The 168,813-nt window shown below is 35.4% G+C and carries 160 protein-coding genes and 3 tRNA genes (1 of these 163 cut by a window edge); 64 read left to right on the top strand and 99 right to left on the bottom strand.

Annotated features, from left to right (window positions below; translation table 11 throughout):
* Window positions 1–234: 234 nt before the first annotated feature.
* The 9 genes from mnmA to aroQ are packed head-to-tail and all read right to left on the bottom strand — an operon-like array spanning window position 235 to window position 7,421.
* Entirely contained in the window at window positions 235–1,287 is a 1,053-nt protein-coding gene (mnmA, locus tag PHV22_RS09640; protein WP_295020664.1) for a tRNA 2-thiouridine(34) synthase MnmA, read from the bottom strand.
* Window positions 1,288–1,291: 4 nt separating this feature from the next.
* Window positions 1,292–2,140 (bottom strand): flagellar motor switch protein FliY, encoded by an 849-nt coding sequence (fliY, locus tag PHV22_RS09635; protein ID WP_367187087.1) that lies wholly within the window; start codon window positions 2,138–2,140, stop codon window positions 1,292–1,294.
* A gap of 8 nt (window positions 2,141–2,148) precedes the next feature.
* Entirely contained in the window at window positions 2,149–3,273 is a 1,125-nt protein-coding gene (gene fliM, locus PHV22_RS09630) for a flagellar motor switch protein FliM (RefSeq protein ID WP_295020656.1), read from the bottom strand.
* Between the two features lies 1 nt (window position 3,274).
* Window positions 3,275–3,958, bottom strand: a complete 684-nt coding sequence (locus tag PHV22_RS09625) for an RNA polymerase sigma factor FliA (protein WP_295020654.1) — start codon at window positions 3,956–3,958, stop codon at window positions 3,275–3,277.
* Window positions 3,955–4,287, bottom strand: a complete 333-nt coding sequence (locus PHV22_RS09620; protein ID WP_295020652.1) for a hypothetical protein — start codon at window positions 4,285–4,287, stop codon at window positions 3,955–3,957. The genes PHV22_RS09625 and PHV22_RS09620 overlap by 4 nt, the downstream gene beginning before the upstream one ends.
* 22 nt (window positions 4,288–4,309) lie before the next feature.
* Window positions 4,310–5,185 (bottom strand): P-loop NTPase, encoded by an 876-nt coding sequence (locus PHV22_RS09615; protein WP_295020650.1) that lies wholly within the window; start codon window positions 5,183–5,185, stop codon window positions 4,310–4,312.
* Window positions 5,182–6,453 (bottom strand): flagellar biosynthesis protein FlhF, encoded by a 1,272-nt coding sequence (gene flhF, locus PHV22_RS09610; protein ID WP_299947369.1) that lies wholly within the window; start codon window positions 6,451–6,453, stop codon window positions 5,182–5,184. The genes PHV22_RS09615 and flhF overlap by 4 nt, the downstream gene beginning before the upstream one ends.
* A complete protein-coding gene (gene folK / locus PHV22_RS09605; RefSeq protein WP_295020647.1) occupies window positions 6,450–6,938 on the bottom strand; it encodes a 2-amino-4-hydroxy-6-hydroxymethyldihydropteridine diphosphokinase in 489 nt (162 codons plus the stop codon). The genes flhF and folK overlap by 4 nt, the downstream gene beginning before the upstream one ends.
* Window positions 6,939–7,421 (bottom strand): type II 3-dehydroquinate dehydratase, encoded by a 483-nt coding sequence (gene aroQ, locus PHV22_RS09600; RefSeq protein WP_295020645.1) that lies wholly within the window; start codon window positions 7,419–7,421, stop codon window positions 6,939–6,941. It lies immediately after the preceding gene.
* An 88-nt stretch (window positions 7,422–7,509) separates the two neighbouring features.
* Between aroQ and PHV22_RS09595 the strand changes: the two genes are divergently transcribed.
* On the top strand, window positions 7,510–8,730 hold the full coding sequence (locus tag PHV22_RS09595) for a metal-dependent hydrolase (RefSeq protein ID WP_295020643.1): 1,221 nt from the start codon (window positions 7,510–7,512) through the stop codon (window positions 8,728–8,730).
* Window positions 8,730–9,599 (top strand): signal peptide peptidase SppA, encoded by an 870-nt coding sequence (sppA, locus tag PHV22_RS09590; RefSeq protein WP_295020641.1) that lies wholly within the window; start codon window positions 8,730–8,732, stop codon window positions 9,597–9,599. Before PHV22_RS09595 ends, sppA begins: the two co-directional genes overlap by 1 nt.
* A 54-nt stretch (window positions 9,600–9,653) precedes the next feature.
* On the opposite strand, the gene PHV22_RS09585 is transcribed toward sppA, so the two are convergent.
* From PHV22_RS09585 to PHV22_RS09545, 9 genes are read right to left on the bottom strand one after another with little or no spacing between them, the layout of a single operon-like run.
* A complete protein-coding gene (locus PHV22_RS09585; protein WP_295020639.1) occupies window positions 9,654–11,438 on the bottom strand; it encodes a tetratricopeptide repeat protein in 1,785 nt (594 codons plus the stop codon).
* Window positions 11,435–11,683: a hypothetical protein gene (locus tag PHV22_RS09580; protein ID WP_295020637.1), complete on the bottom strand. Its 249-nt coding sequence runs from the start codon at window positions 11,681–11,683 to the stop codon at window positions 11,435–11,437. Before PHV22_RS09580 ends, PHV22_RS09585 begins: the two co-directional genes overlap by 4 nt.
* 20 nt (window positions 11,684–11,703) lie before the next feature.
* Window positions 11,704–13,035, bottom strand: a complete 1,332-nt coding sequence (locus PHV22_RS09575; protein WP_295020635.1) for a TolC family protein — start codon at window positions 13,033–13,035, stop codon at window positions 11,704–11,706.
* A 10-nt stretch (window positions 13,036–13,045) separates the two neighbouring features.
* Window positions 13,046–13,705, bottom strand: a complete 660-nt coding sequence (locus tag PHV22_RS09570) for a hypothetical protein (protein ID WP_295020633.1) — start codon at window positions 13,703–13,705, stop codon at window positions 13,046–13,048.
* 44 nt (window positions 13,706–13,749) lie between these two features.
* Window positions 13,750–15,291, bottom strand: a complete 1,542-nt coding sequence (locus tag PHV22_RS09565) for a hypothetical protein (protein WP_299947361.1) — start codon at window positions 15,289–15,291, stop codon at window positions 13,750–13,752.
* Between the two features lie 51 nt (window positions 15,292–15,342).
* The gene (locus PHV22_RS09560) at window positions 15,343–16,299 is read right to left on the bottom strand and encodes a hypothetical protein (RefSeq protein ID WP_299947359.1); all 957 of its coding nucleotides are present in this window, start codon (window positions 16,297–16,299) and stop codon (window positions 15,343–15,345) included.
* A 53-nt stretch (window positions 16,300–16,352) separates the two neighbouring features.
* Window positions 16,353–17,621 carry an HlyD family type I secretion periplasmic adaptor subunit gene (locus PHV22_RS09555; protein ID WP_299947357.1) on the bottom strand — a complete coding sequence of 423 codons (1,269 nt, stop codon included), beginning with the start codon at window positions 17,619–17,621 and terminating at the stop codon, window positions 16,353–16,355.
* Window positions 17,618–19,738 (bottom strand): ATP-binding cassette domain-containing protein, encoded by a 2,121-nt coding sequence (locus PHV22_RS09550; protein ID WP_299947355.1) that lies wholly within the window; start codon window positions 19,736–19,738, stop codon window positions 17,618–17,620. Before PHV22_RS09550 ends, PHV22_RS09555 begins: the two co-directional genes overlap by 4 nt.
* 7 nt (window positions 19,739–19,745) lie before the next feature.
* Window positions 19,746–33,596 carry a calcium-binding protein gene (locus tag PHV22_RS09545; protein ID WP_299947353.1) on the bottom strand — a complete coding sequence of 4,617 codons (13,851 nt, stop codon included), beginning with the start codon at window positions 33,594–33,596 and terminating at the stop codon, window positions 19,746–19,748.
* A 134-nt stretch (window positions 33,597–33,730) separates the two neighbouring features.
* Between PHV22_RS09545 and PHV22_RS09540 the strand changes: the two genes are divergently transcribed.
* Complete coding sequence (locus tag PHV22_RS09540) at window positions 33,731–34,276, top strand: hypothetical protein (RefSeq protein ID WP_295020623.1); 546 nt, start codon at window positions 33,731–33,733, stop codon at window positions 34,274–34,276.
* A gap of 45 nt (window positions 34,277–34,321) precedes the next feature.
* Here the strand turns inward: PHV22_RS09540 and PHV22_RS09535 are convergent, their stop codons facing one another.
* The 5 genes from PHV22_RS09535 to surE are packed head-to-tail and all read right to left on the bottom strand — an operon-like array spanning window position 34,322 to window position 37,394.
* Window positions 34,322–34,753: a hypothetical protein gene (locus tag PHV22_RS09535; protein ID WP_295020622.1), complete on the bottom strand. Its 432-nt coding sequence runs from the start codon at window positions 34,751–34,753 to the stop codon at window positions 34,322–34,324.
* Between the two features lie 60 nt (window positions 34,754–34,813).
* On the bottom strand, window positions 34,814–35,059 hold the full coding sequence (locus PHV22_RS09530) for a thiamine biosynthesis protein ThiF (protein WP_295020620.1): 246 nt from the start codon (window positions 35,057–35,059) through the stop codon (window positions 34,814–34,816).
* A gap of 8 nt (window positions 35,060–35,067) precedes the next feature.
* Window positions 35,068–35,922, bottom strand: coding sequence for a hypothetical protein (locus PHV22_RS09525; RefSeq protein WP_295020619.1), 855 nt, complete (start codon window positions 35,920–35,922; stop codon window positions 35,068–35,070).
* A 42-nt stretch (window positions 35,923–35,964) separates the two neighbouring features.
* Complete coding sequence (locus PHV22_RS09520) at window positions 35,965–36,603, bottom strand: ThiF family adenylyltransferase (RefSeq protein ID WP_295020618.1); 639 nt, start codon at window positions 36,601–36,603, stop codon at window positions 35,965–35,967.
* 5 nt (window positions 36,604–36,608) lie between these two features.
* The gene (gene surE, locus PHV22_RS09515) at window positions 36,609–37,394 is read right to left on the bottom strand and encodes a 5'/3'-nucleotidase SurE (RefSeq protein WP_295020616.1); all 786 of its coding nucleotides are present in this window, start codon (window positions 37,392–37,394) and stop codon (window positions 36,609–36,611) included.
* Window positions 37,395–37,825: 431 nt separating this feature from the next.
* Here surE and PHV22_RS09510 point away from each other — a divergent pair, with 431 nt between their 5' ends.
* Complete coding sequence (locus tag PHV22_RS09510) at window positions 37,826–38,722, top strand: SPASM domain-containing protein (protein ID WP_295020614.1); 897 nt, start codon at window positions 37,826–37,828, stop codon at window positions 38,720–38,722.
* 38 nt (window positions 38,723–38,760) lie between these two features.
* Here PHV22_RS09510 and PHV22_RS09505 read toward each other — a convergent pair whose 3' ends face one another.
* The 7 genes from PHV22_RS09505 to PHV22_RS09475 all read right to left on the bottom strand — a co-directional run bounded on the left by PHV22_RS09505 (window position 38,761) and on the right by PHV22_RS09475 (window position 46,453).
* Window positions 38,761–40,098 (bottom strand): copper oxidase, encoded by a 1,338-nt coding sequence (locus PHV22_RS09505; protein ID WP_295020612.1) that lies wholly within the window; start codon window positions 40,096–40,098, stop codon window positions 38,761–38,763.
* Entirely contained in the window at window positions 40,085–41,434 is a 1,350-nt protein-coding gene (locus PHV22_RS09500; RefSeq protein ID WP_295020610.1) for a TolC family protein, read from the bottom strand. The genes PHV22_RS09505 and PHV22_RS09500 overlap by 14 nt, the downstream gene beginning before the upstream one ends.
* Window positions 41,410–41,622 carry a hypothetical protein gene (locus tag PHV22_RS09495; RefSeq protein WP_295020608.1) on the bottom strand — a complete coding sequence of 71 codons (213 nt, stop codon included), beginning with the start codon at window positions 41,620–41,622 and terminating at the stop codon, window positions 41,410–41,412. The genes PHV22_RS09500 and PHV22_RS09495 overlap by 25 nt, the downstream gene beginning before the upstream one ends.
* Before the next feature lie 40 nt (window positions 41,623–41,662).
* Complete coding sequence (locus tag PHV22_RS09490) at window positions 41,663–43,981, bottom strand: heavy metal translocating P-type ATPase (RefSeq protein ID WP_299947342.1); 2,319 nt, start codon at window positions 43,979–43,981, stop codon at window positions 41,663–41,665.
* Between the two features lie 186 nt (window positions 43,982–44,167).
* Window positions 44,168–44,908 carry an META domain-containing protein gene (locus PHV22_RS09485; RefSeq protein ID WP_295020604.1) on the bottom strand — a complete coding sequence of 247 codons (741 nt, stop codon included), beginning with the start codon at window positions 44,906–44,908 and terminating at the stop codon, window positions 44,168–44,170.
* Between the two features lie 37 nt (window positions 44,909–44,945).
* Complete coding sequence (locus PHV22_RS09480) at window positions 44,946–46,181, bottom strand: diguanylate cyclase (protein ID WP_295020603.1); 1,236 nt, start codon at window positions 46,179–46,181, stop codon at window positions 44,946–44,948.
* A 143-nt stretch (window positions 46,182–46,324) separates the two neighbouring features.
* Entirely contained in the window at window positions 46,325–46,453 is a 129-nt protein-coding gene (locus PHV22_RS09475; protein WP_299947338.1) for a hypothetical protein, read from the bottom strand.
* A gap of 367 nt (window positions 46,454–46,820) precedes the next feature.
* On the opposite strand from PHV22_RS09475, the gene PHV22_RS09470 reads away from it, so the two are divergent.
* Genes PHV22_RS09470 through PHV22_RS09445 form a run of 6 tightly spaced genes read left to right on the top strand, consistent with a single transcriptional unit; the run spans window position 46,821 to window position 51,094 of the window.
* Window positions 46,821–47,222 carry a DUF1924 domain-containing protein gene (locus PHV22_RS09470; protein WP_295020602.1) on the top strand — a complete coding sequence of 134 codons (402 nt, stop codon included), beginning with the start codon at window positions 46,821–46,823 and terminating at the stop codon, window positions 47,220–47,222.
* A 9-nt stretch (window positions 47,223–47,231) separates the two neighbouring features.
* Window positions 47,232–47,738 carry a diheme cytochrome c gene (locus tag PHV22_RS09465; protein ID WP_295020601.1) on the top strand — a complete coding sequence of 169 codons (507 nt, stop codon included), beginning with the start codon at window positions 47,232–47,234 and terminating at the stop codon, window positions 47,736–47,738.
* An 11-nt stretch (window positions 47,739–47,749) separates the two neighbouring features.
* A complete protein-coding gene (locus tag PHV22_RS09460) occupies window positions 47,750–48,865 on the top strand; it encodes a cytochrome b/b6 domain-containing protein (protein WP_295020600.1) in 1,116 nt (371 codons plus the stop codon).
* Entirely contained in the window at window positions 48,831–49,241 is a 411-nt protein-coding gene (locus tag PHV22_RS09455) for a hypothetical protein (RefSeq protein ID WP_299947333.1), read from the top strand. Before PHV22_RS09460 ends, PHV22_RS09455 begins: the two co-directional genes overlap by 35 nt.
* Window positions 49,234–49,899 carry a response regulator transcription factor gene (locus tag PHV22_RS09450; protein WP_299947331.1) on the top strand — a complete coding sequence of 222 codons (666 nt, stop codon included), beginning with the start codon at window positions 49,234–49,236 and terminating at the stop codon, window positions 49,897–49,899. The genes PHV22_RS09455 and PHV22_RS09450 overlap by 8 nt, the downstream gene beginning before the upstream one ends.
* Before the next feature lies 1 nt (window position 49,900).
* Window positions 49,901–51,094, top strand: a complete 1,194-nt coding sequence (locus PHV22_RS09445; protein ID WP_299947329.1) for an ArsS family sensor histidine kinase — start codon at window positions 49,901–49,903, stop codon at window positions 51,092–51,094.
* Window positions 51,095–51,098: 4 nt separating this feature from the next.
* Here the strand turns inward: PHV22_RS09445 and PHV22_RS09440 are convergent, their stop codons facing one another.
* The 3 genes from PHV22_RS09440 to PHV22_RS09430 form a co-directional block, all read right to left on the bottom strand.
* A complete protein-coding gene (locus PHV22_RS09440) occupies window positions 51,099–51,389 on the bottom strand; it encodes a Dabb family protein (RefSeq protein ID WP_295020592.1) in 291 nt (96 codons plus the stop codon).
* A 57-nt stretch (window positions 51,390–51,446) separates the two neighbouring features.
* The gene (locus tag PHV22_RS09435) at window positions 51,447–51,755 is read right to left on the bottom strand and encodes an SLC13 family permease (protein WP_299947326.1); all 309 of its coding nucleotides are present in this window, start codon (window positions 51,753–51,755) and stop codon (window positions 51,447–51,449) included.
* A gap of 507 nt (window positions 51,756–52,262) precedes the next feature.
* Window positions 52,263–53,150, bottom strand: a complete 888-nt coding sequence (locus tag PHV22_RS09430; RefSeq protein WP_299947323.1) for a DMT family transporter — start codon at window positions 53,148–53,150, stop codon at window positions 52,263–52,265.
* A gap of 737 nt (window positions 53,151–53,887) precedes the next feature.
* Between PHV22_RS09430 and napA the strand changes: the two genes are divergently transcribed.
* Genes napA through PHV22_RS09380 form a run of 10 tightly spaced genes read left to right on the top strand, consistent with a single transcriptional unit; the run spans window position 53,888 to window position 62,135 of the window.
* Complete coding sequence (gene napA / locus PHV22_RS09425; RefSeq protein ID WP_295020588.1) at window positions 53,888–56,710, top strand: nitrate reductase catalytic subunit NapA; 2,823 nt, start codon at window positions 53,888–53,890, stop codon at window positions 56,708–56,710.
* Window positions 56,711–56,764: 54 nt separating this feature from the next.
* Window positions 56,765–57,556, top strand: coding sequence for a ferredoxin-type protein NapG (napG, locus tag PHV22_RS09420; protein ID WP_295020586.1), 792 nt, complete (start codon window positions 56,765–56,767; stop codon window positions 57,554–57,556).
* Window positions 57,556–58,401: a quinol dehydrogenase ferredoxin subunit NapH gene (gene napH, locus PHV22_RS09415; RefSeq protein ID WP_295020584.1), complete on the top strand. Its 846-nt coding sequence runs from the start codon at window positions 57,556–57,558 to the stop codon at window positions 58,399–58,401. The genes napG and napH overlap by 1 nt, the downstream gene beginning before the upstream one ends.
* A complete protein-coding gene (locus tag PHV22_RS09410) occupies window positions 58,385–59,092 on the top strand; it encodes a nitrate reductase cytochrome c-type subunit (protein ID WP_295020582.1) in 708 nt (235 codons plus the stop codon). Before napH ends, PHV22_RS09410 begins: the two co-directional genes overlap by 17 nt.
* A complete protein-coding gene (locus PHV22_RS09405; protein ID WP_295020580.1) occupies window positions 59,092–59,583 on the top strand; it encodes a ferredoxin-type protein NapF in 492 nt (163 codons plus the stop codon). Before PHV22_RS09410 ends, PHV22_RS09405 begins: the two co-directional genes overlap by 1 nt.
* Complete coding sequence (locus tag PHV22_RS09400) at window positions 59,576–60,526, top strand: WD40 repeat domain-containing protein (RefSeq protein ID WP_295020578.1); 951 nt, start codon at window positions 59,576–59,578, stop codon at window positions 60,524–60,526. The genes PHV22_RS09405 and PHV22_RS09400 overlap by 8 nt, the downstream gene beginning before the upstream one ends.
* Window positions 60,527–60,539: 13 nt before the next feature.
* Complete coding sequence (locus tag PHV22_RS09395; protein WP_295020576.1) at window positions 60,540–60,983, top strand: PAS domain-containing protein; 444 nt, start codon at window positions 60,540–60,542, stop codon at window positions 60,981–60,983.
* Window positions 60,984–61,021: 38 nt separating this feature from the next.
* Entirely contained in the window at window positions 61,022–61,411 is a 390-nt protein-coding gene (locus tag PHV22_RS09390; RefSeq protein WP_295020574.1) for a chaperone NapD, read from the top strand.
* A gap of 2 nt (window positions 61,412–61,413) precedes the next feature.
* Window positions 61,414–61,704 carry a hypothetical protein gene (locus PHV22_RS09385; protein ID WP_295020573.1) on the top strand — a complete coding sequence of 97 codons (291 nt, stop codon included), beginning with the start codon at window positions 61,414–61,416 and terminating at the stop codon, window positions 61,702–61,704.
* 5 nt (window positions 61,705–61,709) lie between these two features.
* Window positions 61,710–62,135, top strand: coding sequence for a hypothetical protein (locus PHV22_RS09380; RefSeq protein ID WP_295020571.1), 426 nt, complete (start codon window positions 61,710–61,712; stop codon window positions 62,133–62,135).
* 80 nt (window positions 62,136–62,215) lie between these two features.
* Here the strand turns inward: PHV22_RS09380 and PHV22_RS09375 are convergent, their stop codons facing one another.
* From PHV22_RS09375 to nadA, 32 genes are all read right to left on the bottom strand, one after another.
* Complete coding sequence (locus tag PHV22_RS09375) at window positions 62,216–63,502, bottom strand: aminopeptidase P N-terminal domain-containing protein (RefSeq protein ID WP_295020569.1); 1,287 nt, start codon at window positions 63,500–63,502, stop codon at window positions 62,216–62,218.
* Window positions 63,499–64,095 (bottom strand): ABC-type transport auxiliary lipoprotein family protein, encoded by a 597-nt coding sequence (locus tag PHV22_RS09370; RefSeq protein ID WP_295020567.1) that lies wholly within the window; start codon window positions 64,093–64,095, stop codon window positions 63,499–63,501. The genes PHV22_RS09375 and PHV22_RS09370 overlap by 4 nt, the downstream gene beginning before the upstream one ends.
* Before the next feature lies 1 nt (window position 64,096).
* Window positions 64,097–65,062 carry an MlaD family protein gene (locus PHV22_RS09365; protein WP_295020565.1) on the bottom strand — a complete coding sequence of 322 codons (966 nt, stop codon included), beginning with the start codon at window positions 65,060–65,062 and terminating at the stop codon, window positions 64,097–64,099.
* Complete coding sequence (locus PHV22_RS09360; RefSeq protein WP_295020563.1) at window positions 65,059–65,802, bottom strand: ABC transporter ATP-binding protein; 744 nt, start codon at window positions 65,800–65,802, stop codon at window positions 65,059–65,061. The genes PHV22_RS09365 and PHV22_RS09360 overlap by 4 nt, the downstream gene beginning before the upstream one ends.
* Window positions 65,802–66,920 (bottom strand): MlaE family lipid ABC transporter permease subunit, encoded by a 1,119-nt coding sequence (locus tag PHV22_RS09355; RefSeq protein WP_295020561.1) that lies wholly within the window; start codon window positions 66,918–66,920, stop codon window positions 65,802–65,804. The genes PHV22_RS09360 and PHV22_RS09355 overlap by 1 nt, the downstream gene beginning before the upstream one ends.
* A gap of 11 nt (window positions 66,921–66,931) precedes the next feature.
* On the bottom strand, window positions 66,932–67,426 hold the full coding sequence (locus PHV22_RS09350; protein WP_295020559.1) for a chemotaxis protein CheW: 495 nt from the start codon (window positions 67,424–67,426) through the stop codon (window positions 66,932–66,934).
* Between the two features lies 1 nt (window position 67,427).
* Complete coding sequence (locus PHV22_RS09345; RefSeq protein ID WP_295020557.1) at window positions 67,428–69,824, bottom strand: chemotaxis protein CheW; 2,397 nt, start codon at window positions 69,822–69,824, stop codon at window positions 67,428–67,430.
* Between the two features lie 10 nt (window positions 69,825–69,834).
* Window positions 69,835–70,776: a chemotaxis protein gene (locus tag PHV22_RS09340; protein WP_295020555.1), complete on the bottom strand. Its 942-nt coding sequence runs from the start codon at window positions 70,774–70,776 to the stop codon at window positions 69,835–69,837.
* 3 nt (window positions 70,777–70,779) lie between these two features.
* Window positions 70,780–71,517 (bottom strand): metallophosphoesterase, encoded by a 738-nt coding sequence (locus tag PHV22_RS09335; RefSeq protein ID WP_295020553.1) that lies wholly within the window; start codon window positions 71,515–71,517, stop codon window positions 70,780–70,782.
* Window positions 71,507–72,511, bottom strand: coding sequence for an N-acetyl-gamma-glutamyl-phosphate reductase (gene argC, locus PHV22_RS09330; protein ID WP_295020551.1), 1,005 nt, complete (start codon window positions 72,509–72,511; stop codon window positions 71,507–71,509). The genes PHV22_RS09335 and argC overlap by 11 nt, the downstream gene beginning before the upstream one ends.
* Window positions 72,498–72,995 carry a transcription elongation factor GreA gene (gene greA / locus PHV22_RS09325; RefSeq protein ID WP_299947305.1) on the bottom strand — a complete coding sequence of 166 codons (498 nt, stop codon included), beginning with the start codon at window positions 72,993–72,995 and terminating at the stop codon, window positions 72,498–72,500. Before greA ends, argC begins: the two co-directional genes overlap by 14 nt.
* 162 nt (window positions 72,996–73,157) lie before the next feature.
* Window positions 73,158–74,633 carry an inorganic phosphate transporter gene (locus PHV22_RS09320; protein WP_295020548.1) on the bottom strand — a complete coding sequence of 492 codons (1,476 nt, stop codon included), beginning with the start codon at window positions 74,631–74,633 and terminating at the stop codon, window positions 73,158–73,160.
* Window positions 74,634–74,879: 246 nt separating this feature from the next.
* Window positions 74,880–75,482, bottom strand: coding sequence for an FmdE family protein (locus tag PHV22_RS09315; protein ID WP_295020546.1), 603 nt, complete (start codon window positions 75,480–75,482; stop codon window positions 74,880–74,882).
* A gap of 8 nt (window positions 75,483–75,490) precedes the next feature.
* Window positions 75,491–76,741, bottom strand: coding sequence for an exodeoxyribonuclease VII large subunit (xseA, locus tag PHV22_RS09310; RefSeq protein WP_295020544.1), 1,251 nt, complete (start codon window positions 76,739–76,741; stop codon window positions 75,491–75,493).
* Between the two features lie 158 nt (window positions 76,742–76,899).
* Window positions 76,900–77,952 (bottom strand): Fic family protein, encoded by a 1,053-nt coding sequence (locus PHV22_RS09305; protein WP_295020542.1) that lies wholly within the window; start codon window positions 77,950–77,952, stop codon window positions 76,900–76,902.
* The gene (gene rhuM / locus PHV22_RS09300) at window positions 77,949–78,953 is read right to left on the bottom strand and encodes a RhuM family protein (protein WP_295020540.1); all 1,005 of its coding nucleotides are present in this window, start codon (window positions 78,951–78,953) and stop codon (window positions 77,949–77,951) included. Before rhuM ends, PHV22_RS09305 begins: the two co-directional genes overlap by 4 nt.
* A 6-nt stretch (window positions 78,954–78,959) precedes the next feature.
* Window positions 78,960–80,060: a hypothetical protein gene (locus PHV22_RS09295; RefSeq protein WP_295020538.1), complete on the bottom strand. Its 1,101-nt coding sequence runs from the start codon at window positions 80,058–80,060 to the stop codon at window positions 78,960–78,962.
* 148 nt (window positions 80,061–80,208) lie between these two features.
* Window positions 80,209–81,243, bottom strand: a complete 1,035-nt coding sequence (locus PHV22_RS09290) for a PDDEXK nuclease domain-containing protein (RefSeq protein ID WP_295020537.1) — start codon at window positions 81,241–81,243, stop codon at window positions 80,209–80,211.
* 245 nt (window positions 81,244–81,488) lie between these two features.
* A complete protein-coding gene (gene ubiE, locus PHV22_RS09285; protein ID WP_295020535.1) occupies window positions 81,489–82,211 on the bottom strand; it encodes a bifunctional demethylmenaquinone methyltransferase/2-methoxy-6-polyprenyl-1,4-benzoquinol methylase UbiE in 723 nt (240 codons plus the stop codon).
* Between the two features lie 5 nt (window positions 82,212–82,216).
* Complete coding sequence (ribD, locus tag PHV22_RS09280; RefSeq protein ID WP_295020533.1) at window positions 82,217–83,224, bottom strand: bifunctional diaminohydroxyphosphoribosylaminopyrimidine deaminase/5-amino-6-(5-phosphoribosylamino)uracil reductase RibD; 1,008 nt, start codon at window positions 83,222–83,224, stop codon at window positions 82,217–82,219.
* On the bottom strand, window positions 83,218–83,673 hold the full coding sequence (locus PHV22_RS09275; protein ID WP_295020531.1) for a ribosome maturation factor: 456 nt from the start codon (window positions 83,671–83,673) through the stop codon (window positions 83,218–83,220). The genes ribD and PHV22_RS09275 overlap by 7 nt, the downstream gene beginning before the upstream one ends.
* Complete coding sequence (gene rbfA, locus PHV22_RS09270) at window positions 83,670–84,026, bottom strand: 30S ribosome-binding factor RbfA (RefSeq protein ID WP_295020529.1); 357 nt, start codon at window positions 84,024–84,026, stop codon at window positions 83,670–83,672. The genes PHV22_RS09275 and rbfA overlap by 4 nt, the downstream gene beginning before the upstream one ends.
* The gene (gene infB, locus PHV22_RS09265; RefSeq protein ID WP_299947298.1) at window positions 84,023–86,620 is read right to left on the bottom strand and encodes a translation initiation factor IF-2; all 2,598 of its coding nucleotides are present in this window, start codon (window positions 86,618–86,620) and stop codon (window positions 84,023–84,025) included. Before infB ends, rbfA begins: the two co-directional genes overlap by 4 nt.
* A complete protein-coding gene (locus PHV22_RS09260) occupies window positions 86,604–86,867 on the bottom strand; it encodes a hypothetical protein (protein WP_295020526.1) in 264 nt (87 codons plus the stop codon). The genes infB and PHV22_RS09260 overlap by 17 nt, the downstream gene beginning before the upstream one ends.
* Window positions 86,868–86,908: 41 nt before the next feature.
* A complete protein-coding gene (thrB, locus tag PHV22_RS09255) occupies window positions 86,909–87,790 on the bottom strand; it encodes a homoserine kinase (protein WP_295020525.1) in 882 nt (293 codons plus the stop codon).
* Window positions 87,791–87,797: 7 nt separating this feature from the next.
* Entirely contained in the window at window positions 87,798–88,259 is a 462-nt protein-coding gene (locus PHV22_RS09250; RefSeq protein ID WP_295020523.1) for a hypothetical protein, read from the bottom strand.
* Complete coding sequence (gene lpxC / locus PHV22_RS09245; protein ID WP_295020521.1) at window positions 88,252–89,136, bottom strand: UDP-3-O-acyl-N-acetylglucosamine deacetylase; 885 nt, start codon at window positions 89,134–89,136, stop codon at window positions 88,252–88,254. Before lpxC ends, PHV22_RS09250 begins: the two co-directional genes overlap by 8 nt.
* Before the next feature lie 154 nt (window positions 89,137–89,290).
* A complete protein-coding gene (locus PHV22_RS09240; protein ID WP_295020520.1) occupies window positions 89,291–90,658 on the bottom strand; it encodes a M23 family metallopeptidase in 1,368 nt (455 codons plus the stop codon).
* Complete coding sequence (locus PHV22_RS09235) at window positions 90,645–91,598, bottom strand: DHH family phosphoesterase (protein WP_295020518.1); 954 nt, start codon at window positions 91,596–91,598, stop codon at window positions 90,645–90,647. Before PHV22_RS09235 ends, PHV22_RS09240 begins: the two co-directional genes overlap by 14 nt.
* A gap of 26 nt (window positions 91,599–91,624) precedes the next feature.
* Window positions 91,625–92,677 carry a flagellar biosynthesis protein FlhB gene (gene flhB, locus PHV22_RS09230; protein WP_299947292.1) on the bottom strand — a complete coding sequence of 351 codons (1,053 nt, stop codon included), beginning with the start codon at window positions 92,675–92,677 and terminating at the stop codon, window positions 91,625–91,627.
* A gap of 28 nt (window positions 92,678–92,705) precedes the next feature.
* Entirely contained in the window at window positions 92,706–93,521 is an 816-nt protein-coding gene (nadC, locus tag PHV22_RS09225) for a carboxylating nicotinate-nucleotide diphosphorylase (protein WP_295020515.1), read from the bottom strand.
* The gene (nadA, locus tag PHV22_RS09220; RefSeq protein ID WP_295020514.1) at window positions 93,518–94,528 is read right to left on the bottom strand and encodes a quinolinate synthase NadA; all 1,011 of its coding nucleotides are present in this window, start codon (window positions 94,526–94,528) and stop codon (window positions 93,518–93,520) included. Before nadA ends, nadC begins: the two co-directional genes overlap by 4 nt.
* A 118-nt stretch (window positions 94,529–94,646) precedes the next feature.
* Between nadA and plsY the strand changes: the two genes are divergently transcribed.
* The 6 genes from plsY to PHV22_RS09190 all read left to right on the top strand — a co-directional run bounded on the left by plsY (window position 94,647) and on the right by PHV22_RS09190 (window position 99,635).
* Window positions 94,647–95,261 (top strand): glycerol-3-phosphate 1-O-acyltransferase PlsY, encoded by a 615-nt coding sequence (plsY, locus tag PHV22_RS09215; RefSeq protein ID WP_295020512.1) that lies wholly within the window; start codon window positions 94,647–94,649, stop codon window positions 95,259–95,261.
* Window positions 95,261–95,590, top strand: a complete 330-nt coding sequence (locus PHV22_RS09210; protein ID WP_295020511.1) for a dihydroneopterin aldolase — start codon at window positions 95,261–95,263, stop codon at window positions 95,588–95,590. The genes plsY and PHV22_RS09210 overlap by 1 nt, the downstream gene beginning before the upstream one ends.
* 101 nt (window positions 95,591–95,691) lie before the next feature.
* Window positions 95,692–96,366 carry a homeostatic response regulator transcription factor HsrA gene (gene hsrA / locus PHV22_RS09205; RefSeq protein ID WP_295020510.1) on the top strand — a complete coding sequence of 225 codons (675 nt, stop codon included), beginning with the start codon at window positions 95,692–95,694 and terminating at the stop codon, window positions 96,364–96,366.
* A gap of 103 nt (window positions 96,367–96,469) precedes the next feature.
* A complete protein-coding gene (locus PHV22_RS09200) occupies window positions 96,470–97,780 on the top strand; it encodes a HAMP domain-containing sensor histidine kinase (RefSeq protein WP_295020509.1) in 1,311 nt (436 codons plus the stop codon).
* 137 nt (window positions 97,781–97,917) lie between these two features.
* Window positions 97,918–98,169: a YfhL family 4Fe-4S dicluster ferredoxin gene (locus tag PHV22_RS09195; protein WP_295020507.1), complete on the top strand. Its 252-nt coding sequence runs from the start codon at window positions 97,918–97,920 to the stop codon at window positions 98,167–98,169.
* 2 nt (window positions 98,170–98,171) lie between these two features.
* Entirely contained in the window at window positions 98,172–99,635 is a 1,464-nt protein-coding gene (locus tag PHV22_RS09190) for a Ppx/GppA phosphatase family protein (RefSeq protein ID WP_295020506.1), read from the top strand.
* A 44-nt stretch (window positions 99,636–99,679) separates the two neighbouring features.
* Here the strand turns inward: PHV22_RS09190 and bamA are convergent, their stop codons facing one another.
* Window positions 99,680–101,935 carry an outer membrane protein assembly factor BamA gene (bamA, locus tag PHV22_RS09185; protein WP_299947284.1) on the bottom strand — a complete coding sequence of 752 codons (2,256 nt, stop codon included), beginning with the start codon at window positions 101,933–101,935 and terminating at the stop codon, window positions 99,680–99,682.
* Window positions 101,936–102,035: 100 nt separating this feature from the next.
* Here bamA and PHV22_RS09180 point away from each other — a divergent pair, with 100 nt between their 5' ends.
* Both PHV22_RS09180 and PHV22_RS09175 read left to right on the top strand, forming a co-directional pair.
* Window positions 102,036–102,866, top strand: coding sequence for a prephenate dehydrogenase (locus tag PHV22_RS09180; protein WP_295020503.1), 831 nt, complete (start codon window positions 102,036–102,038; stop codon window positions 102,864–102,866).
* Between the two features lie 225 nt (window positions 102,867–103,091).
* Window positions 103,092–104,084 (top strand): hypothetical protein, encoded by a 993-nt coding sequence (locus PHV22_RS09175; protein WP_299947280.1) that lies wholly within the window; start codon window positions 103,092–103,094, stop codon window positions 104,082–104,084.
* A 184-nt stretch (window positions 104,085–104,268) separates the two neighbouring features.
* On the opposite strand, the gene PHV22_RS09170 is transcribed toward PHV22_RS09175, so the two are convergent.
* From PHV22_RS09170 to PHV22_RS09115, 12 genes are all read right to left on the bottom strand, one after another.
* A complete protein-coding gene (locus PHV22_RS09170; protein WP_299947277.1) occupies window positions 104,269–105,687 on the bottom strand; it encodes a BatD family protein in 1,419 nt (472 codons plus the stop codon).
* Between the two features lie 111 nt (window positions 105,688–105,798).
* Window positions 105,799–107,586 (bottom strand): VWA domain-containing protein, encoded by a 1,788-nt coding sequence (locus PHV22_RS09165; protein WP_299947274.1) that lies wholly within the window; start codon window positions 107,584–107,586, stop codon window positions 105,799–105,801.
* A complete protein-coding gene (locus PHV22_RS09160) occupies window positions 107,583–108,431 on the bottom strand; it encodes a VWA domain-containing protein (protein ID WP_295020496.1) in 849 nt (282 codons plus the stop codon). The genes PHV22_RS09165 and PHV22_RS09160 overlap by 4 nt, the downstream gene beginning before the upstream one ends.
* A 73-nt stretch (window positions 108,432–108,504) precedes the next feature.
* A complete protein-coding gene (locus PHV22_RS09155; protein ID WP_295020494.1) occupies window positions 108,505–108,912 on the bottom strand; it encodes a hypothetical protein in 408 nt (135 codons plus the stop codon).
* Window positions 108,913–109,743 carry a DUF58 domain-containing protein gene (locus PHV22_RS09150; protein WP_295020492.1) on the bottom strand — a complete coding sequence of 277 codons (831 nt, stop codon included), beginning with the start codon at window positions 109,741–109,743 and terminating at the stop codon, window positions 108,913–108,915.
* 15 nt (window positions 109,744–109,758) lie between these two features.
* Window positions 109,759–110,706, bottom strand: a complete 948-nt coding sequence (locus PHV22_RS09145; RefSeq protein ID WP_295020490.1) for a MoxR family ATPase — start codon at window positions 110,704–110,706, stop codon at window positions 109,759–109,761.
* A 46-nt stretch (window positions 110,707–110,752) separates the two neighbouring features.
* Window positions 110,753–111,745 (bottom strand): LPP20 family lipoprotein, encoded by a 993-nt coding sequence (locus PHV22_RS09140; protein ID WP_295020488.1) that lies wholly within the window; start codon window positions 111,743–111,745, stop codon window positions 110,753–110,755.
* A gap of 18 nt (window positions 111,746–111,763) precedes the next feature.
* Window positions 111,764–113,254 (bottom strand): hypothetical protein, encoded by a 1,491-nt coding sequence (locus PHV22_RS09135; protein WP_295020486.1) that lies wholly within the window; start codon window positions 113,252–113,254, stop codon window positions 111,764–111,766.
* Between the two features lie 50 nt (window positions 113,255–113,304).
* A complete protein-coding gene (locus PHV22_RS09130; protein ID WP_295020485.1) occupies window positions 113,305–114,246 on the bottom strand; it encodes a hypothetical protein in 942 nt (313 codons plus the stop codon).
* Between the two features lie 47 nt (window positions 114,247–114,293).
* Window positions 114,294–115,409: a hypothetical protein gene (locus PHV22_RS09125; protein ID WP_295020484.1), complete on the bottom strand. Its 1,116-nt coding sequence runs from the start codon at window positions 115,407–115,409 to the stop codon at window positions 114,294–114,296.
* Entirely contained in the window at window positions 115,390–116,811 is a 1,422-nt protein-coding gene (locus PHV22_RS09120; protein ID WP_299947264.1) for a VWA domain-containing protein, read from the bottom strand. The genes PHV22_RS09125 and PHV22_RS09120 overlap by 20 nt, the downstream gene beginning before the upstream one ends.
* Window positions 116,808–117,635 carry a VWA domain-containing protein gene (locus PHV22_RS09115; RefSeq protein ID WP_295020480.1) on the bottom strand — a complete coding sequence of 276 codons (828 nt, stop codon included), beginning with the start codon at window positions 117,633–117,635 and terminating at the stop codon, window positions 116,808–116,810. The genes PHV22_RS09120 and PHV22_RS09115 overlap by 4 nt, the downstream gene beginning before the upstream one ends.
* 236 nt (window positions 117,636–117,871) lie before the next feature.
* Between PHV22_RS09115 and PHV22_RS09110 the strand changes: the two genes are divergently transcribed.
* The 4 genes from PHV22_RS09110 to PHV22_RS09095 all read left to right on the top strand — a co-directional run bounded on the left by PHV22_RS09110 (window position 117,872) and on the right by PHV22_RS09095 (window position 119,485).
* Window positions 117,872–117,947: transfer RNA gene (locus tag PHV22_RS09110), tRNA-Lys, on the top strand.
* A gap of 16 nt (window positions 117,948–117,963) precedes the next feature.
* Window positions 117,964–118,038: transfer RNA gene (locus tag PHV22_RS09105), tRNA-Glu, on the top strand.
* A gap of 37 nt (window positions 118,039–118,075) precedes the next feature.
* Window positions 118,076–119,317: an NAD(P)/FAD-dependent oxidoreductase gene (locus tag PHV22_RS09100; protein ID WP_299947261.1), complete on the top strand. Its 1,242-nt coding sequence runs from the start codon at window positions 118,076–118,078 to the stop codon at window positions 119,315–119,317.
* A gap of 42 nt (window positions 119,318–119,359) precedes the next feature.
* Complete coding sequence (locus PHV22_RS09095; protein ID WP_295020477.1) at window positions 119,360–119,485, top strand: hypothetical protein; 126 nt, start codon at window positions 119,360–119,362, stop codon at window positions 119,483–119,485.
* Window positions 119,486–119,495: 10 nt separating this feature from the next.
* On the opposite strand, the gene PHV22_RS09090 is transcribed toward PHV22_RS09095, so the two are convergent.
* The 3 genes from PHV22_RS09090 to PHV22_RS09080 all read right to left on the bottom strand — a co-directional run bounded on the left by PHV22_RS09090 (window position 119,496) and on the right by PHV22_RS09080 (window position 122,509).
* Window positions 119,496–120,674, bottom strand: coding sequence for an ammonium transporter (locus tag PHV22_RS09090; RefSeq protein WP_295020476.1), 1,179 nt, complete (start codon window positions 120,672–120,674; stop codon window positions 119,496–119,498).
* Between the two features lie 173 nt (window positions 120,675–120,847).
* Window positions 120,848–121,186, bottom strand: a complete 339-nt coding sequence (locus PHV22_RS09085; protein ID WP_295020473.1) for a P-II family nitrogen regulator — start codon at window positions 121,184–121,186, stop codon at window positions 120,848–120,850.
* A 66-nt stretch (window positions 121,187–121,252) separates the two neighbouring features.
* Entirely contained in the window at window positions 121,253–122,509 is a 1,257-nt protein-coding gene (locus tag PHV22_RS09080) for an ammonium transporter (protein ID WP_295020471.1), read from the bottom strand.
* Between the two features lie 188 nt (window positions 122,510–122,697).
* On the opposite strand from PHV22_RS09080, the gene gyrA reads away from it, so the two are divergent.
* The 9 genes from gyrA to PHV22_RS09035 all read left to right on the top strand — a co-directional run bounded on the left by gyrA (window position 122,698) and on the right by PHV22_RS09035 (window position 131,075).
* Complete coding sequence (gyrA, locus tag PHV22_RS09075; RefSeq protein WP_295020470.1) at window positions 122,698–125,190, top strand: DNA gyrase subunit A; 2,493 nt, start codon at window positions 122,698–122,700, stop codon at window positions 125,188–125,190.
* A 44-nt stretch (window positions 125,191–125,234) separates the two neighbouring features.
* Window positions 125,235–125,852: an LPP20 family lipoprotein gene (locus tag PHV22_RS09070; RefSeq protein WP_295020469.1), complete on the top strand. Its 618-nt coding sequence runs from the start codon at window positions 125,235–125,237 to the stop codon at window positions 125,850–125,852.
* Window positions 125,801–126,223 carry a hypothetical protein gene (locus PHV22_RS09065; RefSeq protein ID WP_295020468.1) on the top strand — a complete coding sequence of 141 codons (423 nt, stop codon included), beginning with the start codon at window positions 125,801–125,803 and terminating at the stop codon, window positions 126,221–126,223. The genes PHV22_RS09070 and PHV22_RS09065 overlap by 52 nt, the downstream gene beginning before the upstream one ends.
* Window positions 126,223–127,374, top strand: a complete 1,152-nt coding sequence (locus PHV22_RS09060; protein WP_295020466.1) for a sigma-54 dependent transcriptional regulator — start codon at window positions 126,223–126,225, stop codon at window positions 127,372–127,374. Before PHV22_RS09065 ends, PHV22_RS09060 begins: the two co-directional genes overlap by 1 nt.
* A 13-nt stretch (window positions 127,375–127,387) precedes the next feature.
* Window positions 127,388–128,422 (top strand): aspartate-semialdehyde dehydrogenase, encoded by a 1,035-nt coding sequence (locus PHV22_RS09055; protein ID WP_295020464.1) that lies wholly within the window; start codon window positions 127,388–127,390, stop codon window positions 128,420–128,422.
* Entirely contained in the window at window positions 128,415–128,942 is a 528-nt protein-coding gene (locus PHV22_RS09050; RefSeq protein ID WP_295020462.1) for a YqhA family protein, read from the top strand. Before PHV22_RS09055 ends, PHV22_RS09050 begins: the two co-directional genes overlap by 8 nt.
* A gap of 27 nt (window positions 128,943–128,969) precedes the next feature.
* Entirely contained in the window at window positions 128,970–130,010 is a 1,041-nt protein-coding gene (gene hemE / locus PHV22_RS09045) for a uroporphyrinogen decarboxylase (protein WP_295020460.1), read from the top strand.
* A complete protein-coding gene (locus PHV22_RS09040; protein WP_295020458.1) occupies window positions 130,011–130,943 on the top strand; it encodes a radical SAM protein in 933 nt (310 codons plus the stop codon).
* 57 nt (window positions 130,944–131,000) lie between these two features.
* A tRNA-Asn gene (locus PHV22_RS09035) sits at window positions 131,001–131,075 on the top strand.
* A gap of 30 nt (window positions 131,076–131,105) precedes the next feature.
* Here the strand turns inward: PHV22_RS09035 and PHV22_RS09030 are convergent.
* The 5 genes from PHV22_RS09030 to PHV22_RS09010 all read right to left on the bottom strand — a co-directional run bounded on the left by PHV22_RS09030 (window position 131,106) and on the right by PHV22_RS09010 (window position 134,476).
* On the bottom strand, window positions 131,106–132,236 hold the full coding sequence (locus tag PHV22_RS09030; protein WP_299947250.1) for a tyrosine-type recombinase/integrase: 1,131 nt from the start codon (window positions 132,234–132,236) through the stop codon (window positions 131,106–131,108).
* Between the two features lie 196 nt (window positions 132,237–132,432).
* Complete coding sequence (locus PHV22_RS09025; RefSeq protein WP_299947247.1) at window positions 132,433–132,654, bottom strand: hypothetical protein; 222 nt, start codon at window positions 132,652–132,654, stop codon at window positions 132,433–132,435.
* The gene (locus tag PHV22_RS09020; protein ID WP_299947244.1) at window positions 132,651–133,769 is read right to left on the bottom strand and encodes a replication endonuclease; all 1,119 of its coding nucleotides are present in this window, start codon (window positions 133,767–133,769) and stop codon (window positions 132,651–132,653) included. Before PHV22_RS09020 ends, PHV22_RS09025 begins: the two co-directional genes overlap by 4 nt.
* A 79-nt stretch (window positions 133,770–133,848) precedes the next feature.
* Complete coding sequence (locus PHV22_RS09015) at window positions 133,849–134,133, bottom strand: hypothetical protein (protein ID WP_299947241.1); 285 nt, start codon at window positions 134,131–134,133, stop codon at window positions 133,849–133,851.
* Between the two features lies 1 nt (window position 134,134).
* The gene (locus PHV22_RS09010) at window positions 134,135–134,476 is read right to left on the bottom strand and encodes a hypothetical protein (protein WP_299947238.1); all 342 of its coding nucleotides are present in this window, start codon (window positions 134,474–134,476) and stop codon (window positions 134,135–134,137) included.
* 196 nt (window positions 134,477–134,672) lie between these two features.
* Here PHV22_RS09010 and PHV22_RS09005 point away from each other — a divergent pair, with 196 nt between their 5' ends.
* The 3 genes from PHV22_RS09005 (at window position 134,673) to PHV22_RS08995 (ending at window position 135,813) form a co-directional block, all read left to right on the top strand.
* Complete coding sequence (locus tag PHV22_RS09005; RefSeq protein ID WP_299947235.1) at window positions 134,673–134,966, top strand: hypothetical protein; 294 nt, start codon at window positions 134,673–134,675, stop codon at window positions 134,964–134,966.
* The gene (locus PHV22_RS09000) at window positions 134,963–135,565 is read left to right on the top strand and encodes a hypothetical protein (protein WP_299947232.1); all 603 of its coding nucleotides are present in this window, start codon (window positions 134,963–134,965) and stop codon (window positions 135,563–135,565) included. The genes PHV22_RS09005 and PHV22_RS09000 overlap by 4 nt, the downstream gene beginning before the upstream one ends.
* A gap of 95 nt (window positions 135,566–135,660) precedes the next feature.
* A complete protein-coding gene (locus PHV22_RS08995; protein ID WP_299947229.1) occupies window positions 135,661–135,813 on the top strand; it encodes a hypothetical protein in 153 nt (50 codons plus the stop codon).
* Window positions 135,814–136,012: 199 nt separating this feature from the next.
* On the opposite strand, the gene PHV22_RS08990 is transcribed toward PHV22_RS08995, so the two are convergent.
* Window positions 136,013–137,260: an ATP-binding protein gene (locus PHV22_RS08990; protein WP_299947226.1), complete on the bottom strand. Its 1,248-nt coding sequence runs from the start codon at window positions 137,258–137,260 to the stop codon at window positions 136,013–136,015.
* A 209-nt stretch (window positions 137,261–137,469) separates the two neighbouring features.
* Here PHV22_RS08990 and PHV22_RS08985 point away from each other — a divergent pair, with 209 nt between their 5' ends.
* The 11 genes from PHV22_RS08985 (at window position 137,470) to PHV22_RS08935 (ending at window position 148,619) form a co-directional block, all read left to right on the top strand.
* The gene (locus PHV22_RS08985; RefSeq protein WP_299947223.1) at window positions 137,470–137,763 is read left to right on the top strand and encodes a BrnT family toxin; all 294 of its coding nucleotides are present in this window, start codon (window positions 137,470–137,472) and stop codon (window positions 137,761–137,763) included.
* Window positions 137,760–137,969: a hypothetical protein gene (locus PHV22_RS08980; protein WP_299947221.1), complete on the top strand. Its 210-nt coding sequence runs from the start codon at window positions 137,760–137,762 to the stop codon at window positions 137,967–137,969. The genes PHV22_RS08985 and PHV22_RS08980 overlap by 4 nt, the downstream gene beginning before the upstream one ends.
* A gap of 412 nt (window positions 137,970–138,381) precedes the next feature.
* Window positions 138,382–139,308, top strand: a complete 927-nt coding sequence (locus PHV22_RS08975) for a ribose-phosphate pyrophosphokinase (protein ID WP_299947218.1) — start codon at window positions 138,382–138,384, stop codon at window positions 139,306–139,308.
* An 11-nt stretch (window positions 139,309–139,319) separates the two neighbouring features.
* On the top strand, window positions 139,320–141,110 hold the full coding sequence (lepA, locus tag PHV22_RS08970) for a translation elongation factor 4 (RefSeq protein ID WP_299947216.1): 1,791 nt from the start codon (window positions 139,320–139,322) through the stop codon (window positions 141,108–141,110).
* A gap of 23 nt (window positions 141,111–141,133) precedes the next feature.
* Window positions 141,134–141,703, top strand: a complete 570-nt coding sequence (locus PHV22_RS08965; RefSeq protein ID WP_299947379.1) for a ComF family protein — start codon at window positions 141,134–141,136, stop codon at window positions 141,701–141,703.
* 158 nt (window positions 141,704–141,861) lie between these two features.
* A complete protein-coding gene (locus PHV22_RS08960) occupies window positions 141,862–143,157 on the top strand; it encodes an OprD family outer membrane porin (RefSeq protein ID WP_299947213.1) in 1,296 nt (431 codons plus the stop codon).
* A gap of 16 nt (window positions 143,158–143,173) precedes the next feature.
* Window positions 143,174–143,401, top strand: coding sequence for a FeoA family protein (locus PHV22_RS08955; RefSeq protein ID WP_299947210.1), 228 nt, complete (start codon window positions 143,174–143,176; stop codon window positions 143,399–143,401).
* Window positions 143,398–145,500, top strand: a complete 2,103-nt coding sequence (gene feoB / locus PHV22_RS08950; RefSeq protein WP_299947207.1) for a ferrous iron transport protein B — start codon at window positions 143,398–143,400, stop codon at window positions 145,498–145,500. Before PHV22_RS08955 ends, feoB begins: the two co-directional genes overlap by 4 nt.
* A gap of 149 nt (window positions 145,501–145,649) precedes the next feature.
* Window positions 145,650–146,213, top strand: coding sequence for a nucleotide exchange factor GrpE (gene grpE, locus PHV22_RS08945; RefSeq protein ID WP_295023611.1), 564 nt, complete (start codon window positions 145,650–145,652; stop codon window positions 146,211–146,213).
* Window positions 146,214–146,265: 52 nt separating this feature from the next.
* The gene (gene dnaK / locus PHV22_RS08940) at window positions 146,266–148,146 is read left to right on the top strand and encodes a molecular chaperone DnaK (protein ID WP_295023458.1); all 1,881 of its coding nucleotides are present in this window, start codon (window positions 146,266–146,268) and stop codon (window positions 148,144–148,146) included.
* A 233-nt stretch (window positions 148,147–148,379) separates the two neighbouring features.
* Window positions 148,380–148,619, top strand: coding sequence for a hypothetical protein (locus tag PHV22_RS08935; RefSeq protein WP_299947204.1), 240 nt, complete (start codon window positions 148,380–148,382; stop codon window positions 148,617–148,619).
* 120 nt (window positions 148,620–148,739) lie between these two features.
* On the opposite strand, the gene PHV22_RS08930 is transcribed toward PHV22_RS08935, so the two are convergent.
* Genes PHV22_RS08930 through PHV22_RS08905 form a run of 6 tightly spaced genes read right to left on the bottom strand, consistent with a single transcriptional unit; the run spans window position 148,740 to window position 154,081 of the window.
* On the bottom strand, window positions 148,740–150,083 hold the full coding sequence (locus tag PHV22_RS08930; RefSeq protein ID WP_299947201.1) for a diguanylate cyclase: 1,344 nt from the start codon (window positions 150,081–150,083) through the stop codon (window positions 148,740–148,742).
* A 4-nt stretch (window positions 150,084–150,087) separates the two neighbouring features.
* Complete coding sequence (gene folP, locus PHV22_RS08925; protein WP_299947187.1) at window positions 150,088–151,242, bottom strand: dihydropteroate synthase; 1,155 nt, start codon at window positions 151,240–151,242, stop codon at window positions 150,088–150,090.
* Window positions 151,229–151,858 (bottom strand): DNA polymerase III subunit delta', encoded by a 630-nt coding sequence (locus PHV22_RS08920; protein WP_299947184.1) that lies wholly within the window; start codon window positions 151,856–151,858, stop codon window positions 151,229–151,231. The genes folP and PHV22_RS08920 overlap by 14 nt, the downstream gene beginning before the upstream one ends.
* Window positions 151,845–152,393 (bottom strand): HobA family DNA replication regulator, encoded by a 549-nt coding sequence (locus PHV22_RS08915; protein ID WP_295023466.1) that lies wholly within the window; start codon window positions 152,391–152,393, stop codon window positions 151,845–151,847. Before PHV22_RS08915 ends, PHV22_RS08920 begins: the two co-directional genes overlap by 14 nt.
* A 5-nt stretch (window positions 152,394–152,398) precedes the next feature.
* The gene (locus PHV22_RS08910; RefSeq protein WP_295023468.1) at window positions 152,399–153,610 is read right to left on the bottom strand and encodes an aspartate kinase; all 1,212 of its coding nucleotides are present in this window, start codon (window positions 153,608–153,610) and stop codon (window positions 152,399–152,401) included.
* Window positions 153,611–154,081, bottom strand: coding sequence for an RNA pyrophosphohydrolase (locus tag PHV22_RS08905; protein WP_295023470.1), 471 nt, complete (start codon window positions 154,079–154,081; stop codon window positions 153,611–153,613). It abuts the gene before it with no gap.
* 165 nt (window positions 154,082–154,246) lie between these two features.
* Here PHV22_RS08905 and PHV22_RS08900 point away from each other — a divergent pair, with 165 nt between their 5' ends.
* From PHV22_RS08900 to PHV22_RS08885, 4 genes are all read left to right on the top strand, one after another.
* Window positions 154,247–154,630, top strand: coding sequence for a PAS domain-containing protein (locus PHV22_RS08900; RefSeq protein WP_295023472.1), 384 nt, complete (start codon window positions 154,247–154,249; stop codon window positions 154,628–154,630).
* A gap of 11 nt (window positions 154,631–154,641) precedes the next feature.
* Entirely contained in the window at window positions 154,642–155,760 is a 1,119-nt protein-coding gene (locus tag PHV22_RS08895; protein ID WP_299947178.1) for a methyl-accepting chemotaxis protein, read from the top strand.
* A 300-nt stretch (window positions 155,761–156,060) separates the two neighbouring features.
* The gene (locus PHV22_RS08890) at window positions 156,061–157,446 is read left to right on the top strand and encodes a HAMP domain-containing sensor histidine kinase (protein WP_295023476.1); all 1,386 of its coding nucleotides are present in this window, start codon (window positions 156,061–156,063) and stop codon (window positions 157,444–157,446) included.
* A 1-nt stretch (window position 157,447) separates the two neighbouring features.
* Complete coding sequence (locus PHV22_RS08885) at window positions 157,448–159,148, top strand: EAL domain-containing protein (protein ID WP_295023478.1); 1,701 nt, start codon at window positions 157,448–157,450, stop codon at window positions 159,146–159,148.
* Between the two features lie 73 nt (window positions 159,149–159,221).
* On the opposite strand, the gene PHV22_RS08880 is transcribed toward PHV22_RS08885, so the two are convergent.
* Window positions 159,222–160,718 carry an FAD-dependent oxidoreductase gene (locus PHV22_RS08880; RefSeq protein WP_295023480.1) on the bottom strand — a complete coding sequence of 499 codons (1,497 nt, stop codon included), beginning with the start codon at window positions 160,716–160,718 and terminating at the stop codon, window positions 159,222–159,224.
* A 67-nt stretch (window positions 160,719–160,785) separates the two neighbouring features.
* On the opposite strand from PHV22_RS08880, the gene PHV22_RS08875 reads away from it, so the two are divergent.
* From PHV22_RS08875 to PHV22_RS08860, 4 genes are all read left to right on the top strand, one after another.
* Entirely contained in the window at window positions 160,786–161,118 is a 333-nt protein-coding gene (locus PHV22_RS08875; RefSeq protein ID WP_295023482.1) for a GNAT family N-acetyltransferase, read from the top strand.
* A gap of 90 nt (window positions 161,119–161,208) precedes the next feature.
* Window positions 161,209–162,195, top strand: a complete 987-nt coding sequence (locus PHV22_RS08870; RefSeq protein ID WP_295023483.1) for a hypothetical protein — start codon at window positions 161,209–161,211, stop codon at window positions 162,193–162,195.
* Window positions 162,195–162,596 (top strand): hypothetical protein, encoded by a 402-nt coding sequence (locus PHV22_RS08865; protein WP_295023485.1) that lies wholly within the window; start codon window positions 162,195–162,197, stop codon window positions 162,594–162,596. Before PHV22_RS08870 ends, PHV22_RS08865 begins: the two co-directional genes overlap by 1 nt.
* The gene (locus tag PHV22_RS08860) at window positions 162,586–164,094 is read left to right on the top strand and encodes an HD domain-containing phosphohydrolase (RefSeq protein ID WP_295023487.1); all 1,509 of its coding nucleotides are present in this window, start codon (window positions 162,586–162,588) and stop codon (window positions 164,092–164,094) included. The genes PHV22_RS08865 and PHV22_RS08860 overlap by 11 nt, the downstream gene beginning before the upstream one ends.
* Window positions 164,095–164,151: 57 nt before the next feature.
* On the opposite strand, the gene PHV22_RS08855 is transcribed toward PHV22_RS08860, so the two are convergent.
* Window positions 164,152–165,549, bottom strand: coding sequence for a HAMP domain-containing sensor histidine kinase (locus tag PHV22_RS08855; protein ID WP_295023489.1), 1,398 nt, complete (start codon window positions 165,547–165,549; stop codon window positions 164,152–164,154).
* On the bottom strand, window positions 165,543–166,217 hold the full coding sequence (locus PHV22_RS08850; protein ID WP_295023491.1) for a response regulator transcription factor: 675 nt from the start codon (window positions 166,215–166,217) through the stop codon (window positions 165,543–165,545). Before PHV22_RS08850 ends, PHV22_RS08855 begins: the two co-directional genes overlap by 7 nt.
* A 137-nt stretch (window positions 166,218–166,354) precedes the next feature.
* Here PHV22_RS08850 and PHV22_RS08845 point away from each other — a divergent pair, with 137 nt between their 5' ends.
* Complete coding sequence (locus tag PHV22_RS08845; RefSeq protein ID WP_295023493.1) at window positions 166,355–167,416, top strand: AI-2E family transporter; 1,062 nt, start codon at window positions 166,355–166,357, stop codon at window positions 167,414–167,416.
* A 4-nt stretch (window positions 167,417–167,420) separates the two neighbouring features.
* On the opposite strand, the gene PHV22_RS08840 is transcribed toward PHV22_RS08845, so the two are convergent.
* From PHV22_RS08840 to PHV22_RS08830, 3 genes are all read right to left on the bottom strand, one after another.
* Window positions 167,421–167,732, bottom strand: coding sequence for a YtxH domain-containing protein (locus tag PHV22_RS08840; protein WP_295023495.1), 312 nt, complete (start codon window positions 167,730–167,732; stop codon window positions 167,421–167,423).
* A 3-nt stretch (window positions 167,733–167,735) separates the two neighbouring features.
* Window positions 167,736–168,146, bottom strand: a complete 411-nt coding sequence (locus PHV22_RS08835) for a hypothetical protein (RefSeq protein WP_295023497.1) — start codon at window positions 168,144–168,146, stop codon at window positions 167,736–167,738.
* A gap of 85 nt (window positions 168,147–168,231) precedes the next feature.
* A protein-coding gene (locus tag PHV22_RS08830) for a TIGR00282 family metallophosphoesterase (protein WP_295023499.1) crosses the window boundary here: on the bottom strand, window positions 168,232–168,813 show its 3' portion. The gene runs 231 nt beyond the window's last position; the window shows 582 of its 813 coding nt (coding positions 232–813); its start codon lies off the right edge, out of view — the gene reads right to left on this strand; the stop codon is at window positions 168,232–168,234.

The following is a 168,813-nucleotide window of genomic DNA, read 5'->3' as shown; positions in this document are numbered from 1 at the left end:
CTAAGTAAACTTGTTACGAATAAAAAACTTAACAACTTTTGAAAAAGTTATTAGTCGTTCGTTCTATTTACTTGCTTAGTTTTCAATGATCTCAAACGAAGTTATTTCGGCTCTTCTAGAGCGTTACGCCTAAACTTTAGGTCGCTTTGTTTGTGGATGGGAATTATAGGTAAGAGTTGCTTAGAGAGGGCTTAATTGGTGGGGGGAATTGGGAATGTTTGTTATTTTCTCATATTAACGGGCAGCATCTTCTATCCAGCCGCCGCCAATCAATCTATTATCATCATAAAAAACAGCGGCTTGACCAACCGCTACACCGAAAACACTCTCTTTTAATGTCACAAATGCTTTATCATTTTTTATAATAACATGACAAGAAACTGCTTTTGTTCTGTACCTCAGCTTCACCGTTGTATCAAACTCTTTCTCATCAGTATAAAGGTTCAGATCACCAAGTATTACGCTATTACATTCTAGTTCCTCTTTCTTTCCTACTGTTATTTGATTATTTTTAGGATCTATGCTTATAACAAAGTGTGGATCATGCGCACCTTTAACACTAAAACCTCTTCTTTTCCCTATTGTATAGTGCATAAAACCCTTGTGCTCACCAACAATATTGCCATCAATGTCAAGGACTTTGCCCACATTATCTACCTCAACATAATCTTTAAGTAAATCTGTATATGTCGTCTCAACAAAGCATATCTCTGATGACTCGCCCTGGGATGCAAATGACTCTAGACCCTTTATGGATAAAGCTAACTCTTTTATATCACTCTTTTTTTTATCTCCAAGCGGAAAGATAAGTCTTGGTAAAATATTTTTTTGTACATAAAAAAGAAAATAACTCTGATCTTTTGTATCGTCACTTGCTTCATAAAAATATTTTCCATCTGTCTTGATATAATGCCCAGTAGCTATAAAATCTGCTCCGATTGTATCTGCAAACTTTACCATTTCACCAAATTTTAGACTTCTATTGCATAAAGCACATGGATTTGGAGTTTTTCCCTCTGCATAAGTATCTATAAATGGTTTGAAAACTTTTTCATTAAAAATATCTTGAAGATCTAAGACATGGAGTTTGATGCCAACAAAATCAGCGGCCTTCTGGGCGCGAGCTAAATGAATCTCATGATATCCTGGTTTTGAGTGAAGTTTCATATAGAGACCCTCCACTTCATAGCCATCCTCTTTTAGTTGAAGTGCAGATATTGTAGAGTCAACGCCTCCGCTCATACCAACTAAAACTTTTTTATCACTCTGTTTTTTAATATTTTTCATTATTTTATGACTTTAGTTTATTTAGTCTTTCTCGCTTAGTACCAATAGAGGTAATCTGGATACCAAAGTTTCCATCAACAATTACAACTTCACCCTCTGCAATAACATGATCATCCACTAGAATTTCTAAAGGATCATTTGCTAACTGATTTAGTTCAATAACGGAACCGATATCCATATTTAAAACATCTTTTAGTAGCATTTTCTTTTTACCAATTCTCACTTTTACTGGGAGTTTCACATCCATAATAAGAGATATATTATTCATCTCATCACTATTTAAGTTTGCTATAGAACCCATGCCGTTTCCAGCTGAACTCTCTTTTGTCTCTTCATATATATCTTTTTTATTTGTACAAAATATTGACTCTTCCAGCTTACTATCTATGACAAACATAAAGAAAGACTTAATATCAGCTATTTGAAAATTATAGACAAACATTTTGCTATATTTTTCTAATGAAACCTCTTTGTTTTCTCCTATATATTCAACACCTTCTACATTAAAAGAGAGAATAGGAATCTCTTTTTGAGCAGATAAACTATTTGAAATAGCACCAAATATATTCGATACAATCTCTTTTATGGCATCTAAATCATCATTAGTTACATCTTCTCTGCTACTGTCTTCTTCCCCAAGCATCATATCAGCCAAAGAAGTGACAAGATTTGGTGTTAACGCAACCATTACTGATGCACTAACATCTCCGCTAACACTAATTTTCAACAGTACTATTGGCGGAATAATATTTGAAAGTATACTTAGCTCTTGCTCTTCCTTTAGGCTAATGGCTGGGGCCTGACCAATCAGTGCCTCAATAGTACCAACTGCCTCATCTACAAATAATTTCATAAAGCTACTCATCTTCTGTACCCCCCATCATCGCTGTTATCTTCATACTCATCTTCGTCTTCATCTTTCTGACTCATAATATTTTTTGCTCCAGATATTTTATCAAACCTTGCAACTTCAAAACTCTCTAGTGCTCTTTTTACTGCATCTTTTTCAGTATTAATCATTTCCGTTATCTGTATTGACTTTCTAAATCTTCTAAGCCCCATTTTTCCAAGAAATCTATCTTTTCCATCTACACACAGCATTACAATATCATCCGCCGCACTAGTCAGCTTTATTATATCTCCATTTTTAAGCTCAAGTATCTCACCAAGTGTCAAATCAACCTTGCCTAAAATTGCGCTTACATTAACTTGTGCGCCACCTAAAAGCACTTGAAGTTCTGTGTTTCTACTTTTTTTTGTACTTGTCTCATTGAGCATTAAATCTCTGCTTGCTAGCTTTGGTAAAATTGGCTCCAGTGAAATAACTGGATAACATATATTCATCATTCCAGAACTTTGTCCAACAGTAATTTCCATAACAACCATAACAACAATTTCATTTTGAGCAACAATCTGGACAACATTTGGACTTGTCTCTTTTGATTCAACAGTTGGATAAATATCCATAACTGCCGCCCAAGCCTCCTTTAGTGTACTCATCATGACTCTTAGAATTGTTTCAAAAAGGTTTAATTCTATGTCAGAAAATTCACGATTTGCATCAAATGGCTCACCTTTTCCTCCTAGAAGACGATCAAGCATTGGAAAAGCAATAGATGGATTTATCTCGATAATTCCATTACCTTCAAGTGGTTTAAATGAAAAAACATTAAAACTTGTTGGATTTGGTAGAGACATCAAAAACTCACCATATGTCATCTGATCTACGGAGTGAAGCTGTATCTCAACAATTGAGCGCATAATAGATGATATCTGTGAAGCTAGTGAACGAGCCATCTTATCATGAATTCCACGAAAAGCCCGAAGCTGCTCTTTTGATACCCTATTTGGTCTCTTAAAATCATAAAGAGTTATTTGTCTCTGCGATGGACGGCTCCCTTCCTCATCATTATCAAACTCCTCACCATCATCTTCTACAACATCTAAAAGGGCATCTATCTCTTCTTGTGAAAGTATATCTGCCATTTTATGCTCCTATACTTTCTTTTATTTTATGAATAACAGACTTATGAATTTGAGAAATTCTTGACTCAGTAATATCCAATATTTCACTTATTTCCTTAAGAGATAACTCTTCAAAATAGTAAAGCTGAATTATCAGCTGCTCTCTTTGTGGATACTGATTCAATACTTTTTTAATACTATTTATTAGCTCATCTTTTTCTATTGCTGCAATAGATGCACCCTCGTCACCAACTTGAAGTTGGTCATGAAGAGGCATTACGGAATATATGCCAGATGCAATTCTAGCTTCATGCACCTTATCTATATCTTCACACAAAATAGTTGCTAACTCCTCATCACTTAACTCCTCATCACTAGTTGCTCTATGCTCTTCTACTGCATAGTCAATGGCTTTCATGAGTTTTCTACAAGCACGACTTACGATATCCAAGCTTCTTAAATAGTCAAGCATTGCCCCGTAAACTCTTGTTTTTGCATAACCCCAAAACGAGTCATTGAGTTTCTCATCATATCTTCGTGCTAATTTTATAAGTTCTTCCGTTCCAATTGCCGATAAATCCATAAAATCAACAGAGCTAGGAAGTCTCTCTTTTAGTCTAAATGCCATAGCTTTTACTGCCGGTAAATACTGTATAGCTAGCTCATCTTCTTTATGTTTTAAATCCTGCGTATATGCATGAATCATATTCTTTTCTCATTATCTTTTGAATTAATTTGAATTGCAGCATCAACTATTTTTATAACATTATCTATTATTTTTTCTCTTTTATTTATTTCACTTGCCAAAATATCAAGTCTTCTTTCATGTATCTCTTTTGGAAAGGAAGAGATTTTTCCAACTGCTGTTCTATAGTAAAATGCAATTATTAGATGTGAGAAAAGGTAGAAAAATATAGTTATAAGAAGTGTATATGCCAAAAGACTCTCTGCGCTAAAAGATTTTAGTATACTAAAAACTATTCCAACGAAAAAGCCTTGAACAGTAAAAAAATAGACAAAATTTTCACCCAACATTGATATATACCTTAAGTTTATATTAGAAATGCTTAATCAAACGCTTAAATAGCCCCGATAATCCGCTCTCGCTAGGGGTGACTAGCATATCTCGTTCCAAAGTGCTATTTACAACATTTGCTATTGCCACTATATCCTGATAAACACTGGAAGCTTGATGAATTGAACTAAAGAGTGCTCTTTGTTTGACAGAAGATGAAACTTTTACATCACTATTTATTTTTCCCATTAATTTCAAATTTAACTTAGCCCCAATGTTTGCAAGAGCTACTTTTTTTATCTTCTCATAAACAGCGGAAGCCTCTTTTTCACTTTTTACTTGGTTCATTATAAGATAGATATCATCTCTTGTTGAAGCAATTGTTTTGATAGTTGCATAAGCATCAGTAATCGCTGCAGGGTCTGGAACAGTAACAACCACAACATCATCGGCTGCATCTGTAAACATTTTTATATGCTCACCTATTCCGGCTCCAGTATCAATTATCATAACATCTAATTTATCAAGTATCTCAGCTTCACTCATAAATCTCTCAAAAAGAGCTTTATCTGCGTATTTTAGTATCTCATCACCGCTCTCACCTGGAATAAGTATGAGATTTCTTGTTACTGGAATTAAAATTTCAGAAACAGTCGCTTCACCTTTTAGAACATGTAAAATATTTTTTTTGATTTTAACATTAAACATTACATCTAAGTTTGCAAGCCCGATATCTGCATCAAAGATGCCAACATTAAGCCCACTTTGAGAGAGGACAAATGCCAAGTTTGAGCTAATAGTGCTTTTTCCAACCCCACCTTTACCACTAGTAACAGCAATAAAACGAGTCTTTTTAGATCTTTTTTGAGAATTAGAAGCAATTAACTCTTCTAATTTTTTTGCTTGATTGCCTATCATGCTTTGCCCCTATTGAAGCCATTCAACAGACACTCAACCAAGAAATCACTACTAGCACAAACTAAATCTTCTGGAACCTCTTGTCCAACAGAGAAATAACTTATTGGTTTTTTTGTCTCGTATGCTAGAGAAAATATGTTTCCAAATCCTCTTGTCTCATCAAGTTTTGTAAACATCAAAGTATCTATACTTAAAGATGAAAAATTCTCATAAGTAGCTATCAAATCTTCATACTTTATGGAGCTTGGCATAACCAAAACAACATCTACGCTATGTTTAATATCGCTTCCGTCCAGACACTCATATATCTTCTCGATTTTTTTTCTATCATAAGGACTTGAACCCATCGTATCTATTAAAATATAGTCACAATGCTTTAGTGAATCAAGGGCGGTTGCAAATTCAGGTGGATCCACAACTGTCTCTATTGCTAATTTCATCATTCTTGCATATTGCATCAACTGCTCAACTGCACCTATTCTGTAGGTATCAAGAACAACCAAGCCTACTTTATATTTTTTTTCCATCAAGTAGGAGTATCTAGCTGCTAACTTCGCAACTGATGTTGTTTTTCCAACTCCGGTTGGACCAACAAGCATGATTACTTTTTTACTTCCACCAGAAGGAACACTCTCTAATCTAACTGGTACCATTTTTCTGAGTAGTGTTTGAAAATATCTTTTTACAGTAGATGAGTTTTCTCTCATTTTATATGGCATATGCTCTAGTGTCATACTCATAATTGTATCTACATGCTCTTTATTCATCCCACTCTGATAAGCAAGACGATATATCTCCGCAAACTCAGATGGGATTTGACTCTCTAGATTAGGCGCCCTTTCATCCCAAAACATATTTTGAATAATCTTGATTTTATCGCCTAATTTTGAGATTTCTGACTTTATCTCTTTTAGCTCTTTAGGCTCAATTAATGACTGTTGTTTTGGCTCTTGATAATCATAAAGTGGGTCTTTTACATCCGCAATTTTTGAAATTTGTCTAGCAGCACTTGAGATATCAAAAAGGACATCGGTGCTTTTTTGCGTAACAGATCTCTCATCTTTTGTGGTCTGCTTTACATTTTGATATGAGTTAAACGCTGAATCATTCTCCAAGCCCATAATAATCTCATAGACAGCTTCTCGTCCAAGAGATTTCTTTTGAATCTCTTTTGTATCAATATGAATCATTTGGCTATAGTTTATATCTAGCTTTGCTTTTTTAAGAGCTTCTGATGGGGTTTTGCCAGTAAAGGTTAATATTTTCATCTATAAATGTCCATTAATGGTATTTTCACACTCTCTCGCTCTTTATATTTTGGATGCGGAATCTGAAGTTTTGGTAGCTTAACTACTCTATTATCAAAAAAAATAATATCCAAATCTAGTGTCCTTGGAGCATCTTTAAAACTTCTTTTTCGTGAAAATCTCTTCTCTACCCTCATTAGATAATCTAAAAATCTAACTGGTTGCATAGTTGTTTTTAACACAACAATTGAATTAAAAAAGTCACTCTGTTCTACAAATCCAAAAGGAGGGTTTTGCAAAATAAGCGATATTTTTAGTAACTCAACTCTTGTGTCTCGCTTAAAATAGGCTAGCAGATGGCTGAATCTCCGTTTTACATCTCCGAGATTTCCACCGATACCTACCGTGGCGACATAACGATGAGAGCTTTTATTTCTATTTTTTACATTTTGGCGTAAGTTTTTAAAAGTTGTTAAATCACTACTCAACTCACGCTTTATGTACATCTAGTTTTGAGCTGATTCTGCTTGTTTTTGAGCTTCTCTAGCTACTTCAATATCACTCATAAACTGAAACATTCCAATCATTGCTAAGTGGTATCCAAAAGGACCAAATCCAACAATAGACGATGCGCAAACGGGAGCAATCATATTTGTTTTTCTAAACTCTTCGCGACGATAGATATTGCTTATATGCACTTCAATTGTTGGAAGATTTACAGCAGATATTGCATCACGAATCGCGATAGATGTATGAGTATAAGCTGCTGCATTTATAATAATTCCATCAGCATCGCCGTAACACTCCTGAATTTTGTCAACAAGTTCACCTTCAAGATTACTTTGAAAAAATTCAATTTCTGCACCATTTGTAGTAGCAAAATCTTTCATTTGAGCATGAATATGCTCTAGCTTCATCGAGCCGTATATCTGTTGTTCTCGTACTCCGAGCATATTTAAATTAGGTCCTTGTATAACCACTATTTTCATTTTTTTACCTTTTTGTTCAATACTTTTAAGCGGCTATTTTATCTAAATTAAGCATAATATATTTTAAATTTTAAAGAAAAGATTATAGATGCAAATTATAACACCAAACTATATTTTGACCCCAGACGAACTCCTCTCAAATGTATCTGTTGCGTTTGGCACAACAATTCAAAAAATAGCTCCACTTGATGAACTAATCAAAGAGTTTCCAGATGCCAAAATCACAACGCTTGAGAAAAATTCACTTTTAATGCCAGGGCTCATAAATGCTCATGTTCACCTAGAGTTTAGCGCCAACAGAACAGAACTCTCTTATGGGAATTTTATAAAGTGGCTCCACAGCGTTATAGAACATAGAGATGAGCTTATCTCAGGATGCGCAAATGAGTGCATGACAGCGGCGATCAACTCGATGCTAGAGTCTGGAATAACAACTTTTGGAGCCGTTAGCTCTTATGGAATGGACTTAGATGCTTGCTTTAATGCACCCCAAAATGTTATATATTTTAATGAAGTTATTGGCTCACAAGCTACTATGGCAGATATACTTTTTAATAATTTTTTAGCAAGGTTAGATACTTCAAAAGCTTCTGCTAGAGAGGGGTTTTACCCGGCTGTAGCTATTCACTCGCCCTACTCTGTTCATCCAATTTTAATAAAAAAAGCACTTCAGATTGTAAAAGATGAGAAGTTAAAACTGAGTGCTCACTTTATGGAGAGTGAAGCAGAGAGAAATTGGCTTGATAAAAACGAGGGCGAATTTAAAGAGTTTTTTGAAACACTCCTAAAACAAAATAGTAGCATTAGTGACTCACAAGAGTTTTTAAAAAACTTCAAGGATGAACCGATGCTACTAACTCATGCAGTAAAAGCAAACTATCAAGAGCTAGATGAGATATCTAAAAGTAAACACACTATCATCCACTGCCCTATTTCCAATAGACTTCTTGGTAATGGCGCACTTGATTTGTCTAAGTTGGATGAGAAAAATATCAGATGGATTTGTGCCACCGATGGGCTTAGTTCAAACTACAGACTAAATCTATTTGAAGAGATGAAATGCGCTCTTTTCATGCACTCAAATATGCCACTTAAAGAGTTAACAAAAAAATTAATTTTAAGTGTCACAAAAGATGCTTCCGATGCCTTAGGATTAAATTGTGGAGAAATCAAAGAGGGTAAAAATGCTGATATGATTGTGATTAATCTAGAGTCAGAGCCGAGCAACGAATTGGAACTTCATTTAATATTGCAAGGCTATAATGTCGAAAAAGTTTACATCAACGGAAAACTTAAAAAAGGTCAGTAATGCAATTTATAAAAAATATCTTTTCGCCGCTTATCTCTATAGTGAAGTTTATACAAGAAAACTTCAAGGCTATGCTCTTTTTACTTCTTGTTTTTCTTATTTTTGCACCAACTAGTGAAGATGAGTTAAAGACAAACAACTTAGAACAGATCTACCTGACTGGACCAATAATGGAGGTCTCTGAAGTTGTTGACCAGATTGAAAAAGCAACAAAAAACTCTTCCATAAAAGGAATTTTGTTAAATGTTGACTCTCCAGGTGGTTCAGTTTCGCCATCTATTGAAATCGCTTATGCAATAAAAAGAGCTAGAGCAGTTAAGCCTGTTGTTGTTTATGCAAGCGGAACAATTGCTAGTGGTAGCTACTATGCGAGTATTTGGGCAAATGAAATCATTGCAAATCCTGGTTCGATGGTTGGAAGCATTGGCGTTATTATGCAGGGAGCAAACTTCAGTGAGCTCATGAATAAAGTTGGGGTATCCACACAGACTGTTCAAGCTGGTAAATATAAACAAGTTGGAACGATGGATAGAAAATGGACGGATGATGAAGTTCAAGAGTTAAATAAAGTGATTGATGGGACCTATAAGATGTTTGTTTCAGATGTTGCAACTGCAAGACATCTAGACATAAACAATAGTACTAATTTTGCAAATGCTCATATCTTTACAGCAGAACAAGCCAGAGAAGTTGGATTGATAGACTCTCTTGGAGTTAGCTCTGATGCTAAAGCTAAACTAGCAAAACTAAGCAAAGTGACAAAACCAGTCTGGAACCAAGAGGATAAGTTTGAGAAACTGATGAAGAAAATCTCAGCACAAGCGGCAGTTACGCTTAGTACATACTTCCCACCTCTAGTGTTAAAATAGATATAAATAGTAAACTCTAGCGGTATTTTGCTTGCTAGAGATTTGTTAAACTCTTTAAGAACATCTTTTCTTTAAAACTGCTTCAATTCTAGATATTAACTCACTCCAATCACCCTGTTTACTTTGGCGAAAAAGTTTTAAACTACCATACCAAGGAGTAGAGTCACCATCTTGCATCCATCTCCAATCAGCAGGCTTTGGAACAAGCACCCAAGCTTCTTTGTTCATGGCCCCACACAGATGGGCTACTGCTGTATCGGTTGTTATGATTAGATCAAGAGAGCTTATAGCCTCTGCTGTAGCCAAGAAATCTATTAGTTTTTCAGAGACATCCGTTATGCTATTTTTTAGTCCATGCAGAGCAATCTCTTTAGCGTCGTCACCAACTTGAAGTGAGTACCACACACTCCCTTTTACAGCAAAGAGTGGTTTATAGTATTCAAGCCCTATATACTTATTTTTAAAATCTTTATTTGTTCGACTACTGCTCCAAACCAATCCTATTTTTAGCTTTTTTTTATGATCTGTCTTGATAATATCTAGATTTTTTTTAACACTAATATATGGAAAAATACTAGGAATTGTCTCAAGCGTTGTTTTAAAATACACAGGAGATGACAATAGTGGAAAATGGTAATCATGCTCAGGAATTGCCTCTTCTTCGCTACAAACACTCTCTACATCTTGGATAGATTTAAACAGCCTAACCAGCTGTGGTCTAGTTCTTATAATAACTTTTGCTCCAAGCTCAACGAACTTTGACACATAACGAATAAACATCATGTTATCGCCAAAGCCCTGCTCATTTTGTAAAACTATTTTTTTATCTTTTAAGGATTCGCCCTTCCATATTGGTGTTTTATATTGATAAAGTTTGCCAATCAACTCATCCATCCTTAGGCGGTACTCATATCTCTTCCATCCTGATTCGTAACTGCCTTCCATAAGCTCAATTAACGAAAGGTCAAAATTTGCATTAGTGTGATTTGGACTTAAAGATAGTGCTTTTCGATAGAGAGTTTTTGCTTTTAAATACTCTTTAGCCTCTCTATAAACCGCACCTAGATTACTATAGGCATCAGCATAGGATGGGTTTAGCCTGATTGACTCTTCAAGATGCTTAACTGCTCCACCTAAGTTGTCCATATTTCTTAAAAGATTGCCAAGATTATTATGTGCTGCTGAATCATTTGGATTTATTTTTAGAACCCTCATATAAGACTCTTTTGCCTTATCGTGCTCTCCTAACTCCTTATATACTACACCTATATTATTGTAAGCACTACTGTTATTTGGATTAATTTTTATAGCTGTTTGATATGGAATCAACGCTTGCTTGTAAGACTTGACTACTGCAAAAAGATTACCGAGCATTAAGTGCGAATCATACTTATCTTTAAAAAGATTAACGCATGCTGCTCCTACCTCAAATGCCTCTTTATACTTTTTTTTCTCTTTATAAAACTCTACCAACAGTATGAAATGAGATATCTCTTTGGTTTTTAGAGAGATGGCCTTTAGAAGCACTTTTTCCGCTAAATCATCTCTATTTTGAGCCCTTTGTGTATTAAAAAGATTTGAATAAAAAATATGGTGATTGGGCTCTATAAGAATTCCCTCCTCAAAAACCATCTGCGCTTGCTTAAGCTCTTTTTTTCTCTTGTAGGCAACTCCAAGATTGTTATAAAACTCAAGAAGGGTATCCCTTTGCCATGTTTTTACACCACTTGACTGCGCGGCTTTCTTATAACATGCTATAGCTTCTTCATTCTGGAAATCTTTTAAAAAAAGATTTCCACTTGCTACTAAATGTATATAACTATCTATATTTTGACTCAATTATTTGCCTCATTTATAGTTTTTAGAGTATCAATTGAGCCATCTTTTCGTTTATAAATTTTCATTGGAGCTCTGTTTTTTTTATCTTTTTGGTATCTTTTTTCTAAGTCTTTATCGTAGCGGCTTTTATTTACACGAAATACATTCTCGCCAATTGATACTGGACTTTTTACAGTTCTATTGTCATCTGCAAAAACAGGTTCCATTACATAAATAGCTATAACTAAAAAAACTGTTTTAAGCATGTTAATTTCTCCTTTTAATATCAATATCCGAAATATTCCAGCAACTTGCCCTCTTTTGCTAGAAGATTAAAATAGTCAATAATTCTAGTTTTTTCACTTCTTAACTTCTCTAACTCTGCTGAGTTTAGCTGTCTTTGGGCTAGTAGAAGTGTTATTAGGTCTTGACTTGAGAGGCGAAATCTCTCCCAATAAGCATCAACCATCTTCTCACTTGCAACTATTTCGCCTGTCAGTGTTTCAAGTGTATCTGTATTTGTTTGAACAGAGTTAAATAATTTTTGGGAATCCCACTTTGTCTCTTTAGTTATATACTCAAGATTATAGATATTATCTGTGGTTTCACTCATTATGCGAGCTGTTTTTGCCTCTACTCTGCCACCTGTATATATATTATAGTTTATACTTAGTAACATTATCGTATCCGAATTAAAGCCATCGGTTGGAATATTTGAGATAGATTGGATATAGTCATCACGATATCTTCTTGTGTTTGATACCGATAAATCCACTGTCGGCCAAGCAGTAGCCTTATTTATATAAACATCTTTCTTTTTTCCCTCTATTTGCGCTTTAATAATATTGAGATCTACATTTTTAGATTTAATCTGCTCAAACACATTATCAAACTCTTCTAATTTTACATCAAAGCTAGTCTCAAATGGGTTAAGCTGCTCTATATTTTTGTTTATTGAAAATTCATAGTAGTTTTTTGCATTATTGTATGCCGATTCTGTATTTGTCATTGCTGTTTTAGCATTAAAGACACTTGAAGATATCGAATTTTCATCTCCTGCCGTTGCTGCACCCAATGCGCGTTTTGTTTTAACTATCTCATATATCTTTAAAAGTTTTTCATAATTTTTCTTATTTACATCCATAGATAATCGTCCATAAACAACACTCAAATAGGAGTCTATTACTTTACTTATCTCCTCTTGCATTGTGCCTTTTAATTTCTCTTGCTGCTCTTTTTTAACAATCTTGTTTTTATCCATCTGAGCTTTGCTTTTGCCACCCGAATATAGGTTGTATGAGACAGCAGCAGTTAAGTCAGTTTGAGCGTAATCTTGTATATCAAAACCACTATACTGAAGTCTTTTGGTATTGGAAGAGAGCGTAACTTGTGGTAAAAAATCAGCAAGGGCTTCTCTTATCATAAAATCTGCTTGAATAACTCTCTCTTTTGCCTGTTTCACACGATAGTTTAACTCTATTGACTCTCTTACCGCTTCTTTTAGTGTGGCATTACTTGAGATTAGTTTTTCTTCATCCAAAGACGCGCTTAGTGTCTGTGGATGAAGAAACCCGCACACCATAAGTAGTATTAAATTATTAACAATTTTTTTTATCACTTTTAACTTCTCACTTTGCATCTATTTTCAGATATCCGAACTCATAACTATAGGTATCTGCTTGTTTGTAATTTATTTTTATCTTATCTTTAAGAGATGGAATATTTTGTAGAGCATTTTTTAGACTTAGTATCCTGCCAAGTGAGACTTGTTTTGTTTGTGTGGAGCTAATAAGCTTGCTTGAATCTCCGACACTCAGATGAAAAATTGCACTTGGCCTTGTTTTTTGAATCTGCTCCATAAATGAAGATATCTGTAAAATAACATCTTTATTTAAGAAATATTCGTTATTTTTAAACACTACAATCATATCCTGCTCTTTAAATTCAGCAGATGCGAAAGTTTCAGATTTTCCACTAATAGTATTACCATCAGTTGCCTTAGTTGTGCTGTTTATATCTTTTTTTTCAGGAACAGTTACTGGCTTCTCTATCTCTTTTTGTTTATAGTCCTCTTTTTTTACTATATCTATACTTGACACAACCGCATTCTCTTTTTCCTCGGTTGTATTGATGTCACTAACTTGGTCTTTAGTGTTAAATTGCATGTAGTACCCAACATTAACAAAAAGAAGTAGCACAAAAAGCAGTAAAACCATAATAATTGAAGCGAACAAATCCACATATGAAATAAATGGATTCATGTCATCGCTTCCGCCACCTCCAGCCATCTAGTCTCCTGTCCTCATATGTTAGATTTAATACTCTCTCTGATTTATCTAAATAAAGAAGAGAAGAGACCTTTTTGTTTTATATTGCTATTGCCATTTTCAGATTTTATTGACTTTGATTCAATAATTGCAACATTTTTTTCTATATTTTTTAAACTTCTGTTATTTGCTTCAAAGTTTTGTGAAACTTCATCTATTTTTACACCAAGTGCATAAATCTCACTGTTTTGTTTCTCTTTAATTCTTATATACTCTTCGTTAAAATCTTGATTTTCTTCTATATATAACTTCATAGTTTTCTCAATCTCTGCTGTTTTAGCAGCTATCTCTCCAGCAAAATATATACTTCTACCAAATCCATCAGATTGCTCCTCTTTTATAGCCAAAGATGCACTAAGAAGCTCTTTGCTGACCTGTCTATCTGCAGTTAGGAGATCATTTGCTGCTCCCAACAAAGATAATGCTTTGGATTGGAAGTTTGTATCTTGCTCATAAAGTTCTTTTTGCAGTCTCGTAGTTGCATCTGCTGACTTGTTACTCTCTTGCGATAATAGCTTAAGCTCATGTGTAGCTTCTACCAATCTTGCAAACTCTGTAGAGTTTGTATTTGTTATCTCTCTTTGTGTGTCAAGTATTGAAGAGAGTAGTAGCTCTGACTGTAAAGAGCTTTTTGTCTGCAAATCTAGCATCTCTTTAAATACTGTTTTTTGCTCATTCATGGCAAGTTCAATATTTGATAACGATAAAGACATATTGCTAAAATTCTCATTTGTTTTAGAGATATTACTAATCTCTTTTGTGAGTGTGGATATCTGCTCCAAAAATAGATCCATAAAACTTTTACGATGTCCAGCCAGATCAGAGGACGAATCAACAGCCACGCCACCTTCCGCTGGAGCAATATCTATAATTCTATCTTTAAGCCACTCTTCAATCCCAACAATTAGTGTATCTTGGTATCTAAATAGTATATATCCGTTAAGTCCAAGTATAACTGCAGTTACAACACCAAATAGGGATGCACCAAAACCAATTGCCATTCCAGAGAGCGGCCCTGAAAACTGCTGCATAATCTCTTTTACATCAACATCGCCGTTAAGACTTAAAATAATTTGTCCCATTTTGTCAATAGACTCAACTAATCCAACAAAAGTTCCAAGCAGACCGATAAGCATAGAGGTATTGATAAAAAAGTTTATGTATGATTTTTGTTTAATAAACTTAGTTTCAAGCCAATCAATAATATCTCTTGATTCTTCTTGCGTAAAAAGCATCTTTTGCTGATTTTTTCTAGTCTCTAACATATATGCAATATTTGCCGGAAGGATAGCATTTATACTTCTGATATAAAACTCATATCCCGTTCGTTTATATGCAAGCGCCCCAAATGTTCCGCCCAACATCATAATGTCAAAACCGCTAACAAGCTGATATAGTGTTCCTACTGCTAAAAATCCAACGATTGCCGAGCTAAAAATAACAGTTGCCATAAAAAATGTCATTAAATGCTCAGCATTTGCAAAAATAACATAAAATATAAATAACCAAGTAATAAAATATGCTTTGTGTATTTTAATTCTTTTCATAATTTTAATATTGCCTTTTAATGATGTTTAAGTTTATTTGAATAGCCACTTTTAAATCATAAGCACTAGTAGCGCAACCACAAGTCCCATTGCCGCCGTTGTAATTCCAGTGCTAATACTTTTTGTCATATTTGGCAATCCATTTCGCTTAAGTATATTTTCGCTTATTAAAATCACCCCAACTTTTTTGTTTTCTACATCTAAAATAGGTCTCGCGAGTATAAAATTTTCATCAGTGAGAATATATTTATCTTTAATCAATTTATCAAAATCTAAATCTTGAATCTGCTCTAAAAAATCCTCATCAACTTTTTCTTGAACGCTTATTTCTGATTTACCAATCTTTTTATAGGCAAATTTTTGTACATTTTTCATATCAATAAAATCTTTATCCATAAGAACTTGAAATATTTTATCTCTAGCGTCATACTCTTCAACCAAAAAATCGATTGATTGTTTTGTCTCTAAAATCCCATTTTGTAGCGGGAAAAGAGCCTTCAGGAAAACTGCTCCATTTTGATACTCGATAGTGCTTATGAATTGATTGGTTTTAACTACTTGCTGAAATGCTTTAGAGCCATATAACTCTACGCTACCATTTATATCTTTAGCTGAAGAGCCTAAAGTTGCTCCACTTTTATTATAGAGAGTTATTTCTATCTTGTTTTTACCAATACTGTTAACTTCTGATGCTATTTTTTCTAGTTGCCCACTTACTCCAACACCACTATTCATAGTCGCCATAAAAGCTTGATTATCTAACAGTACTGTTCCTAAAATAGTTATTTTCTCTAAAGAAGCAGTTAGTCTTGAGTCTAGATTTTGAAAATAACTAGTATTTGTTGATTCGTATAGATTTTTAGCGGCTCTGTTTGTCATTGTATTGAGATATGTAAGTGTTCCAACTATACCAAGAAGTGCCGTAAGTGTTAGTATACTAAACCACAAGCCTTTATTTTTTTTCATTCTCTCTAAAAAAGCTTGAAACTTCAATATCATACTAAACATCTAGAATCCTTTATTTTTGTGCTGTCGTGTGATTGTAACAAAATCATTCTTTATTATGGTTCAAGCATAGAGTTTTGACCCATTCTTTTTATTGGGAAAAATATATAACTCAAAACTGTTCTTTTACCGGTGATAATATTCACACCAGCTTCCATACCCGGCATTATTGGAAGGTTTGCACCTAGATTGTCTTTAAATGCTTTTATTTTAACGCTATATAAAATTTCGCCTTTTTGATTTGTATAACTATCTGGACTAATTGAGATTAGTTTTCCCTCAATTCTGCCATATCTTGCATAATCATAAGCCGTAATATCTATACTTGCTTTTTGCCCAATCCAGATTCTACCTCTGTCTGATGCTTTTATGTTTGCATCAATCATAAATCCATCTTCAAGTGGCGTCACTTCTGCAATTTTCTCTCCAGGTTTTATAGCACCACCGATTGTGTAGTAGTAGAGCTTGTTAACGATTCCATTGACTGGAGAAGTTATGAGTAATCGGTTGGTTCTATCAACGCTCGCTTCGTTTTGCTCGGCAGTTTGTCTTAGTTTTAGTCTTGTCTCTTGTAGTTCATTAAGAGCTTTTGATTTTATCTCTGATTTGATTGCGCCAAGCTCAAACAGTCCCTCTTTTAACTTTCCTCTGGCTACTGGAATCTGGTTTTTAACTCCATTTAGCTGTGTGATGAGATTTTGTTTTTTACCCATTTCAGCCAAATACTCTTTCTTTGAGCCAGCACCTGACTTCATCAACTGCTCTGAAATGGAGCTGTTTTCACTCGCCACATCAAGCTCTGACTTTAAATCTCTTTGCTTCATCTCCAAATCTTGAATCTCATATTTTTTCTGTTCTACTTTTTGAGATACACCATTTAGTCGCTCAGAGTTGTTTTGTCTTTCACTAAAAAATATCTGCATCTCATTGTGAACTATTTGTGGATATTTTTTACTAAACTCATCGCTAAAAACGAGCTCTTTGTCATAAATCAGGCTTTCAAGCCTTTTTTGTTTTGCTTCTAGAGAGATTTTTTCTATATCTTTTTCATTTAAATCTGCCGTAAATGATGCTTGTTCAAGCTGATACATTGGTTGATTTATAGAGACTTTATCTCCCTCTTTAACCAAAATCTTTGAAACAATTCCGCCTTCCATGTGTTGCAATATCTTAGTTTGACCTGATGGAATAATTTTCCCATCTCCTCTAACAACTTCATCTATCTCAGAAAATGTTGCCCAAATCAAAGAGACTGTAAAAAAAAGCCCTATTGGTATAACTGTAATATAGTAATTCCATTTTTTCTCAAGCATCATTTTGCTCATGACTCGGCCTTCTTTTGGCTTGGTGTTTGAAGTTGTCTTAAGATGTCATCCCTCGCCCCATCCGCTACAATTTTGCCATTGTTGACGACCATAACTCTATCAACCAACTCTAATGCTGCAAATCTGTGGGTTATCAAAATTAGTGTTTTATCAGCAACAATAGGTTTAAGATGTTGAATCATCTCTTTTTCAAGCCCTACATCCATACCAGTAGTTGGTTCATCTAAAATTAAAATTGAAGGTTCGCTTATAAGTGAGCGAGCGAGTCCAACTAGATGGCGCTGTCCAACCGAAAGACGAGAACCGCCCTCACCCACTTGAAAATTCTCACCCTCGCCAGAGCGCTTAACAAGTGCTTCAAGTCCAGTCATGGCCAAGAGTTTAATGAGCATATCTTTTCCGATATTTTTGCCAATCTCAATGTTCTCTTTTAGTGTGCCATTAAACAAGAATGGCTCTTGTGGCATAATCCCAATATTGTCCCGTAGCTCAACTTGATGGATAGTGTTTATCTCATGTCCGTCTATAAAAATAGTTCCTAATTGTGGGGAGTCAAGCCCTGTTAAAAGTCGTAAAATTGTACTTTTCCCAGCGCCAGTTGGTCCAATAAAGCCAACCTTTTCTCCTGCTTTTATGTTAAATGTAGCGCCCTCCATTGATGGATGTTTTGAACCTGCATAAGTAAAAGATACACCATGAAACTCTATATCACCTCGAAGTCTTTTTATCCCTAAATCTATTGATTTTTGTGTCTCTAGTGGTAGATGCCAGAACTTATTTAGTGACTCTAGTGCCTCTTTAAACTCTTTGTATTTGCTTAGCAGTGTAGATATGTTTACAATAGGGACAATTCCTCGACCAACTAGAAGTCCAAGGGCAACAAGCGCACCTATTGTGAGGTTTTTCTCTTGTATCTGGTAAACTCCAACAACTAGTGTTAAAACCGTAGCTATCTGCATAACGACATACGAAATATTGGTCGCCATATTTGTGTGCATCTGAATTTTGAGGTTCATATAGTTGTAAAAATTAACAATCTGACGCCACTTAAATAATCTTCTAGCTGTTGCATTTGTAAGTTTTAGCGTCTCAATACCTTTTATGGTCTCAAAAAGGTAGTTATGTTTAACCTGTCCATCGTGAAAAAGTTTTCTACCTAGGGCAAAAATTGGGATTTGAAAAACAAGATTTACAATCACAATGATAAAACTACACAAAAAAGTTATAACAGCTACTTGTGGGGATATAAGATAGATAACAAAAATAGTTAAAAAAACAAAAGGTAAATCCAGTGCCAAAACTATGCTTTTTGACATAAAAAAGTCTCTAACTTGAGCAACTTCTTTAAAAAGATTTGCTTTTGAACCTGCAAGAAGATGGTCGTGTTGACTCTGAATCAAAAGCACTCTCTTTAGCATCTCCTCTTCCAGCACACTCCCAATCCGTCTTCCCATACTCTCTAGTATATATACGCGAACCATTTTAAAAATGGCGTCAAAAACAAAGATAATAATTATGCCAATTGTGAGCACAAACAGCGTCTCTGTAGCGAAATTTGGGATAACACGATTGTAAACATTCATGGCATATAAAGGGACAAGTAGGATAAAAATATTGATAAAAATAGTTAAAATCCCTATTTTTAAAATATCAGATTTTGCATCTAGTAGATGAGTCCAAAACCAATTCTTGCCCTTCTCTTCGTGCGTTAAAATATTTTTATGTTCAATATCTTTATAAAAATAGAGAAGTGTGTCAAACTCTGACACTAGCTCATCAAGAGACATTTTTATTTTTTCTTTACTAAATGAGTCAAGTATTTCAGCCACTCCATCAGTAAGCGATAGAAATATTTTTGCTTTTTTATCACCACCAGTGACAATACAAGGGAAGATATGAGAGTATATAATATCTGCGGATATAGGTGCTTCTTCAAAATTTAGTCCAAAATCTTTTGCGGCATATCTCAAATCTTCTATCTCTGTATGTGCCCTGCCGTGTGAGAGAATGTTGTTGATAGTTTTTAGTTCTACATCCCCATAGTAAAAATCAAGAATGTATTTAAAAGACAAAAGTAGCTCATCTTTTTGTTTGTTTATTGGTAGTGCTTTTTCCATTTAAATCCTAAACCGTTAATACATGCAGGGTAAATGTATCTGCTGTATTAACCACATCATAAGTAGCGGCGCTACTAGTTGTCCAAGAACCAGCTACTGCAAGATTTGTAGTATGTCCTATGTCCGTTGATAGATATACCTCTGTCAAGCTATTTAATGACGCTGTTGCTGCACTATTTATATTTAAATTGATTGAATTTGAATTTGTTGCAATAGAGTCTAATGCTGCAAAGTCAATTGTCATATTGCTACCAGCGCCCAAAGATAAAATATCAAGTGTTTCAATGTTGGATATATTGTTAAAAGTTGCAGCTGAAATGTTGTCTCCATTTAAAAGCCCACCCAAAGATATAGTATCTGCACCAGCTCCACCATCCATAGTTAAACTGCTAATATGTGAAAAGTCTAGCGTTAGATGGTCGTTACCACCGCCCATATTTACAGTTCCACCGGTTGTTGTACTAATTGTATCATCCCCAGAACCAAGAGTTACATTTTTGCCATTTGCATCACTAAGTGTCACGCTTCCTGAATATGATGATAAATTAATTGCTCCATTAAGAGCAGAATTTACACTTAAATTACCACTTCCTGTGATGCTTGTAAAACTTGCTACTTCTGTGGCATTAAGCGTTATTCCAGTTGTAGCACTAAGAGCTAATGTCTCTATCCCAGTGATAGTTTTACCACTCAAGTCAATGTTATTTGCCATCATGTTTATAATATCCGTTCCGCTACCGCCAGAGTCAGATATATTTGTAGCGCCTGAGAGATTGTAGATATCACCTCCATTTGCACCATTAGAAGTTGCATCGTTATTATCTAGACTGAACACATCACTGTTTGCAGAGCCTACTAAAGTTTGCGTTAGTCCCGTAGTTCCGTCATTTATCGTCAATATACCGCCAATATTTATATTTGCTAAGTTGGAAGAGGCATCATCAGCGTTTACAGTTAGGTTTCCTGCGCCACTTACAGCTATTATTCCTAGTATTGAATCAGCCACACTCATTGTTCCACCAGAGATACTTAGCGTATCAACATTTGCTAGATTACCTGTATATGTAGCCGTTGTGCCAGCCCATATTGCATTGATGGTAGTCGTTGTAATATTAGTAAAGTCGGCTGCTAATGTATTTTGCAAATTAGTGACAGTAACTACACCTGCTCCACCTACTATTTTGGCACTTAGCACCGAAGCATCGGCTGTTAGAGTTACACCGCCGTTGACCGTCACTATCGAGTTTTGAAAATTACCACTAAATGTTGAATTTGCCGTGAATTGAATCAGTTCTGTGCCACCTAGTGAAAGGGTGTTGAAATTTTGACTTGAATTTGTATCTACAAGAACGGTAATATTTCCAGCTCCACTAACAGGAACACTCCCTAATATATTGTCAGTTACTGTCATAGTGCCACCAGAAATACTTAAGGCATCTACATTTGTTAGATTTCCGGTATAGGTTGCAGTAGCGTTCCAATCGACATTTAGGGTTATTGTCGGATTGACTAATGCAAAATTTGCCGCTAAGGTTGCATCCAAATTGATAACATTTAATATTCCTGTTCCGTTGACGGTTTTTCCAGAAACATCTGAAGCTTTAATAGTTAATGTCGCACCAGCTGCTACAAAAAAACTCTCAATTCCACTAAGCGTTGTAGCACTTAAATCAACTACATTAGCTGTAATATAGAGCTGATCTGTTCCTCCACCTGTATTTATAGAGGTGTATGCAGAGTTGATTTTAACTGTTTCTCCAGTTGTATTGTTTGTTGTTAATGTTGTGCCGGTGTAGTTTGTTAAATCTATAACTTCCATACCGCTGATTTTTGTAAAGTCTATAGCGCTATTTCCTTTGACAATCAGAGTATCTGTTCCACCACCATCAGCGATTGCATCTCCTACATTTGTGCCAAATTTTGCAGAGTCAATCGTAATGGTTTCTGCTCCGGTATTGCCATTTATTTTGAGTACACCACCGTTATCTTTAGTAAAACCAGCAACGCTAACATCCAAAACTCCTCCTGCCGAAAGAGTAAGATTGGCTGTAGCACCGCTATTTAAACTTACATGTGATAAATCAGTAGCATTTATGGCGGTTGAAGTTAGCGTTCCGTTGATATTGACTGTTTTACCAGATATAGTTGCGGAGTTTGTGCTACTCAATGTTGCGCCACTGCTAATTGTAACAACTGGAGCTGTTCCGCCAAAAGTACTACTGATAGCGCTTGCTCCTGAGGTAATATTTAGCTCTTCGGTATTGGTAATTTTTGATGCATCAATTGCCACGCCACCACTAATATTTAGCGTATCATTTCCTGCTCCACCAGTGAGCGTGATATTTGTAATTGTGCTATTATTTATAACATTTGTACCACCAGCAGACAAATCTACACCCTTAAATCCAGTGCCACCATTATTTGCTTCTGCGCCAAGAGTAGCTGTTGAACCTGCGCCTAGTTTTAAAATTTCAACTCCAGTAACATTGGTTAGTTGTACATCGATAATCGTTGCGCCGGCATCTATAATCTGTAAAACATCGGCAGTTCCGCTAGAGTCAGTAACGATATCAGCACTTGTTAGATTTGTACTTATAATCTGGTAGGTATCATTGCCAGAGCCACCAAGAAGCGTGTCAGCTTGTGTACCAGCTACAATAGTGTCATTTCCAGTTCCGCCGGTAATACTGTTTGATACACCGCTTGCACCCTTTAGAGTAATACCAGCAGAACTTGTAGATGCATTAATAACTACTTTGTCAACATTAGTATAATTTTTTGAAGTATCCATATCAAGGCTGGTTGTAACCCCTGTTGCTATGAGTGTGTTGATTGCACTTGCCGAGCCGATAAAATCAGTATAGAGAGCTGCTTGAGCTTTTGAAATAGTAAGCGTTTGTGCTGTTGCACCTTGATAAAATTTGAGACCCTCAACTCCTGTAACAGCTATGCCAGAGAGGTCAAAATTAAGTGCAGCATCCATAAAGATAACATCCGTACCACCACCGGTATCATTAATTGTATCTGCTGATATATCTGCAACTGCCGTAAAACGATATGTATCATCATCAGCACCACCATCAAGATAGTCTGATCCTGCTCCACCTGTTAGTGTATCATTTCCTGCTCCACCAAATATAGTGTCGTTTTTAGCAGTTCCAGTGATTGTATCATCTCCTGCACCACCATTTAGCGTAATGGTTCCCGTGTAACTTGTTACATTTGCATTGAAATTTAATATATCATTACCGCCACTGCCATTTACTTGCAGTACCCCAGCTCCACTATAGGTCAATCCACTATAAGTACTTCCCGTAACAGCATTGTTAACAATCATAATCCCATTATTAGCAACACTTGCTGTATCACCAGTAATTGCGCTTGCATCAAGAGTAACTGTTTTGGCAGCTGCAATATTTAGAGCAGTTACACCGGTCAAATCTCCTGTGAAAGTTGTGTTTGCGTTAATATTAATTGTCTCAATCGCCGTTATACTTGAGGCATTTTGACCATTTAGGACACTGTTTATATTTAAAATATCTCCAGCTGATGTACCACCTAGATAAATACCGCCAACCACATTTTCAGCATTGATTGTCACCGCTGTTGTCATGGCTGAAGCGTTTATTGAGATTGCAGTCGCATTACTTGAAGCATCAATTGTTGTTAGCCCCATTGCAGTCGCATTTAGCCCAAGAGTAATAGAGTTAGTATAAGCGTTCAAATCAAGAGTAGAGATACCGATAAATCCAGCAAGATTGGCGTCAACAATGGCACTAGCTCCAGTAATTTTTAAAATATCATTACCGCCAGAACCAATTAGTTTTGCATTCGCTGTACCATCAACCAAGGCGGCCGAGGCGTAAACAAATGTATCAATACCCGCCCCACCCATGATGCTTACATTGCTGAGATTAACTTCATTTGTAGCTCCAATATTGAAACTATTAGTACCGTTAGCCAGCCTGATTTGATCAATAAGAGAGAGACCACTAAATCTAGTGTCATCTGCGACAGTTCCGGCATCTAAAAACTGAACAATATCCGTAGTGCTAGCACCGCCACCAACGATTTTATCAGCACTTGTTAGATTTGAAAGAGAGTAGTTATAGGTGTTTGTTCCTCCGCTTGTGCTAGCGTATAGCGTAGCCAATCCGCCGCCAACACTACTTACATCAACAGCTACGCTGTTTATACCGTTTGCAAGCTGTATGTTTTGTATATTGGATATGGAACTTAACATCAAGTCAGTTAGTGTTCCAGCAGTAGTAAAGGCTATCTTATTGGTTCCTGCTCCACCATTTATAATATCATGGTTATCAAAATTTGCCATAGCGTAGTTAAAAGTGTCATTAAGTGAACCACCCAAGAGTGTCACATCATTTAATTTTGTTGTATCTAAACTAATAGTATTGGCAACATCAGCAAACTGCACATACTCCACATTGGATACATTTGAAAATTTTGTGGTATCACTAATTGTGCCACCATCTCGAAAAACTATTGTGTCGTTGCCACTATTTCCGTTAATAATGTCGCCACTTGTCAATTCTGAAATAAAGGTATAAAGGGTGTCATCGCCACTTCCCATATCTATATTATCACTCCCTGCATTAACCACCGAAGAGATAGCAGCTATCGAGCTGAAGTAGATAGCATCATTACCAACGCCCGCAGAAATCAAGTTTGAGTTTATATTTCCAACAATTGTGTCATTTCCATCACTTCCAACAACACTATTAAAACCATAGATAGTATCTGTTACTAATGGTGTTCCAACTAACTGGGCTAGTGATGATCCAGCAGTTGCGTTAATGTCCACATAAACAGCTTTTCCGGCTACAAGTTCACTATAGTTGATGACATCACTTCCATTAAATGCAGTAGCATTATCACCACCATAGAGAGTATCTCCATCTAATATCCCATAAAGTGTATCATTTCCTGCATTACCATAAAGAGTGTCTGAAGAACTATCAGCACTGCCATTATTATATGCAGTGCCTCCACCTCTAATAATATCGTTTCCATTACCACCATAAATTATGTCAATCCCAGCTCCACCTGCGATGATATCATTATCGGAACCACCATCAATATAGTCATTGCCGCCACCACCAAACAGAGAGTCATCACCAACATAACCTAAAATGGTATTACCAGAACTATTGCCTGCGATTGTGTCTGAATTTAAACTAGAGTTTGCACTATTTGAGCCCATAATATTTTCAAAATTACTGATAGTATCATTTTCTGTAGTCCAGTTTGAGCCATTCCAAACCTGAACAGTTGTAGCAACTCCTCCATCAGCAAGAGTAACATTAATTTTATTTTCCAACTGATAACTTACAGTATCCCCTACGGCACTATTGGATCCACCATCTAAAATATCATTGCCGCCATACCCCTCTATAGTGTCATCTCCAGCACCGCCGTTTATAGTATTGACACTTGAATTACCATAGAAATTATCGTTGTAAGCTGATCCTGTGATGTTATTTACTCCAACAATAACATCACTACCTCTAGATGCAGAGATAACCTGAGAAGTTGTAGTGCTTAGGTTAGTGGAAGCGCCTTCGTTTATCCCATCAATAAAATAATCAAGCCAACTAGCAGTAGCTCCCGTTCCTGTGATTGTGTCGTTTCCTGCTCCACCTGCAAAAGTATTAGTTCCGCTAGAATCAGTTAAGATATCATTGCCGCCGCCGCCTATAATAGTATCGTTACCCAATCCACCATTAAGATAATTGGCACCATTATCGCCAGTGATTGTATCATTGCCACTACCACCAATAAAATTTTCTATTCTAACAACAGTATCATTATCGCCACCCACAACATTGACTGTTGCAACAATAGCTCCATTTAATGTAACATTGATAGCATTGGCAACCGCTGTATAATCAGCCGTATCGGTTCCTTGTCCACCATCAATCACATCACCGCCATCACTGCCACTAATTGCCACTATAGTGTCATCACAAGCTACAGCATAACTTCCGCCATCATCTCCAAAAATAGTGTCATTGCCGAGTCCACCGTAAATAGTATCGTTACCCTCTCCGCCATAAATTGTGTTTCCACCATCAGATATAATAGGAGCGGCAATATCTCCATATAGTTTATCAGCTCCTGCGCCACCGTAGATGATATCAATACCACCACTACCATAAACCGTATCATTTCCATTATTAGCCGAGATAACATTAGCCAATGCATTTCCGGTAATAACATCGTTGTATCCACTGCCTGATACATTTTCAAGCGCTTCTGTAAAATTAACAGCTCCGGCACCGCCTGTTGCTTGATTTGACGATAGCGTACCTAGGTTTACTGTAACGGCTGAGCCTGCATAGTAAAAAGAGATAATATCTGTACCGGCACCACCTATTATCGTATTGGTTGCAGTGGAATCAGAAAGTTCAAAAGTGTCATTGCCGTCGTTTCCATATAGGATATTGATTCCACTTTGACCGTTTAAGTAGTCATCACCACTACCGCCATAGAGGATATCGTTACCGTTACCACCCCACAAGCTATCATTTCCGAGTCCACTATATATCGTATCATTTCCGTCTTGTCCATATAAAGAATCATTTCCAGTCTCAACTCCATCGACAGATGCGCCACTGTTATCATCTCCATAAATTATATCGTTCCCTAAACCAGCCAAGATAGTGTCATTTAATGCTCTGCCAATAAGTGTATTTGCATTGACATCACCCGTGATAGTATCGTTAAAATTGGAGCCTGATACATTTTCTATCTCATAGATAACATTTGTACCAAAGTCCGTACCACTGGCATTATTGGTTGCAAGATTAGCGATAACACCTGCGGTAGTAGCGCTGATAAAATCAACAGTATCCCCGATAGTTTCAGATGTTGTTCCTCCATAAATCGTGTCATTCCCTGCGCTCATTGTAAACCAGTCATCACCACCATTTCCACGAAGATCATCAGCACCTACATTTCCAGCAATAGTATCGGCAAAGCTAGAGCCTAAAACCTTGGAAAATCCGCTAAGCGTGTCGGCTCCAGATGAAGTACCGGTTGCGGTTCCTGCGGTTAGGTTAATTGTAATTCCTGCCGTATCTGCCGAGTAATCAACTGTATCCCATCCAGAGAGTGTGCCAATAACATCTCCACCAACAAGGGTATCATCTCCCTCATTACCAGCTACAGTATCATCACCGGCTCCACCATAGATAACATCATCTCCAAGCCCGCCAGAGAGTATGTCATTGCCTCCCCAACCATATAAAGAGTTGTTGTTTGCATTACCACTAATAGTATCGCCATAGCCTGAGCTTCCATAGATTATCTCAACACTATTAGTAATAATATCTGTCCCCTCTACACCACTTAAAAGACCAGTGGTTAGGTCGGTGATATCGTTTGGATTAGCTGAAACCGAAGCGATAACAACTTTAGCAGTAGCAGCTCGATAATCAGCTATATCAATTCCACCACTACCATTAAGAGTATCATTACCTAAACCACCAACAAGAGTATCGGCACCAGCAGCTCCATAAAGCGTATCATCTCCGATACCGCCAAGAAGGAGGTCTCCAGCATCTCCAGCATATAGTGTATCATTACCTGATCCACCATCAATGCTATTTTTTCCATCACTAGCGCCATTGGAGTTAGTTGCATTGTCTCCGTACAAAAGATCATTGCCGTCATTGCCAGAAATCGTATCAGCTCCTAGATTTCCGTATATAATATTTGAGAGTCCATCACCATAAAGAGTATCTCCCGTTGCAAAATTACCACCATTAATATTTTCAACATTTTGTATAGTCTCAATATTGCCATAGCCATCATCTATAATCTTAAGAGTTGATAAGTTTATGTTGATAGATGCTGTTGTAATGGCACTAAAATCTACACTGTCGATGCCACTGCCACCATCAATATAATCAACTCCTGCTGAGGTAAAAATAGTGTCTGTTCCAGCACCGCCCCTTAAAGTATTGGCGCTACTATCTCCATATAGAGTGTCATCTCCTGCTCCACCAGTAACATTCTCTATCTCAAAGAATATGCTTGCATTTGTGTTTACAGTTGCACCTGTTGTGGATTGAGCGCTCATATCTATAACAAGATTTGTCGCAGAGGTTATGTCAGAAAAATCAAGGGTATCACTGGTTCCCACAACATTTCCGGCTCCATTATCACCGTAAATTGTATCGCCGTCGATGTTGCCGTAGATTAAATCATTACCAACCCCACCATATACTGTATCAATGCCGCCGCCGCCTCGAATGGTGTCATTTCCCGCTTCACCGTAGAGCTTTTCAGCCAGAGCACCACCGTTGATGATATCATTACCGCTTCCAACATAGATTGTTGCTAACACTCCAGCATCGGCACCGCTGATAACATCAGCACCAGCTCCACTACGCAATATTTCAATCGCAGCAGTATCGACAATATCAGAGCCATCACCATTGATAATGCCACTGTTTAGTAGAGCTGCGATAGCAATATTGTTAGTTACATAATCGAGAATGTCAACTCCTGCACCACCAAATATTGTATCGTTGCCTGCATCACCACGCATGATGTCGCCACTATCACCAGCATAGATAGTGTCATTCCCTGCTCCACCGGCTATAGTGTTTGAACCATCAAAAGTTGTATGCGTGTTTCCAATATTGTCACCATATAAGAGATCAGCTCCGCTGCCACCACTAATCTTATCAACACCAAGATTTCCATAGATACTCATATCCGCTGTACCCGCGGTTAGTATATCATCGCCACTACCAGAATCAAAAATTTCAATACCGTTTAGGATATCTGTACCTATGGTAGCACTACTATCAACAACTGTTGTACCTGCTGTTAGAGTAATGTTGGCAGCTACAGCTTTATAATCAATAGTATCAATGCCACTATCACCATAATAAAAGTCAGAAGCGCCATCTATGCTCCCTACAATCAAATCATTATCAACGCCACCATAAATCACATCGCTTCCAGCGCCACCATCTAGTGTGTCATTACCTTCATTTCCGTATAGTTTATTATTTAACGCATCACCAGCAATGCTGTCATTACCCTTAGAGCCTTTGATATCCTCAATATTTCGTATCACCTCATCATGAAGGCCCGTTGCTCCAACTATAACATTTGTATATGTAGCACCGTTTAGTGAGACATTTATCGATTCAGAAATAGCGCCATAATCAAGGACATCAATACCAGCACCACCATCAAGAGTGTATGAAGCTGTATCAAAAACTGTATTTATAGTAAAAGTATCTGAACCAGATCCAGTTTGTAATTTTTCAATATTTGAGAAGTAATCTTTTGCTGTAGAACTTCCAGTTTGCGCTATCGACTGTGCTCCCATATCTACAGTTAAAGCTATGACCGAGGAGCTATAATCAGCCGTATCGGCATTTGCTTGACCATCAAGCAGATCTCCATCTAAGTTACCAGTCAAGAGGTCATTACCTGCGCCACCTTGAAGAGTGTTTATAGTACCAGTTTTACCAATTAGTGTATCATCCGCGCTACCAGCCGTAGCATTTTGAATATTAACAAGTGTGTCATAAACCAGAGGTGTAGCGGTGTAGTTTGCTTTTGCACTATTTAAATTAACAGAAATACTAGAGCCCTCACTTGAGTAATCAGCTCTATTTATCCCAGTTCCACCATCAACATAATCTCCATCAAGATTAGCATAAATTGTGTCGTTTCCGCCTCCAGCACTAAGTGTATTTACGACACCTATCTTACCGCGCAGAGTGTCATCTAGAGCTGAACCAATAATATTTTCTATCCCATAAAGAGTGTCAGTTCCCTCTGTTGCTGCATTTCCAACAACAGTTCCAGTTGCTAAATTAGCATCAATACCAAAAAGGGCACCACTATAATTTGCTGTATCGTTTCCACTATCGCTAATAGTACTTGTGCCGCCAATAAAAGTGTCATCTCCTGCACCGCCAACAAAAGTGTCATCTCCTGCACCACCTATCAAGATATTATCAGCACTATTTCCTGTAAGCTTATCATTTCCGCTACCAGTAGTAAGATTTTGCAGATTGGCTAGCGTATCTGAGTTGGTAATCGAAGGTATTGTTCCTGTAATAAAAATATTTTTTGAAGACAAAGAGAGATCTGCTGTTAGATTTTGAGTCCGCGCGGAGTAATCAGCTAGATTGATACCACTAGCGCCATCTAGCACATCACCATCTATATTTCCAGTTAAAGTATCGTTACCATCGCCACCGTAGAGGGTGTTAGAAGCGCCACTTCCACCAATCATAGTGTCGTTACCTGTCGTTCCATATATCTCTTCGATACTATAAAGCGCATCAGTAGAGAGTGTTACTGCGCCAGCTCTTAAATAGACAGAGTTTGTTGAGAGGTCTGCAAAAATATTGTCAACTCCAGCTAAAGCAACAGAATAATCAACTCGATCGCTATTAGCATCACTCATTATTCCAAAATTACTTCCATAGTAGATATCACTTCCTAAACTAGCAAAAAAAGTATCATTCCCACCGCTTCCTATTAGTGTGTCTGAAGCAGTTGATCCACTCATCTGGTCATTAAACAGTGAGCCCTTAACAATCTCTATAGAAATAAGTGTATCTGTTGAACCAAAACCATCACTAGCTAGACCTGTTGCTAGATTAACAATAACTGAATTTGATGCTGAGTAATCAGCCATATCTTGTCCGGTACCACCATCTAGGGTGTCGGCACCGCTTCCACCAATCAGAGTATCATTACCGCTTCCACCAAGAAGAGTATCGTTTCCACCCATACCATTTAGTGTGTCATTTTGATCTCTACCATCTAGTATATTGTCATTGCTATCGCCGATAAGTGTATCTTGGTTAAGAGAGGCATATATATTTTCAATACTAACAAGCTCATCACTACCGCTAGAGCTTCCGAGTGTAACATTTATACCACTAAGAGCAGAGATATAATCCACACTATCACTACCGCTACCACCATCGAACTTATCACCATCTCCAAAAGCAAAAAAAGTATCATTTCCGCCATTACCAAGAAATGTATTTGATACTCCAGCAGTACCTGTCATGGTATCGGCGAAATTAGAACCTATAATATTTTCTATTGAGATAAGCTTATCAGTATCGGTCACTAAGACAATACCACTACCAGACAGAGCCGTACTTAAATCAATAACAACGCCACTTGAATAACTGTAATCAGCCCAATCACTACCCAGTTTTCCATCCAGAGTATCATTACCGCCCAAACCACTTAGCGTATCCCCACCACTGCTTCCAATGATTGTATTTACCAATGAATTACCAACTAGAGTATCTCCAAGCATCGACATAGAGCCTATGATGTTTTCAATATTAAACAGCTGATCAGTTCCCTCACCAATAGCTGAATTAATGTTTAAATTTACATACACTTTACCAAGCGAGGAGCTATAATCAACCGTATCAAATCCGCTACCACCATTAAGATAGTCATCACCAGCACCACCCATAAGTGTGTCATTTCCGCCATATACTGTTGCCAAAGTAGCATCTGTATCGATATTTCGAATATACTCCACACTCTGGTCTGCTAAAACTTCTACTTCAGTATTGCTAAGCAGTGGTGCTGAATCACCATAGATTACATCATTTTCACTACCGCCATTTAGCAGGTCGCTTCCGGCATAGATGGTACCTATAACAACAGAATCTATCATCACATCACCAACGATAGTATCTGCTCCTGCACCGCCACTAATTGTGTCATCGTTTGGTGTTACAGCTACTGCCGTATGGTCATATCCACCAATCAAGAGATTGTTTAAGTTGTCTCCAGTAATTGTGTCGCCAAATTGTGAACCTGCAACATTTTCTACATTTTTAATAATTGTAGTGGCGGCAGTACCACCAACATTTCCAATGGTTCCATTTGCGGAGTTGTTTAAAGTTACAATAACTCCATTAGAGTTATCTGAAAAATCGACACTATCCGTATTGTCACCACCATCAATCATATAGTCATTTGTGCTACCAATCAACCAATCGTTTCCAGCACCGCCATCAAGCCAATCTACTCCACCTCTGCCATCTAGCGTATCATTACCCTCTCCACCTTGGAGTTTGTTATTTAGACCATCTCCACGCAAGGTATCATCAAATTTTGAGCCAATTACATACTCAATATTTGACAAAGAATCAGTAATATCAAGAGTTAATTCTCCAGTAGTTGTGTCAACAGTTGTGTCATAAACTGTTTTTCCAACTCCTGAACCTAACTGTAGGTCAACAACAACTCCCTTGGAATCATTCACATAAGGAAGCCCAGTCAGAGGGTCATTAACGCCTCCATTGGCAAACAAAAAATCATCACTATATTTAGTAACAAAATCATAGCTAACAGTATCTGCCGTCCCTAATCCACCATCTAAAATATTGTTTCCAGCACCACCACTTAGAGTGTCATTTCCTTTATTTCCATCAAGTGTATCATTGCCAATATTTCCATAAATGGTATCAACCGACAACCCACCAGTAACGGTAGAATCTTGCTTTCCTGTATAGATAATATTACCATTTGGCTTATCATCAAGAACAAAACCAGCAGAGTATTGTCCTGTATAGTTATAGTCAGATTCACTTTCAACATCTTTTACAATTACGCCTACATCTTTATATGAAATCAGCGTATCTAAATCTGGGGTAACAATATTTGTTTGCTGTATCGGTGGGACATTGCTGATGTTAAATTCAGATGTGAGAGTGGTTTTCATAAGATAATCTTGACCTAGCACCAAATCCGATGATTGTGTTAAATATTTGACATAAAATTCAATCACTTCACCACCATCTGTTTTAGATGAAGTAAAACCACTTGTTGTGCCTGTTGCTAAAGAGAGACTCCAATTTCCAGAGGCTCCACTAGCTGATGTGCCATCCGAATTTAAGATTGTAAATGCTCCAGAGAGTCCAGCAATATCAATGGTAGTGATTCCAAATCCAACAGGCTGAGAGACATTAATTCTAACCAATTTTGTTAAAAAATCATCACCAACATAAGTAGGATTATCAGCAGTAATTACCTGCTTATGGCTGTCACTTCTATAATCAAGTGTCTCAGACTGAAACTGAGCAGCGGATGTTTTGCTGACATTTCCAAGTGCACTTCCAGTTCCACCTAGAATTTTAAGTGAAGGGGCTATGCTTGTTGCATCTTCTTGTACTTTAACCTGATAAAACCCAAGATCAAAAGAGAGTGCAGCGGAGACATCAGCTATGTTATCTTTTGATTTACTTTGAGTCTCTGTAAAATCATTTTTTTTGTTGAAGCTGGATGTATTATTTTGAGAGCTTGTAAAATCAGTTGGCGCCTCCAGATATTTACCAGATTTTTCTTTTGGTCCAATCTCATCTTGAGGCTTAATATTTGGCTGAGGATCAACATAATAAGCATTATAATCCTTAATAACCTCATCATTTGATTTAGTTTTTAATTCTTCACTTTGAGTTACATCCTCACTCTTTATGAAAATTTCTCCAGATGTAAGAATGGAATCCTTTGGAGCTTCTACAATATTCTCTACTCTATTTAAAATCTGTGCAACATCAAAAGTGCTACCATCCGGCAACTTTACAGTTGGTGGATTTTCTTCAAATGCCATCATTCCAAGAGCAATAAAAGTGATTTTTCCACCGTTTGGCATAGTTGCAACAACATCCGTGCCAACAATCTGATATTTAGCACTAGAGAGGTTTATACCACTATGAAGCTCATCCCCAGAGCGAAGATAAATATTGACATTTTCACCAGCTTTTGGCATATCTTTTAAAGATATATTACTCTTACCGTAGCTAATTTGTGGTTGATTTGCCATCTTAAAACCTTTTTTCCACTAAAATCTAAAAATTATAGTGCTATATTTTAGCAGATAAAAACTTTATAAACTAAAAAAGTGTAATATACGAACGCAGATGCTATTTAAGTAGCCAAGCTGCACAAGGTAAAATCATGAAATTTAAAAAAATTATCTTTCTTTTAGTTGCTGTTATGGCATTCACAAACAGCGCAAATGCTGAGGAAGCAACTTTGTCAAATATACAGTTTGGCTACTCTTCAAATGTTACTGATTCCCTATACACAACAGACTCTAGAAACTCTGGGCTCTATCTTGATTGGGACATTATGAAAACAACTAGTTCAGGCTTTGGCTATGGCGCTGGTATTGACGCCAACTCATGGAGAGCAGAAGATGCAACTGGGGTTTTTACCTCTGGTTACTCAATGTACACAGTTGGCGCATCAGCTAAAGTTGGATACACCTTTGAGAGTAAGTTTAACATACCACTTAAACTCAAACTTGGTGCTGGATATGGTCTTTTATACAGAGGCTCTTACCATGGAGCAGGAGAGCAGTATGAGCTCGGTGGAGAATATACTTTTTTTGAAAATATTGGGCTTGGCATAAAATACAAACACGCAACAGCTGATATAAAAAATATAGGTATTGACACAGACTCAGCAATAGTTTACTTCTACTTTGGAACAGGAGAGTAAGAGATACTTTATCTCTTCTGCGCCTAACTTAGAGATAAAAAAAGTTTATTTTTTAGTATTTTCCTTGCTCTTCTTTTTCTCTTCTTTTTTCTTAAATAGATGATATTTTTCTTCTTCAAGTAGCGTCTCAACATACGATGGCTCAGCTTTTTTAACACTCTTCCAAATTCCAGATGGAAGTCTTACTTTGAGTCTATTTTTCTCTCTTAGTTTTATAATCTTTTTAGCTGTTAAAATCTTTGTAGTTGGAGTAAAATCAACATCAGTAAGATCAATATCTTTTTTATAAAAAAGTGTCTGCTTTTTAAAATTTCCCCATCCTGGAATTCCATCCTCCGTATATGGAACCTCATATCCATTTTTAAAATTTACCATTATTTTATAGTGACTATCTTCAAAAATACTAGAAATCACACCCTGTCCAAAAACTAAACCATAAACACTGTCTTCAACTTTAGCACTGTCAAAATATGCCATTACTACTCCTTAAAAATAAAAAAATTATACTATCAACAGATTACTAAAGAATTACAAATCCTAAACAATACTCATGATTGAGAGATTAAATTTTATAGATTTATCCTCGCACTCAATAGTTATTAAACACCCTTTTTTACTTATACTTTCTGCATTATTTACATCATCAAGAAGTATCATAATCTCTTTGGTTTGTGGGTCATAAACCTTTAGCTTACTCTCCTCTACCGTAAAGATTCTTCCACCTCCACAGCCATCCCCAACAACTCCCTCACATGTGAGTTTTTCATCAAATTTATGCTCCATCATATCTCCTACCATTTTAGATTTGGACGAAGAAGCAACTGATGATTGTTTATTCCCTCGTCCTTAAGTTCTCCGTTATATTTATTTTGACCATTATAAAGATAACCAACACCCAATCCAAAACTCATTTTATGGGTGCCTATTGGCCATTTTTTCTCCACCATAAGTTCTGCTTCTGTAAGCTCATATGTTTTTGCATTTAGCGCAATCATAGCAGAAAAAGCGCTGTTATATAAAAGAGACCAAGCACTTTTTTTATAGTCGATACTAGTTCTTCTTGCGGCTATAAAAACAGTATTTGCAAAGTTGTTGTTCTCATGGAACCTTCCGCCAACTCTAAAACTCCAATCAAGATCTCTATCCTCTTTTTCCCTTGTTCCTTTTAACTTAAACTCTATATTTGACCAATTATCTCTATAGGCGACATTGTCTTTGATAGAGTAATCTCCAACAGTAATAAGATAGCCGGCATAAGCTCGATTTTTACCGAGTCTCTCTCCATCTTGCTTGCTAAATATCATCATTCTTCCAAGGAAAATAGAAAAGGAGTATGGCTCTTCAAATCCCGCAGTAACCGCTCTTATCAAGTTTATATTATAAATATTCATCCTATCATATTCAACTTCATTATTGTGTCTGATATAGAGTCCAGCAAGAGACATCGGATGAATTGAAGCTTCTAGTAAAAACACATTTGGCGAGAGTGAGTTATAGAAAAGTTCTTTATAGATATCACTCTCTTCATAGTTTTTTCCATCGGTTATTTCTCTGCCGCTATCCAAGTCTATAAACGCTGAAACATTTGAGTAGTAAGCGTCTACTTCATAGTCGTACTCAATCTTTTCTTGCGCAAAAATTGCCACTTGAAAGCAAAACAGAAATAAAAAAAACAGTAAACCTCTCATCTATTTTGAAATAATTCTCTTGATAGCCTGACTGCACATAACAGCTCCAAAAGTAGAAGTTACGCCAACAAAACTACCCTTCTCCTTAACCATAGCCTCTTCTGAGGAGAAAATCACTGTATATTTTTTGTTAAAGCCTCTTTTTTTTAGCTCGTAACGAATTTTTGAACCAAATTTATCGCCATGACTTTTCCATATATCTGAGACCTCAACTTTTGTTGGATCCACTCTTTTGGCACTTCCAAAGGATGAGATGAGTTTTTTATAACATTTTTGAGCGAGAGCTAGTTTTGCTTTTGTATCATCAATTGCATCCAAAACCAAATCATACTCATCAAAGTCAAACGCCAAAACCCACTCTTCATCCACTCTCTTGTTTATGATTTTTATATTTGGATAATGTTTTTTAAGTGCTTCGACTTTTAGCTCACCCTTATGAAGTTCAGACCACATTTGACGATTTTGATTTGTCTCATCATAAGTGTCAAAATCCACAATCGTGATGTCACGAATGCCACTTCTGCTTAAGCAATCAAGACAGTGTCCGCCAACGCCACCAACGCCTAAAAGCAAAATTTTTGCGTCTTTGAGCTTAGAAAAATCATCTCCTAAAAGAAGTTTTACTCGATCAAATCTCATCCGCCCTACTTAATCCAATCTTCAAGTCTATTTATGCTTTTGTAAGCGCTCATGTCGAGTTGGATTGGAGATATTGAAACATGCCCTGCTTCGATTGCCTCATAATCACTTATACCAGAATTACCGACTCTTGCGGAGAAGTTTAGTGGATGAAGTCCTAACCAGTAGTGCTCTTCGCCTCGTGGATTTCTATGAAGATGCGCATCGTTTGCATAAACTCTATATCCGGCGTAAGTTACCACCATCTTTGCTTCACTCACATCTGAAGGGATATTTACATTCAAAAACTCTCTAGGTGGCAGTGGAAATGAACCATTTTTAATCTTTAAAACCAACTCTTTTATAACTTTCTTTGCCAAAGTAAAATCCCCTGCAGGGTTTGAGAAATCCATAACTTGCGAGATAGCAATTGCAGGGATATCATGCAAAACAGCCTCCATAGCTCCAGCACATGTTCCAGAGTATGTGATGTCTTCACCCATATTTGAACCACGATTTATACCACTAACAAGCAGATCTGGCTTAGAGTCGCCATACATGGCACTTAGCGAGAGGTAAACACAATCGCTCGGAGTTCCATCATCGAGCTTATAAAAATCATCCCCAACACTCACAAAACGAAGCGGACGCACCAGAGTAAGAGAGTGTCCGCATGCAGACTTCTCGTTTGCAGGAGCCACAACAACCACACTTACATCATCAAGTTCCCTAAGCGCTTCAACCAAACTAAGCAATCCATTTGCCTCGTAACCATCATCATTTGTCACTAATATTTTATATTTTTTTTCCATAAGTGCATTTTAGCAACTCTTAGTTTAAAGCCTCTAAAGCACATGATAGAAATACCAAAAGAGGAACTACTTGAAAGTATTAAATTGAGCTACAAAAAATTTCAAGCAACAAGCGATAAAAAAGCAGTTTGTCTTTTTTTTCTATGTTTTGTTATCTAGCCACTTTGTGATGTTCAATTTACATAATTTTGTCAGCTAACCAAGCTTTGATAATGGCTTTTAGTGTGTTTCGCACTGTGGTGTAATTCAATGCTTACATATAATTCCTCTTATGACAGTTTTCTGTCATTATCTCGGATTTCCTATAATTTTGCAGAGTAGCTTGCAAATATAGCTATAAGTATCTTTGGTATCATATGACTTCTTTATTTGTTAGTTGAACTAAATATAAAATATCTTTCAATATAATGCCGACTACAAAAAGGGAAAAATTGAACAAACTTTATTTTAATCGCGTTCATATTGAAGTCACAAATATCTGCGGTCTTGCATGCAGTTTCTGTCCGCCAAAGATAAACCCAACCAAAACGATGCAGTTAGATTTTTTTGAGAGAGTTTTAAACGAGCTAGTTCCATACACAAAATCCTTAGCTTTTCATGTTATGGGCGACCCTCTTACGCTCTCAAATCTCTCATCTTATCTTGATTTAGCATTAGCGTATGGCTTTGAAGTTGAGCTTACCACCAGTGGTTATTATCTTCATAAAACTCCCATGGAAGTGCTGTTTCATAAATCGGTACGACAGCTAAATATATCTCTAAATAGTTTCAACAAAAACTCCCTAAACTTGAGTTTTGATGACTACATGAGCGCTGTTTTTTCTGTGTGCAAAAGTAAACTGGAAAATTATCCAAAGCCTTTTATTAACCTAAGAGTTTGGAATTTGGATGAGGCTTTTTTAGAAAAAGAGTTTAATGATCTACTCTTAAAAAAAATAGAGAATTTTTTTGAAATAGAGCTAGAGATAGATGCGATATACAAAAAAGAGATAAAGTCAGTTCGTCTTGCATCAAAGATTTTACTAAATTTTGATAGCTATTTTGAGTGGCCATCCATGAGTTCATCACACCAAAGTGACGCGCCATGCTATGGACTAAAATCGCATATTGGCATCTTAGCGGATGGCAGAGTTGTGCCTTGCTGCCTTGATGGCGACGGGATTATAAATCTCGGAAATCTTCACACATCATCACTAAAAGAGATTCTAAACTCTAGTAGATCTCAAAACATAGTAAATGGATTTAAAGAAGCAAAGGCTGTCGAAGAACTTTGTAAAAAATGTAGTTATAAGGATAGGTTTATACTAAACTCAACCAGTCACATATAGCCTCGTTTAGCTTGTAGTCATATCACAAAGAACCCTTTTTATACTTTTCGAGCAACACTATTATGGGGGTGATGATACCATCCCGAATCACTATAGTCATCCTTGGGCTTATTTCGTCGTACTTTTACAAGAGTAAACATACCTCCCATTTCAATAGGACCAAATGGTCCCTGTCCCATCATCATTGGCAATGTATTTTCAGGTAGCGCCATCCCCATCTCTGCCATATCCTGCATCTCTGCCATCCCATTTTTACCCATCGGCATATACATATAATCTGGCATTAAATTACCAATTTTTTCACTTAAATCATCTTGTTTTACACCAATCATATTAGGAATGCTGTGTCCCATAGCACCCATGGTATGGTGTGATTTATGGCAATGAAAAGACCAATCGCCTTCCTCTGTTGCCACAAATTCAATAGCACGCATCTGTCCCACACCGATATCAATAGTTACCTCTGGCCATCTTGCACTCTTTTGAACCCATCCTCCATCTGTACAGGTAACCTCAAATGGATGTCCGTGCATATGAATTGGATGGTTTGTCATAGTAAGATTTCCCACGCGGATTCGAACCCTATCTCCGACACGAACATTCATTGAATCAATTCCAGGGAAGACACGACTGTTAAAACTCCAAATATTAAACTCCGTCATAGTTGAAGGATTTGGAGTGTATGTTCCCGGTGCTACATCATAACTAGCGAGTAAAAAACAAAAGTCTCGATCAACTTTATGCTCGGATGCATTTTTGGGGTGAACAATAAACATCCCCATAGAACCCATTGCCATCTGCACCATCTCATCAGCGTGTGGATGATACATAAATGTCCCACTTTGACGCAAGACAAACTCATACACAAAACTCTCTCCTGGTGCAATCTGTGGCTGGGTCAAACCACCTACTCCATCCATTCCATTTGGAATAATAAGTCCATGCCAGTGGATTGTTGTATGTTCTGGGAGATGATTAGTAACAATAATCCGTACAAAATCACCCTCCACTGCTTCAATTGTAGGTCCCGGAGAAGTACCGTTGTATCCCCAGCAATTAACTACCATGCCAGGAGCAAACTCCCGCACTACAGGCTCTGCAATAAGATGGAATTCTTTTGCTCCATCTTTCATCTCATATGGCAATGTCCAACCATTAAGCGTAACAACTGGATTATATTTTTTTCCCTTTCGTGGAGTAATGACTGTGGAAGGAGAAAGGACTCGTTTTGGGTTTTTTACCAATGTAAGCTGTCGTTTCACTCCATTAGTATGAAAATCATGATTATGTTCTTGTGCTTGAGAGGTTTTTGCCAATGCGCTTGAAGCAAGCAGTACCGCACCTAATCCTAAAAAATCGCGTCTATCGTGCTTCATTATAGTTTCCTCCTACTGCGTACTCTAAGTCAGCCTGAGCCTTCCAAAACTCACTATATGCTTCAACGGCTTCAATCTTGGCATCAACAAGATGCCGTTTATCCTCAAGCAACTCATAAATACCATCAAGCATCCCATTATAATATAGCTGCGTCTCTTCTAAAATCTGTTGATTTATTTTTACAATTACATCATCATATTCATGAACTATAGTATGAGCATGAAGCAAAAGCGCATATTTTTCACGCACCTCCGAACGAATAACAACCGCCTTCTCATACAAATGATGAACATTTTGATTGTAGAGCGCTTCTGCTTTACTGACACGAGCTTGCCCAAAGTCGAAAATTGGAATCGGAATTTTAATTCCAAAGCTGTTAAGACGATCCTCATTACTATTTTTTTCACTCTCTATTGATAACTCCAGCTCGCTTAATAAACGGGTATTCTTAGTATAACCTGCCTCTTTAGCGGCATAATCTACGGCAGCAATAGCCGCTCTCATATCTAGTCGACTAGCAATTGCTATCTTTTCTAGACCTTTTGATAAGTTTGGTGGAGACTCTATCGGTTTTAAACTACTATCGAGCGTGTAATTAGTTTGCCCACCATAAAGTCCACATATACGGTTTAGTGACTCTCGTGCCATGGCATATTTCTTTGCTATCTCTATTGACTCAACACGGGCATGCTGATACGAATTCTGAATTTTTAGAAGGTTTCGTTTTGTGATATTACCTGCTGTATATTGTCGTGTTACAAGCTGAAGAGAAGCCTCATGTGATACTAAAATATCTTTATAATAGAGCATTTTCTTCTCAATAGCAACGAGTTCTATATATGCTTTTTTAGTATCTCTAACTACCTCTAGCACCTCATTGCCTATACTAGCTTGTATCTCTTCTAGTGCAATCTTGCCTAGTTCCCTTCGTAACGGTATCCATAGCATATCTAGAAATGCAATATCAAGACTAATAGTCGATTTGGTAACCCCATTGCTACGCCCTACACTGTATCCTAAAAGCGGATTATTCACAAGTCCTGCTTGAACCAAATCACTCTGTGAAATACCAATTTGTGCATAACTCTGCTGTAATGCGCGATTATTAATAAGAGCAATCCGTACGGCATCATCCATTTGCAAAGGTTTCTCAAGTAGCCTCCAAACGCTCTCTTCTACTTTAGAGGCATCTTCTGGCGATTTAATCCACTGCAACTCTTTTGCGCCGTGTGATGAACTCGAGTGCTTTACCTGATCAAATATTTCTTGCTGAGAGATTGTAGAACACCCACTCAAAAGAAGTAAGCCGATTAACGAGACTGTTTTTGCAACCATTTTGCACTCCCATGTCCACTTCTGTTTTGATCAGCTTTTTGAACATCTGCTTCTTCATGCAGATTAATCGGCTTAGCAATCGGTAAATAAACGCTTTTTCCATCCGTTGCACCTAATGATTGAGGAGAATTTTCTGTAGCATTTAGTAAAACTGCCCATCCTGTTATTATTATGTTTAAAAGTTTCATTTTTTCATCCTAACAGTAACAAATATAATATCAGTACAAACTAAAGTTTACAATTGCGTAAACGCAATGCATTGGCAATCACAGACACTGAGCTAAAACTCATCGCTAAAGCTGCAATCATCGGCGAGAATAGGATTCCAAAAAATGGGTATAGCACTCCCGCTGCAATTGGAATTCCAACGCTATTATAAACAAAAGCAAAAAATAGATTCTGTCTAATATTCTTCATTGTTGCGCGACTTAACTTTCTTACTTTTAATATTCCCATCAAGTCCCCTTTAATAAGGGTAACTCCCGCGCTCTCAATAGCTACATCTGTTCCCGTTCCCATAGCAATACCAATATCAGCAGATGCCAGTGCTGGAGCGTCATTGATTCCATCTCCTGCCATAGCAACAACTTCGCCATTTTTTTGCAGATTTTTAATAATTGAGACTTTATCCTGAGGCATGACATTAGCATGAACTTCGCCAATATCTATTTGTCTAGCAACGGCGTTTGCAGTAAATTCGTTATCTCCACTAAGCATAACAACACGAATCCCTTCTGATTTTAGTAGCTGAACCGCTTTACTAGAGCTCTCCTTAATTGGGTCTTCAATCCCAAATATTGCACTAAGAGTCGAGTCTATAGCCATAAAAATGACCGTTTTTCCATCTCTCCGCATATTATCAGCTTCACTCAAAATAGCTTTTGTGGAAATACCAAGGCTCTCAATAAATGTATCGCTTCCCACACTTATACGCCTGTTTTCAATCTCACCGACAATCCCTTGTCCTGTGATGGCATTAAAGTCTTTTACCTCAACAAACACCACTCCGCTTCTATGTGCATATTCCACTACTGCTTCAGCCAACGGATGTTCACTCGCTTTTTCCAGACTCGCTCCGTAGCGTAAAATCTCATTTAGTTCAAATCCATCCAAGGGAATAAGTCGAGTTACTTCCGGTTTGCCCTGTGTTAGTGTTCCTGTTTTATCAAGCACTAGCGTTGTTACTTTCTCCATCATCTCTAGAGTTCGCGCATCTTTAATTAAAATACCCATCAATGCCGCGCGCCCGGTTCCAACCATAATCGAAATCGGAGTAGCCAGACCCAAGGCGCAAGGACAGGCAATAATTAGCACGGCAACCATAGCAACAATGGCATACCCCAATTGCGGTTGCGGACCCCAAATCCACCAGCCCGCAAACGCCAACAGTGCTGAGACAACGACCGCTGGGACAAAATAGCCTGACACTATATCAGCTAGCTTCTGTATAGGCGCACGGGAACGCTGTGCATACGACACCATCGCTACAATCTGCGAGAGCATCGTATCACTTCCAACCTTATCTGCACGCATAACAAGAGTACCGTTTTTATTTAAAGTTGCACCAATCAGCAGGTCGCCTAATCCTTTAGGAACCGCGATTGGTTCTCCGGTAATCATCGACTCATCCACATTGCTCTGCCCTTCTAGCACGACACCATCTACAGGAATTTTTTCTCCTGGTTTAATTCGCAGACGATCTCCTATATGAATTTCATCAAGATTAATGTTCTCCTCATCTCCTTTTTCATCAATGCGGTGTGCTTGCTTGGGTGAAAGATTCAATAGCGTCTTGATTGCACTATTTGTTTTACTGCGTGCGTTAAGTTCAAGCACCTGACCCAACAAAACCAACACCGTAATAACAGCAGATGCTTCAAAATAGATATGTACCAATCCCTCGTGTGTCTGCATAAGCGGAGGGAAAATATGGGGAAACAGCAGTGCAACAATACTATACACATACGATGTTGCTACCCCGATGGCAATAAGAGTAAACATATTCAGATTGAATGTCCTAAACGATTGCCATCCTCGCACAAAAAATGGCCATCCTCCCCACAAAACAATAGGAGTAGCAAGAAAAAATTCGACCCACTGGAGCATCTTCATAGGAAAAGGTAAAAATCCCATATCACCTATCATTGCAATAATAAACAAAGGGATTACAAGGACACCACTAATCCAAAATCGTCTATTGATGGAGTCTTGTTCACTATGTTCTTCAACTGCAATATTGGGATTCATTGGTTCCAGTGACATACCACATTTAGGACAGACACCGGGATGATCTTGGATAACTTCGGGGTGCATGTGGCAGGTATAGTTGGTAGTTGGCACATCATGCTTATGTGATGTAGATTGCCCCACGCACAATCCACCAGAACAGCCTTGGTTTGGAGACTCTAAATGAAAATAAGTTTCAAGATGCTCGGTAAATTTTTGCCTACAATGTTCGGAGCAAAATAGATAACGCTTCCCTTCAAAATCACTTTTATAGGGCGTAGAGTCAGAAACTTCCATGCCACAGACAATATCTTTGAACATTTTGCACCTCCAAATTTTGTATCATTACATAAATTTAAACTCTCTAGCCTAATGTAAATTTTTATACTATTATACACCCAGAATAAATATAAATATTATATTAAACTAGCAAAATAGATATGCACCTCCAAAAAACAACTTAACAAAAAAAATGATATTAGAACTATAAAAAAGACTTAGATAAAGCTACTCTTTTATCATCTCCATCAACAAAATATCTGAAGCATCGCGAAGTTCCCATCTCTCGTTTTTATGAGAAATTTTTGCTCCATTTTTCATAACCTCAATAAAAGTTTTTTCTGTCTTCATGTTGTCAAGAGGGCACATTTTTCTAGTTGTTGCTAAGTTGAAGATAACTATATCGTCATCCTTTAAAAGATAGTCACAACTGAAGCGATTGCACCCTGTAAAACCACTCATCTTGCTATTTTGTTTAAGTTCTAAAAAAACCGAAATTCCATGCTTTAGGGCTACTGTAGCTTTTTTTCCATCACTAAGAGTTTGAACTATGTATTTTCCGCCATCAAAAGAGACTGAAACACTCTTAAACTCACCAAGAACTGATCCATCATTTTTAAGAAACTTTAAAATTTTTCCATCGTTTGTGTATCGTCTTGCTTCTACTAAATTTCTTCTAAAAATATTAGCTTTTTCCATAATATCTTCTTCGCAGTTCATCATCGTAGAGACTAAATTTTTATCTATTCTTAACTCATCTGCGCTACTTTCATAGCTTCCAGAAAAGTGGTTACACCCATCATTACCGCTTAATTTATCATCTTTAAAGTTTAGTATCGCCTTTGAAGAAGTCGATTTCCACTCTCCATCCAGCGGAGCCTGAATCTTTCTTTGCGAGTATGTAGTTGTTGAACATCCGCTCATAAAAAGAGCAATGGTCAAACAGAAGTAGAAGCTTTTTTTTATCATAATCTTTTTTTATATCCCATAAATTTTAATATACTAATCAAAGCGTAGTTGCCTCGCTAATATCAGAAGTAATCTCATATCTATCTCTTCCGCTCTCTTTTGCTCTGTATAACATCTCATCCGCCTTTGTTATTAAAACCTCTTCATTGAGAGCTTCATCCGCAATGCAACAAGCAACACCAACAGATATAGTCATAAACTCATTGACCTTTGAGCCCTCATGTTTTATTGCACTCATTCTCACACTATCACAAATTGCTTGCGCTAGCTTTATACTGTTTAGTTCACAAGTTTCAGCCATCAAGATACCAAACTCCTCTCCACCAAGCCTAAAAACAAAATCACTCGGTCTCTTTAGAACACTCTTTAGGGTTTTCGCAACACTCTTTAGCGCATTGTCTCCCTCTATATGTCCATAAGTATCATTGTACTGTTTAAAATAATCAATATCTAACATCATAAAAGTGATAAAGGAGTTACTTCTCTTGGCTCTTCTTAGCTCCCGCTCATAAACAAGATTAAAATAACGCCTATTATAGAGTCCGGTTAGCGAGTCCGTATACGAAGCATTTTCCAATCTTTTATTAGCATTTTTTAACTTTTTTGTTGCGATCTCAAGCATAGTTTGATCTTTTTGAATACTCTTAAATACATAAAATGAGATAACCACAATACCAAGAATAATAATGATTAGTATGGAACCAACTTTAATCATCATAGAGTCATACATCTGCAAAAATTTTTTCCGCTCATATTTTGCAATTTCAATCTCATAAGAGATTAGTTTATCTACTACTTGGTGGATATGCTCTACTGTTTTCTCAAAATTATCAATCGATAAATTTTGTATATTATGTCCATCAGAAATTGCTTTTAGCATTTTTTCCAAATACTCATTTGTATTTTTTATCTCCGAAGCCGTATACTCAACATACCCAACCTCTTCATATCTTTTAAAGTGAGATTCATAAGATTTCCACTCTTCATTTGCTTTTACAATTGCACTTTTTATCTCAAACTCTGCATCACTTTGGCTGATATCACCATTTTTTGCCTTATACACTGTGTTGTACATATTGCCATGATATGCCTCGACGATACCGTTAAGTTCTATTACCGGCAAAAGAGAGCCAAAATATAGTGAATCAAGATTTTTTTTCATAGAGTTTATATTGATGGCACCCATAATTCCAACCATAATTAAACCGATGGTGATAATAATTAAAATAAAAAAAAGCTTGCTTCTGAGCTTTAGCGCCTCTAAAAAATACAAACATTTCCTTTTACTAAATCATACTAAAGTATAAGATATAAGCAAATTTTATGCCATATAAAAAAGGTAAAAACTTTACTGTTTCACCTTTTTTACGGGCTCTATTTTAACTCTATCTCTTCATAAAATGAACCAAACTAAAACTACTCACTCCTACGAGAAAGCATATTGTACACACCAGTTCCTACTATCACAAGCGTTACTCCAAGCACTAGATAAAAAGCATTTATTAACTTGTTATAGTCATCAAGAACAATCTTGAAAACAGCCATTAACGACTCAATAGATAGTGCAATAATAATAGAAGTTAAAAACTTACTAAGCGTTTTACTCTGCTCATTCCCGTAATTTAACGCTTTAAATAAGACATCGTTGAGAGATTGTCGTCTGAGAAAATCAAGCTAGCACTAAACTGGAGTCCAAACTACCATATGTGAAACTATCTAATACTAATCTAATGTTATGTATGATGAGTATTTTTTACTCCTTATCCCCATTAGCAAATCACAATATTTAACAATCCAAAAGTTGCCATCTCTTCGTAACTCTCTAAATGTCAAGAAACTGTCAAGAGAGTACACATAAACATTTGACACAATCATTTTATACTTTCAACATATAACAACAAAAGGAAGAAAAATGAAACTTATAATCACCATACTTTCACTCTTTAGTATCTCGTTTGCATCGGTTGCGGATGAGTATCTGCTCACTCTTGCAAAACAAGCCAAATCTGAAAATCCTAAGTTCAGTGGGTTTGATACAAAAAGAGGAGAGTCTGTTTTTACTTCAAAACATATAGGAAAAAAAGGCAAGGAGATTTCGTGTACATCTTGTCATGGGAATGATTTAAATAAAGTAAGTAAGAACTACTTTACCACAAAAGAGATTGAACCGCTCTCACCAAAAGCAAACCCAAAGAGATTTAGTGACATCAAGACAATCGAGAAGTGGATAAGAAGAAACTTCAACGATGTTTATAACCGTGAGGGAACAACCCTAGAAAAAGGTGATGTAGTAACTTACATCATTAACAAATAAGGAGCTAAAATGAAGTCATTAATTTTAACAGTAGCACTAACAAGTGCAGTTTTTGCATCTAGTTTTAACAAAAGCGATGTTGCTCCGGTAACAAATGAGCTCTACAAAAAAGAGTGTGGTTCTTGTCATTTTGCATATCAGCCAGGGCTTCTGCCCTCAAAAGCCTGGAACAAGATGATGTTAAATCTTAGCAACCATTTTGGCTCAGATGCTAGTTTGGAAGAAGAGGATTATCTCTCTATTTCGCGCTACTTGAACAACAATAGTGCTGAGAAATTTATGAACTACAAAAGGAGTGCTAAGATTGTGGACAGCTTAAGAGCAGGGGAGATCCCTGAGTCTATATCAAAAACTCCATATATCATTAAAAAGCATAGAGATATAAAGGCAAGTTTGATTACACAAAAAGAGGTTAAAGGTATATTTAACTGCACAGCGTGTCATACTACTGCCCAAAAATGGATATATGGCGAGAGTGATGTTTTAATCCCTAACTATGGCAAATGGAAAGATTAAAAGGAGAGAAAATGTTTAACTCTTACATCTGGTCGCTTCCCTCAAGACTCTTTCATTGGCTCTTTGTGGGGTTGATACTTTTAGCTTTTTTAACTGATGATGGCAAGTTGCTAAACTATCATGCGCTTATTGGTTATGGAGTTTTGATTCTACTTGTGTTTAGATTTTTTTGGGGCTACATTGGTCCAAAATACTCAAGATTTAAAGATTTTCCACTCGCATTTAGAGATGCGAAAGAGTTTGCGTTAAACATCTTTAGCTCTAAGCAGAAATACATTGGGCACAACCCTATCGCCTCCTATGTGATGATAGGGATTTTTATAGTGGTTTTTCTAACCATACTTACAGGCATCTTAACTCTTGGTGTTGAAGAGGGAAAAGGTTTGCTCTCATCACTAAATAGCACTTTTTTCAAAAAAATGGAGCTCTTTAAAGACATACATGAGTTCTTTAGTAATCTCTTACTTGCCCTTATCGCAGTGCATCTGCTCGGCATTTTTAGCGATAGAGTACTTCACCCAGCGCATAAAACGCTAAGTTCAATATTTAACGGTATTAAAGTAACGAGCGAGGATTACAGTATCAAGCTAAATATCGCTCAAAAACTTTTTGCTCTAATATTTTTGGCTCTGTTTGTTGTCTTTTTTATTTTTAACATAAGCATAAAAAACAATCCGCTTGTTGCATCAAAACACATGAGCGTTGATTATAAAAAGCTAAATCCACTGTTTGTCAAAGAGTGTGCATCTTGCCATATCATCTATCCACCACACACGCTACCAGCTACTTCATGGGTAACTATGATGGGTGGTTTGGAGAATCATTTTGGAGATGATGCTTCACTTAGCGAGAAAGATAACAGAGATATTTTAGACTTTTTGGTACGAAATAGCGCTGAGACCTCAACACAAAAAGTAAGCGTCAAGGTTTTAGATTCGATAAAAAATAAAGATATAATAGCAATAACTCAGAGTGATTTTTGGAAAAAAAAGCATAAAGATATACCAAAAAAAGTTTTTGCACATAAAGATGTGAAGAGCAAAGCAAACTGCAAAGCGTGTCATAGTGATATAGAAAAAGGATTGATTGAAAATGATAAAATTAAAGATATTAACGCTTTTATGTAGTCTATTTTTATCATTTTCTCTTTATGGAGATGGTAATTATAAACACGAGAATGAAGAGAAAAAACACCACATTTACAAAAATCTTGAATACTTAAGCCTTGGCAAAAATCAATATAAAGAGATGAGAGAGATACTTCTAGAGTATAAGAAAGATTATGAAAAATTTAATAAAAAAAGAGAAAAAAGAGAAAAAAAACTCCAAGAGCTAATGAGAGAAGATGAATTTAGTAAAGAGAAGTATGAAGAGATTGTAAAAGAGATACAAAAAGATGCTACGACTCTTGAAGTTAAGACCTTAAAAAGAATTCACTCTATCTTATCACCATCGCAAAGAGAGAGTTTTTCATACTATTTACGGGAGTGGAGAGTTGAATAAAAAAGTTTTACTTATCGAGGATGACTTGCAGATGCAAGAACTTATAGGAGAGTATTTAAAAGAGTTTGGCTTTATATGTAACGCATTTGCTCACCCCAAAGATGCCATAGAAGAGCTTGAGAAAAATGGCTCTTACTCTATCGTCATACTGGACCTAATGCTCCCTGACATGGACGGTTTTGATGTTTTAAAGAAGATAAAAAACATAAGCAGTATCCCCATAATAATCTCTTCAGCAAGAGGAGACATAGGAAACAAAATACACGGTTTTGATCTTGGAGCGGATGACTACTTGGCAAAACCTTATGAGCCACGAGAGCTTGTTTTACGGATAGAGCATATTCTCAAAAAGCCGCAAGATGCGAAGATACGAGCTGGAGAGTTTCTGATAGATAAAGCAAACAGAGAGGTTCTTTTGGATGGCTACGCGATTGATTTTACAAAAATAGAGTTTGAGATATTTCTCTTTTTAGTAGAAAACATAAACAAAATATCCTCACGAGAGCAGATCATAAACGCGACTTCACTGGATGAAAACACAAAAAACAGAACAGTCGATACACACATAAGCAACATAAGAAACAAGATAGGTGATGATTCAAAAGAGCCTCTGTTCATCAAGTCCGTATGGGGCATCGGTTATAAGTTTGTGAGCTAGCATGTCAATCCTCAGAAAAATATCAATACTTTTTTTAACAAGCTTTATCCTTATGAGTGTTATAGGATTTTGGATAGATAACATTAACTCCAAAAGAGTGGATGAGCTTATAAAAGAAAAATACCTAAAAATTGCTAATGAGATATTTCAAAATATTGACAACAACGATAGAGTTGAAGAGCTCATCAAAAAATACGATCTTGTAAGAGTTGATAAAGATGATGAAAGCAAGAGAGAAGTTCTCTACTTTGAAAAACACACTTTTGGCTTTATCTCTATAAAAAAGGGGTCTTTTGAAGATGAGTTTATCATAGAGATAAATTTTCTTGATGAGAGTTACAACCTAAAAACACCGAATGAGGAGAATATTAACGACAAGTTGATACTTAATATCCTTATTTTTTTAGATACTTTTGTCCTTTTGCTTATCTTTTTATATCTTTTAAAACTGCTCGCTCCACTTAAAAAAATCACAAAAGGAATTAAGAATCTCTCTAACGGAGACTTCAATAATAAAATAGAGGTAAAGTCAAATGACGAGATGCAAATGCTCTCAGATGCCCTAAACTCAATGGCAACCTCTTTGGGAGAACTTTTAAAAAGCAGGGAAGAACTCTTAAGAGACATAGGTCATGAACTTAGAACACCAATAGCAAAGGGGAAGTTCGTTATCCAAAAAGTAGAAAATGTATCCCAAAAAGAACTTCTTCAAAAGATATTTTTAGATTTAGAGGTTTTAACAAATGAGCTCTTGGAGCTAGAGAAGTTAAACTCCACAAAACTAAATCTCTCAATATTTAGCGCAGAGACTTTGGTAACAGAAGCACTAAGTAAACTCTACATAAACGATGAATCAAGCATAACCATTGAAATAGAGGATGATTTTAAGATAGAAGCGGACTTGCACTATCTCTCGGTCGCACTCAAAAACCTTATAGATAATGCACTAAAATATGCAACTGTACTGCCTATAGCTATTAAAATTTCAACCAAGAAGATTTGCGTTATCAACAGAGGGAAAAAGTTATCAAAAGAGCTCGATTACTATCTAAAACCCTTCACGCAAGAGCTATCTCAAAGGGATGGGTTTGGGCTAGGTCTTAGCATAGTAGAGAAGATAGTTGCTAAACACAACTTCTCACTACTCTATTCTCATGAAGAGGGAGAAAATATATTTTGTCTGCGTCTAGTTTGAGTTTTTATAAAATATAATCCACTATTTTTGACTCAAGCGTCACTGCTTTTACAAGCTCTACCACTTTTAAATGCTCTGGATGAATAGCGTAAGTTTGCATATCTGATTCGGTCTCAAAAGTTGAGTAAATAGAGAGATCAAACGCTCTATCTGAGTTAGTAAAATTAAGACCAACCTCCATTTTTTTAAGCTCTGGGATAAGAGCGACTAAAGCATTTAATTTTTTTGTTACTTTGGCAAGATTTGCATTTTTGTTTTCATCACGAAACTTAAACATAACTATATGAACAATCATTTTTCATCCTTTTTTATGAAATTTTATCTAAAAAGTTTATGGGATAATTTTAAAAAACTATCTCCAAAAAAATTTAGCAATTATCACTACAAAAAACAGCTCTGTATCCATGTTGGCTTGAATTGAGAGAGCATAGATGATTGGGAGCATCACAAAGATTAGAGCAGTATTTGAAGTTATCTCGGTTGTAAAAGTCACAAGAATTGCGATAGAGATAAAGACAAATATAGCAGGTAGGTTAGTTAAAGCCAGAAGATAAGAAGTCACTTCATTTGCTAAACCACTCGAGCTAAAAGCAGCGACAATTGAAAATCCTGCACCAAAAAGGAACATAACTCTAAAAGGAACCTTGCCTTTATCCTCCATCCAATCAAGGATAGAAAAAAGGTGGAGCAAAAAGCAAAAGCCCAGCAATTAGTAAAATAACACTCTCGTTTAGCCCAAGTCCACTCCAAAAAGAGTCAAGTGGAGCGTTTAGCAAAAGAAGTGTGATAACTCCGCCAATGAGCGAAAGTATCTTTTTTTGATCACCACTTAGTGATTTTTTCTCATAATCTAGTGATATTTAAATCATCCTGTTTGCCAAGAGTATCGCTTTTGATTTTGCACCATATATCTTCTGTTTAATATTTTTTACAAAGTCTATAAATTCTCTATTTTGCAAATTTTTTTCCATGAGCATCTCATATTTTGTGGAAGCAATTTTTTGCTTTTTAACACCATATCAATAAAATTAAAATTTATTTAAAAATATGACAAATCGACATACTTTACTATGCCAAAGAGAGAGTAAAATGTTATTTATATGTTTGTTGATTTCGTACACATTTTCATTCAAGATATTAAGAACAATAGAAGATATTTGAATTTTACTTACTTTTTACTCTTCTTCATATTAAAAAGTACAACCGCTACAAAGGCAAGTAGACACCCTATAAGCGTTGAGACCGCTAGGTTTTCACCGTAAACAAACCAACTTGAAGCGATAGCGCCGATGGGAACTATAAACATAAAAACGCCCGTTTTGTGTGCTCCTATCTTTGCGGCTGAGATAAAGTAAAGCGTGGTGGCAAAAGCCCCTGGGATTACGCCTATAAAGGTGATATTTTCCCAAAAAATAGCGTCATAAGAGCCAAAATCAAATGGATGGTATGGGAGTGCGAATATCATATTTGTAAAGCCTGTTATGCCAAAAACTACAAGCGAGTAAAACATAGGATTTGTTCGGGATGAGGCCTTTTGAGAAAAGATAGTAACTAGTGCCCAAACAGCAGCGCATCCTAAAAAGTATGAGCTCTCTACATTTAAAAATGCAAAACCTTCAAATGGTATGCGTAGCAAAATCAGCGCTCCAAAAACACCAATAAAAAGCGCTATAACTTGTCTGCTTGTCACTTTAGTGCCTAAAATGGTAATAGACATCAAATATGTAAATATTGGCGCGAGAGAGGTAACCATAGTTCCACCATATCCAGCTGCACCGTGAGCCAGTCCTGCAAAAAAGAGATAGTTAAAAAGCGAGGTCAAAAGCCCAGCGATAAGCATATAAATATACCCTATTTTATCTGATTTAAGTGGAGTTTTAAGATACCAAACAACAGGCAAAAGAGCCATAAATGAGATGCCATACCGCCAAAAAGCCGCAACTTCAGCATGAGAATGCGCCGCTGCAACTTTTCCAGCCGTCCATGAAGTTCCCCAAAAAAGCATAGCAACTATCATAAGTATAAAATAACGCATTTGATTTTCTCTGTTGTTCATTTATTTAACTCTCTATTTTTAAACTAATTATACAAACTATTTTGTGATGATAGATGTTTTTATAGATATTTGTTTGTCTGATTTTTTAGAATCTTTTACAAAGATACAGACAAAGCTATAATTAAGTTAAAGGCTATTTTTAGCCATTTCACACCAAAGAAAGATACATAAACCATATAAAAAATCAAGTAAAACTTAATATTTTACTAAAATAAATTCTTATTTTTAGTAGTACAAATTTTATAAAATTATTTTATTTTAGAAAATAGATTATTAGCAATCGGATTGAATTAAAAAATTATGTATTCAACCTAAAATAACAGATACAAAAAAGATAATAATAATAAAAAAATATTTATAATAAATTCGCCTTAAATAGCCATTTTAAATGGTTTTACATATAATATTTTATCGTATTTAATAAATTATAAAATACTATATAAGAGAATAAAATTTATTTGTAATCATCATAATTACAAATATTTATGCAAGGAATGATAATTACGGTTTATAAATAAAAACTGAGTAACCATACCAAACAATGATGAAAATTCTAAGTGTTACTTATATCTACAATTTTTTAAAATAAAGTATAACTTAACTTTAAAAACTAATGTTTACTAAAGAAATTTAAAGCTTAAAGTGATAATATTTAGCCGTTAATGGACACATTAATAAAAAAAATGAAATAGATTTAATTTTTAATTCTATTTTAAAATTATCAACTAGGAGAAAAAATGTCACTTTCAAGAAGAGAATTTCTTAAAAGTTCAGCAGCAGCATCTGCAGCGGCAGCTATCGGTATGAGCGTACCAGCTGAGCTTGAAGCAGCAGCAGCTAAAGCTGAAGGAGATTGGAGATGGGATAAGGCAGCTTGTCGTTTCTGTGGTACAGGTTGTGGAATTATGATGGCAACAAAAAATGGTAAAATTGTTGCTGTTAAGGGAGACCCTGCAGCACCAGTAAACCGTGGTCTTAACTGTATTAAGGGTTACTTTAATGCTAAGATTATGTACGGTGCAGATAGATTGACTCAACCACTACTTAGAGTTGGCGCTGATGGCAAATTTGACAAAAAAGGTAAGTTTACTCCTGTTTCTTGGAGCAGAGCTTTTGATGAGATGGAAGTTAACATCAAAAAAGCACTAAAACATGGCGGACCTGAGGCTGTTGGAGTTTTTGCTTCTGGGCAATACACTATCATGGAAGGTTATGCAGCACAAAAGATGATGAAAGCTGGATTCCGTTCAAACGCTTTTGATCCAAATGCAAGACATTGTATGGCATCTGCCGTTGTTGGTTTTTACCAGACTTTTGGTGTTGATGAGCCTTCTGGTTGCTACGATGATATTGAACTAACCGACACAATCGTATCTTGGGGTTCAAATATGGCAGAGATGCACCCTATTTTATGGACTCGTGTAACTGACAGAAAACTATCTAAGCCAGATAGAGTAAAAGTTATATCTATCCAAACTTATACTCACAGAACTTCTGATTTAGCTGATATTGAGATTATCTTCTCGCCAAACACTGACGGGGCTTTATGGAACTACATTGCAAGAGAGATTGTAATGAGAGATGATGCAGAGAAAATCATTGATTGGAATTTTGTTAAAAAACATATGATTTTCGCAGCTGGTCCCGTAAATATTGGCTATGGAATGAGAAGAAGTGATGAAAAATCAGTAAAAGATGGAAAATACACAGCTCTTGAGATGGAAACTGTCAGCAAAGAGATGAAGAAAGTAGTTTCTAAAAAAGAGGGTCCTGCATTAGAGCCATATGGTTACAAAGCTGGCGATACAATGACAAATATTCCTGGAACACTTGGTCACTGGGAAATCTCTTTTGAAGATTATAAAAAATCATTAGAGCCATACACTCTTGAGTATACAGCAGCTATTGTAAAAGGTAACCCTGATGAAAGTATGGAAGATTTCAAAGTAAAACTTCAAACATTAGCTAACCTCTACATTGAAAAAGGTAGAAAAGTTGTATCTTTCTGGACAATGGGTATGAACCAACATACACGCGGTTCATGGGTAAACACACTCTCTTATAATGTTCACTTTATGCTTAATAAACAAGCTGTTCCTGGTTCTGGAGCATTTTCTCTAACTGGTCAACCATCAGCTTGCGGTACTGCTCGTGAAGTTGGTACATTTACTCATAGACTTCCAGCCGACATGATGATAGAAAATCCTGCACATAGAAAAACTACTGAGAACAAATGGATGGTTCCAGAAGGAACAATCAATCCTGTAGGTGTTCAACATATTATGAAAATTCACCGTGATATTGAAGATGGATTAATCAAATTTGCATGGGTAAATGTTTGTAATCCTTATCAAGATTCTGCAAGTGCTCATCACTGGATTAAAGCAGCTAGAGAGATGGATAACTTTATCGTTACTTCTGATGGATATCCTGGTATATCAGCTAAAGTTTCTGACCTTATCTTACCTTCTGCCATGATTTATGAGAAATGGGGAGCTTATGGAAATGCTGAGCGCCGCACACAACATTGGAGACAACAAGTTCTTCCAGTTGGAGATGCTATGAGTGATTCATGGCAGTGGGTTGAGCTTTCAAAAAGATTTACGGTTAAAGATGTATGGGGCGGATATGCACCATCTGGTCCAAGAAAAGACGCTCTTCCAAGTATGATTGAAAAAGCAAAAGCTATGGGCTATAACGAAAACACTACAATGTTTGAGATTCTATTTGCTAACAAAATTGCTAAATCTTATAAAGTTGATCAAAATGACCCTATCCAAAGAGGATATGACAATACTGAAGCTAGCGGTGATAGCAGAAATGTTATTGGAAGTGATGGAAAAGTATTTAAAGGGTATGGTTTCTTTATTCAAAAATATCTTTTTGAAGAGTACGCGTCATTTACTCGCGGACATGGTCATGACCTTGCACCATTTGATATGTACCATAAAGTTCGTGGTCTTAAGTGGCCTGTTGTTGATGGAAAAGAGACTTCTTGGAGATTTAATACTAAGTATGACCCATATGCAGCAAAAGCAGCTAAAGGTACAAATGATACTCACGCATTCTATGGAAAAATCGCTAAATCACTAAAAAGCGGTAATTTACATGGCGTAGACAAAGATACTAAAGAAAAATCACTTGAAAATAAAGCTAAAATCTTTGCTCGTCCATACATGGATCCACCAGAAATGCCAGATGCACACTACGATACATGGTTATGTACTGGTCGTGTTTTAGAGCACTGGCACTCAGGAACTATGACTATGCGTGTGCCTGAACTTTTCCGTGCAGTACCTGAAGCATTGTGTTATATGCACCCCGAAGATGCTAAGAAAAAAGATCTTAAACAGGGTGGTTTATGCTGGGTTGAATCTCGCCGTGGTAAAGTTAAAGCTAGAGTTGAGACTCGTGGTAGAAACAGACCTCCAAGAGGCTTAGTGTTTGTTCCTTGGTTTGACGAAAATGTATTTATCAACAAAGTTTGTTTAGATGCAACTTGTCCAATGTCAAAACAGACAGACTTTAAAAAATGTGCTGTAAAAATTTACAAAGCATAACAACTATAAATAAAGGATAAGTGGCTTTGCCTAGTGCGAAGCGCACCCACTAAAATGGAAAATAAAGCAACAAGTGATAGAAGAAAATTTATCTTAAATATGGCAAGAGGTGCTGGAATAACAGCACTTGGAGGTTTTGTTTGGAGTGCGTATGTAAGTGAAGTTACAGCGTCTGGGCTTATCCTTCGTCCGCCAGGGGCCATAAAAGAGAGTAATTTTTTAAAAACATGTATTAAATGCGGGCTTTGTGTTGAAGCTTGTCCTTACAATACACTATTGCTTGCCAAACCAGGTGATCACAAACCTCTAGGAACTCCATATTTTATTCCTAGAGATATACCTTGTTATATGTGTCCAGATATTCCATGTGTTCCAGTATGTCCTACTGGGGCATTAAGTGAATCTAGTGTTACAACAAATGGAGTTCTTGATATCTATAAAGCAGACATGGGTCTTGCAATTGTTGATAAAGAGAGCTGTATAGCGTTTTGGGGAATTCAGTGTGATGCCTGCTATAGAGCTTGTCCGATTTTAGGAAAAGCAATAACTATAGAGTATAATAGAAACGAAAGAACTGGTAAACATGCGTTTTTAACACCAGTTGTTCATGCAGATGCTTGTATCGGTTGTGGACTTTGTGAAAAAGCTTGTGTAACTGAAAAACCTGCTATCTTTGTACTTCCAAATGAAGTTGCAATGGGTAGAGTTGGCAGTCACTACATCAAGGGTTGGGATAAAAATGATGAGAAGCGTCTCGAAGATGCTAAAGAGATAAAGTCAGAAACTAAGATTAGCGAGAAGAGTGCTGTTGACTCTTTAAATAGTGGTTCGGGGGATTTATACTAATGACGAAGTTATGGAATAGCTACCGATACCTTATTTTAAGAAGAACAACTCAGTTTGGAGTTCTGTTTTTATACTTTGGAGCAAATGCTTGGGGTTGGACTCTTCTGATGGGTAATCTTAGCTCATCACTATTTTTGGGCATTGTTCCACTAAGTGATCCTTATGCTCTTTTACAAATGGTAGCAGCGGGAGCCATTTTGGCAACTGACTTGCTTGTGGGCGCTTTTATTGTCACTCTATTTTACCTTTTGATTGGTGGTCGCTCTTTTTGTAGTTGGGTTTGTCCTATAAATATAGTTACGGACGCAGCAGCACTCCTTAGAAGAAAACTGGGAGTTGATGCGATCTCAAAAAAACAACCAGCATCAAGAAACATGAGATATTGGGTTTTAGCGCTAAGCTTGGTACTATCGTTCGCTATGGGTATCACTGCTTTTGAATTTATATCACCAATCTCTATGCTTCATAGAGGTATTGTGTTTGGTTTGGGTTTTGGATGGGCAGCGATGCTCATCATTTTTCTTTTAGACCTATTTGTTTTAAAAAATGGGTGGTGTGGACATATATGCCCACTTGGTGGCTTTTATTCTATAGTTGGAAAGTTAAGTTTAATACGAGTACATCATAACGAAGAGAATTGTACTTTATGTATGAAATGCAAAGTAGTTTGTCCTGAACAACAAGTTCTATATATGATTGGCAAGGAGAGCATTCCTGTTCTCTCTGGCGAATGCACAAATTGTGCTAGATGTATAGAGGTTTGTGATGATGACGCTCTTGGTTTTTCAATACGAGGTCTAGCAAAAAATAAAAAAACGGGAGAAAAAAATGAGAGCAATAAATAAAATAACGATTAGTTTAGTTGCTGGGGCGCTACTAATGGTTGGCTGTGGCACTGATGGACTTAAATCATCAGAGGCAAATGTAGCTACAAAAACTGTAACCGAAGAGTCTTTGGGTTTAAGAAAGACTGACATATACACAGAAGATAGCACAATAGCTGTAAAAACTGAATATGGAACAGCTCAAGCTACAACAAGTACAAAAATCAGAAGAGCATTTCAAGATGCACCTCCTATGATTCCTCACGATACGATTGGTATGCTACCCATCAAAAGTAACGACAACAGATGTGTGAGTTGTCACTTACCTGAAGTAGCTGATAGCGTTGGTGCTACACCAATTCCTGTGTCACACTTTACAGATTTTAGACCAAGAGCTGAACTTAAAGATGGGGAAGTGTTTATTCCAGTAAACAACTACAAAAATGAAGTTTCAATCAAAAAAGGTGAAGAGCTTCAAAATGCAAGATTTAACTGTACTCAGTGTCATGCTCCACAATCTCAAGGTAACTTAGTTGTAGAGAATACATTTGAAGCTGTGTATACATCAAAAGATGGTGCTTCAAGATCTAACTGGAAAGGCTCAACTCTAACAGATTCACTAGATACGGTAATCGGTGGAGATAGCTTTATAACAGAAAAAGATATAGCAAACAAAAACTCTGCTGCTGGCGGCGGAAGTGAACATCACTAATGCAAAGAAGAGAGCTATTTAGCTCTCTTGCCTTTAAAATTATTGGCAAGACAAAGCAAGAAAATCTACTCAGACCACCATACAACAGCGATGAATCTCTTTTTCTCAATGAGTGTAGCAAGTGCGACGCTAAATGTGCCACTGTTTGTGAAGAAGATATCATTAAAATAGCAAGTGATAAAACTCCCTATTTAAGTTTTTTAAATGGTGGTTGTACCTATTGCGACGAGTGCGCCAATGCTTGTGAATATGGTGTTTTAAAACTTGAGAATAAAAGAGTTATAAATTCTAGAATTACAATCAACAAAACAAAATGTCTTAGTTGGAACCAGACTATGTGTTTCTCATGCAAAGATCCCTGCTTAGATAATGCCATAGATTTTAAGGCGATGTTTAAGCCTGAGATAAATGACAAATGCACTTCTTGTGGTTTTTGTATAGGTAGGTGTCCAACAGACGCAATAGAGATAAAGGTACTGGCTCATGAATAAAATTTTGCTTCTATTGGTTCTTATAACTTCACTTTTTTCTCAAAATACAAATAAGCCAATGTCAAGCTTCATAGCAAGTGGTGGCGTAATTGATCTAATATACAAAGACAATAGAGTATATGCCGCAACAGATACTGGAGTTGTTGATATATTTGATTATAAAACAAAAAAAATAGTCAAAAAGATAAAAGTTGATAAAATTAAAGATTTTAAAGGTGACATCGTTGATTCAAAAGTTTTTTCTGTAGATAAAATCGGTGATGACATCATGGTTCTCTCTCAAGATGAAAAAGGATTTAGTAGGGTCAATATCTATAAAAATAGTCAAAAAAATACAATAATTGATTCTAGAAAAAAATTAAGTATCATTAAGGCAAAATATTTAGATCAAAACACTATATTACTAGCACTTCTTAGTAACGAGCTTATCTCTTATGATATAGCCAAGGCCAAGCAAAACTACCGTGTTCAAGTTAGTGGTGGTAGATTTTCAGACTTTCGCCTAAATGAAACTGGAACACAAACGGTTGTTGCTGATGAGGGTGGTGACATTCATATTTATGATACAAAAAATGGAAAAAAGATAAAAACTTTAGGTGGGCAAAACTTAGATAATATTTTTCAAATTGATTATAAAAATGGTTTAGTAATAACAGCGGGACAAGATAGAAAAATAGGCATATACACACAGATACCAAACTCTGCATATAGCCTAGAGTCTCAGTTTTTAGTTTATAGCGTAGGATTATCACCAAAAGGGCACTTAGCTGGTTATTCGTGTGACGAAAATAACAATGTGGCTATTTTTAATACAGCAACAAAGATGCAAATCGGAATATTTGGCGGAAACAATACTACAATATCAAATATTATATTTATTAGCGAAAAAGAGTTTTTAACCTCAAGTAATAATAAGATAGTAAATCTTTATAAAATAAAATAAAAAGGAGCATAAGATGGACTATAGCAAAAGTGAATTTTTAGTTGAAACAGAAGTGCCTCAAGGTGAAATCATCATCTCCAGAACCGATCTTGAGGGAAACATTACATATGTAAATGAGATATTTTCTCAAATCAGCGGATATGCACCAGAAGAGCTTTTAGGAAAACATCATAATATCGTCAGACACCCAGATATGCCAAAGAGTATTTTTAAAGAGTTGTGGGGAAAGATTAAAAACAAAGAACAGTGGAGCGGTGTTGTTAAAAATATCAGAAAAGACGGAGGTTTTTATTGGGTAAAAGCAATAATTTCTGGGGTTTATAAGGATGGTGAGTTAGTGGAATACATATCACTTAGAACCCCAATTAGCTATAGTGAAAAATTAGAACATCAGAAACTTTACGATAGCATACGCCATCAAAATGGTGAAAAAACAAGAATAGTTTCATACGAATAGATTCAACAAAAAATTAAATTTGCAACAAAGAGGAAAAAATGAATATATCAAGCATAGTGGTTCAAACACTACCAAAATTTTTAGATGAAGTTGTGCAAAATCTTAAAGATTGTGAGGTGTGCGACTATCATCTTCACGATGCCAAAGGTAGAATCATCGTAACTATTGAAGGCGAGAGCGTCTCAGAAGAGCTAGAGAAACTTAGAGTCATCGAGGGGATTTCTCATGTTATAGCTGCTGATATGCAGATGGCGTACAGCGAAGATGAGCTAAACGCTCATATGGAAGTTATTGCCAATGGCGACGCCGTTCCAAGAATGCTAAATGATGATGATATTGATATTAGAAACATACAATACAACGGAGATTTAAAGAAAAAAGATGATCTCTCAACATTTACAAAAAAATTTGATAAAACAGAGAGATAACAATGAGCGGAGTTTTTGAATCAACTATAAAAATGGTAGACGGAAGCTATGAAGATTGGTTTATAGAGCTAAAAGATATTAGTGATGATGCCGTTGAGATATGTAAGGACTTATCTGAGTACTCAACAAAAATTGAAGAACTAGGCATAAAGTATGATGGCGTAATAAATGAAGTAAGATGGAGTAAAGCAGACAATGTCCCTCCGTTCGTTATGGATACCATAAGATTTGAGATGTCAAAACTCCAAAGAGAGCTAGAAGAAGAGAGTGGCGAGCCACTAATAAAGGGATAATTTTTATGCAAAAAACATCCACTTCAGCAAGATACTTAACCATAGATGAGATACAAGAGCATCTAAATGGTGTTGAGTACATAATCATGGCAGCTCCATCACCTGATTATTTCAAAGAAGCGCCGATTCACTTTACATTTTTTTTAAATACATCTGATGATATACCCAAAGATATACAAAAGGCTATTTTTGATAAATTCTTAAATGAAAATAAGATAAGAAACCCTATTGAAATAATGAGCCAAATAATGCCTGTCGGATTCTCTATAGACTCAAAAAACAATCCAATGCCACTCCTACTAGTAAAAGAAGATGATATGATGGTTATCCCAAATATTCCAATGTTGGTTATGGATTTTTTAGCAGATTCTGATGCTTTTGATGAAGCAAAAGTAAAAAGCCTAACTGGCTGGAGCTATAGCTATAACTAACATAAAAAAATTTATACAAGTATAGACTTTATTGCTATATAGATTAAGATAATAAATTTAGATTAATTTGATCTAATTTGTTATTTTTTGTGAAAACTTTCTGCTTCTATCTCCTCTATAGTCTTGGCAATAGAAGCAGATAAATTTTCATATCCATCTTTTGTTACTAAAATATCATCTTCTATTCTAATGCCCACCCCTCTAAATCTTTCAGGAGCACTTTTATCGTTCTTGTCAATATACAATCCCGGTTCAATGGTTAAAACCATACCCTCACAAAGCGGTATCTCTCTATCTTTCTCATCTTTATATGGTGCTGGGTCGTGTACATCTATCCCTATCCAATGCCCTATTCCATGTGGATAATACTTTTTATGCTTTTTTTCTTTTATAGCCTTTATTGCGCTACCTTTTAAAATACCAAGCTTTATCATCCCTTCAGTTAACAACTCCTCTGCTACTTTTTGAAGTTCGCTTCGCATAATAGATGGCTTTATCATACTGATAACTTTTAGTTGAGTATCCAAAACCAAGCTATATAGCTCTTTTTGAGACTCACTAAATCTGCCATTTACTGGAATTGTTCTTGTTATATCACTTGCATAGTAGTTATGCTCACACCCTGCGTCTATTAGGATAAGCTCTCCATCAACTAAAAGTTTGCTATTTTCTATATAGTGAAGAGTATTTGCATTGTTTCCAGATGCAACTATTGAGGTATATGCGTCACTATAGGCCGCATTGTGTCTAAACTCATACTCTATCTCTGCTTGAAGTTGATACTCATATTTACCCTCTTTATTCATGCTCATAGCCGTATGATGCGCTTTTGCTGTGATTGAAATTGACTCTCTCATAAGCTCTATCTCGGAAGCTGATTTTATAAGTCTCATTTTTTGTACATGTGGGATGATGTCAAATTTTTCTTTAAATATCTTTGTGCTTTTTAAAATCTTCTCTGTAGCGCTTTTCTTTGAGTTTATCTCAAAATAGATGTTTTTTTTACCTTTGATTGAGGTCTTAAAGACATCATTAAACTTATCTATTTCATAAACTTCATCTACAAGAAACCTTTTTTTTGCCTTTTTAACACCCAATCTTTTTCCGTTCCATAGTTCTAGCGTTTTATCTTTTTTATGCACAAAAAGGGCTGTTTTTAGGCTATTTTTTGTTTTTATAAACATAAGTGCAGAGTTGTCCTCTTTAAAACCGCTTAGGTAGTAAAAATTACTATCTTGTCTATATGGATGGTGTGTGTCATGAGAACGAGTTGCAGGCTCAGAGCTAAATATAACCACAACTGAGTTTTTTAAAAAGTCTTTTGCTAAAGTATCTCTTCGTTTTTTATATTCGCTCTCTATTATCATTTGCAAACACCACTAAGCCACTCAATGCTTTTCTCTGATATATCTGCTAAGGCAGAGCTAAGTGCTTCTACTCCACCGTCTGCATTTAATTTTTTTGAATCTACTTTTGATTTAAATGTCTTTGTAGCTACTATACTATTTGTTTTTGCATCAACAACCGCCAATGATACAACAACACTCGAATATAACTCTTTCATATCAAAAGAGTAGTGTTGCATAAACTCTTCTATAGTTATCTCCAAAATCATATCACTTTTACTAACAGATCTTGAATTCAAAACGCTCTTGAAAATGGCACTCTCTTTAATTTCATTATACATATAAGCGGTAATAGCGTGATTTGGTGTCTCTTGCCACTGTGACTCTGTATATGAGAAAACTTTATTACCCGATTGCGTGTAATCCATCATCGAAGACATAAGAGATTTTTCGCTAAACGCTTGCGCAATTTTCATAGTTTTATCTCTGCATCCGCCGACATCATGTTTGATCTGTACCTCTTTCGTTGAGATTTTATACTCAGTAATGTATGGCTTCGTCATTGTGCATCCAGACAAAAATAGCAGACTTATAGCAATTAAAATTTGTTTCATATCAGTTTTCTCCTGGTGCTTTTTTTACTCTCTCTTGCTTAAACAACATATCGCGTGGATTTCGCTCATACTTCTCTATAGCCTCATTCATTCTTATCATAAGCTCTTGCATCTCTATCATCGTAGAGTTCATGGTAGGAAAAATATTATTGCTTATATCTTTCATATTAAAATCACCTCTATCTAGCGAATCCCTAAAGTTATCCATAGTGGCTTTAATGCCAAGATAGCTCTTCATAATAGAGCTAAATGTAACTGCGATATCATCTTCCCACTTACCACTTTTCTCAACTAGTTTTGTAACTTTTGGTACCATAATTTCTATCTGTTTTGTCGTGCTATCTAGCGTTTGCATTGTTTTATGAAAATCATCTATTGTTTTATCATCAAGAACTCTATTCATTTTATCAACAAGAACAACACTATTTTTTAGCAGTTGAGATATGTCATGTTGGTTCTCTTTACCAAGAAGTTCTTGTGTCTTCTCTAGTGTCTTTGCTAAATTTATAGCAACTTCACTAAATGTACTCTCTAGCTTTACAAGAAGCGATGGGACAGACTTTATAACTGGGTATTTCTCGTCATTTTTTGTCTCCAAAGCCTTTGCGTCTATGCCTTTTTCAACTATCAAGTTTACATAACTAAGTCCAGTTATCCCCTGAGAGGTTAGTTGTGCTAACGTTAAGGAGTTTATAGGAGCACTCTTTAGCACTTCAACCAAAACCTCAACCTGCTCAGCATTTTTTTCATTTATGCTCAGTTTCACAACTTTTCCAACACTAATCCCTCTATATTTTACTGGAGCATCTATGTTTAACCCCAATATTGACTCACTGAAGTATATGCTGTATTTTTGTACTTCAGCCTCTTTAGCAGGCTTAAGAAGCCAATATCCAAAGCCTAACATCAGCGATATGCCAATAAGTACCAAAAATCCAACCAAACCATAATTCACTTTGTTGTTCATATTGATTCACCTTTTCTAAAAAAAGTTCTTATAAACTCATTATCTATTTTTATTGCGTTATTCAAAGTTCCCTCATATATTATCTTTTTATTATCAATTATTGCAACCGAATCAAGCGTATCATACATGGATGTTAAATCATGAGAAACCATCATAATAGTTAATCCAAGCAGATCTCTTAGTTTTAGGATAAGGGAGTCAAACTCTCTCGCGGATATTGGATCTAGTCCGCTTGTTGGCTCGTCTAAAAATAGAAGTTTTGGATCCATTGCAAGAGAGCGAGCTAGTGCTGCTTTTTTCTTCATACCTCCACTTATTTGCGATGGGTAAAGATCTGCGTCACCAACTTCGAGACCAACTATATTTATCTTAAAATCAACAATCTCCCCTATCATTCCTCTAGATAAATTAGTAAATTCTACCAATGGTAAAGCGATATTTTCTCTTATCGTCAGAGATGAAAAAAGAGCTCCAAATTGAAATAGAACTCCAAATTTCTTTCTAAGTTCCTGTGCTTCGGCGTATCTTATACTATTTAACTCATACCCCAAAACTTCTATGCTGCCACTAAGGCTTTTTTGCAACATTACCATCTCCCTAAGGAGTGTTGTCTTGCCACATCCGCTAGGACCTAGGAGTCCATAAATCTCACCCTCTTTTACGGTTAGATTCAGACCATCATGAATCATCTTATCCCCAAAAAGTGTCTTTAGGTCTCTAACTTTTATAATATTTTTCATTATATCTTCAAACTTGTAAATGCTATTGAGAAAATTGCATCACAAACAATAACAGCAAAAATCGCTTCAACAACACTCTTTGTTGTGTTAAACCCTAAGCTTTGAGTATCATCCTTAACCATTAACCCTCTGTATATTCCAATAGAAGCTATCAAAAATGCAAAAAATGGACCTTTAATAATTCCTATAAAAAAATGTTTTACAGCTATTACGCTACTGAATCTATCTAAAAAAAGATCAGTGGATATTCCCAAATCTATATTTGCAATAATCATGCCACCAAGCAGTGCCATCATATCTGCTACAAAAATTAGTATTGGTAACGAAATCATTAAAGCTAAAATGCGAGGAACAACCAAAAATCTATATGGATTAAAACCCATAGTTCTCATAGCATCAAGTTCTTGAGTGATTTTCATAGCCCCAATTTGTGCTGTAAAAGCAGAGCCGCTTCTACCTGCTACAACTATAGCAGTTATTACAGGAGCCAACTCTCTAAGAATAGATAGGCCAAGCATATCTACAATGAATATATTTGCACCATAAATTTTTAACTGGTAAGCAGATTGATAAGCTAAAACCAATCCTATAAGAAAACTGGTAAGTGATACAATCCAAAATGCTTTTACGCCACTCTCATTGATTTCAAAGGCTATCTCTTTGTATCTGATATTTTTTGGAGTAAGAAGATAGTGAAACTTATTTACAAAAAGCTCCCCAATAAAATGCATAAAAGAGATAAAACCATAATAGTTGTTTAGTGTTACTTTACCTATTTTTTCCAACAAAGTAATTTTGTTTTTATTTGTGGTGATTGATGAATTCTCTTGAGAGCTCACAAGCTCCAACATTGCCAAAATATCTCGATTTTGACACAGAGTTTCCACCGCAATACTCCTAGAACTTAGTTTTTTCATAAAACTGCGTATAAAAACAGCCCCAGCACTATCTAAAAAGTTAAGTTCTCTGAAATCTATGTAAACGCTCTGCTGTTGATTAAGTGAGATTACATCTACTTGCTTGCTGTAGTCTGCTATATTTAAAAGAGTGAGCTCTCCTTTGAATATCAGGGAGAGTCTATTTTGTATAATTTTAATATCTAGTGAGGAATCACTCATATTTGATGGTATTAAAAATCTCTCGCAAGAAGTTTTTTAACTTTTAGTATAGATATCAACCTATCCTCTTGCTTACCAACGCCATCTATCATGGTATCTTCTCCATGCATACTCTCTGGTGCTGGCCCAATATTACTCTTCTTTATTCTGATTGCCATAGTCAATCTGTCGATAATAAATCCAGCGACCTCATCACCATCTCTCATTACAATAAATCTAGTTTCGTCACTCTGTTTCTTAGCGCTTATGCCAAATTTAAGACGAAGATCTATAAGTGGTATAACGGCTCCGCGCATATTAAAAACACCAACTACATGTTTTGGAACCTGAGGAACTCTTGTCCAAGGAAAAGGTTTTATAATCTCTTGAATCGACAAGATAGGCACCGCGTACTCTTCATCCCCTATAATAAATCCAACCAGCTGAACAACTTCCTCGGCTTTAATCAAAGAGTTGTTTTGTGCCTCTTGTTGTTTGTTGATAATCTGTTTTAATTTATCGCTCATTTTAAAACTCCGACTTAAAATTAATATTTCTTTGGACAACACTTGAGAGATAATCAGCAGAGTATGGCTTAGTTATATACTCAACCATACCTGATTCAACTCCGCGCATCCTATCTGATTTACCCGTACGAGATGTGACGGCGATAAGAGGTAGGTTTTTGTAACGATTGTATTTTTTAATCTCAGTGGCAAGTGTATAGCCGTCCATTCTAGGCATCTCTATATCAACCAACATCGCATCAAAATTATGGTCACCCTGTTTTAAAATGTTTAATGCTTCTTGCCCATCACCAGCTTCAATAAGTGTGATTCCAAGTGGTTCTAACGCTTTTCTCATAATGGTTCTGTCTGTCTTAGAGTCATCAACTATCATAACCTTATAATCACTAGCTTTGCTTTTTTCTAATGATGTCTGAGCAGAAGCTGAAGAACCCTCCGGTATTGCTTTTGTTTTTACATGTTTTGCTATGTCCATAAGTGCAAGTACATCAACAATAAGAGTAACCCCTCCATCACCACGGATAGTAGCTCCAGCCACGCCTTCGATGCCTTGTAAAAAGTCACCCAGTGATTTTATAACTATCTCTTCTTGTCCAACAAGAGTATCAACTATAAGGCCTAGTTTGTTTGTTCCAAGACCAAGAACAACAACATAGGCGTGCTCGCTCGAATCTAGGATTCTCTCAACTTCAAAAATATCACCGATATGAACTAAAGATAAAACATCATGGCGGAGTCTCATAACAGAGCGACCCTCAACTGTATAAATTTCATCTTTAGAGATTCTGACTGTCTCAAGGACTGACGCAAGTGGAATAGCATAATGCTCCTCTTGAACGCCAACCAACAACGCTTGAATAATTGCAAGAGTTAGTGGAATCTTTAGCTTCATTGATGTTCCAACACCAAGCTCACTATCTATATCTATAATCCCTTTTACTTTTTCAATATTAGTTTTTACAACATCCATACCAACACCACGACCAGAGACATTTGTAACTGCCGCAGCCGTCGAAAAACCTGGCTTAAAGATGAGCGCGAACGCCTCTTTTTCGCTCATCTGATCGGCCTCTTTTTCTGTTATAAGACCCTTCTCTAAAGACTTATTTTTTAGCATATCAGTATCAAGACCTTTTCCGTCATCATCTATCTGGATAACAATCTGGTTACCTTCATTATAAGCTTTTAACTTTATAGTTCCTGTCTCAGGCTTACCCTGCTCAAGACGAATCGATGGAATCTCGATACCATGGTCACATGAATTTCTGATAATATGAACAAGAGGATCTCCAATCTCTTCAACGATTGATTTGTCAAGCTCAGTATCCTCACCGTAGATCTCTAGCTCTATTTTTTTATTAAGTTCACGACTTAAATCTCTAATCATTCTTGGAAATTTGTTAAACACTTTACCGATTGGCAACATTCTTGTTTTCATAACCGCAATCTGCAAGTCGGTTGTAACAAGAGAAACAATGGAAACTACCTGATTAAGCTCTTCTAAAAACTCTTCACCCTCATATCTCTCTTCAACATCATCATTTATTTTTATTAAACGATTTTTAGCAAGAACCAGCTCACCAATCAGATTCATTAAGTGGTCAAGCCTTCGAACATCAACACGGATTGTTTGGTCTACAACTGCCTCTTTTTTAGCTGGAGCTGCTGCTTTCATACTCTCATCGTCCGCCCTTGAGACTCTTGGAGTTGGTGTAGTTTGTACTGGTGGGACATGTACTGGTGCCACAACTACTGGTACATGGAAGTCGCCAGACTCTTCATTATCTTCATCTGAGTCAAGTGAGACAACACTCTCACCAGCTGCAATCTTTGAGTCCCTTTTTGCTTTATCTTCTGCTTGTCTGTTTTTTAGAAGTCTCTCTATCTCTGCCTCAATATCATTATCATCCATATTTTCGTAGTCGAGTTCTGACTCTGGCTCTTTTGAAGGAGCTATAACCTCTACCACCTCTTTTACATGAACTTGTGCTTGAACAGGCTCATCAGCAATCTCTCCAGAACTTACTTTATCTAGTTTTTTGACACACTCCGAGACATCTATTCCAGCATCCGCACTAGTATCACGGATAATATGCAAGAGTGCCTTCATAAGGTCAATCGACTCCAAGATTACATCCATAATTGATGGCGTGATTAGCAACTCTCCATGTCTAGCCTTATTTAAAACATCCTCCATATGATGAGTCAGATGGGTTAAAATATCAAAATTTAAAAATGAAGAAGCTCCCTTAACTGTGTGTGCTACACGAAAAATTCCATTTAATAGCTCTAAATCTTCTGGTCTACTTTCTAGCTCTACTAAATCCTGATCTAGCTGCTCTATTAGCTCGAAAGATTCAACTAAAAAGTCTTGTAATATTTCCTGAAATTCATCCATTTTTATACTCCTATTTCATATGTGCACGAACTACTCGTGACACTTCATCGTAAAATATACTCGCCTGAAACTTAACCATATACGCCTCGCCACCAGCATCTAACCCTCTGTTTTCACTAAAATGATCACTTATTGAGGAGTTAAATATAATTGGGATACTTTTAAACCTAGCGTCCTCTTTAACATTTGATGAGAAGTGAAAACCGTCCATTCTTGGCATTTCAACATCCGATATAATTATTTTTAATTTATTTGTTATCTCTTTACCATACACGCTATACAGCTCTTCTAGCTTTTCCAATCCCTCTTTGCCATCCATTGCTTCTATAACTTCAAATCCCATTTTCACAAGAGCTTCTTTTACAATTCTTCTAGCAGTCGAACTATCATCTAGCACAAGAGCCAGTCCACTAAGCTCATCTATTAAAGCAGGAGCGCTTTGCGTGTCTGGTTCATAAAGTCCAAGATCTTGGACAACGCTCTCTAGATCTAAAATAAGAAGAACGCTATCCCCCTCGATTCTAGTTATTCCGGTTATTTTACTTCCATCTGCCGCACCATTGCTGTTCATATAAGATACTGGTTCAATATCTCCCCAGTTGATTCTTCTTATCCTTCTTGCTTCATGGACTACAAAACCTATAAGAACATTGTTGAACTCTGCAATAATAATTCTTAAATCATTTTTTACGCTCTCTGGCTCTTTTATGCCCATCCATTTTGCCAAACTTACAACAGGGATAACAACATCTCTTAAATCAAAAATACCCTCTATAAAATCTGGGGTTCCAGGCAGTTCAGTAAGAACTGGATATTTTATAATTTCATGAACTTTTGAGACATTTATGCCGTAAATACCCTCATATATCCCATCATCTTCTTGTTTAAAAATACGAAAATCAACAAGTTCCATCTCGTTTGAGCCAATTTTCAGTGAACTATCTACATCCATATACTAAACCCCTTTTTGAGAAAAAATCACTTCTATTAGCTCTAGTTCTTGCGATGATTTTACAATAAAGTATCTTTGATTGCAAGCAAAAGCAGCTAAATTTGTATAGTTAAACTTTTTAAATTTTATTGTTTTATTTTGATGAAAATGTCCCTCTATAAAGTAGTCGCAGCTATATTTATCTACCAATCTTTTCATCATAAACTCTTCTAAATTCAAAAATTCTCTACAATCCTCTTTTTTATTAAGATAACTATTTAACTTTTTTAAAATTAAGTGTCCAAACATCCAATCTATAAACGAGAGAATAAATAGCACGACAGGATTTCTAATAACCCAAGTGTAAATTCTATATCCCAGCGGACTCTCTATATCACCATGAGCTAAAAGAACTTTTTTGTTTTTATAATTAACTTCAAGTGGTTGTTTTGAGATGGTAAAAACTTTTACATTTTTAAATATATTTTTAAGTCTAAAATCATGGTTTCCTTCCAAATATATAATTTCTATATTTAAAGATATTTCATTTAGGAGTTTTATGGCTTCATGATTTGCTTTTTTCGTATAAGAGACTCCACCAAAGAGCGCATCAAAGATATCGCCCATAAGGATTAGCTGAGAGGGCTGAAGTTTTTTTGAATGAATCTCTTTTAAGAATTCCAAAAACTCTGGCCGTCTTTGCGAATAGTGCACATCTGCAACTATAAATGCGCCCTCTTTTATCTCTATATTATGGGACATAAGCTATATCTGGAATCCCTAAATCTTCGCTAAGTCCCATCATCAGGTTTGCATTTACAACAGCAGCAGAAGAGGCGCCTCTCATAAGATTGTCAATTGCGCTTGAGATAAAGAGTACATTTTTATTTCTCTTTACAAAAATATCACAAAAATTAGTTCCCGCCACGCTCTTCATATCAACTGGATTTTTACGCACTCTTACAAATTTTTCATCTTTGTAAAACTCACTCAAAACAGTAAAAGCGTCAAAATCTCCCTCAATTTGTATGTAAATCGAGCTTATCATACCACGAGTTATGGGTACTAGATGCGGAACAAAATTAACCTCATCAAAATTCACACCGAGCTTTTGTGCTATCTCTGGCGCGTGTCTGTGAGTTAGTGGATTGTATGCGAAAAGATTATCATTAACATTTACAAAGTGAGTATTGTCGCTAAGTTTTTTTCCAGCTCCACTAACGCCGGTTTTTGCATCAACAATAATCGGGCTACCATCAACTCTTTTACCCATAAAAGGTAAAACACCCAAAATTGCAGAAGTTGGAAAACAGCCAGGATTTGCTATAAGTTTTGCACTTTTTAACTCACTGCGGAAAAGCTCAGGAAGCCCATAAACTGCATGCGAGAGATTTTGCGCATCTGCATGTGGACAGTAAAAATCCTCATAAATCCCTTGTGGCAGCCTATAGTCAGCCGAAAGGTCGACAACCTTAAGACTTTTTTCCATAAGTTGCTCTACATAAGCCATAGCAGTTTGATGAGGCACCGCTAAAAATACCAGCTCACATTTTTTCGCCAACTCATCCACATCAGTTTTTACAACATCACACTCATAAACGCCACTCAGAGATGGATGTAACTCACCAAGAGTTGATCCACCCTCGGAGTTTGAGAGATAAGCAAGATTAAACTTTGGATGCTTAATAATTATTTTTATTAATTCTAGTCCCGTATAACCGCTCGCTCCAATTATCCCAACATTAATCGCACTCAAAAACTATCTCCTGATATTTGACTTCATCTATTTCAAATGTTTTTTTACTATTTGGAAGAGCGATAACAACTTCATCACCTTCTTCTTTGCCTAGTAGTTGCTTGGCTAAAGGTGAACCAAAAGATATAAGCCCCTTATCAGGATTGCTTTCACTTCCGCCAACTATCGTATAACTAAAAACTTCATCTGTTTTCACATCAGTCATTATGATTGTCGAGCCAAAGCTAACCTTTACATGGTCAAGTTCTGAGGGATCAACTATTTTAGCACACCCCAAAAATGTAGCAAGTTCAGCCAACCTAGAGTCGATAATCCTTTGGTTCTCTTTTGCTGCATGATATTCAGCATTCTCTTTTAGATCCCCGTGCTCTAGTGCTTCTTCTATATCTTTTACAACTCTAGGTCGCTTAACTTCTTTTAAATTTTTAACCTCTGCTTGGAGTTTTTCATACCCAAACAGCGTCATCGGCTCAACTCTTTCCATAAATATTCTCTTGTATTAATCTACGCAAATTCTTTAATAAATATCAATAAAACTGACACAAAAAATAGAATCCTTTGTTTTTAAGATTTTATCTTTTTTTTCTGTTTTTATCAACACAAAGCTTTAAGCAACCGACTTATAACTACTTACAAGAGATATTCTTTAATACATTACAAAATTAAGACAGATATAAATCAGAGAACCAAGCACTGCTGTTACTGGCAGGGTAAAGAGCCATGACAGCAAAATAATTTTAACCATACCTTTTTGCACACCACCTTCAGGCTCCGCAACCATTGATCCAGCAACGGAACTGGAGACGATATGTGTTGTGCTGACGGGAGCATGAGCAAAGTTTGCCAGTAAAATAGTCACCATTGACATTGCTTGTGAGACTGTGCCCTGCATATAGTTGATTGGCTGAGATCCAATTTTTTCACCGATTGTAATAACGATTCTCTTATAACCAATCATAGTTCCAATACTAATTGCAAAAGCGACAGCCATAATTACCCAGTATGGCACATATTCGGTTGCGGTTATCAAGTTTTTTCGTTGACCTGAGATATAGTCAGATTTATCTTTATCGGCTATTTTTTCCACTTGACCAAAAAAATTATCTGAACATAAAATAGCTGTATGTATGCTCCATCTATCTTGTGGTGAAAGTTCCGAATATGATTTTATACCATTAAGCTTGGTGGCAATCAGAGAGGTTGTGTTGTATACTTGATTTACATCACACTCCGAAATTGTATTTTTTATTTTAAGCGCGCTGATAAGATGTTTATCATCCACAAGTTTGGTTAAAGCCCCATCATTCTCTGCATAAAATTTTGCTAAATTTGCAGCACTATCTCTGGTTTGCTTGATTTTATATTCATGAGATTCCATATTGAGTGCATAATACATAGGCAATATTCCGATAAGAATAATCATAATAAGACCAATCCCTTTTTGTCCATCATTTGAACCATGAGCAAAACTGACACCGGCACCCGTTGCAATGATTCCAATGCGCATCCAAAAATTAGGGCGCTTTCTTTTTGTTTCGCTATCTGGTGTTTTAAAAAATTTTGGATTATGAATAAATTTTCTAGTTCCCTTCATGATAAAAAATGCAAAACCAAAGCCTAAAATAGGAGAAAGAGCCAATACAGTCAATATGCCATAGACAACTTTCCAGTTTACGCTTTGTGACAAGTCAAAACCATGCATAACACCAAATGTAGCACTTACTCCAATAATAGACCCTATAAGCGAGTGTGAGCTGGAAACTGGCAAGCCAAAAAACCAAGTACCAAAATTCCATATTACTGCAGAAATCAGTAATGAATAGATCATAACTAGCGTTGCACTTTGATTTGATGCAACCATAATATCAAGAGGTAACAAGTGTACAATAACATAAGCGACACCAATACCGCCCATCATAACACCAAAGAAATTCATAATACCAGACATAATTACAGAGTGTTCTGCCTTCATTGAGTTTGTATAAATAATCATAGCAACTGCATTTGCTGTATCATGAAAACCATTAATCATCTCATAAAAGAGAGCAATGCCTAGCGATAAAAGTAATAAACCAATTGTAATAGCATTAACATTATTTAACGCTTCCCAAAGTACTGACATATAATCATCCTGATATTTTAATATTTAGTAGAATTGCTAGTTAATGGTAAATCCAGATAAATTAGCAATTTAATTTAACGCTGTAATTTTATCAAATAAATACCAAGCAAATATTGATTTTTCTAAAATAAAAACTTGATGATGATTATAGAAAAAATTATTCAGGTATCTTTTAATTTTTATTGGGGTTTTAAAATGGTGATTTTTTTAAAATAGACTTAAAAAGTCTATTTCATTTGACAGTTATTATTTAACCTCTACTACTCTTATAACGCTAGATTTATTTTCAAAAATTCTCTTAACTCTATCTTGCCATAGCTCGCCAAACTCTTTTGCTTCTTGTGCAGAAGCTACTCCACCCATTATTTTTTGCATCAATTGTTGCATTTTTGGGCTTCCACCAACAGATGATGGGTCATAATACACATCAATACTCTTGCCGTTGTCAACTCTTATAAATCTTATCGAAGAGTTTATGTTGGCATTAAAACTCATCAAAGAGTGTCTTGCAAAATTTCCAGCTAAACCCTTAAAACCACTCTTCTCCGTCGCACCTGTTATTTGTGAGACAACATTGCTTATAACGCCTGTAACGCCCTCTTCCATTGGCTCTCTAAACTCAGCTTTTATCTCTCCTCTAACCGCTAATGAGTTAGGATAGAGAGCCTTCAGTCCCTCTAAAGTCACGAGATAAGCACCGGCAAGAGTTGGACAGCTATGTCCTGCTGATTTTACTGCATCTAAAAAATTAAACTCATAAACTCCGCCCTCAAATGCACCTAAAACATTTGACAAAGGGTCAACAACTTTTATAGTCTCTATACTATCAAAAAAACTTGGGTAATTCATAACAACTCCTATATATCTATTTTATTAAGCACTTTTGCACTTACTTTTATCTTATCACTTTGGAGCTCAAAAATATCATCTATTTTCAACTCCGATATATCAACAACTACCGATTCTAGCGAAATCTGCGCAAAACCTTTTTTGCTCTTTAGTTTTGGATGATTGGATTCTAACATTTTTAAAAGATATGTTACTTGATTCTGAGCAATATTTATTTTACTCTCTATTATATTTGGAAATCTTATTTTAATCTGTTCAATATTTTTAGAGAAATTTTCTATTTTAAAAGCTATTGTCTGGCTAAAAAGCTCTTTTTGTTGTTTTACTTCTTGAATCTTGTGTACAATCTTTTTCTCAATAGAGTGTTGCGAATATGAGCTCAAAAGATGGGCAAGTTCCTGTTTTGAGTTGTAAACCTTTTGCGAAACTCTCTGTGACATACTAGAAGAGAGTGAGTCCATATATTGAAGCAGCTCATTAGAGTCTGGCAATATCATCTGCATGGCGGCACTTGGAGTCGGAGCACGCAAATCTGCCACAAAATCACTAATAACCCAGTCAATCTCATGTCCAACCGCCGAGACCATAGGAGTTCTTGCTCTAAAGATTGCATCTGCGACTATCTCTTCATTAAACGCCCACAAATCCTCAATACTGCCCCCACCTCGACCCACCACGATAACATCATACCCTTTCGCATCGGCTAAATTTATAGCTTTTACGATGGAAGGAGCTGCGCTATCACCCTGAACTAAAACATCGTAAATATCAATCTCCAAAGCTCTGTATCTGCCATTTGCAACGCGAAGCATATCTTGCAAAGCCGCACCAGTAGCAGATGTAATTAATGCTATCTTTTTTGGAAATTTCGGAAGCTCTTTTTTTCTTGAGAGATCAAAATAGCCTTGATTTGAGAGTCTGTTTTTCAACTGCTCATAAGCCAAAGCCAAAGCACCGTAACCGGATGGCTGAATCGTAAAACAGTTCATCTGGTACTCCCCGCGAGGCTTATAAAGAGTTACAGCCCCATCGAGTACAACTTTCAAACCCTCCTGCAACTGAAACTTCAACTTTGTAGCATTTGCTTTAAAAATCACAGCCTTTATAGTAGAATTCTCATCCTTGAGCGTAAAGTAAATATGTCCACTATTATGAAAAGTCACACGAGAAAGCTCCCCCTCAACCAAAACCCGACTAAAACTCTCTTCCAAAAGAGACTTTATCTGCTCGTTTAGGCTTGAGACTGTTAATATATGCAAAAAATCTCCTTTTGGTCTGTTTTTGATTTCAAGTTTTGTTTCCTTTTCGCTGTGTGTAAATTTTACTGTTTTTTTAACATAGATTTTAAGCAATGGGTAAATTTTTTAATTTTTTACTCATAGCCAATAAGGCATGGGTAAATTTTCACAAATTTTACCTATATGCCTTTTCGTAATAAATTAAACAATTCAATATTTATAAAAAATTTACTATTTTTGATTTGTATATTTTCTAATATACCTATATTTTCAAGTTCATTTAAATACTTTGAAGCTGTTTTTCTTGTAATATTTAGCCTATCAACTAAAAATTCTATCTTCGTATAGGGGTGCATAAAAAGTATCTCTACCAAATCTTTACTATAAATTTTTGGCAAATCTTGTGATATTTTATCTTGTGTTTTTATCATCAAATCACTGATATTATTGATAGGCTCGATAGTTTCGAGCGATGTTTGCTCAACTGCCTCAAGCATATACAAAATCCACTCTTCCCATTTATCCTCTGTTCGCACCTCTTGAAGCAGTCTGTAGTAGTCAGCTTTATGAGTGATAATATAACGGCTAAGATAAAGCACAGGAATATCAAGTAACTCGTTGAGTATCAAATACAAAATATTTATAATCCTGCCTGTTCGCCCATTGCCATCATAAAATGGATGGATAGACTCAAACTGATGATGGATAATCGCCATATTTATAAGCGGGTCGATGTCGTTTGGCTCATTGATATAATTTTCAAGATTTGTGAGAAGCTCTTGGATGGTTTCATAATCTTGTGGCGGAATGTAAATCACTTCACCAGTTTGTGCATTTTTGAGATTTGTTCCTGCTTGTTTTCTCACACCTGCATCATTTTTTTCTAAAACACCTTGAATCTCTATGATATGTTTTTTGAGTAAAAGTCTGTTTTCTTTAACAAGTGCAAACCCTTTTAAGAGTGCTTCTTTGTAGTTTTGCACCTCTTTAGCTTCATTTGTCACACTTTCAATGTCAAGAGTGGCACGATACAACTCATCATGAGTGGTGATAATGTTTTCTATCTCAGAGCTATCTTTTGCCTCTTGAAGTACCAAAGAGTTTATAAGTATTGCGCTATTTGGAATGATACGAGCAACACCGTTTAAATTTGCCAAAGCCCTATTTGCCGAAATGGCTTTTTTTAGGACTTTTGGTGTTTCGATGGTTTGGGTTAGAGGTAAGTTATTCATTTGCTATTCTTTAATAATTTTGCGGTCTCATCAATATACTCAATAAAATTTTTTTCAGCTTTTGAGAGTTCATCTTTTGTTTGTTCTTTGTATGTTTCATATTCTAGGTTTGCTTTTTCTATAGCCATTTTATGGCTTATTGTTCCAGCATTATCAAGTATGTTTTTACCTGTCATTTTTAAAAAATCATCAAGTCTGGCTATCCAATCTTTCATATACATGGGCGTTTGATTCATTGCTTGGATTTCTGCTATTTCTATATATGCAGTTACCATACGGTTGAGCATCTCTAGCTCTTTTTCATCAAGATAGTTTTTAGCGATTTCGCTCTCATGTTTAGTTGGTTTTGCACCTTGAAAATGAGTAAGTCCCATATTTACTTTCGTGCTATCTGCTCTTTTGTAGATAACCTCAGCTGCCGTATTACCATGAACCGCCCAATGCATCTTATTTTGAACTGCTTGAAAAAACTCCGTACTTTGTACATCTTTTGGGTCATAGTCTATACTTGTAGCATAAATATCAAGCACCTTTGCCCAAAAGATTTTCTCACTACTTCGTATATCTCGTATGCGAGAGAGCAACTCTTCAAAATAATTGCTCTTGCCACCATTTTTAAGCAACTCATCATTCATCGTAAAACCTTTTACAATGTACTCCTTGAGCCTTTGTGTAGCCCATTGACGAAACTTTGTACCTTGGAGTGATTTTACTCTGTAGCCTACGGAGATGATGACATCAAGGTTGTAGAAGTTGGTGTTGTAGTTTTTACCATCCTGAGCAGTTGTTCGGAATTTCCGAACAACTGAATCTTCAATCAACTCACCCTCTTCAAAAATATTTTTTATGTGTTCGCTTATCGTTGATTTTGATTTCTGAAAAAGTTCACAAAGTTGAGTTTGAGTAAGCCACACCGTTTCATCTTGAAGCTTTGTTTCTATCTTTGTTTTGCCGTCTTCTGTTTGATAGATAAGAATTTGGCTATTTTTGTTTTGGATCATTTTGGTTTATCCTAACTTTTTTGCATTAAATGGCAAACTAGGAAATGTACATGCAAAATCTGTCTTCCAACTACCATTTTGATTTAATTCAACAAATTGATTGTCAATATCTAAATATTCAAATAAGAAATTTAAATTTTTTAAAAAAGTATCTTCATGATTAGTATATTTTATTTCAATTTCAAAACTAACAATATTTTCTTTCATTTCAAATTCATTTAAAATATTAAAATTTGATATTTTAATATTCTGAAAGTCATTTTCAAAATATTTTTTTATCGCTCCCATTCTTTTTTTATTAGTATCGAGCTTGCTAGGTGTTTTATCATAGTAAATCAATTTATGATATTTATTTCCATTAATTAAATAACTTAATATAGATTCTATTACTTCTTTTGGATTTTTACTTACTTCATTATCTAAATCATTTTGCGTAATTTCACTTTTTTCTTCCATATCAAATTTAGTGCTATTATTGTCTCTTGCCCATTCCAATAAAGCAAATAAAACACTCCAACATTTAGAAGCTACAATTTTATTTCCGTAATTTAAATCTCTTCCATGAAGTATTCCATTTCTATATGGAATTGTAATTCTCTCTTTATTTGTATTGGAACGCCCTTTATACATTTCCTCTTTTACAATTTTCAATCCTTGTTCATTTCCAACTATAGAATCAGCAATTACTAAATCAATTTGTTCGCTAAAGAAGCCTGTTGCTTTATCTATATCATTTACAATTCCATCAATTATGGACAATAAAATAGGAATACAACATATATAATTCTTTTTTAAATACTCTTTTTTTGAAACTTGAATAAGAGGCAGTCTATCAACATAATATTTATAAAACAATGTCCCAATTTCAGGCAAATTTTCTAATGTTTTCATTTTTTCAAATACTTTGATATTTGAAATAAATTTTTCTATTGATACTCTAGAATATTGACTAGATAAATATTCGTCCACTTTGCTTATATCGTTTTCTTTTTGAAAAATATCTATCGCTTTTAATAAATGGCTATTATCAATAAAATTATTAGAAATCCAAGCATATTTGGTAAAGTTTTTATTAAACTCTTCTTTAATTAAAACTATATTATTCATCTTTATATCTCCTCATCCCTAGCACTCAAAATTCTCATTTAACTAATAGCGATTTTATTAAGTTCTTCTACTCTTTGGCTTTTTAAAAACCCATCGAATTCGACGGGTTTAAAATCTAGATTGTGGATTTTCTCCCAAGTATTCTTACTCATTTTTCACTCCTCATCATCCCAATCTCCAAAACATCCCCCTCAACCTCTCGTATAAGTTCCTCTTCTGTTGGTAAAACCATCTGATATTTTGATACAAAAAGATTATCTCTATCGTTTATGTGGGAGTATCTTACAACTGTTTCATCTTTGTCTGTGCAGAGGATTATCCCGATGGTTGGGTTATCACTTGTATCTTTTTCCAAATCATCGTACATATTTACATACATATCTATTTGCCCTATATCTTGATGGGTGAGTTTGCCGATTTTGAGGTCTATGAGCACGAAACATTTTAAAAGATAGTTGTAAAAAACTAAGTCTATATAAAAATCACTTGTCTGTGTTTTGATTCGCTTTTGTCGTGCCACAAATGCAAAACCTCGTCCAAGCTCTAGTAAAAATTCTTGTATTTTTTCTAGCAATGCACACTCAAGGTCATTTTCTCTAAATGATTTATTATCTTTGAGATTTAAAAATTCTAACACATAGGGATCTTTGATGATGTCTTTTGGTGTGAGTTGGAGATTTTTTGTATTTTCTTTGGCTTCTTCTATGACGGGCTGTTTTTCTTTGCTTGATAGAAGTCTTTCATAATACAAGCTGTTTATCTGTCGCTCCAAGGCTCTTACACTCCAGTTTGAAGCGATTGATTCTTCCATATACCAAAATCTTGATTTATCATTTTCAACTCTTAAAAGTAAAACATAATGACTCCAACTCAATTGTGCAGACACTGTCTGCAGATTTGGAAAAAATAAATAAAATTTTTGCATACTGTGTAAATTTCTTTTACTAAATCCTTTTCCAAATTCAACAGTAAGTCTTGATGAAAGCTCTTTAATAAGATAAGTGCCATACTCGGCTCTATCATTACCATTTTGTTCCTCTTCAACTATCTTCTTGCCAATATTCCAATAAGCCTCGACCATGATAGAATTTACAGACTTATAGGCATTATCTCTCGCAAGTTGTAAGATGGATTTGATATCTTGATAAAAATTATTGTTTTGCTGTTGTAATATTTCACTCATACACAAATCTCCTCTTTATCTTCAACCATTAGGTATGTCAAATTTTAGCTCTTTTTTTAACATATCACACGCCATATGTAAAAATTTTGCTATTTTCTTTACATAACTTTGATTTGTTTCTATTTTTTTTGATTGATAATGATTTTGTTTTTAGCTTTTGTGTTTGTTTCGTTGTAACCCATAAACACCCCTAAAATCCAATTGAATTAAACGGTATTTAATGTGTTGCTATTTAATTTTGCGGATTATTTCTTTCTAGCAATCAGAAGTGTGGAGATGTCCATTGAAAAACTTTTTGCGTAAAGCATCTCAAATCCTGCGGCTTCTAGCTCTTTTTTCATGTTGTCAACTGTTGAGAAATCTTCTATTGAGTTTGGCAGATACTCGTATGCCTCAATGTTTTTAGAGATAAAACCACCGATTTTTGGCAGGATTTTGTTCATATAAAAATCTCGAACTTTTCCAAGCGTTGATGGATTTTCATTTTTCATAAATTCTAAAATAACTACCAAACCGCTCTGTTTTAAAACTCTGTTGAACTCCAACAAAGCAGCCTCTCTCTCTACGACATTTCTGATTCCGTAGGTTATGCTTAAAATATCTGCGCTCTCATTTTTAAGTGGAATTTCCGTTGCTTTTGCTATATGGTAGTTAAATTTTGGGTATTTCTCTTTAGCTACGCCGACCATACCGACAGATGGGTCAACTCCCACAATCTCGCCAACAGCAATGCCATTAACTTCCGCTCTACTTCTCCAAAAATCCATCATATCACCAGTTCCGCATGCTACATCTACTATTTTATCGAGCGAATCTTTTGCGTAAAACTTATAGGCTAAGTCACAAGCTTTGCGTCTCCAACTCTTGTCTACACCCATACTCATGACACGATTTGCCGTATCGTATGTTGGGGCTATATCATCAAACATTGATACAATTTTTTCTTGTTTTTGGTTATTTTGCTGCATAAAAATTATTTCCTTTTCATCCACATGATTATATCTTCATCTTCTTTTTGTAGATTTAAAATATCAAATTTTGCGTCCATTGCTTCTATTGCATTTTTTCCGCCAAAGGATGGTGCCATGTAACATAGATAAAAATCCGTAAAAGCCTTAGTTAGCTCAAACATCTTTGAACTTCCCTCAATCATTATATTTTTGTAGTTTTTTAATCTTGAAAAATTATCCTCTATATAAACCTCTCTGCCTGCTATGGCAAAAAGCGGGATACTTCTATCAAACTCTTTTTCTCTTGAAATAATAAGAATGTCAGGTGCTTTGCCATCAGCAAGTCTGGCATCTAGCGTTGGTCTGTCTGTGCGAACCGTATTGCCGCCGATCACTAGCAAATCACAAACATCTCTCATTGCATGAAGATTTACTCTTGACTCTTTGGAGCTGATAATTCCGCAATCAGTTGTGCCGTTTAATCTTTGAGCCCATTTAAAAAAAACAAACCTTTCTTTGTTCCATGCAAAAAATGGCTCAAGTAGAGCATCACTCTCTTTTTGTATAATGCCCTCTTTCACATCCACGCCACATTTCAAGAGAGCTTCGCTTCCACCAGAGGCAACCTCGTTAAAATCTTTTGAACCGATATATACTTTTTTAATGCCTAAAGTAGAGATTAGAGTTGCGCACGATGGAGTTTTTCCAAAATGAGAACATGGTTCAAGTGTTGTATATATGGAGATACCTGCAAAGCAGTTATTGTGATTTTGTAAAAGATAGTTATGAATTTCCAAGGAGAGATTAAACTCTAAGATTTTAGAGTCATCTGTTAGTTTAAAGTAAGCGGATTTAAGTGCTTCAACTTCAGCATGAGAAAATCCTGCTTTTTTGTGAGCCTCTACTGCTAAAATTTCACCGTTTTTTCCAACGATAGTACACCCGACTGCGGGATTTGGATATGTTAAACCTTGATATTTCCAAGCCTCTTTTAGGGCAAGGCTCATATAAAAGTTACTATCTATTACCATTCAAAATATGTTTTAGCTTTTGCAATTTCACCAAAGTCCAGAAAGATCTCTTTGCCATCAACATCTAAAAAGATTTTAGACTCTTCAACCTTTATAAGCTTGCCTTTGATTTTCTCTTTATCTTTTTCTCTTAGATTAAGTGCTACTTTTTCGCCCACTGAGAGTGCAAATTGCTTTAGAGAAGTTAGTTTTCTTTCAATTCCAGGGCTACCGACCTCTAGTCTATAATCTCCAGAAACTGGTGGTGTAACATCTAAAAGCGGAGAAATAAGATGTGATAACTCAGCACATTTGTCAAGACTAACGCCCTTTCTTTTTCCATTTTCTATTTCGCCAGACACGATACTTATACGGTAAATTGTATCTTCACCATCACCAACCAAAGAGATATCATAAAGCTCTAGGTCTATTGATTTTACTAACGAATCTATATCTTTTTCTAAACTCATTTGGCATCCTTGGCAATTTTTTTAAAAAGCTCTTCAATATCTTGAGATTTTTTTAGTTGTTCATCAAATTCAAATGTTAATTTTGGGGAGCGAAACCAACCCTGATCTCTCATGCAGTATGTTTCTATAATTGGACGAGCTTTGCTTATCAGCGATAAAAACTCTCTTTTTTCTTTATCACTATATGAAGATGGGTCTAAGTAGATTTTCACATCGCTTCTACCGCGAGAACATTTAACTTCAATTACATTAATCTGATGCAATCGCTTATCATTTAAACTGCCAAGCGCTTCTGGAATCAACTCCAGAAGAACAGACTCTGTTCGTTTTCTTCTAATTTCTGCTTCGTTCACAGAGAAACTTTTTGTTCAACTTTTTTGAATGTTTCGATAACATCTCCAACGATAACATCATCGTAACCTTTAATCATAACACCACACTCATAGCCGTTACCGATCTCTTCAACATCGTCTTTGAAGCGTTTTAGTGAAGTTAGTTCACCTTCATGAATTACGACACCATTTCTAATAACACGAACAAGTCCACCACGAATCAACTTACCTTCAACAACAACACATCCGGCAACCATACCTTTTGGCGCTTTAAATGTATTTCTAACTTCGGCTTGACCTGTGTTAATTTCGTTAAACTTAACAGTCATCATTCCAGTTAACATCGCAGTCATATCATCAAGTAGTTGATAAATAATTGAGTATGTTCTTATCTCAACATTTCTCTGTTTTGCAAGTGCTTTAACACTACCTGTTGGGCGAACATTAAATCCAAGAAGTACACAGTTTTCACTATTTGAAACAAGATCCACATCATTTTCCGTAATACCACCAACACCAGAAGAGATGATAGTGATTTTTACTTCATCATTTCTAAGCTCGCTAAGCGCATTTTTTATAGCCTCAAGCGAACCATGAACATCCGTTTTAAGAACAACTTTGAGAGATTTTAATTTACCCTCAGCAATCATACTGCTCATATCTTCTAGAGTAGATTTTGTACTATGAGAAAGCTCTTTATGTCTGTCATACTCATGTCGTTTCATAGCATATTCTCTAGCTTCTCTATCACTATTCATAGCCATCATAATTTCACCAGAGTTTGGAACGATGTTCAATCCAGTAACAACCGCTGTATGGCTTGGTCCAATATTGTTAATCTGCTTTTTGTTTTCATCAATTAGCGCTTTAACACGACCAAAAGCTGCGCCACAAACAACATAATCTCCAACTTTAAGCGTACCATTTTGAACGATCACAGTTGCAACAGGACCACGCCCTTTTTCAAGAGATGACTCAACAACAGCAGCTTTTGCCATTGCATCTGGATTTGCCTTAAGCTCCAATACATCAGCAGTAAGTAGGATATTTTCAAGAAGATCATCGATTCCCATACCTGTCTTTGCAGATACATGAACAAACTCTACATCCCCACCCCAGTCAATCGGGCTAATGCCTCTCTCTGCCATCTGACCTTTTACAAAGTCTGGATTAGCACTCTCTTTGTCCATCTTGTTAAGCGCAACTATTACTGGAACACCTGACTCTTTAGCAATTTTTATAACTTCTTCTGTTTGTGGCTTAACACCATCATCAGCAGCTACAACAATAACGATGATATCAGTTATATCACTACCTCTTTGACGCATATTTGAAAACGCTGCGTGACCTGGAGTATCTATAAATGTTATCGCTTTTCCATGTTGCTCTATCGTGTATGCACCAATATGCTGAGTGATTCCACCAGCTTCGCTAGCAGTTACTTTTGCTTTTCTAATAGCATCCAGAAGTGAAGTTTTACCATGGTCAACATGCCCCATAATTGTAATAACAGGAGGTCTCTCAACTTCGTTTTCATCTTCATCCTCTGAAGATTCTGCATCTTCATAGTTAAACGCATCTTTTGGATCTATAATTGTCACTTCAACATCAAACTCTTCAGATAAAATCTCAATCTCATCACTTCCCAAAAAGTCATTTTTTGTCATCATCAACCCAAGACTAAAAAGAACTTTTATAACATCCATTATTGGCTTATTTATCGCCTCTGCGAACTCATAAACACGAATATCTTCTGGAATTTCAACATGAGTTACAACCAAATCATCCGGTCTATTTTTATCATATTTTTTTCTTTTATCACGAGAAACTTTTCTGCCTCTTGGAGCAGCTTTTTTGTTACCATTTCTACCAATTGGTTTAGCCTCTTTTGGTTTTCTTGGTTGCTCTGGCTCTATCACTGGCATATCTGTGTGGTTTAAATCAAGAAGCACAACTTGATCATCCATATCCATTGACAACTCACTCATTGAGTCACCAAAAATATCAATTTTAGTACCACTTGATTGTTTTTTAACAATACCGCCAACTACTTGTTTTGATTTCTTTTTGTTTGCTAATTCTTCAAGTGCTTCAATACTCATTTTTCCATAAGATGAAATTGCGACTTGTTTTGCAGGCGAGACAATATTTTCTTCAAATTGTGGTTTTGCTTTTTTTACAATTTTTAATCCAGATTTTTTTATTAGTGGTGTTTTATCAGATAGCATATCTACTGCTGTTTCTGGCACAATATCTTTCTTCACTACATCTTCTTGCTTTATTGCTTCAGCTGAAGCTATTTTTTCCTCTGCTTCAATATGCTTCTTTTGGTTCTTTGGAGTATCTGCTGTGGTTTTTATCTCTGCTTTTATCTCTATATGTTCTTCTTTAGAGCTATCACTTTTTGCTACATTAGGCGCATTCTTGATTGGTTCTGGGGCTTCTGCAACATCGCCGTTCATTATATAATTCATCAATTTTTCTGCTTCTTGCATTGTCACTGAACTATTTGCTGATTTTACTTCAAGACCCATATCTGAAGCTTTTTTAACAACATCTTTTGAAGCTATTCCTAACTCTTTTGCAATTTCATGAACTCTAACTTTTTCTATCATCAGCGATGATCTCCTTTAATATGTTCGAAAATTTGTCTTTATCTCCACTTTTACATTGACGCATAAGTGCTTTTAAAGTTTTTTTATCATCTTCAAGACAAATTTTGCATATATAAAAACTTCTTCCAACTCCGCTAAAAAGACTAATTTGTGTGCTTACGCATTGAAGTCTTAAGAGATTGTTTTGTGTGTCTCTTTTTCTGCATGAGATACACATTCTAAGAGGTAGATTAAATTTTTTCGCCATTGTATCTAAAAGTTCCTTGATTTTATAGAGAGTTCTTTAACTCACTTCTCTATAACAAGTCCATCATTATCAAAATTTAAAATTTTTACTGCAAATTCTGGAAATTTTTGACTGAGTTTACTTGCAACAAGTTCGGCATCTTTATCATAAACCATAGAGAAAAATGTTGAGCCACTGCCCGAGAGCGTACTCATAAGCGCTCCACTCTCATAAGCTATCTTTTGGACATTAAAAAGCTCTGGCAATGTTTTCATTCTTAGTTTTTGATGAAATCTATCTTGAGAAGCCAGTTTTAAAATCTCCCAATCCTCATTATAAAAAGCAGCAACGCTTAGCGCTGTGTGTGAGAGATTATAGATTGCATTCTCTTTAGAGTATGATTTTGGAAGCAGAAGCCTTGCTTTTGCTGTACTGATTGGTTTATTTGGGATAACAACTACAGCTTTTATATAGTCTGGAAGGTGTTTTTTTTGTGAAAACACTTTACCTTTCTCGACAGTTGCAACATTAAATCCACCCATTACCGCAGGAGTGATATTGTCTGGATGAGGTTCATAAACCAGCGCATGATTTAGTATTCTTCGCTTGGATACTTTTATTTCCGCTGCTTCGTGCGCCGATGCTATAGCACTAACTATAACAGCAGAAGAGCTTCCAAGCCCTCTTGACATCGGAATTTCATTGTAAAATGTAAATTTAAAATTTTGACTTTTTTTAGTCAGACGGTTGTAGTGCTCGTTAAATATACTAACAAAAAGATTATTGCCTCTTAAGTTTGGATTATTTTCACCCTCACCTTTTATACCTACACTAAAAAATTTTGATGGATGAAACTCAACTCTATTTCGTAAATCAACCGCTAAACCTAAAGAGTCAAATCCTGGGCCTAGATTTGCACTAGTTGCTGGTACACTTATTATCACTTTCTTCCTATCCAACAGCGCCAATACAGTAGAGAGGCGCGCTTATTGTGCTATACTCATCATACTCAAGTAGTTCTGGAAGCTTAAATATGGCTTCGGACGCTATCTCAAATTTCTGAGTTTTAATTTCTGATGAAATTTTAACAAAACATAACTTTCCAATGGCTTTTATTGGCTGGTTTTGATTAAAATAAAATGCATCCGCCGCAAAGAGTGGTATCTTTTTTAAAACACTTATTGATTTCAAAAATATATATGCAATTTTTATGGACATAAAACTACCTGGTCCATTTGCATAAAAAAGTTTTTCAATATTATATTTTTGTGAAAGTTCTTTATATATTTTTGGTAAAATTTCTGAGCTTTTCTCCTCGGAGACAACTGTTTCTATTAGCTTTTGCTTCTCATAAACACCAACCATTATTGGCGAAGATAGAGCAATAAAAAGTAGATCAACGCTCTTAGGCATACGCTTTTTCTAACTCTTTTGTTTTTTCTCCAACAAGCTCTATCACTTCGTAGTTTTGTGGATTTTTTAATAGCTCTAAAGTCAGTCTATGATTTAAGTGATGACTTCCAGCCATAGCCTCATAATTTCCGACAAAATTCATACCAATCAGAGACATATCACCTATTGCGTCAAGAATTTTATGTCTTACAAACTCATTGCCAAATCTTAATCCTTCTGGATTTAAAACTTTTTTATCATCCAAAACGATAGCGTTTTCCAGCGAACCACCAAGGGCCAAACCTTTGGAGCGAAGATACTGCACTTCATGCAAGAAACCAAAAGTTCTTGCTCTTGCAATCTCATCTTTGTAGCCCTGTTTAGTAAAGTGCAAAACGAAGTCTTGGGTTTGAATAACGGGATGAGCAAATTTAATCGTAAAATCATATTTCAAATCTGGTGATGGAGATAATTTTACATACTTATCACCGTCTTCTACCATTACCTCTTTTTTAATTATCATAATTTTTTTTGGAACTTCTAACTCAGCTATGCCAGCTTCATCGAGGAGCATACAAAAACTTGCACTACTTCCATCCATTACAGGAACTTCATCTGCATCCACAATTACCCTTATGTTGTCAATTCCATAAGCATAAATTGCCGAGAGCATATGTTCAATAGTGGAGATTACAAAACCATCTTTACCTATAACTGTAGCCATCCTTGTATCAACTACATTTGAAGGAAGAAGAGGAATTGAGACATCAACATCACTACGATAAAATATAATTCCACTGTTTGACTCTAACGGCTCAAGTCTCAACTTAACAGCAGAACCTTTATGAAGACCTATACCGACAAGTTCTACTGGTTTTTTTATAGTTGTTTGATACACAATCTCTCCCTATTGATAAAATTTTCTACACACTGATGTTACGCACTAAAACAAACAAGTCCGTCTTAGTGGGAGGGACTCCTCGTCCCTTCCATCCCACTAAAGCTACAAAAAACGAGTTTTTCGAGAATTGTGAGGCTTGAAATAACATAAATTACTTACTATCTATCATCTCTTTTGCATTTTTTATAACATCATAAAGATTTAATTTCATCCAAGACTCATCCATCCACTCAGCAGGACGAACCTCGATTCCTTGAACAAGAACACCAAAATGTAGATGATCACCCATAGCATATCCGCTTTTACCTGTGATTGCTAAAACATCATCATACTTAACACTATCTCCAATTTTTACCTTCACGCTTGAGCAGTGGCCATAAAGAGTATATAAACCTAAGCCATGATCAACAATTGGCATATTTCCATACAATCCATTATTATCAGAAAAAACAATCTCTCCACCATTTTGCGTCTTTATGTCAGCAAAAGCATTACTGGCTAAATCAAGTCCCATATGATATGCTTCACTTACAAACACATCATTGTAATAATATTTTCTATGATCTCCATATTTTGCTACTACTGCTCCATTTTTAAGTGGATACATTGGCTCTACTTTAAAGTCACTTATCATTTTGTTTGAGACTTTTGATGTTATTGTATGAATCAATTTCTCATTTTTCGCTCTTACTGTTTCATTTATCAGTTTAAATTGCTCAATCGAATCAGTTACACCTTGGGTTTCATCAAACTGCTCTGCAAGTTCAAGAATCTTGCCCTTTAAAAAATTATCTTCCAACTTTATATTTGACAAATCATACGCTTTATCTACTACATACAATGGAACTTGGACTTTTGAGATGTTTTTTGCATGATCTTCAACTACAATAGTTGCTCTAAAGTGCTCATCGGTGATAGGCCAAGCAATCAAAGAGATATAGTATCCATCTTTATAAAACGGTTGCGGTATAAATTTTTTCCCAGAGCTTATTTCAATATACATATTTTTTAAGTTTTCATCTTTTGCTTTAAAAATAACAAGAGCGGAACCGCCTCTGTTAATTTTGTATGAATTCGTTATATTTAGTAGCTCTGGTCTGCTTTTGTCTACCCTAAGAGCATACTCGACCGTAGCTCTGTTTCCATTAAAAAAATTCCATTTACTTACATCAACTGCTTCTACTATGATTTTAACATCTTTGTTTCCAAGAGAATATGCGCTCTTTGGTGCTACAACTTTTATTTTTATAGATTTTTGTGGGGCTAAAAATTGTTCGTGAAATAGCTCTATATCGTCATTGGTAGTTCTTAAAACAACTCTGTAAGACTTCATTCCGCTAACATCATCAATAGAGATTTCCAATGGTTCTCTTAAGTTCCAATAGCCATTATTCGTCATAGCTACTTTAGGTGCTTCTCTTTCAAACATTGAGGATGTATAAACATAAACAACCGCACTAATTAGCACCACAAGCAAAATTATAAAACCTATTGATGATATATTTTTATCTTTTCTCAAACTGAATATCCTTCTTAATTAAATTTAAAATTTTCTCTTTTGCCTGCTCAATTGTAAATTCAGAGCCCAAACTAAACCCAGCCCTACTTTTATGCCCGCCACCATCAAATATTTGCGCTATTTTTAATGAATCAAAAGACGAACACGAGCGAATAGAGCATTTGAGAGTAGAGTCACTATTTTCTCTTACAAGTAGTGCAATCTCTACATAATGAAGATGTAAAGACTCCTCTAAGGCGCCCTCGCAATCCCTTAGCTCTGCTTTGCAAGAGGTAATATCTTCCTTGCTTACACAAAAAACAGCAACCCTTGCATCAAACTCTAGACTCATCTCTCTAAACATTAAACCTTTTAATCTTAGAGCAGATAGCGAACTATTTTTCATAATCTGCTTGTTGCAAGTTTTTAGTTCGGCTCCGCTGGCTATTAACTCTAAAGCCACAGCAAAAGTCGTACCATCAACGCTCTCGTGCAAAAAACCATCAGAATCATCCAAAAGCCCAGCATACAAAGAAGTTGCCATTTTTTTGTTTATCTTAATCTCATTTTGTTTAAAAAAATTAAACAAAACTTCCGTTGTGCTAATCGCACTCTTATCAACCAGATTTAGTGTTGCAAAATTGGTATTACTCTCGTGATGATCAATATTTATTAACTCGCAATGAGGCTCAAAACCAAGTCTATTTTTATCACCACAATCCAAAGAAATCGCTAAATCTGCTGAAGCTGGAAAGCTGTCTCTGATATTTTCTATCCAAGGAATAAATGAGAATCTTCTATCTATATTTTTACTCTTGCAAAACCATGAAACTTTCTTATGTTTTTGTAAAATAAATGTATACATAGCGCTTGCAGAAGAGATAGAATCTGCATCTGGAGCAATATGTGATATCACCACAATATGTTTTGCATTTTCTATTTTATTTACTATTTCATTCAAATTGTATCTTTTTTTGTGATTATATACTATTTTTTATTCATCTTATAAACATAAGCTAACACTTCTGCTACTGCCGCAAATAGTTCGTTTGGTATTGGTCTATCTAACTCAACTTGGGCATACAAACTCCTTGCAAGCGGTGGATTTTGGACAACATGCACTCCATTTTCTCTGGCAACTTTCTTTATCTGTTGAGCGATGTTATCCATACCTTTTGCAACCACAATCGGTGCATGTGCCCTCTCTTCATCATACTTTATGGCTACAGCATAGTGAGTTGGATTTGTAATAACAACATCAGCAGTTGGAACTGCCGCCATCATTCTTTTTTTTGAAGCTTGCATCTGGATTTGCCGGATTTTTGCCTTGATGTGAGGATCTCCATCCATATTTTTCATCTCATCTTTAATCTCTTGCTTACTCATCTTCAGCCCGTCAAAATACTGCTTTCTAACAATTATTACATCAATAACCGCAAAAACAAAAATTATCAACAGCATAACAAATGCAATAATTAGCATTTTTTTCTCAAGCCAATCAAGCTGATCATCAAGCCCAAAAAGAGCAACAGTTGGGAGTTCCATAATAAACATAAAAAAAAGCATAAAGCCAACACCGAGCGTTGTAAAAGATTTGAAAGTTATCTTTATACTTTCTATAGCCTTCTTAACAGAAAAAAGATTTTTTATCCCTTTAATTGGATCAAGCTTATTAAGATCTGGCATAATCGCCTTCGTTGTGAACAAAAACCCAAATTGAGCAATAGCCGCAAAGACTCCAGCAACAGCAACAGCAACAGCTAAAGGCATAACAATCAAGAGAAACTCTCGTACGGTGACAATAGCTATATCAATCACCAAAGCCCTATCTATATCTGTTCCAATAAGTGAAAAATAGTATTTTGTAAGAAGGATGGTATGCTCTCTCATAAATGGAAAAAGCATCAAAAAGGCTAAAAGAGCAACAAAAAGAGCAATAACCCCCGAAGCATCCTGAGATTTGGGAACATTCCCCTCCTCTCTGGCATCTTCTATCTTTTTTTCACTGGGTTCTTCTGTTTTTTCAGCATCATCTGCCATTAATCTCTCCTAGAAGAAAACATAAAAATCAATCGATCTTCATAGAGATATCAATCCAGTTAGCTTGATGTATCATTGAACCGCTACTTATTGCATCGACGCCAGTTTTTGCATAAGACTCAATTGTTTCAAGCGATATATTTCCACTTGCCTCTAGTAGTATGTGAGGGAAATTTTCATCTCTATATTTGACAATTTCAACAATCTTTTCTGGCGTCATATTATCACACATAACAATATCAGCTCCACCCAAAAGAGCCTCTTTTGCCATCTCAAAACTCTCCACTTCTACCTCTATCTTTGATGTAAATGGTATAACTTTTCTTGCTCTTTCTATGTAGTTTTTGAGGTTTTTTATGGTTTTTAGATGCGTATCTTTTATCATAAGTGAGTCATCTAAACCCATCCTATGATTTACTGCACCGCCACATCTTGACGCGTACTTTTCAAAAACTCTAAGAAGCGGTCTTGTTTTTCTTGTGTCTAAAAGTTTAACATCATAAGGCTCTACAATATCTACATACTTTTTAGTCAGAGTCGCAATTGAGCTTGCATGAAGGAGCATATTTAGTAGTGTTCTCTCTATCTTTAAAAGAACATGCGAAGCTCCGCTTAAAGTCGCTAAAATATCTCCTTCAACAAACTCCTGCGAATCTTTTTTATTCCATATAATTTCAAAGTTTTCTAGTTTTGCTAAAACCTCTATATATCTTACACCAGCGACAATGCCACTACTTTTAGCAATTATCTTAGCAGTTGAATAAACACTTGGCTCAACCAAAGCGTATAAATCACCTCGTCCCACATCTTGAGAGAGGCTCTCTTTTACAAACTCTTCTATCATAACGCCAACATTCTATCTAGCGCAATTTTTGCCCATTTTTGAGTATTTTCATCAACTAGTATTTCATTGAGTGGCTCACCCTCATCTATCGACTTTAAAATATCGTAAACATCTCTTAGTGTTGTCTCATTCATAGTAGGACACTCTGGTTTTGTTGAAGAGAGTACATAGGTATTTTTAGCACGAAGGCGATTTACCATGTTAAACTCTGTTCCAACGGCTACTTTTTGGTCTTCTGGCAACTCCGTTATATACTTTATAAGCTGAGATGTTGAACCAACAAAATCAGATGCGTCACAGATGGCAGGATCACACTCCGGATGAACAGCTATCAAAATACCTGGATATTTTTTGCGGTAAAACTTTATATCATCCACTGAGAAAAGCTGGTGAACAGAACAAAAACCGTTAAAACAGATAATATCAGCATCGGCTATATTTGTACCATCTCCAAGAACAGCCGATTTGAGTCCCATCTGGTTTGCAATATTTTGACCCAAACATCTATCTGGAACAAAAAGAATCTTTTTTCCCTCTTTAAGCGCAGTTGTTATGATTTTTTTAGCGTTTGAACTTGTGCAAACCATACCGCCCATCATTCCAACTTTTGCTTTTACTTCTGCATTGGAATTTATATAGGTAATTGGTAAAATATTTTCATTTGATATGCCACTATCATTTAGTGCTTTAACAGATACATCAAATTGCATACCGTCAATCATACTAGCCATCGCGCAGCATGCAGCCTTTGGCATAACAACTCTTTTATGTGGAGAGAGAACCTTTACACTCTGTCCCATAAAACCAACTCCACAAAAAACAACAAATTTTGCCTTACTATCTATTGTTCTGATTGCTAATTCAAGCGAATCACCAGTAATATCTGCCATTTCAAAGACTTCATCTCTTTGATAAAAATGTGCAACAACGGCTACATCTAACTTTTTCTTATACTCATTAATTTTAATTTTTAACTCTTCGTTTGTAAGCTGCAAAAGAAACCTCATTTATTATAATGTGGCAATTATACCAAATAGAGTTAATTTTATACCAAATTCAAAGTGTCATTTATACAACTATTAATATATATTTAGTAGAATTGCGCAGATTTTAACAGGAGAATATATGGATTTTTTATTTAACACAAATATACAATTTTTTATAGCAGCTTATTTAGTTGGAGGGATTCCTTTTGGTCTGTTTTTAGCTAAAAAATTCGCAGGTTTAGACATCCTAAAGAGTGGCTCAAAGAGCATTGGTGCGACAAATGTGCTCAGAGTTGTAAAAGAGACGGACCCATCACTTGCAAAGAAACTTGGAATTGCGACTCTATTTTTAGATGCCATCAAAGGCGTAGTCGTTATGATAGTTGCTTATTTTATGGGCGTTAGCGAAGCTACACTTTGGGGCATAGCGGTAATTGCCGTGATTGGTCACTGCTTCTCTGTTTATCTAAATTTTGAAGGTGGAAAAGGCGTTGCTACTGGAATGGGCGTTGTCATGTTTATGCTACCAATTGAGACACTTATAGCACTAGTAGTTTGGGCAGTTGGCGCAAAAGTCATAAAAGTATCTTCACTCTCTTCACTAACGGCTCTGCTCGCACTTGTTGTTGCTAGTTATTTTATCCATCCAGAGATGGCTCACGCTCCTCTGCTCATCATCGCTTTTATCATTTTTTATAAACATATACCAAACCTTATCCGTCTATTTCAAGGCGAAGAAGCAAAAGTTGTCTGATGACTATACATATTGAAGAGCTAAAATTTCAAACAATTATTGGGATTTTAGACTTCGAAAGAACTGCACCTCAAGCCGTTATAGTAACTGCAATCATTGACTACAAATATAAAAAGAAATTTTTAAACTATGTGGAGATTGTTGATCTCATAAAAACAGAGATGATTGAGAGCAAATTTCTGCTAATAGAAGATGCACTTAATAGTATAAACAAAAAATTAAGAGAGAGATTTAAGTCAATAAAAAAAATAGATCTAAAAATCACAAAACCCTCCATTTTAGCAGATTGTCTTGTTAGTGTGAGCAATAAATACAGTTCTAATTCTTAATCCTATGTTAAAGATTTATTAAAAAAAATTGAAACTTACTTTAAATTAACCTAAAATTATGATATGATTCCGCCAAAATATTCACTTATAGGACACAATCAATGCGCATTCTTATTATAGAAGATGAAGTTACATTAAACAAAATGCTTGCTGAGGGGCTTAAAGAATATGGCTACCAAAGTGATGTAGTAGAGACTCTAAAAGATGGAGAGTACTACTTAGATATCAGAAATTACGACTTAGTTTTAATGGATTGGATGCTTCCAGATGGAAATAGTATCGATATAATTGGTGATATTAAATCCAAGACTCCAAAAACTGTTGTAGTTGTTTTATCTGCAAGAGACGATAATGAGAGTGAAATTGAAGCACTAAAGAGTGGTGCGGATGACTATATAAGAAAACCTTTCGATTTTAATGTTCTTCTAGCTAGAATCGAGGCTCGTCTTCGTTTTGGCGGAAGTAACATTATTGTAATTGATGACTTAATCATCAATCCTGAAGAGGAAAAAATTACATACAAAGAGCAAGATATAGAGTTAAAAGGTAAGCCTTTTGAGGTTCTTACTCACCTAGCTAGACACCGCGATCAAATTGTTTCTAAAGAACAACTTCTTGATGCAATCTGGGAAGAGCCAGAACTAGTTACTCCAAATGTTATTGAAGTTGCAATCAACCAGATAAGACAAAAAATGGACAAACCACTAGGAATTACTACAATAGAGACTGTTCGCCGTCGTGGTTACCGTTTTTGCTTCCCTAAAGAAATTAATTAATCCTCAAAAATACCCACTTATAAGCTCCAAAATCTATTTGGAGCAATATTAAAAAATAAAAATCTTAGCTATAATACAGCCATCTATAAAAATGGTTGTATAAATGCTCTCAAGAAGAAGTATCAGACGAAGTTTTCTAATTCAACTTATCTTTGCATCTGCTTCATTAATATTTATATTCTCCTCACTTTTATATTTTTATATAGAGCGCTCCATATTAGAAGAGAAGCATGAAGAACTACTATCTTATGCAGAAAATATCGCAAACAATGAGTCTCTCTATGGGCAAGATGCAATATCTCCAGATATATATCTTGGGGTTAGTGTAGAAGTTGTTCATCTTAAAAGGATTAAACAGAGCGATGACTTTTATGAGAGCAGCAAAGACCAAAAAACATACCTTACAATTGTCTATCCGTTTGATTTAAATGAATTTAGTTATCTGAAAATAACAAAAGAGATAACAATTTCCAAGCTGTTGCTTAACAAAATTCGTCACTATATCTTTATTATAAATATTGCAGGATTTCTTCTCGTTATAATTTACGCGATAGGCCTATCAAAAATGCTAGTCTCTCCGGTTAAAACGCTCAGTAGAAAACTCTCAAACATGAATGAACATCTTATGAATCCAATAATTATCGAGGAGTTACCAGAAGAGTTTGAACCTCTTGGAGAGACTATAAACCATCTTATTGCCAGAATTCAAAATTTTGTTAAGTATCAAAAAGAGCTTTTTATTGGAACGGCTCATGAACTAAAAACTCCCCTTGCTGTTATAAAACTGAAAAATCAAGTAACTCTCATAAAAAAACGCTCTGCTGAAGAGTATATAGAGGCACTAAATATTACAAACAAAACTATTGACGAGATGAATATTGTTGTCTCAAATATTCTAAATATTGGCAGACAAGAGGGAGCTCAGCTTGAAAAACCTACCGAAGTAGATGTTATTGCTGTACTGAGCAAAAAAGCAAATGATTTCAAGCTTCTTGCCGAGAGCGAAGGCAAAACTCTAGATATAAGCTTTGAGCCGAGTGGATTTATGGCAATACTTCAAGTTGGACTCTTAAATCAAATAGTACAAAATTTTCTACAGAATGCTCTTAAATTTACACCTCAGAATAAAACTGTAATACTCAGAAGTTCACAAAATAGCTATGGTCTGCTTATTGAAGTTATTGATGAGGGGTGTGGAATTGATGAGAGTGTTGACTTTTTTGCTCCATTTAAGAGACAAGGAAATAAGCCAGGAGTTGGACTTGGTCTATTTTTAGCAAAAAGTGCAGCAGATGCACTTGGGGCAAATATGAGTATAAAAAATAGAACAGATGGTGTGAGTGGCGTAGTCGCTTCACTAAACTTAAATTCAAAACTATCATGTATCTTACCAACAGCTACTAAATCTAGTTAATTATCCAAAGCAACATAGTAATAGTGGCCTCCTCTTGATATAATCTATAATTTCAAAAATAATAAAGCTTTATTTCGATATAAATCGGCACCCCAATGTGAAGCTCTGCTTGGCATAATAAATTATAAGGTTTTTTAATGGCTTTGATTATAAATGATGAATGTATAGCGTGTGACGCTTGTCGTGAAGAGTGTCCTACAATGGCAATTGAAGAGGGTGATCCAATATATTTTATAGATCCAGATCGCTGTACTGAGTGCGTTAGTGTTTATGATGAACCGGCCTGCATATCTGTTTGTCCTGTTGATTGTATAGTGCCAGATAAAGATAATGTTGAATCAATTGCCGAACTTCAATTAAAATATAAGACTATTCAAGAAGAAGATTAAAATTGGCAAAACGAGTAGCCGTAATAGATATAGGCTCTAACTCTGTAAGAATGGTTGTTTATGAGAAGAGCTCTCGTTTTTCTTTTCATATACTTCACGAAGCAAAAAGTGGCGTTAGATTATCGCAAAACGCCTATAAAAATGGTGGTAATCTTCAAGAACCTGCAATGCAAAGAGCTTATGATGCTCTAGCAGATTTTACAACAATTATTGACTCATTTAAAGCTAGAAAAGTTCTATGCGTTGCAACTTCTGCTCTAAGAGATGCTCCAAACAAAGCAGTTTTCATCAATAAAATTAGAAACTCACTTGGTATAAATATAAAAGTTATAAATGGACAAAGAGAGGCTTATCTTGGTGCTATTGCATGTGCAAATCTACTCCCTGAACAAAATAACGCCATAAGTATTGATATTGGTGGTGGCTCTACTGAATTCGCCATTATTAATAAGCAAGATATCTCATCAACAATCTCATTAGACCTTGGAACAGTAAGACTAAAAGAGCTGTTTTTTGACTCCAATGAGATAGAGAGCGCAAATATATATATAGACTCTGAGCTAGACAAACTAGATGCCCTAAATCCCTCTACAATGATAGGAATTGGTGGGACATTCAGAGCAATTGCAAATGCAATACTTAAAAACAGTGGCTATCCACTTGATAAACTTCATGCGTACGAACCAGCTTATGATGATTTCTCATCTATTCTTTATAAAATATTAGACTCCAATAATGGTAACCTAAAAAAATTAGGAATCAAAGAGAGTAGATTTGACATCATTAAACCAGGTGCACTGATACTTTTAAGAGTTTTAAAAAGATTTAAAATCAAAGAGCTAGTTACTAGTGGTGTTGGAGTTAGAGAGGGGGTATATCTCTGTGATCTACTCAGAAACTCAAATGATAGATTTCCAAGAAATTATAATGTTTCACTCAGAAATATTCTAGATCTACATACAGAAAATCTTAACCACTCAAACCAATTAGCAAAAGTTGCTAAAGAGATATTTGATATAACACACTGCGAACTTGGTATTGATAAAAAATATAGATATGAACTCTCAACTGCTGCAAAACTACTTTTCTGTGGTAGCACTATTCATTTTTACTCTAGTAGCAAACATGGATATAACCTTATTCAAGACACATTGGAATTTGGATTTACTCATAAACAAATTACACTAATCTCAACGCTTGTGAAGTATGCAAAACGAAAACTTCCATCATCATCACATATCAATGAATTTAAACCTCTTTTGCCAGATGTAAAAACACTAAATACACTTAACTATATACTATCACTAAGCATAGCACTTCTTGCTCATAGACCTCGTAATATAGACTTTGAACTATCTTTTTCTAATAGAAAGTTGCTAGTTACATCAAAAAAATCAATGTATTTAGCTAGAGATGGCGTAAAAGCTCTTTATGAGCAAGAATATTTTTCTATAAAATTTTTATAATTTTGCGGAAGTTAATTTAGGACTGCAAGAGAGCTGAAGATTCTTTAAAATCTCTGCCCCATAGTAAACTCAAATACTGCAGTTTTGTCGCCCTCTTTTTGACCTAAAGGCCTTGCAAACATAAGCTGGATTGGTCCAACCGGAGAGAACCACTCTAATCCAGCACCATATCCGCCGCGAACTATACTATTTGTATCAAGATCTTTGTATGTATCTGATGATGATCCTATATAGCCATAATCAAGAAATGTAACTATACGCATCTTTGCCTTTGGAACCAATGGAAAACTTAGCTCAAAGCTATTTGAAGCGGTTAACTCTCCACCAACTCTTCTTATTCCATCGGTTGCATTAACATCTTTTACTGTCGGCGACAGAGAGTATGATTCATAACCTCTAACACTTTTTATACCACCCATATAAAATCTCTCGGAGAGTGGTAAAAAGCCCATCTCTTTTGCATAGCTAAGCCTTGCTTTGTATCTAGCGATAATATCGGCGCCTATATACTCATCAAGCCCCTTAAAAGCTCCAAATGTCGTTCTGCTCTTTAGATAATCAGCATCTGCTCCAACGCCTGCTTTTTCAAAACTCTGATTAAAAGTAAATCCTTTTCTAGGGAGATAAAAATCATCCGTATTATCAAAATTCATACTAACAGTTACGGCACTTTTTGTATAATCTTGCAGTTGATTTGTGCTTGTTATAGTTGAGTTTTCGTCGTATTTATAGCTATTTTGTGAAAATCCATATCCCAAATATCCACTTATATATCTCGTAAATCTATGTCCAACTCCAAGTCCTACTCCATCCGAGAGTACACTATAATCATTATATGTAAAATCTGATGTGAAAATAGAGAAGTTACCACTAAAGTCAGTATCATTTAATCTTGGATTTGAGATATCAAATGAGTAACTTTTAGTTTTACTTGATTTCTCAGCCTTAACTCCTACATTTATCCCTGAACCCCAAACATTTCTATCATTCACAGCAAGACTAACTAAGAGTCCACCATAACTTCCATATCCACCGCCAATCTGTATATTTCCCGTTGGAGCTTCTTTAACCTTAACGATTAGATCCATAGACTCATTGTCAACTCTTTTTTCTTCAATGGTATTCCCATCAAAAAAACCAAGTCGTCCAAGAGCGCTTCTTGAATCTGTTAAGTCAGTTAACGAATACATATCTCCAGGCCCTAGAAAAAGCTCTCTTCTGATGATTCTATCAAGTGTTCTGTTGTTTCCAGAGATTATAACATCTCTTATTTTTACTTTGTTTCCTGGCATAATTTTTACAACTACTTCTACCGTCTGCTTCTCTTTGTTCTTTTTAAGATCCGGAACAACCTGAACAAATGCGTAACTAAGATCTGCAATAAGAGTTTTTATCCTCTGTGAATCTTCTCTAAATGTCTGAACATTAAATGGTTTGCCAACCATCATTTTTATCTCTTCTCTTATAATCGCATCATCAATAACATGTTTTTCCTGCTCAATCGTGATTGCACTTATAGTATACACATCACCCTCTTCTAACTGATAACTCATATCAGCTAGATAACTATCAAAGTTAACATTTACAAAAGGCTCCTTTACATCTATATCCAAATAACCATGCTGCATATAAATATCACGAATCCTAAGATGATCATATGCCAAATCAGCAACTTTCATTTTCCCATCATTTCGTCCCCAGAGCCAACCCATAAATTGATGCTCTTTATTTGCAACAACATCATTAAACGCGCTACTTTTAAGCCCAGATAATCCACTAAATTTTAAACTCTCTATCACTATCTCTCTGCCTTCATTTACAACAAAAGTAACCTTAATGCTTCCATTATCGAGAAATTCTTTTTGTATCTCAACAACGCTATCTATTTTACCCTCTTGGTTGATAGCGTCTATTATCCTTTTTTTTGCAGCTTCTAGCTTCTTCTCATCATATAAAGCACCGACCTTTATCTGGATTACACTATCTTTAACTTCAGTATCACTCTCTTTCCATCCTTTTAACTCTATCTTTGAGATATGGAGCTTCTCTTTAAAGTGATATATCAGCTGCTCATCTTTGAGCTCTACCCAAATGTCATCAAAGTAACCTTGGGCATAGTATGCTCTTATGGACGCATCTATCATCTCATCGCTGATATTATCATTGACATCAAACTTTAGCATTCTTAGTGCGACTGACTCTGACATATTCACCATGCCATCATATTTTATAGATTTAATTGTGTGTGAAAAAGCGCTTGTTGTTAGTAGTGTGAAGAGCATTGCTAAAAAAAATCTCATTAGTTTTCCATAAGTGTAAAATAAGTGATAATTTTACCTTTTATGGGGTTAATCTATAGTAAAATCACTCTAATTTTAAAAATTAAAGTAGAGAACAGATATGAATATCGCAATAGTTGGGCTTGGACTAATGGGTGGGTCACTTGCCCTTAGTCTAAAAAAATTAGATTTTATTAAAAATATTGTTGGAAATGATCACAACAAGACACATCAAGAAGATGCAATCAAGCTCGGCTTAGTTGATAAAATAGTAGAATTTAGTGAAATCAAAGAGTATGATGTAATTTTTCTCGCCGTTCCAGTTGATGGTGTTGTTGAGGCACTAAAAAACCTAACAAGTGTCTCAGAGGATACAACCATCATAGATTTAGGCAGCACAAAAGAGAAGATAATTGCCTCTGTGCCACCGCTTATAAGAAAAAATTTCGTAGCAGCACATCCCATGACTGGAACTGAGAACTTTGGCCCATATGCTGCGATAGAAGGGCTTTATTATGATAAAGTTGTTGTGTTATGTGACCTAGAAGATAGTGGAAAATCACAAGCAGCTGTTGCCAAAAAAATATTTAAAGAGCTGGGGATGAGAAAACACTTTATGAGAGCAGATAAACATGATCGTCATGCTGCTTTTATATCTCATATGCCTCACGCCATCTCATACTCTCTCGCAAATACAGTTATGAATCAGGAGAACAAAACCGACATATTGGCTCTTGCAGCTGGTGGATTTCGCTCTATGAGTCGTCTTGCAAAAAGTTCTGCAAATATGTGGGAAGATATTTTTAGACAAAACAAATCAAACCTGCTTGAAGCGATTGAGCTTTTTGAAGCTGAACTAACTCTTTTGAAAAAAAACATAGAAGAAGATAATTGGGAGAGCCTGCATAAAAACTTAGAGGGCGGAAATAGACTTCATGATATTTTAGATTAAAATAATCTATTAGGTAAGTTACCTTATTATTTTTATTCCAAAATGCGCTCATTTAGCTAACAATCAATGATTTGATTCAGATTCCCAAGAACATCCTTTGGTTATTAATAGTGATATTAAAGCAACAAACAATTACAAATAACTCTCTCACTTAATATTTTAAACTTTAACCCTTTCTGTGTAATATAAATGTATGATGTTACAAATTTAAATACGGAGCGTCATGTGACATTATTAGAGAGGATTGAGAAGAAATTTTTCTTTCGCATAGTTCGTACAATCACTTTTTTTGTCGCCTTTATGGCATTAATTGCAACCATTGCGGGTCTTTATGCATCAATCAGTGGCTCAATAGAAGCAAAGCCAAAAAATGTGCAAGTTAAAAAAGAAGAGATAGAGAGCGTACTGAAGCCTGTTATACAAACTAGTGCCACTACAGCTACGAACGAAGTAAGCAGTCCTATTGAAGTTCCTTATGTGGACCCTAAAACAGCCAAACTTAAATCAATTGCAAAATCAATTGCCAAAGATGGACTTGCATCAAGAGATATAAGGCTTGATACTCCAAATTACAAGCAACAAGTTGAGCAATTAACTGAGATAATTTTGAGCAATATTACTGATTATGATTATGATACAGAACTAATAGTTTTAACAAGACTAAGGGAACTTTCAAAATCATTCCCTAAAGATAAGTTTCTTGATAGCATTGATGTCTATTTCTCACTATTTAAAAGCAAACATAATCATGAACAAGTTTTAGCTAAGCAAAAAAATCTTTCTGCTCAAGCTAATAAAACGGTTGGGTATCAAGCGGTTGGATCTGGTATTGTCATCTTTGCTCTGTTTGTAATGATTTTAGTTTTACTGCGTATTGAAAAAAACACAAGATCTGCAAGCGCTGAAACCGATGAATATGATGCTACTGATAAAAAACTTTTAATTGGAATTATTGGATTTGCCATAGCTATTGCTCTGCTCATTGGCTGGGGAATAAACAAAACTGTTGAGAGTGAAACAAATTTTGATGCTGTGTCGGATGTGTACTCTTCATATACAGCCGCACAAACTGCTGGTGGAGATACGGTGCCTACTCCAGAAGCTACTCCAGAAATAGATTATAATGTCGCTATACCTACTCCAGAACCTGCAGCGCCAGCATATAATGATTCTGAAGTTACTGTTCCTGCTGCCGAAGCTGCCCCATTGGCATATTGATTTTACGAGTGGTAAATATTAAGAAAGATTGATATCTGCCTTGCAGAGACTTTATTTTTAATATCAGCATTAAGGCGTAGTATTTTTCTAAAAATTAACTCTACTTTTACCACTGATGGGTTGTTCTACGCTTAAAAAAAAGTTTTTACTGGATTGACAACTGCCTCACGATACAAAAATGTATTTACTCTATTTTGTATCTTTTTAAAATCTCTTTTACTCTTTTTTTATCAATGTTTTGTTTCTCATTTGAATAAATATTATTCTCTAAAATATCCATAATCTCTCTAACTTCATCACTATCTTTATATGGAAGCAACTTAACTAAAAGTTGTTTTGGCTCATCAATAAAACTCTTTTTCTCTCTCTTAAATATTTTTGGCAACTTAACCCACATAAGTAAAATACCTAAAATCAAACCAATAAAAAAGGCTATAAAAAGAGTCGTGTTGTCATGTCCAACAGCTATATCACTCTTTATGAAATTCTCTTTATCTAAAGCTTTTTTTATAACAAGCTCCTCTTTAGGCTTGGCACCATTTACTTTTATATGAATTTCGCCAGATGAGATGGTTTTAACACTTTTTGTTTTTGTATCAAAATATTTTAGAACAAAAGCTGGAACTGTAAAATCTTTATCGGCTACAAAAGTTAAATTTTGAGTCAGTTTCGCACCCTCTATGGCTATTTTTTCATCAAAAATATTGACTTCATCAATAGTTGGTTTAAAACTCTTGATGTCCTCTAAATTTCCAGTTCCTACGACTTCCACATTTACACTTACAGCTTCACCTGCATTCATTTCTTTTTTGTTTGGAGTGGCTTTTATAGTAAAATTACCTATTAAGCTCACATTACTTGGTAGTGGTTTTACGCTTAACTCCAACTCATTTGAGAGATATGTTTTCCACTTAAGAGCCTGCACAAAAAACCCAAAGTCATCGTCTGAATTTGCTTTTGTGGCAACCTTGATTTGTGCTTTTGATATGGTTAATTTTCCCTCTCTTTGTGGCGCTAATTTATATACAAGTTTGGTTATTTCATAGTTTCCATCTTGACTTTTTAGTGGCTTTGGTTCATTTTTTACCCAAAATCCTTTTAACTCTGGTGGAACAAACTGGCTATCTATAGCTTGAGAGTTTAGTTTTTGTTTTAAAGTTAGCGTTAGCTCAAGCGTCTCTCCAACAAAGAGCTCTTTTTTGTCACTACTAAGCGTCAGGGTAAAGTCATGGTTATCGGTTCTTGTGACTGCGCCTACTTTTACCGCAACACTATTACTTCGCTCAACTCTGCCATTAATCTCTACTTCAACTGGCTCAATCGTGCAGCTTTTTTGTGGCGCAAAGCCATAACTCAGTGTATAACTTTTTTTAAATTTACCGTTTACGCCGCGTATATTTGTTTGTGATGAACTTGAAACTATACTTGAACCACACAGCGTTTTTATGTCTGGTCGTTGAATATTTTCCCCTGAAATCTCAAGAGAGTAAGAAGCCATTTCTCCAAGTTCTACACTACTTTTATCTAGTTTTGCAACTACTGATGCGCTTATGATGCCTGAAGTGAAAACAAGTAAAAAAATCAACTTTAAAATATGTCTCAAATAGTTCTCCCGCATTGATTATCTGTAAAATACTATCTTAAATTTATAAACTAACATCACCTTAAAAACCTTATCTCTCCATAGATAAAGCCTAAATCTATCTCATCTTTTTTAGTTCTCGTTTAGCTTATAAAGATAACTTCCTTTTCTTGTGTTTACCTCTTGCATCCACTTCTCTTGCTCATCATTACTCATCATTTTTGATTTTTGGTTCGATTTAGTTGAAGAAGTTTTATCTTCTTCTTTTACACTATTTTGCTTTTTTTCTAACTCTTCTTGCTTTTTACTTTGTGTTTTGACATCATCATTGTTGTTCTTGCTCTTTTTTAAATCATTGCCGCTGCTACCCTTTTCTTCTGGCTTATTATCTTTGTTTGATAGACTATTTTTATCTGCTTTTTTACTATTTTTTAAATCACTGTTTTTATCATCGCTATTTTTTTTGTCACTGTTTTTATTATTTTTTGAATCACTATTTTTCTCACTACTTTTTTTATCATTAGAGCTATTTTTTTGCTTTTTGATAAGTTTTTCTACTGCCTCTAAGTTCTCTCTGGTATTTTTGTCCTCTTTGTTTTTAAGAGACTCTTCATAAGCGTGCACCGACATCTCTAGAGCTCCACTTTTTACATAAGCGTTTCCTAGATTTGATAGATTATCAGCCCTCTTGGTTTTCGAATCAAACGAAGCTTTTTTATAGTTTTCTATCGCCTCTTTGTATCTTTTTTGCTTGTAGTAACCATTTGCGCTATTGTAAAACGCCTCGCTATTTTGATTTAATTTGGCATATTTTTCATAAAGCTTTGCGGAATTTTTATAATCTTTTTGCTCATAGGCACTCTTTGCTCTACCTATATCTAAAAAATCAAGCACCCCTGCATTCAGATCTGGTGTTGATGATAAAAGTAGAGATAGCATCAAGATATGGGCAACAGCTACCTCTTTTCTTCTGATTGAGCTAGTTGCCACAAGCAGTAAAAAAAGAGCAATGCCTACTGGAATATAAAATAACTCAATGTTTTTTTGAACCTTTTGGCTCTTTAGCTCTCTTGCTTTTGTTACTCTTTTTATCTCGCTTAACATTGCCCTTACATCACCAGGTGGCGTTGTTGATTTTATATATGTTCCACCTGTTTTTGTTGCCAAATCTGAGATATTTTCATTTAGTTTTGAGATAACCATCCCACCCGCACTCCTTAGCAAAGCCCCATCTTTAAGCTTAATCGGCGTTCCTTTTTGGGTGCCCACACCAAGAACAAAAATAGTTATCATATTTTTCTCAGCCAACTCTATCTCTTTTGAGAAATCCTTTTTATCTCCACCACTACTTAAGATAAAAAGCGTTCTCTTCTCATCACTTTTTTTAGCTTTTGCAACAACATCGATTAAAGAGAAGAAGTCAGTTCCCTGCTCCGTTATTGAAGTCGTATCTAGCTCTTTTAGTAAAAAAGAGACAGCGTTTATGTCGGAGCTAAGAGGCGAGACAAGATAGACATTTTTTGCAAACACCATTACACCAACCTGCTCTCCTGAGGCATAACCTAGCATCGTTAACACTTTTTGTTTTGCTAACTCTAGACGGCTTGGATAAACATCACTTCCAAGCATATCTTCTGATATATCAATTGCGACCACAATATCGCTACTTTTAGCTTTTAAATCAACTAAACCATCGCTTATAATGGGTCTTGCTAATGCCAAAATCATAAAAAAGCCCATTATCAAAAAAAGCGCATTCCTAGCCTTTAGCGTCAGCGTGTTTGAACTAACTCTTAGCTTCTCAATCACATCTCTACTAAAGAAGTGTTCCTGTGACTCTTTTTGAGTAAGCAGGAGTCCAAACATAAGAAGAAGTGCCGGAAGCATATAGTATAAAAACTCAGGGTACAAAAAGCTCATGCGTAACCTCTTTTGTTTCTAAGAAAGATGTAGAGCATCAAAGAGATAAATGATAAAAATAGAGGTAATTGGTAGTAATAAGTTAGGTATTTAGATTCTCTATTTTTTATTTTTGATTTCTCAATCTCGTCAATTTTTTTATATATCTCTCTTAGCTCCCCTGCGTTTGTTGCTCCAAAAGCGACACCTCCACTCTCTTTAGCAACTCTTTTTAAAACCTCTGCGTTATACTCATTTGGCGCACCAATCCCTATTGGGTATATTTTAACTCTCTCTTTTTTTGCCATCTCTATTGAGATATCTAGTGGGATTTTATCGATTCCCTCTGTGCTATATCCATCTGTCAGCAAAATGGCGACTTTGCTTTTTGATTTTCCCATCTTCAAGAGGTCGACCCCTTGGGCAATGGCTGTATTTAACGCAGTATATTTTCCCGCTATGCCAATATAGAGCTGAGAAACTATCTTGTTTAAAATATTTTCATCATAAGTTAGCGGGGAGGCGATAAAAGAGAACTCTCCAAAAACCACGAGTCCGATATTGTCATTTTTTCTCTCTTTTATAAAATCACTCACTATCTCCTTCACAACATCAAACCGCGTAAATTCAATATTTGCTATGTCAAAACCCATGGCGCTCATAGATTCTGAAGTATCTAAAATCAGAGCTATCTCGTGTCCATCTTTTGGCTCAAGTGTATATGGCTCCTCTTTTACCGGTGACATTAGCGTAAAAATGAGCATAACAATACCGAACCATTTTAGAAACAACATTAGTTTTGAAGATGATAGGCTTTTTTTTAAAAATTGTGCCGTGTGTGGAAAATAGATGGACGAGAGTCGCATCTTACAGAATCTTTCACATAATATAAAAAGAAAGATTATGAAGATTAATTTTGGGAACTCAAAATAGATTCCATCAAGCATCAATCATGCCCTTAAAAAGCTCTATATAACCAATGGTTTCACTATCAAATTCATCAACACTTTTTTTGTATTTATAGCCCTCAAGTCTGCTGAGTAAATTTTCATACATCTCTTTATGTCTTGGGCTATCATTTTTAAATGTTAATCCATAGAGCGTGATGGCATAAGCGGCATTTTTTGTATCATTTAAGTCAACTAAGTTTAGCAGTTTTTCATGCTCTTTTCTTATGTTGAATTTACTCTTTTTCTTATTCCATTTATAGAGCAAGAAAACAGCCAGAGCGATTAAAAGAGCAGAAATTGTGACGGCACCAATAAAATAATAAAGCGAATAATCCTCAATCTCAACTATCTGCTTAATATCATGAAGTGGTACATCATAACTATTTTCTAGTGCCATTTATCTACCCTCAAAAAGTCTGCGAAGCCCTATGCTTGGCATAGAGTCTGTATAAATCTTTGTAAATCTAACTTGATCTACTCGTAATTTCTCAAAAAGATTATGGTCATGCTCTGTAACTTTTTTACTGTAAGCTCTTACACTTGAGGCATTAAAGTCACCCTCTAAAACCGCCCCACTCTCAGGATCTACAAGTGAAGCAAAGCCCATTTGTGGTGGGTTTTCTTCTAGTTTATCCCTAACGATTACAGAGATCACCTCATGCTTTTTTGCCAAAATTCTAAAGTCAGGAATCTCAAAATAATCTCCCACTACCAAAATCAAAGATTTTCTTTTTAATCTTCTAAAAAGCGTGTCTGCAATCAGTTTGAAATCAACTTTTTTATTTAGTGCATCAAAGCTTAGAATATCCTCAACATTTTTTTGAACTTGATGAATTTTTTTAGTTGGTTTTGAGTGAGAAATAATCTTGTCTGTAAATATATATGAGCTTAACAAATCACCATTTTTAAGAGTTGAGTAGCTAAGAAGTGCGACAATCTCAGCAATTAGCTCCTGCTTAAACTTTTTTGAACCAAAATGAACGCTTCCGTTTAAAATAGAGACAATCACAACATTCAACTCTCTCTCTTCACGAAAGATTTTAATAAATGGTTTTTGCATCTTTGCGGTGATATTCCAATCAATCTTACGAATATCATCTCCAGGCATATACTCTCTAAGCTCGATAAAGTCATACCCTTCGCCTTGAAAAATAGATGGATTATTTCCAACCATTTCACTAAAGACTTGACGCCTTGCACGAACTAAGATTTTTTGTAGTTTACTCATCTTCTATACCCAAGATTACGGTATTGCTACAGTTTCTAACACTTTTTGAATTATCTCATCAGTTGTGACGCCCTCAGCTTCTGCTTCGTAACTTAAAACTATGCGGTGTCTCATAAGCTCTTTTGCAATATAAGCCACATCAACAGGTGTTACAAAACTCTTTCCTCGCATAAATGCCATAGCTTTTACAGCTTTAAACATATCGATACTGACGCGAGGAGAAGCCCCAAACTGGATATAATCTTTAATTTCATCAAGCCCATATTTACTAGGATTTCTCGTAGCACTCACAATCTCAATCATATATTTCTCAACCTCTGGGTCAATATGTATCTCTTTTATACTCTTTTTTAGATCGTTTAAATCATCATGAGTTATAACACTTTGGATTTTCTCAAAATTACCGCTCGAGATTCTTCTAGCAATCTCAAGCTCCTCATCTTTTGTGTTGTAATCAACGACGAGTTTTAGCATAAATCTATCAAGTTGAGCCTCTGGGAGCTGGTAAACACCCTCTTGCTCCACTGGATTTTGAGTTGCCATAACAAAAAATGGGGGTTCTAGTTTAAATGAGGTATCACCAAGTGTTACTTGCTTTTCTTGCATGACTTCAAGAAGTGCTGATTGGACTTTAGCGGGAGCACGGTTAATCTCATCCGCTAAGAGTAAGTTTGTAAAGATGGGACCTTTTTTGATTTTAAAGCTGTTGCTTTGTGGATCGTAAATCTCAGCTCCTAAAATATCTGAAGGAAGCAAGTCTGGGGTAAATTGGACTCTCTTAAAGTTAAGTCCAAGGCTTTGAGCAAGTGCATTTACAGTTGTTGTTTTTGCAAGTCCAGGAACACCCTCTATAAGAATATGCCCCTCGCACAAAAGTGCTATCAAGAGAGAATCTATCATCCTCTCTTGACCTACAACTACCTTACTAACCTCTTTTTTTATTAACTCTATCTTTGAAAGCATCTATCCAACCTCGAAATATAAATTGAGAGATTGTAGCAAAATGTGGTTAATTGCCGGTAATAAACGCCATTATCCCATTTTGTTTGATTTTAGCCTCATACTTTGCAGTCTTAGCGATTGCATCATTAAAGCCAGATGGAGAACTCTCTTTTGTTTTATAAACCGTTGTAGAGATTACTTTTCCGCTTCTATCCATAAGCGAGACAGTAGTGTCTCTTAGGGCAAATGTAAGATTAGCAAACTCTTTGTTGGCAGATGCATACTTCTGCTCTCTTGCTTTCGTTGTGATATCTATAAGCACATTGTAGTTTTTGTCGCTAAAAGTGGCATTTTCTTTGCTTAACTCAGAACGAACTAAAGAGGCTAGCTGCCCTGAAGCGGCATCTGACTTTATCTTAAAAGTAAGTTCACTTTTTGCTTTTCTCATCTCTTTTGTGTAGTTTAAATAACGAGCTGTGTATTTGCTATCATCATACTGACTGCTAAGTGCATGCAAAAGAGCAAAGTAAGTATCTGTCTCTTTTAGGTACTTGTTGATTGTTGAAGAGAGTTTTAGCTTCTCTAGAGATGTACTTTGAGTAAAAACATCCCACTCTGCTTTTATCTTTGCATCCACACCACTTAGTCTTCTCTCATAAGATTTAGTAAGTATCACTCTGTCAACTTCAATCAAAACAGCCCACCGTTTCCCATCATCAAAGCTCTCTTGAACTTTTACATCAGTGTACTCTATGTTTTTACTTTGGCTAACCACTTCATTCTTGCTCTCACTAAGCACATCTTCATCGCCATTTTGTCTTGACGCACTCACAGATGAGCTAAAACTTGATGCAACACTAACTGATATTTTTGCACTAATCGTTGCAAGCGCATCACTCTTTGCATCACTGATTGTCTCTCCATATCCAACCGCATAAAAATATTCAGAAGTATCTGAAGGCGGTGAGTTTAGCCATAACATCGAGGCATTAGAGTTTTGTGAAGCTATTGCCGATACACCAAAGAGCACCAGTAGTAAAGAGATAAATAGTTTTTTCATCTGTATAAATTCCTTAAATTAAATTACTTTTTTACTTTTCTTACTTTTCTTAGTACTTGTTTTTACTTCAGCTTTTACTGATGGTTTCAGTTCAACTTTCTCCTCAACAGCAGGCTCAACTTGAATCTGTTCTGCTGGTTTTACCTCAGCATCCGTCTTGACATCACCACCAGTTTCTGGCTTTACCTCTTTTTGCTCTAGTGCTTTTGCATCTTTATCCGCAGCTTTTTCTTGCTCTTTTTTCTTATCATATGCAGTAATTATAATCTTTGTAAAACTCTCATACTTTCCAGCTAAAGTTGACTGTTTGTTCGCATAGTAAGTTCCTATCAAGATATTTGGCAAAAGATGGATAGCATTTTGGACAAGCTTTGCTACCCTGTCGTTATACTTATCTTGCATATTGAGTGGCACATTTGCTTTTGCAACAGCTAATGATGCTAACTCTTTTGGAAAATTTAAGATACTGTTGTTTGCTAAAATATTTGTTGTTGCTAATCCAAAAGCAGCATAAGCATCTATTGCGCTATCTTTAATCTCATTTGACACTATATTTACATTCCTTGCAAGGTTTACATAATTCATATCATCAACATTTATGTCGCTCTCAAGTGCGATAACTGCTTGATCTAAAAGTGAAAAGTAGATTTTCTCTTTTTCATCAGCGAATGATTCTGCCTCTTTTATCTGCTGATCAATAACAGCCATCTCTTTGTTTATACCTTCTTTTTGTGCCTCAGTAAATGGAACATAGCTTGGATTTTTTACTTTATCTTGAGCTTTAGCACTGTCGGTCTGAAGCTTTGTTTCCAACTCACCTTTTTGAGATTTTACTGATGCAACCTTGCTATATGCATCCAAAAGTTCACTATTTGAAGAGATTAGATTTTTTTGCATATTTACAGGAGCAAGTGAAGAGACAGCCTCTCCAATTGTTTTATATACATCACCCTTTAAAGAGTCAGTTTTTAGTTTATATCCATCTTTAAAATCTAGAAAGTTCTTAAGAGATCCATCAAAACTAAGCAAATCTGGCCAATTTTTTTTATCATCTCCATAGAGAACACTTAACTTATTTGCAGCTCTATATGTCAGTGGTGATATAGTTTGATCTAACGCGCTTGCGGCGACATTTCCAAGGTCTCCAGCCATTTTCACAAGAGCCCCAGAGCCTAACATCTTTCTCTGAATCAACTTTGTGTAGTGAACTGTTGCAAAATATGGATTATCTTCTAGTATCTTTTCAAGCTTCTTTTTTTGCTCTGGGGTCATTTCAGCTGAGATAGCTGCTGGCCACTTCGCACCAGAAGAGATAGGCATCTTAAATGCCATTACATTATTTTCTCTAACTATTGTCATACCAATAGCAGCGCGGTTTGACTGAACCTCAACCGTTGGAACTTCCATTTGAGAAGCAAAAGTCTCTTGAAGAGCAGAACATCCACTCATAACAAAAGTTGCCGTAACTGCAACAAAGCCACTAAATACTAAACTTTTAACATTTTTCATCTTATCCCTTTTTTTTATTATGTTTTACAAATTCTAAAATTATGAATTACTTACTCATACTCCTTGTCTGAACTTCCAAGCATTGCACTTCTGTCATCTTTTAGTGCTTGATTTGCCTCATCTTGTTTTTTAGTCTTACTTAGCAAGTCATAAAAATTGTCAAATCTTGCCTTTGCACTAATCACTACTGAATCACTTTTACCACCCAACTCTATTGCTTTTTCATAGTTTATATCAGCATTTCTTAGTAGTTTTAGATTCTCTGTCGTACTTGCTTCTGCCTCGTAAAGAACCGCTAAATTGTAGTAGAAGCTCATATCTTTACTACCTTTGTATCTATTCATAAGCTGTATAGCACCTTTATAGTTTTTGCGCTTTGCATTTTCTGCAACTGCTACAAGCTCACTAGGAAGCGATTTGAACTCACGAAGCTGGTGCGTTTTAAGTGGTGATATATCAGAGATAAAGAACTTTACAACTTTTGACACAGCCTCAGATGCAAGCTCGTTTTCAGTTGGAAATCTCTCGTCTGTATTAACAAAACGACTTTTTTTCTCATTGTATGTTTTTACTAAAAATTCATCTGTCCCTCTTGTTAGCGTAAAAGAGACCTCCAAATACATATCCATTGTAGTTTTAGTTTTTTTGTAATCATAATTCAAAACACTCATATTCAGAGCAACTCCCTCATCCCCACCAAGAGGATCAATTGCTATAAAATTTGTTTGAGTAAGTGAGGCTTTAACACTGTTTATAAGCATTTTTTCTAGCGCTGGGTTTGTCTTCTTTTCCCCATCAACCTTAGGATTTAGCCACAGCGCCAAATAAGCACCTTTTTTACTAAAAACTTCATTTTTCGTCTCTATCTTACTTAGCTTTGCTGATTCATTTGGAGCTGTATATGAAGGAATCACTATCATCTCTTTAGCACCACAAGCACTAAAAAACAGAGCAATTGCAGAACTTATCACAATTAAAATCACTTTTTTCATCTATAACCTTTTTCTATTAGAGTAAATAGATTTTAGTTTAATTATATTTAATGCGGTATTAATTGAAACAAGTTTTTTTTAATTTTTTTTAAGGAAACAATATCGCTATTCTCTATGCTTCTTACTACTTCACTAAACTCTTTTTTGTTTTGCAGTGCCAAAATAAACATTATCTCATCAACTGTTTTTGCGGCTGCTATATCTTTTTTTAACTTCTCACTAATAGTTAAAATCTTGTTTTTTCTTTCAATCTTTATTTTTGAAACTAAAAATCCAGCAACAAACGAGAGCAGAAAGTAGAGAGACTCTTTTTTAAACTTTAAAACACTTACCTCGTTTAAATCTAACAATTCACTTTTTTTATAGCCGCCGCCAACTTTAACTTCCACTTGCTTTGCTTCTAATTTCTTAACACTTCTACTACTTAATTCAAAATAGTCTATATTTATCGCTGGGATTATAAAATCTTTATCCCCAATAAAAACAAATTTCTGTATATACACCCCGCTATAGCCATCTTTTGTCAAAATAGTCTTCACATCTGGTTTTTCAGATACAATTTTAATATTATCCATTTTTAACACTATTGGCTTGAAATCTTGAAAATTACCAACACCATTTATGTTTAAATCAAAATGAAAAGGCTCGTGTGCTTTAACTATGTTTTGGTTATATTTTGTCTCAAGAGTAAAATTACCAACAAGGTCACTTTTAGCATCTAGAACATCCACTGTCAATGTTTTTTGCTTTATATTTTCAAATGTAAAATACTCTTTTTTCATATTATCACGACCTATGACAGTATTCTCGATTGACTTTCTAGTTGTTAATTTCATCATTGCATCAAACTTAAAATCTATCTTTTTTGCTTTTTTTACAAAAGCTACAAACTCATAGCTGTTTACTCTTTTTCCATCAACGATTCTCTCTGTTTCACTTAGTAGTTTTATAGAGTAATCCTTATTTTCAGTTATTGGGTTAAAGCTAATAAAGTAGAGTTCACCTCTGTCACTAAACTTACAAATATACTCAAGATGGATAGCTTCATTTACAAACGCACTTTTTTTGTTAGCAACTGCGCTCCACTCATAAGTTGAAGCAAAAATATTTATATTTAAAACGAAAAAAATAACTAAAAAAAATCTACCAAGGCTTTTTTTCATCGACACCCCTTTTGTTTATAAGTTCATACTGTTTTGAGCTAAGTTTTGCCTTACCACCATCAAGGCTAATCTGACTCTCGGATTTACTCTCTTTCCCATCACTCCCACCACCGCTAGATGCTGCACTCACTCGCATATTTGAGCCACCACCCTCTTTTTGATCTTTTTGGCTCTGCTCTTTTTTTGCCAACGAAGATTTTGCTTTACTCTCTTTTTGTTTCTCGTTTAATTTCTTCTCTTGTGCAACATTTCTTATAAACTCTAAATTCTCATCTGCCTCTTTTGAGTAGCAAAGAGTAAGTGATTTTAGATATGCTTCTCTTGCTTTTTCATACTCTTTTAGTCTCACCAAAGAGTTTCCGATGTTGTAATAAACCACCGACTTAAGCTCTGGATTACTAGATTTTATCTTCTCATAACTCTTAAGAGCCTCTTCATAATGACCACTTTTGTACTCTTTTGATGCGTTGTTCGCTTGAATAAAATTCTGATCTGCACTCAGAGTTATTCCAAAAAACAGTAAAAAAGTCAAAAGATATTTTTTTAGAGTAGTTACGCTCACTAAAAATATAACAATCGCTAAAAAAACAGCGTAGTAAAAAAGTTCTAAATTTTTTACTACCATTGTTTGTGCCTGCGCATCTTTTTGCTTTTGAGAATTCAGTGCATCGACTATTGTCTCAAAATCTTTCGTATAAACTCCGCCTGTGACATCCGAGATTATTTTTATAGCGCTATTTTCACTACTTACGACAATATCGCCATTTCCATCTTTTAAAAACTCATCATTTTCAAGTTTTATGGCTTCTCCTAAACTTGTCGCCAACATAAAGACATTTACAACAAGCGAATTTTCTTTCGCGTATCTTGCCTCTGCATCGTAGTTAGATTCATCTGCTCCATCGGTTAGTAAAACCACACTAACTTTTTTTGAGTTTGACATTTTTCGAGCCAATTTTAACGCAGGCATCACGCTGCTACCTCTCGTGATGATATTATTCTCATCAAGTCCACCAAAGAGATGCAACAAAAGCTCTCTATCCTCCGTTAAAGGCGATAAAACTATAGCATTTGTTGTAAAGCCAAGAACCCCAAATCTTGTTTTTGGCTCAAGATAAACGAGTTTTTCAAGTGACTCTTTAGCAAAAGTGAGTCTGTTTGGCTTTAAGTCAGCGCACCTCATTGAAAAAGAGAGATCCACACCAACAACAACATCACTTAGTATCTCTTTGCTTTTTATTGGCTCTTGCACCACCACCGGCCTACTAAGTGCTAACACAATAAAAAAAGCACTAAATATATATCCATAAGTAGTAACATTTAGAGTTTTGAAATCTTTTTTAACCAGCAGCGCTAAAACGAACAGAAGAAGCCAAAAAGATTCTGGATGTAAAAAACTCATCTTCTAACCTCTCTTGAGAGTAAAAACAGCAAAAGTGCAAATGCAACCAACAACAAAATCCAATAGTAATAATCCTTTAGAGCATAGTCTCTATTTTTTATTTTGGAAGATTCAAGCTCATCAATTTTACTATAAACTTTTTGCAACTCCCCAGCAGAAGTTGCACTAAAGAACTCTCCACCACTCTCTTTTGCAATCTCTTTAAGTAGCGCTTCATCTGCCTCGCCTTTGTTTCCTATACCGATTGTATATATTTTTATACCCTCTTTTTTTGCCAGAGCAGTTGCGTCTCTTGGTGACATCTCTCCACTGTTGTGCTCTCCGTCGGTAAGTAAAATGATTATTTTAGTTTTTGCCTTTGAGTATCTAAACGCCCTTATACTCATGTGGATTGCATCGCCAATCGCCGTATTTTGCCCAGCCACGCCCTCGCCTAAATATCCAAGCATATCGGACACTATCTCTTTTTCATATGTAATCGGAGAAGCTATAAAAGCAAAATCGCCATAAACAACCACACCGACATTATCGCCTGTTCTCTTTTTTATAAAATTAGTTGCTATTAATTTTGTTATCTCAAACCTACTAAGTCGCTCTTTGTTGACATCTTTGCTCTCAAAATCAAAAACATCATCTTTTTTCATAAAGCCAGAAGCATTCATAGAACCACTCGCATCTATCGCCAAGATAATATCTTTGCCATCTCTGTTTAGTGGATTTTTCTTATCTATGATAACTGGTGAAGATAACGCAAACAGAAGTAACGCTAAAGTTATGATTTTTATTATCCACTCAAGATTTTTAAAACTTTTTTTTGCAGACATGAAATGAAGATGGACAAATATTTTTGGTTTTATGTGCTCTTTACATTTATATAGACAGTACACTGCTGGGAAAAATAGAAAAAGAAGATATGAAAATTCAAAGTTTATATAATTCATAGTCTACATTTTAACAAAAAAATAGCAAATTATTATAATATTTATCAATATCCTCTATTTTTCTTGACTTTGAGAATCTATTTGCCTATAATTCCACTCTCTTAACAAATAGAGCAGTCGTCTTGTTAGCTCAGCTGGTAGAGCATCTCACTTTTAATGAGGATGCCGATGGTTCGAATCCATCACAGGACACCATTCAAAACAATTTAGTGGCCCCGTCGTCTAGCGGTAAGGATCCATGGTTTTCATCCATGTTACAGGAGTTCGATTCTCCTCGGGGTCACCACTTCATCAAACAAAAATCAAACAATAATAGAAACCTTATGAACAAAAAAAATACCTATGATGTTATTGTAATTGGCTCTGGTGCTGCAGGAATAATATCTGCGATAATCTCAGCAGAAAATGGCAATCGTGTTTTACTTTTAGAAAAACTTCCTCAAATTGCATCAAAACTAAAAGCTACTGGCGGTGGTCGTTGCAACCTCACAAACACCCTGTCCAACGAAGAATTTATATCTAGATTTGATAAAAATGCTAGATTTATGCGAGATGCGATTGAGGCTTTTGACCACAATGATTTAATCAACTTTTTTAACTCTATTGGCGTTGAAACGCACGCTCCTGATGGTTATAGAGTTTTTCCCACATCTCATAGTTCAGTAACGATTATTGAGGCACTGAAAAACAAAATGAGCGAAGTTGGAGTTGTGCTCATGTGCTCGCAAAAAGTTGAGCAAATCTTAGTTGAAGATGGTGCAGTATCTGGCGTAAAAACCAAAACTGCGCTGTTTTATGCAAAAAATATCATTATAGCAACTGGAGGGCTTGGTTATCCGACTCTTGGAGCCGAGGGAGACGGATACGCTCTTGCATCGACTCTTGGGCATAAAATAACCGAACTCTATCCAGCTATGATGCCTCTGCAAACAAAAGAGCAGTGGGTAAAAAACTGTAAGGCGGACACGATAGCAAAAGTTGAACTAAGAGTTGATTTACAAAAGCATAAAAAAGTTCATGCAAAAGGTGATCTGATTTTTACAAACAGCGGCATAAGAGGTCCTGTTGTGCTTGATTTTGCAAGAGAAGTCACACCACTTTTACAGGTATATGGCGAGGTTCCACTGCTTTTAAATCTCACAAAAGGGATGAATGAGGATAAGATACTAAAACACCTAAAAAATATTATGCAAAAAACTCCCAATCTAAATATAACAGAGCTGCTAAAAACATTGCTTCCAGAGGCACTCTCAATAGAGCTATGCCTTCTTAGCGGTATAAATCCACAAGACTCCATTAACAAAATAAGTGGTGCATCAAAAGATAAGCTGATAAAAACTTTAGCATGGACTCCACTTACTGTGGTTGGGCATGATGGCTTTAAGATGGCTATGATAACTCGTGGTGGAGTTGATTTAGGCCAAATAGACCCAAAAACTATGCAAAGCAAGCTTGTAAATGGATTGTACTTTTGTGGAGAAATTATGGATATTGATGGACCATGTGGTGGATATAATCTGCAGTGGTCATTCTCTAGCGGCTACTTAGCTGGAAAATTGAGTTAACTTAGTATATACTTGCAGAATATTTTATTTAAAGGTTTTAATATGTGCAAATTTTTAACTTTTCTTGCTGCTTTAGTTCTCTTCTCTGGTTGCGCTGTGAAAAATGATGGTTCTTATGAGCGGGCAAACAATGCCTCTAGCGAATCTTTAAAAAATATAGATAAGTAGTCAAAAGAGCCTATATAGCTCTTTTAAACTCTGGATACGCTTCTACGCCACACTCGTTTACATCCATACCTTCAACTTGGCAATCGTCTGTTGCTCTAAATTTAACTAATTTATTGATAACATAAAGCACAATAAACGAAGAGCTAAATGCAAAAACAGCAACAACAGCAACACCTTTTAATTGATCCATAAAAGAGATTTTATCAACAAAAATTCCGACCGCTAAAGTTCCCCAAATACCATTTACTAGATGTACAGAGAGTGCTCCAACTGGGTCGTCTAACTTAAATTTATCAAAAACAGGGACAGCAAAAACGACTAAAGCTCCACCAATCAATCCAATCAAGATAGGAGTGTACATATCATACAAGTCAGGCCCTGCAGTAATTGCAACTAAACCACCCAAAGCACCATTTAAAATCATTGTAATATCAAGGAGTTTGTATCTAATATACATAATTATTCCAGCAACAATAGCGCCTGCCAAACCTGCCGTATTTGTGTTCATAATTGTTTTTGCAACAGTATTTGCACTCTCTATGCTAGAAATCGAGCCAACGCTTCCGCCGTTAAATCCAAACCATCCTATCCAAAGAAGTAACGCACCTAAAACAACCAAAGGGATGTTTGAAGCAGGAATTACTCTTATTTTTCCATCATTTGTATAACGACCCTTTCTTGGGCCAATAATTATAATGGCTGCTAAAAGTGCCCATCCACCAGTTGAATGGATAACAGTTGAGCCAGCTAAATCATACATCTTGATATCCATTATTGTACCTGCAATCATATCGGTACCCCAACTAATATTTACTACAAACGGGTAAATGACAGCACCCATTACAACCGTAAATATCGCCAAAGGAATAATGCGAACTCGCTCGCTTACACCACCGCTCATGATATTTACAGTTTTACCAACAAATGCCATTTGAAACATATAAAGCGCCCAAATACTCTCTTTTGAGCTCTCCCAGCCACCAAATGCAATTTTATAACCGATAAGTAAAAAAGCTAAAGAGGCAACGGAATATATCATGACATTTATCGTAAGAACAGCGGAGACATTTTTTGTGCGAACCAAACCAGCTTCGAGCATTGCAAAACCTGGAACCATAAAAATTATCAGCACCATCGAAAAGAGCATAAAAAAAGTATCTATTATGTATTTGAAATCTACTTCTAACATCTGATTGTCCTCAATAATTAAATAAAAAAATTATACCCTATAAAAGATATATGATATTTTTTAAGTGATTATTTTTTAATCAGTTCTTATGCAATTAGATGAATTTAAGCCCACCCACCTTAAAAGTGGGTTTAATACTATGTGTTATACAGTTTATTTTTCATAGATTTTAACTATATCGCTTCTATATCAGTTTCACCGGTACGAATTCTAATAATTTTTTCAATATCTGTTACAAATATCTTGCCATCTCCAATTTTTCCTGTTCTTGCAGCCTCAACGATTGTGCTTGTTACTTGATCAACATTCTCATCAGCAACCACCATCTCCATCTTTATTTTTGGCAAAAAATCCACAACATACTCAGCACCGCGATATAACTCACTATGCCCTTTTTGACGCCCATAACCCTTAACTTCACTAACCGTCATACCAGTAATTCCAATCTCAGCTAGTGCATCTTTTACATCTTCAAGTTTAAACGGTTTTATAATAACCTCTATTTTTTTCATTATATTTTCTCCAAATTTAAGTTCCAAATTGTAACCATATTTATACATTAAAGCAATTACCTAAGTCTATAGATTTATTGCCTTTTCTCCATGAACAGTCTCATCAAGACCCCTGCTCTCACTCTCATCATCAACTCTACCACCGCCAGTTATAGCTGCTGCTATAAAGTAAACCACTGCAGTCGCTACAGCACTGTAAACAACCGTTAAGCCGATAGCTTTAACCTGATTTAACAACTGAGATAGCATATTGTAATCTTTAGCCATTGCATAGTCGGCTATAAAGATTGCAGTTGCGATTGAGCCCCAGATACCAACTAAGCCATGTATCCAAAATGCGTCTAAAGAGTCATCGACTTTAAACATATTTTTGAGCTTTGCGACACCAAGAAATCCTAAAATACCACCGATAAGACCTATAATAATAGCGCCCTCAACTCCAGCGCTTCCAGCAGCTGGAGTTATTGCAACCAAACCAGCCACAGCACCAGAAGCACCACCAACAAGAGTTGCTTTTTTATAAACTAGCGACTCAACCGCTATCCAGCCAATCACACCAAGAGCGGCCGCTACATTTGTAACTAAAAAAGCAGAAGACGCGATACCATCAGCAGCAAGAGCCGATCCCGCATTAAATCCAAACCATCCAAACCATAAAAGCGCAGCGCCCAAAGAGACTAAAACTGGCGAGAAAGGCTTGATAGCTACTTTTCCATAATCTCTTCTGCGACCAAGTATCATCGCAACAACAAATCCAGCAACACCTGCATTTAAGTGAACAACAGTTCCACCAGCAAAATCCATCTCACTAAAATTCAGAGTTCCTTTGAGGTTACCCCAAGCCCAGTGTGCTATTGGTGCATAAACAACAACTATCCACAATGCAACAAATATTATAAATGTAGAAAATTTAACTCTCTCAATCATAGACCCACTTGCAATTGCAACAGCGATTGCTGCAAAAGTTCCTTGAAATGCCACAAAGAGCAGCTCTGGGATAGTTCCGCTTAATGTGCTTGGAGCTATTCCACTAAGCAGAACCTTTCCACTTCCAAGCAGATCACCGTCTCCAAAAGCAACTGAGTAACCAACCAAAACCCAAACAAGTGTTCCAACAGCATACGCACCCAAACTCATACTGATTGTATTTAGTACATTTTTAGAACGAGTGAGTCCTCCATAAAAAAGAGCAAGTCCAGCAGGCGTCATCAACATAACAAGTGCAGTGGAAATCATCATCCAAGCAGTATTGCCACTGTTTAGTGTATCATCCGCAAATATTATCGAAGGCAACATCAGTAACACAAAAAGCACTATTTTCATTTTCTCTCCCTATTGTCTATCTGCAAAATTATACATTTATTAAAATATCATTAATCAAAAAACTGATTATTTTTTAATCAATATAGCCGTTGTGATGGATTTAAGATATTTAAAGAGCTTTAGTGATTTCTTAAGGGATAAAAAGCTACCATAAGTCAATTTTTTATTTCTAAAATTAGGTGTTATATATGAGCAATTTGCTAAACCAAGACGATATTAAAACTATAAACATTGAAGAGACTCTTCAAAACAGCTACCTTGATTACTCCATGAGTGTAATAGTAGGTCGCGCTCTACCAGATGTTAGAGATGGACTAAAGCCGGTGCATAGAAGAATCCTTTACGCTATGGATAAACTGAACCTCTCAGCTGGAGCAAAATTTAAAAAATCAGCTCGTATTGTTGGTGATGTTATCGGTCAGTACCATCCTCACGGCGACAACTCTGTTTATGATGCTTTGGTTCGTATGGCTCAACTTTTCTCCATGAGAATGCCACTTGTTGATGGTCAAGGAAACTTTGGTTCGGTTGATGGAGATAGTGCCGCTGCTATGCGTTATACTGAAGCAAGAATGACAAAATATGCTGGTGAACTTCTAAAAGATTTAGACAAAAACACAGTAAATATGACAGACAACTATGATGGCACAACAAAAGAACCAGAAGTAATGCCAACTCGTGTTCCGAATCTTCTTATCAACGGCTCAAGCGGTATTGCTGTTGGTATGGCAACAAATATTCCTCCGCATAACCCTATAGAGATTATAAATGGATTAAAGGCACTTTTGGCAAATCCAGATATCTCTTTAATTGAGATAATGGAACACATAAAAGCGCCCGACTTTCCAACAGGTGGAACAATCTTTGGTAAAAAGGGGATTATGGATGCTTATGAGAGTGGTCGTGGTCGTATAAAAGTTCGAGCAAAAATTCATATTGAGAAGAAAGCCAACAAAGATGTAATCGTTATTGACGAACTTCCTTATCAAGTTAATAAAGCTAGATTGATAGAAACAATAGCCAATCTTACAAAAGATAAGATGATAGAGGGAATCTCAGAGATTCGTGATGAGTCTGACCGTGATGGAATCCGCGTTGTAATCGAGCTTAAGCGAGATGCAATGAGTGAGATTGTTCTAAACAATCTCTACAAACAAACAAACATGCAGACAACTTTTGGCATCATAATGCTCTCGATTTTAAATCAAGAACCTAGAATTTTTGGCATTATTGATATCTTAAAACACTTCATAAATCACCGTAAAACTATCATTATTCGTCGTACTATTTTTGATCTTGAAAAAGCAAAAGCAAGAGCTCATATTTTAGAGGGATTAAAAAAAGCTCTTGATATTATTGATGAAATTATTAGAGTTATAAAATCAAGCAAAAACATAGATGACGCTAGAGAAAACCTTATAAGTGAGTTTGATTTCTCACCAATTCAAGCGCAAAGTATCGTTGATATGCGCCTTGGAAGACTGACAGGTTTAGAACGCGAGAAGATTGAAAACGAACTTCTTGAACTTATAGCACTTATTGAGTATTTAGAGTCAATCCTAAAGAGTGAAGAGATTTTACATGGCATCATCGATGATGAGTTTAATGAAATTTTAGCAACTTATACCGATGCCAGAAGAACGGATATTGAAGATGATTATGATGATATTGATGTAGAAGATTTGATTCCAAATGAGCCAATGGTTGTAACTATAACTCACAGAGGTTATATAAAAAGAGTTCCACTTGTTCAGTATGAGAAACAAAAAAGAGGTGGAAAAGGCAAGATTGCTGTTACTACTTATGAGGATGATTTTATTGAGAGATTCTTCACTTGTAACACCCACGACACTCTTCTTTTTGTAACTGATCGTGGGCAACTTCACTGGTTAAAAGTTTACCGCATACCTGAGGGAAGCAGAATTGCAAAAGGAAAAGCGGTTGTAAACTTACTAAATTTAGTAGCAGATGAGCAGATACAGTCAATCAATCCTACAACAGACTTTAGCGAAGATAAATCATTAGTCTTCTTTACTAAAAAAGGTGTTGTAAAACGAACAAATCTAAGCGAATTCTCAAACATAAGAAGCAATGGTGTTAGAGCGATTAGTCTTGATGATGATGACTCTATCATTACAGCAAAAATTGCAGACAAAGATATAAAATATCTATTTATCATGACAAAACTTGCTCAATGTATAAAGTTTGATATAGAAAAAACTCGCGATCAAGGTAGAAATACAAGAGGCGTTAGAGGTATCAAATTTAAACTTGATTCAGATGAAGTTGTTGATGCAAACATCATCGTTAATGATGAGCAAGAGATTTTAGTTGTTAGTGAAAAAGGTATTGGCAAACGAACTGACGCTGGGGAGTATCGCTTAACAAATCGTGGTGGTTCTGGTGTTATTGCAATGAAAATGAGTGCAAAAACAGGTAAACATGTCGTTGGATGTCTGATGGTAGATGAAACAATGGATTTGATGGCACTGACAAAAGCTGGAAAAATGATACGAGTAGATATGCAAACTATCTCAAAATCTAGCAGAAACACAAGTGGCGTATATATAGTAAAAGGTGATGATGTTGCAAGTGTTTCTCGCTGTCCAAAGCAACCTGTTGAAGATGATGATGAAGATGAAGAGAACGGTGCCACTCTCGATTTTGATGAGTTGGAATAGTAGTTGCTTAGACTAAAAATATAAATCATGTTAAGGATTAAACTATGAAATTATCTATGTTTTTTGTTGCTCTTTTGAGCGTCTCTTCTCTTTTTGGGGCCGATACTGTAAATGAAGAAGCTTCAAAAGCGAAAATTGAAGCTTCAGTTGCCAGAACAGAGGCTTCAGCTGCTCGCATTGAAGCATTAAATGCAAAAGCTGAAACTTCTGTTATCAGAAATGAAACAAAAGAGTCTAAAGCTATCGTGAGCAAAACAACAGCAGAACTAGAAAAGGCAAATAGCATTATCGAAAGAAATGCTTTAGAAAAAGCTCAATCCAAGGATAGCGAAGAAGCTTTTTTGGCAAAAAGTAAGAAAGTTTACATATCTGTGGTTGGTCAAGGTGTTGCCCCAATGAACACAGTCTCACCAGCTCAAGCTTATGCTTTAGCAAAAAGAGCTGCGATTGCCGATGCCTATAGAGGTCTTGCCGAAAAAATCAAAGGCGTTCGTGTTGAAGGTCATGATTTAATTAAAAATATGATGATGCAGAGATCAACAATCCGTACGGGCGTTGAAGCAATGGTTAAAAATGCAAATATTGTTGAAACAACATTTAAAGAGGGATTGTGCGAAGTAGAAATGGAAATTGTAATCTCTTACTCAGACTTCTCTCAATAGTTTTTCTTAGTTCACTCAGCCTCAGTGCGAGTGAATTCCTCATCTCATATCAATACACAGTCAAAAATGCAGTTCTTTATAACGAAACATTAGAAATTTCTCGTGCTATGAAAAAGTGCAGTGGAGTTTCACAAAAAGAGTTATTTCTACAAAACACAACCGATAACAATCTTAAAAAAATTATATCTCAAAACTCAGAAGAGTTTATTGATTATATCCACAAACTAGGTTTACATGTTAAACATGAAGGGACGACCACCAACCTTCAAAATAGCTCAATAACAACACTAACACTAAAAACAACTTGTTTCGAAGTCGATTTTAATGATAGTTTTGTTAAAATCGCCCCTTTAAAAGAGGGTGTGAATTAGTGAAAATTGCAATAGTTGAAGATGATATTAACATGAGAAAATCTCTTGAAATCGCAATGAGCGACTACAAAGAGTTTGAAATTAAAACATTTAAAAATGCAAAAGATGCACTAAAAGGCATTGATGAGAGTTTCAACTTGATTATTACAGATATAAATATGCCAGGAATGGATGGTATAGAGTTTATAAAAACACTAAATGGTAGATTTGAAGTTATTATTATGACTGGAAATGCAACTCTCCAAAGAGCAATAGAATCGATACATCTTGGAGTAAAAGATTTTTTACTCAAACCATTTGATGTAGACACTCTCCTTATGGCAATAAGGCGAGAAGATAGAGTCCAAAAAGTAATGAAATCAACAAATATAAAAATAAAAGAAGAGGATAATGGCTCTTTTTTAGGAACATCTTTAGCTTTGGAATCAGCACTTAAAATTGCCAATAAAGCTTCTAAAACCGATGCTTCTATATTGCTTTTAGGCGAGAGTGGGGTTGGAAAAGAGTTGTTTGCTTTATATATTCACAACAATTCTCAACGATCTAAAAAACCATTTATTGCTATAAATATGGCAGCTATTCCTGAAAATCTAATAGAGAGTGAGCTTTTTGGATTTGAAAAAGGTGCCTTTACTGATGCTAGCGAAGCTAAAGCTGGGCAATTCGAACTTGCGAATGGTGGAACACTTTTTCTAGATGAGATTGGTGAGATGCCATATGGTGTTCAAGCTAAACTTCTTCGCGCTCTTCAAGAAAAAGAGATAAGAAGACTTGGCTCGTCCAAGGGTATAAAAATAGATATCAGAGTAGTATCAGCAACAAATGCAAATCTAATGGAAAAAATAAAAAATGGCGAATTTAGAGAAGATTTATACTATCGCCTTAACACAATTCCCCTAGAAATTCCAGCTCTGAGATATAGAAAAGATGAAATTTTACAAATAGCAGATAAAATACTAGAACAAAATTGTCAAAAATATAACTTTAATCTAAAAAAATTCTCTATCAAAGCACAAGAGAGGCTTATATCCTATGGATGGCCTGGAAATATAAGAGAGCTTATCTCTGTCGTAGAGAGAGCTTGCATTTTAAGTGAGACAGATGAAATAAAACCTGAAGAGCTTTTTTTAGAATCTCGTGGATTAATATAAATAAGGAACCAGTATGTCAAAAAAGTATAATGTAGCAGTAGTTGGAGCAAATGGGGCAGTTGGTGAAGAGATACTGCTTCTTTTAGAGGAACTTAATTTTCCTATTAACAAACTTATTCCTCTTGCAAGTGTTAGAAGCATTGGCAAAACAGTAGAATTTGGTGGTGGCGACATAGCTATCAAAGAGCTTACACACACTGTCTTTGAAGAGGAAAAGGTAGATATAGCTCTATTTAGTGCCGGAGGAAGTGTGAGTGCAGAATTTGCACCTTCGGCTGTCAAAGCTGGTACTGTAGTAATTGATAACACTTCTCATTTTAGAATGGATAAAAATACTCCTCTTGTAGTTCCAGAGGTAAATCCAGAAGACATAGCACTCTGGGAGCAAACAGGCATCATTGCAAATCCTAACTGCTCAACAATCCAAATGGTTCAAGCTCTAAAGCCACTTGATGACGCTTATAATCTAAAAAGGGTTGATGTAAGCACATACCAAGCAACTTCTGGTGCTGGAAAATCAGCAATGGAAGAGTTAGTTACTCAGATGCAAGACTTTTTTGCGTTCAAGTTAGATGATTCTATTCCAAAAGCTTTTCCTCATCGAATTGTTCTAAATGTTATTCCTCAAATAGATAAATTTATTGAAAATGGATACACAAAAGAGGAGATGAAAATGGTAAATGAGACTACAAAGATTATGCACAAAGAGATAGAACTAAGTGCAACTTGTGTCCGTGTACCGACTCTTCGTGGTCATGCAGAGGCACTTACTCTTACATTTGGTTGCGATGTAGATGCAGACAAAGCAAGAGAACTTCTAAGAAAAGCTCCAAATATTATAATCCTAGATGAGCCATCAGAATCAATCTATCCGATGCCCTATATCTGCATGGATAAGAACGAAACATTTGTTGGAAGAATCAGAAACGATAACTTTAGAAAAAATATGCTTCATATGTTTGTTGTGGCCGATAATCTAAGAGTTGGAGCCGCAACCAACGCTGTTCGCATTGCACAAAAATGGGTGGAGATGCAAAAAAATGGCTAAAATTATTGAGGATTTATTTGAGAGATCACTCTGGAGTTCTAGGTTTATAATTGTTTTGGCAGTTATATTTGGTCTTGTTGGGGCAGTATCTCTGTTTGTAGTTGCAAGTTTTGATGTTTACGAGACTGCTAAACATGTTATAACTAGCTATATTTCACACGAGCATCCAGAAGCATTTCATGAAAATATTATAGGTGGAATCATCGGAGCAGTTGATCTTTATCTTATCGGCGTTGTACTAATCATCTTCTCTTTTGGTCTTTATGAGCTCTTTATATCAGAGATAGATGTTGCAAAAGATGAGCATGGAAATGAGAATCAACTTTTAGCCATACACTCACTAGATCAACTTAAAGATAAAATCTCTAAAGTTATAGTTATGGTTTTAGTTGTTGGATTTTTTCAAAAAGTTGGTCATACTACTTACAATGGTGCGCTAGATCTATTTTATCTAGCACTCTCTATTGCTGCAATTTCAATCGGCCTTTACTTTTTAAGCAAAGTCGGAAAAGCACACTAATTATTAAAATATAAATCAAGGATTAAAATGAGTAAAATATTTGTAGATGCATGTTTTGGCAAAGAGACGCCGTATACTCCTGTTTGGATGATGAGACAAGCTGGAAGATACCTTCCTGAGTATATGGAAGTAAGAAAGCAGGCTGGTAATTTTTTAAATCTTTGTCACAACCCAAAATTAGCAGCAGAAGTTAGTATTCAGCCATTGGATATAGTTGGAGTAGATGCAGCTATACTTTTTAGTGATATTTTAGTTGTTCCGAATGAGATGGGTATGAAACTTGATTTTCTTACTGGAGAAGGTCCGGTTTTTGAAAAACCGATAAAAAATCAAGATGATTTAGATGCTCTTTTGGGTGGTGAAGAAGCCGCAAGCAAACTAACTTATGTTTATGAAACCATCAAAATTCTTCGTAAACAGCTTGATGAGAGAGGCGACGATAAAGCACTAATTGGCTTTACTGGTGCACCTTGGACACTTGCAACCTATATGATTGAGGGAGAAGGTACAAAAACTTACAATATTTGTAAAAAAATGATGTACTCAAATCCAGAACTTCTTCATAAAATACTTAAAAAAGTTACAGAAGTTGTAAAGTTTTATATGGAAAAACAGATAGAAGCTGGTATAGATGTTGTTCAAATTTTTGATAGTTGGGCAGCAGCAATTGAGCCATCAAAATATGATGAGTTTTCTTGGAAATATATGGTTGAAATCGCAGAGTATCTAAAAGCAAAATATCCACATATTCCTGTAATCATGTTCCCAAAAGGTATCCCTGCATTTTTGCCTAGCGTTTATGGAAAATTTGATGTATTTGGTGTTGATTGGTCAACCCCTATGGCTTACGCAAAAGAGCAACTTGGAGACAAATATGTTCTTCAAGGAAACATGGAACCATGTAGATTGTACAGCAAAGAAGCAACAACTTTTTGCGTAGAATCACTGCAAAAAACAATGGGTGGAAAAAGACATATATTTAACTTAGGACATGGAATCCTTCCAGATGTTCCAGTAGAAAATGCAAAACACTTTATCAGCGAGTGCCACAGAGTTAGTAAAAAATAGATGAACACTATATTTGGTCCTATAAACTCAAGAAGATTTGGTTCTTCTTTGGGCATAGACCTCTCCCCTGCTCTAAAACAGTGTAACTTTGACTGTCTTTATTGCGAACTCTCACCGAGTGCAACCACAGATACTCAAATAAAAACCATTGAAGTTTCTACCATCGTAAATCAACTGAAAAATCATCTGAATGAAAAGATAGATGTCATAACTATAACTGCAAATGGCGAACCAACGCTCTATCCGCATCTAGACGAATTAGTCAATGAGATAAACAAGGTAAAAGGTAAAACACAAACACTTATCCTTACAAACAGCTCCACACTAACAGACAAGAAAGTATTTAACTCACTTCTAAAGCTAGATCAAGTAAAACTCTCGCTAGATGCAATAAGTGAAGATATATTTAGAAAAATTGATAGACCACATAAAGATATAAAAATAGAAGAAATCATTAAAAAAGTGATAGATTTTAGCAAAGTCTTCAGTGGAAAACTCTTTATAGAGATACTTTTTGTCCATGGCATAAATGACACAGAAGATGAGATAAAAAAGTTAAGCAACTTACTTTTGCAATTAAAAGTAACAAGAATAGATTTAAGCACAATAGACAGACCGCCAGCGTATCCAGTAAGCGGTTTGAGCTACAAAGAGCTATACTCCGCTTCTTTGCTTTTTGATGCCTCTCTGCCAATACACATAGCTTCAAGAGTACACGCGGAACCAAATAACTCAAGCTATAGTGACGAAGAGATATTAAACACACTAGACAAAAGACCACTCACAACAGAAGACATAAATCTGCTCTTTGATGAAGATAGTAAAAAACGACTAAGTGAGCTAATGAAAAGCTCTAAAATAGTAAAAAAAATGGTTGGAAATTTAGAATTTTTGATTCTCCACACAAACGAAGTAAGAAAACGTATAAAATAACCCTAATTTCTTGACTTTTTACAACTCTCAAAGTATAATTTCGACCTTATCAAACATTCCGAATTAGCTCAGCGGTAGAGTAGGTGACTGTTAATCACTTGGCCACTGGTTCGAATCCAGTATTCGGAGCCACCACATTTATAACCCCTAAAATAGCCACTTTCAACCAATATTTTGAATACTCGGTGTCGTTTCGGTGCTATTAAGTACACTTCTATTTTCTAAAAATGTAGCTCTTTTCTTCTCATCCCGTTTTATATACTTTGCATATCTGCTAAGTGTCATTGTTGAATCTGTATGACCTAACATATTTGATACCCATAATATATCTTCGCCATTTTCTAGCATCAATGTTGCAAATGTATGTCTGGTATGATAAATTGGACGATACTCGAAATTACACTTCTTTAGTACCCTTTTCCAATGAGTAGTTCTAATTCTTTTAATGTCATAGAAATGCTCATTATCATCATTTAAAAAAACATAGCTCTTATGATGCCCCGTCAATCTAAACTGCATTTGCAAATATGGAAGTAATGTATCTACAATATCAACATAGCGGACACTGTTTACAGTCTTTGGAGTAGTAACCTGCCCCATTTTCAAAGCTTGTTTTACATAAATCTCTTTTCTGAAAAAATCTACATTTTCCCATTTAAGACCTATCATCTCTCCGCTTCTCATACCAGTAAAAAATGCAAGTGCAAAAAAGTTTTTAAACTGCTCCTCTGCATTATTAAGGATACTAAAGATTTCACTTAAACTAAATGGAGAGATTGTAGGCTTAGTAATCTTTGGTGTTCTTACAAGCACAAGCGGATTTCGCTCTATTATCTCATCTCTTAATGCATCATTTAAAATTGTACTCAGCACTGCTCTTACTACTTTCATACGACTCGCACTTACACTATTTAAAACTTTGTTTTGCCAAAGAGATATATCACTAGGCTTTAGAGAGTCTATCTTTCTCTCTCCCAAGTAAGGTTTAATATGCTTATCATAAGATATTCTGTAATCATCTTGCGTTGTCTTTTTTCTACTGACACTATGTATTTCAAACGACTTTTTAGAATACTCATCAATCGTTGGAACTATTTTTTCAAATAACTCGCCACTATACAGCTTTAACTGCATTGTAGGCATAATCTCATTTTTAGCTAATTTCATATTAGCTTTGGTGTTTAGGAGTCCAAGAGTTTTACGATAGTTTTTACCTTGATGGGTAAAGCGTATCCATATCCACTCTTTTATCTCATCATTTGAGTCTTTGACCTTTTTTATATATATTTTCATCTGTTAATTACCTCTTATCAGTAACCACAAATACCATATACGAAGTTTTCAAGTTTTTATTATAGGGTATTAGTAGTTACTTGTTTATAAAGAGAGCTACTTAATACCCTCTAGTATCTTCTCAACTGCCAGATTGACTCTATTTTTTTGGCTATCATCTTTAATACCAATTATCCAGTTATCAATCTGATTTTTATCAAATAAGAGTTTTTTTGAGGGTTGATAGTAGTACACCGTCTATAAAAACATCCTCTTTAACCATCTTATTAATTGAATCTATCGAGTAGCCTATATAGTCGCTAAGTTCTTTTGAGTTTAACCATCTTTTTTCACTACCCATAGCTTGAGTAAGTTTTAGCGACTTTATCTCATTTAAGAGTTTTGGGATAAGTTCCAAGTGTTCAAGTGAAATATTCATGCTATACGCCCTATCGCACTATCGTTTGTTCGCAAATAATTAAAATTATTTCCCATTAGATGCACATTGAAGCTGTCATTACGAGCATAAACCGTATCACCCCACTCATCTGTTATCTCTATTACTTTGTTGGTGTCAAGAGTTACATAGATTTTAAAATGGTTTTCATTTATGAGTCTTGTAAGGGCAAACATGGAAAATCTATTATGAAGTAATCTATAAATACTAAGCGGTGCTAATGTCTTAGAGCTGTTAAATCTTACTACTCTGTTTTTAGAGTACCAAGCATTTAGATATTTCTCTTTTTCGCTCAACTTCTCTTTTTTAGAGAGCGGGAGCGTTTTATTGATATATTTCATGATGTACGATGTAGAGTTTTTTATATCATCTTGAATGTCATTACCTCTCTCATCAAACAGTCTTTTAAATGCTTTTTTAACTCCCTCAACCCTACCAGATGGAACGAACATCAAAATATGCGTATGTGGTGTTCCGTCTTTGTGAGGCTCGTTTACTCTAAAATATATACGGTTGTCTTTATGTAATCCATCTTTCAATGCTCTATCTTGTCGAAGTCTTGCAAACATTTTTGTGAGTGCTTTTACTGACTCCTTTGGAGTTGTGTTGTTGAATTTTGGATTAGGTACCAAGTTACCTTTTTTAGTTGTTTTAAAGCTGTGATACTCACTCGGTAGAGTTAATGTCATGAAGAGTGGTTTTAAGCCTCTCTGTTCTGCTATCTTTTGCAGAGTGTTTACTCTGTTTTGAATTTCAGAATAGTATCTGTGTGGCGAGTGGTTGGCTGATATGACAATGTCAGATAGTGGGATTCTAGTATGGTTAATTCTGTCATATATAAAACTAAAGTCTAAAAAGCTCTTTTGGTTTTTTAGCTTGGTTGTTATGTTGTCTAAATCAACTTTAGATAAGCCGTAATGGATTTTTCTATGCATCTCATTTATTGAGTCCGTTAAGTCAATGTCCACAACTTCTTTATAATTAGTCAAGGTGCCTACGGCAAAAGAGTTGTCTTTCTCCGCGAAGCGCGAAGCCTCTACAACAACTCTTCCACCTACGACACTACTATTTTTATGTGTGTTTTTGATACAATTCATTTGTATCTCCTTGCGTGGGATTTACAGTCAGGGAAGCTCTCCGCCAAGATGAGTTTCTCTGATGCTTATTTTTAAATAACTACTTCGCTTTGCCAATACCCAATATTGCATAATCAGCATTAACTGCTTTAGCATATATATTACATGGTACTTTGATTATGTCACCAGCTTTTTTATCTGCGTAGTTTTTTTGTAAAGAGATATCAACTGGGATATCATAGCTTTCAAATTTAAACTGACCGTCTGGCAAATCTATCTTTTGCTCAACTTGAACTAAAAGTTCTTTTACCACTTCACCAGTTGCTTTATCTTTTTTTTCTTTAACAATCACATTTTTATGGATTGCTGTTATTTCTGCGTTCATTTTACTCTCCTCTTAATTCTTCTATTTGTTTTTTTTGACTTAGCAGTTTTGTATACAACACAATATTATCTGGAACAATTCCATATTGTTCAATATCGTCTATATCATGAGCTATGTATTCATGCAATTCCAATAATAAATCTTTTGCTTTTCTAAGCTCTTTTCCACAATCATCATCTATTAATGAATGTAAAGTTGCTACAATTAAAGAGTTCATTGAAATTGACTCTTCCTCGCCTAGCTTTTGCAATTGTTCTTTTAAACTTGCAGGAAGTTTTAAACTAACAGCTACCTTTTCTTCTTCTTGTCTTTTTACTGACTTTATGATTTTGTTCTTATCCATTTTGGACCCCTATTATTTTAAATATCTATTTAGATATTTAAAATAATATCGCATAAGATATTCAATGTCAATACATATTAGCATTGTTTTTGATATATTTGATTTAAGATATATTATTAATATATATAGATTTACCATATTATTTGTATTTTTATGATAACATCTTGCAAATATAAAAGAATTGGAATTTGATTAGATGAGCGAAATAATCGAAGAAACGCGAGAAGTAAAACAAAGTGAAGATTATAAGGGTGAAATATACTTTAATGGTTTTGAGGTTGGTTTTTCTAATTCAGATGCTTCCATTCATCTTAGACGAAATTCTGAAACAGTAGCTTTACTGAATATGTCATTTGGTACACTTAAAACATTATCCATTTTTTTAACCGACTTAATCAATGATATAGAGGATAGGACTGGTACTGTAAACTCCATTCCTGAATTTAAGAAAAAGATGGAAGATAGTTTACTAAGAGAAAATGAAAAATGAAAAATATAAAGAGTCATATATTATCTTTGACTACATTAGAAGATGGGTGGAATTTCGGTGAAGGTAAAAAAATCAACTGTGATTCCATTATAATTGCCTTAGCTATTGCAGAAGAATTACCTACTTATATGTATTTAGATATTGAAGCATACCCACTAAATGATGGCAGTATAAGCTTAAGAATTATCTTTAAAAAAAATTTAACCGTGGGTTTATTAATCGATTCAGAGAATTATATTGATGCATATATTGATAATGGAAATAGTATAAAAAATTTAGGTCCAATCAAATTAGAAGAACTAAAAGAATTTATGCTACGTCAACATAATTTTTTGAAAACAGAGGCAAAACAATGTACTTCGGAAGACTTTTACACGATAAATTCTTTTCAAAGCTTGAGGGAACATACGCTCCAGAATGTTTCATACTTAGGCAAAACGAGCCAAAATTGTCAATCATCAATATTGAATGTGCGTGTACAAACGACGAAACAATGTGCGAGCATCTACGTAAGCAAGGGGAAAGGTTTAGCGCCTTCGCAGTACCATATAAATACTGGAAATTCGCGGAACTCCTATTACAAAAGGAAAGTTGCTTAAGTGTATCAAATGGCAAGAATTGTCATTCTTCTATTGAAGTTCAACCAAAGCACAACAACAATTCTCAGATATTATGGGAGAATAATATTTTACTAATGAATTTTTTCAGAAAGTATTTTAAAAATACGGATGTAATTAAGTGCAAAAAAGCCGAAGAAGATAACCATCTAAATGAACATACTTCTCTAGATGAAACTATGACTAAGCGGTTGGAAGAAATAAAAAAGAGATTTAACAATAAGGTTTAATTCAGTGCCATCTCGGTACATTTAATTAGCACCAAATCCATTTTAAAAAAAATTATATATTTTGAAAACCCCGTAAATACGGTATTTGATGGTATTATTTAGTCTATAAAGCTAGCTCCATAATTTAAGGACTACACCTAATTTATCGGTATTATTCATAAATATTCTAATGTTTTAGTGCTATATTATACCATAAACATTAAATTATAGTTTTAGCTCTATTCCCAAAAAGTTTAATCCACAATGCGAATCCTCTTTGCTGTAACCTATATTCACCCATCCTTGATGAATTTCTTAATATTATTTTACGACTAGTCAATGCTTGAAGAGCATTAGATAAAGTTGAATCATCCCCAATAAATTTTTTTCTTATTTCAGCTTTTTTAATCCAAGAATTCATTTCTTCTGCCATAATACTTAAAACTTGACGATATTCATCTGATTTTATTTTATCATGGAAAGAATTGGCATAGTATTTATTTCCTATTGCATCTATTGCTCCGCCTTCTCTAATAGCAGCTTCTAATACATCTTCGTCATTAATTTCACCATCACTATTATAGTCAAAGGCAGAGAACGCAAATTGTTGTATAAAGTGTGGATATCCTTCTGAAAGTTTTGATATATGACTTATAGCCTCTTTCGTTATTGAAGTTTTTTCATCATTGATTTTATTGCCTTCTTCAATACCTTTGTTGATAACATATTCTCTATCTATCATATTTAATTCATTAATTTTTAATGAGGTAAATATTCTAACGGATGATTCATGTGAACTTGATAATTTTTCAACTACTTCTGGAAGACCTACAACTATGAACATAATGTTGTTGCAACCATTTTGTTGCAATAATTCAGTAACTGTTTTAAAAAAATATCCAATGCGAAGCGATTCAGAGGCATTATCTGCTTCATCAATGATAAATATAATTCCATCTCTCTTTTCTTCATCTTTTTCAGGTTTAGTTATTCTGTTGCAAGTTTCTGCAAGAGAATATGCAAAGTCGTCTATTAATATATCTATTTCTTGTTCTCTCTGAGATTCACTGATACCAGAATCCATTATCTTTATTCTTTGAACAAATGACCAAGTATCAGCTAGAAACTTTCTAACTTTTTCAAGCTTACCGATTTCTCTCATTATTTTTTTTTCTATTAACCTAATGAATATTCCTAAATCAGATTTTTCCGATAAAACAGTATTCACTGTAATAAAATTAAATTTTCCATGTTCTAAACTTTCAATATCGCCACATGAAATATACTTTAGATAAATCATTAATGATGATTTTCCTATGCCGCGTTCTCCAGTAATCAGATAATTGTTAGGGAAGCCATTTTTTGTTTGAAACAATCCTTTTTCTAATGCTATGATTTCAGAAAGACGACCTGCAAACATCCCTGCACTGACTGGATTATTCGGTGTAAAAGGATTGATTTTTTGCATAATTATTCCTATTTATTTTTAATATAATTCGTAAATTATAGCACTTATAGTTATTATTTAAGGATATGCAATGTATTAATTTACTGTCATACCATACAAGTGGTAGCAAATTAATGCAAGGACATAAATAAAACTCAAATAGTATAAGCTTTATTTTGACTTATTAATTACAAGCACAAATTGATACTATTTTACGCTAAAATAACATCATGAAATTTGAATGGGATACTAAAAAAGAGAAGTCAAATATAAAAAAACATAAAGTGTCTTTTGAACAAGCTGCTTATGTATTTGGTGATATATATTCTCTAAGTCTTTATGATGAAGAGCATTCAGAAGATGAAGATAGATGGGTATTGCTAGGTAAATCTTTAAATGAAGTTATTTTGGTAGTAGTTCATACATTTAGAGATAAAGACGGTATTGAAATAGTAAGAATTATATCTGCTAGAAATGCTACAAAAAAAGAGCAAAAAATTTATAACGAAAGGTGTCCATTATGAAGAAAGAGTATGATTTTACAAATGCAGAACAAGGCAAGTTTTATAGACCTTTAAATGAACTGGATATACCAATATATTTAGATGATGATGTTAAAACTTTTTTTATGCAAAAGTTGAAAAATGTAGATAAAGATTTCTCTCTAAATGGCATTATAAACTCATTACTAAAACAAGACATTGAGATTTCTAAAAAATTAGCAGTTTAGATTCTCGGTGCCATCTCGGTGCATTTTATTAGCACCAAATCCATTTTTAAAAAAATTATATATTTTGAAAACTCCGTAAATACGGTATTTGATGGTATCGTTTAGTTTATAAAGTTAGCTCCAGTATTCGGAGCCACCACATTTATAACCCCTAAAACACGCCATTTCAGAGTCTTAAATTTCTATGGTAGCTAAAATATTTTTCTAGTATTACTTTTTTTAATACACACTTTTTTAAAACAATCTAATTGACTTATCAATCTTTCTAACTCTATTTGCATATACTTATTGTGATTATGTATTTACTTATAGACATTTATGTTGGCAATGCGCTAAGCTAAAGTTAGTTTTAACAACCCCTCAGCACTCTTTATATATAATTGCAAATTAATTTTTTCCAAGAAGGAATCCCATGCGTGGTTATAAAATTTTTGCTGGTTCTGCTAGTAGAGAGTTTGCAAAAGAGATTTGTCAACTATTAGATGTACCATTAGCAAATGCTGATATAAAAAAATTTAGTGATGGCGAAATCTCTGTTCAAATTGCCGAGAGTGTCCGTGGTCGCGATGTTTTTATTGTCCAATCAACTGGAATTCCATCTAACGATAATTTGATGGAACTTCTAATCATGACAGATGCTCTTCGTCGCTCATCCGCTTCTACTATCACGGCAGTTGTTCCATATTTTGGATACGCACGACAAGACCGAAAAGCCGCTCCTCGAGTTCCTATCACTGCTAGACTTGTGGCCGATATGTATGAAGCTGCTGGGATAAACAGAGTTGTAACAATCGACCTTCATGCTGGACAAATCCAAGGATTTTTTAACATCCCTGTTGATAATCTTTATGGTTCTATCACATTCGAAACTTACATAAAAAGTAAAAATCTTAAAAATCCTATCATTGCATCTCCTGATATCGGTGGTGTTGCAAGAGCTAGATACTTCGCACAAAGAATGGGACTTGATATGGTAATCGTTGATAAACGCCGTGAAAAAGCCAATGAGAGTGAAGTTATGAATATTATCGGTGATGTTGAAGGTAAAGATGTAATCATGATTGATGATATGGTTGATACTGCTGGAACCATGGTGAAAGCGGCAACAGCGCTTAAAAACAAGGGAGCAAATTCTGTTATGGCATGTGCTACTCATGGAGTTTTAAGCGGTAAAGCTTTTGAAAACCTAGAAAATGGCGAACTTGATGAGCTTATCATCACAAACACACTAGTTACAAAGCCACATGACAAGATTGTAGTTTTATCGGTTGCTCCTCTTTTTGCCGAGGTAATTCGCAGGGTTTACCACAATGAGAGTGTTAACTCACTTTTTTCATAAAGGGAAAATTATTGAAAAATATTAGAAATTTCTCCATCATTGCGCACATAGACCATGGTAAAAGCACTTTAGCGGATCGCATTATCCAAGAGTGTGGCGCCGTAAGTGATAGAGAACTCACAAAACAGATGATGGACACCATGGATATAGAAAAAGAGCGTGGTATCACCATAAAAGCTCAAAGCGTTAGGCTTGATTATGTAAAAGATGGCGAGCATTACATCCTAAATCTTATCGATACTCCTGGTCATGTTGATTTTTCGTATGAAGTTAGCAAATCGCTTGCTTCAAGTGATGGTGCGCTTCTTATTGTGGATGCAGCGCAAGGTGTTGAGGCACAAACTATCGCAAATGTCTATTTGGCGATGGACAACAACTTAGAGTTGATTCCCGTCATAAACAAGATAGACCTTCCAGCGGCTGACCCTGATAAAGTAGCACAAGAGATAGAAACAAGTATCGGCATAGACGCAACTGATGCGATTTTAGTCTCTGCAAAAACAGGTGTTGGGATTCGTGAACTTATCGACGCAATAGTTGACCGTATCCCAGCACCAGTTGGAGATGAAAATGCTACTACAAAAGCAATTATCTATGATAGTTGGTTTGACTCCTATCTTGGAACTGTAGCACTTGTGCGTGTTTTTGATGGAGAGATAAAGAAGGGTCAAATTGTAAAACTTATGAGCAACAATGAAGAGCATCCTGTTCTTGATTTGATGTATCCTCATCCACTCAAAAGACAAAAAACTAACTCTATAAAAACTGGGGAAATCGGAATAGTTGTGCTTGGGCTTAAAGATGTTAGGGTTGTAAATGTTGGCGACACAATAACAGATGCTAAAAATCCAACAAAAGAGCCAGCTTTAAAATATGAGCCTGCAAAACCTTTTGTGTTTGCAGGACTCTATCCGATTGACACAGATAGGTTTGAAGAGCTTCGTGATGCGCTTGATAAACTAAAACTAAATGATAGCTCTCTTAGCTATGAGCCTGAAACATCTATCGCGCTTGGGTTTGGATTTCGTGTAGGATTCTTAGGGATGCTTCACATGGAGGTAATTGTTGAGAGATTGGAGAGAGAGTTTGCACTTGACTTAATCGCTACTGCTCCATCTGTTGTTTATCATGTATTTCTTACAAGTAGTGAGATGGTTGAAGTTCAAAATCCATCGGAGCTTCCTGCGGTAAACTATATTGCAAGAATTGAAGAGCCTTATGTAAAAGCTACGATTATAACTCCAGCTGAATATCTCGGAAATGTTATAAATCTTTTAGTAGCCAAAAGAGGCGCGCAAGATAAGATGACCTACCTAAATGAGCAGAGAGTTATGCTTGAGTATTCTCTGCCAATGAATGAAATCGTGGTTGATTTTTATGATAAGTTAAAGTCAATCTCTAAAGGATATGCTAGTTTTGACTACGAGCCAATTGGATTTGTAGAGGGTGATTTGGTTAAACTTGATGTTAGAGTTGCTGGCGAAGTCGTTGATGCACTAAGCGTTATAGTTCCTAGAACTTCAGCTGATTATCGCGGACGGATTTTGGTTAAAAATATGAAAGAGCTGGTTCCAAGACAACTTTTTGAGGTAGCCATTCAAGCATCTTTGGGTAACAAAGTTATTGCAAGAGAAACTGTAAAAAGTATGGGCAAAAATGTTACTGCTAAGTGCTATGGTGGGGATATTACTCGTAAAAGAAAACTCTTAGACAAGCAAAAAGCTGGTAAAAAAAGAATGAAGTCTATAGGCAAAGTAAATCTCCCTCAAGAGGCATTTATGTCTATTTTAAAGATGGATTAGAGAAGAGATTTTTTGTGAAATGTATGCTGTGTGAGAACTTATCGTTTGAACACATCTGTAAAAATTGCCAAATATCCTTTCTTGCTCCATCAATCTACAAACGAAAAATTCTCAACAAAATAGAAGTTATCTCTTTTTACAAATATAGCGAATTAAAAGAGCTGCTTCATACAAAACATACAGATATCGGCTACTACATCTACTCCATTCTCGCCAAAAACTCTCTAAAAAAATTTGCATCTGAGTTCAAGTTTGAGAACAAAGTTGTATCCATAGCAATAGATGATGGCATAAAAAGTGGTTATTCTCACACAGCTATTTTAAACAAAGCGCTTTGCTCTAAATTTATAAAGCCACAATTTAACAGACTTAGAGCTAAAAACAGCGTCTCATACTCGGGCAAAAGCAGAGAGTTTAGACTTCTAAATCCCAGAAATTTTGAACTAAAAAATCTTAAAAATCAAGATCTTATTTTGGTAGACGACATCATTACAACAGGCTTAACTTTCACTCAAGCCATTGAAATTGCCGAGAAAAATAACAATACAGTTCTCTTCTGCATCGCGCTCGCTGATGCAAGCCAAATATCCTAGAAAATACTCTTTATATCGCCCTTCTTCTTTCCTTGCCTAGGCGAATAAATTATCACTAAAACTTAATATTGAAAATAATTATCAAAACCATTGACAAATAGATAATATTTCTATATTATTTGATAGTGATTTTCAAAATTAGATATATAGGAAACAACATGAAAAAATTAGCCATATTATTATTTGTTGCAGTTACTTCACTTTTTGCGACCGGAGAAGATATATTAGAAAAACCCACATCAGAAGCAAAAAAATTTAGTGAAATACTTAAATTAGGAGAAATGAAAGGACAAGCCAGAGTACTTTATCAAACAAACTCTCACAATGAAGCAGGAAATGGCACAGAAGATTTGCTAGTTGGTGGCAAAATTTCATTTGAAACGACCCCACTGTATGCAATAAACCTAAAAACTTCATTTTATATGGTATATCCAATTTTAAACAGAAGCTCAAAAGACCATGATTATTACAATCCAAATGGTGATGGCTACTCAATGCTCGGTGAAATGTTTGTAAAATATGCAAGCAATGATATGGAGATTAAACTAGGTCAAATGGAGCTTGATCTACCGCTTATAAACTCTGATGACATAAGAATGATACCAAATCTCTTTACTGCTGCTCTAGTAAATTACCTACCATCTAAAGAATTAAAGCTAACAACAGGGATTGTATCACGGATGGCTGGATGGGAAAATAGCTCAGATCACTCAAAATTTGTCAAACTCGGAGAGGTTATTAACAACACGGAAACATTTGGGAATTTTTTTGCTGACAATCCATCAGCCATTAACTCTAGACTATTCATAATTGGTGCAGCTTATGAAAGTGAAAATTTCACATTGGATGGATGGTTTTATAGACAAACTAAAATGCTTGATACATACTATACGAAAGGCTCAATAAAAGCATACAAATCAGATGCTATGTCTATAAATTTAATGGCTCAATATATGAGTGAAAAATCAATTGGTAAATTAGATAACTACAGCAAAATAGACTATGCTGCAAAGGTTGACTGCGATATATATGGTGCAGCTATAGAACTTGAATCAGAAACTATAGGACTAAAGTGGTTCTTAGCTTACAACAAATCTGGTAAAAATAAGGAAAGCTTAAATGATGGAGGAACTGCAGATTTTTTTGGCGGGGCTAAAGATTCGCTCTTTACATCTATGGATGTAGAAACTGCAAACTGCGCAGGAGATGTTAGCGCCTATAAAATTGGGGTTGAGTTTGATTTAGAAAAAGTAGGTTTTAAAGGAACAAATATTGCCATAGCACATGCTAATTTTTATCGAGGAGTAGATGATACAACAAAAAAAGAGACAGATTTTCGTGCAAGCTATATCTTAAATAAACAGGCAAACATAGAAATGATGCTCTCAAAAATAGAAGACGAGCAAAGCAATACAAACAACAGAGCAAGAATTTTCATCAAATATAATTTTTAAGCAATAGGAGACAGAGATGCTACTATCAGAGGTACAAACAGATAAGAAGGTTCTAATTAAAGAGATAAACGCAGATGCTATTCTTAAAAAAAGACTAAGAGCTCTAGGGATAACTAAACATATAAAGGCAATAGTTTTAGAAGAGAGTCTTGGAAAACAAAATATAAAAATATCAATCGGTTCTGCAGAAGTAGCTCTTAGAGCTTCAGAAGCCAAGCAGATAGAAGTTGAGGAGATAAAGTGAAAAAAATAGTTGTCGCCCTTGTTGGGCAACCAAATGTTGGCAAGAGTCATCTGCTAAATTCTATAAGTGGAGCCAATCTAAAGGTGGGAAATTTTGCTGGCGTTACGGTTGAGAAAGCAGAAGCTACTCTTTTGAGAGACGGATATAAAATAGATATTATAGATCTTCCTGGTTCATACTCTTTGGATGACTTTGCCAAAGATGAGAAAGTTACAAAAGAGTTTTTGATAGAAGGCGAGTATGACATAATTTTAAATGTCCTAGACTCTACTAATTTGGAGCGAAACTTATCTTTAACAAGTGAGCTTTTAGAACTCGATAAAAGAATGGTTGTAGCTCTAAATATGGATGATGAAGCCATAAAAGAGGGTGTCTTTATTGATGAAAAAGAGCTTAGCGAACTGCTGGGAGTTGATTGTATCAAGACCTCATCTTTGAAAAAGACAAACCTTGATGTTATGGTTGATATGATTATTCATACAGTAAAAGAGCCAAAAAAAGCTCCTAAATTTTATTACAGTGACGCAATAGAAGATAGAGTAGAAGAGCTTGTCTCATTTATGAAAAGTAGAAATTTTAAACTTACAAACCACTCAAACAGAAGCGTGGCAATAGGGTTGCTGAAACAAGATAGAACAATTTATAAGATGATTCATGAGGAACCTATTTACGCTGAGTTGCTACCACTTTTAAACAATACCCTTGAGAAACTACATATTCAGTTTAAAAACAGAGATTCTAATGAAATATTTGCTGACGAGAGAGATGCTTTTGCTCGTGGTGCTTGCCTTGAGGTAATCAAAAATAATAAAAAAAATATAACCTCTGTTACGCAAAAGATTGATTCAATAATGATAAACAAATATCTAGGAATTCCTATTTTTCTATTTTTAATGTGGGGATTGTTTCAACTTACCTTTACGCTTGGTCAAGTTCCTATGGATTACATAGAAGCATTTTTTAAATTTTTGGGCGATACAGCCGGAGAATTCATAACAAACAAACCTGCAAAATCTCTTATAGTTGATGGAATAATAGCCGGAGTTGGTACGGTTTTACTATTTCTGCCGAATATCATGATTTTATTTTTAGGTATCGCTCTTTTGGAAACTACCGGCTATATGGCAAGAGTGGCATTTGTACTCGATGGTTTTTTTCATAAATTTGGTCTTCATGGCAAAAGTTTTATTCCACTTGTGACTGGTTTTGGTTGCTCTATTCCTGCTTATATGGCTGCACGAACTCTAAAAAGTGAGAGAGATAGACTTCTTACTATGTTTATAATAGGGTTTATGAGTTGCGGAGCCAGACTCCCAGTTTATGTACTTTTCGCTGGAGCATTTTTTACACCCGAGTCTGCCGGAAATGTACTTTTTGCTATTTATGTGAGCGGTGCATTCTTAGGCCTTATTGCCGCTAAAGTGCTTAGATTGACAGTATTTCGCGGAGATGATGAACCATTCGTTATGGAGATGCCAAAATACAGGCTTCCTAGCGTAAAACTTATTTGGTTTACTATCTACTCGAAATCTATAATGTATCTTAAAAAAGCTGGAACATTTATTTTTATGGCTTCTATATTTATATGGTTTATTAGCTCATATCCAAAAAATATTCAAATAGAAGATGCCTATACAAATAAAATAGAAACTGCGCTAGAGGCAGATAAAAATATTATTTCAAATGAGATGAAAAAAAAACTTATGGAAAATACATATTTAGGTTTTGCTGGCAAAGCAATTGAGCCTATTTTTAAACCTCTTGGTTTTGACTGGAGAATGAGTGTAGCTACACTAAGCGGATTAGCAGCAAAAGAAGTCATTGTTTCTACTTTGGGAGTACTCTACTCAATAGGAAGTGAAATAAAAGAGGAAGATGATGCCCTAAAGAACATCATATCAAGAGAAATTCCATTTGCTTCCGCTATAGCTTTTATAGTATTTGTTATGGTTTATTTGCCTTGTATTGCTGCTACAGCAGTATTTACAAAAGAAGCAGGCGGAAAAAAATACACTGTTTATTTGGTACTATTTACATTTATAACAGCATGGACACTTGCCTTTATCGCTTATCATTCACTACTACTGCTTGGATACTAAAGCAACTTTAATATACTCTTATTTAACAACATTGATAAAGATAGACTCAACTATCTTTATCGAAATAACTAAACATATACTTGACATTGTTACACTCAATATGTATAATAGTGCCGTAGATTTAGAATAAAGGAGTGAATTCAACTATTATGTCAAAACAAACTGATGAAGAATTACGAAACAAAACTCATGAAAATGATGAGCAGAGTGTAGAAGTTAGCAACGAAGAAGCTGAAGCCGATGCAATGGCCGTTGGTAATGAGCTAGATTTACTACAAGAGGAGTTAACAACTCTAAAAGATAAGTATGCGAGAGTTCATGCTGATTTTGATAATATCAAAAAGAGGCTAGAACGAGAAAAGTATACAGCCGTTGAGTACGCAAATGAGAAATTTGCTAAAGATATGATTCCTGTTATGGATGCACTTCAGATGGCTGTATTATCTACTGCGAATGTAGCAGATGCAAGTGAGCATCTAGAAAAACTAAAAGAGGGGATTGAGCTAACTCTTAAACAGTTGACAACATCTCTGGAGAAACATGGAGTAAAGATGGTTTCGCATGACGAGCCTTTTGATCCAAATATCCACAATGCAATTCAAAGCGTCGATCACGATGAAATTGCAAGTGGACAGATAATAAAAACTTTTCAAACTGGTTACAAATATAAAGAGCGACCACTAAGAGAAGCAATGGTAGTCGTAGCTAATTAGAGCTATCTACAACAAATAGTATACAAAATTAAATTAAATTAAGGAAAATAATATGTCAAAAGTTATCGGTATAGATTTAGGAACAACAAATTCATGTGTTGCAGTTTATGAAGGCGGTGAGGCAAAAATCATCCCAAATAAAGAGGGTAAAAATACTACTCCTTCGGTAGTTGCGTTTACAGATAAAGGTGATGTTTTAGTAGGAGATCCTGCAAAGCGTCAAGCAATCACAAACCCAAATAAAACAATCTCTTCAATCAAGAGAATTATGGGTCTTATGATGAGCGAAGAGAATGCAAAAGCGGCTCACGACAAAGTAACATACAATATCGTAAATAAAGATGGAATGGCGGCGGTTGATGTAGCTGGTAAAATCTACACTCCACAAGAGATTTCAGCAAAAATTCTTTCAAAACTAAAAGAAGATGCGGAAGCTTATCTTGGCTCAACTGTAACTGATGCAGTTATTACGGTTCCTGCATACTTTAATGATGCACAAAGAAAAGCAACAAAAGATGCCGGAACAATTGCTGGATTAAATGTTCTTCGCATAATCAATGAGCCAACAGCTTCAGCTCTTGCATATGGATTAGAGAGCAAGGCAGAAGAGAATGTACTTGTTTATGACCTAGGTGGAGGAACATTCGATGTTACTGTATTAGAAATTAGCGACGGAACTTTTGAGGTTCTATCAACTGATGGTAATGCATTTTTAGGCGGTGATGACTTTGATAATAAAATTGTTGATTTTTTAAATTCAGAATTTAAATCTACTCATGGAATAGAGCTTAAAAATGACAAAATGGCACTTCAAAGATTAAAAGATGCTGCTGAAAATGCTAAAAAAGAACTTTCAAGCGCAACTGAAACTGAGATTAACCTACCATTTATCACTATGACAGAAGCTGGACCACAACACTTGGTTATCAAACTTACTCGCGCTAAATTTGAAGGTATGATTGAATCACTTATTAAAGAGACAATTGATCACATCAAAACTGCCATGAAAGAGTCTGGCTTAGAGAACAACAGCATCAAAGAGATTATAATGGTTGGTGGTTCTATCCGTGTTCCATTGGCTCAAAAAATGGTTTCCGATTACTTTGGTGGAAAAACTCTAAACAAAAGTGTTAACCCAGACGAAGTTGTAGCGGCTGGCGCGGCTATTCAAGGTGGAGTTTTAAGAGGAGATGTTAAAGATGTTCTTCTTTTAGATGTTACTCCACTTTCACTTGGAATTGAGACTTTAGGCGGTGTTGCTACTAAAATTATTGAAAAAGGGACAACAATACCTGTTAAGAAATCTCAAATCTTCTCAACAGCAGAAAACAACCAACCTGCAGTTAGCATTTCAGTTGTTCAAGGTGAGAGAGAGTTTGCAAAAGATAATAAATCTTTAGGATTGTTTGAATTAGGAGATATTCCAGCAGCACCAAGAGGTGTTCCTCAAATCGAAGTTACTTTTGACATCGATGCAAACGGAATACTTACTGTTAGTTCAACAGATAAAGGCACAGGTAAATCTCAGTCAATCACAATAAGTGGAAGTTCAGGACTTAGTGAAGATGAGATTAATAGAATGGTTCAAGACGCAGAAGCTCATAAAGCTGAAGATAAAACAAGAAGAGAGTTAGTGGACCTTAAAAATCAAGCAGATGCACTAATAGCTCAAACTGAAAAATCTCTTTCAGAGAATGGAGACAAAGTTGAAGCAGGCGAAAAAGCAAAAATTGAAGCTGCAATAGCTGATCTTAAAGATACGCTAAAAGACACAAATGCTACAAAAGAACAAATTGAAGCTAAAGTAAAAACATTAACAGAAGTAAGTCATAAAATGGCTGAACAGATGTACAAAAATGAAGGTGCTCCAGCTGGTGAAGCTGATACTAAAAAGAAAAAAGATGATGATGTTATTGACGCTGAAATAGAGTAAGCTTTGGAGTGGTTCTGTGATTGCATAGAGCCACTCTACAAGTGGTTTACTCTTAGCTAAATATACTGAAAATAAAAAATATACCTTAAATGGTTGGAATCGAGCCTCTATTTTCTTCAAAAAATATATTTTTTTTCAGATAATAATTTCTTATTTTTTTAATAGTTTTTTTCTTGCGTATTTTTATTTTTTTGTGATATACTTCTTCTGATTTAAAACAAAAAGGAGTCTAAATGACAAAAATTACATCAATTATATTAGGTGCTGCACTGTTTGTAGCTACATCAACTACGCTATCTGCTGAAGATGCTGCTGCACCTGCTGTTGCTACTGAAAAAGCCGAAGCTGCTAAAGCTCCAGAAGCTGCTAAGCCGGTTAAAGCTAAAAAAGCTAAAAAAGCAAAGAAGGCTAAAAAAGCTGAGACTGCTGCTGACGCTGCCGCTCCTGCAGCTGAAACTCCTCCTGCTAAATAATTTTACTTTTAACTCAAGTAGAGACTCTCTGTCTCTACTTATTTTTTAACTCCAATTCTCTACTTTCTCATAAAAAAAATATTTTCAAAAAAGTCAACTATAGAGCTATTTCTATCAATACTAATTAACAATCTCATTTTGAGTTCTTACACAATTTCTTCCAGACTCTTTTGCTAGATACAGTGCCTTATCTGCTCTACCTACTGTGCTTTTTAGATCATCACCTTCTATAAGCTCGGCAATACCAAAACTCGCAGTTATTTTACCAACAGTATCAATCTCTAATTTCTCAATATTTTCTCTTAACTTTTCTGCCAATAAAACTGAACTTTTTAAGTTTGTCGCCAAAAGCAGAAGCACAAATTCTTCACCTCCCCACCTACAAACAATATCCATATCTCTTAAACTACCCTGTAGTAAATTCGCCAATTTCACAAGAACAGTATCCCCTGTATTGTGCCCATGCGTATCATTAATCTTCTTGAAATTATCTATATCTAAAATCAACAGTGACACAGCACTGCTTCGTTCCATCATAGTGCTATATGATAACTCATACAGTTTAGAGAATTTGTAACGATTATAAAGCCCAGTTAAAGGATCAGTTGAGGCTATTATTTCATATTTTTTACTTCTACTTAAGAGTTTAGAGTTTATTTTATCAAGTTCCTCGTGGTGCTCTTTCATTAAACTAGCCCACTTCGAGTATGCCAGTGAAATAAGCTCTTTTTGCGAGACCACTCCATGCATATTACCATCTTTATCAACTACAACAGCTCTTTTATAATGTTTGTTCTTTAAAAATGCTACCGCTTCTTTAATTGAACTACCTCTAAAAATTGTATCAACTGGAGATGACATATAGCTACTAACGGGAAGCTCTAAATCACTACTGTTTTTTATTACTCTTATTACATCTTTTGTGGTAAAAATACCAAGTGGCTTAAAATCTTCTATAATTATTACACTATCAAGAGAATTTTGAGCCATTTCGTTAAGAATATGAGATGTTTTCATCTCTTTTTTTATCCACTTATCTCTTTTGCTGAGCTTTAAAAAATCATGTAAACAGAAGCTCTCCATCAGCGTCTCTGGATCAATATTGCTTATAATATCAGTATGTGTAACAAGCCCATAAAGAGAACCATCATCATCATCTATAACACAGATATACTCTATATTACAACTTAAGTGCTCTAGCGTCTGCAAAACATTATTCCCTTTAGTCATTGTTGGTATAATTTCTAAATTTAAAATATTTAATTGGTCGCTTAAGTTTATATTTTGAGATCTAGCTTTTAAAATATCAGACGCTATTAATATGCGAAAAGAGCTACCGTCAACTACCACTACATTTCTATGGTCGTTTTCAAACATTAGCCCTACTGCCTCTGCAATTGATTTTCTTATATTAATTGAGACGACATTTTTTGTAGCAATTTCACCAAGTGTTGGAAATTTCATATTATTAACCTTTTATACTTATGTTGTCTAGAGCTTTTTGAACAGAGAGAGCCTGCGTATGCTCTTTTACATCATGCACACGAAGAATAGAAGCTCCATTTTTCATGGCTTCTAAATGTAGAGCAAGGGTTCCCCCTAGTCTATCTTGAGGCAAAGATGATGAAATCTTATCTATCATAGATTTTCTTGAAGCACCAACGAGTAACGGTTTTTGAAGTGTTAAATAGTGTTCAAGATGTTTTACTAAAACAAGATTATGCTCTAGTGTTTTACCAAATCCAATGCCCACATCCAAAAGTGTATCTTTAATCCCAAACGCATCAGCTTTTTCTAGTTTACTTTGAAAAAATGAGTATATTTCACTTATAATATCCTCATATTTTGGATTTTCCTGCATATTTTGTGGACTATTTTGCATATGCATAATTACAGCGGTTGCGTCATAAGATGCACAAAGTTTGCAGATCTCATCATTTGCTAAACCTGTGATATCGTTAACAATTCTAAACCCGCTCTCAAGAGCATAAGAAACCACAAGCGGTTCATAGCTGTCAATACTAAATTTAACTTTCTCATAAAGTCCGTTTTGTTTTATGGCATCAAGTATCGGTTTAACTCGTCTTAGCTCTTCATCTTTATCAACAAGCGGCGAGTTTGGCGCAGATGAGACTCCGCCGATGTCGATAATATCTGCTCCATCTTCTATCATTTTCTCTATCGTATCAACAGCTCTATTTCCCATAAATCTTGAGTCGCTAAAAAAGCTATTACTGTTTGCATTTATAACGCCCATTATTTGAACATTTGATGGTTTTTTTGCCATTAAAATATCTTTGAGTTTTTTTGCAACATCTTTTAGTCCAAAGGGTTGCGCCAACTCTTTTCTACTAAGTGTTTGCAACTGTTTTGTGGTCACAATCAACATACAATCCACAAATGGAGTTTTTGCAACCACAGTTCCGCGAGGCACAGCCAAATCTGCTCCAATGCTAAGCGCATCTTGCTTTAGTATATTTGCACCACCGACATGTAAATCTTTTATATAGATGATATGAGTTTTTGCCTTTGATGATAGTATCTGGATACCACCACTATCTACACTCAAATCTATTAAATATTTTTTTATATCAATTGAGTTTGAGAGTTTAAGAAGCTGCATTTTTATCTCCTGCAAATCCCATAATAAGTTCTGCGAATACGCTCTGGGCTCTTGAGTTTAACTCTAAAAGTCTGTACGCTCTATCAAAACTATCTAACTGTTTGGTTGAGAGCATAAGCATATCAACAACTGTAGCTCTATAATAAAGCCCTTCAATCAACTCTTTGGCTTCGGTTTTTGTTACTCTTGCGTTAGCTTTTAAAAATTTAAAAACTTGCGTATAGTCAATCTTAGCAAGATTTAACTCAACCTCTTTTATGGTGTGTAATTTTTCGCCATTGACTATCGGTAAACGAGAGCGAACGGTTGGAAGAAGGTTTGATTTTGTGGGAGAGATGATTATGAATTCTATGTTTCTGGGTGGTTCTTCCAGAATTTTTAGAAGTGAATTTTGAGCCTCTCTTCCAAAAGTTGAGGCGGCGATTATGATATACTTTGTCTCTGATTCACTTATGTAAGACTCAGCAACAACTGCTTTTGCGTGCTCTAGTTTAAAATCCTCTTCGATGAAACTAACTACTCTGCTTGGTTTTAACTCCGCTACTAGCTTGTTAACCTCTTTTTCTATCTCTGTTGAAACTAAGATATAACCTCTTTTTGCCTCAGATACTAACATCAACTTCTCCAAACATCGCAGCGTTTAGCGATAGATTTAGAAGCCCAAATAGTTGTAAAAGTTTTATGTCTAGTAGTTTATCATACGACCTTAGGTTAAACGCATTGAGATAAGTTTCATCAAAAATCCAAAAATAGCTACTATCTTTCCTTTTGGCAATATCTGCTCTTTTATCATCACCCTTGCCAATATACCAGAAAAAATACTCATCTTTGTGAGAAAGAGAAATCATATCCTCAACAACATCGAGCATCTCGGAGTTACTAACGCTATTAAAGTGTGAGTAGATACTATCAATACTAACTATCGGAAGAAGCGGTCTATCTTGCCTTGCGCCATTTATAGAACTAAGGATGTAGCTCTCTAACCATTTTCTTTTCTCATCTGTTACAAGAATAATTGTTTTGCCATTTATAATCTGCTCAAGTGCTTGAGAAGTTGTTGTTGTCCAGTCAAATCTTTGCTCTTCTAGCCAACTCAGACAACCGCCCTCTTCTCTTATTGCGTCAAGGCTCCACTGGGCAAAATTCTGCATAAAGATTATTTATCTAGTTCGTAAGTACTGTGAAGTGACCTCACTGCTAATTCTGCATACTTCTCAGCAATTATCATAGAGATTTTTATCTCTGAAGTTGATATCATATTTATATTTATATTTTCAGCTGCCATTGTTGCAAAAGCTTTAGCAGCGACACCTGTGTGCGACTTCATGCCAACGCCGACAATTGAGACTTTACAAATATTTTCATCATAAGAGACACCATCAACTTCTGCATCTTCTACAAATTTGCTAACCACCATTTTTGCATCGTTGAGATCACTAACTGGAACCGTAAAGTCTATGTTTGCTTTGCCGTCATGCCCAACATTTTGAATAATCATATCTATATTTACATTACTATTTGATAGTTTTGTAAAGATGTCAGACGCGATTCCTGGTCTATCTTTTACCCCAATTAATGATACACGAGCCTGATTTTTATCCAACGCTATTCCACTTACTAATGGTTTTTCCATGATATTTTCCTCTTTAGTTATTAATGTTCCCTCTTCATCTGAAAAGCTTGTTCTTGTTACTAGATTTACATTTAGTTTTTTAGCCAACTCTACCGAGCGGTTTTGAAGCACTTTTGCACCCAAAGAAGCAAGTTCCAGCATCTCATCGTAAGAGATTTTATCAAGCTTTTTAGCCTTTGACTCAATGCGAGGATCTGTTGTAAAAATTCCGCTAACATCGGTATATATCTCACACAAATCAGCATTTATTGCTCCAGCGATAGCAACAGCAGAGAGATCGCTTCCACCACGACCCAAAGTAGTTACATCACCGTTTTCATTTACACCTTGAAAACCTGCAACAACTATAATTTTGCCCTCTTTTATGGCGCTATTCATTAGTTCTGGATTTATTTTCTCAATTCTTGCTTTTGTGTGGTGCGAGTCTGTTATGATTCCAGCTTTTCTTCCGCTCATAGCAACTGTCTCAAGACCCATCGCATTTAGAGCGATTGAGAGCAGAGATGCAGTTACTCTCTCGCCTGAGCTAAGCAGCATATCCATATCAGAGCGAGATGCATTTGGCGAGAAATGCTCAGCATACGCAACCAGCTTATTTGTCTCCCCACTCATAGCAGAGACAACAACTACAACATCATTTCCAGCTTTTTTTGTAGCTGCAACACGATTTGCTACATTTTGAATACGCTCTAAATCACCAACACTTGTTCCGCCAAATTTTTGCACTATCAACATCTAAAGTAGTCCTTCATTTTTGAAATAACCTATCACGCTCTCATAAACATCTTTTTTAAAACTTGCACTAAGGGTTAAAACATCCTCAACTTCAACAAACTTGTAATCTATAAATTCTGGGTGCTTTGTCTCTATATTTATCACAGCACCATCTTGAAGTTTTACTAAAAAATATCTCTGTGTTTGCCCAACAAAAGGTTTCATACTCTGTGCGATTCGAGGTGGAAAATCATAAGATATCCACTGGGGAAATTCAGCAATAATATCTACCATATTTGTTCCTATCTCCTCTTCTAGCTCACGAAAAAGAGCATCAATTACCTCTTCTCCCTCATCAATTCCACCTTGAGGAAACTGCCAAATATCAACCAAATCATTTCTTTGCGCTAAAAATATTTTCTTCTCTTTAGGATACTCTTTTGACACAATAATCATCGCCACATTAGGGCGGTACAAATCTTGTTTGTTCATATTTTCTCTTAGAATTATTTTCGCGATTATATAGAAAAAGCAATTAAACAAACATAAGAGCCTAAACTATAATATTTAAATAAAACTAGTTTATTTGAGTATATTTTAATTAAGTATATTTCAAGTACTATTCTCTAAAAATTCCGAGAATGCAAGAGAGAGAAAATGCAAGAGTATATTTTAAAAAATAATGATTTTTTAGTATCACAAACCGATGCTAAAGGAACAATTTTGTTTGCGAATGATGATTTTTGCGAAGTTGCTGGATATAGCATCGAAGAGTTGGTTGGTAAACCACACAACATAGTTCGTCATCCAGATATGCCAAAAGCAGCATTTAAGAACCTATGGGAAACTGTAAAAAATGATAAAATATGGAGCGGGTATGTTAAAAATAGAACAAAAAATGGTGGATACTACTGGGTTTTTGCTACCGTATATCCAATATATGATGAAGTAAGAAAAGAAAAAACCTACCTCTCATGTAGAAGAAAACCCTCTCAAAAAGAGATCCAAGAAGCAATAGAATTATATAAAACATTAAGATAAAGAAGATAAATATGAATATTAGCCCGACACAAAAAAATGCACTTCTGGTAGCACTGTTTGCGATTCTAATCGCTTCACTTTTTCTTTCAACTTCCGCCGTTTTGCAATCCTCAATCGCAACAATCGCTCTTATAGCTGCAGTAGTGCTTCAAACTACATCCTCTAAAAATTCCCCAGAAATTGAAAAACTATTTCATGAGTTAGAAGAGTTAATGGACTTTCAAAGAAATAAAATCAACATAAATGAAAATACAGATGTTGATTTTATTAAGACAATAAACGCTCTTCTTAAAAAATATAGTCAATCGGTATTAGAAGATACAAAAGTTGCTGGCGAAATGGTTCTTTTAACTGATAAAGTCGCAAGAGGTCACTATGGTTGCCGAATCTCATCCGATTCAAGAACCCCATATGTTCATGTACTGAAAAACAGTCTTAACAATATGCTTAATCACTCTGAGAAAAATATTGATAATGCTATTTCTACACTACAGAAATTTTCTCTTGGTGAATTTAAAACAAGAAGCATTGTGGATGTTGAGGCAAAAATGGCTGAACTTCTCACGAACATCAATAGTCTTGGTCAAGCACTTGAAGATATGGAAAGAAAAGATCAAGAGAATAACAGTAAGATTGTAGAATCAGCAGACCAACTAAATGAGACTATTGAAAATCTTACCAAAAGCACAATAAGTGATCTGAAAAAAATGATAAATAAGATAGTTACGCGAATTCATCATGTTTCAGACAAAGAAAACGAGATGGTTGGAAATCTCCAAACTCTCGTAATCAACGCAAATGAGACGAAAACTATCCTCGCAACAATTGGAGACATTGCAGAGCAAACTAACCTACTAGCTCTAAATGCCGCAATAGAAGCTGCTCGCGCAGGTGAACATGGAAGAGGATTTGCTGTTGTTGCAGATGAAGTGCGAAAACTTGCAGAGAGAACTCAAAAAAGCTTAGCAGAAACTTCAGCAACAACAAATGTCCTCATCCAGTCAATATCTGAAAGTTCTGATACTTTAAATAAAAATGCTAATGAAGTAAATGATATTTCAGATGAAATAAACTTAATTAACACGAAAATGGATGATATTATCGCAACTTTAAATAATCTGACAAATTAGTAATCCTAACTAATTTTGTGCATTAAAATAGTTATTATTTATCTCCATATACAACAGCTACAGCTTTTATAGTTTACAGAAAACACTCTCTGGGAGTTTTTTCTTAAACTAGACTCTATTTTGTTCTACGAACTTAAAATAAATTCAAAAACCCTCTATCAAACTACAAAAATATATATTTTCCCAATGGTCGTAGAAACTATTTTTATATTATTAAAGAAAATTCCTTATCTAAGTGTGTATTTATTTTTTATTATATATCATTAACATTTATTGCATAAAACACAAAAGGATTTACTGGTGAACCAATTTTTAGGATATTTAAAACCTATTCTTGCTATTGCTGATCGCAACACCGATAGTGAGGAGCTCAAGCGAGCTCATGGTTTTCTTATCTATTTGGGTTTATTGATGAGTACAGGTGGGCTTTTGTGGGGAACCATTTGTCTTGCAAATGGGCTTTATATCCCAGCAGTTGTTCCATTTACATACATAACCATTACTATTGTTAATTTTACTTATCTTTTTATTAGCAAAAATTTTATCGCTTCACAAATTATCCAAATATTAATCTCTTTGTTGCTTCCATTTTTATTTCAATTCTTTTTAGGAGGCTTTGTTGCAAGTGGAGGCAATGTTCTTTGGTCAGTGTTAGCAGTATTTGGAAGCTTTACATTGCAAAAAAAAAGGATGACTTTATTGTGGTTAATACTTTTTATTTTGCTTATAATACTTAGCGGTTTTGTTGACTCATATGCAAAACAGTTCGACATTGGTCTCTCGGAGGCATATTCAATTTTCTTTTTTGTTATAAATTTTATTTTGACAATCTCTATTATTTTTAGCCTTTATTACTATTTTGTTAGTAACGAAGAAAAAGCTAGAGAAGAGTTGCAAAAAAGTCTCAAACAATTAAATCAAGCACAAGGTCAATTAATAGAATCAGAAAAGATGGCATCTCTTGGCACTCTTGTCTCTGGCGTTGCACACGAGATTAACACACCACTTGGTGTTGCTTTAACTGGAATTTCACAAATCACGCATGAGGTAAAAAAGCTAGAGACAAACTACAAAAACGAAATGCTCACAGAAGAGGCTCTTAATGAATATATTGCAACGATGAAGCAGCTCACCCAAACTATTAATGATCGCTTAAACAACGCAGCTTTGCTGGTAAAATCGTTTAAACATATTTCCGTAGATCAACATTTTGAGGACAAACGCGAGTTTCATCTTAAAAAATATATTGATGATCTTTTTCTTGGTTTACAAAATCTTATCAAAAGCAAGCGAGTACAGATAGTTAACACAATAGATGAGACTCTTGTTTTAGAGAGCTATCCTGGCATTTTTTCACAAATTTTTTCAAACTTAATTTTAAACTCAATAAAACATGGCTTTGAACAAAATACAGAGAATATTATAAAAATATCAGTAGAATTAAATGATTATCTAATTATCCACTATCAAGATAATGGAGTGGGAGTAACGGATGAGATTGAGAAAAAAATATTTGATCCTTTTTTTACAACAAAACGCGGAGAAGGTGGAAGTGGTTTAGGGCTTAATGTAGTGTATAATCTCATCACACAGAAACTAAAAGGCAAATTAAGTCTAGTTAGAGTTTTACCTCACGGACTTGGTCTTACAATAATTCTCGATAAAGAAATTATACTAAAGGTGTAAAATGGCCAATATAGTATTTGCTAAGAAAAAAGAAGCGGATTATCAAGTAGATAAAAAGATGCAAAAAATATTGATTGTTGATGATGATCAGTCTGTTCATGATATTACTAATATGGCAATCAAGGCGATGCAATTTTCTGATTTTAAACTTGAAATATTAGCTGCATATAGCGCAAAAGAAGCTAAAGAAATTCTAAACGAACACACCGACATCGCATTAGCTTTAATCGATGTTGTTATGGAGACATCTGAAGCAGGACTTAATCTTGTTAACTATATACGAAACGAGTTAAAAAACAAATTGATTCGTCTGATTGTCCGTACTGGTCAAGCAAACGACTATCCACAAATGCAGGTAATTCAACATTTTGACATTAATGATTTTAAGGAAAAGACAGAGCTAACTATTGAACGACTCTACACTACCATACGCACCTCCATAAAACAGTACGAACAACTTCTAGAGTTACAACATAAGTATGATGAAACCTATAATCAAATGACAACAAACTCGTTAACGCGCTTACCGAATCGTATTAAGCTGATAGAAGATTTTTCAACATTGTCACATCAAGCGCTTATTTTAATTGATATTATTGGCTTTAGTATCATCAATGAGACAAATGGATATGAAACAGGAGATTTTGTACTTATGGAGCTAGGTGGCTTCCTCTCTTCAATGTATGGCAATTATTTTAGGGTATATCATCTCAATAGTGATCTTTTTGCGCTGGTTGCCACCGAAGATCTTCTTGATGATCTTCTATTAAAAGTAGAAAAAATAAAAGATGATATTTCAAAATTACAGATAATAACCAACAGCTTCAACAAGACAATCGAGACTACGATTGGGATTGCCTATCAAAGCGAAAATGATGTCTTACAAAAAGCAGAATTAGCACTAAAAGAGGCACGAAATACGGGAAGAAACCAGATAAAGGTTTATTCTGCTGATTTAAAAATTATTCAACAGATTAATGATACAAATCACTGGGGTCCCATCGTAAAGCATGCTCTACTACATAACGGTCTTATTGCGTATGCGCAACCAATTTTTAATCTTACTAACCAAACCATTGAAAAGTATGAGCTCCTTGTGCGCCTGAAACATAATGGGGTGGTCTATACTCCTGCGCATTTTCTTGCGGCCGCAAGGCATAGTGGACAATTTTATAATATATTTAAGTTTATGTTTGAAGAGGGGTGTCGTTTGGCCTCTAAAACAGGAAAATATTTTAGTATAAACATTAGTGATTGTGAATTTAATGCGGATGGGTTGAGCACTTTTATAGAGGCAACACTTAAAAAATATGCACTTAATCCATCTTTTATGTCATTAGAGATTTTAGAGCATAATACGATTGGCAGTGAAAGAGGGATTAAGGAGGTCATTAAAAAGCTCTCTGATTTGGGGATCGAATTCGCTGTGGATGACTTCGGTATACAGTGCTCAAATTTTGGTCAAATTGAGCATCTCCCAATAAGCACACTAAAGATTGATGGCTCTTTTATTCAAAATATAAATGAATCTTTAAACAGTCGGATTGTTGTTAAAACAATCCAAACTTTTGCAAAAGAAAAAAGACTCAAACTAGTTGCCGAATTTATTTGCAATAAGGAAGTTTTAGAGACTGTAAAAGCTCTAGGAATCGAGTATGGTCAAGGGTTTTATTTAGGAGAACCTGCCATCTTGGATATCTAATAGTTTTTAAATAGTTTCTTTTGCTAACATGAGAAATCAATAATCTTAATCTTCATGTAAGCTACTGTATTTATTAAATTTTACTATGTGGCTTATCCCAAAAATGACTCTCTGGCTTACCTTCATGAACACTTTTGAAATATTTCTCTTCAGTTCTTTGAATCTCTGCTCTAATTAGATTTACCATCGCTTTTTGAGATGCAATCGGCTCAGGGAGAGCGCAATATTCACCCTCTGTTAGCTCATCCTTAAACTTCTCTTCATCGAAATTTTTTCCCAAATATTTGACTATATATCTTAGGTCTCGTTCTGCATTTCCAAGGCACGAAGTAGCTCCTGGGGATGGCGTCATGTTAAAGATAAGTCCTTCACCAGTATAGATGGAAGCTTCTCCTAAAAGGAGTTTTTGCTGATCTTTGTTTAGCACCTGTGGCCTAACTCCGCCAAAACCTTTTGCGTATTTAAACTCATTTGACTTTAAAGATGGGACAATCTTTCTTGCATCTTTTAAAAAGAGATATTTGTTAAGAATCGGGACTTCAAAGAGGAAATTTCTAAAGATATAACTACGAATATCACTCTCTTTAAATAGTTTCCAAAGAGCAATTGCGATATTTTTATCAAATCTAAGCGTTTTAATGAAGTCTAGGTAAGTTCCACTTTTATATCTCTCCAGTTTTGGCAACAACAATGCAGTTGGTCCAAAACGAGTGTTTCCATCTGCTAATATATCAGGATCCCCGTGGAGCGCCGCAAATGGGAGTTTTGGGTTCTGAACCATATAAACTTTACCATTTAACATCTTCTCATTTGTCATATAAAAACTTCCGGCAACAGGCAAGCATCCTAAGTTCAAACCAAAACCCATCTGATGTGCCAAAAGAAGTGAGTGCGCTCCAGCATCTACTACAACAAAGTCTGCATAAAATGTGTCATCTTTTGTTTTAACTACATAACCACGCTTTTTACTTTTTTCAATGGTTAAAACTTGAGTGTTTAAAAATAGTTCAATCTCTGTATCACTCTCTTTTTTGGCATTTTCTACAAACGATTTTGCAAGCTTTTGATAATCAACAGTAGTCCACTGACCATTTGTTCCAATCCCAACAATCTCATCTCTTCTCTCATCTCCATTTTCATCAAAAACAACGCGAGGCTCTAGCTCTTTTAGCCTCTCTTTATCCCAGACTTCAAGATATGGAAAAAGCTCAGAAAACTCTTCGTAACGGTGAAGCAAAAACTCAACCTCTTTTTTTCCAACACCCAAAGCCATTTTTTGATGTGAGAAAATAATATCATTTTGATAATGGTGTTGCAGACAATACTTCTCAACCATCTTTGCAGTTCGTTTTGTTATGGATGCTTTTTCTAGTGTGTAGTTTGTCTCAATATCTCCAACATGAATCGTTTGAGAGTTGCTAGTTCCACATGAGTTTAGCGTTGCGATACCCTCATACTTTTCTATAATACCGATGGAACTGATGTCTGTATATCTTGCCAACTCATACGCTAAAGCAGTGCCAGTAACACCAGCCCCAACTATAATCACTTCAAAATTCTTTAGCGCCATCTGTTTCTCCTACAAGACATTAATTGAAATTATTATAAGATTTTAAAATTTAATATTGGTTGATACTGTGCAGATAAGAGAATTAGACTTAAAAGAGTTACAAATAGCATACGATGTTGTTTCACAATTTCACACATCACTAACATACAAAGAGTTTGAGGATCTTATTTATGACATGAGACATATGGATTATAAGATGATTGGAATATTTGAAGCAGACGCGCTTATAACTTATGCTGGGGTTTCTATCCAGACAAATCTATATCATAAAAGACACTTGGTGATTTTTGAGCTTGTGACGGATAGAAAATATAGAGATAAAGGGTACAGCGAGATGATGTCTGAGTACTTAAATGACTATGCAAAAATTGGAATGTGTGAAAGCGTTGTTTTGTTTTAATATAAAATCATACACCAAGCAATTACGCACCTTTAAGAGTAAATTTGTTACTATTTATAAAATTTAGTTAGGGTTGGTGCAGTTAAAATCATGAAGTTTATACTATTTAGTTTATTTACCATTTTTGCGTTATCTTTGCAGGCTGAACCATACAAAATGGGTCAAGGAGTGAAAGTTAACGAGATGTTAAATATCGGTGGTTATTTTTCAACTGAATTTGAATCAAATAGGAGCAGTGACAGTGTTGCCTTAGAAGATATAGCTGTTATCGCCTATGGTGATCTTCATCCTATGCTCTCCTATCTTGTGGAATTAGAGTCAGCTGGATTTTATCGTAAAAACTTAAGCGATGACTCACACTCTAGTGATAAAAATTTTCATATTGAGCGGTTGTATGGGGACTTATGGATATCCAACGAGGTAAATATTCGTTTTGGAAAACAGATAGCTCCCATAGGATACTGGAACCGCGAACCAATCAATGTTTTGCGTGACACGACATCAAATCCACTGTACAGTATGCTTCTTTTCCCAAGATTTTTAACCGGAATCGACATCAATGGCTTTATACCTAAAGTTGATGGAGTCAAATACCATCTTTTTGGCCAAAACAACAATGATTTAGATGAAAACTATATAAATATTCCAAATACACATTTTTTTGGTTTTGCACTGGAAAAAGAGATTTCAAATGAGCTAAGTAGTGGTATAAGCATTGGTGATTTCATTCCAAAGAGTAGTGTGCGCTCACAATTTATTCAAGCAAATTTTAAATATGATAATGAGGTGTGGCAAATACTCGCAGAAGGATTGGTTGCAAAAAGCAGATACAGTAACACTCGAGATGAGTATGCCTTTTCAGCCTATATGCAGGGGATGTATCGTTATACTCAAAAGCATGCAGTTATAGGACGATACGAATATTTCAACGACAATCGCACACAATATGAAGACAATATTCTAACCCTTGGCTACAGCTATCGTCCATGGTATCCTGTTTCACTCAAGGCAGAATACCAATTTCACTCAAAGAATGATGAGAATCGTGCACTTATCTCATTTTCGGTACTGTTTTGATGAGATCTATATTTTTACTAATAATTATGGGTGCTATCCTGCTTGGAGCCCAGTACAGCGTTATTATCTCCAAAAAGATTGATATTTCGTCACTCTCCTCGCAACAACTGCGAGACCTATTTTTGCAAAAACGCCGTACGATTGGTAATCTAAAAATAATTCCAATCAATTTAGTTGGACAAGATAGTGCTAGGACGGCATTTGAGATGACTGTTTTAGGGATGGATCGAGATCACTTAAATAACTACTGGATTAAACAACACTATCAAGGCATATCTCCTCCGCTAACGCAACCATCATTTGAATCAATTAAAGCATTTGTTGAAAATGTAGAGGGCGCACTAGGCTATATCCCATCATCAATGGTTGATGCGAAAGTGAAAATTTTATATGAGTTTTAAACTAAAAACAATTTTTCTTTTTTTAGGGATTAGCCTTACTCCGTATATATTAACTATGATTTTACTTGGCAGTTCTTACAGGGAAGAGCAACATAAGATAATAACAAAAGAGTTGAACTCTCAACTAAACACCACTGTTGAAAAAATAGATCAACACCTCAGTAGACTCTATAAAGATATTGAATTTATGAGCAAATCTGATGTTATGAATGATATATACACACAAGATTTGGATCGTCGAATCAGCACAATACTTTTGGCTAAAAAAAATGATATGAGAATGAATGGGGAGTTTTATGTCACCGATACAAATCAAAAAATTATTGCATCAAGTGATTTTTCATCTCTAAATCTAATAAAAAAACTTAACTTTTTTTATAGCGTCCCAATTGAATCAACTATTACTAAACAAAATGTAGGAACTTTGTCTATTACATATCCACTAGAAAATTTAAAAACTTTTTTTTTAAACTCTCCTCAACGACACTACTATATTCGAGATAATAGCGGAACAACTTATCTTCGTCCAACCATCTTTGACAAATCACTAAGTGCTTCAAAAACAGTTCCAGCACTACCAAATATAACGATAGTCTTAGAAGAGGAAAAATCATTTGCATATCGCCTACTGTACAAATATGAACAATGGTTTGCTACTCTTCTTTTTGTTGGGGCAATATTTATTGCGCTAGCTGCATATTTTGTCGCAACAAATCTTATTTCTCCAGTAATTACTCTTTTAAAAACAGCGAAAAAAATTACCAAAACTCAAGACTATACACAACAAGTAGAAATTCATCGTGATGATGAGGTTGGGCAGCTAGCCAATGCTTTTAATACCATGATTAAAGGTATAGACAAAGCGTTAAATGAAGTGACTGCTCTAAATAAAGAGGTTGAAGATACTCAAAGAGAGGTTGTTTTTACTATGGGTTCAATCGGAGAGAGTCGTTCAAAAGAGACAGGAAACCATGTTAAGCGCGTAGCTGAATACTCTAAATTATTGGCTCTATACTATGGACTAAGTGGTGAAGAGTCAGAGATGTTAAAGCAAGCCTCTCCAATGCATGATATAGGAAAAGTTGCCATTCCAGATGCAGTACTTAACAAACCAGGACGATTTGATGAAGATGAGCGTCGCATAATGGACACCCATGCCGCACTTGGTTATGATATGCTCAAACACTCCAACAGACCTCTACTTCTAATGGCAGCAACAGTTGCATATGAACATCATGAAAAATGGGATGGAAGTGGGTATCCAAGAGGACTCAGTGAGGGCGACATCCATATATACGGTCGTATCACCGCGCTTGCAGATGTTTTTGATGCCCTAGGAAGCGACCGCATTTATAAAAAGGCATGGGAAGATGAAAAGATATTTGCTTTTTTTAAAGAGGAGCGAGGTAAACATTTTGATCCTGCTTTAATTGATATATTTTTTAATCATCTAGATGAGTTCCTTCTGATTCGTGATAGTTTTAAAGATGTCCATTGATACTAAAGATAATCTCTCTTGTACACTTTTTGAACCAATAAGAGATGTGTGATAGCTCTATTTTGTCTCTATCATACTATCTATACTAAAACTAAAAATAGAACCTTTGGAATACTTTGACTCTATCTTTAGTGAAGCGTTAAGTGACTTTAGTATATATGAAACCATCGCCAAACCTATGCCCATTGAGTTGTCCCAGCTATTTTTATCAACTCTATAAAACTTCTTCGTCACTCTGCTTAGATTCTCTTCTTTTATGCCTATACCTCTATCTTTAACAAAAATAGTAGAATTTTTAAATATGACTTTTACCTCATCCCTCGAGTATTTCAGAGCATTTTCTATGAGGTTAACAAGAATTATCTCTAGCATCGCTTTATCTGTAAAAACCGTTACTTCGTTTTCAAAGACTACTATTTCTCTATCTTTATATTTAAGGAGCAGTCCTGATACAACCTCATCACATAGCTGTTTTAGGCTAAACTCACTTTTATTGATGGCAAGATCACCATTTTCTAACTTAACGGAAAGTGCTAACCTATCGAGCATTTTAGATATTTTCTCACCATTTAAGCTGATTTTTTCTAAAAACCTATCACGGATTTTTGGTGACATCTGAGTGTCATCTTTGATTGTTTGAGCATAGCCGATGATTGATGCTATTGGATTTTTAAACTCATGAGATATGGCGGAGAGAATCTCATACCTTTGCTTATTTAAAAGCCTAAGCTTCGCCATATTTTTATTTTTTTTCTTCTCATTTTTATGAAGTTTTTTAACCAAATTTTTTAAAAAGATAGAGATTTGTAAAAACTCATGAAAGTATCTTACTTTTAGTGCTGTGTTGTAGTTTTTATTTGAAACTTCATCTAAATAGTTTGTTATTTGTGAAATATCATAAACTATTTTTTGACTCATTCTTCTGGATATAAAAACTCCAACAATGACAATTGCCATAAAAACAAAAAATAGTTTTATCCAAAGGGAATAAAAATCACTCATAATTTGTGTTAATCCCATAGAGAGTCTTAGGTAAACCTGCTTATCTTTAAGTGATATTTTTTTTACTATATACAAATAATCAGTTCTTACCGTATCTGAATATCTCGTTATTTCACCATATTTTTGAGAGTTTGATTGCATTATCTCAAATCTTGATAGGTGGTTATCCATCTCTTTTTTATCTGCATCAGTTTCAGCCAAGACAATACCATTTGAATCAATAATTGTCACACGCAATAAAGCTTTTTTCTTGATTTTAAAAACAAACTCATCTAAGTTTTTAACTCCATCCATCTCCAGTTCTATAAGTTCTATGGAATTTTTCAGATGATTTTTACTGCGTTCTATAACTATTGATTTTAGTGCAATATAGCTGATAATAGAGCTAACCAAAAGACTGCTAACTAGAAGAACTAAAAAATTAACTATAAATATTTGATGTATTTTTAACAAAACTTATATCCTATACCACGAACTGTCTGTATATAATCTTTTGTTTTATCAGGGTCTATCTTCTCTTTAAGTCTATTTATGGCTACATTTACTGTCTTATACTGATACTCTCCAGCCTCTTCCCAAACATTTTCCAAAAGATAGTCACGATCAAGAACACTATTTTTATTGGCAATAAATTCACATAGAAGATTAAATTCAAGTTTTGTAATCTCAACACCAACACCATTAACGCTAAGGGTTCTTGAATTTTTATTTAACACCAAATCCCTGTATGATAAAATTTCATCATTTATTTTCTTAGTTGTTCGTCTAAGAACAGCCTTAATACGAAGCAGAAGTTCATTAATATTAAATGGTTTTGTCAAATAATCATCAGCACCTCTTAAAAACCCCTCTTCTATCTCTGCATCTAGATTCTTTGCACTGAGATAAATTACAGGTGTATTTAAACCCTCTTTGCGTAACTCCAAAACGAACTCGCTACCCTCTACGCCAGAGAGATTTCTATCCATAATCAGCAAATCAATCTCTTCTTCTAAAAGAATCTGCTTAACACTTTTTGTGTTTAAAAAACCTATAACCTCATAACCCTCTCTATTTAGATTATATTCAATAAGTTCTAGCAAATCCTCTTCATCATCTACAACAACAATCTTTGCACTCATAAATATCCTAAAGTATATAATTTGTTTATTTTAGCAAAAAAACATTCTAATTCTATTCAATCCATTCTACAAAAATAATATAAACACCTTATCAATTTATAATGATAAAATAGGGCAAAACTAAAAAGGAAACTATTTTGCAAAACAACACATTTGCCAGAGCAATAATCTTTGGCACATTAGTACTACTCTTTTGGCTCTTTTTTCCTTTTTTAAAAAGCTTTTTTGTAGCTCTTCTTTTGATGGCAGCTTTTACTCCTGTTCACCTAGCGCTTGAGTTAAGACTGAAAAAATACTCTAAAATTTCACCATATGCGCAAGTCATCACCGCAGGTATAATGAGCTTTATTCTTATCTCTGTTTTGTTTGTTCCGATTATATTTTTTGCATATTATATAATCACACACCCTACTGAACTGTATGAAATTGCTAAAACTTTCTATGCACAGGGGAGCAAGATTATCTCTTTGGTTCCAGATTCATTCTCTTGGTTGGCAAAACCGCTAGAGATGTTAAATCAAAAAATCACCAACAATCAAGAACAGATTATCAGCGAAACAGTAATCAGAGTTGGCAATGGACTTTTGAGCTTTATGGGCGCACTTGGAGAGATGACAATGATTACCATCTTCTTCTTTTTTCTCTCTTGGTATAAACGACGAATTACCCTTGCCATCGTCCCAGTTATCCCGCTAAAACGCCCTATTCTTAGAGAATTTTCGGTTGATATGATTTCTACAATATCTGCAGGATTTTACACTCTTATAGGTGTTGCCGTTATACAAGGAGTAGCTTTTGGGATTTTTATTGGTTTTTTCAATGGCTACAATCCACTTTTACTGGGATTAATGATTGCTGTTAGCTCCATCATACCTATCGTTGGGACAGCCCTTATCTGGATACCGATTGTGTTAAATGAATTTTTTAATGGGCATGGAATGAACGCCCTGATTGTTTTAATATACTCTTGGGCGATGCTCTCGTTCTTTATCGACAATATCGTACGACTTATAATTTTGCAACAAATCAACAAACTACTCACTCACGGTGGAAAGAGGATTGATGATTTTCTAATCTTCTTTGCCATTCTAGCGGGACTAACAACATTTGGACTTTGGGGGTTTATCATAGGACCTGCGATTGTCGCTTTTTCAACAACACTACTTAGAGTGCTAAGACACAATCACAGGGTAAGCTAAAACCCTAGTTAACGGCTTTAAGAGCTTGAACTTCTGCTCGAAGTTGCTCTAGCTCTTCCATAATAGCAGCAACTTCTTGACTCTTGTCGCTATCATCATCTCCACTAAAACGCTCGATAGTTGAGTGAATACTTTGAGTCAACGAATCAAGCTTGTCTTTTGTTTTATTGATAAGCTCATTGTTATCAATATTTAAATTCTCTTTGAGTTCATAAATTTTATTGACAATCTCATCTTGATGTCTAGCAAGATAATAAGCAGCAATACCACCAATAGCAGCACCTAGCACAAAATTAATAGTATTGTTTTGGCTCATGGTTTATCCTTTTGTTTGATTTGATTTCTTTTTAAAAAATTGAGACAGAGCGCCAATAGCAAGAGAACCAAATGTCACTTTTGCAATGCCGTTAGAAGCTTTAAGTGCAAGTGATTTAGTTTGCTCATGGAGATAGCCTATCAACTCATGCAACTCATGCAGCCCAGCCAATGATTTTGCACCCAAAGAACGAGTCTCTATTTTGAGGCTACCAATGAGTTCATTAACTTCATGTAGCGTTAATGCCGCTTTAGTAGAGAGAAAACTAAGCTCACTCTGCACACTATCAATAAATCCATGCAGTCGCTTCATAGTCTTAAACACCTGCAGTCCAATAACAACTACTACTATTGAGATAAAAACCATACATACAGCAATTATTCCAACAAAAATAGTTAAAAGTTCATTATTCATTTGGTACTCCCTCCTCCTGTATAGTAACGCACCAATCCTTATATCTGCCTCATTTATAAATTGTCAGGGATAGACTTTTTATAATCTAAATCTCTTCAACCAAAGCGTCACTAACTATTAACCTACCATCATCAAGCTGCTTCAGCTTAAATGCACCGCTACACTCGCCACCGCTTATATCCATAACGACCACTTGAAGTATCTTGTTGCATTTTTTTGGTATGTCAAAATGGCTTTTCATTCCAGTTAGAAAATACTTAAGTGGTACTTTTTCATCCATACCTATAACATTATCCCGACAACCAGTAAGCCCGACATCCGTCAGATATGCTGTTTTTTTAGAGATTTGCAAATCATCCGTACCTACATGGGTGTGAGTTCCAACTATCGCACTAACTCTACCACCGAGCAACATCATCATTGCCCTCTTCTCACTTGTTGCTTCTGCGTGAAAATCTATAAATATATTTTTTACGCCCTCTCCATGCAGAGACTCAACTGTCATCTCAGCCTTACGAAAAGCGTTGTCAGTAAAAGGCATAGAGTGGTGCCCCATAAGATTTAAAACAGCCAACTTCTCACCAGCTACCTCGTAAATCTTGCATCCTGTTCCCTTTACACCATCTGGATAATTATGTGGACGAAGTATTTCGTGGGTATCAAAAAG

This window comes from Sulfurimonas sp. (genome assembly GCF_028713515.1).
GTDB lineage: Bacteria > Campylobacterota > Campylobacteria > Campylobacterales > Sulfurimonadaceae > Sulfurimonas.
Note: the sequence above shows the minus strand (reverse complement) of the source record. Positions and strands in the feature narration are given on the sequence as shown.

What these genes read in the sequence shown, in the direction of transcription:
- PHV22_RS09620 (WP_295020652.1), bottom strand. Translation starts at nt 4,287, where the DNA reads ATGTTGGGTGAAAATTTTGTCTATTTTTTTACTGTTCAAGGCTTTTTC.
- hsrA (WP_295020510.1), top strand. Translation starts at nt 95,692, where the DNA reads ATGCGCATTCTTATTATAGAAGATGAAGTTACATTAAACAAAATGCTT.
- infB (WP_299947298.1), bottom strand. Translation starts at nt 86,620, where the DNA reads ATGATAGAAAAAGTTAGAGTTCATGAAATTGCAAAAGAGTTAGGAATA.
- PHV22_RS09580 (WP_295020637.1), bottom strand. Translation starts at nt 11,683, where the DNA reads ATGCTTAAAACAGTTTTTTTAGTTATAGCTATTTATGTAATGGAACCT.
- PHV22_RS08835 (WP_295023497.1), bottom strand. Translation starts at nt 168,146, where the DNA reads ATGAATAATGAACTTTTAACTATTTTTGTTGGAATAATTGCTGTATGT.
- flhB (WP_299947292.1), bottom strand. Translation starts at nt 92,677, where the DNA reads ATGGCAGATGATGCTGAAAAAACAGAAGAACCCAGTGAAAAAAAGATA.
- PHV22_RS09440 (WP_295020592.1), bottom strand. Translation starts at nt 51,389, where the DNA reads ATGATTGTTCATATAGTTATGTTTAAGTTTCGTGATGAAAACAAAAAT.
- PHV22_RS09295 (WP_295020538.1), bottom strand. Translation starts at nt 80,060, where the DNA reads ATGAATAATATAGTTTTAATTAAAGAAGAGTTTAATAAAAACTTTACC.
- PHV22_RS09385 (WP_295020573.1), top strand. Translation starts at nt 61,414, where the DNA reads ATGAGCGGAGTTTTTGAATCAACTATAAAAATGGTAGACGGAAGCTAT.
- PHV22_RS09445 (WP_299947329.1), top strand. Translation starts at nt 49,901, where the DNA reads ATGTCAATCCTCAGAAAAATATCAATACTTTTTTTAACAAGCTTTATC.
- PHV22_RS09550 (WP_299947355.1), bottom strand. Translation starts at nt 19,738, where the DNA reads ATGGAAAAAGCACTACCAATAAACAAACAAAAAGATGAGCTACTTTTG.
- PHV22_RS09475 (WP_299947338.1), bottom strand. Translation starts at nt 46,453, where the DNA reads ATGGCTGTTTTCAAGATTGTTCTTGATGACTATAACAAGTTAATAAAT.
- PHV22_RS08885 (WP_295023478.1), top strand. Translation starts at nt 157,448, where the DNA reads ATGGCCAATATAGTATTTGCTAAGAAAAAAGAAGCGGATTATCAAGTA.
- PHV22_RS09535 (WP_295020622.1), bottom strand. Translation starts at nt 34,753, where the DNA reads ATGGCATATTTTGACAGTGCTAAAGTTGAAGACAGTGTTTATGGTTTA.
- PHV22_RS09180 (WP_295020503.1), top strand. Translation starts at nt 102,036, where the DNA reads ATGAATATCGCAATAGTTGGGCTTGGACTAATGGGTGGGTCACTTGCC.
- PHV22_RS08900 (WP_295023472.1), top strand. Translation starts at nt 154,247, where the DNA reads ATGCAAGAGTATATTTTAAAAAATAATGATTTTTTAGTATCACAAACC.
- PHV22_RS09370 (WP_295020567.1), bottom strand. Translation starts at nt 64,095, where the DNA reads ATGAAACAAATTTTAATTGCTATAAGTCTGCTATTTTTGTCTGGATGC.
- PHV22_RS09015 (WP_299947241.1), bottom strand. Translation starts at nt 134,133, where the DNA reads ATGAACGCAGAAATAACAGCAATCCATAAAAATGTGATTGTTAAAGAA.
- PHV22_RS09410 (WP_295020582.1), top strand. Translation starts at nt 58,385, where the DNA reads ATGAGAGCAATAAATAAAATAACGATTAGTTTAGTTGCTGGGGCGCTA.
- PHV22_RS08895 (WP_299947178.1), top strand. Translation starts at nt 154,642, where the DNA reads ATGAATATTAGCCCGACACAAAAAAATGCACTTCTGGTAGCACTGTTT.
- PHV22_RS08840 (WP_295023495.1), bottom strand. Translation starts at nt 167,732, where the DNA reads ATGAGCCAAAACAATACTATTAATTTTGTGCTAGGTGCTGCTATTGGT.
- PHV22_RS09080 (WP_295020471.1), bottom strand. Translation starts at nt 122,509, where the DNA reads ATGAAAATAGTGCTTTTTGTGTTACTGATGTTGCCTTCGATAATATTT.
- ubiE (WP_295020535.1), bottom strand. Translation starts at nt 82,211, where the DNA reads ATGCAGCAAAATAACCAAAAACAAGAAAAAATTGTATCAATGTTTGAT.
- ribD (WP_295020533.1), bottom strand. Translation starts at nt 83,224, where the DNA reads ATGGTAATAGATAGTAACTTTTATATGAGCCTTGCCCTAAAAGAGGCT.
- PHV22_RS09490 (WP_299947342.1), bottom strand. Translation starts at nt 43,981, where the DNA reads ATGTTCAAAGATATTGTCTGTGGCATGGAAGTTTCTGACTCTACGCCC.
- fliM (WP_295020656.1), bottom strand. Translation starts at nt 3,273, where the DNA reads ATGGCAGATATACTTTCACAAGAAGAGATAGATGCCCTTTTAGATGTT.
- PHV22_RS09470 (WP_295020602.1), top strand. Translation starts at nt 46,821, where the DNA reads ATGAAACTTATAATCACCATACTTTCACTCTTTAGTATCTCGTTTGCA.
- PHV22_RS09315 (WP_295020546.1), bottom strand. Translation starts at nt 75,482, where the DNA reads ATGAATTACCCAAGTTTTTTTGATAGTATAGAGACTATAAAAGTTGTT.
- nadC (WP_295020515.1), bottom strand. Translation starts at nt 93,521, where the DNA reads ATGATAGAAGAGTTTGTAAAAGAGAGCCTCTCTCAAGATGTGGGACGA.
- PHV22_RS09435 (WP_299947326.1), bottom strand. Translation starts at nt 51,755, where the DNA reads ATGGAGGATAAAGGCAAGGTTCCTTTTAGAGTTATGTTCCTTTTTGGT.
- PHV22_RS09195 (WP_295020507.1), top strand. Translation starts at nt 97,918, where the DNA reads ATGGCTTTGATTATAAATGATGAATGTATAGCGTGTGACGCTTGTCGT.
- folP (WP_299947187.1), bottom strand. Translation starts at nt 151,242, where the DNA reads ATGCAGCTTCTTAAACTCTCAAACTCAATTGATATAAAAAAATATTTA.
- hemE (WP_295020460.1), top strand. Translation starts at nt 128,970, where the DNA reads ATGAGTAAAATATTTGTAGATGCATGTTTTGGCAAAGAGACGCCGTAT.
- PHV22_RS09030 (WP_299947250.1), bottom strand. Translation starts at nt 132,236, where the DNA reads ATGAAAATATATATAAAAAAGGTCAAAGACTCAAATGATGAGATAAAA.
- PHV22_RS08865 (WP_295023485.1), top strand. Translation starts at nt 162,195, where the DNA reads ATGAGATCTATATTTTTACTAATAATTATGGGTGCTATCCTGCTTGGA.
- PHV22_RS09345 (WP_295020557.1), bottom strand. Translation starts at nt 69,824, where the DNA reads ATGGATGAATTTCAGGAAATATTACAAGACTTTTTAGTTGAATCTTTC.
- PHV22_RS09465 (WP_295020601.1), top strand. Translation starts at nt 47,232, where the DNA reads ATGAAGTCATTAATTTTAACAGTAGCACTAACAAGTGCAGTTTTTGCA.
- PHV22_RS09390 (WP_295020574.1), top strand. Translation starts at nt 61,022, where the DNA reads ATGAATATATCAAGCATAGTGGTTCAAACACTACCAAAATTTTTAGAT.
- PHV22_RS08965 (WP_299947379.1), top strand. Translation starts at nt 141,134, where the DNA reads ATGCTGTGTGAGAACTTATCGTTTGAACACATCTGTAAAAATTGCCAA.
- folK (WP_295020647.1), bottom strand. Translation starts at nt 6,938, where the DNA reads ATGTACATAAAGCGTGAGTTGAGTAGTGATTTAACAACTTTTAAAAAC.
- PHV22_RS09355 (WP_295020561.1), bottom strand. Translation starts at nt 66,920, where the DNA reads ATGAGTGATTCCTCACTAGATATTAAAATTATACAAAATAGACTCTCC.
- PHV22_RS08930 (WP_299947201.1), bottom strand. Translation starts at nt 150,083, where the DNA reads ATGAAATTTCCAACACTTGGTGAAATTGCTACAAAAAATGTCGTCTCA.
- PHV22_RS09135 (WP_295020486.1), bottom strand. Translation starts at nt 113,254, where the DNA reads ATGAAAAATGTTAAAAGTTTAGTATTTAGTGGCTTTGTTGCAGTTACG.
- mnmA (WP_295020664.1), bottom strand. Translation starts at nt 1,287, where the DNA reads ATGAAAAATATTAAAAAACAGAGTGATAAAAAAGTTTTAGTTGGTATG.
- PHV22_RS09505 (WP_295020612.1), bottom strand. Translation starts at nt 40,098, where the DNA reads ATGAAGCACGATAGACGCGATTTTTTAGGATTAGGTGCGGTACTGCTT.
- PHV22_RS09095 (WP_295020477.1), top strand. Translation starts at nt 119,360, where the DNA reads ATGTGCAAATTTTTAACTTTTCTTGCTGCTTTAGTTCTCTTCTCTGGT.
- PHV22_RS09595 (WP_295020643.1), top strand. Translation starts at nt 7,510, where the DNA reads ATGCAAATTATAACACCAAACTATATTTTGACCCCAGACGAACTCCTC.
- PHV22_RS08980 (WP_299947221.1), top strand. Translation starts at nt 137,760, where the DNA reads ATGAAGAAAGAGTATGATTTTACAAATGCAGAACAAGGCAAGTTTTAT.
- PHV22_RS09545 (WP_299947353.1), bottom strand. Translation starts at nt 33,596, where the DNA reads ATGGCAAATCAACCACAAATTAGCTACGGTAAGAGTAATATATCTTTA.
- PHV22_RS09570 (WP_295020633.1), bottom strand. Translation starts at nt 13,705, where the DNA reads ATGGCTGGAGGTGGCGGAAGCGATGACATGAATCCATTTATTTCATAT.
- PHV22_RS09460 (WP_295020600.1), top strand. Translation starts at nt 47,750, where the DNA reads ATGTTTAACTCTTACATCTGGTCGCTTCCCTCAAGACTCTTTCATTGG.
- bamA (WP_299947284.1), bottom strand. Translation starts at nt 101,935, where the DNA reads ATGAGATTTTTTTTAGCAATGCTCTTCACACTACTAACAACAAGCGCT.
- PHV22_RS08955 (WP_299947210.1), top strand. Translation starts at nt 143,174, where the DNA reads ATGCTACTATCAGAGGTACAAACAGATAAGAAGGTTCTAATTAAAGAG.
- PHV22_RS08915 (WP_295023466.1), bottom strand. Translation starts at nt 152,393, where the DNA reads ATGCAGAATTTTGCCCAGTGGAGCCTTGACGCAATAAGAGAAGAGGGC.
- PHV22_RS09210 (WP_295020511.1), top strand. Translation starts at nt 95,261, where the DNA reads ATGACTATACATATTGAAGAGCTAAAATTTCAAACAATTATTGGGATT.
- PHV22_RS09290 (WP_295020537.1), bottom strand. Translation starts at nt 81,243, where the DNA reads ATGAGTGAAATATTACAACAGCAAAACAATAATTTTTATCAAGATATC.
- PHV22_RS09260 (WP_295020526.1), bottom strand. Translation starts at nt 86,867, where the DNA reads ATGGCGAAAAAATTTAATCTACCTCTTAGAATGTGTATCTCATGCAGA.
- PHV22_RS09375 (WP_295020569.1), bottom strand. Translation starts at nt 63,502, where the DNA reads ATGATAATAGAGAGCGAATATAAAAAACGAAGAGATACTTTAGCAAAA.
- PHV22_RS09320 (WP_295020548.1), bottom strand. Translation starts at nt 74,633, where the DNA reads ATGTCAGTACTTTGGGAAGCGTTAAATAATGTTAATGCTATTACAATT.
- PHV22_RS09010 (WP_299947238.1), bottom strand. Translation starts at nt 134,476, where the DNA reads ATGGATAAGAACAAAATCATAAAGTCAGTAAAAAGACAAGAAGAAGAA.
- PHV22_RS09120 (WP_299947264.1), bottom strand. Translation starts at nt 116,811, where the DNA reads ATGAGTTTTTTACATCCAGAATCTTTTTGGCTTCTTCTGTTCGTTTTA.
- PHV22_RS09500 (WP_295020610.1), bottom strand. Translation starts at nt 41,434, where the DNA reads ATGGTTGCAAAAACAGTCTCGTTAATCGGCTTACTTCTTTTGAGTGGG.
- PHV22_RS09050 (WP_295020462.1), top strand. Translation starts at nt 128,415, where the DNA reads ATGGCTAAAATTATTGAGGATTTATTTGAGAGATCACTCTGGAGTTCT.
- napA (WP_295020588.1), top strand. Translation starts at nt 53,888, where the DNA reads ATGTCACTTTCAAGAAGAGAATTTCTTAAAAGTTCAGCAGCAGCATCT.
- PHV22_RS09025 (WP_299947247.1), bottom strand. Translation starts at nt 132,654, where the DNA reads ATGAATATTTCACTTGAACACTTGGAACTTATCCCAAAACTCTTAAAT.
- PHV22_RS09130 (WP_295020485.1), bottom strand. Translation starts at nt 114,246, where the DNA reads ATGAAAAAAGTGATTTTAATTGTGATAAGTTCTGCAATTGCTCTGTTT.
- PHV22_RS09380 (WP_295020571.1), top strand. Translation starts at nt 61,710, where the DNA reads ATGCAAAAAACATCCACTTCAGCAAGATACTTAACCATAGATGAGATA.
- PHV22_RS09115 (WP_295020480.1), bottom strand. Translation starts at nt 117,635, where the DNA reads ATGTCTGCAAAAAAAAGTTTTAAAAATCTTGAGTGGATAATAAAAATC.
- PHV22_RS08910 (WP_295023468.1), bottom strand. Translation starts at nt 153,610, where the DNA reads ATGTTGATAGTGCAAAAATTTGGCGGAACAAGTGTTGGTGATTTAGAG.
- PHV22_RS09090 (WP_295020476.1), bottom strand. Translation starts at nt 120,674, where the DNA reads ATGTTAGAAGTAGATTTCAAATACATAATAGATACTTTTTTTATGCTC.
- PHV22_RS08995 (WP_299947229.1), top strand. Translation starts at nt 135,661, where the DNA reads ATGAATTTTTTCAGAAAGTATTTTAAAAATACGGATGTAATTAAGTGC.
- grpE (WP_295023611.1), top strand. Translation starts at nt 145,650, where the DNA reads ATGTCAAAACAAACTGATGAAGAATTACGAAACAAAACTCATGAAAAT.
- PHV22_RS09100 (WP_299947261.1), top strand. Translation starts at nt 118,076, where the DNA reads ATGAACAAAAAAAATACCTATGATGTTATTGTAATTGGCTCTGGTGCT.
- PHV22_RS09430 (WP_299947323.1), bottom strand. Translation starts at nt 53,150, where the DNA reads ATGAACAACAGAGAAAATCAAATGCGTTATTTTATACTTATGATAGTT.
- PHV22_RS09305 (WP_295020542.1), bottom strand. Translation starts at nt 77,952, where the DNA reads ATGAATAACTTACCTCTAACCCAAACCATCGAAACACCAAAAGTCCTA.
- PHV22_RS08880 (WP_295023480.1), bottom strand. Translation starts at nt 160,718, where the DNA reads ATGGCGCTAAAGAATTTTGAAGTGATTATAGTTGGGGCTGGTGTTACT.
- PHV22_RS09200 (WP_295020509.1), top strand. Translation starts at nt 96,470, where the DNA reads ATGCTCTCAAGAAGAAGTATCAGACGAAGTTTTCTAATTCAACTTATC.
- PHV22_RS09125 (WP_295020484.1), bottom strand. Translation starts at nt 115,409, where the DNA reads ATGAAAAAAAGCCTTGGTAGATTTTTTTTAGTTATTTTTTTCGTTTTA.
- PHV22_RS09495 (WP_295020608.1), bottom strand. Translation starts at nt 41,622, where the DNA reads ATGAAACTTTTAAACATAATAATAACAGGATGGGCAGTTTTACTAAAT.
- PHV22_RS09055 (WP_295020464.1), top strand. Translation starts at nt 127,388, where the DNA reads ATGTCAAAAAAGTATAATGTAGCAGTAGTTGGAGCAAATGGGGCAGTT.
- fliY (WP_367187087.1), bottom strand. Translation starts at nt 2,140, where the DNA reads ATGAAATTATTTGTAGATGAGGCAGTTGGTACTATTGAGGCACTGATT.
- PHV22_RS09400 (WP_295020578.1), top strand. Translation starts at nt 59,576, where the DNA reads ATGAATAAAATTTTGCTTCTATTGGTTCTTATAACTTCACTTTTTTCT.
- PHV22_RS09150 (WP_295020492.1), bottom strand. Translation starts at nt 109,743, where the DNA reads ATGAGTAAACTACAAAAAATCTTAGTTCGTGCAAGGCGTCAAGTCTTT.
- PHV22_RS09560 (WP_299947359.1), bottom strand. Translation starts at nt 16,299, where the DNA reads ATGTTTAGTATGATATTGAAGTTTCAAGCTTTTTTAGAGAGAATGAAA.
- PHV22_RS09335 (WP_295020553.1), bottom strand. Translation starts at nt 71,517, where the DNA reads ATGTCCCATAATATAGAGATAAAAGAGGGCGCATTTATAGTTGCAGAT.
- PHV22_RS09615 (WP_295020650.1), bottom strand. Translation starts at nt 5,185, where the DNA reads ATGATAGGCAATCAAGCAAAAAAATTAGAAGAGTTAATTGCTTCTAAT.
- PHV22_RS08920 (WP_299947184.1), bottom strand. Translation starts at nt 151,858, where the DNA reads ATGTTAGTATCTGAGGCAAAAAGAGGTTATATCTTAGTTTCAACAGAG.
- PHV22_RS09040 (WP_295020458.1), top strand. Translation starts at nt 130,011, where the DNA reads ATGAACACTATATTTGGTCCTATAAACTCAAGAAGATTTGGTTCTTCT.
- PHV22_RS08905 (WP_295023470.1), bottom strand. Translation starts at nt 154,081, where the DNA reads ATGAACAAACAAGATTTGTACCGCCCTAATGTGGCGATGATTATTGTG.
- PHV22_RS09000 (WP_299947232.1), top strand. Translation starts at nt 134,963, where the DNA reads ATGAAAAATATAAAGAGTCATATATTATCTTTGACTACATTAGAAGAT.
- PHV22_RS08935 (WP_299947204.1), top strand. Translation starts at nt 148,380, where the DNA reads ATGACAAAAATTACATCAATTATATTAGGTGCTGCACTGTTTGTAGCT.
- PHV22_RS08870 (WP_295023483.1), top strand. Translation starts at nt 161,209, where the DNA reads ATGAAGTTTATACTATTTAGTTTATTTACCATTTTTGCGTTATCTTTG.
- PHV22_RS09520 (WP_295020618.1), bottom strand. Translation starts at nt 36,603, where the DNA reads ATGAGATTTGATCGAGTAAAACTTCTTTTAGGAGATGATTTTTCTAAG.
- PHV22_RS09555 (WP_299947357.1), bottom strand. Translation starts at nt 17,621, where the DNA reads ATGAGCAAAATGATGCTTGAGAAAAAATGGAATTACTATATTACAGTT.
- PHV22_RS08990 (WP_299947226.1), bottom strand. Translation starts at nt 137,260, where the DNA reads ATGCAAAAAATCAATCCTTTTACACCGAATAATCCAGTCAGTGCAGGG.
- PHV22_RS09530 (WP_295020620.1), bottom strand. Translation starts at nt 35,059, where the DNA reads ATGGAGCATAAATTTGATGAAAAACTCACATGTGAGGGAGTTGTTGGG.
- PHV22_RS09365 (WP_295020565.1), bottom strand. Translation starts at nt 65,062, where the DNA reads ATGAACAACAAAGTGAATTATGGTTTGGTTGGATTTTTGGTACTTATT.
- PHV22_RS09140 (WP_295020488.1), bottom strand. Translation starts at nt 111,745, where the DNA reads ATGAAAAAACTATTTATCTCTTTACTACTGGTGCTCTTTGGTGTATCG.
- PHV22_RS09155 (WP_295020494.1), bottom strand. Translation starts at nt 108,912, where the DNA reads ATGGCACTAGAAAATAGTTATGATGTACCACTTCATGATATTAAGCAG.
- PHV22_RS09165 (WP_299947274.1), bottom strand. Translation starts at nt 107,586, where the DNA reads ATGAGCTTTTTGTACCCTGAGTTTTTATACTATATGCTTCCGGCACTT.
- PHV22_RS09455 (WP_299947333.1), top strand. Translation starts at nt 48,831, where the DNA reads ATGATAAAATTAAAGATATTAACGCTTTTATGTAGTCTATTTTTATCA.
- surE (WP_295020616.1), bottom strand. Translation starts at nt 37,394, where the DNA reads ATGGAAAAAAAATATAAAATATTAGTGACAAATGATGATGGTTACGAG.
- gyrA (WP_295020470.1), top strand. Translation starts at nt 122,698, where the DNA reads ATGAGCAATTTGCTAAACCAAGACGATATTAAAACTATAAACATTGAA.
- flhF (WP_299947369.1), bottom strand. Translation starts at nt 6,453, where the DNA reads ATGAAAATATTAACCTTTACTGGCAAAACCCCATCAGAAGCTCTTAAA.
- PHV22_RS09250 (WP_295020523.1), bottom strand. Translation starts at nt 88,259, where the DNA reads ATGCCTAAGAGCGTTGATCTACTTTTTATTGCTCTATCTTCGCCAATA.
- plsY (WP_295020512.1), top strand. Translation starts at nt 94,647, where the DNA reads ATGGATTTTTTATTTAACACAAATATACAATTTTTTATAGCAGCTTAT.
- rhuM (WP_295020540.1), bottom strand. Translation starts at nt 78,953, where the DNA reads ATGATCCAAAACAAAAATAGCCAAATTCTTATCTATCAAACAGAAGAC.
- dnaK (WP_295023458.1), top strand. Translation starts at nt 146,266, where the DNA reads ATGTCAAAAGTTATCGGTATAGATTTAGGAACAACAAATTCATGTGTT.
- PHV22_RS09020 (WP_299947244.1), bottom strand. Translation starts at nt 133,769, where the DNA reads ATGAATTGTATCAAAAACACACATAAAAATAGTAGTGTCGTAGGTGGA.
- PHV22_RS09625 (WP_295020654.1), bottom strand. Translation starts at nt 3,958, where the DNA reads ATGATTCATGCATATACGCAGGATTTAAAACATAAAGAAGATGAGCTA.
- PHV22_RS09485 (WP_295020604.1), bottom strand. Translation starts at nt 44,908, where the DNA reads ATGATAAAAAAAAGCTTCTACTTCTGTTTGACCATTGCTCTTTTTATG.
- PHV22_RS09540 (WP_295020623.1), top strand. Translation starts at nt 33,731, where the DNA reads ATGAAATTTAAAAAAATTATCTTTCTTTTAGTTGCTGTTATGGCATTC.
- PHV22_RS09070 (WP_295020469.1), top strand. Translation starts at nt 125,235, where the DNA reads ATGAAATTATCTATGTTTTTTGTTGCTCTTTTGAGCGTCTCTTCTCTT.
- nadA (WP_295020514.1), bottom strand. Translation starts at nt 94,528, where the DNA reads ATGAGGTTTCTTTTGCAGCTTACAAACGAAGAGTTAAAAATTAAAATT.
- sppA (WP_295020641.1), top strand. Translation starts at nt 8,730, where the DNA reads ATGCAATTTATAAAAAATATCTTTTCGCCGCTTATCTCTATAGTGAAG.
- PHV22_RS09405 (WP_295020580.1), top strand. Translation starts at nt 59,092, where the DNA reads ATGCAAAGAAGAGAGCTATTTAGCTCTCTTGCCTTTAAAATTATTGGC.
- PHV22_RS09350 (WP_295020559.1), bottom strand. Translation starts at nt 67,426, where the DNA reads ATGAGCGATAAATTAAAACAGATTATCAACAAACAACAAGAGGCACAA.
- PHV22_RS08985 (WP_299947223.1), top strand. Translation starts at nt 137,470, where the DNA reads ATGAAATTTGAATGGGATACTAAAAAAGAGAAGTCAAATATAAAAAAA.
- PHV22_RS09085 (WP_295020473.1), bottom strand. Translation starts at nt 121,186, where the DNA reads ATGAAAAAAATAGAGGTTATTATAAAACCGTTTAAACTTGAAGATGTA.
- aroQ (WP_295020645.1), bottom strand. Translation starts at nt 7,421, where the DNA reads ATGAAAATAGTGGTTATACAAGGACCTAATTTAAATATGCTCGGAGTA.
- PHV22_RS09565 (WP_299947361.1), bottom strand. Translation starts at nt 15,291, where the DNA reads ATGAAAAGAATTAAAATACACAAAGCATATTTTATTACTTGGTTATTT.
- PHV22_RS09145 (WP_295020490.1), bottom strand. Translation starts at nt 110,706, where the DNA reads ATGCTTTCAAAGATAGAGTTAATAAAAAAAGAGGTTAGTAAGGTAGTT.
- PHV22_RS08850 (WP_295023491.1), bottom strand. Translation starts at nt 166,217, where the DNA reads ATGAGTGCAAAGATTGTTGTTGTAGATGATGAAGAGGATTTGCTAGAA.
- PHV22_RS09275 (WP_295020531.1), bottom strand. Translation starts at nt 83,673, where the DNA reads ATGAGTTTAGAAAAAGATATAGATTCGTTAGTAAAATCAATAGACCTA.
- PHV22_RS08975 (WP_299947218.1), top strand. Translation starts at nt 138,382, where the DNA reads ATGCGTGGTTATAAAATTTTTGCTGGTTCTGCTAGTAGAGAGTTTGCA.
- napG (WP_295020586.1), top strand. Translation starts at nt 56,765, where the DNA reads ATGGAAAATAAAGCAACAAGTGATAGAAGAAAATTTATCTTAAATATG.
- greA (WP_299947305.1), bottom strand. Translation starts at nt 72,995, where the DNA reads ATGGAAAGAGTTGAGCCGATGACGCTGTTTGGGTATGAAAAACTCCAA.
- napH (WP_295020584.1), top strand. Translation starts at nt 57,556, where the DNA reads ATGACGAAGTTATGGAATAGCTACCGATACCTTATTTTAAGAAGAACA.
- PHV22_RS09360 (WP_295020563.1), bottom strand. Translation starts at nt 65,802, where the DNA reads ATGAAAAATATTATAAAAGTTAGAGACCTAAAGACACTTTTTGGGGAT.
- PHV22_RS08960 (WP_299947213.1), top strand. Translation starts at nt 141,862, where the DNA reads ATGAAAAAATTAGCCATATTATTATTTGTTGCAGTTACTTCACTTTTT.
- PHV22_RS09395 (WP_295020576.1), top strand. Translation starts at nt 60,540, where the DNA reads ATGGACTATAGCAAAAGTGAATTTTTAGTTGAAACAGAAGTGCCTCAA.
- PHV22_RS09005 (WP_299947235.1), top strand. Translation starts at nt 134,673, where the DNA reads ATGAGCGAAATAATCGAAGAAACGCGAGAAGTAAAACAAAGTGAAGAT.
- PHV22_RS09160 (WP_295020496.1), bottom strand. Translation starts at nt 108,431, where the DNA reads ATGCGACTCTCGTCCATCTATTTTCCACACACGGCACAATTTTTAAAA.
- PHV22_RS08860 (WP_295023487.1), top strand. Translation starts at nt 162,586, where the DNA reads ATGAGTTTTAAACTAAAAACAATTTTTCTTTTTTTAGGGATTAGCCTT.
- PHV22_RS09340 (WP_295020555.1), bottom strand. Translation starts at nt 70,776, where the DNA reads ATGGATGTAGATAGTTCACTGAAAATTGGCTCAAACGAGATGGAACTT.